179 protein-coding genes (2 of these 179 running past the window's edge) are annotated in these 230,686 nt (G+C 69.3%); 98 read left to right on the top strand and 81 right to left on the bottom strand.

The annotated features are described in order from the left end of the window. From araA to OG205_RS03585, 6 genes are all read right to left on the bottom strand, one after another. On the bottom strand, window positions 1-36 hold the beginning of the coding sequence (gene araA, locus OG205_RS03610) for an L-arabinose isomerase (RefSeq protein ID WP_330274796.1). Its footprint begins 1,467 nt before the window's first position; only the first 36 of its 1,503 coding nucleotides appear in the window; its start codon is at window positions 34-36; the stop codon falls past the left edge of the window. A 17-nt stretch (window positions 37-53) separates the two neighbouring features. Next, complete coding sequence (locus OG205_RS03605) at window positions 54-707, bottom strand: L-ribulose-5-phosphate 4-epimerase (protein ID WP_330274795.1); 654 nt, start codon at window positions 705-707, stop codon at window positions 54-56. Continuing rightward, on the bottom strand, window positions 707-2,380 hold the full coding sequence (araB, locus tag OG205_RS03600; RefSeq protein WP_330278089.1) for a ribulokinase: 1,674 nt from the start codon (window positions 2,378-2,380) through the stop codon (window positions 707-709). The genes OG205_RS03605 and araB overlap by 1 nt, the downstream gene beginning before the upstream one ends. A gap of 385 nt (window positions 2,381-2,765) precedes the next feature. Continuing rightward, window positions 2,766-3,752 carry a LacI family DNA-binding transcriptional regulator gene (locus OG205_RS03595; RefSeq protein ID WP_442916802.1) on the bottom strand — a complete coding sequence of 329 codons (987 nt, stop codon included), beginning with the start codon at window positions 3,750-3,752 and terminating at the stop codon, window positions 2,766-2,768. Between the two features lie 108 nt (window positions 3,753-3,860). After that, window positions 3,861-5,297: a family 43 glycosylhydrolase gene (locus OG205_RS03590; protein ID WP_330274793.1), complete on the bottom strand. Its 1,437-nt coding sequence runs from the start codon at window positions 5,295-5,297 to the stop codon at window positions 3,861-3,863. Then, window positions 5,294-7,765, bottom strand: coding sequence for an alpha-L-arabinofuranosidase C-terminal domain-containing protein (locus OG205_RS03585; protein WP_330274792.1), 2,472 nt, complete (start codon window positions 7,763-7,765; stop codon window positions 5,294-5,296). Before OG205_RS03585 ends, OG205_RS03590 begins: the two co-directional genes overlap by 4 nt. 163 nt (window positions 7,766-7,928) lie before the next feature. Here OG205_RS03585 and OG205_RS03580 point away from each other — a divergent pair, with 163 nt between their 5' ends. From OG205_RS03580 to OG205_RS03555, 6 genes are all read left to right on the top strand, one after another. After that, on the top strand, window positions 7,929-8,897 hold the full coding sequence (locus OG205_RS03580) for an ABC transporter substrate-binding protein (protein WP_330274791.1): 969 nt from the start codon (window positions 7,929-7,931) through the stop codon (window positions 8,895-8,897). A gap of 106 nt (window positions 8,898-9,003) precedes the next feature. Then, window positions 9,004-10,536 (top strand): sugar ABC transporter ATP-binding protein, encoded by a 1,533-nt coding sequence (locus OG205_RS03575; RefSeq protein WP_330274790.1) that lies wholly within the window; start codon window positions 9,004-9,006, stop codon window positions 10,534-10,536. A 67-nt stretch (window positions 10,537-10,603) separates the two neighbouring features. Next, the gene (locus OG205_RS03570; RefSeq protein WP_330274789.1) at window positions 10,604-11,584 is read left to right on the top strand and encodes an ABC transporter permease; all 981 of its coding nucleotides are present in this window, start codon (window positions 10,604-10,606) and stop codon (window positions 11,582-11,584) included. Beyond that, window positions 11,581-12,543 (top strand): galactofuranose ABC transporter, permease protein YjfF, encoded by a 963-nt coding sequence (gene yjfF, locus OG205_RS03565; RefSeq protein WP_330274788.1) that lies wholly within the window; start codon window positions 11,581-11,583, stop codon window positions 12,541-12,543. Before OG205_RS03570 ends, yjfF begins: the two co-directional genes overlap by 4 nt. Then, on the top strand, window positions 12,540-13,385 hold the full coding sequence (locus OG205_RS03560) for an expansin EXLX1 family cellulose-binding protein (protein ID WP_330274787.1): 846 nt from the start codon (window positions 12,540-12,542) through the stop codon (window positions 13,383-13,385). The genes yjfF and OG205_RS03560 overlap by 4 nt, the downstream gene beginning before the upstream one ends. 29 nt (window positions 13,386-13,414) lie before the next feature. Continuing rightward, window positions 13,415-13,840: a nitroreductase family deazaflavin-dependent oxidoreductase gene (locus OG205_RS03555; RefSeq protein ID WP_330274786.1), complete on the top strand. Its 426-nt coding sequence runs from the start codon at window positions 13,415-13,417 to the stop codon at window positions 13,838-13,840. Window positions 13,841-13,843: 3 nt separating this feature from the next. Here OG205_RS03555 and OG205_RS03550 read toward each other — a convergent pair whose 3' ends face one another. The 9 genes from OG205_RS03550 to OG205_RS03510 form a co-directional block, all read right to left on the bottom strand. Beyond that, a complete protein-coding gene (locus OG205_RS03550; protein WP_330274785.1) occupies window positions 13,844-15,271 on the bottom strand; it encodes a cellulose binding domain-containing protein in 1,428 nt (475 codons plus the stop codon). A gap of 116 nt (window positions 15,272-15,387) precedes the next feature. Beyond that, window positions 15,388-17,385 carry a cellulase family glycosylhydrolase gene (locus tag OG205_RS03545; protein WP_330274784.1) on the bottom strand — a complete coding sequence of 666 codons (1,998 nt, stop codon included), beginning with the start codon at window positions 17,383-17,385 and terminating at the stop codon, window positions 15,388-15,390. A 12-nt stretch (window positions 17,386-17,397) separates the two neighbouring features. Continuing rightward, on the bottom strand, window positions 17,398-18,855 hold the full coding sequence (locus OG205_RS03540; protein ID WP_330274783.1) for a glycoside hydrolase family 43 protein: 1,458 nt from the start codon (window positions 18,853-18,855) through the stop codon (window positions 17,398-17,400). Beyond that, window positions 18,852-20,831, bottom strand: coding sequence for a beta-galactosidase (locus tag OG205_RS03535; RefSeq protein ID WP_330274782.1), 1,980 nt, complete (start codon window positions 20,829-20,831; stop codon window positions 18,852-18,854). The genes OG205_RS03540 and OG205_RS03535 overlap by 4 nt, the downstream gene beginning before the upstream one ends. After that, a complete protein-coding gene (locus OG205_RS03530; RefSeq protein ID WP_330274781.1) occupies window positions 20,828-22,864 on the bottom strand; it encodes a glycoside hydrolase family 31 protein in 2,037 nt (678 codons plus the stop codon). The genes OG205_RS03535 and OG205_RS03530 overlap by 4 nt, the downstream gene beginning before the upstream one ends. A gap of 40 nt (window positions 22,865-22,904) precedes the next feature. Beyond that, window positions 22,905-23,933 carry a LacI family DNA-binding transcriptional regulator gene (locus tag OG205_RS03525; protein ID WP_330274780.1) on the bottom strand — a complete coding sequence of 343 codons (1,029 nt, stop codon included), beginning with the start codon at window positions 23,931-23,933 and terminating at the stop codon, window positions 22,905-22,907. 6 nt (window positions 23,934-23,939) lie between these two features. Then, window positions 23,940-24,908 carry a carbohydrate ABC transporter permease gene (locus tag OG205_RS03520; RefSeq protein ID WP_330274779.1) on the bottom strand — a complete coding sequence of 323 codons (969 nt, stop codon included), beginning with the start codon at window positions 24,906-24,908 and terminating at the stop codon, window positions 23,940-23,942. A gap of 5 nt (window positions 24,909-24,913) precedes the next feature. Beyond that, window positions 24,914-25,870, bottom strand: coding sequence for an ABC transporter permease (locus OG205_RS03515; protein WP_330274778.1), 957 nt, complete (start codon window positions 25,868-25,870; stop codon window positions 24,914-24,916). Next, window positions 25,867-27,549, bottom strand: coding sequence for a hypothetical protein (locus tag OG205_RS03510; RefSeq protein WP_330274777.1), 1,683 nt, complete (start codon window positions 27,547-27,549; stop codon window positions 25,867-25,869). The genes OG205_RS03515 and OG205_RS03510 overlap by 4 nt, the downstream gene beginning before the upstream one ends. A gap of 160 nt (window positions 27,550-27,709) precedes the next feature. Here OG205_RS03510 and OG205_RS03505 point away from each other — a divergent pair, with 160 nt between their 5' ends. Continuing rightward, window positions 27,710-30,535, top strand: coding sequence for a glycoside hydrolase family 3 C-terminal domain-containing protein (locus OG205_RS03505; RefSeq protein ID WP_330274776.1), 2,826 nt, complete (start codon window positions 27,710-27,712; stop codon window positions 30,533-30,535). 33 nt (window positions 30,536-30,568) lie between these two features. After that, on the top strand, window positions 30,569-31,546 hold the full coding sequence (locus OG205_RS03500; protein WP_330274775.1) for an acetylxylan esterase: 978 nt from the start codon (window positions 30,569-30,571) through the stop codon (window positions 31,544-31,546). Between the two features lie 16 nt (window positions 31,547-31,562). Here the strand turns inward: OG205_RS03500 and OG205_RS03495 are convergent, their stop codons facing one another. Together OG205_RS03495 and OG205_RS03490 are read right to left on the bottom strand one after the other, a co-directional pair. Continuing rightward, window positions 31,563-32,252 (bottom strand): glycoside hydrolase family 12 protein, encoded by a 690-nt coding sequence (locus tag OG205_RS03495; RefSeq protein WP_330274774.1) that lies wholly within the window; start codon window positions 32,250-32,252, stop codon window positions 31,563-31,565. Window positions 32,253-32,414: 162 nt separating this feature from the next. Further along, the gene (locus OG205_RS03490; RefSeq protein ID WP_330274773.1) at window positions 32,415-33,398 is read right to left on the bottom strand and encodes a LacI family DNA-binding transcriptional regulator; all 984 of its coding nucleotides are present in this window, start codon (window positions 33,396-33,398) and stop codon (window positions 32,415-32,417) included. A gap of 217 nt (window positions 33,399-33,615) precedes the next feature. Between OG205_RS03490 and OG205_RS03485 the strand changes: the two genes are divergently transcribed. Then, the gene (locus tag OG205_RS03485; RefSeq protein WP_330274772.1) at window positions 33,616-34,617 is read left to right on the top strand and encodes a LacI family DNA-binding transcriptional regulator; all 1,002 of its coding nucleotides are present in this window, start codon (window positions 33,616-33,618) and stop codon (window positions 34,615-34,617) included. Window positions 34,618-34,824: 207 nt separating this feature from the next. Continuing rightward, a complete protein-coding gene (locus OG205_RS03480) occupies window positions 34,825-35,733 on the top strand; it encodes a cellulose binding domain-containing protein (RefSeq protein WP_330274771.1) in 909 nt (302 codons plus the stop codon). A gap of 11 nt (window positions 35,734-35,744) precedes the next feature. Here the strand turns inward: OG205_RS03480 and OG205_RS03475 are convergent, their stop codons facing one another. After that, entirely contained in the window at window positions 35,745-37,187 is a 1,443-nt protein-coding gene (locus OG205_RS03475) for an RICIN domain-containing protein (protein ID WP_330274770.1), read from the bottom strand. 225 nt (window positions 37,188-37,412) lie between these two features. Between OG205_RS03475 and OG205_RS03470 the strand changes: the two genes are divergently transcribed. Next, window positions 37,413-38,150 (top strand): FadR/GntR family transcriptional regulator, encoded by a 738-nt coding sequence (locus OG205_RS03470; RefSeq protein ID WP_330274769.1) that lies wholly within the window; start codon window positions 37,413-37,415, stop codon window positions 38,148-38,150. Window positions 38,151-38,818: 668 nt separating this feature from the next. On the opposite strand, the gene OG205_RS03465 is transcribed toward OG205_RS03470, so the two are convergent. After that, the gene (locus OG205_RS03465; protein WP_330278088.1) at window positions 38,819-40,129 is read right to left on the bottom strand and encodes a DUF1996 domain-containing protein; all 1,311 of its coding nucleotides are present in this window, start codon (window positions 40,127-40,129) and stop codon (window positions 38,819-38,821) included. Between the two features lie 264 nt (window positions 40,130-40,393). Between OG205_RS03465 and OG205_RS03460 the strand changes: the two genes are divergently transcribed. Continuing rightward, window positions 40,394-40,768 (top strand): hypothetical protein, encoded by a 375-nt coding sequence (locus OG205_RS03460; RefSeq protein ID WP_330274768.1) that lies wholly within the window; start codon window positions 40,394-40,396, stop codon window positions 40,766-40,768. 5 nt (window positions 40,769-40,773) lie between these two features. After that, a complete protein-coding gene (locus OG205_RS03455) occupies window positions 40,774-41,253 on the top strand; it encodes a roadblock/LC7 domain-containing protein (RefSeq protein ID WP_330274767.1) in 480 nt (159 codons plus the stop codon). A gap of 4 nt (window positions 41,254-41,257) precedes the next feature. Here OG205_RS03455 and OG205_RS03450 read toward each other — a convergent pair whose 3' ends face one another. From OG205_RS03450 to OG205_RS03430, 5 genes are read right to left on the bottom strand one after another with little or no spacing between them, the layout of a single operon-like run. After that, window positions 41,258-42,799 carry a glycoside hydrolase family 43 protein gene (locus OG205_RS03450; protein ID WP_330274766.1) on the bottom strand — a complete coding sequence of 514 codons (1,542 nt, stop codon included), beginning with the start codon at window positions 42,797-42,799 and terminating at the stop codon, window positions 41,258-41,260. A 13-nt stretch (window positions 42,800-42,812) separates the two neighbouring features. Then, window positions 42,813-43,808 carry an endo-1,4-beta-xylanase gene (locus OG205_RS03445; RefSeq protein ID WP_330274765.1) on the bottom strand — a complete coding sequence of 332 codons (996 nt, stop codon included), beginning with the start codon at window positions 43,806-43,808 and terminating at the stop codon, window positions 42,813-42,815. Between the two features lie 18 nt (window positions 43,809-43,826). Next, on the bottom strand, window positions 43,827-44,642 hold the full coding sequence (locus OG205_RS03440) for a carbohydrate ABC transporter permease (RefSeq protein ID WP_330274764.1): 816 nt from the start codon (window positions 44,640-44,642) through the stop codon (window positions 43,827-43,829). 1 nt (window position 44,643) lies between these two features. Beyond that, window positions 44,644-45,615 (bottom strand): carbohydrate ABC transporter permease, encoded by a 972-nt coding sequence (locus OG205_RS03435; RefSeq protein ID WP_330274763.1) that lies wholly within the window; start codon window positions 45,613-45,615, stop codon window positions 44,644-44,646. Then, window positions 45,615-46,895, bottom strand: coding sequence for an extracellular solute-binding protein (locus OG205_RS03430; protein WP_330274762.1), 1,281 nt, complete (start codon window positions 46,893-46,895; stop codon window positions 45,615-45,617). Before OG205_RS03430 ends, OG205_RS03435 begins: the two co-directional genes overlap by 1 nt. Window positions 46,896-47,018: 123 nt before the next feature. On the opposite strand from OG205_RS03430, the gene OG205_RS03425 reads away from it, so the two are divergent. The 5 genes from OG205_RS03425 (at window position 47,019) to OG205_RS03405 (ending at window position 53,625) form a co-directional block, all read left to right on the top strand. After that, entirely contained in the window at window positions 47,019-48,032 is a 1,014-nt protein-coding gene (locus tag OG205_RS03425; RefSeq protein WP_330274761.1) for a LacI family DNA-binding transcriptional regulator, read from the top strand. 7 nt (window positions 48,033-48,039) lie between these two features. Beyond that, entirely contained in the window at window positions 48,040-50,340 is a 2,301-nt protein-coding gene (locus OG205_RS03420; protein WP_330274760.1) for a beta-glucosidase family protein, read from the top strand. 87 nt (window positions 50,341-50,427) lie between these two features. Further along, a complete protein-coding gene (locus OG205_RS03415) occupies window positions 50,428-51,423 on the top strand; it encodes a TerC family protein (RefSeq protein ID WP_330274759.1) in 996 nt (331 codons plus the stop codon). 40 nt (window positions 51,424-51,463) lie between these two features. Continuing rightward, window positions 51,464-52,039 carry a TetR/AcrR family transcriptional regulator gene (locus OG205_RS03410; RefSeq protein WP_330274758.1) on the top strand — a complete coding sequence of 192 codons (576 nt, stop codon included), beginning with the start codon at window positions 51,464-51,466 and terminating at the stop codon, window positions 52,037-52,039. Continuing rightward, the gene (locus tag OG205_RS03405) at window positions 52,036-53,625 is read left to right on the top strand and encodes a CocE/NonD family hydrolase (RefSeq protein ID WP_330274757.1); all 1,590 of its coding nucleotides are present in this window, start codon (window positions 52,036-52,038) and stop codon (window positions 53,623-53,625) included. The genes OG205_RS03410 and OG205_RS03405 overlap by 4 nt, the downstream gene beginning before the upstream one ends. Window positions 53,626-53,630: 5 nt before the next feature. On the opposite strand, the gene OG205_RS03400 is transcribed toward OG205_RS03405, so the two are convergent. Continuing rightward, window positions 53,631-54,806: a serine/threonine-protein kinase gene (locus tag OG205_RS03400; RefSeq protein WP_330274756.1), complete on the bottom strand. Its 1,176-nt coding sequence runs from the start codon at window positions 54,804-54,806 to the stop codon at window positions 53,631-53,633. Window positions 54,807-54,970: 164 nt separating this feature from the next. On the opposite strand from OG205_RS03400, the gene OG205_RS03395 reads away from it, so the two are divergent. Then, window positions 54,971-55,774 (top strand): S1 family peptidase, encoded by an 804-nt coding sequence (locus tag OG205_RS03395; RefSeq protein ID WP_330274755.1) that lies wholly within the window; start codon window positions 54,971-54,973, stop codon window positions 55,772-55,774. A 64-nt stretch (window positions 55,775-55,838) separates the two neighbouring features. Beyond that, a complete protein-coding gene (locus OG205_RS03390; RefSeq protein WP_330274754.1) occupies window positions 55,839-56,249 on the top strand; it encodes a hypothetical protein in 411 nt (136 codons plus the stop codon). Here the strand turns inward: OG205_RS03390 and OG205_RS03385 are convergent. Beyond that, window positions 56,242-57,264 carry a LacI family DNA-binding transcriptional regulator gene (locus OG205_RS03385; protein ID WP_330274753.1) on the bottom strand — a complete coding sequence of 341 codons (1,023 nt, stop codon included), beginning with the start codon at window positions 57,262-57,264 and terminating at the stop codon, window positions 56,242-56,244. The genes OG205_RS03390 and OG205_RS03385 overlap by 8 nt on opposite strands. A 108-nt stretch (window positions 57,265-57,372) precedes the next feature. Here OG205_RS03385 and OG205_RS03380 point away from each other — a divergent pair, with 108 nt between their 5' ends. The 9 genes from OG205_RS03380 to OG205_RS03340 all read left to right on the top strand — a co-directional run bounded on the left by OG205_RS03380 (window position 57,373) and on the right by OG205_RS03340 (window position 68,101). After that, window positions 57,373-58,890 carry a sugar ABC transporter ATP-binding protein gene (locus OG205_RS03380; protein WP_442916801.1) on the top strand — a complete coding sequence of 506 codons (1,518 nt, stop codon included), beginning with the start codon at window positions 57,373-57,375 and terminating at the stop codon, window positions 58,888-58,890. Beyond that, complete coding sequence (locus tag OG205_RS03375) at window positions 58,887-59,930, top strand: ABC transporter permease (RefSeq protein ID WP_330274751.1); 1,044 nt, start codon at window positions 58,887-58,889, stop codon at window positions 59,928-59,930. Before OG205_RS03380 ends, OG205_RS03375 begins: the two co-directional genes overlap by 4 nt. Beyond that, entirely contained in the window at window positions 59,923-60,882 is a 960-nt protein-coding gene (locus OG205_RS03370; RefSeq protein WP_330274750.1) for an ABC transporter permease, read from the top strand. The genes OG205_RS03375 and OG205_RS03370 overlap by 8 nt, the downstream gene beginning before the upstream one ends. After that, window positions 60,879-61,940 (top strand): rhamnose ABC transporter substrate-binding protein, encoded by a 1,062-nt coding sequence (gene rhaS, locus OG205_RS03365; RefSeq protein WP_330274749.1) that lies wholly within the window; start codon window positions 60,879-60,881, stop codon window positions 61,938-61,940. The genes OG205_RS03370 and rhaS overlap by 4 nt, the downstream gene beginning before the upstream one ends. A gap of 1 nt (window position 61,941) precedes the next feature. Continuing rightward, the gene (locus tag OG205_RS03360) at window positions 61,942-62,253 is read left to right on the top strand and encodes an L-rhamnose mutarotase (RefSeq protein WP_330274748.1); all 312 of its coding nucleotides are present in this window, start codon (window positions 61,942-61,944) and stop codon (window positions 62,251-62,253) included. Window positions 62,254-62,271: 18 nt separating this feature from the next. After that, complete coding sequence (rhaI, locus tag OG205_RS03355) at window positions 62,272-63,426, top strand: L-rhamnose isomerase (protein ID WP_330274747.1); 1,155 nt, start codon at window positions 62,272-62,274, stop codon at window positions 63,424-63,426. Continuing rightward, on the top strand, window positions 63,426-65,450 hold the full coding sequence (locus tag OG205_RS03350; RefSeq protein ID WP_330274746.1) for a bifunctional aldolase/short-chain dehydrogenase: 2,025 nt from the start codon (window positions 63,426-63,428) through the stop codon (window positions 65,448-65,450). Before rhaI ends, OG205_RS03350 begins: the two co-directional genes overlap by 1 nt. Further along, window positions 65,447-66,745, top strand: a complete 1,299-nt coding sequence (locus tag OG205_RS03345) for a rhamnulokinase (RefSeq protein WP_330274745.1) — start codon at window positions 65,447-65,449, stop codon at window positions 66,743-66,745. Before OG205_RS03350 ends, OG205_RS03345 begins: the two co-directional genes overlap by 4 nt. A gap of 120 nt (window positions 66,746-66,865) precedes the next feature. Then, window positions 66,866-68,101, top strand: a complete 1,236-nt coding sequence (locus OG205_RS03340; RefSeq protein WP_330274744.1) for an SGNH/GDSL hydrolase family protein — start codon at window positions 66,866-66,868, stop codon at window positions 68,099-68,101. Between the two features lie 10 nt (window positions 68,102-68,111). Here OG205_RS03340 and OG205_RS03335 read toward each other — a convergent pair whose 3' ends face one another. The 3 genes from OG205_RS03335 to OG205_RS03325 all read right to left on the bottom strand — a co-directional run bounded on the left by OG205_RS03335 (window position 68,112) and on the right by OG205_RS03325 (window position 74,637). Continuing rightward, window positions 68,112-69,002, bottom strand: coding sequence for a CPBP family intramembrane glutamic endopeptidase (locus OG205_RS03335; RefSeq protein WP_330274743.1), 891 nt, complete (start codon window positions 69,000-69,002; stop codon window positions 68,112-68,114). 114 nt (window positions 69,003-69,116) lie between these two features. Continuing rightward, entirely contained in the window at window positions 69,117-72,236 is a 3,120-nt protein-coding gene (locus OG205_RS03330; protein ID WP_330274742.1) for a family 78 glycoside hydrolase catalytic domain, read from the bottom strand. Between the two features lie 139 nt (window positions 72,237-72,375). Beyond that, window positions 72,376-74,637, bottom strand: a complete 2,262-nt coding sequence (locus tag OG205_RS03325) for a cellulase family glycosylhydrolase (protein ID WP_330274741.1) — start codon at window positions 74,635-74,637, stop codon at window positions 72,376-72,378. A gap of 327 nt (window positions 74,638-74,964) precedes the next feature. On the opposite strand from OG205_RS03325, the gene OG205_RS03320 reads away from it, so the two are divergent. Both OG205_RS03320 and OG205_RS03315 read left to right on the top strand, forming a co-directional pair. Continuing rightward, on the top strand, window positions 74,965-76,881 hold the full coding sequence (locus OG205_RS03320) for a ricin-type beta-trefoil lectin domain protein (RefSeq protein WP_330274740.1): 1,917 nt from the start codon (window positions 74,965-74,967) through the stop codon (window positions 76,879-76,881). Then, the gene (locus tag OG205_RS03315) at window positions 76,881-78,173 is read left to right on the top strand and encodes a jacalin-like lectin (protein ID WP_330274739.1); all 1,293 of its coding nucleotides are present in this window, start codon (window positions 76,881-76,883) and stop codon (window positions 78,171-78,173) included. The genes OG205_RS03320 and OG205_RS03315 overlap by 1 nt, the downstream gene beginning before the upstream one ends. Before the next feature lie 52 nt (window positions 78,174-78,225). Here the strand turns inward: OG205_RS03315 and OG205_RS03310 are convergent, their stop codons facing one another. Further along, window positions 78,226-80,385, bottom strand: a complete 2,160-nt coding sequence (locus OG205_RS03310; RefSeq protein ID WP_330274738.1) for a glycoside hydrolase family 95 protein — start codon at window positions 80,383-80,385, stop codon at window positions 78,226-78,228. A gap of 252 nt (window positions 80,386-80,637) precedes the next feature. Here OG205_RS03310 and OG205_RS03305 point away from each other — a divergent pair, with 252 nt between their 5' ends. Continuing rightward, the gene (locus OG205_RS03305; protein WP_330274737.1) at window positions 80,638-82,887 is read left to right on the top strand and encodes a rhamnogalacturonan lyase; all 2,250 of its coding nucleotides are present in this window, start codon (window positions 80,638-80,640) and stop codon (window positions 82,885-82,887) included. After that, window positions 82,884-83,891, top strand: a complete 1,008-nt coding sequence (locus OG205_RS03300) for an SGNH/GDSL hydrolase family protein (protein WP_330274736.1) — start codon at window positions 82,884-82,886, stop codon at window positions 83,889-83,891. The genes OG205_RS03305 and OG205_RS03300 overlap by 4 nt, the downstream gene beginning before the upstream one ends. A 19-nt stretch (window positions 83,892-83,910) precedes the next feature. Here the strand turns inward: OG205_RS03300 and OG205_RS03295 are convergent, their stop codons facing one another. The 4 genes from OG205_RS03295 to OG205_RS03280 all read right to left on the bottom strand — a co-directional run bounded on the left by OG205_RS03295 (window position 83,911) and on the right by OG205_RS03280 (window position 90,802). Then, window positions 83,911-84,231, bottom strand: a complete 321-nt coding sequence (locus tag OG205_RS03295) for a GNAT family N-acetyltransferase (RefSeq protein WP_330274735.1) — start codon at window positions 84,229-84,231, stop codon at window positions 83,911-83,913. Between the two features lie 468 nt (window positions 84,232-84,699). Next, window positions 84,700-86,463: a rhamnogalacturonan lyase gene (locus OG205_RS03290; protein WP_330274734.1), complete on the bottom strand. Its 1,764-nt coding sequence runs from the start codon at window positions 86,461-86,463 to the stop codon at window positions 84,700-84,702. Between the two features lie 126 nt (window positions 86,464-86,589). Beyond that, entirely contained in the window at window positions 86,590-89,430 is a 2,841-nt protein-coding gene (locus OG205_RS03285) for a glycoside hydrolase (RefSeq protein WP_330274733.1), read from the bottom strand. Window position 89,431: 1 nt separating this feature from the next. After that, entirely contained in the window at window positions 89,432-90,802 is a 1,371-nt protein-coding gene (locus OG205_RS03280; protein ID WP_330274732.1) for a BNR repeat-containing protein, read from the bottom strand. Window positions 90,803-91,051: 249 nt separating this feature from the next. Between OG205_RS03280 and OG205_RS03275 the strand changes: the two genes are divergently transcribed. Beyond that, window positions 91,052-94,765 (top strand): glycoside hydrolase family 2 TIM barrel-domain containing protein, encoded by a 3,714-nt coding sequence (locus OG205_RS03275; RefSeq protein WP_330274731.1) that lies wholly within the window; start codon window positions 91,052-91,054, stop codon window positions 94,763-94,765. Between the two features lie 76 nt (window positions 94,766-94,841). Here OG205_RS03275 and OG205_RS03270 read toward each other — a convergent pair whose 3' ends face one another. Beyond that, the gene (locus tag OG205_RS03270) at window positions 94,842-95,486 is read right to left on the bottom strand and encodes a TetR/AcrR family transcriptional regulator (protein ID WP_330274730.1); all 645 of its coding nucleotides are present in this window, start codon (window positions 95,484-95,486) and stop codon (window positions 94,842-94,844) included. A 164-nt stretch (window positions 95,487-95,650) separates the two neighbouring features. Between OG205_RS03270 and OG205_RS03265 the strand changes: the two genes are divergently transcribed. Next, window positions 95,651-96,925 carry a YncE family protein gene (locus OG205_RS03265; RefSeq protein WP_442916735.1) on the top strand — a complete coding sequence of 425 codons (1,275 nt, stop codon included), beginning with the start codon at window positions 95,651-95,653 and terminating at the stop codon, window positions 96,923-96,925. 49 nt (window positions 96,926-96,974) lie between these two features. Here the strand turns inward: OG205_RS03265 and OG205_RS03260 are convergent, their stop codons facing one another. From OG205_RS03260 to OG205_RS03220, 9 genes are all read right to left on the bottom strand, one after another. After that, window positions 96,975-97,757, bottom strand: coding sequence for a glycoside hydrolase (locus OG205_RS03260; RefSeq protein ID WP_330274729.1), 783 nt, complete (start codon window positions 97,755-97,757; stop codon window positions 96,975-96,977). Between the two features lie 74 nt (window positions 97,758-97,831). Continuing rightward, window positions 97,832-98,545, bottom strand: a complete 714-nt coding sequence (locus OG205_RS03255; RefSeq protein WP_330274728.1) for a cupin domain-containing protein — start codon at window positions 98,543-98,545, stop codon at window positions 97,832-97,834. Next, window positions 98,539-99,405, bottom strand: coding sequence for a PmoA family protein (locus OG205_RS03250; protein WP_330274727.1), 867 nt, complete (start codon window positions 99,403-99,405; stop codon window positions 98,539-98,541). The genes OG205_RS03255 and OG205_RS03250 overlap by 7 nt, the downstream gene beginning before the upstream one ends. Continuing rightward, the gene (locus tag OG205_RS03245; protein ID WP_330274726.1) at window positions 99,402-100,484 is read right to left on the bottom strand and encodes a Gfo/Idh/MocA family protein; all 1,083 of its coding nucleotides are present in this window, start codon (window positions 100,482-100,484) and stop codon (window positions 99,402-99,404) included. Before OG205_RS03245 ends, OG205_RS03250 begins: the two co-directional genes overlap by 4 nt. Beyond that, complete coding sequence (locus tag OG205_RS03240) at window positions 100,481-101,788, bottom strand: ABC transporter substrate-binding protein (RefSeq protein WP_330274725.1); 1,308 nt, start codon at window positions 101,786-101,788, stop codon at window positions 100,481-100,483. The genes OG205_RS03245 and OG205_RS03240 overlap by 4 nt, the downstream gene beginning before the upstream one ends. 15 nt (window positions 101,789-101,803) lie before the next feature. Further along, window positions 101,804-102,637: a carbohydrate ABC transporter permease gene (locus OG205_RS03235; RefSeq protein WP_330274724.1), complete on the bottom strand. Its 834-nt coding sequence runs from the start codon at window positions 102,635-102,637 to the stop codon at window positions 101,804-101,806. Continuing rightward, a complete protein-coding gene (locus tag OG205_RS03230; protein ID WP_330274723.1) occupies window positions 102,627-103,550 on the bottom strand; it encodes a carbohydrate ABC transporter permease in 924 nt (307 codons plus the stop codon). Before OG205_RS03230 ends, OG205_RS03235 begins: the two co-directional genes overlap by 11 nt. Before the next feature lie 226 nt (window positions 103,551-103,776). Then, window positions 103,777-105,660 (bottom strand): phosphatase PAP2 family protein, encoded by a 1,884-nt coding sequence (locus OG205_RS03225; protein WP_330274722.1) that lies wholly within the window; start codon window positions 105,658-105,660, stop codon window positions 103,777-103,779. A 116-nt stretch (window positions 105,661-105,776) separates the two neighbouring features. After that, window positions 105,777-107,744, bottom strand: coding sequence for a hypothetical protein (locus tag OG205_RS03220; RefSeq protein WP_330274721.1), 1,968 nt, complete (start codon window positions 107,742-107,744; stop codon window positions 105,777-105,779). 337 nt (window positions 107,745-108,081) lie between these two features. On the opposite strand from OG205_RS03220, the gene OG205_RS03215 reads away from it, so the two are divergent. Genes OG205_RS03215 through OG205_RS03200 form a run of 4 tightly spaced genes read left to right on the top strand, consistent with a single transcriptional unit; the run spans window position 108,082 to window position 115,284 of the window. Beyond that, window positions 108,082-109,029, top strand: a complete 948-nt coding sequence (locus tag OG205_RS03215) for a carbohydrate ABC transporter permease (RefSeq protein WP_330274720.1) — start codon at window positions 108,082-108,084, stop codon at window positions 109,027-109,029. Then, on the top strand, window positions 109,019-109,852 hold the full coding sequence (locus OG205_RS03210) for a carbohydrate ABC transporter permease (RefSeq protein ID WP_330274719.1): 834 nt from the start codon (window positions 109,019-109,021) through the stop codon (window positions 109,850-109,852). The genes OG205_RS03215 and OG205_RS03210 overlap by 11 nt, the downstream gene beginning before the upstream one ends. A gap of 28 nt (window positions 109,853-109,880) precedes the next feature. Further along, entirely contained in the window at window positions 109,881-111,182 is a 1,302-nt protein-coding gene (locus tag OG205_RS03205) for an extracellular solute-binding protein (RefSeq protein ID WP_330274718.1), read from the top strand. A gap of 4 nt (window positions 111,183-111,186) precedes the next feature. Continuing rightward, a complete protein-coding gene (locus OG205_RS03200; protein WP_330274717.1) occupies window positions 111,187-115,284 on the top strand; it encodes a glycoside hydrolase family 38 C-terminal domain-containing protein in 4,098 nt (1,365 codons plus the stop codon). Between the two features lie 67 nt (window positions 115,285-115,351). Here OG205_RS03200 and OG205_RS03195 read toward each other — a convergent pair whose 3' ends face one another. After that, entirely contained in the window at window positions 115,352-116,455 is a 1,104-nt protein-coding gene (locus tag OG205_RS03195) for a substrate-binding domain-containing protein (protein ID WP_330274716.1), read from the bottom strand. A gap of 102 nt (window positions 116,456-116,557) precedes the next feature. Here OG205_RS03195 and OG205_RS03190 point away from each other — a divergent pair, with 102 nt between their 5' ends. The 6 genes from OG205_RS03190 to OG205_RS03165 are packed head-to-tail and all read left to right on the top strand — an operon-like array spanning window position 116,558 to window position 124,058. Further along, window positions 116,558-117,883, top strand: coding sequence for an ABC transporter substrate-binding protein (locus OG205_RS03190; protein ID WP_330274715.1), 1,326 nt, complete (start codon window positions 116,558-116,560; stop codon window positions 117,881-117,883). Continuing rightward, a complete protein-coding gene (locus OG205_RS03185; protein WP_330274714.1) occupies window positions 117,880-118,815 on the top strand; it encodes a carbohydrate ABC transporter permease in 936 nt (311 codons plus the stop codon). The genes OG205_RS03190 and OG205_RS03185 overlap by 4 nt, the downstream gene beginning before the upstream one ends. A 47-nt stretch (window positions 118,816-118,862) precedes the next feature. Next, entirely contained in the window at window positions 118,863-119,672 is an 810-nt protein-coding gene (locus OG205_RS03180; RefSeq protein ID WP_330278086.1) for a carbohydrate ABC transporter permease, read from the top strand. Further along, complete coding sequence (locus tag OG205_RS03175; protein WP_330274713.1) at window positions 119,669-120,685, top strand: hydroxyacid dehydrogenase; 1,017 nt, start codon at window positions 119,669-119,671, stop codon at window positions 120,683-120,685. The genes OG205_RS03180 and OG205_RS03175 overlap by 4 nt, the downstream gene beginning before the upstream one ends. Next, window positions 120,682-122,592, top strand: a complete 1,911-nt coding sequence (locus OG205_RS03170) for a DUF2264 domain-containing protein (protein ID WP_330274712.1) — start codon at window positions 120,682-120,684, stop codon at window positions 122,590-122,592. Before OG205_RS03175 ends, OG205_RS03170 begins: the two co-directional genes overlap by 4 nt. Before the next feature lie 8 nt (window positions 122,593-122,600). Continuing rightward, window positions 122,601-124,058: a glycoside hydrolase gene (locus OG205_RS03165; RefSeq protein WP_330274711.1), complete on the top strand. Its 1,458-nt coding sequence runs from the start codon at window positions 122,601-122,603 to the stop codon at window positions 124,056-124,058. Window positions 124,059-124,160: 102 nt separating this feature from the next. Here OG205_RS03165 and OG205_RS03160 read toward each other — a convergent pair whose 3' ends face one another. The 3 genes from OG205_RS03160 to OG205_RS03150 form a co-directional block, all read right to left on the bottom strand. Further along, on the bottom strand, window positions 124,161-124,616 hold the full coding sequence (locus OG205_RS03160) for a hypothetical protein (protein WP_330274710.1): 456 nt from the start codon (window positions 124,614-124,616) through the stop codon (window positions 124,161-124,163). Between the two features lie 82 nt (window positions 124,617-124,698). Next, window positions 124,699-125,313 carry an NPCBM/NEW2 domain-containing protein gene (locus OG205_RS03155; RefSeq protein WP_330274709.1) on the bottom strand — a complete coding sequence of 205 codons (615 nt, stop codon included), beginning with the start codon at window positions 125,311-125,313 and terminating at the stop codon, window positions 124,699-124,701. A 72-nt stretch (window positions 125,314-125,385) separates the two neighbouring features. Further along, window positions 125,386-126,615: an ROK family protein gene (locus tag OG205_RS03150; RefSeq protein ID WP_330274708.1), complete on the bottom strand. Its 1,230-nt coding sequence runs from the start codon at window positions 126,613-126,615 to the stop codon at window positions 125,386-125,388. Between the two features lie 137 nt (window positions 126,616-126,752). Between OG205_RS03150 and OG205_RS03145 the strand changes: the two genes are divergently transcribed. From OG205_RS03145 to OG205_RS03115, 7 genes are all read left to right on the top strand, one after another. Further along, window positions 126,753-128,417 carry an ABC transporter substrate-binding protein gene (locus OG205_RS03145; protein ID WP_330274707.1) on the top strand — a complete coding sequence of 555 codons (1,665 nt, stop codon included), beginning with the start codon at window positions 126,753-126,755 and terminating at the stop codon, window positions 128,415-128,417. Between the two features lie 2 nt (window positions 128,418-128,419). Continuing rightward, complete coding sequence (locus OG205_RS03140; RefSeq protein WP_330274706.1) at window positions 128,420-129,418, top strand: ABC transporter permease; 999 nt, start codon at window positions 128,420-128,422, stop codon at window positions 129,416-129,418. Then, a complete protein-coding gene (locus OG205_RS03135) occupies window positions 129,415-131,094 on the top strand; it encodes a dipeptide/oligopeptide/nickel ABC transporter permease/ATP-binding protein (RefSeq protein ID WP_330274705.1) in 1,680 nt (559 codons plus the stop codon). The genes OG205_RS03140 and OG205_RS03135 overlap by 4 nt, the downstream gene beginning before the upstream one ends. Beyond that, a complete protein-coding gene (locus OG205_RS03130) occupies window positions 131,091-131,846 on the top strand; it encodes an ABC transporter ATP-binding protein (RefSeq protein WP_330274704.1) in 756 nt (251 codons plus the stop codon). The genes OG205_RS03135 and OG205_RS03130 overlap by 4 nt, the downstream gene beginning before the upstream one ends. Continuing rightward, window positions 131,843-134,320, top strand: coding sequence for a glycoside hydrolase family 2 protein (locus tag OG205_RS03125; protein WP_330274703.1), 2,478 nt, complete (start codon window positions 131,843-131,845; stop codon window positions 134,318-134,320). Before OG205_RS03130 ends, OG205_RS03125 begins: the two co-directional genes overlap by 4 nt. Next, window positions 134,310-135,149, top strand: coding sequence for a LacI family DNA-binding transcriptional regulator (locus OG205_RS03120; protein WP_330274702.1), 840 nt, complete (start codon window positions 134,310-134,312; stop codon window positions 135,147-135,149). Before OG205_RS03125 ends, OG205_RS03120 begins: the two co-directional genes overlap by 11 nt. A gap of 93 nt (window positions 135,150-135,242) precedes the next feature. Next, window positions 135,243-135,719, top strand: coding sequence for an RDD family protein (locus OG205_RS03115; RefSeq protein ID WP_330274701.1), 477 nt, complete (start codon window positions 135,243-135,245; stop codon window positions 135,717-135,719). Here the strand turns inward: OG205_RS03115 and OG205_RS03110 are convergent. The 3 genes from OG205_RS03110 to OG205_RS03100 are packed head-to-tail and all read right to left on the bottom strand — an operon-like array spanning window position 135,712 to window position 138,033. Next, on the bottom strand, window positions 135,712-136,356 hold the full coding sequence (locus OG205_RS03110) for a response regulator transcription factor (RefSeq protein ID WP_330274700.1): 645 nt from the start codon (window positions 136,354-136,356) through the stop codon (window positions 135,712-135,714). The genes OG205_RS03115 and OG205_RS03110 overlap by 8 nt on opposite strands. After that, a complete protein-coding gene (locus OG205_RS03105; protein ID WP_330274699.1) occupies window positions 136,356-137,543 on the bottom strand; it encodes a sensor histidine kinase in 1,188 nt (395 codons plus the stop codon). Before OG205_RS03105 ends, OG205_RS03110 begins: the two co-directional genes overlap by 1 nt. 37 nt (window positions 137,544-137,580) lie before the next feature. Beyond that, complete coding sequence (locus OG205_RS03100) at window positions 137,581-138,033, bottom strand: hypothetical protein (protein ID WP_330274698.1); 453 nt, start codon at window positions 138,031-138,033, stop codon at window positions 137,581-137,583. Window positions 138,034-138,462: 429 nt separating this feature from the next. Between OG205_RS03100 and OG205_RS03095 the strand changes: the two genes are divergently transcribed. Beyond that, the gene (locus tag OG205_RS03095) at window positions 138,463-140,778 is read left to right on the top strand and encodes a beta-L-arabinofuranosidase domain-containing protein (RefSeq protein ID WP_330274697.1); all 2,316 of its coding nucleotides are present in this window, start codon (window positions 138,463-138,465) and stop codon (window positions 140,776-140,778) included. 50 nt (window positions 140,779-140,828) lie between these two features. On the opposite strand, the gene OG205_RS03090 is transcribed toward OG205_RS03095, so the two are convergent. Both OG205_RS03090 and OG205_RS03085 read right to left on the bottom strand, forming a co-directional pair. Then, window positions 140,829-141,191 carry a nuclear transport factor 2 family protein gene (locus OG205_RS03090; protein WP_330274696.1) on the bottom strand — a complete coding sequence of 121 codons (363 nt, stop codon included), beginning with the start codon at window positions 141,189-141,191 and terminating at the stop codon, window positions 140,829-140,831. A 71-nt stretch (window positions 141,192-141,262) separates the two neighbouring features. Continuing rightward, the gene (locus tag OG205_RS03085) at window positions 141,263-141,862 is read right to left on the bottom strand and encodes a TetR/AcrR family transcriptional regulator (RefSeq protein WP_330274695.1); all 600 of its coding nucleotides are present in this window, start codon (window positions 141,860-141,862) and stop codon (window positions 141,263-141,265) included. A gap of 91 nt (window positions 141,863-141,953) precedes the next feature. Between OG205_RS03085 and OG205_RS03080 the strand changes: the two genes are divergently transcribed. From OG205_RS03080 to OG205_RS03065, 4 genes are all read left to right on the top strand, one after another. Next, window positions 141,954-142,703 carry an SDR family NAD(P)-dependent oxidoreductase gene (locus OG205_RS03080; RefSeq protein ID WP_330274694.1) on the top strand — a complete coding sequence of 250 codons (750 nt, stop codon included), beginning with the start codon at window positions 141,954-141,956 and terminating at the stop codon, window positions 142,701-142,703. Window positions 142,704-142,781: 78 nt separating this feature from the next. After that, complete coding sequence (locus OG205_RS03075) at window positions 142,782-143,441, top strand: helix-turn-helix transcriptional regulator (RefSeq protein WP_330274693.1); 660 nt, start codon at window positions 142,782-142,784, stop codon at window positions 143,439-143,441. Further along, a complete protein-coding gene (locus tag OG205_RS03070) occupies window positions 143,438-144,367 on the top strand; it encodes an ornithine cyclodeaminase family protein (protein WP_330274692.1) in 930 nt (309 codons plus the stop codon). The genes OG205_RS03075 and OG205_RS03070 overlap by 4 nt, the downstream gene beginning before the upstream one ends. Next, window positions 144,364-145,452: an alanine racemase gene (locus tag OG205_RS03065; protein ID WP_330274691.1), complete on the top strand. Its 1,089-nt coding sequence runs from the start codon at window positions 144,364-144,366 to the stop codon at window positions 145,450-145,452. The genes OG205_RS03070 and OG205_RS03065 overlap by 4 nt, the downstream gene beginning before the upstream one ends. A gap of 4 nt (window positions 145,453-145,456) precedes the next feature. Here OG205_RS03065 and OG205_RS03060 read toward each other — a convergent pair whose 3' ends face one another. Next, complete coding sequence (locus OG205_RS03060; RefSeq protein ID WP_330274690.1) at window positions 145,457-145,879, bottom strand: MarR family winged helix-turn-helix transcriptional regulator; 423 nt, start codon at window positions 145,877-145,879, stop codon at window positions 145,457-145,459. 65 nt (window positions 145,880-145,944) lie between these two features. On the opposite strand from OG205_RS03060, the gene OG205_RS03055 reads away from it, so the two are divergent. Next, the gene (locus OG205_RS03055; protein ID WP_330274689.1) at window positions 145,945-146,655 is read left to right on the top strand and encodes an alpha/beta fold hydrolase; all 711 of its coding nucleotides are present in this window, start codon (window positions 145,945-145,947) and stop codon (window positions 146,653-146,655) included. On the opposite strand, the gene OG205_RS03050 is transcribed toward OG205_RS03055, so the two are convergent. Further along, window positions 146,644-147,366, bottom strand: coding sequence for a GntR family transcriptional regulator (locus OG205_RS03050; RefSeq protein WP_330278085.1), 723 nt, complete (start codon window positions 147,364-147,366; stop codon window positions 146,644-146,646). The genes OG205_RS03055 and OG205_RS03050 overlap by 12 nt on opposite strands. Window positions 147,367-147,475: 109 nt before the next feature. Here OG205_RS03050 and OG205_RS03045 point away from each other — a divergent pair, with 109 nt between their 5' ends. From OG205_RS03045 to OG205_RS03035, 3 genes are read left to right on the top strand one after another with little or no spacing between them, the layout of a single operon-like run. Then, a complete protein-coding gene (locus tag OG205_RS03045; protein WP_330274688.1) occupies window positions 147,476-148,732 on the top strand; it encodes an MFS transporter in 1,257 nt (418 codons plus the stop codon). 15 nt (window positions 148,733-148,747) lie between these two features. Further along, the gene (locus OG205_RS03040) at window positions 148,748-150,130 is read left to right on the top strand and encodes an acyclic terpene utilization AtuA family protein (protein WP_330274687.1); all 1,383 of its coding nucleotides are present in this window, start codon (window positions 148,748-148,750) and stop codon (window positions 150,128-150,130) included. Next, a complete protein-coding gene (locus tag OG205_RS03035) occupies window positions 150,123-150,464 on the top strand; it encodes a DUF4387 domain-containing protein (RefSeq protein ID WP_330274686.1) in 342 nt (113 codons plus the stop codon). The genes OG205_RS03040 and OG205_RS03035 overlap by 8 nt, the downstream gene beginning before the upstream one ends. Here the strand turns inward: OG205_RS03035 and OG205_RS03030 are convergent. Both OG205_RS03030 and OG205_RS03025 read right to left on the bottom strand, forming a co-directional pair. Next, window positions 150,436-151,314, bottom strand: a complete 879-nt coding sequence (locus OG205_RS03030; RefSeq protein ID WP_330274685.1) for a cellulose binding domain-containing protein — start codon at window positions 151,312-151,314, stop codon at window positions 150,436-150,438. The two genes, OG205_RS03035 and OG205_RS03030, sit on opposite strands and share 29 nt — an antisense overlap. 207 nt (window positions 151,315-151,521) lie before the next feature. After that, window positions 151,522-152,094: a snapalysin family zinc-dependent metalloprotease gene (locus OG205_RS03025; RefSeq protein WP_330274684.1), complete on the bottom strand. Its 573-nt coding sequence runs from the start codon at window positions 152,092-152,094 to the stop codon at window positions 151,522-151,524. Window positions 152,095-152,272: 178 nt separating this feature from the next. On the opposite strand from OG205_RS03025, the gene OG205_RS03020 reads away from it, so the two are divergent. Further along, entirely contained in the window at window positions 152,273-153,133 is an 861-nt protein-coding gene (locus OG205_RS03020; protein ID WP_330274683.1) for a hypothetical protein, read from the top strand. Window positions 153,134-153,137: 4 nt separating this feature from the next. Here the strand turns inward: OG205_RS03020 and OG205_RS03015 are convergent, their stop codons facing one another. Beyond that, a complete protein-coding gene (locus OG205_RS03015) occupies window positions 153,138-153,557 on the bottom strand; it encodes a pyridoxamine 5'-phosphate oxidase family protein (protein WP_330274682.1) in 420 nt (139 codons plus the stop codon). Window positions 153,558-153,626: 69 nt separating this feature from the next. After that, window positions 153,627-154,166, bottom strand: a complete 540-nt coding sequence (locus OG205_RS03010) for a PH domain-containing protein (protein WP_330274681.1) — start codon at window positions 154,164-154,166, stop codon at window positions 153,627-153,629. Window positions 154,167-154,188: 22 nt separating this feature from the next. On the opposite strand from OG205_RS03010, the gene OG205_RS03005 reads away from it, so the two are divergent. The 3 genes from OG205_RS03005 (at window position 154,189) to OG205_RS02995 (ending at window position 155,719) form a co-directional block, all read left to right on the top strand. Beyond that, entirely contained in the window at window positions 154,189-155,079 is an 891-nt protein-coding gene (locus tag OG205_RS03005) for an alpha/beta hydrolase (protein ID WP_330274680.1), read from the top strand. Between the two features lie 18 nt (window positions 155,080-155,097). After that, window positions 155,098-155,484 (top strand): hypothetical protein, encoded by a 387-nt coding sequence (locus OG205_RS03000; RefSeq protein ID WP_330274679.1) that lies wholly within the window; start codon window positions 155,098-155,100, stop codon window positions 155,482-155,484. A gap of 106 nt (window positions 155,485-155,590) precedes the next feature. Continuing rightward, on the top strand, window positions 155,591-155,719 hold the full coding sequence (locus OG205_RS02995) for a hypothetical protein (RefSeq protein ID WP_330274678.1): 129 nt from the start codon (window positions 155,591-155,593) through the stop codon (window positions 155,717-155,719). A gap of 70 nt (window positions 155,720-155,789) precedes the next feature. On the opposite strand, the gene OG205_RS02990 is transcribed toward OG205_RS02995, so the two are convergent. Beyond that, complete coding sequence (locus tag OG205_RS02990) at window positions 155,790-156,452, bottom strand: lytic polysaccharide monooxygenase auxiliary activity family 9 protein (RefSeq protein ID WP_330274677.1); 663 nt, start codon at window positions 156,450-156,452, stop codon at window positions 155,790-155,792. A 330-nt stretch (window positions 156,453-156,782) separates the two neighbouring features. Between OG205_RS02990 and OG205_RS02985 the strand changes: the two genes are divergently transcribed. From OG205_RS02985 to OG205_RS02930, 12 genes are all read left to right on the top strand, one after another. Further along, window positions 156,783-158,804, top strand: a complete 2,022-nt coding sequence (locus OG205_RS02985) for a cellulose binding domain-containing protein (protein WP_330274676.1) — start codon at window positions 156,783-156,785, stop codon at window positions 158,802-158,804. Between the two features lie 23 nt (window positions 158,805-158,827). Further along, window positions 158,828-160,423 (top strand): cellulase family glycosylhydrolase, encoded by a 1,596-nt coding sequence (locus OG205_RS02980; protein WP_330274675.1) that lies wholly within the window; start codon window positions 158,828-158,830, stop codon window positions 160,421-160,423. Window positions 160,424-160,561: 138 nt separating this feature from the next. Then, on the top strand, window positions 160,562-161,002 hold the full coding sequence (locus OG205_RS02975; protein WP_330274674.1) for a hypothetical protein: 441 nt from the start codon (window positions 160,562-160,564) through the stop codon (window positions 161,000-161,002). Between the two features lie 56 nt (window positions 161,003-161,058). Next, complete coding sequence (locus OG205_RS02970) at window positions 161,059-162,117, top strand: FecCD family ABC transporter permease (protein ID WP_330278084.1); 1,059 nt, start codon at window positions 161,059-161,061, stop codon at window positions 162,115-162,117. Then, the gene (locus OG205_RS02965; protein WP_330274673.1) at window positions 162,114-163,169 is read left to right on the top strand and encodes a FecCD family ABC transporter permease; all 1,056 of its coding nucleotides are present in this window, start codon (window positions 162,114-162,116) and stop codon (window positions 163,167-163,169) included. Before OG205_RS02970 ends, OG205_RS02965 begins: the two co-directional genes overlap by 4 nt. Before the next feature lie 29 nt (window positions 163,170-163,198). Further along, window positions 163,199-164,041 carry an ABC transporter ATP-binding protein gene (locus OG205_RS02960; RefSeq protein ID WP_330274672.1) on the top strand — a complete coding sequence of 281 codons (843 nt, stop codon included), beginning with the start codon at window positions 163,199-163,201 and terminating at the stop codon, window positions 164,039-164,041. 81 nt (window positions 164,042-164,122) lie between these two features. After that, complete coding sequence (locus OG205_RS02955) at window positions 164,123-165,151, top strand: iron-siderophore ABC transporter substrate-binding protein (protein WP_330274671.1); 1,029 nt, start codon at window positions 164,123-164,125, stop codon at window positions 165,149-165,151. A gap of 43 nt (window positions 165,152-165,194) precedes the next feature. Beyond that, the gene (locus tag OG205_RS02950; protein WP_330274670.1) at window positions 165,195-166,991 is read left to right on the top strand and encodes an ABC transporter ATP-binding protein; all 1,797 of its coding nucleotides are present in this window, start codon (window positions 165,195-165,197) and stop codon (window positions 166,989-166,991) included. A gap of 29 nt (window positions 166,992-167,020) precedes the next feature. Then, complete coding sequence (locus OG205_RS02945; protein ID WP_330274669.1) at window positions 167,021-177,943, top strand: amino acid adenylation domain-containing protein; 10,923 nt, start codon at window positions 167,021-167,023, stop codon at window positions 177,941-177,943. Beyond that, window positions 177,930-179,621: an ABC transporter ATP-binding protein gene (locus tag OG205_RS02940; RefSeq protein WP_330274668.1), complete on the top strand. Its 1,692-nt coding sequence runs from the start codon at window positions 177,930-177,932 to the stop codon at window positions 179,619-179,621. The genes OG205_RS02945 and OG205_RS02940 overlap by 14 nt, the downstream gene beginning before the upstream one ends. Then, on the top strand, window positions 179,618-180,571 hold the full coding sequence (locus OG205_RS02935; protein ID WP_330274667.1) for an alpha/beta hydrolase-fold protein: 954 nt from the start codon (window positions 179,618-179,620) through the stop codon (window positions 180,569-180,571). The genes OG205_RS02940 and OG205_RS02935 overlap by 4 nt, the downstream gene beginning before the upstream one ends. A 72-nt stretch (window positions 180,572-180,643) precedes the next feature. Next, window positions 180,644-181,027: a VOC family protein gene (locus tag OG205_RS02930; protein WP_330274666.1), complete on the top strand. Its 384-nt coding sequence runs from the start codon at window positions 180,644-180,646 to the stop codon at window positions 181,025-181,027. Here the strand turns inward: OG205_RS02930 and OG205_RS02925 are convergent. After that, window positions 181,013-181,345 (bottom strand): YciI family protein, encoded by a 333-nt coding sequence (locus OG205_RS02925; RefSeq protein WP_330274665.1) that lies wholly within the window; start codon window positions 181,343-181,345, stop codon window positions 181,013-181,015. The two genes, OG205_RS02930 and OG205_RS02925, sit on opposite strands and share 15 nt — an antisense overlap. 170 nt (window positions 181,346-181,515) lie before the next feature. On the opposite strand from OG205_RS02925, the gene OG205_RS02920 reads away from it, so the two are divergent. The 6 genes from OG205_RS02920 (at window position 181,516) to OG205_RS02895 (ending at window position 188,627) form a co-directional block, all read left to right on the top strand. Next, window positions 181,516-182,589: a hypothetical protein gene (locus tag OG205_RS02920; RefSeq protein WP_330274664.1), complete on the top strand. Its 1,074-nt coding sequence runs from the start codon at window positions 181,516-181,518 to the stop codon at window positions 182,587-182,589. Between the two features lies 1 nt (window position 182,590). Next, window positions 182,591-183,733 carry a toxic anion resistance protein gene (locus OG205_RS02915; RefSeq protein WP_330274663.1) on the top strand — a complete coding sequence of 381 codons (1,143 nt, stop codon included), beginning with the start codon at window positions 182,591-182,593 and terminating at the stop codon, window positions 183,731-183,733. Beyond that, complete coding sequence (locus OG205_RS02910) at window positions 183,730-185,331, top strand: vWA domain-containing protein (RefSeq protein ID WP_330274662.1); 1,602 nt, start codon at window positions 183,730-183,732, stop codon at window positions 185,329-185,331. Before OG205_RS02915 ends, OG205_RS02910 begins: the two co-directional genes overlap by 4 nt. Then, window positions 185,318-185,884 (top strand): hypothetical protein, encoded by a 567-nt coding sequence (locus OG205_RS02905; RefSeq protein WP_330274661.1) that lies wholly within the window; start codon window positions 185,318-185,320, stop codon window positions 185,882-185,884. The genes OG205_RS02910 and OG205_RS02905 overlap by 14 nt, the downstream gene beginning before the upstream one ends. A gap of 10 nt (window positions 185,885-185,894) precedes the next feature. Further along, window positions 185,895-186,269 (top strand): hypothetical protein, encoded by a 375-nt coding sequence (locus OG205_RS02900; RefSeq protein ID WP_330274660.1) that lies wholly within the window; start codon window positions 185,895-185,897, stop codon window positions 186,267-186,269. 150 nt (window positions 186,270-186,419) lie between these two features. Then, complete coding sequence (locus tag OG205_RS02895; protein ID WP_330274659.1) at window positions 186,420-188,627, top strand: hypothetical protein; 2,208 nt, start codon at window positions 186,420-186,422, stop codon at window positions 188,625-188,627. A gap of 165 nt (window positions 188,628-188,792) precedes the next feature. Here OG205_RS02895 and OG205_RS02890 read toward each other — a convergent pair whose 3' ends face one another. Further along, on the bottom strand, window positions 188,793-189,494 hold the full coding sequence (locus OG205_RS02890) for an AfsR/SARP family transcriptional regulator (RefSeq protein ID WP_330274658.1): 702 nt from the start codon (window positions 189,492-189,494) through the stop codon (window positions 188,793-188,795). Between the two features lie 142 nt (window positions 189,495-189,636). Here OG205_RS02890 and OG205_RS02885 point away from each other — a divergent pair, with 142 nt between their 5' ends. The 9 genes from OG205_RS02885 to OG205_RS02845 all read left to right on the top strand — a co-directional run bounded on the left by OG205_RS02885 (window position 189,637) and on the right by OG205_RS02845 (window position 203,975). Beyond that, complete coding sequence (locus OG205_RS02885; RefSeq protein WP_330274657.1) at window positions 189,637-191,964, top strand: glycoside hydrolase family 3 protein; 2,328 nt, start codon at window positions 189,637-189,639, stop codon at window positions 191,962-191,964. A gap of 9 nt (window positions 191,965-191,973) precedes the next feature. Beyond that, window positions 191,974-192,597 carry a TetR/AcrR family transcriptional regulator gene (locus tag OG205_RS02880; protein ID WP_330274656.1) on the top strand — a complete coding sequence of 208 codons (624 nt, stop codon included), beginning with the start codon at window positions 191,974-191,976 and terminating at the stop codon, window positions 192,595-192,597. A gap of 311 nt (window positions 192,598-192,908) precedes the next feature. Next, the gene (locus OG205_RS02875) at window positions 192,909-195,593 is read left to right on the top strand and encodes an AfsR/SARP family transcriptional regulator (RefSeq protein ID WP_330274655.1); all 2,685 of its coding nucleotides are present in this window, start codon (window positions 192,909-192,911) and stop codon (window positions 195,591-195,593) included. A gap of 106 nt (window positions 195,594-195,699) precedes the next feature. After that, window positions 195,700-195,873, top strand: a complete 174-nt coding sequence (locus OG205_RS02870; RefSeq protein ID WP_094030699.1) for a thiazolylpeptide-type bacteriocin — start codon at window positions 195,700-195,702, stop codon at window positions 195,871-195,873. Continuing rightward, entirely contained in the window at window positions 195,870-198,287 is a 2,418-nt protein-coding gene (locus OG205_RS02865; protein ID WP_330274654.1) for a lantibiotic dehydratase, read from the top strand. Before OG205_RS02870 ends, OG205_RS02865 begins: the two co-directional genes overlap by 4 nt. Further along, on the top strand, window positions 198,284-199,363 hold the full coding sequence (locus OG205_RS02860) for a hypothetical protein (protein WP_330274653.1): 1,080 nt from the start codon (window positions 198,284-198,286) through the stop codon (window positions 199,361-199,363). Before OG205_RS02865 ends, OG205_RS02860 begins: the two co-directional genes overlap by 4 nt. Then, window positions 199,360-200,943 (top strand): hypothetical protein, encoded by a 1,584-nt coding sequence (locus OG205_RS02855; RefSeq protein WP_330274652.1) that lies wholly within the window; start codon window positions 199,360-199,362, stop codon window positions 200,941-200,943. Before OG205_RS02860 ends, OG205_RS02855 begins: the two co-directional genes overlap by 4 nt. After that, on the top strand, window positions 200,940-202,466 hold the full coding sequence (locus OG205_RS02850; RefSeq protein WP_330274651.1) for a YcaO-like family protein: 1,527 nt from the start codon (window positions 200,940-200,942) through the stop codon (window positions 202,464-202,466). Before OG205_RS02855 ends, OG205_RS02850 begins: the two co-directional genes overlap by 4 nt. Window positions 202,467-202,484: 18 nt before the next feature. Further along, a complete protein-coding gene (locus OG205_RS02845) occupies window positions 202,485-203,975 on the top strand; it encodes a thiopeptide-type bacteriocin biosynthesis protein (RefSeq protein ID WP_330274650.1) in 1,491 nt (496 codons plus the stop codon). Here the strand turns inward: OG205_RS02845 and OG205_RS02840 are convergent. The 8 genes from OG205_RS02840 to OG205_RS02805 form a co-directional block, all read right to left on the bottom strand. Further along, window positions 203,970-204,977 (bottom strand): acyl-CoA dehydrogenase family protein, encoded by a 1,008-nt coding sequence (locus OG205_RS02840; protein WP_330274649.1) that lies wholly within the window; start codon window positions 204,975-204,977, stop codon window positions 203,970-203,972. The genes OG205_RS02845 and OG205_RS02840 overlap by 6 nt on opposite strands. Next, window positions 204,974-206,515, bottom strand: coding sequence for an aldehyde dehydrogenase family protein (locus OG205_RS02835; RefSeq protein ID WP_330274648.1), 1,542 nt, complete (start codon window positions 206,513-206,515; stop codon window positions 204,974-204,976). The genes OG205_RS02840 and OG205_RS02835 overlap by 4 nt, the downstream gene beginning before the upstream one ends. Window positions 206,516-206,539: 24 nt before the next feature. Then, entirely contained in the window at window positions 206,540-207,397 is an 858-nt protein-coding gene (locus tag OG205_RS02830; protein ID WP_330274647.1) for a 2Fe-2S iron-sulfur cluster-binding protein, read from the bottom strand. Beyond that, on the bottom strand, window positions 207,394-209,163 hold the full coding sequence (locus tag OG205_RS02825) for an NAD(P)H-dependent oxidoreductase subunit E (RefSeq protein WP_330274646.1): 1,770 nt from the start codon (window positions 209,161-209,163) through the stop codon (window positions 207,394-207,396). The genes OG205_RS02830 and OG205_RS02825 overlap by 4 nt, the downstream gene beginning before the upstream one ends. After that, the gene (locus OG205_RS02820) at window positions 209,164-211,089 is read right to left on the bottom strand and encodes a molybdopterin oxidoreductase family protein (RefSeq protein ID WP_330274645.1); all 1,926 of its coding nucleotides are present in this window, start codon (window positions 211,087-211,089) and stop codon (window positions 209,164-209,166) included. A 201-nt stretch (window positions 211,090-211,290) separates the two neighbouring features. Beyond that, window positions 211,291-212,505 carry a YcaO-like family protein gene (locus tag OG205_RS02815; RefSeq protein WP_330274644.1) on the bottom strand — a complete coding sequence of 405 codons (1,215 nt, stop codon included), beginning with the start codon at window positions 212,503-212,505 and terminating at the stop codon, window positions 211,291-211,293. Between the two features lie 3 nt (window positions 212,506-212,508). Continuing rightward, the gene (locus OG205_RS02810; protein ID WP_330274643.1) at window positions 212,509-212,634 is read right to left on the bottom strand and encodes a hypothetical protein; all 126 of its coding nucleotides are present in this window, start codon (window positions 212,632-212,634) and stop codon (window positions 212,509-212,511) included. A gap of 27 nt (window positions 212,635-212,661) precedes the next feature. Beyond that, the gene (locus tag OG205_RS02805) at window positions 212,662-213,246 is read right to left on the bottom strand and encodes a TetR/AcrR family transcriptional regulator (protein ID WP_330274642.1); all 585 of its coding nucleotides are present in this window, start codon (window positions 213,244-213,246) and stop codon (window positions 212,662-212,664) included. Window positions 213,247-213,338: 92 nt separating this feature from the next. Between OG205_RS02805 and OG205_RS02800 the strand changes: the two genes are divergently transcribed. Next, window positions 213,339-214,169, top strand: a complete 831-nt coding sequence (locus tag OG205_RS02800; RefSeq protein ID WP_330274641.1) for an alpha/beta fold hydrolase — start codon at window positions 213,339-213,341, stop codon at window positions 214,167-214,169. On the opposite strand, the gene OG205_RS02795 is transcribed toward OG205_RS02800, so the two are convergent. Further along, the gene (locus tag OG205_RS02795) at window positions 214,159-215,196 is read right to left on the bottom strand and encodes an aldo/keto reductase (RefSeq protein ID WP_330274640.1); all 1,038 of its coding nucleotides are present in this window, start codon (window positions 215,194-215,196) and stop codon (window positions 214,159-214,161) included. The genes OG205_RS02800 and OG205_RS02795 overlap by 11 nt on opposite strands. Window positions 215,197-215,308: 112 nt before the next feature. Between OG205_RS02795 and OG205_RS02790 the strand changes: the two genes are divergently transcribed. Then, a complete protein-coding gene (locus OG205_RS02790) occupies window positions 215,309-216,187 on the top strand; it encodes an AraC family transcriptional regulator (protein ID WP_330274639.1) in 879 nt (292 codons plus the stop codon). A gap of 3 nt (window positions 216,188-216,190) precedes the next feature. Here the strand turns inward: OG205_RS02790 and OG205_RS02785 are convergent, their stop codons facing one another. The 3 genes from OG205_RS02785 to OG205_RS02775 are packed head-to-tail and all read right to left on the bottom strand — an operon-like array spanning window position 216,191 to window position 218,800. Beyond that, window positions 216,191-216,850, bottom strand: a complete 660-nt coding sequence (locus OG205_RS02785) for a hypothetical protein (protein ID WP_330274638.1) — start codon at window positions 216,848-216,850, stop codon at window positions 216,191-216,193. 48 nt (window positions 216,851-216,898) lie between these two features. Continuing rightward, window positions 216,899-217,822: a LysR family transcriptional regulator gene (locus OG205_RS02780; protein WP_330274637.1), complete on the bottom strand. Its 924-nt coding sequence runs from the start codon at window positions 217,820-217,822 to the stop codon at window positions 216,899-216,901. Further along, the gene (locus OG205_RS02775) at window positions 217,823-218,800 is read right to left on the bottom strand and encodes a 2-dehydropantoate 2-reductase (RefSeq protein ID WP_330274636.1); all 978 of its coding nucleotides are present in this window, start codon (window positions 218,798-218,800) and stop codon (window positions 217,823-217,825) included. It lies immediately after the preceding gene. Between the two features lie 112 nt (window positions 218,801-218,912). Here OG205_RS02775 and OG205_RS02770 point away from each other — a divergent pair, with 112 nt between their 5' ends. Continuing rightward, window positions 218,913-219,638 carry a GntR family transcriptional regulator gene (locus tag OG205_RS02770; protein ID WP_330274635.1) on the top strand — a complete coding sequence of 242 codons (726 nt, stop codon included), beginning with the start codon at window positions 218,913-218,915 and terminating at the stop codon, window positions 219,636-219,638. A gap of 266 nt (window positions 219,639-219,904) precedes the next feature. After that, a complete protein-coding gene (locus tag OG205_RS02765; protein ID WP_093590387.1) occupies window positions 219,905-220,090 on the top strand; it encodes a hypothetical protein in 186 nt (61 codons plus the stop codon). Here OG205_RS02765 and OG205_RS02760 read toward each other — a convergent pair. The 6 genes from OG205_RS02760 to OG205_RS02735 form a co-directional block, all read right to left on the bottom strand. After that, window positions 220,081-221,094 (bottom strand): TerC family protein, encoded by a 1,014-nt coding sequence (locus OG205_RS02760; RefSeq protein ID WP_442916800.1) that lies wholly within the window; start codon window positions 221,092-221,094, stop codon window positions 220,081-220,083. The two genes, OG205_RS02765 and OG205_RS02760, sit on opposite strands and share 10 nt — an antisense overlap. 31 nt (window positions 221,095-221,125) lie before the next feature. After that, the gene (locus OG205_RS02755; protein WP_330274633.1) at window positions 221,126-221,554 is read right to left on the bottom strand and encodes a hypothetical protein; all 429 of its coding nucleotides are present in this window, start codon (window positions 221,552-221,554) and stop codon (window positions 221,126-221,128) included. Between the two features lies 1 nt (window position 221,555). After that, entirely contained in the window at window positions 221,556-223,010 is a 1,455-nt protein-coding gene (locus tag OG205_RS02750; protein ID WP_330274632.1) for an Nramp family divalent metal transporter, read from the bottom strand. 195 nt (window positions 223,011-223,205) lie between these two features. Beyond that, the gene (locus OG205_RS02745) at window positions 223,206-225,353 is read right to left on the bottom strand and encodes an acetate--CoA ligase family protein (RefSeq protein WP_330274631.1); all 2,148 of its coding nucleotides are present in this window, start codon (window positions 225,351-225,353) and stop codon (window positions 223,206-223,208) included. A gap of 21 nt (window positions 225,354-225,374) precedes the next feature. Next, window positions 225,375-226,616, bottom strand: coding sequence for a formyl-CoA transferase (gene frc, locus OG205_RS02740; RefSeq protein ID WP_330274630.1), 1,242 nt, complete (start codon window positions 226,614-226,616; stop codon window positions 225,375-225,377). A gap of 14 nt (window positions 226,617-226,630) precedes the next feature. Next, window positions 226,631-228,316, bottom strand: coding sequence for a thiamine pyrophosphate-binding protein (locus OG205_RS02735; RefSeq protein ID WP_330274629.1), 1,686 nt, complete (start codon window positions 228,314-228,316; stop codon window positions 226,631-226,633). Window positions 228,317-228,442: 126 nt separating this feature from the next. Here OG205_RS02735 and sucC point away from each other — a divergent pair, with 126 nt between their 5' ends. Both sucC and sucD read left to right on the top strand, forming a co-directional pair. Then, window positions 228,443-229,543: an ADP-forming succinate--CoA ligase subunit beta gene (gene sucC, locus OG205_RS02730; protein ID WP_330274628.1), complete on the top strand. Its 1,101-nt coding sequence runs from the start codon at window positions 228,443-228,445 to the stop codon at window positions 229,541-229,543. Then, window positions 229,543-230,421 (top strand): succinate--CoA ligase subunit alpha, encoded by an 879-nt coding sequence (sucD, locus tag OG205_RS02725; RefSeq protein ID WP_330274627.1) that lies wholly within the window; start codon window positions 229,543-229,545, stop codon window positions 230,419-230,421. The genes sucC and sucD overlap by 1 nt, the downstream gene beginning before the upstream one ends. Before the next feature lie 112 nt (window positions 230,422-230,533). On the opposite strand, the gene OG205_RS02720 is transcribed toward sucD, so the two are convergent. After that, on the bottom strand, window positions 230,534-230,686 hold the end of the coding sequence (locus OG205_RS02720; RefSeq protein WP_330274626.1) for a hypothetical protein. 747 nt of this gene lie beyond the right edge of the window; the window shows 153 of its 900 coding nt (coding positions 748-900); its start codon lies off the right edge, out of view; it ends in the stop codon at window positions 230,534-230,536.

Genomic DNA, 230,686 nt, shown 5'->3' with positions numbered 1-230,686 from the left:
GCCGGTGAGGAACCAGATCTGGGGCTTGTCCGGCATGTGCTCTCCTTCTGGGCTCACTGGCCGTAAACGTTCTGGTAGCGCTCGTAGAGCCGGTCGACGTGTTCCTGCTCGATCACGTCGGGCTTGCCGAGCTGGAGTGCGAAGTGGACGGTGCGGGCGACGTCTTCCACCAGCACCGCGGCTTTCACGGCGGCGCGGGCGGTCGCGCCGATGGTGAACGGGCCGTGGTTGCGCATCAGCACGGCGGGAGACCTGCTGGCGCTGAGGGTGTCCACGATCCCCTTGCCGATCGAGTCGTCGCCGATCAACGCGAACGGCCCGACCGGGATGTCGCCGCCGAACTCGTCCGCGATCATGGTGAGCACGCACGGGATGGGCTCACCGCGTGCCGCCCACGCTGTCGCGTAAGGAGAATGCGTGTGCACGACACCGCCGACGTGGGGCATGTGCCGGTATACGTACGCGTGCGCCGCGGTGTCGGAGGACGGCGCGAGCTCGCCCTCGACGAGGGTGCCGTGCAGGTCCGTCACGACCATCGCGTCCGGACCCAGTTCGTCGTAGGACACCCCGGACGGCTTGATCACCATCAGGTCCTCGTCGGGCACCCGCGCCGAGATGTTGCCCGCCGTCCAGCACACCAGCTCGTAGCGGGTCAGTTCGCGATGCAGTTCGGCGACCGTGCGGCGGAGTTCTGCCGTTGCGGACATCAGCTCTTCCCCTCCAGGGCTGCGCGGCGGTACTCGCGCAGCCGGTGCATGACATCGTTGGCACCGCGGCCGAAGTAGTCGTGCAGCTCCAGGTAGTCGTGGAAAAGTCGTTCGTACGCCTCGACGTTCTCCGGCACGGGCGTGAAGACGTTGCGGCGCACCGATCCCATCTCGGCCGCGGCCGCGCGGATGTCCTGGTACGCGCCCGCCGCCACCGCCGCGTGCATCGCGGAGCCGAGCGCGGGAGCCTGCGCCGAGCCGCTCACCGACAGCGGCAGGTTCACGACATCGGCGTAGATCTGCATCATCAGCGTGTTCTTGACCAACCCGCCGGCGATCACGAGCTCGGTGACCGGCACGCCCGCGTCGGTGAAGGTGTCGATGATGACGCGCGTGCCGAACGCCGTGGCCTCCAGCAGTGCGCGGTAGACGTCCTCCGCCTTGGTGGCGAGGGTCTGACCGACGATCACACCGGAGAGTTCGTGGTCGACCAGCACGGACCTGTTGCCGCTGTGCCAGTCGAGTGCGACGAGCCCGTGCTCGCCCACTCCCTGGTCGGCCGCCAGTTCGGTGAGCAGTTCGTGGACCGTGATGCCGCGTTCGCTCGCCTGATCGTGATAGGCGGGCGGCACCTGGTTGCGCAGGAACCACGCGAAGATGTCGCCGACACCGCTCTGCCCGGCCTCGTAACCCCACAGCCCCGGCACGATGCCGCCGTCGACGACGCCGCACATGCCCGGCACCTCGCGTTGCACCTCGCCGCTCATCACGTGGCAGGTGGAGGTGCCCATGATCGCGACCATCTGGCCGGGGCCGACGGCCTGCGCGGCGGGCGCCGTGACGTGCGCGTCGACGTTGCCGACCGCCACCGCGATGCCCTGGGGCAGCCCGGTCCACTCGGAGGCCTGCGCGGTCAGCTCGCCGGCCCGGTCGCCGAGCGCGGACAGCGGGTGGTCGAGCTTGTCGGCGACGAACGTCTCGAACCCGGGGTTGAGCTCCTTGAGGAAGTCCTCGCCCGGATACTGGCCGTCCTGGTGGATGCCCTTGTAGCCGGCGGTGCAGGCGTTGCGCGTGTAGGTGCCGGTGAGCTGCCAGATGATCCAGTCCGCGGCCTCGACCCACCTCGCCATCGCCGCGTAGACCTCGGGCGCCTCCTCCAGCACCTGCAGGCCCTTCGCGAACTCCCACTCCGAGGAGATCAGGCCGCCGTACCGCGCGAGCCACGGCTCCTTGCGCTGCCGGGCCAGCTCGTTGATGCGGTCGGCCTGCGGCTGGGCGGCGTGGTGGCGCCAGAGCTTCACGTAGGCGTGCGGGTTCTCCGCGAACTCCGGCAGCTCGCACAACGGTGTGCCGTCCGCCGTGACCGGCACCATCGTGCAGGCGGTGAAGTCGGTCCCGATGCCGATCACCTGCTCTGCGGAGATCCCGGCCGCCTCGACCGCCTGCGGGACGGCGGTGCGCAGGACGTCGAGGTAGTCGGCCGGGACCTGCAGCGCCCACTCCGGCGGCAGCGGCCGGCCGGTCGCGGGCAGCACCTGGTCCGCCACTCCGTGGCGGTACTCGTGCACAGCGGTGCCGAGCTCCGCGCCGTCGCGGACGCGCACGACCACGGCGCGGCCGGACAGCGTGCCGAAGTCGACACCCACCACGCACGCGTCGCGGTCGATCGTCATGTCAGTCACGACCTGAGTGTTATCGCTAACAATCAGGGAGTCAAGATGTGCCCGATACATCGTGATTTCCCTGCGAGCGAGGGAAATGCGCAGAGACGTGAGCGCACGACAAACAGGCCCGCGTCAGTACCGGTACGGGCCGGGCCCCGTCCAGCCCCGGCCGCAGCCGCTTCCCGCGTGCAACTGGGGACCGCCAGCGTCCCAACGCCACGTGGGGAGCACACTCCGAAGCGCGAACGATCCCCCGCGCCCTCGACGACAGCCCGCACGAACCGTCGAAGCCGCCAACACCTGAATGCCACGCGGAGACCCACGCCGAAGCACGAACGTTCCCCGTGCATCCCTGAAGACAGGGATGCACGCCGCCGAAGCCGGCGGCGCGGGACTAGCGGGGCGGCGGGGCCACGCTGTTGCGCTTCACCAGCATCGGCGCGACCGTCCGGCGCGGCCGGGTGGTCTCGCCGTCGCTGATCTGTTCCAGCAGCAGGCCGAGCGTCTCGTGCGCCACCGCGGCGAAGTCCGGGCGCACGGTGGTGAGCGGCGGGATGAAGTAGGCGGCCTCGGGCACGTCGTCGAAGCCCACGACGCTCACGTCGTGCGGGACGTTCCTGCCGCGTTCGCTCATCGCCCGCAGCACGCCGAGGGCGAGGTGGTCGTTCGAGCAGAACACGGCCGTCACCTCCGGCATCCTGGCCAGCATCTGGCCTGCCCGGTAGCCCGACGCCGCGCTCCAGTCGGCCGCCACGACCGGCGGTACCTCGGCGCTGGTGGCGTCGAGTGCCGCGCGCCAGCCCTCCACGCGGCCCGCCGCGTCGAACCAGTCGGCGGGGCCGGACACGTGCCAGACCGTCTCGTGGCCCGCGTCGATCAGGTGCTTCGTGGCCTCGAACGCGCCCTTGGCCTGGTCGACGGTGACCAGCGGCGTCGACCTGTCGGGGTCGCCGTCCACGGTCACCAGCGGCACGCCCGCGGGCACGTCGGCCAGGGCGTCGGCCGCCGACGAGTTCGGCGCGATCACCACGATGCCGGCCACGCGCTGGTCCCGGTGCCGTTCGACGGCGGCGGCGATGGAGTCGCGGTCGAGCACCTTCACCCTGCCGACGCTGACCGCGAACCCGGCCTCGCCCGCCGCCTCCTCGAAGGCGGACAGCAACGAGGCCGGGCCGTACAGCGTCGAGTTCTGCGCGACCACGCCGATGAGCTGCGTCTTGCCGGTGACGAGCGCGCGGGCCGCCCGGTTGGGCCGGTAGTCGAGCTCCTTGATGGCCGCCTTCACCCGCAGCCGGGTCTGCTCGCGGACGTTCGGGTGGTTGTTGAGCACACGCGAGACCGTCTGGTGCGACACCCCGGCAAGTCGTGCCACATCGGTCATCGCGGGGTCACGCGACGTCTTCTCCACGAGCGGTCTCCGATCTTCGATCTGCGCCGGTGATGTTAGCGATAACACCAGGTCGGCTTCGATGCAGTGCTCATTGTCCACTTATTCGAGACGGAATGTGGCACGTCGGCGCGCGTCGCGGGCGCTTCCTGGTCTGGACAACACCACGCGACCGTTGTCGTGGGCGAGATACGTGTCCGCCCCGGCACGCAGCGACACCGCGCCACCGTCCGCAAGTCCCGGCACACGAACGAAACTCGCCGCGCGGCCGTACACGTCGGTGTCCTCGAACGGGTCGATGCGGATCACGTCCCCGTCCACCCGCACGTACCGGTCCGGGAAGTTCACCGACTGCACCGCGACCGTGCCTGCGCCCAGGAATCCCGGTACGAAACGGAACTGGCTGTCGCCGACGTCGCGGACGTTGCCGTCGACCCGCAGCCGGTACTCGTAGTGCCGCACCACCAGCGAGGGCGCGTCCAAAGGCGACAGCCGCACGACCGGCCCGCCACGGCCGACGGGAACGCCGAACGAAGGCGTGCCGTCCGCGTTCCAGTGCAGCTTCTGCACGCGGGTGTGCCGGTTCGGGTCGAACAGCGGGTCGCCGGTGATGTCGCGGTAGTCGCGGGCGTGGTAGACGAGCACGTCGGTGGAACCGACCGTGGTGAACGAGTTGTGCCCCGGCCCGTACTGCGACGTCGGCACATGAGTCGCGAACACCGGGTTCGGCGACTTCGTCCACGACCGCGCGTCCAGCAGGTTCGCGTTCTCATCGGCGGTCAGCAGGCCCATGCAGTAACGGGCGTCGGTGGCGCTCGCGGAGAACGTCACGAACACCCGGCCGTTGCGGATCAGCACCGCGGGCCCCTCGTTCACCTTGAAGCCCTGCACCTCCCACGGCAGCGTCGGCGTCGCGATGCGCACCGGCGCGGTCTTCAGCGCGAGCGGCGAGGCCATCTCGGCGATGTAGAGGTTCGTGTTGGTGGCGATGCCCGGTTCGCTCTGCGCCCACAGGAAGTAGCGCTTGCCGCGGTGCGCGAAGGTGGTCGCGTCCAGTGTGAACGTGTCCCACGCCGTCATCATCTGCCCGCGCAGCACCCAGCCGCCCTCGCGGGGGTCCGCATTCGGCGACTCCAGCACGTAGGTGCGAATGCGGAACGGTTCGTCCTTGTCGCCGGCGGCGAAGTAGACGTACCACTTCCCGTCGATGCGGTGCAGTTCCGGCGCCCAGATGTAGCCACCCATTTTGCCGGACGTAGGACGCCGCCAGATGGTGCGCTCACGGGCGGCGGCCAGACCGTCCAGAGTGGACGCGCCGCGGATCACGATCCGGTCGTACTCGGGCACGGACCCGGTCAGGTAGTACATGCCGTCGGTCGGCGGCGTGATGAACGGGTCGGCGCGCTGCTCGACGAGCGGGTTGCGGGTCGGCACCTCCGCGGCGGGTTCGGCGGCGGTGGCGACGGGCGCGGCGGAGGCGAGTGCCCCGGTCGCGGCGAGCACACCGCCCGTGGCCAGCAGAGATCGTCGGGTGATCACGAGCGGCTCCTGATCCGGAGGAACGTGACGGAGTTCGGCGGGAACGTGTGCGTGAAGCTGCTCGCCACCCGGACCTGTTCGGCACGGGGGCGGATCGGCTGGGCGAACTCGGTGTTCATGTCGTCGGGACGGCCCTGCAGCACGGTCGCCCGCGCCGTCGACGCCACCGGGACGCCGAGGTCGACGCGCGTGCGGGCGGCGTTGTCCTGGGCGTTGACCACCTTGACGATCAGCTCACCGGTGGCGAGGTCGCGGGTGACGACCTGGCGGAACGGCTCGGCGACCTTGTCGTCGGTGAACTCGCCCCACTTCTGGCCGTCGAGGAACAACGCGACGTGGCGGCCGCGGACCTCGACACGCACGTCGTACGTGCGGCCGGTGTCGATGCGGGTGCCGTTGGTCATCAACGTGCTCTTGGCGCCACCGACGGCCTTCTCCACCGCGGACTGGGTGTTGTTCCAGCCGCCGAGGTTCCACCAGTAGTAGTTGCCGGTGTCCTGCACGCCGAACGCGACGAGGAAGCCCTCGCGCCCGGACTGCTTGGTGGCCTTGAGGTTCAGCGTGTAGTCACGCCACGACTTATCCCCTGCCGTGACCAGCGTGTCCTCGGCGGCCGCGTCGGACTGGACGTAGGCGCCGTTCACGACGTTCCACGCGCCACGGCCCGACTTCGTCCACTGCGCGTCGGTACCGGAGAAGTCGTCGCCGAACAACGCCTGACCGGCCGCGCTGGTGACGTTCACATCGTCGTACGCGGCGGCGGTCGCCCAGGTGGACAGCCCGATCGCGCCGGTGATGGGTGCCTGGGCGGACGGCGTGGCGGACGCGGTGCTCGGCACGACGTGGTCGCCCACGTTGGTCATGAAGAGCTTCTGCATCTCGTAGCTGGCCGAGCCCCACGACGCGTGGTTGTTGAACCAGATCATGTCCGGACGCCATTGGACGTAGTCCTCGTTGGACAGCAACGGCGCGTACGAGGCGAGCTTCACGACGTCGGCGTTGCGTTCGAGGCCGGTCATGAACGCCGCTTCGCTCAGCGCGTTGAAGTACCTGTTGTCCTGCGAGGCGTACTCGCCGAGGAACACCTTGGGACCGTTGCGGTCGTAGGAGTCGTAGCGGTTGTTGTTCTCCAGGAACCAGCTCGGGCTGTTGTAGTAGTGCTCGTCGATCATCTTCACGCCGGCCTGCTTGTTCAGCTGCCACAGGCGGTCGAACGTGCCGCCGGTGTCGTCGGGGCCGGAGTTGCTGACGACGGTGATGTCCGGGTACTTCGCGTTGATGGCGTCGCGGAACTTCGTGAAGCGGGCCATGAACTCGTCGGGCAGGTTCTCCTCGTTGCCGACCGCGAGGTGGGTCAGCCTGAACGGCTTGGGGTGCCCCATCTCGGCGCGCTTGCGCCCCCAGGTGGAGTCGGCGGGGCCGTTCGCGAACTCGATCAGGTCGAGCGTGTCCTGGACGTGCCTGGCCAGCAGCGCCGGGTCGTCCGTGACGCGGTTCTGGCCGCAGCCGGTGACCAGCGCGGGCACGACGGGCAGCGGCATGGCGCCGACGTCCTCGGAGAACTGGAAGTACTCGAAGTAGCCGAGACCGTAGGACTGGTTGTAGCCCCAGAAGTTCGAGTTGGTGGCGCGCTGCTCGACCGGGCCGATGGTGTCCTTCCACTGGTACGAGCGGCGGCGCTCGAAATTCGGCGCGTCGTAGCCGTAGTGGCTGCCGGTGTTGACCAGGCAGCCGCCGGGGAACCGGACGAAGCCCGGCTTGAGCGCGGCGATCTTCTCGGCGAGGTCGCGCCGCAGGCCGTGGCCCTTGAAGGTGTCCTGCGGCAGCAGCGAGATCATGTCGAGGCGCAGGGTTCCGGTGCCGCCACCGGTGACGAGCAGCCTGCCGGTCGTCGAGGTCTTCTGCGCGCGGACGGTGCCGGTGTAGCGGGCCCAGCCGTCGCCGCGGACCTGGATCTTCACCGGGTCGCCCAGCGGGGTTCCGGCGGGGTCGGTGACGACGGCGGTCAGCGCGGTGCTCGCCTGGTCGGTGCGCGCCCAGACGGAGAAGTCGTAGCGCTGGCCGCTCTGGACCGCGATCCCGCTGTTGTAGCCGGAGTTGATGACCCCGGCGGGCAGGCCCAGCTTCAGGTAGCGGCGGTTGCGCTCGTTCATCCGGCCGGTGTCGTCGGCGACGTCCACTGTGCCGCTGTGCGGCGCCCACGACGTCAGGCCGTGGTAGCTCGCGTTGTCGGCGGGGTCGTACTCGAACGAGCGGTTCTGCACGAGCTCGGCGTACAGGCCGCCGTCTGCGGCGCGGTTGATGTCCTCGAAGAACACGCCGTACATCGAGTCGTCGATCGACACGCCCTTCTTCGTGGCGTCGATCTTGAGCGTGTAGTCGGTTTCGGCGGCCGCTCCCGATCCGGGAACGGCGACCAGCAGGCTGGCCGCGAGAGCGGCGCTCAACAGGACGTGCTTGCGGGGCACGGGATTCCTCCCCAGGCTCGGAAGTGAGCGTTAACATAGGGCTGCGAACTCGTTACGAGCAAGCCCTTGACGCGACAGTTGTGAGCGTTCACTCTTGTCCACCTGACAACCGCGGACACGCGGTCGAGCTCCGCGACACCGTCGTCACCCCGGAGGAACCCCAGTGCTGAAGAAGATCACGACAGTCGCCAGCGTGGTCCTGCTGAGCGCGCTCACCGCGTGCGGTTCGGGAGGTGGTGCGAACACCGGCTCGTCCGGTGGTGACACCATCACGATGGGCTTCGCCCAGGTGGGTGCCGAGAGCGGCTGGCGCACGGCCAACACCAAGTCGATCCAGGACGAGGCCAAGGCCGCCGGGATCGACCTGAAGTTCTCCGACGCGCAGCAGAAGCAGGAGAACCAGATCAAGGCGATCCGCTCCTACATCCAGCAGAAGGTGTCGGTGATCGCGTTCAGCCCGGTCGTCGAGACCGGCTGGGACACCGTGCTGCTGGAAGCCAAGCGCGCCAACATCCCCGTGATCCTCACCGACCGTTCGATCGACTCCGACGACACGTCGCTGTACAAGACGTTCCTCGGATCCGACTTCGTCGAGGAGGGCCGCAAGGCCGGCGACTGGCTGGTGGCCAACGCCTCCGGCCCGACGAACGTGGTGGAGCTGCAGGGCACCACCGGCGCCGCGCCCGCGATCGACCGCAAGACGGGCTTCGAGGAGAAGATCGCCGCCAAGCCCGACATCAAGGTCGTCGCGTCGCAGTCCGGTGACTTCACCCGGTCCGGCGGCAAGCAGGTCATGGAGGCGTTCCTCAAGTCCCAGCCGAAGATCGACGTGGTGTACGCGCACAACGACGACATGGGTCTGGGCGCGATCGAGGCGATCAAGGCTGCCGGCAAGGTGCCCGGCAAGGACATCAAGATCATCACCGTGGACGCGGTGAAGGACGGCATGCAGGCGCTGGCCAACGGCGAGATCAACTTCATCGTCGAGTGCAACCCGTTGCTGGGCAAGCAGTTGATGGACCTCACGAAGAAGGTCGTCAAGGGCGAGCAGGTGCCGGAGCGGGTCGTGACCGAAGAGGGCACGTTCACGCAGGAGCAGGCCAAGGCCGCACTCCCGCAGCGCCAGTACTGAGCCTTCCCTCCCAGAGGGAAGTACCGTCATCCCAGACCCGTAGGGCCCGTCACTCCCGCGCATCGGGTGGCGGGCCCCTCGGCCAGAACGACGAGAGCCAGGGCCCATGACCGAGTCACCGCCACCTGTCGTCGAGATGCGGGGCATCAGCCTCGCGTTTCCCGGCGTGAAGGCGTTGCAGGACGTCGACTTCCGGCTGTTTCCCGGTGAAGTGCACGCCCTCATGGGCGAGAACGGCGCCGGGAAGTCCACCCTGATCAAGACTTTGACCGGCGTGCACCGCCCCGACGCCGGGCAGGTCGTGCTGGCCGGCGACGACGTGGCGTTCTCCTCCCCCGGCGAGGCCCAGCACGCCGGGATCAGCACGGTGTACCAGGAGGTCAACCTCTGCGCGAACCTCACGGTCGCGGAGAACATCCTGCTGGGCCGCGAACCTCGCAGGTTCGGCGGCATCGACTTCCCGGCGATGCGGCGGCGTGCCGCGGAGGTGCTGGCGCGCATCGGCGTGCACATCGACCCGGCGTCGAGTCTCGGCGAACACCCGATCGCGGTGCAGCAGCTGGTCGCCATCGCCCGTGCGATCGCGGTCGACTGCACCGTGCTCGTGCTCGACGAACCGACGTCCAGTTTGGACGCCGGCGAGGTCGCCGAGCTGTTCCGGATCATGCGCGTGCTGCGCGACGAGGGCGTCGCGATCCTGTTCGTGTCGCACTTCCTCGACCAGGTCTACGAGATCTCCGACCGGATGACGGTGCTGCGCAACGGAACCCTCGTCGGCGAGCATCTCACCGCGGACGTGGACCGGCGCACGCTCATCGCGCAGATGATCGGGCGCGACCTCGGCACGCTGGAGGCGATCGAGCACGCGGCCGAGGAGCGCCAGGCCCAGGGCCCGGTGCTGGTGGAGGCGACGGGCCTGGGCAGGCGCGGCGCGATCGAACCGTTCGACCTGGAGATCCGCGCGGGCCAGGTCGTCGGCCTCGCCGGTCTGCTCGGGTCGGGCCGCACCGAACTCGCCCGGCTGCTCTTCGGCGCCGACCGCGCGGACTCCGGCCGGCTGCTCGTGGACGGCAAGCCGCTGCGCCTGCGCGGCCCCCGGTCCGCGATCGCGGCGGGCATCGCGTTCAGCTCGGAGGACCGCAAGGGCGAAGGCCTCGTCGCGGACCTGTCGATCCGCGACAACCTGGTGCTCGCGATGCAGGCGGCCCGCGGCTGGACCCGGCCGCTGCCGCGCAAGACCAAGGACCAGCTCGTCGACAAGTACCTGAAGGCACTGGACATCCGGCCCGCCAACCCGGACGCGCTGGTGCGCACGCTGTCCGGCGGCAACCAGCAGAAGGTCCTGCTGGCCCGCTGGCTCGTCACCGAACCGCGGCTGCTGATCCTGGACGAGCCGACCAGGGGCATCGACATCGGCGCGAAGGCCCAGATCCAGCAGCTCGTCACCGCGCTGGCCGCGGAGGGCACCGCGATCCTGTTCATCTCCGCGGAACTCGAGGAGGTCGTGCGCATCGCGGACCGCATCGTCGTGCTGCGCGACCGGCGCAAGATCGCCGAGCTGGACGGTTCGGTGACCGGCGTGGACGAGGTCGTCGAACTGATCGCGGGCGGGGCAACGCCGGAGAAGGTGGTGTCGTGAAGGCATCAACTGACCGCAGCCCCGCACGCACCCACCAAGGCGAGACCGCGCCGGAAGGAGCGACCTCATGAAGAACAAGCTGCTGTGGCCGCTGCTGGCACTGGTCGCGCTGTTGCTGCTCAACCTGATCGTGACGCCGTCCTTCTTCGCGTTGCGCATGCAGGACGGCCACCTCTACGGCGGCCTGGTCGACGTGCTGAAGAACGGCGCCCCGACCCTGCTGATCGCCCTCGGCATGACGCTGGTGATCGCCACCCGCGGCATCGACCTCTCGGTCGGCGCGGTGGCGGCCATCGCGGGCGCCGTGACGTGTGTCCACATCGGAACGTCCGGGAGTGCCGCCACGGCGTTCGCGGGCATGGCGATCGCGCTGGTGCTGTGCGCGGTGCTGGGTCTGTGGAACGGGTTCCTGGTGGCGGGGCTGGGGATCCAGCCGATCATCGCGACCCTGGTGCTGATGACCGCGGGACGCGGCGTGGCCATGCTGGTGACCGAGGGGCAGATCGTCACGGTCAACAACACCGCCTACCGCCAGGTCGGCGCCGGGTTCGTGGTGCTGCCGATCTCGATCCTGATCGCCCTGCTGGTGCTGGGGCTGGTGGCGTTCGTGACCCGGCGGACCGCGCTCGGCATGCTGATCGAGGCCGTCGGCGTGAACCCGGAGGCGTCGCGGCTGGCCGGAGTGCGGTCCCGCACGATCATCTGGACCGTCTACGTGTTCGCCGCGGTGTGCGCGGGCATCGCCGGGCTGATGATCAGTTCCAACGTGAGCGCGGCCGACGCCAACAACGCCGGTCTGTGGATCGAGATGGACGCGATCCTCGCCGTCGTCATCGGAGGCACCTCGCTGGCGGGCGGGCGGTACTCGCTCGCCGGCACGCTGCTCGGCGCGCTGATCATCCAGACCCTCACCACCACCGTCTACACGATCGGCGTCGCCCCGGAGGTGACGCTGGTCTTCAAGGCGATCGTCGTCATCGCCGTGTGCCTGGTCCAGGCGCCGAAGGCCCGCGCCGCACTGAGCTTCCGGAAGGTGGCCGTCTCATGACCACTCTCGCCCCGCGGGTGCCGACGCGGTTCCTGCCGGTGCTCGCGACCGTCGCGCTGTTCGTCCTCGCGTTCGGTGTCGGCTCGGCGCGCTACGACGGGTTCGCGTCCGGCCAGGTGATCGCGAACCTGTTCATCGACAACGCCTTCCTGATCGTGCTCGCCGCCGGCATGACGTTCGTGATCCTCAGCGGCGGCATCGACCTGTCCGTCGGCTCGGTCGTCGCACTGTCCACAATGGTCACAGCGTCGGGTCTGCAGGCGGGGTGGCCGGTCCCGCTCGTCATCATCGCCGTCCTGCTCACCGGCTCGACGCTGGGCCTGCTGATGGGCCTGGTGATCCACAAGTTCGACATCCAGCCGTTCATCGTCACGCTCGCCGGCATGTTCCTCGCCCGCGGCCTGTGCTTCCTGATCAGCGTGGAGTCGGTGTCCATCAAGGACAGGACGTTCCGCGACGTCGCCACCGCCGCGATCGAACTGCCCGGCGGCGTGACCATCACCTACAACGTCGTGATCGCGCTGCTGGTCGTCGCCGCGGCGATGTACGTCCTGCACCGCACCCGCTTCGGCCGCACGGTCTACGCGGTCGGCGGCAGCGAGTCGTCCGCGCTGCTGATGGGCCTGCCGACCACCCGCGTCAAGGTGGGCGTCTACGTCATCAGCGGCCTGTGCTCGTCGCTGGCCGGTCTGCTGTTCAGCCTCTACATGCTGTCCGGCTACGGCCTGCACGCCGTCGGCATGGAGCTTGACGCCATCGCGGCCGTCGTCATCGGCGGAACGCTGCTGGCGGGCGGGGTCGGGTACGTGCTCGGCGGGCTGGCCGGGGTGCTCGTGCTCGGCACGATCCAGACGCTGATCTCGTTCCAGGGCACGCTCAGCTCGTGGTGGACGAAGATCGTGATCGGTGTGCTGCTGCTGGTGTTCATCGCGGTGCAGCGGACTATGGTTCGGCGGTGAGACGCACTCGCCCACTGCTGTTCGTCCTGCTAGCTGTACTGGTGGCGGTCGTCGGCGTGGTGGTGCTGCGTGAACCTCAGGGCGTCGCGGGCACACCCGTGGCCGGCTCGAGTGTCGCGCCCGCGACCACCACGTCCGCGACCTCCCCGCCGGTGACCACCACGGCGGCGACCACGTCGGTCCCGGCCACCACCACGACAGCGCCGACCCCGGCCGGCGCTCCCCTGGCCGGGAAGATCAAGCCTGGTGAGCCGCGCCAGGGTGTCGCGACGTTCTACGACTCTGACGGCGGCGGCGCGTGCTCGTACGATCCGGGCCCCGATCCGCTGACCGCCGCGATGAACGAGTCCGACTACGAGGGCTCAGCCGCGTGCGGCGCGTACGTCCTGGTCCAGGCCGGCGGGAAGAGCATCACCGTGCGGATCACGAACCTCTGCCCGGCGCCGTGCCGTCCAGGACAACTGGACCTCAGCGCGGCGGCGTTCGCCATGCTGGCACCCCCGGTGAAGGGCGAGATCCCGATCACCTGGACCCTCGTCAGCCCGGAGACGTCCAAGACCATCGCGATCCGCTACAAGACCGGTTCGAGCCAGTACTGGTGCGGGATCCAGGTCCTCGACCACCGCAACCCCGTGGCCCGGCTGGAGGTCCAGGCGGGCGGGCAGTGGCGGCAGCTCAAACGCGCCGAGTACAACTACTTCCTCTCCGAGAACGGCGCCGGGTGCGGCGGGTCCATCGCGGTCACCGACGTCCACGGCGAGCGCCTGGTGGTGAACGCGCTGCCGGTCAGGCCGGACGCGGTCCAGGCCACGACCCTGCAGTTCGCCCGCGCCGGGGAATGAGACCGGCGCGGGAGTTGTTGATCGCTGACATGGCAGATGTGAAGCTCAGCCCGACCGAGTGGGTCCAGAACCAGACGAAGCAGATCCTCGAGACCGGGACGACCGAGGGCATCAAGGTCGTCGGCAGGCCGATCGTGCTGCTGACCGTGCGCGGCGCGAAGAGCGGTGCCCTGCGCTACACCCCGGTCATGCGCGTGGAGCACGACGGCAGCTACGCGGTCGTCGCGTCCAAGGGCGGCGCGCCGGAGCACCCCACGTGGTACTTCAACATCAAGGCCCACCCGGAGATCGTCCTTCAGGACGGCACCGAGGTGAAGGACTACGTCGCCCGTGAGGTCGACGGCGCCGAGCGGGCCGAGTGGTGGGAGCGCGCCGTCGCGGCCTTCCCCAACTACGCCGAGTACCAGGAGAAGACCGACCGGCTGATCCCGCTGTTCGTGCTCGACCCGAAGTAGGCGTCACCAGGCCAGGGGCAGCGTCGCGAGGTAGTCGCCGAGCTTCCCCGCGATCAGCCGGTGGTCGCGCGCCGAGAAGTGCCAGTCGCACCCGAGGCGGTCCAGCGCCGGGTCGCTGTAGTTCCAGTGGCGGACCCGGCTGTCGCCCTGACTGTTGCGGTCCTGCACGACCTGGCGGACGGCGTCGGCGAACGTGCCGGAGGCCTCGGGGACGCTCACGACGATCGTCGTGGCCGGGCCGTACCGGGTGCGCAGCTTGTCGAGGAAGCCCTGGTACGCGGACTTGTACGCGGTGACCAGGCTGTCCTGGGCAGGCCACTGCTCACCGGGGTTGAGGGCGGTGGAGAAGTCGTTGGTGCCCAGGCCGACCACGACCAGCTGCGGGCGCCACGTGCCGGGGTTGCGCCACACGTCGCCGTCGACGTGCAGCAACGCCCGGTCGTAGTAGGTGCGGTAGCTGGTGCCGGGCTCGCCGCCGTTGTAGTTGCGCACCATGCCGCGGCCGGAGAACGCGTTGACCTGGTAGTCGGCGTTCAGCGTCTTCGCGGCGAGCGCACCGAAACTGATGTCGGTGTTGGTGTTGCGGGTGACGCCGCCGTTCGCGGAGCAGTCACGGGTGGTCGAGAGGTTGCCGTAGCCCGCGGTCAGGGAGTCGCCGATGAACTCGATCTGCCGGGTCCGTGCGGCCGGCTTGGCGAGAACCGCCCCGCCGTTCGCGGCGACGAAGCCACCGAACTCCCCCGCCGCCCAGGTGCTCTCGGTCCGCTTGACCAGACGAACGCGGTGCTCGGTGTTGCTCAGGTCGCGGACCCAGTACGTGGTCCTGCCCGGCATCACCAGCGACGCGACGGTCGCGCCGTCGATCTGCACGTCGTAGTCGTTCACCGAGTCGTTGAGGACGATCCCGACGCCGGTGCCCCTGAACCGGCCCTCGAAGTAGACCCCGGGCCAGGAGTACTGCCCGGACGCGGTGACCCGGCCCGCGGTGTGCGCCAGCTCCAGCGGGTCCGGTGCGGGCGCCGTGCCCGTGCACGCCGTGCCGTTGAGCGTGAAGCCGGCGGGCACGGGATTGCCGGAGCCGTTGGTGGTGCCGATGAAACCGAACCCGGCGCTGGTGCCGGAGCCGAGCGAGCCGTTGTACCCCGCGTCGTCGACGGTGACCTGCGCGCCGGACTGGCGCACCTTGCCGTTCCAGAGCTGGCCCACCGTCTGGCCGGCGCCGAACGACCACGCCAGCTGCCAGCCGGTGACCGGATCGCCGAGGTTCGTGACGTTCACGTCCGCGCTGAAGCCGCCCTGCCACTCGTGGGTCACCTGGTAGGAGACCCGGCAGCCCGCGGCGGCTCCGGCCTGCGGGACGTTGCTGATCGTGACCGCCGCGGTCAGCGCGGCGGTGAGGACGGCGGCTGCCGACCGCTTGAACCGGTACACCCTGTGCTCCTTGAGTCCACTGTGGATGGATGCGGCGAACACGGAACCTCGTTGGAGGTCAACGGTAGTGTCGAACGGCGTCGAACGGGAGAACGATCCCGTTCGACGCCGTTCGGTCAGGCGGCCGTGCCGGTCACCGAACTGCCAGACCTGACGACGAAGTAGGTGACCTTGAGGCCGCTCCAGTAGTGGAACGTCAGCGTCACTCGCGCGTTCTCCCGGACAGCGGCGAAGAAGTCCGGCGTCAGGGTCGTGCGCCCGTCGGTGTAGTTGGGCAGGAAGGTCCGGTCGTACTCCTTGAACGAGGTCCAGTCGTTCGGCCCCGCGTTGGTGCCGTCGTCGTACCTGGCCTCCATGGTGGCGAGCTGGTCACCGCGGAAGGCCGTCGGGATCTCGAACTTCTCCGTCGTCCCGGAGGCGTTGGACAGCACTGGAGTGTCGTAGGTGATGACGTGGAGCCGCCACGGCACGCCCTGGGAGAAGCGGGCCGTCAGCACCGCGTTCGTGCCGTAGCCCCGGGAACCGCTCAGCCTCGTCAGCGCGGACGCGGTCAGGGTGAGCTGGTCGCCCGCGATCGTGTAGTCACGGCCGCGCGTCAGCTTCGTGGAGCCGTGGTAGAGGTCGGTGAACTTGGTGCCGTTGAGGTTGAGCGCGATGGTCTTGGCCGTGATGGGGCTCGACTTCTCGCTGAACACCTGGTCGGTGTAGGCGGTGCCGGAGCGGGTCGTCCAGCTCGACCTGATCTGCGCGTAGAGCTCGGGATCGTTCCACTGCCCCGAGGTGCGGTTCAGGTGCTGGCCGTTGTCCCACAACATGGTGGTGACCTTCTTGGTGCGCGCGTAGTAGCCGAGGTGCTCGAAGAACTTGAGCTTCTCGCCCTGTTCGATGGTGCCGGTGTGCCGGTCGAAGCCGAGCAGGCCGTACTCGCCGATGATCACCGGGATGCCGCGCGCGACGAAGCTGTCGTGCACGCGGTCGAACATGTCGGTCAGGTCCTTCTGCGCGGTCGCGTCGTAGCGCGTGCCGCCGGCGACGTTGACGCTGAACGGCCAGTAGCCGTAGTAGTGCACGGTCGCGATCAGGTTGGGGTCGGCGAACCCTCGGATCTGCTCCACCAGCGGGTCGATGTACCCCTGTTCGGACGAGGTGTGCAGGGTCGGCAGGACCAGCAGGCGGGTGGCGTTGTTGCCGCCCGACCGCCGCACGATGTCGTGGAACGACGCGTTGAGCTCGCTGTTGAGCGCGATCTCCTGCGGCTTGCCGGTGCTTCCGGTGAACTGCGGCTCGTTCCAGCTCTCGAACGTCAGCTTGGGCCCGAACTCCGCGAAGGCGCCCACGAGCTGCGTCCAGATCGCGTTGAACCGGGCGAGCACGTAGTCGTGCTCCGCCGGCATGTTCAACATCCACTGCCACGAGTCGTGGTGGATGTTGACCATCACGTACAGGTCGCGGGCCAGCGCCCAGCGCACGACCTCCTTGACGCGGGCGAGGTACGCCGGCTCGATCACGTGGTCGGGCCCCAGGTGCGCGCTCCACGTGACGGGCAGGCGCACGCTCTTGAAGCCCTGCGCCTTCACGTTGTCCAGCAGGGCTTCCGTGATGCGCGGGTTGCCCCACGACGTCTCGTCGCTGCCCGTCGAGTCCAGCGTGTTGCCCAGGTTCCACCCCGGCTGCATCGCCTCGGTGTGCTGCATCGCGCTCAGGCGCGGGCCGCCGTGGACGCACGTGACTCCGTTGAGAGAGAACGACAACGGCGCCGTGTTGGCCTCCTCCCAGGTGCCGTTGAAGCCGAACTTCACCGTCGCGTTCGTCGCGATCTTCGCGTTGTAGCCGGTGTTCTCGGCCGTGACCTGCTGACCGGCCTCGGTGATCCTCGCGTTCCAGCCGTGGCCCGCCTGCTGGCCGGACGGCCAGTCCCAGCTCAACTTCCAGCCGTCGAGGGCCGCGCCGCGGTTGGTCACGGCGACGTCGGCGACGAAGCCGCCCTGCCACTGGCCCTTCACCGAATAGGTGATCTCACAGCCGGTATCGGCGGCCGCGGACGCTGTCGCCGGCACGACGGCGGCCACCAGGGCCACCACCGCGCCGAGCACTGCCCTGCGTGATCCGTTCATGAACCCTCGCATTCAGTCGAGCTGCAGGTATTCGAACCAGTCGAAGTGGACGGTGCCCGCGGCGGCGTACAGGCCGATGACGCGGCCGGTGAACCCACCGGCGACCTCGGTCGAGAGGTACTTGCCGTCGAGCGTGGCGAGTGCGGTGAAGGCGCCGTCGGGCTCCTCCACGCCGAACGACAGGGTGTCGGGCCCGGAGCGCGCGTCCCGCAGGTCCCGGGCCTCTTCCACGCGCACGACCAGGACCACCGGCCCCTCCGGCACCGGCCGGGAGGCGACCACAGTGGCCACCGGTCCGATGCGGGCAAGGACCCGCACCTCCCCGTACGCGACCTCGATCTCGTAGTGGTGTACCTCGTCGAGCCGGACCGCCAGGCCACCACGGCCCTCTGACGGATCCAGCAACGTGCGGGCGACGCAGGACAGGTGTTGCTGGCGCCGCCCGGCGAACACGACGGCGGGATCGTCCATTCCGGACCCGCGGGCGTGCAGCGTGAGCCAGCCCTGGCGTTCCTTCGTGGTGCAGTGCTGCTCGGAGCGGTCGCGCAGGGAGACCCAGCACGGCCGCAGCTCGGTGAGGTCGAAGTCGTCCCGTTCCGGCGCGGCGGAACCGGGTGCGCCCGGCGTCAGCTCCCCGACCACCGGCCAGCCGTCGGTCCACGTCACCGGCGCCAGGAACGTCTCCCGGCCGAGCACGTGCCAGCCGGGGGTCCCGCCGCCGGGCCGCACGCCGAGCAGCACCATCCACCACGCACCGTCCGGCGCCTGCACCAGATCAGCGTGACCGGTGTTCTGGACGCGCTCGTCAGTGCTGCGGTGGCTCAGGATCGGGTTGGCGGGGCACGGCTCGAACGGGCCGTCCGGCGACGAGGCGCGGGCGATCGAGACGCCGTGGCCCCGTTCGGTGCCGCCCTCGGCGATCAGCAGGTACCAGTGGTCGCCGATCCGGTACAGGTGCGGCGCTTCCGGTGCCTTGGCGCCGGGGGTTCCGGACCACAGCCGTCGCGGCTCACCGAACGTCTCGCCGGTCGCCGGGTCGACGCGGTACTGCCGCACCCCGGCGACCGTGCACCAGCAGGTGCCCTCGTCGTCCCAGGCGAGGTCCGGGTCGATGCCGCCGACGCCGGGCAGCGGGACCGGGTCGGACCACGGCCCTGCCGGATCGGTAGCGGTGAACACCATGTTGCCGCCGCCGTGGCTCACGCTCGTGACGATCAGCCAGAACCGGCCGTCGTGGTGGCGCAACGTCGGCGCGTAGATCCCCGCCGACGACGGCGTTTCCGCGGTCAGGCGCAGTTGGCCGGGACGCTCCAGGGCGTTGCCGATCTGCGTCCAGCTCTTCAGGTCCCGGCTGTGGAAGACCGGGGTGCCGGGGAAGTACTCGAAGCTGGAGCACACCAGGTAGTAGTCCTCCCCCACCCGGCACACGCTCGGGTCGGGGTGCATTCCCGGGATCACGGGGATCGTCACCGGCCGGCTTCTGTCAGCACAGCGCATCCGCCAGGTGGCAGCTCCCGCACCGGTCCGCCCGTCAGCACGTCGTGGGCGGTATCGGGCAGGGACACGGGTTCGGCGCGGTGGTTGAGCACGAAGTGCCAGCGGCGGCCGTCCTCGCCCTGGCGGACAACGACTTCGACGCCGGACGGCAGGCCGGGCAGGACCGGGCCGGCACCGGCGGAGTCCAGCAGCCGGGACAGCAGTGCCGTGTAGTCCGCGTCGTCGAGCCGGGTGGACAGGTACCAGGCATCGCCCGCGCCGCAGTGGTTCCGGGTCAGCGCGGGAGAACCGGCGAGCGCGCCGTGGGTGTACGCGGCGACCGTCTCCGCGCCCTGTGCGCGCACCGACTCGCTCCAGACCGTGCCGTGCGAGGAATCCGAGAGGACGATCCGTTCCTCGTGCCGCAGCGGCCGGTACTCCTCGACCCGGATGCCCAGCGCCTCACGCAGCGGGCCGGCCGGATAGCCGCCGAGCCGGGCGTGCGCGCGGCTGTCGACGACCCCGCTGAAGTACTGGACCAGCAACGTTCCGCCGTTGACGACGTAGCGGCGCAGGTTCTCCGCGCCCGCGTCGGAGAGCAGGTACAGCGCCGGGGCGACGACCAGCCGGTACCGGCTCAGGTCCGCCTCCGGGTGCGCGAAGTCGGTGACCACGCCGTTGTCCCACAACGCCCGGTGCGCGTTGCGCAGTGCGGAGTGGTAGCCGAGCTCGGACGAGGGCAGGCCGTCCGAGTTCAACGCCCACCAGGCGTCGGAATCGTGCAGCACGGCCACGTCGGCGGTCACGGTCGAGCCCGCGAGGTCCCCGAGCCGGGACACGGCCTCGCCCGTCGCCTTCACCTCGGCGAAGACTCGGCTGTCCGGACCGGCGTGCGGGACCATCGCCGAGTGCCACTGCTCGGCGCCCGCCTTCGACTGGCGCCACTGGAAGAACAGCGCGCCGTCGGAGCCGCGCGCGATGTGGCCGAGCGAGTGCCGCAGGATCTCGCCGGGTTCCTTGGCCAGCGTCCTGCCCCGCTCGTAGACCGTGCTGGTGCCCTGTTCCATCAGGAGCCACGGCCTGCCGCCGCCGAACGAGCGGGCCCGGTCCGCGGCGAACGCGACGTCCGCCGCCGCGTCGAGACCCGGCCGGTCCGGGTAGTGGTCGATCGCGACCAGGTCGACCTCGCGGCTCAGCGCCCACAGGTCGACGTTCTGGTAGCCGGGCTGCATCATGTTCGTCGTCACCGGCCGGTCGCTGTGCGCGCGGATCGCGTCCCGCTGCTCGGTGTAGGCGGCGACCACCTCGTCGGAGAAGAACCGGCTGAAGTCCAGCGTGAGACCGGGGTTGCGGTGCCACTGGGTGGCGCGCGGCGGCAGGACCTGCTCCCAGCTGCCGTACCGCTGGCTCCAGAACGCCGTCCCCCACGCCTCGTTGAGCGCGTCCAGCGAACCGTGCCGGGCGCGCAGCCAGACCCGGAACGCGGCGGCGGTGTGCTCGCACCAGCACAACGTCACGTACTCGTTGTGCACGTGCCACAACGCGACCGCGGGATGGTCGCCGTAGCGTTGCGCGAGCGCGGAGGCGATGCGCCGGGACGCCGCGCGGAAGGCCGGGGCGCTGACGCAGTAGGTGTCGCGGCTGCCGTGGACCAGCCTGGTGCCCTCACGGGTGACCGGCATGGCGTCCGGGTGAGCCAGCGTGAACCACGGCGGCGGGGAGGCGGTCGGCGTGGCCAGGTCGACCGCGACCCCGTTGGCGTGCAGGCGGTTCAGGTGCGCGTCGAGCCACCCGAAGTCGTAGCGGCCCTCCTCCGGCTCGAGCAGCGCCCAGGAGAAGACGCCGACCGTGGCCAGGTTGACCCTGGCCTCGCGCATCAGCTCGTCGTCCTCCTTCCACACCCGCTCGTCCCACTGCTCGGGGTTGTAGTCGCCGCCGAAGGCCAGGCCTCCCAGCCGGTTCGCGATCACGCCTCCTCCCGCACGGGGAGCCGGGCGCCGTCGCGCAGGAACAGCGGGATGCGGTCGAGCGGCGCGGCGACGGTGACCGTCCGCCCGCCGTCGTGCTCCTCGCCGGTCCACGCGTCGGTCCACCGCGCGCCGGCGGGCAGGTGGACATCACGCTCGCGGGCGCCCGCCTCGGTGATCGGAGCCACGAGCAGGTCGGGACCGAGCAGGAACGCGTCCTCGACCCGCCACGCCGCCGGGTCGTCCGGGAACTCCAGGAACACCGGCCGCATCGGCGGCACACCGGTCTCGGAGGCCGTGCGCATCTGCTCCATCACGTAGGGGCGCAGGCGCTCCCGCAGCCTCAGGTGCCCGGCGAGGATCTCGTACGCCTCCTCGCCGTAGGACCAGACCTCGTTGGGCAGCCCCGTCATCGCGGGCTCCAGCACCTGCTCGTCGCCGCGGAAACCGTGCAGGCGGAACAGCGGGCAGAACGTGCCGTACTGGAACCAGCGCACCAGGACCTCGCGGTAGGCGGGGTCGTCGGGATCGCCGCCGTGGAAACCGCCGATGTCCGTCGTCCACCAGGGAATGCCGGACATCATGACGTTCAGCCCGGCCTTGATCTGCGTGCGCAGCGTGGCGAAGTCCGTGCCGATGTCGCCTGACCACAGCGCGGCGCCGTACCGCTGCGCGCCCGCCCACGAGGAGCGGTTGAGCGAGATGATCTCGGTCTCCCCCGCCGCGGTCAGTCCTTCGTGGACGGTCCTGGCGTTCTCGCGCGGATAGAGGTTCCCGACCTCCAGACCGGGACCCGCGTGGTAGCGCAGGTTGTACTGGTGGCCGGGTTTGAGCTCGGGTTCGCCGGCGTCCAGCCAGTACACGGAGATGCCGAGGTCGTGGTAGCCGCGCCGGATCCGTTCCCAGACGTACTCGCGCGCCTCGGGGTTGGTGGCGTCGTAGAAGGCGACCTGGGCGGAGTAGGCGCCGAGCCCCTTGTCCGGCCAGTCGGCGTGCGCCATCGGCCCGAACTCGGTGCCGACGAACAGTCCCTGGTTCAGCATGGGGTGGTAGTTCTCGCTGGCCGGGCTGACCGAGGGCCAGACCGAGACCATCAGCTTGACGCCCATCTCGTCGAGCTCGCGGACCATCGCCGCCGGGTCGGGCCACTCGGAGGTGTCGAACTTCCACTCGCCGAGGTGGGTCCAGTGGAAGAAGTCGCAGACGATCATGGACAACGGCAGCCCGCGCCGCTTGTACTCGCGGGCGACCTCGAGCAGTTCCTCCTGGGTGCGGTAGCGCAGCTTGCACTGCCAGAAACCGGAAGCCCACTCGGGAAGCTCCGGCGAGTGCCCCGTCACGTCCGCATAGCGCCGCAGCACGTCGGCCGGCTTGCCCGCGGTGAACCAGTAGTCGATCTGGCGGGCGCTGTCGGACACCCAGCGCGTCCCGGTCTCCGCGAGCTCCACCCGCCCGATCGCGGGCGAGTTCCACAGCAGGCCGTAGCCGCGGTCGGAGACCAGCAACGGGATGGTGACCTCGGCGTTGCGCTGGACGAGGTCGATGACCGCGCCCTTCTGGTCGAGCATGCCGTGGGTGTGCTGGCCGAGGCCGTAGAGCCGTTCCCCTTCATAGGCACGGAAACGCTGCTCCAGCCGGTGATGGCCGTTGCCGGTCGCGGTGGCGAGACGAGGCCCGGGCCACCAGAAGTGGGCCGGTTGCTCCGCGAGGAGCTCGGTGCCGTCCTCGGTCCTGCTGAACGTCAGACTTCCCGCGAGCGCCCCCAGTTCCGGGGTCAGGGAGCCTTCGGTGCCGGCGTCGATCCGGACGGTGAGCGCGCCGTGCACGAGGGTGGCGTGGTGCTCGGAGATCTTGATCTCCACTTGGCCGCCGTCCGGTGGCGTGCCGAGCAACGCGCCGGGGAGGTCGTCGAGCAGCGGACCGGCGGGAGTGGCGCGCACGCGGACCGCGTCGGAGCCCCACACCTCGACTCGGAGCGTCTCGCCCCTGGCCCGCCATTCGAGTGCGGTGCCGAGGTCTCGGAAGTGCTGGGGCATGCGGAAGCTCCTCACGTTCCTGGATGAGTGCGGGAGAAGGTCAGGGAAGCAGCGGCGCGGGTCCCGTGCTCTCGCGCACGGTGAGCGTCGGCGTGAGCAGAGCCCGGTCGTCGTCAGGGCGGCCGCCGTCACGCGACGCGGCGAGCCTGCCGACGATCTGCTCGACGGCGACCCGGCCGAGTTCCTGCGCGGACCCCGTCACCGCCGTGAGCCTCGGCGCGAACTGCTCGGCGAGCTGGTCCTGGCACAACGCGATCACCGAGACGTCCTCGGGGACGGTCCGCCCGCTGGTGCGCAGCAGGTTGAGCAACGGGCCGATCGCGCCCTCGTTCTGCACCACGAACCCGGTGGTGCCGGGACGGTCGGCCAGAACTCGGGCGAGGGTGCCCGCGGTGCTCTCGTAGGTGCCCTCGCAGGTCCGGTGCAGGAAGCGCAGACCACGCTCCCCCGCCCGGTCGCGGAACCCGGCGAGGGTGCGTTCGGCGTACCCGGCGTGCCGGTGGTAGACCCCGGAGCCGTAGCCGATGAACGCGATCTCGCGGTGACCGAGATCGGCGAGGTGGTCCGCGCACAACGCCCCGGCCGCCACGAAGTCGTGGTCCACACAGGACAGTCCGCGCGCGTCGTCGGCCAGTCCGATGAGCGTGGCCTGGGTGCCCTGCGCGCGCAGCACCGGAATGCGTTCGTCGTCGAGCTCGACGTCCATCAGGATCAGGCCGTCCGCCAGACCGCTGGCGGCGATCCTGCGGACCCCGTCAGGCCCCTCGTCGTTGGTGATCAGCAGGACGTCGTACCCGTGCTGACGGGCCGCCGTGGTCACCGAGATCGCGATCTCCATCATGACCGGGACGTAGACGTCGGTGCGCAACGGCACCATCAGCGCGATGATGTGCGACCGCCGCGCGGCCAGCGCACGGGCACCGGCGTTGGGGTGGTATCCGAGCTCCCGCACGGAACTCCGCACCCGGCGCCGGGTCTCCTCGGAGATCGCGCGCTTGCCGCTGAGCACGTAGCTCACCGTGCTGGACGACACGCCCGCGTGCCTGGCCACGTCGGCAATGGTCACCATGAATGTTCAGCCCTTGATCGCGCCGGTCAGGACGCCCGTGCGGAAGTGCTTCTGCACGAACGGATAAACGATGAGCAACGGCACGAGCGTCAGCACCACCACGGCCATCTGCAGCGACAGCGGCGCGGTCTGGGAGAACGCCGTGCCGAAGCCCGAGTTCACCGAGCCCGGCATGCCGTTGCCCCGGTTGACGTACGTGTACAGCACGTACTGCAGAGGCCATTTCTCGCTGTCCGTCGGCATGTACAACATGACGTTGAAGAAGGAGTTCCAGTAGCCGACGCCGTAGAAGAGCGCCATCACCGCGGTCACCGCCTGCGAGGTCGGCAGCACGATGGACCACAGGATCCGCCAGTCCCCCGCGCCGTCGATCCGCGCAGCCTCGATCAGGTCTGCCGAGGTGCTGGAGTAGAACGACCGCAGGATCAGGATGTTGAAGACGGAGATCGCGCTCGGCAGGATCAGCGACCACCACTGGCCGTAGCCGCCCAGCCCGGTGACGACCAGGAAGGTAGGGATCAGGCCGCCGTTGACGAACATGGTGACGATCAACAGGGTCAGCAGGAAACGGTGCGCGAACGACCGCGACCGGGACAGGCCGTAGGCGCACATGACCGAGACCGCCATCGACACGGCGGTGCCGGCCGCGGTGATGCCGAGACTCACCAGCAGCGCGGTGCGCACCGTGGTGTCCTCCAGCATCACCCGGTACGCCTCGAAGGTCAGGCCGTCGGGCCAGATCACGAGGCCACCGGCGCGGTTGACCGCGCCCTGGGTGGACAGGCTGGTCACCACGATGATCCACAACGGCACCAGCATCACCAGCAGCACGACGCCGAGGGTGACGCCCTTGGCCGCCTCGCCGGCGATCGTCGGCGGTTCCTCCCACGCCGGCCGCGTGTTCCGCTTCTTCTTGCGAACCGGCTGCCGCGCAAGCGTTTTCGCGACCTCAGCCGTGCGTTCGATCGTGAGCATGTCGGTCATCTCCGGTACAACCCGTCTTCGCCGAAGGTGTGCGCCAGCTTGTTCGCACCCCAGATGAGCAACAGCGAGATCACGCTCTTGAACAGACCCGCCGCCGCGCCGTAGCTGTAGTCACCGGTCGCGATGCCGTAGTAGAACGAGAAGGTGTCCAGCACGTCCGCCGTGTCGTAGCCCACGGCGTTGCGCTGGATCAGGAACTGCTCGAAGCCGACGGTCAGCGCGTTTCCCAGGCGCAGCACCAGCATCAGCACGATGACGCCGCGCAGCCCTGGCAGGGTGATGTGCCACAGCCGTCGCCACCGCCCGGCGCCGTCCGCCGCCGCGGCCTCGTAGAGGTCGGTGTTGACGGCGGCGAGCGCTGCCAGGAAGACGATGATCCCCCAGCCGGCCTCCTTCCAGATCACCTGGGCGGAGATCAGCAGCGCGAAGGTGTCCGGGTTCGTCATGACGTCCCAGGTGCCGATGTCGTTGTTGCGCAGGAAGTGGTTGAGCGCTCCCGCACCGCCGAGCATCTGCTGGAAGATCGTGATGGCCAGCACCCACGAGAAGAAGTGCGGCAGGTAGACGACCGACTGGATGAAGTTGCGGATCCTCAACGACAGCACCGAGTTGAGCAGCAGGGCCAGCGCGATCGGGACCGGGAAGAACAGGATCAGCTGGACGAAGCTCAGGTACAGCGTGTTCTGCACCGCGTTCCAGAACAGCGCGTCGCCGAACAGCCGCTGGAACTGGTCGAGCCCCGCCCACGTGCTGTACCAGATCCCGGCCAGCGGGTCGTACTCCTGGAACGCGGTGACGAGCCCGAACAGCGGGACGTAGTTGAACGCCAGCAGCAGGACGACGGCGGGCAGCGTCATCAGGATCAGCGACCGGTCGCGGCGCAGTCTCACCCGCCAGTTCTGCCGCGCCGGTCGCGTCGCGCGGTCCGGCCGCGTCGGGGCCGCCGTGGTCACTGCCCGGTGCCGTGCTTCTGCAGGACGTTGTCGTTCGTCCACTGGATCAGCTTGTCCCCGCCACCGCTGGTCTTCCAGCTCGCCACGGCGTCCTTCACCGCGGCCACCGTCTTCTTGCCGTGGATGCAGTCCTTGATCGCGTCCTCGACCTGCTGCGCGGCGTCCGCCGTGGCCTGCGCCTGGGGCATGCTGATGTTCATGTTCCAGAAGACCGGCTTGGCCAGCGCCTTCACGTTGGCGGCCTGCCAGGCGAGGTAGTCCTTGGTGACCTGCGGTGCGCCGGGGCTGTTGGTCGCGGCGGCCGGCGCGGCCAGGAACGGGTAGGTCTGCGCCTGGACCTCCTTCTTACCGGCCTCGGTGGCCGTCGGCGCGCCGTCGACCATGGTGAAGTGGGTGCCCTCGACGCCGAAGTTGACCATCGTGAACTCGGCGGAGCCGAACGGCGCGGCGAGGTAGTTCGCGACGGCCAGGCACTCCTCGATCTGTTCCGGCTTCAGGTTGATGTTGAGGTAGCTCATGATGTCGGCGCCCGCGCCCATGTAGATGCGAGGCGTGCTCTTGCCGTCGGCGGCGATGACGTTGAACGCCCCACGCCGGTAGTTCGGGTCGGCGGCCCTGCCGGACTGGAGGTCGGCGAGGTTCCACGCCCCCGTGCCACCACTGGAGATCAGCGTCTTCTTGCCGTAGAACCGCGTGTTGCCGTTGGCGTTGTCGCCCGCCAGCGCATCAGGGTGCACATAACCGGCGGTCGCGAGCTTGTTGTTCCAGTCGAGCGCCGCGAAGAACTCCTCGGTCTCGAACAGGTGGACCAGCTTTCCGTTGTCCACCCGCCACTTCAGCGGCGCGCCGAAGGAGGTGAAGAGGTAGCGGTAGACGTCGTCGAACGCCCACACGCCGCCCTTGGCGTCGGTCAGCTCCTTGCCGAGCCTCATCAGGTCGTCGGCGGACTTGACCTGGTCGGCGGTGATGCCCTTGGCGTCGAAGACGTCGCGGCGGTAGTAGAGGGTGCCCGCGACCTGGAAGCCGGAGGCGAACGAGGGGATCCCGTAGAGCTTCTCGCCCCAGGCGCCGGTTCGCCACGCGGCGGTCGGGATGGCCGCGAGGTTGGGGTACTTCTTGATGTTGTCGCCGGACAGGTGGGGCGTCAGGTCAGCGAGCTGGTTCCCCACCAGCCCGCCGACGTTCATCTGGGAGTTCCACCAGGTCGGCAGCTGGATCCAGTCCGGCAGCCGCTTCGAGGCGGTCATCGTCGGGATGATCGTGTTGTAGGTGTTGCCGTCCGCCGGCTTCATCTCCAGCTGGACGCCCAGAGCCTTGTTCATCGCCGAGTAGAACGCGTTGTCTGCGGGAGGAATGGTGCCCCACAGCGGCGTGACCGCCGAGTACGTGCCGCCCTTGCCCGGCACACCGGGCACCGTGGCGACCCGGTTCGCCGGGTAGCTGAGGAAGCCGGGGTTCGTCATCACGTCGGGGCCGCCCGCGATGGACGGGATGTCCGGTTTGATCGACGTGTTCGGCACGTAGGCCGGCAACACGGCCTTGAGCGCCTCTTCGGAACCCACTCCGGCCCGCTGCGCCGGGCCGCTGCCGCAGGCGGACAGCAGCGGTCCCATCGCGACGAGCCCTGCTGCCGAGACGGCGGCGTTGAGGAAGCTTCTGCGGTTCAACTCGTTGCCCATGGCGGGACCGATCCTTCATCGTCGAAGTGTCGAAGCGCTTAAACAGATGTCGGGGAGGTTAGTGACGCAGGTCGCATCAGACAAGACCGTTGACAGCAGAAACCTCTGCGTGACACCGTCGAAACGCTTCAACGCTAGCTCTGAGCTGAGGGGTTACCACGTGGTTTCCGAGTCCGTGCCCGCCGTTGATCGGCTGCCTTTCCGCGACTCCGCACTGTCGACGCGCAAGCGCATCGACGATCTCCTGGCGCGGCTCACGCTCGACGAGCGGATCGCGATGCTGCACCAGTACTCACCGGCCGTGCCCCGCCTCGGTGTGGACGTGTTCCGCACCGGATCGGAGGCGCTGCACGGCGTCGCGTGGCTGGGCCCCGCCACGGTGTTCCCCCAGGCGGTCGGGCTGGGCGCGACCTGGGACGAGGAGCTGGTGCGCCGCGTCGCCGAGGCCACCTCGGTCGAGCTGAGGGCGTTCCACTACCACCGCCCGGCCGCCATCGGCTCGGGCAGGAACAGCCTGCAGGCGTGGGCTCCGGTGCTGAACCTGCTGCGCGACCCCCGCTGGGGCCGCAACGAGGAGGGCTACTCCGAGGACCCGGTGCACACCGCGCGGATCGGCACGGCGTTCTGCCGCGGCCTCGCGGGCGAGCACCACCGGTTCCTGCGCGCGGCCCCGGTGCTCAAGCACTTCCTGGCCTACAACAACGAGGACGACCGCTGCGTCACCTCCTCCGGCCTGCGCCCGCGCGTGCTGCAGGAGTACGACCTCGCGGCCTTCCGCCCCGTGGTCGCCTCGGGCGCCGCCACCGGCGCCATGGCCGGCTACAACCTGGTCAACGGCCGCCCGTGCCACGTCACGCCGCTCATCGGGACGGAACTGCGCCGCTGGGCCGAGCCGACCGGGCACGAGCTGTTCGTGGTCAGCGACGCGGAGGCGCCGTCCAACCTGGTGGACCCGGAGCACTACTTCGACGACCACGCCGAGTCCCACGCCGCCGCGCTCAAGGCGGGCATCGACAGCTTCACCGACCACGGCGAAGACAGCGCTGTCCCGATCGGCAGGCTCCGCGAGGCGCTGGAGCGCGGCCTGATCGACGAGGAGGACGTGGACCGCGCCGTGCGCCGGCAGCTGGAGATCCGCTTCCGCCTCGGCGAGTTCGACCCCGATCTCGACCCGTACGCCACCATCGGCCCCGAGGTCATCGGCTGCGCCGAGCACCGCGCCCTCGCACTGCGGTCCGCGACTGAATCGGTCGTGCTGCTGCGCAACGAGGGACTGCTCCCGCTGGAATCTGGCAGCACGTCGCGGATCGCCGTGATCGGCCCGCTCGCCGACATGGTGTGCGAGGACTGGTACAGCGGCACGCTTCCGTACCAGGTGACCGTCGCGAGTGGACTTCGGTCCGTCCTGGGCGAAGGCGGCGAGGTGGTCGTCGCGGACGGCTCCGACCGGATCGCGTTGCGCTCGCGCACCAGCGGCGAACTGCTGGGCAAGACGCCGTTCGACGTCGTCGACTGGGGCGGCGGCGTGCTCACGCTGCGGTCGGCGGAGTCCGGGCGCTACCTGAGCCTCCAGGACACCTCGCTGGCCGCCGACCAGGAACTGATCAAGAGCTGGGACGTCCGCGAGACGTTCCGCCTCGTGCAGGACGAAGATTCGGTGTTGCTGCAGAACGTGCTCACGGGCCGGTACGCCGTCGTCGATCCCGTCGACGGCAGGGTGAGCGTCACCGCCGAGACCGCCGACGCCGCCGAGCGCTGGGAGCGCGAGGTCCTGCGCGACGGCACCGCGGAGGCACTGGCCGCCGCGCTGTCGGCGGACGTCGCGGTGGTCGTGCTCGGCAACCACCCGCTGATCCACGGACGGGAGACCGAGGACCGCACGGGAATCGCGCTCCCGGCCGCCCAGGACGCGCTGCTGCGCGCGGTCGCGGGAGTCCGGCCGGACACGGCGCTGGTCGTGATGAGCAGCTACCCCTACGCCCTGGACTGGGCGGACGAGCACCTGCCCGCCGTGGTGTGGACGTCCCACGGCGGGCAGGAGACCGGCCGGGCGCTGGCCGCCGTCCTGCTCGGCGAGGCCGAACCCGCCGGACGCCTGCCGCAGACCTGGTACCGCGGCGACGACGCGCTGCCACACCCGCTCGACTACGACATCATCAAGGCGGGCTGGACCTACCAGTACCACCGCGCCGCGCCGCTGTACCCCTTCGGCCACGGCCTCTCCTACACCGGCTTCGCCCACCGCGACCTGATCCTGTCGTCGGACACCGCCACCCGGGACAGCGCGATCGACCTCTCGGTGACGCTGGCCAACACCGGCGCCAGGACCGGCAGCGACGTCGTCCAGCTCTACGTCCGCGCGCTGCACGCGCGGTACGAGGCCCCGCTGCTGCGGCTCGCCGACTTCCGCAAGGTCACGCTGGCTCCCGGTGAGAGCCGGGTCCTGTCCTTCCGGCTGCCCCTGGACAAGCTCGCCCACTGGGACGTCGCGACCGGTGCGTTCGCGGTGGATCCCGGCGCCTACGAGGTTCTCGTCGCCCGGTCGGCCGGGGACGTCGTGCTCACCGCCCCGCTCACGGTGGCAGGACCGGCTCCCTCCCCTCGTGCGGGTGCCGGCCGTCTTCTCGCCGCCGACTTCGACGACCACGACAACGTGACCCTCGTCGACGCCACGCGCGTGACCGGTGACGCGGTCACCGCCACCGACACCGATCGACCGGCCACCCTGTGGTTCGGGCGGACCGACCTGTCCGGCGCGCTCCGCGTCGAGGCGGAGGTCTCCTCGGAGAACCCCTTGGCACGGCTGGAGTTCAGGACGGACGACGGAGTGCTGGCGGAGCTCCCGGTGCCGGCCACCGGCGGCCGTTACGAGTGGACGACCGTCTCGGCGGCGCTGCCGTCGGCGGTGACCGGGGTCCACGACCTGCGGGTGGTCCTGCACGGCTCCTTCCGGCTCACGTCCTTCCGCTTCTCCACCGCAGAATGAGATCCGCACGCCGACCCGCCTGAAGGAGCCTCGATGCCGCTGACGGACGCCCCGCTCGACGAACTCGTCGTCTACCGTCCGGAGATTCAGGCACCACCGGACTTCGACGAGTTCTGGGACCGGACGCTCGGCGAGGCCCGTTCGGCCGGTGGCGCGGTGGAGGCCACCGAGGTCACCGACCGGCACCTGCTGCGCACCGTCGAGGTCGCCGACGTCCGCTTCCCCGGCTTCGGCGGCGACCCGGTGGCCGCCTGGCTGCTGCGCCCGCGCGGCAGCCACGGCCCGTTGCCCGTCGTCGTCACGTACCTGGGCTACAGCTGCGGTCGCGGCCTGCCCACCGACCACCTGCTGTGGTCCGCCGCCGGGTACGCCCAGCTCGTGGTCGACAGCCGCGGTCAAGGGCACGACACCCCTGACCGCGTGGCCGGCGGGGGCACCCAGTGGGTCAAGGGCTTCATGACCAGCGGCATCGACTCACCGGACGACCACTACTACCGGCGTCTCGTCACCGACTGCGTCCGCGCCGTGGACGCGGTCCCCCACCTGCCTGGGGTGGACCCGGAGCGGGTGGTCGTCGCGGGCGGCAGCCAGGGCGGAGGGCTGAGCATCGCCGTCGCCGGGCTGGCGCGGGACCGCGTCGCGGCCGCGCTGCCGGACGTGCCGTTCCTGTGCCACTACCGGCGCGCGGCCGAGATGGCCGGCGAGGGTCCGTACGTGGAGATCGCGGAGTACCTGCGCTGGCACAGCAGGCACGGGGTGGAGCCGGCCTTCCGCACGCTGTCCTACTTCGACGGTGTCCACTTCGCGCAACGGGCGACGGCGCCGGCGTTGTTCAGCGTCGGGCTGATGGACCCGGTCTGCCCACCGTCCACTGTGTACGCCGCGTTCAACCACTACGCGGGCGAGGACCGGACCATGACCGTGTGGCCGTTCGCCGACCACGGTGGCGGGTACGGGTCCAACCCGGTCACGCAGCTGGAGTGGCTGCGCGACCGGGCCCTGACGCCGTGATCCCCTCTGCCCGGCGTCAGCCGAAGGAGACCGAGTAGCTGTTGGTGGTGAAGTTCAGGCCACCGCTGGACGACGTGATCTCGTAGCCGAACTGGACGGAGCCGACGGTGACGTCACCGAACCAGCCGCGGTTGCGGATCCAGTCCATCACCGCCTTGACGTTGACCGTGCCGGACCCGGTGTTGGACGTGCGGACGAACGAGAACACCTGGTTCGAGCCGTTCGAGCCGCGGTGGACGTCCCAGGTGTGGCCGCCGACCGACACCGTCGTCTCGCGCGCCCCGATCGGGCCGACCGGGCCGACCTTGTTCATCCACAGCATGATCTCGTAGGCGTTGTTGTCGGCCCAGATGTCGTAGGCGGTCGTGTAGGCGCCGGAGTTCGGATAGGAGACGTTGAAGCTGCTCGACAGGCTCCCGAGCGAGCTGAGCCGCCGGTTCACCTGCCGTTCGGAGTGCGGGTAGGCCTTGATCCCGCCGGTGTTGGGGTGGTTCGCCCAGAGACCCCAGTTGCTGTAGGAGTTGGCCCAGATGGTCTGCGGCCCGTACCCGTTGCCCCAGATGTTGTTGCGGACCGTGTAACCGCCGTTCGACCACGTTCCCCACCTGTCGGAGGAACTCCAGGTCGCGGCGGACGCGGTGCCGGCCCCCAGGGAGACCGTCAGGGCAGCCGCCATCACGACAACAAATGCACGCACGATTTTCATCTTCGATTTTCCCTTCCGCACACCATTGAACGGAATTCGCGCCGCCCGAGAAGCCGAAGCGATTCGCTGAATTCAACCTAACATCGAAATCATCGAACACAACCGAGCGAAAAAATTCGATGAGGATTCACGCGCAAGTGTGCGACGAATCCGATTCACGCCTCATCCCGTCCGGCTGAACAGCTTCGGTGGCAGCAACGTGAGCGCAGGGGGCTGCTGCCCGTTCAGCTTGGCCATCAGCAGCTCGACCGCGCGCCGCCCCAGCACGTCGGCGGGCAGCCGCACCGAGGTCAGCCGCAGCTGCTCGGCCAGTTCGTCCGGGCAGATCGCGACCACGGCGACATCTTCCGGCACACGGCGTCCCTCGGCCCGCAGGCACTCCACGACCAGGCCCAGCACCGCCTCGTTGTGCACGACCAGCGCGGTCATCCGCGTCAGCTCTCTGAGCAGCGTCCCGACCACGGCACGCACGGCGTCACGGTGCCGTTCGGCGGGCAGGGCGGTCGACGCGACACCGCGCCGCATGGCCGCGGCGCTGAACCCCGCGAGCGTGCGCTGCGCGAACCCCGTGTTGCGCGCGTAGACCGCTCCCGGCGCCCCGAGGAAGCCGATGGTGCGGTGCCCGAGTTCGACGAGGTGGTCGACGCACCGCGCGCCGGCCGCCTCGAAGTCCAGATCGACGCAGGTCAGCCCGTTCGCCACGGTGGGATGCCCGAGCAGGACGGCCGGGCGGCCGAGCTCGCGCAACACCGGCACGCGTTCGTCCTCCAGCCCCACGTCCATCACGAGGAACCCGTCCACCCTGGCGGTGCCGGCGACTCGGCGGAGTCCGGCGGCGCCCTCGTCCGCGGTCACCAGCAGCACGTCCATGTCGTGCTCGCGGGCGGTGGTGACGACCGAGGAGGCGAACCGCATCACCACCGGCAGGTGCACGCCCTCCCGCAGCGGCAGGACGAGTGCCAGCACGTTCGTCCGGCTGCCGGCCAGCGCCTTCGCCCCCGAGTGCGGCTGGTAGCCGAGCAGCCGAATGCTCTCCCCCACCCGCATTCGGGTTTCGGCCGAAACCGGGCGTTTGCCGGTCAGCACGTAGGAAACCGTGCTGGGCGCGACACCCGCATGCCTCGCCACGTCCACAATGGTGACCACGCCGACACCTCCGGTCCCGCAGCGCCCGAGCAGAATTGAATCGAAGCGCTTCGAACGTGGTTTCAGAATGTGACACAGGCGAAACCCGCACGTCAAGCACAGTGCAGCTGTTCGACGAGTTCGACCATTGTCGCGCCGGCGTTCGACAGCTGTTCGACCACACCGGTCCCACGCACTACGATGCTCGCGACGAACCGGCGCGACCCGAAGGGCGGGCATGATCACGATCAAGGAGGTCGCCCACCACGCCGGCGTCTCGATGAGCACGGTCTCGTACGTGCTCAGCGGCAAGCGCAGCATCTCCGAGGAGACCAAGCGCCGCGTCGAGCAGAGCATCGTGACCCTGGGCTACCACCCGAACGCCGGTGCGCGGGCGCTCGCCTCGAACCGGTCGCGCGTGGTCGGCCTGGTCGTGCCGCTGCACTCCGACCAGAACATGCCGATCATCATGCGGTTCGTGTCGTCGATCGTGGCGCGCGCCCGTGACCACGACTACGACGTGCTGCTGCTGACCAAGGAGGCGGGTCCCGGCGAGGCCCACCGCGTCATCGCCCGGTCCATGGCGGACGCGATCGTCGTGATGGACGTCGAGAGCGCTGATCCCCGCGTTCCGGAACTGCGCGACGTCGACGCGCCGGTGGTCCTGCTCGGCATGCCCGACGACCACGAGGGTCTGAGCTGCGTCGACCTCGACTTCGCCACCGCGGGCCGGCAGATGGCGAGCCACCTGGCGGAGCGCGGCCACCGCTCGATCGCGCTGATCGGCTCGCCTCCCTCGGTCTACCAGCGCGGCACGAGCTACGCCGCGCGGCTGCTGGCCGGGTTCCAGGGCGAGACCACCAAACGCGGCCTGCTCGCCTCGGTGCACTCGTGCGCGGCCGGCTTCGACGCGGTGTCCGAGTGCCTGGACGACGTGCTGCACCCGGACCGCGGCACCACCGGACTGGTGGTGCACAACGAGGCGGTCCTCGGCCCGTTGCTGCTCGAACTGCGGCGCCGGTTGCTGGACGTCCCCCGCGACCTGTCGGTGATCACGCTGTGCCCCGACGACGTCGCGGAGAACCTGCCCGTCCCGCTCACCTCGATCGCCGTTCCCGCACAGGAACTGGGCGCGATCGCCGTCGAGATGGTGATGGCCCGCTTAGGCCGTGAACTCGCGCCGGAGGTCCGTCTCCTCCAGCCGCTGCTCACCGATCGCGGCAGCACCGCCGCCCGCTGAGCCCGTGCCGATCAAGCCGGAAACGTTGTTCACCATTTTTCTATGAGCCGCACGTTCGACAGAAATTCGACTCGAAAGCGTCGAAGAACACTTTTCACTGCTGCGAAAGATCTTCCGTGTTCCACCGAAAGGTCGTAGCCTCCCGGGATCACATCGACCGTTCGGGCGAACTCCTCCTGGTGTTCGCCGCATCCCGGCAGAGGAACAATGACACGATCACGAGGCGACGCGCGGACCGCTCCGGGGACCAGATCTGGCAGGTGGCCGGCGATCGCCGTGGCACTGCTGATCGGCGTCGCCGGCTGCGGCGGGGAGCCGGCACCACCGGCCGTCACCTCGACACCGCCCGATTTCCCCTCGATCATCGAGCCTCCGCTCAAGACCGCGTACTCCTCGACCGTCCAGACCGTCGTGGACGTGCGGACCGTGCGGCTCTCCGACGGCGAGGAGGTGCGCGTCAAGGGACTGGCCGTGCCGGACGCGTGCTGGACCGAGGCGTCCACGACGTTCGCGAAGACGATGCTGCTCGAGAAGCCCGTCGAACGGACACCGGACGGCGAACCCGTGGTGTCGCTCCGCCTCGCGGACGGCACCGACTACGCGCTGCTCGCCGTCGAGATGGGCATGGCGCGCAACGAGAACCCCGACGACCGCGCGATGAAGGAGGCGGAGGCGACCGCGACCTCGAAGCGGCTCGGGCAGTGGGGCCCGCCCTGCGTCGCTCCCAGCGCCACCGCGGCCCCCGCGCCCACCGCACCGGCCGCGTCCACGCCCGCCGCACCACAGGCGCCGAAGCCGGTGACCGGGTGTTCGGTCGCCTACGTCGTCACCCACACCTGGCAGGGCGGGTTCCGCACCGACGTCACCGTGCGCAACACCGGTGCCGCGGAGATCAACGGCTGGACGTTGCAGTGGACGTTCGCCGGCACGCAGACGGTGTCCGACATGTGGAACGCGACGCCGAAGCAGTCGGGCAGGGACATCTCCGCCACCGCCGTGCCGTACAACGTCGCGATCCCCGCCGGCGAGTCGTTGCTGCTGGGCTTCATCGCGTCCGGTACCAGCACCACGCCCCGCGCCTTCACCCTCAACGGACACGCCTGTGCGCTCGCCTGAGGCGGGCGCGGTCAGCCCGCCGCGACGATCCGCCACTGCTGGTTGACGCTGTTGCTGTCACTCCACTGGCCGAGGTTCGCGGAGGTCGACGCACGTCCCATGCCGTCCAGGTACAGGCCGGTGGCGCGGTTCCTGATGCGCACGTCGTTGCCCCTGCTGGCGCCGGTCACCACCGTCCACTGCTGACTGGTGGCGGTGTTGCCGGCGCGCTGGACCGCGTCGGAGCCGTTGGCCGTGCGGCCCAGGCCGTCGAGGTACAGGCCGGTGGTCGCGTTCTTGATCCGGACGTAGGCGCCGGAGTTCTCGACGACCCACCGCTGACCGGGGCTCGCACCGCCGGATCCCTGTCCTGCCGGGGACTCGGTGGTCCTGCCGAGACCGTCGACGTACCAGCCGGTCCCGACGTTGCGGATCCCGGCGACCTCGGTGCCCGCGTCGCCCAGGCCCCAGGAGTAGCGCAGCCGTTGCAGGCCCGAGCGGTTCGTCAGCGACAGCGTCGTGCCGGAACCGCTGCCGCTCCTGGTGGTCAGGCTGTACCAGTCGCCGTCGCGCAGGCCGGGCCAGTACACGCCACCCATGCCGAGACTGCGCAGCTTCGAGCTGACCCCGCGGATGTAGTCGGCCATGTACGACCCGCTCGGGACGCTGTAGTCGACCGCGTCGAAGTAGACGCCGTTCTTGGTGCCCGGCCCCATCGCGCCACCCCACTCGGTGGCGATGGTGCGGCTCGCGTAGGCGCCGATGTAGCTCGCGATGTGGTCCGCCCACTGGGTTTCGCTCTCGAACCCGGCGAAGAACGAGTAGTCGTGCACGGCGAGCAGGGTGCCGTTCAGCCTGCTGTCGCCGCCGACCGCGGGAACGTTCTGGGCGAGCCCGGCACCGTCGAGGACCACCCTGCCGCGCGGGACGGACGAGTACCTGTTCAACCAGGAGTTGTACATGTTGTTGAGGTCGGACGTGCTGTAGCCGTGCGGCTCGTTGATGACCTCGAAGTACGCGTTGGGGTGGGAACCGTACTTGGCGATGACGGTGTCCCACATCCTCTCGAAGGCGCCCTGGTTCTGCGGCCTGCCACCGGTGTGCGCCCAGTACGCGAAGATCACGTTGCCCTTGCCGAGCGCGGTGTCGATCGCACCGGTGTAGGTGCCCCAGTAGCTCGTGACGGTCGGCTCGTTGATCGGGATCCGCACGGTGTTGGCGCCGGTGAGCGAGTACAGCTGCCCCACCACGCGGTCCGCGACCACGGCCGCCGAGGAGTAGGTGTCCGACGCGCTGAGCCCGGACGGGTAGAGCACGCCGTTGACGAAGTTGTCCCTCTGGTCGGCCCAGTTCACGCCCCGGAACTGGCTCGTGGACGCCTGCGCGGTGGTTTGCGTGACGATCGCCAGGGATGTGGCGAGCAGGAGCGACATCAACAACCGCAAGGCGGTAAGCGCTTTCCAACGACGACTCATCGGCTGCTCCACTACGTCGTGTGTCCCCCCGTGCCCGCTGGACCATGGCAGCCTGAACGAGCCGTCGTCAAGAAAATGAGCATGCTTATCCTGGTCGTCGACAGCGTGCACGATCATGACTTTGGGCAGCCGCGATCTCGTGTTCGACGGGTTGCCCTGCACGTTCGATTCCACATGTATCCTCGTTCGACGGAGAAAAAGTCGTACTCATGAAGGAGCCGGCCGGTGGATGCAGAAGCCACGTTCGCACCGCCCGCCTACCGGCCCGGCTACGAGGTCGTGGCAGAGAAGATCCTGGAGCTCATCGCCGAGCTGGAGCTGCGTCCCGGCGACCGCATGCCGACCGAGAACGAGCTGGCCGGCCGGATGGGAACCAGCCGAACCGTCGTGCGGGAGGCCGTGAAGATCCTCTCGGCGCTCGGCAGGGTGCGCGCGCACAAGGGTCGCGGGCTCTACGTGGCCGACGACGAGGGGATGCTCGGCGCGTCCCGCTGGGGCGGCTTCTTCCTGCCCACCGACCTCGACCACGTGTACATGCTCTTCGAGTTCCGCCGGGTGCAGGAGACCGCGGCCGCGAGGTACGCCGCGACCCGCGCCACCCCCGCCGAGCTGCACACCATCGAGACCGCCGCCGAGATGTGCCGGCAGGGCCACCTCACCGGTGAAGCCGCGCTGTTCGACCAGGGCGACGAGGACTTCCACCTGGCCGTCGCGGCGGCCTCGCACAACCAGTTCCTCGTCGCGGCGGTGCGCGAGGCACGCCGGCTGCAGCGCCAGTCCAACATCATCGGGATGCACGGCACGGTGGGCAGCCACACCGCGGAGGCGGTCGAGGAGCACGCCGCCCTCTACCAGGCCATCCGGCGGGGCGACCCCGAGGCCGCGGCCGGCGCGGCCGCCGTGCACGTGGACCGGACCCTCGAGGACTACCGGCGGGAGATCCAGCGCCGCGTGTTCGGCTGACCTGGACCCGTCTTCTCGATTTGTGCTACAACCTTCTCGATTGTCAGTGTGATGTGTCGTGCTGAATTCGGTGCAGTGAGGCATCGAGGGAGGGACGCATGTCCGCCGCCGAACGCAGGCGCCTGACGCCGTGAGCGCGACCCTGCCGGTCACTCACGGATCGATCCCGGCGCTGCCGGCCCACCGCCGCACGCGGAGAACCGGCCACCCGCCGGAACACCCGGTCACCGAGCCGTGCCCGCACGGCGGGAGACCGTCCACTGAGGACTTCCCCGGATCGCCGCACCGGCACCGGGACTCGGCGCGGCGTGAGCCGTGCCGTGAGCTCGAACAACCCTTTCCCTTCAGGGGGACGAGTGTCGCGATGTTCGGCAGCGCACCCCCGCGGCGGCGCGTCAGATCGCTCGCCACCACCCTGGCCGGCCAGGAGAGCACCTTGTCCCCCACCCCTGACGAGAGTCTGCCGGCGCACCGGCGCAGGATCCGCCGGCGCACGCTGCTCGGCGGAGGACTCGCGGCGTTCGCCGTGCCGGGAGGCCTCGACCGCCGACGGCGCCCGCGTCTCGCAGTGGACCACGGGAAGCGGGCTCAACCAGCGGTTCGGGCTCCAGCGGCTCTGAGACTCCGAAGTTTCGGAGGCGGTGGCCGGCCGGCCACCGACTTTCCCGTCACTCCCGGCACTTCTTCCCGGTGTTCACGCAGTCGACGAGCCTGTTCATGATCTGCTGGGACATGACGTTGGCGAAGTCGTCGTGGTCGGAGAAGGGGTTGTGCTTCTCCTCCGGGAACGAGTCGACCGCGTACCGTCCCTGCTTCTGGACGTCCAGGGGGATGTTGTAGGTCAAGGAGATCCGCAGCTGGGGAACGGCCTTGAAGCCGTCCTTGCACTTGCCGGTACCGGGGTCGGGGAAGGCGATGTGGTCGCGGTGGTTCTTCGAGTCGGTGTTCTTGCCGTCCCAGCAGCTCGGGAAGTCGTGGATCCGCTTGACCTTGGAGCCCTTCGGGCAGACCGGGTACTTGTTGATCAGCACCTTGTCCTCCAGGCCGGTGCAGGTCCACGAGTCGCGGGCGTTCTTCGTGCCGTTGGCCGTGACCTTGGCGTCGCCGTACAGGACGCGCAGGAACTTGGGCATCGCCACGACCTTGCCGGCGGGGGAACCCTGGAAGGTCAGGTCCACGGTCTCCGGGCGCTGGATGTCGCCCTCGTTGCCGGGCAGTTCGTTCTCGCCGCCGCCGTCGCCGCCCTCGAGCTTGCACGGTGCCAGCTTCTCGAGCCCCTGCGGGCGCTCGGCGTTGCGGCCGATCGCGATGGCCATGCGGTCGATGGTGGCGACCCGCTTGTCCTTCAACGGCCCGACGATCGCGTTCTGGTTGAAGTTGGCATCGCGGGGGTTCTCGTTCTTGGCCAGGCGCGTGTTCGCCTCGTCGATCTGCGTCTTGAGCAGCGCCAGGTTCCGGTCGACCTCGGCCTTCGCCTGGTCGGGGACCTTCGGCAGCTTGCTCGCGACGTCGGGGCAGCTCACCGTCTTCGCCTCGTCCTCGTCGTCGTCGTTGATCCGCACCACAGGCCAGAAGTAGGCCGACCTGTCGCCGTTGCGGCAGGTGGTGCCCGCCCGCTCCAGCGAGCCGTCGGTCGAGTCGGCGTCGGTGGACAGGTTGCCGACGTAGTCGTGCAGGTGCTGGGCGCCGTTGCGGACACCAGGCTGTGCGATGAAGTTGTCCGGGTTGAAGTGCCCGTTCTCGTTGCGGCCGCAGTCCACGGTGAACGTGCCGGTCGTCGCCCCCTTCCCCGGTCTGGGTCTCTGGACGTTCGGCTTCACCTTCGTGATGTCGACGAACTGTGACTTGTCGGCGCCGTCGGCCAGGGCGGACACCTCGCCACCGGTCGAGGCGGCGACCGCGAGCGCGCCCAGGGCGGTCAGGCCGAGCAGACCCGCGGTGAGCTTCACCGCGAGAGAACGTCCTTTGTAGAGGCTCATGTCACGGGGTACGTGCTGGTGGCGGTAATGGATCATTTCGACTCCGTTCGAGTCGAACGGTCGTCGAACTAGGCCTTCGCGGAGTCGATTCCGTTCGGTCCTGAACGGACTGTGCACTTCGCACGTTGCTCCGAACGGGCCTGTCCCGTGCCCCGCCGTGGCGACGTAGGGTGATTCGATCACGGGGTCTGCCAGCGAATTTCGGTGAAGTTCCAGCAGATCGTCGCCGCGCGTGACCGGTCGGGTACGAGGAGAAGCAGTCACATGAACATCGACACAGCGCTCAAGGAAGCAATGACGATCACCGGCGCCGTGGGAGCCGCGCTCGTCGACTACGACAGCGGCATGTCGCTGGGCTCGATAGGCGGCGGCGACTGGCTGAACCTGGAGGTGGCCGCGGCCGGCAACACCGAGGTCGTGCGGTCCAAGCAGCGGGTGATCTCGGCGCTCAAGCTGAACGACGAGATCGAGGACATCCTCATCACGCTGCACCGCCAGTACCACCTGATCCGCCTGCTCACGACGGGCAAGCGGAGCGACTCGAAGCTGTTCCTCTACCTCGTGCTGGACCGGGAGCGCGCCAACCTCGCGATGGCCAGGCACAGCCTCAAGTCCATCGAAGCCGACCTCACGGTGTGAACGAGATGTCCACCCAACCGGCGCAGACGCCCGGCGCACTGCCTCTGCGCCGGCGCGGGCCGTTGTCGGAGGCACCTCCCGCACCGGAGCGACAGGTACCGGCGAGTGCCGTCGCGAAGCTGATGACCGAGGCGCTGGAGGAGGTCCACGGTCGCATCGACTCCGTGGCGATCAACGGCGTGCTGGTCGCGACACGGGACGGCCTGGTGCTGTGCGGAGTCACGCGCGGGATCGAGGACGACGGCGTCGCGGCGATGGCCTCGGCGGCGGCGGGTCTCGCGACCCAGTTCACCTCGCAGGCCAGGGTCGGCAGCCCGCGGGCGGTGTTCTTCGAGGGCGAGTCCGGGCAGGTCGGCGTGTTCGGGATCGACGCCGACACGTTGCTGGTGGTGCTCGGCGAGCGCGACACCACGATGGGCATGTTCAACGTCGTGGCCAAACAGGCGTTGACCCTGCTGCAACAGGCGGTCGCGGCTCGCCGATGATCGGTCAGCCGTCCAGGCTCCGGTAGGTGAAGCTGTCGAAGTCGGCCCAGTCCCCGCCGACCCCGGTCGCGAGCAGTCCGATGTGGACTCCCGTGAACCCGCCTGCCGCCTGCGTGCTGAGCACCCGTCCGTCGAAGGGCTCGCCGAGCGGCCGCCACTCCTGCGCCGCACCGGCGACCAGTGCCCGGTACTCCTGCCCGGTCGCCTCGAAGCCCAGCCGCACCACACCGCCGGGCAGTCGCGTCGTGGCCAGCAGTTCGTCGCGTCCGCTCACGCGGCGTACGAGGGCCACCTCGCGGTCGGCGCCGAGCAGGAGCCGGACGTGGTGGTCGTTGTTCTGCAGCAGCACCAGTCCCGCGGCGTCGTCCGGGTGTGCCGGCGTGAACTCCAGCGCACAGGACGCGTGGAAGTCCCGGTGCTGCTGGCGACGCACGACGAGACTCGGCGTGACCAGGTCGGTGATCGACTCCGGGCGCACGCGCAGCCGGAGGTGGCCCGGCCGGTCGGTCAGTGACCAGAACGCCTCGTCCGGCGTGCGCAGGAACATCCAGGCGGGATCGAGCACCGGTGCGTCGAAGTCGTCGGTCGGCCCGATCTCGGGCCACGGGTGCGCGGGCAGCGCGGGAACGTCGTACCGGGCCTCGACACGACCGATGCCCGGGCTGAACACCGGGCCGCCCGCCTCCCAGGACACCGGCACGAGGAACGTCTCGCGGCCGAGGTTGTAGTAGTAGCCACCGTACGGCCGGGTCGCGAGCAGCACCGCGAACCACTGGTCGTCCTGCGTGCACACCAGGTCCGCGTGCCCGACGGCCGCGATCGGGTGGTCCCGGCCGAGGTGGCGGTGGGTCAGCACCGGGTTGAGCGGTGAACCCCGATACGGCCCGGTGACGTCGTCCGCCGTCGCCACGACCACCGAGTGCTCGAAGTCGGTGCCGCCCTCCGCGCACAGCAGCACGTACTTGCCGTCCACTTTGTACAGATGAGGTGCTTCGAGCCACACGGAGTCGCGCAGCGAGCCGCTCCACATCACGTGTTCCTCGCCGATGAGCTCGAACGCCACCGGGTCGAACTCGCGCAACCAGACCTCGGTCTGGCCAGACCGCCCACCGGGCACCTCGCGGGTCGCCGTCCACCACGCGCGGCCGGTGTCGTCGAAGAAGAGCGACGGGTCGAACCCGTCCGCCTCCGGCAGCCACCGCGGTTCCGACCACTCCCCGGCCGGATCGGTGGCGGTGACGACGAAGTTGCCGCTCTTCGCCGTGCCGTCGACCAGCGTGCACACCACGTAGAACACGCCTTCGTGGTGCCGGATCGTCGGCGCGTACAGGCCGCCGGAGGCCCGGACGCCCTGCAACGGCAGCTGGGACGGCCTGTCCAGCACGTGCCCGAGCAGCCGCCAGTGCACCAGGTCCCTGCTGTGGTAGATCGGCAGGCCGGGGAAGTACTCGAACGTCGAGGTGACGAGGTAGTAGTCCGATCCCGCCCGGCACACCGACGGATCGGGGTGCGAGCCGGGCAGGATCGGGTTCTCGAACTGTGTCAAGTGGACACTCCCGTTAGGGGTTGAGCCGGGCGTAGGCGGGCTTCGGCCTCAGGTTCTCGTCGAACAGGCAGGCAGCGCCCTCGCCGGGGAACACGTCGGGCACCCACGAGTGCCGGTCGGTGAAGCCCCAGGTGGTGAACTCGACGCACCGCCGCACCGCGTGGCAGGCGTCCCAGACCTGGCCGAAGTAGCTCGCCTGCGCGTCCAGCTTCTCGGGCGTGACGGGCAACGGGATCCGCACGTCGGCCTCGGTGATCGCGACGTCCAGTCCGAGCGCGGCGAAGCGGGCGATGTTCTCCTTCATGCCCGACGGGAAGCCGTACATCAGCGAGAGGTGTCCCTGGATGCCGACGCCGTGGATCGGCACACCCTGCCGCTTCAACGACTTCACCAGTTCGTAGGTCGCGTCGCTCTTGGGGTTGAGTCCCTCGATGTTGTAGTCGTTGATGTAGAGCTTGGCCTTCGGGTCCGCCGCGTGGGCCCAGCGGAACGCGTCGGCGATGTAGCGGTCACCGAGCTTCTCCTGGAACACCGTCGGCCTGCGCGTGCCGTCCTCGTTGAACGCCTCGTTGACGACGTCCCACGCGCGGATCTTGCCGCGGTACCGGCCTGCCTCGGTCCTGATGTGGTCCTTGACCACACCGCGCAGCTCCGCCGCTTCCAGCCCGCCCACCCAGTCGGGCAGCTGGCTGTGCCAGACCAGCGTGTGCCCGCGCACGGACTTGCCGGTCTTCTTGGCGTAGGCGACGATCGCGTCCGCTCCGGACCAGTCGTACTGGCCGCGCACGGCTTCGACGACGCCCCACTTCATCTCGTTCTCGGGCGTGACGCTGTCGAACTCCCGCGTCAGAACCTTCTTGTAGTCCGCTTCGGCGTTCAGGTGCTGGACGGCCACCGCACTGCCCACGTACCTGTTCGTGACGCTCTTCAACGGACCTGCTGCTGAAGCAGGAACCGTCTGCGACAGCACCACCAGTACGGCGATGCCGGCCGCTAATCGGGTTCGCATGAATCACTCCCTTGTGAGTCAGCCCTTCACTGAACCGGTGAGTCCCCCGACCATGCGGCGTTCGGCGAGCACGAAGAACGTGAGCGCGGGAATCATGGACAACGCGGTGAAGGCGAGGACTTTCGCGGTGTCCTGGGTGTGCTCGGACTGGAACATCGCCACGCCGAGCGGCAGCGTGAAGTTGGTGGAGTCGTTGAACACCAGCAACGGCAGCAGGTAGAAGTTCCAGCTGGTGACGAACGCGAGCACCGACACCGTGATCAGCGCCGGACGTGACAGGGGCAGCAGGATCCGCCAGAAGAAGCCGAGCTTGGCCGCGCCGTCGAGCAACGCGGCGTCCTCGAGCTCGCCGGGGATCGCGTGCATGAACGGCCGCAGGATCACGATCGTCACCGGCAGCGAGAACGCCGCCTCCGGGATCGCGACGCCGAGCGGGTTCTCCAGCAGGTTCAGCTCGCGCAGCCACAGGTACAGCGGCAACGTCGCCACGCCGAGGGGGAACAGCAACCCGAGCGTGAACAACGTGTAGAACGCCTCGCGGCCCCTGAAGGCGTAGCGGGACAACGCGAACGCCGCCATCGACCCGAGCACCACCGCCAGGGTCGTCGCGATCACCGCGATCAGCGCGCTGTTGCCGAGCAGGCGCCAGAACTGCAGGGAGGTCGCCACGTCGATGTAGTTGTCCCAGACGAACGGACCGGGCAACCCGGCCGGCGACGAGTTGATCTGCGCCGTGGTGCGGAACCCTCCCAGCACCACGAACAGCAGAGGCACCACGGTCATGCCGATGACGGCGAACGCGGCGAGATAGCCCGCAGTGTTGCGACGTGACATGTCAGCGGGCTCCCGTCATCGCGCCGGCGGTGTCACGGCGCAGGGCGAATCGCTGGTACAGCAACGCGAACAGGAAGCAGATGATGAAGAGGATCACCGCGACCGCGCTGCCGAACCCGAACTCGTACCGCTTGAAGCCGTGGTCGACCAGGTAGGTCGCCATGGTGGTGGACGCGTTGGCGGGCCCACCCAGGGTCATGATCCAGACCAGGTCGAAGAGCTGCAGCGACCCGATCACCGACAGGAACACCCAGATCCTGATCGTCGGCCCCAGCAACGGGAGCACGACGTGCCGGGTGGTCTGCCAGGCGCTCGCGCCGTCCAGCGCGGCGGCCTCCCGCAGCTCGGGCGGAACGCCCTGCAGGCCGGCCAGCAGCAGGATCACGCCGAACCCGATGTACTTCCACGTGATCACCAGGAAGAGTGTGTAGAGCACGAGCGACTGGTCGGCGAGCCACAGCTGGACGAGACCGCCCAGACCCACACCGCGCAGGATCTCGTCGACGAACCCGCCCGGCTGCAGCATGAGCAGCCAGATCACCGCGGTCACGGCCTCGGACAGCACGTACGGCGCGAAGACCACCATCCGCAGGAACGTCCGGCCGCGCAGCTTCCGGTTGAGCAGCAACGCGAGTCCGATGCTCAGCGGCAGCTGCACGACGACGGACAGCACGGCGATTCTCAGGTTGTGCCCGATGGCGCCCTGGAAGACGTCACCGGAGAAGGCTTCGACGTAGTTGTCCAGCCCGACGAAGTCCGTGAGCGGGCCGAAGCCGTTCCACGAGTAGAGGCTGTAGTACCCGGCGACGCCGATCGGGATCAGGACGAACCCGAAGAACAGCACCAGTGCCGGGGTCAGCAGCAGGGCGAGCTCGAGACGGGTGCGGAGTCTGGACCGCCGCCGGGTGCCCCCGGCCGCTGGCGCGTGCGGCACGGGGGCGGTCGGCGGCCGCGTGGTGATCGCGGCACTCATCATTTGTTCCCGGCAGCCGCTTCGCTGACGGTCTTCACCATGGTGTCGGGCCCGCCCTGACCCGCGAAGAAGTTCGCGATGGAGTCGTTCAGGGCCTGGCCGACCTTGGTCGGGAACGCGGTGTCGAAGTAGAACTGGAGGTGCGACGCCTTGGTCATGGCCTCGGCGATCTGCTTGTGCGGCTCGCTCTTCAGCGCGGCCACCCCGGCAGGGGTCACCGGCAGACCGGAGTTGGTCTCGGCGAGGATCTTCTGCGCCTCGTCACCGACGAGGTGCCCGAGGAACTCCGCGCACGCCTTGGCCGCGCGGGTGGTGCAGGAGAACCCGTCACCACCGCCGATCAGCACGCTCGGATCGCCCTGCCCGCCCGGCACGCTCGGGAACGGGAACCAGCCGATCTTCGAGCCGAGCTCCTTGTCCTCGGTGAGCGCCTGCATCACGTCCGGGTTCCAGTCGCCCTGCAGCTCCATGGCCGCCTTGCCGTTGGCCACCAGGCCCGCCGAGCTGCCCGCCCCCTGCTGAGCGGGCGTCCCGACGAACCCGTCCTGGAACGGTTTCGTGTCCAGGAAGCTCTTGAGGTTCTCGCCCGCCTTGAGGAAGCACGGGTCGGTGATGTCGGTCTTCTCGACCGCCTTCTTCAGCGTGTCGACCGAGCACTGGCGCACCGCGAAGTAGGCCCAGTAGAACGCGTCGGGCCAGCGGTCCTTGCCGCCGATCGCGATGGGCGTCACGCCCGCCGTCTTCAGCTTGGCCACCACGGCGTTCAGTTCGTCCATAGTGGTCGGTGGCGTGGTGATTCCCGCACTGGTGAAGACGTCCTTGCGGTACCAGAACCCGACGGCGTGCATCAGGTACGGAGCGCCGTACTGCTTGCCGCCGACCTTCCAGCCGTCGGCGTTCTTGGCCAGCGGGCCGATCCAGCCGGACGACGCCTGCGTGATGTCGGCGATCTTGCCGGACTTCAGCTGGTCGGCGAGTGCTCCGCCGCCCCACTGCTGGAAGAGGTCCGGTGGGGTGTTGCCCTGCAGCGCGAGGGGCACCTTGGTCTGGAACTGCTCGTTCTGGATCGGTTCGATCGTGAACGACGTGTTCGGGTGGGTCTTGTGGAAGTCGTCGGCGATCTGCTGCCACTTCGACTTCATCGGTTCAGTGGTCCGGTTGTGCCACCAGGTGAGCGTGACGGGACCATCGGTGGAGGCGTCGGGGGCGCCACCGCCGCTGCACCCTGCCAGCGCGAGTGCCGCGGCGGCGAAGAGGGCAAGGGGCTTTCTGGAACGCATTTCTGGTCCACTCCTGACGACGTCGGCCGAGTTGGACTGCGTGTGTTGGGGCCAGAGACTCCCGCCAAATCGGCTCCGTGTCAATCGTTGTCGATAACGTTTTACACGGCTAGCCTGACCCCCGTGCCTCCACGCTCTCGCGTCACGATCAAGGACGTCGCCGCTCAGGCCGGCGTCTCGGTAGCCACCGTGTCCAAGGTGCTCAACCAGCGGTACGGCGTCTCCGCGGAGACGTTCGCGCGGGTCACCGCCGTGATCAAGGACCTGGGGTACGAGGCGAGCCTGGTCGCGCAGAGCCTGCGCAACCACCGCACGAACGTCATCGGGATCCTGGTCGCCGACATCGAGCCGTTCAGCACCGAACTGCTCAAGGGAGCGGCGGATTCCATCCGCGGCACCGGTTTCGAGCTGGTGGTGTACTCGGCGGGCGGCCGCACCGGCGACCCGGAGGGCTGGGAACAGCGCTACCTCACCAGGCTGAGCGGCACCCTCGTCGACGGCGCCGTGCTGGTCACGCCGGCCGTCGACCTCGAAGGCCTGCCCGGCACCCCCGTCGTCGCCGTCGACCCGCACACCGGGCGCGCGGCACTGCCCACCGTCGACTCCGACAACCTGCACGGCGGACGGCTCGCGACCGAGCACCTGCTCGCACTCGGCCACCGCAGGATCGGCCTGCTCACCGGCCGCGCGGACCTGAAGTCCGCGCAGCAGCGCGAAACCGGCTACCGGGGAGCGCTCGCCAGCGCGGGCGTCGAGGTGGACGAGAGCCTGGTCTGCCGCGGCGACTACGACGCGGACGTGGCCGCCGCGTCCACGCGTTCCCTGCTGAGCCGGCCCCAGCGGCCGACCGCCATCTTCGCCGCCAACGACATCACCGCCATCGCGGCCATCGACGCCGCCCGCGAGATGGGCCTGCGGGTGCCGGAGGACCTGTCGGTGGTCGGCTTCGACAACATCCCCGAGTCCGCGCTGTGCACGCCGCCGATCACGACGGTGCAGCAGCCGATCCGCGAGATGGGCCATCGCGCCGTCGAGTTGCTGGTGCGGCTCATCAACGGCACCGAGCCCGGCGACACCCACATCACCCTGGGCACCGAACTGGTCGTCCGGCAGTCGACCCGCCCACTGACCCCCTGAGGTTGTCGTGACGACAGAAGCCACCACGCCGGACGAACTCTGGCGGAATCCGCACGCCCCCGTGGCCGACCGTGTGAGCGACCTCGTCGCACGGATGACGCCACAGGAGAAGATCGCGCAGTTGCAAGGGATCTGGGCCGGCATCGACGCCGCTGGCGAGATGGCCCCGCACCAGCACGAGTTCGCCGTGGCGCCGCAGGACTTCGCCGAACTGACCCGCCACGGCATCGGCCAGCTCACCCGCGTCTTCGGCACCCGGCCGATCGCGCCGGACGTCGGCGCGCACACGCTCGCCCGCACCCAGCGGCAGATCATCGAGGCGAGCCGCTTCGGGATTCCCGCGGTGGCGCACGAGGAGTGCCTGACCGGACTGGCCGCGTGGCAGGCGACCGTGTACCCGTCACCGCTGTGCTGGGGCGCGACCTTCGAACCGGACCTGGTGCGGCGCATGGCCGCCCGGGTCGGCGACTCGATGCGTCGCCTCGGAATCCACCAGGGTCTGGCCCCTGTCCTGGACGTCGCGCGCGACCTGCGCTGGGGCCGGATCGAGGAGACCATCGGCGAGGACCCGCACCTGGTGGGCACCATCGGTTCCGCCTACGTGGCGGGCCTGGAGTCGGCCGGGATCGTGGCCACGCTCAAGCACTTCGCCGGCTACTCGGCCTCGCGTGCGGGACGCAACCACGCGCCGGTGTCGATCGGGCCGCGCGAGTTCGCGGACGTGATCCTGCCCCCGTTCGAGATGGCGCTGCGGACCGGCGTCAGGTCGGTCATGAACTCCTACGCCGACAACGACGGCGTTCCCGCCGCCGCGGACGCCGGGCTGTTCACGGACCTGCTTCGCGGCGAGTACGGCTTCACCGGGACCGTGGTGTCCGACTACTTCTCGGTCGCGTTCCTGCACAAGCTGCACGGGGTCGCCGCCGGTCGTGAGGACGCTGCCGCGCAGGCGCTCACCGCGGGCATCGACGTCGAACTGCCCACTGTGGACTGTTTCGGCGAACCCCTGCTGGAGGGCCTCTACTTCGAACGGGTGGACGTGGCACTCGTCGACAGGGCGCTGACCCGCGTGCTGACGCAGAAGGTGGAGCTGGGCCTGCTCGACCCCGGCTACTCCCCCGCGCCTGGCGCGGATCTCGACCTGGACGACCCGGAGTCCCGCGCGCTCGCCCGCGAGATGGCCGAACGCTCGATCGTGTTGCTGCAGAACGACGGCGTGCTGCCGTTGGCGGGCAAGCGCCTGGCCGTCGTGGGACCGCGGGCCGACGAGCCCGGCGCGATGATGGGCTGCTACTCGTTCCCCCTGCACGTCGGCGTGCACCACCCGGACGTGGAGATGGGCATCGAGGTCACCACCGTGGTGGAGGCGTTGCGCGCGGATCACGAGGTGGTGTTCGCGCTCGGATGTCCCGTGCTCGGCGGAACCGACGACGAGATCGCCGAGGCCGTCGAGGCCGCGCGGCAGGCGGACGTCTGCGTCGTCGTGCTGGGTGACAAGGCGGGGCTGTTCGGCAACGGCACGTCCGGCGAGGGCTGTGACGTCACGGACCTGAGGCTGCCTGGACGGCAGGAGGAACTGCTGGAGGCGGTGCTCGGCACCGGCATGCCGGTGGTGCTCGTGCTGCTGTCCGGCCGGCCCTACGACCTGTCACGGCAGGCCGACCGGCTCGCCGCCGTCGTCTGCGGCTTCTACCCCGGTCAGGAGGGCGGGCCCGCGCTCGCGGGTGTCCTCAGTGGACGCGTCAACCCGTCCGGCAGGCTTCCGATCAGCTTCCCCGGCGTCGGCTCGAGCCAGCCCTCGACCTACCTCAGCGCCCCGCTCGGGAAGCTCACCGAGATCAGCAACGTGGACCCGACACCGCTGTTCCCGTTCGGCCACGGCCTCTCCTACGCCCCCGCCACCTGGGTGACGGCGGGCTGCGAAGAACGCGAGTGGCCGACCGACGGCATCTGCACCGTGCACGTGGTCGTGCGCAACGACATGGACGTCCCGACCACCGAGGTCGTCCAGGTCTACCTGCACGACCCGGTCGCGGAGGTCGCGCGGCCCGTCCGGCAGCTGATCGGCGCGCTGAAGGTCGATCTCGCTCCCGGCCAGACCCGCACGGTCACCGCACGGCTGCACGCTGACCTCACCTCCTACACCGGCCGCGCGGGCCACCGCCAGGTCGACACCGGTGACGTCGAACTGCACGTCGGCACGTCCAGCGCGAACATCCACACGGCGCTGAAGCTCACGATGACCGGGCCTGCCCGGCGCGTCGGGTTCGACCGCACCGCGACGCCGGAGTTCACCGCGAGTTCATAGCGTTCCTGGCCGCGCCGCTGGCGGTCTCACCCCTGGCCGCCCGGTAACGTCCACTGCGGACGGATCGGGCGGCCGAGGGGTGTTCCTGTGCTGGAGATCAGCGGACTGACGTGGGCGATGACGATCGGGGTGATCGTCCTGCTGCTGGCGGCCGACCTCGTGATCGCGGCGTGGCGGCCGCACCGGATCGGCTTCCGCGAGGCCAGTCTGTGGTCGGTGTTCTACATCGCCGTCGCCATCGGCTTCGGCGTGTGGTTCGCGAGCGCGCACGGCGGCGGGTTCGGCGCGGAGTACTTCGCCGGCTACATCGTCGAGAAGAGCCTGTCGGTCGACAACCTCTTCGTCTTCGTGATCATCATGACCACGTTCCTCGTGCCGGAGGAGCACCAGCACAAGGTGCTGACGTTCGGCATCGTGCTCGCGCTGATCATGCGCGGCATCTTCATCGCGGTCGGCGCGACGCTGCTGTCGTTGTTCTCGTTCATGTTCCTGCTGTTCGGCCTGCTGCTGATCTTCACGGCCGTGCAGCTGTTCCGGCACCGCGACGAGGATCCCGACGTCGAGAACAACATCGTCGTGAAGACCGCGCGCAGGCTCCTGCCCGTCACGGACGACTACGTCGGCGGCAAGATCTTCACCCGCATCGATGGCAAGCGGCTCGCCACTCCCCTGTTCGTCGTGCTGGTCGCGATCGGTGGCGTCGACCTGCTCTTCGCGCTCGACTCGATCCCCGCGGTCTTCGGCGTGACCGAGCAGCCCTACATCGTGTTCACCGCCAACGCGTTCGCGCTGCTCGGCCTGCGGGCGTTGTTCTTCCTCGTCAAGGGCCTGCTCGACCGGCTGGTGTACCTGTCGGCCGGGCTCGCGATCATCCTCGCGTTCATCGGCGTCAAGCTGATCCTGCACTGGGCGCACGTGGACATCTCCGCGAGCGTGCCCGAGGTGCCGACGCCGCTCAGCCTCGGCGTGATCATCGCGATCCTGGTGATCGTCACCGTCGCCAGCCTGATCAAGACGCGCAACGACCCGGCAGCCAAGGCCCATCCCGGTTCGCTGCGCGGCCACCGCGACGAAGATAAGTAACACTTGACTACTTAGTAACAGCTGTTACACGATCTGGCGCATGGATCTGCGCGAGGTCGAGCCCGCACGCGACCGCCGGGTGCGCCGCACCCGCGCGGCCGTGTTGCGAGCCGTGATCGACCTGGTCACCGAGCGGGGCACGGCGGCGATCACCGTGTCCGAGATCGCCGAGGCCGCCGACGTCAGCAGGCGGGTCGTCTACCAGCACTTCGGCGACCTCGACTCGCTGCTGCTGGAGGCGGGGCTCGACCTCGCCCGGCGCGAGCTGCTGCCCCGCCTCACCGGCTTCAACCAGGCGGACCCTCGGGCCGAGACCCTCGCCATGGCCCGGCACTTCGCCGACCACCGCGTGTTCTACCGCGCCCTGCTCACCGGTTCGTGCGCGTTCGCCCTGGACCGCGGGCTCATCAGCCTGCTCCTGCCGATCAACCGCCAGGCCGTCGAACACCTGTACCGCGACCGGCTCTCCGAGCAGGCCGCCGAGGACCTCGCCGCGTTCGTCACGGGCGGCGCAGGATCGTTCGTCACGTCCTGGGTGGTCGCGGGCGCGCCCGATCCCGAGACGTTCACCGACCGGCTGATGAGCGTGATCTCACTACTCCTGGAGCCCCGATGATCAGCCGTCTTCTTCAACGTGGAATGAAGCTCTCGCCGCCGCTGACCCGTGACGTCGTGGTGCAGCGGGATCTGCGCGTCCCGATGCCCGACGGCGTGGACCTGCTCGCGGACCGGTGGATGCCGCGCTCCGGCGGCGACGGGCTGCCGACGGCGCTGATCCGCTCCCCGTACGGCCGGCGCCTGTTCGGCGCGGTCATGGCGAGGCCGCTGGCCGAGCGCGGCTACCAGGTGGTGATCCAGAGCGTGCGCGGCGGGTTCGGCTCCGGCGGCACGTTCGACCCGATGCGCCAGGAACGCGCGGACGGCCTCGCGACGCTCGACTGGCTGGTGGAGCAGCCGTGGAGCGACGCGATCGTGCTCTACGGGCTGAGCTACCTCGGTCACGTGCAGTGGGCGGTCGCCGACCAGGTGCCGCCCCAGGTCAAGGCGATGATCCCGGTGGTGACGGAATCGGCTCTGACGCTGGAGTTCCTGCGCCCGGACGGCATGTCGCTGGAGACGCCGTTCGAGTGGGGTGTGCTGGTCGGCACCCAGCAACGTCCGCTGGCGCTGCTGCGCAAGACGTTCCAGGACAAGAAGACCGCACGAGCGCTGCGGACGCTGCCGTTGCGGGACGGGGACATCGCGGCGTTCGGCTCGCGCTCCGCCTACATCCAGGACATCCTCACGCACGACGCCGACTCTCCGCGCTGGCAGGGGTTCGACCACAGCCACCGGGTCGCCGGCGTGACCGTGCCCGTGAGCTCCATCGGCGGCTGGCACGACATCTTCCTGCCCGGTCAGCTGCGCGACTTCCAGGTCTTGCAGGACAACGGCCGTTCCGCGCGGCTGACCGTCGGACCGTGGACCCACACCGACGTCATGGCTCCACCGATCAACGAGGCCTTGGAATTCGGTCTCGCGCACGCACGCGGTGAAGAACCACCTGAGCGCGCCGCGGTCCGGCTGTACGTGATGGGTGAGGACGCGTGGCGCTCGTTCGACTCCTGGCCGCCCTCCGGCTACTCGCCCACGCGCTTTCACCTGGGTTCAGACGGTGCCCTCGGTACAGCGGCGCCTGATGAGTCCTCAGTGGACACGTTCCACTACGACCCGACCGATCCCACTCCGGCGTCCGGAGGTGTGCGCCTGGCGCGGGACGGCGGTCGCGTCGACAACACCTCGCTGGAAGCCCGGCCGGACGTGCTCACCTACACCACGCCCGTCCTCGACCAGGACACCGAGGTGATCGGTGAGGTCAGCGCGGAGATCTGGTTCTCCTCGTCGCTCGCGCACGCCGACGTGTTCGTCCGGCTTTGCGACGTCGATCCGGCAGGGCGTTCGTGGAACGTGTGCGACGGCCTGGTGAGCCTGACATCGGCGGACGAACCGCAGTGCGCGACGGTCAAGCTGTGGCCGACGGCGTACCGCTTCCGGCGCGGGCACCGAATCCGGGTGCAGGTCTCCAGCGGCGCGTTCCCCCGTTACGCCCGCAATCCCGGTACCGGCGAACCGCGCGCGACGGCCACGACGATGATCGCGGCGGACCAGACGGTCCACTGTGGACCGGCACGGCCGTCCGCGATCATTCTTCCCGTGCGCTGAACGGGTCAGGCGCCCTCGCCGGGCTTGCCCTTCCCCCTGCCGGACTTGCCCTTGCCGCTCTTGTCCTGGTCGGCCGGCTTGGGCTTGTCCACGGCGTGGACCGGCGGCGCGACGATCGGAGCGGTCGGCCGCACCGCCACGGGGGTGGGCACGAACTCCGCCGTGCGGGGCTGGGTCGACACCGCCGAGGTCGAGTCCGCCGGAGTCGAGTCCACCGGGGTCGAGGCAGGCGCGGTGGTCTCCGGCGGCTCCGACCCCGTTGACGTGACGCTGTTCCAGGCGCTGATCCCCGTGCCGATCACCGAGATCAGCACCACGATCGAGGCGGCCGCGAGCAGTCCGCGTGACCGCGGTGGCCGGGGTGGTGCCACCACAAGAGTCGGCGGGTCCGACGCGGGCGTGCGCAGAGCCTCGGCGCACTCGCGAGCGGAGGGACGGCGGGCCGCGGTCAGAGACGTCATCCTGGACAGCAACCGCACGAGGTCGAACGGCAGGTCGTCCGGCACGACCGGCGGCCGGTGCAGCCGGGCGACGGCGGCCTCGACCTCCGCGCCTTCGTACTCGCGGTGGCCGGTCAGGCATTCCAGCAGCACCAGCCCGAGCGCGTAGACGTCGGCGGCCTCGGTGATCTCCTCGCCGCGCACCTGTTCCGGCGCGAGGTAGGCGGCCGTGCCGACGACGAGACCGGTCTTGGTGAGGCTGGCGCCGTCCGTGAAGCGCACCAGGCCGAAGTCGGCCAGGCGAGGCATGCCGTCGGCGTCGAGAAGGATGTTGGAGGGCTTGACGTCGCGGTGGACCAGGCCGCGCGTGTGCACGTGCGCCAGCGCGTCGGCCAGTGCCGCACCCACCCGGCGCACGTCGTCGACGGACATCGGGCCGTCGTTGACGCGGTCGCGCAACGTCCTGCCCTCGATGAGTTCCAGCACCACGTACGGTTCCTCGCCACCCGGATCCGCGTCGAAGACCGTGACCAGGCCCGGATGCGACAGCCCCGCGAGCGCGCGGATCTCGTTGTCGATCCGGTGTGCGTCCGCGAGGTCCTCGCCGGGTTTGAAGAGCTTGATGGCGACATCACGCGCCAGCAGGACGTCCCTGGCCCGGCGCACCTGCGCGACCCCGCCCGTGCCGAGCACCTCGCCCAGCCGGTACCGGTCGGCGAGAAGAACACTGTCCGGCGGCATGGGAAGGCCTTTCCGTTCGGGCGGGACCACCCGTGGGTGCCCACCCGCCGGGTGATCCAACCGTGGAGCAGGCTCCACCTGAGAACACCGGCTGGCTTCATCGATCATTCCGCGCCGCCTGACCATCCTGAGCAGGACAGACGTCACGCGACCGAAAGAAGATCATGCCCAGCCTGAAACCGGCCCTCGTCCTGCTGACAGGGGCCTTGTGCGCCATGGCGATGACCGGAACCGCCGGTGCCGTCGTGAACGGGAGCGACTCCACCGAGCGCTACGAGTTCATGGCGTCGATCCCGGAGACCGTGCCCGCCGCGGGTGGCGCGAAAGGAGTGTGCGGAGCGTCGTTGATCCACCCCCGCTGGGTCGTGACGGCCGCGCACTGCGTCGACCCGGAAGGAACCGGAGCGGTGCCGGACGGGACCATCCGCATCGGCAGCGACCGCAGGACGTCCGGCGGCACCGTGCGCGCCATCGACCGCGTGGTGCGGCATCCGGGTTATCGGCTCGGACAGCCCAACCAGCACGACATCGCGTTGATCCGGCTCGACCGCCCGGTGCGCGAGCAGCCGATCCGCGTCGCCGCCCGGCCCGGCCGGGCGGGAACGCCGACCAGGCTGCTCGGTTTCGGCACCACAGTGGACACGGTCGACATCACCGAGGCGGTGTTCCCCGAACGACTCCAGCAACTGGACACCCGGCGTGGCGCGGTGTCCGAGTGCGCGCCGGGCTACGCGGACGCGACGCGGTTGTGCACGATCAGCCGCAAGCCGGGCGCCATGGCGTGCGTCGGCGATTCGGGCGGCCCGCAGATCCAGCGCGGGAAGCACGGCCGGTGGGAGCTGATCGGCACGACCTCCGGTCCCGGTGACACGGACAGCCTCTGTGCGAACGGGCCGGGCCTCTACACGAACGTGCCGGCGCACGCGGAGTGGATTCGCGCGACGATCAATGGCCCCTCGCACCGCTGAACACCTCGTGGCTAATGTCGGCGTGCGGCCGCATTCCGCCCTTCCACGAGAACGAGGAGAAATCGTGCGTGCAATTTCGGCGTTCGTGTTGATCGCGGCCGCGACACTGGCCACCGCAGTGCCGGCGTCGGCGGCACAGGTCGACGCGGCCGTGTCACTTCAGCCGCAGGCCAGGCTGGAGGCGCGGGGCGTCGCCGTCGTCGTGCCGACCCGCGTGATGTGCCAGAACGGTGCCACCGGGTCGTTGTGGGTGCAGGTCACCCAGAACGTGCGGGGTGACCTCGCGATCGGCGACAAGTACACGTCGAGCGTTCCGTGCACCGGCGCCTTCCACAAGGTCGACGTCACCGTGGTATCGCGCACGAAAGCATTCCGGCAGGGCGTCGCATTCACTTCCGCGTCGCTGAACGTCTACCTTCCGCCGGACAGTTCGAGCATTGTGGAAAGCGACAGGGAAATGATGCTCGTCAGGTAGTCGCCGCCCGCCGTTTGACCGCGGTGGAGGCGCGGACCACGAGCTCCGGCTGGAACTTCACGTGCCGGTGCTCGTGGTCCGGCTCGTTCTCCGTCAGCAGCAGCTGGGCGGCGGTGCGGCCCAGCTGCTCACGCGGCTGGCGCACGGACGTCAACGGCACGGCGGCGGCCGCGGCGAACTCGATGTCGTCGTAGCCGACGACGGCCAGGTCGTCCGGCACGCGCAGCCCCTGCTGCGTCATCGACTGCAGCAGGCCGAGCGCGAGCAGGTCGTTGGCGCAGAACGCCGCCGTGGGACGGCGCGAGGCAGGCAGGCCCACCAGCCGCTCCCCCGCCTCCCGGCCTTCCGCCACCTGCAGGCTCCTGGTTTCGAGGAACGTGAGCGCGTCCGCGGGCAGCCCGGCGTTTGTCAGCGCTCGCATGGCGCCCTCACGCCGGTCACGTACCTGCTGGATGGACAGCGGGCCGCCGACCATCGCGATGCGGGTGTGGCCGCTCTCGATCAGGTGGGTGACCGCCAGTTCGCCACCGAGCACGTCGTCCACGGCCACCGAGCAGCGCGAGCCGTCCGCCGCCTCGCGGTCGACCAGCACGACGGGCGTGCCGCGTTCGGCGATCTGCGCGCTCTCCGCGTCGACCGGGGTGATCAGGATGCCCTCGACGCGTTGTTCGTGCAGCAACTCCAGGTACTCGCGTTCACGGCCGTCGTCCGACGCGCTGTTGCACAGGAACAGGGCGAGGCCAGCCTCTCGCGCCGCGTCCTCGACCCCGCGTGCCACGTCCGTGAAGAACGGGTTCGCCGCGTCGAGCACGACATAGGCGATCACCCTGCTGCGGCCCGCGCGGAGCTGCCGCGCGGACTCGTTGCGCACGAAGCCGAGTTGCTCGATGGCGGCCAGGACCCGCTGGCGCGTGGCCGGGGCGACGACGTCGGGGCGGTTCAGCACGTTCGAGACGGTCGCGTTGGACACGCCGGCGTGCTGCGCGACGTCGCGGATGCCCACTGACGGCTTCACCGGCGGCTCCTTTGTTGAAACGTGACAACGAATCGTACCTCGCAACTCTTGACATGGTGCCGTAACACACCCAGAGTGCTCGTAACTCAGGCGTTAAAACGTTTCAACATCGAGGAGACGGACGTGGACCGACCTCCCGTGGTGACACTGGACGAGGTGAGCAAGTCCTTCGGCGCCGTCCGCGCGTTGTCCGGGGTGTCGCTGCGATTGCTGCCCGGCGAGGCCCACGCGTTGCTCGGGGAGAACGGCGCCGGCAAGTCGACGCTGATCAAGACACTCGCCGGAGTCCATCGCCCGGACGCCGGCCAGGTGCTCGTCGACGGCGCCGCGCAACGCTTCTCCGGTCCCGCCGACGCACTCGCCGCGGGCATCGCGATCATCTACCAGGAACCGACGCTGTTCGGCGACCTGTCGGTGGCCGAGAACGTGTTCATGGGCCGTCAGCCGCTCGGGTTCGGCCGCCGCATCGACGTCGCCACGATGCACGCCCGCACGTCGGAGTTGTTCTCCCGCCTGGGGGTCAAGCTCGACCCGGCCCGCCCGGCACGCGGACTGTCCATTGCGGACCAGCAGCTCGTCGAGATCGCCAAGGCGTTGTCGTTCGACGCCCGCGTGATCGTCATGGACGAACCGACCGCCGCCCTGTCCGAGCACGAGGTCCAACGGCTTTTCGGTGTGGTGCAGGCATTGCGCGCGCAGGACGCCGCTGTGCTGTTCGTCTCGCACCGGCTGGGTGAGGTGTTCGAGTTGTGCCAGCGCGCCACCGTGCTGCGTGACGGCGAGTTCGTGTGGTCCGGCGAACTGTCCGACGAGACTCCGGACTCGTTGGTGCGCCGCATGGTCGGCCGCGAGCTGTCCCAGCTCTTCCCCAAACAGGACACGACCGCCGGCGAGGTGCTGCTCTCGGTGCAACGGCTGACCCGTGAGGGCGTGTTCACCGACGTGTCGTTCGACGTGCGGGCGGGCGAGATCGTCGCCCTGTCAGGGCTCGTCGGCGCCGGACGCAGCGAGGTGGCACGGGCGATCTTCGGCATCGACCGTCCCGACGCGGGCTCTGTGCACGTGAACAACCGGAAGCTGAAGTACGGCTCCCCCACCGCCGCGATGGCCGCGGGCATCGGGTTCGTGCCGGAGGACCGCCGCCAGCAGGGACTCGTGATGGACGCGTCCATCGAACGCAACACCGCGCTCGCCTCACTGGGCAGGCTGTCGAAGTTCGGGTTGCTGCGCCGCCGTAGTGAACGTGCTCTCGCCCAGGACTGGGCGGTGAAGCTGCGGCTGAAGTTCTCCCGGCTGAGCGACCCGGTCGGCGTGCTGTCCGGCGGCAACCAGCAGAAGGTCGTGCTGGCGAAGTGGCTGGCGCGCAACCCGTCGGTGCTGATCGTCGACGAACCGACGCGTGGCATCGACGTCGGTACGAAGGCCGAGGTGCACCGGCTGCTGTCGGAACTGGCCGGGCAGGGCGTCGCGGTGCTGATGATCTCGTCGGAACTGCCGGAGGTGCTCGGCATGGCCGACCGCGTGCTCGTGATGCACGAGGGCCGCCTGGTCGAGGAACTGTCGCGGACAGAGGCGACCGAGGAACGGGTGGCGATGGCGGCCGCGGGACAGGTGGTGGCGCCATGACCACCCAACTCACCCCGGCCGTCGCCCCCTCCCGCCGCACCGCCGCCCGCCGCCTCACCACCCGCGTCGGCCGGGTCCGCGAACTCGGCATCGTCGTGGCGCTGGCCCTCGTGGTCATCCCCACCGCGATCGTCAACCCGCGCTTCATCCAGCCCCAAAGCCTGCGCGACCTCCTCCTCAACGCCTCGATCGTCGCGCTCCTCGCGGTGGGCCAGACCCTCGTCGTCATCACCCGCAACGTCGACCTGTCCGTCGGCTCGGTCCTGGGCCTGTCCGCGTTCCTCACGGCCCAGCACTTCGCCGACAACCCCGGCACCCCACTGGTCCTGGGCATCGGTTTCGGCGTTGCGGTCGGTCTCGCGTGCGGACTGCTCAACGGCCTGCTGGTCGCACTCGGCAACGTCCCCAGCCTCGTGGTCACGCTCGGCACGCTGTACGTGTTCCGCGGCGTCGACTACGCGCTGGCCCAAGGCAAACAGGTCAACGCCTCCAACCTCCCCGACGCCCTGCTGAACCTCGGCAGCAGCCGCGTCCTCGGCATCCCGATCCTCGTGCTGGTCGCCGTCGTGGTGATCGTGGTGGCCGCCGTCTACCTGCGCTCCTACCGGTCCGGCCGCGAGCTGTACGCGATCGGCTCGAACCCGGAGGCCGCCACGCTCGCCGGCATCCCCGTGGCGAAGCGCACGCTCACCACGTTCGCCATCTCCGGGCTGATCGCCGGACTCGCGGGCGCGCTCTGGGTGGCCCGGTACGGCACGGTCGACGCGGCCGCGGGCACCGGCCTCGAACTCCAGGTCGTCGCGGCGGTCGTGGTCGGCGGCGTCGCGATCTTCGGCGGGTCCGGCACGGTCACCGGCGCGGCGCTCGGCGCGCTGCTGCTGGGCACGATCACCAGTTGCCTGGTGGTGCTGCAGATCCCCGCGTTCTGGCAGCAGGCGATCGCGGGCGCGCTCCTGCTCAGCGCGATCACCGTCGACCGGCTCCTCGCACTGCGACTGGCGAAAGCCCTGCGCACCTCCGAAGGGACCAGCCATGCGTAACCTCCTGCGGTGGGAGACCGCGCTGGTGTTCCTGCTGATCGTGGTAGCGCTGACAGGTCAGGTGAGCACGGACGGCTCGTTCCTGTCCGGCGGCAACCTCTTCTACCTCGGCCTCGACATCGGCGAGATCGCGCTGATCGCCCTCCCGCTCACGCTGGTGATCGTCGCGGGCGAGATCGACCTGTCCGTCGCGTCGGTGCTCGGCCTGTCCAGCGCGCTGATCGGCTGGCTGTGGAACGCGGGCTGGTCCCTGGAAACGATCCTGCCCACGGTGATCGTCGTGGGCGCGGTGTGCGGAGCGGTCAACGGCCTGCTCGTCACACGGCTCGGACTGCCCTCGCTCGCCGTCACCATCGGCACGCTCGCTCTCTACCGCGGCCTCGCGCTGGTCGTCCTGGGCGACACCGCGGTCGCCGACTTCCCGGCGAGCTACACCTCGTTCGGCACGACTCCGTTGCCCGGCACCGACATCCCCTATCCGATCGTGCTGGCCGCGATCCTCGCCGTCCTGTTCGGCGTCGCCCTGCACGCCAGCTCGTTCGGCCGGTCCGTCTACGCGATCGGTGCCAACGAAGAAGGTGCGCGCTTCTCCGGCATCAGGGTCAAGCGCATCAAGCTGTCCCTGTTCGTGCTCGCCGGGGCCGTCGCCGCGATCGCGGGCATCGTCTACACGTTCCGCTTCTCGAGCGCCCGCGCGGACAACGGCGTCGGGCTCGAACTGGCCGTCGTCGCCGCGGTGCTGCTCGGCGGCGTGTCCATCTTCGGCGGCAAGGGATCGCTCTTCGGCGTGCTCGCGGGCGTGCTGCTGCTGGGCGGCCTGCGCAACCTCCTGATCCTGCAGGACACCTCGACCGAGGTCCTCACCATCGTCACCGGCCTCCTGCTGCTGGTGAGCGTTCTCGCCCCGTCCGTCACCCGTCGCGTTGGAAGTCTGAGAAAGGCCGCGCCATGAAGACACGTCTAGTGCTTGCCCTGGTGATGTCCGGGGCCGTAGCGCTCACCGCCTGCGGTGGCACCACGAAGGACAACGCCGGTGATCAGACCGGTGGCGCCACCAACGCCGCCAAGGGTGATCCCAACGCGGCGCTCAAAGAGGGCCTGAAGATCACGTTCCTGCCCAAGCAGGTCAACAACCCGTACTTCACCGTGGCGCAGAAGGGTGCCGAGCAGGCGGGCACGGCGATCAAGGCCGAGCTCAAGGCCACCGGACCGTCCGACGCGGCCGCGTCCTCCCAGGTCACCTACATCAACACCGCCGCGCAGCAGAAGCAGGACGCGCTGGTGATCTCCGCGAACGACGCCAACGCCGTGGCGCCCGCGTTGAAGAGCGCACGTTCACAAGGGCTCAAGGTCGTCACGTTCGACTCCGACGCGGCGCCGGACGCGCGCGACGTCTTCATCAACCAGGCCACGTCGACCGAGATCGCCGCCGGCCAGGTGAAGCTGATCTCCGAGGCGGTCGGCGGGTCCGGTGAGATCGCGATCCTGTCCGCGACTCCCAACGCCACCAACCAGAACGCGTGGATCGAGGTCATGAAGACCGAGCTCGCGAAGCCCGAGTACGCCGGTCTCAAGCTCGTGGAGACCGCGTACGGCAACGACGACGACCAGACGTCGTTCCAGAAGACGCAGGGTCTGCTGCAGGCGCACCCGAACCTCAAGGGCATCATCTCGCCGACCACGGTCGGTGTCGCGGCGGCCGCGCGGTACCTCAGCTCGTCGGAGTACAAGGGCAAGGTGCAGCTGACCGGTCTCGGCACGCCGAACCAGATGCGCAAGTTCGTCCAGGACGACACCGTGAAGTCGTTCGCGCTGTGGGACCCGAGCAAGCTCGGCTACCTCGCCACCTACACCGCCGCCGCGCTCGCGTCCGGGCAGATCACCGGTGCCGAGGGCGAGAAGTACAAGGCCGGTGAGCTCGGCGACTACACGATCGGCGCCAAGGGCGAGGTCGTGCTCGGCCCGCCGACCGTGTTCACCAAGGACAACATCGACAAGTTCGACTTCTGACGTGCGCGTCTGCTTCACCTTGCGGGTCCGCCCCGATCGTCTCGACGACTATCGGGCGCGGCACCGCGAGGTGTGGCCGGAGATGCGGGCCGCCCTCAGCGAAGCGGGATGGCGCAACTACTCCCTCTTCCTCGCCGGGGACGGCCTGCTCATCGGCTACCTCGAGTGCGACGACTTCGACGCGGCGCTCGCGGAGATGGCGCGCACCGAGGTGAACGCGCGCTGGCAGGCCGAGATGGCGGAGTTCTTCGAAGGCGACGGCAACGCCGACGAACGGATGCGGCCGCTCGACGAGGTCTTCCACCTCGACTGAAATGCTTTGGGGAGAACCATGAGTGTGAAGGACGCGCTGCGCGAGCAGCGGATCGAGACGCCGTCGTGGGCGTACGGCAACTCCGGCACCCGGTTCAAGGTGTTCGCGCAGCAGGGAGTTCCGCGCACGCCGTACGAGAAGATCGACGACGCCGCGGTGGTGCACCGGCTCACCGGCATCGCGCCGACCGTCGCGTTGCACATCCCGTGGGACAGGGTCGACGACTACGGGAAGTTGTCCGAGTACGCGCGGGATCGCGGTGTCGCGCTCGGGGCCATCAACTCCAACGTGTTCCAGGACGACGACTACAAGCTCGGCAGCGTCTGCCATCCGGACGCGACGGTGCGGCGCAAGGCGATCGGGCACCTGCTGGACTGCGTCGACATCATGGACCAGACGGGGTCTCGCGATCTCAAGCTGTGGTTCGCCGACGGCCTGAACTACCCCGGTCAGGACAACCTCCGCGCCCGTCAGGACCGGCTCGCGGAGGCGTTGGCCGAGACCTACGAACGGCTCGGCGCGGATCAGCGGATGTTGCTGGAGTACAAGCTCTTCGAGCCCGCCTTCTACGCCACGGACGTGCCGGACTGGGGCACGGCGTTCGCGCACTGCCTGCAGCTGGGCGAACGGGCGCAGGTCGTGATCGACACCGGGCACCACGCCCCCGGCACGAACATCGAGTTCATCGTGTCGTTCCTGCTGCGGGCGGACAAGCTCGGCGCGTTCGACTTCAACTCGCGCTTCTACGCCGACGACGACCTGATGGCCGGGGCCGCCGACCCGTTCCAGCTGTTCCGGATCATGCACGAGATCGTGCTGGGCGACGCGCTGAAGCCCGCCGCCGGCATCGCGTTCATGCTCGACCAGTGCCACAACCTGGAGCCGAAGATCCCGGCGATCATCCGTTCGGTGCTCAACGTCCAGGAGGCGACGGCCAAGGCCCTCCTGGTCGACCAGGAGGCGTTGTCGGAGGCTCAGCGGGCCGGTGACGTGCTGGGTGCCAACGCCGCGGTGATGGACGCCTACAACACCGATGTGCGGCCACTTCTGCGGGAGCTCCGCGAGGAGATGGGCCTCGACCCCGATCCGATGGCCGCGTACCGGCGGTCCGGGTACGCCGAGCAGATCGTCAGGGAACGAGTCGGTGGCGAGGCCGCCGGGTGGGGTGCGTGATGGAGCAGGTGCAAGCGCTGCTGGGGCGGAGCAACCGGCTCGGCGCCGATCCGCGCAACACCAACTACGCGGGTGGCAACACCTCGGCCAAGGGATCCGAGACGGATCCGGTGACCGGGCAGCCCGTGGACCTGATGTGGGTCAAGGGATCCGGCGGTGACCTGGGGACGGTGAAGGAGACCGGGCTCGCGGTGCTCAGGCTCGACCGGCTCCGCGCGCTGACCGAGGTCTATCCGGGCGTGGAGCGCGAGGACGAGATGGTCGCCGCGTTCGACTTCTGCCTGCACGGCAAGGGAGGCGCGGCGCCATCGATCGACACGGCCATGCACGGCCTGGTCGACGCCGCCCACGTCGACCACCTGCATCCGGACGCCGGCATCGCGTTCGCGACGGCCGCGGACGGCGAGGCGCTGGTCAAGGCGTGCTTCGGCGAGCGCGTGGCGTGGGTGCCGTGGCGGCGGCCCGGTTTCCAGCTGGGACTGGACATCGCGGCGATCAAGCGTGACCACCCGCAGGCGATCGGCGTCGTTCTGGGCGGACACGGCATCACCGCGTGGGGCGCGACCAGCGAGGAGTGCGAGGCTCATTCGCTGGAGATCATCGAGACCGCCCAGCGCTACCTCGACGAGCACGGCCGCGCTGAGCCGTTCGGGCCGGTGGTCCACGCACCGCTATCCTCGGAGGAGCGGCGGGTACGGGCTGCCGAGCTGGCGCCGGTGATCCGCGGCCTGGCCTCCACGGACAGCCCCCAGATCGGTCACTTCACCGACTCCGGCGTGGTGCTGGACTTCCTGTCGCGGGAACGGCATCCGGAACTGGCCGCGCTCGGCACGTCGTGTCCCGACCACTTCCTGCGCACCAAGGTCCGGCCGCTGGTGCTCGACCTGCCGCCGGCCGCGCCGCTGGAAGACGTGGTGGAGCGCCTGAAACTCCTGCACGCCGCCTACCGCGAGGACTACCGGTCCTACTACGAGCGGCACGCCGGGCCGGACAGCCCGCCGATGCGCGGTGCCGACCCGGCGATCGTGCTCGTGCCGGGCGTCGGGATGTTCAGCTTCGGCCGCGACAAGCAGACCGCGCGCGTAGCCGGAGAGTTCTACGTGAACGCCATCAACGTCATGCGGGGCGCCGAATCCGTGTCGCGGTACGCGCCGATCGACGAGCGCGAGAAGTTCCGCATCGAGTACTGGTCGCTCGAAGAGGCCAAGCTCCAGCGGATGCCGAAACCCAAGCCGCTCGCCACCCGCGTCGCGCTCGTCACCGGTGGTGGTTCGGGCATCGGTCGCGCGGTCGCTCAGAGGCTGGCCGCCGAGGGCGCGTGCGTCGTGGTGGCCGACCGGGACGGCGACAGCGCACGCGAAGTCGCTTCAGGCCTGGGTTCCTCGGACGTTGCGGTGCCGGTGACCGTCGACGTCACTTCCGCCGCGGGCATCGCCGAGGCGTTCCGCGCGGCCGCGCTCGCGTTCGGCGGCGTGGACCTGGTGGTCAACAACGCGGGCCTGTCGATCTCCAAGCCGCTCGAACTGACCACCGAGGCGGACTGGGACCTCCAGCACGACGTGATGGCCAAGGGGTCGTTCCTGGTCTCGCAGCAGGCAGCCAAGATCATGCGCGCCCAGGGCATGGGCGGTGACCTCATCTACATCTCCAGCAAGAACGCGGTCTTCGCCGGCCCGAACAACGTCGCGTACGGGGCGGCCAAAGCAGACCAGGCGCACCAGGTCCGGTTGCTGGCGGCCGAACTCGGCGAGGACGGCATCCGCGTCAACGGCATCAACCCGGACGGTGTGGTCCGCGGCTCCGGGATCTTCGCCGGCGGCTGGGGCGCCCAGCGCGCCGCCGTCTACGGCGTGCCCGAGGAGAAGCTCGGCGAGTTCTACGCCCAGCGCACGCTGCTCAAACGCGAAGTGCTGCCCTCGCACGTGGCAGCGGCGGTGTTCGCGCTGACAGCGGGCGACCTGTCCCTCACGACCGGCCTGCACGTGCCGGTCGACGCCGGTGTCGCAGCGGCGTTCCTGCGATGACCACGGTCGCCGCGATCGACCTCGGCGCGTCCAGCGGCCGCGTGGTGCGAGGGGTCTTCACCGACCGCGGCGTTCACATCGAGGAGGTGCACCGGTTCGCCAACGGGCCGGTGCGCCACCGCGACCGGCTGCGGTGGGACCTGCCCCGCCTCTACCACGAGGTTCTCACCGGGCTGCGACTCACTGGTGGTCTGGCCAGCATCGGCATCGACAGCTGGGCGGTCGACTACGGCCTGCTCGACGCGTCCGGCGAACTGCTGGGCGATCCCGTTTGTTATCGCGACTCCCGCACCGACGGCATCACGCCCGCCGATGGCCTGTACGAGATCAACGGGCTGCAGTTCCAGCCGTTCAACACGATGTTCCAGCTCATGGCCGAACCCCTGCTCCCCCAGGCCTCCCAGCTCCTGCTGATCCCCGACCTGGTCTCCTACTGGCTGACGGGGCAACGCGGCACCGAGTACACCAACGCCACCACGACGGGCCTGATCGACGTCCGAACAGGACAGTGGTCGCCCGAGCTGACCCGCGACCTCCCGCCAGGCCTGCTACCGGCCCTGCGTCACCCCGGCGACCTCGCGGGCACCTTCAAGGGCATTCCCGTCACCGCTGTCGGTTCGCATGACACCGCGTCCGCCGTCGTAGCGGTGCCCGCCGAGACGGACCGGTTCGCCTACATCTCGTGCGGCACCTGGTCCCTGGTCGGCGTCGAGCTCGACTTCCCGGTGCTCACCGCCGAGAGCCGCACCGCCAACTTCACGAACGAGGGCGGCGTGGACGGCACGATCCGCTACCTCCGCAACGTGATGGGCCTCTGGCTCCTGCAGGAATGCCTGCGCACCTGGGACACCGCGCTGGACCCGTTGCTGCGGGAAGCCGCGCAGGTGACCGGGTCGGTGTTCGACCCCAACGACCCGGTGTTCCTCCCGCCCGGCGACATGCCCGCCCGGATCGAACGGGCCTGCGGGAAGACCATGACACGGGCGGAGATCGTCCGGTCCATTCTGGACAGTCTCGCGCTCGCTCACCGCGACGCCATCGCGGACGCGCAGCGGTTGTCCGGCAAGGAGGTCGAGGTCGTGCACATCGTCGGTGGCGGCTCGCGCAACGAGTTGCTCTGCCAGCTCACCGCCGACGCGTGTGGGCTGCCCGTCGTGGCGGGTCCGGCCGAGGCGACCGCGCTGGGCAACGTCCTGGTGCAGGCGCGTGCCGTGGGCGCGGCCCACGGCACACTCGCCGATCTCAGGAAGCTGGTGCGGCAGTCGCAGCAGCTGCGGCACTACCTCCCGCGATGATTTTTCGAGAGAAGTTTCGAAAATTATTCGTCCGTCCGTGCGGATTGACTCTCGTTCGCGCGCAGCCCTAGGTTCGTTGCAGGTTCGTCTTTTCACTCCTTTTCGAAAGGAACGTGAGAGATGCGCAGGCGTTCGTTCCTCGGCCTGGCCGCCACCGGTGCACTCGTCCCCACCGTCGCCCAGGCTGATGCCAGGGGCGAACGCTGGGTCACCACGTGGACGTCGATGCCACAGCTGACGGAACCGCACAACATGCCACCGCCGCCGTTCACCCAGGAGAACCTCGTGCTGGCGGACGCCACGCTGCGCCAGACCGTCCAGGTCTCGGTGGGCGGGCGGCGGATGCGGTTGCGGTTCTCCAACGCGTTCGGCGGGGCGGTGCTGCCGATCACCGCGGTCACCGTCGCACTGCCGGTGGACGGCCGCGCGGGCGTCAGTGCGGTCCAGCCGGGGACGGTCCGGCGGGTGACGTTCGGCGGCAGGGCCTCGGCGAACGTTCCGGTCGGCGCACTGGTCCTGTCCGACCCACTCGGCTTCACCCTCGCTCCGGGCACGAACCTCACCGTGACCGCCTACTTCGCGAGCGGCCAGGCGTCCACGGCGATCACCTCGCACCCCGGCTCCCGCACCACGTCGCACCTGGTGGCGGGCAACCACGTCGACTCCCCGGACCTGCCGGGCGCGACCCCCACCGACCACTGGTACTTCGTCAGCGGCGTCGAGGTGCGCGCGGACGCCTCCAGCGTGGTCGTGATCGGCGACTCGCTGACCGACGGCCGCGGCTCGACCACCAACGGCAACGACCGCTGGCCCAACCAGCTCTTCGACCGGTTGCGGGGCAAGGACATCGCGGTCCTCAACCAGGCCGCGGGCGGCAACCGCGTGCTCAACGACGGCCTCGGCCCCAGTGTGCTGGCCCGGCTGGACCGCGACCTCCTCGCGCAGAGCGCCGTCCGGTGGCTGATCCTCTTCGAGGGCGTCAACGACATCGGTACCGCCGCGCCGGACGAAACCGCCCAGAAGCAGGTGTCCGACGACCTGATCGCCGCCTACCAGCAGATCGTCGACCGCGCCCACGCACACGACATCCAGGTCTACGGCGCCACACTGCTTCCGTTCGGCGGCAGCGGCTACGACGATCCGGGCGGCACCCGCGAGGCGGCCAGGCAGACCGTCAACCGCTGGATCCGCACGAGCCGCCGCTTCGACGCGGTCATCGACTTCGACGCCGCCGTGCGCGATCCGGCCGATCCGCGGCGACTCCTTGCCGCCGCGGACGTCGGTGACCACCTGCACCTGAACCCGACCGGGTACCGAATGCTCGCGGAGGCGGTGCCGATCCGCCTGTTCCGGTAGTGCGGTGCCACTACTTGCCGCGGCGAGCCGGCCAGGGGCGGATCTGACCGGCGCGGGCGGCCCTGCGCAGCAGCAGCACGGTGGCGGCGAGGCAGACCAGGAGTGCGATCAGGCTGGCCTCCGGGCCGAACGTGCCGCCCGTGAGCACTGACGAGCCGGACAAAGTGGTGCGCAGCAGTCCGTTGGGCACGTCGTTCGACCCGGACACCGCGATGCCGAAGAGGCCGGCGTGGGTGAAGTTCCAGGCGAAGTGCAGACCGATCGGGAACCACAGCGACTGGGTCACGACGTAGGCGGAGGCGAGCATGGCGCCGCCGGTGAGCCCGATCGCCAGCGCTCCCCAGAGCGTCGCGTTGACGTTGACCAGGTGCGTCGCGCCGAACAGCAGCGAGGACACGACCAACGAGATCACGGTCCCCGCACGTTCCTCGAGGATGCGGAAGAGCACCCCGCGGAACAGCACCTCCTCCATGACCGCGACGCTCGACATCATTCCCGCGAGGCCGAGGAAACCGAAGAACGAGCCCCAGGACAGTCCGTCCACGCCGCCGAACACCAGGATCACCAGCATCATCGCGCAGAACAGGCCGAACCCGAGCAGCGCGCCCCTGCCCAGCCCGCGCCACCGGCCCCGCGACTCCAGTTCCGGCACGTCGTCCCGCACCTCGACGGTCTGGGAAAGCCTGCGGTAGCAGACGATCCCCGCCGCGGCCAGGCCGATCCCGATCGGCAGTGCGAGCAGCGGCAGCGGCGCGACGAGGGTGTCGATGCCGACCACCGCGAGCATCACGACGAACAGCGAGACGAAGAGAACCGGGAACCTGAACGTGCGCAACCGAAGCCTGCGCACGGACAACTCGACGGCTGAACGACTGTCGTCCGGGAAAGCACTTCGCTCCATGATTCCGACTTCCTGGTTGTCTGCGGGAACACCGCGAACACTAGGAAGATCGGCGACCGGGCGAATCCCACCGGAGAGGACACTCGGGGGTAGCTCTCACGGGGGACAACGGCCTCAGGAAGCCGGTTCGGCGGTCGCAGCCGCTGTGGCGCTACCTCCCCCGGTGAACCTCCACCGCCCGTGCGGCACCTTCACCACCGCGACACCGCTGGAATGCGGCACGTACACCTCGGCGGTCGACCCGACCGGCACCTCGACGGTCAGTCGCAACACGCCGTCCACCTTCGCCCAGCCCACGCTGATGCGGCCGCGCACGCTCTCGAACTCCATTCGCGCCCAGGCCAAGGCGGTCGTGGCAGGCCGGACCGTGAACGTCCGGTAGCCCGCGTCGCCCGGCCGCAGACCGGCCACGTGCTCGTACAGCCATTGCGCGATGGTGCCCTTGAAGTAGTGGTTGCGCGAACGGGTGCCGGTGTCCCACATCTCCCACATGGTGTCGGCGCCGTTCGAGAACCAGTGGCCCCAGCTCGGGTACGAGCGTTCGGTGGCCATGGCGTGCGCGACGTCGGCGTGACCGTTGTCGCCCAACGCCTGGAGCAGCACGCTGGCGCCGAGGCAGCCGACGTTGACGTGGTTGCCGTTCGCCCGGACCTCGGCGGCCAGCTTGTCCGCGACTGCCTGGACGGAGCCCGCGGGCACCATGCCGAACGCGAGCGGGATCGCGTTGGACGTCTGGCGGTAGTCGGTGTCCTTGGCGGTGCGGTAGTAGCCGTTCAGGAACGCGGCGTTGAACGCTGACAACAGGTTCGCGGCGACTTCGCGGTAGCGCGGGACGGGCTTGCCGATCACGTCACCGAGTTCGGCGGTGTGCACCAACGCGCGGTAGAGGTACGCGGTGGCGGTGAGCCTGGTGTCCTCGGGCGGGATGCCGCCCGAGTCGGGCGGCAGGAAGTCGCCGAGCGCGGTGACCGCGAGGCCGTCGCGCAGCCTGCCGATCTCCCAGTCCAGATAGCGGGTGAGTACCGGCCAGTGCTGCGCGGGCAGCCGGTCGTCGCCGTAGATCCGGTACATCTCCCTGAGCACGAACGGATACACGGTCGTCCACTCGGGCGCGGGCGCCAGTTCGCGGTAGCCCCAGCCTCCGCTCGGCACGATCACCGGGAGCTGACCGGCCGCGTCCTGGCTGTCCGCGAGGTCGCCGAGCCACTTGGTGAAGAACTTCGCCATGCCGAACTCGGCGAGCATCGACGGTGCGCCGACCTGCGCGTCGCCGGTCCAGCCGTTCTTCTCGTAGGTCGGGGTGTCGGTGGGGATGCCGTGCAGGTTGTTCGCGACGGTGCGGCGCATCGCGGCGTCGTACTGCTCGAACAACGGCTCGGAGCAGCGGAAGGTGCTGGCCCGCGGCACGTCTGAGTGCACCAGGCGGCCGACGAGCTTCGGCGCCGCCGTCAGTCCGGTGACCTCGACGTAGCGGAAACCCTTGTAGGAGAACTTCGGTTCCCACGTCTCCGCGCCGCCGGCGCAGACGTACTCGTCGAGCTGGATGCGGTTGCCGCTGACGTGCCCGTTCTCCATGTGAACGCTGCCATCGGAGTTCAGCGTCTCGCCGTGCTTGAGCCGCACCAGGGTGCCCGCGGGGGCGGTGACGGTGAGCTGCGTCCAGCCGGACATCGTGCGGCCCATGTCAGCGACGAACACGCCCGGCCTGAGCACGCTCACAGTCGGCGTGACCGACTCGACCACGCGGATCGGTTCGTGCTCCTGGGCCTTCAGCGTGCCCTTCGGCGCCGGCCTGACGGAAGTGCGCTGCCACGTGCCGTCGTCGAAACCCGGTTTCGTCCAGTCGCGCGGAGCGAGGCGGGCGTCGTAGGTCTCGCCGGTGTAGAGCGAGTTCGAGACCGTGGGGCCGTCGGTCAGGCGCCATTCCTCGTCCGACGTGATGGTCGTGCGGGTGCCGTCCGGGTGGTCGATCTCCAGCTGTGCCAGCAGTTTCGGCTCGTCGTGCCACGGCGGGCGCTCCCACCGCCACACGTTCGGCGTCTTCATGCCGTAGAAGCCGCGGCCCAGCGTCACGCCGATCGCGTTGCGGCCACTGCGAACCAGACTCGTGACGTCGTGCGTCGCGTACAGAACGGTGTTGTCGTAGTCGGTGAATCCAGGATCCAGCACCCGGTCGCCGACGCGCCGGCCGTTGATCTCGGTCTCGTGGTAGGCGAGGCCGCTGACGTACAGCCGAGCACGCTTCACCGGCTTGGCCAGCGCGAACTCCCTGCGCAGCAACGGCGCCGGCTGCTCCTTGACGGTGACGTTCGCTCCCCACGGGCCCTGGCCGTACGGTTCGAGCACGGTCGCCGGGGTCCACGCCGAGTCGTCGAAGTCCGGGGTCTGCCAGCCGGGTTGCTCGGTCTGCGCGACCTTCCAGCCGGGGCCGGTGACGATCTCGCGCTGACCATCGGGAAGATCGACCACCAGTCGCAGCAGAAGTCCGGCCGGTCCCGACGACCTGTTCGTGGCACGAGCGGCCAGCACGATCCGCCGGCCGGCCAGACGGGTCACGTCGGCGCGTTGCCCGACCTTCCACACGTCGACCTGCTCCGGGACGTGCAGGACCTCGGAACCGTTGACGTACAACGTGAAGTCGTCGTCCGCGGTCGCGACGAGCCTGGCCCTGACCGCGTCCGCGGGGAGGTCGATCGACGTCCGGAACCACCGGCTCTCCACCGGTGCCGTCGTCGACCAGATCCACGAGGCGCCGGCGAAGGTCATCGACGTGTCCGCGGCACCGATCCAGCGTGCCTGCCACGGCGTGCCGAGCAGGGCGGTCTCCCACCAGTTCGTCGTGCTCCACGCCGACACCCGGCCGGAGCCGTCCCACACGCGCACCCGCCAGTGGTAACGCGTGCGCGGCTTCAGTTCCCTGCCCGCGAACGCAACCCCGACCGTGCGGTCGGAACCGACCTTCCCGGACTGCCACACGTCCGACCGTCCGGGCGCGGTGCCGACCTCGACCTGGTAGGCGGTCTGCCGTGCGCCGGTACCTTCCGCCGCCAGCACCCAGCCGAGCCGGGGTGCCGTGACATCGCTGCCCAGCACAGTTTCCGCGTACTCAACAGTCGTGCGCACGACCCGCAACCCACCGGCCTTCTCGCCCGGCCCTGCGTGCGCCACCCCGACCGGGAGCGCCGTCGCGGACAGCCCGACGGCCGATGTCCTGAGGAACTCACGTCTGCGCACGTCGTCTCCACCTTCGTCGCTGGATGAAACGTTTCAATCGCGGCGTCGAGGGCAAGAGTGTTGTGGGCAGGACGGAGTGTCAAGGACTGCGGGAGCAGGCTGTCCGCAATCGGACATCACCGGTTGAATCGTTTAAACGTCAACCGGTCGTGCAGGTGCTTCCGTTGAGGGTGAACGAGGTGGGCGCGGGGTTCGACCCGCTGTAGGTGCCGTTGAATCCGATGCCCACCGACGCGTTCGGCGCCAGCGTGCGGTTCCAGGTCAGGTTCGTCGCGGTGACGGCGGCGCCCGACTGGGCGAACGTCGCACCCCAGCCCGGCAGCGTGACCTTCTGGCCGCCTGCGTAGCTGAAGGCCAGCGTCCAGCCGTCGACCGCCGAGGTGCCCGTGTTGGTGATGGTCACGTTGGCCGTGAAGCCGTTGCCACCGCCCCAGTTCTGGCCGGAGTACCCGACCTTGCAGGCACCGGTGCCGCCACCCGCACCGGTCGTCGCCGACACGATGCCGGAACTCGCCGACACGTTGCCGGCGGCGTCCTTGGCCCGCACCTGGTAGCGGTAGGTGGTCGACGGCGTGAGACCGGAATCGGCGTACGTGGTGGTCGCCGTCGTGCCGACCGCGGCGAACGAACCACTGCCCACGGCGCGCAGCACCTCGTAACCGGTGACGCCGACGTTGTCGGTCGACGCGATCCAGTTCAGAGTGAGGCCCGTGGAGGTGACACCGGAAGCAGCCGGAGTGCCCGGCGTGGAGGGTGCCACGGTGTCGCCGGGATCGCCACCGCCGTAGATCGTCGCCTCCTTCGAGGTCTGCCGGACGCCGTTGGCGCCGTTGAGGAACCGCTCGCCCCAGGAGGTGAGGCTCGCCGGGTTGAAGGAGTTCGTCATGTCGAGGTAGCCGACGTCGCTGCTGTTGCCGCTCCACGACCAGCCCAGGTAACCGAGGCCTCGCGCCTGGGCCTGCGCCATGATCGTGGCCTCATCCGGGTCACCGTCGCTGTGGTTGTGCCCGAACTCGCCCACCACCAGCGGCAGGCCGGCGGTCCGGAACGCGTCGAAGTAGGCGTTGATCTCGGCCGCGGTGTCGTAGACGCCGTACATGTGGATGGAGAACACGGTGTTGCGCAACGGATCGGCGTTGAACACCGACGCCGCGTTGTCGCGCATGATGTTCCCCCAGTCCTGGCCCCACATCGGCGCGTCGGCCATGATCAGGTGCTGCAACCCCGCACCGCGCAGCCTGCTGATCGCGCTGCTGGTGGCGCTGGCCCACGTGGCGCTCACCGCGGCGTTGTTGCCGAACGGCTCGTTGCCCAGGTTGACGACGACGTAGTTCTCCTGCCCCTTCAACGCGTCGGCCACGCTGATCCAGTAGGTCGCCGCCTGGTCCAGGCTCGCGGCGCCGCTCTGCTCGCCGAAGCCGGTGGTGTCGTGCACCTCCAGCACGCAGATCAGCTTGTTCTGCTTGCACAGCGAGATGACGCTCGAGACCTCCGCCGCCGGAGTCGGTCCCCACCGCTGCCCACTGCCCAGCACGACGCGCACCGTGTTGGTGCCGAAGGACTTCATGTCCGCGAACGCTCGGGTCTGGCTCTGGTACCAGACGTGCGCGTGGTTCACGCCGCGCATGACGAACGTGGCGCCGTTGCCCTCGACGACCCGCGTGCCCTCGACGTGCAGGCCCACCGCCGCGGGCTGGGACCGCAGCGCCGCCACGACAGCCGGATACCAGCGGGCCTCGATCTTCTGGATGCCGGTGGTGCTGTTGGGGTGGACGCCGTCGCCGGTGTCGGCGGCGGTGTCGAACCCCGTCCACTGGTCCACGACCGTGATCGGGGACGCCGTGGTGCTGTTCGCCCGCGCCCAGCCGGGAATCGCGGCGTTCAGGTCGGCCACCCGCTGCCCGCACGCCGAGCAGTTCGACGGGTTCATCGGGATGATCTGCGCGACGACCAGCTTGATCGCGGGGTTGCTCGCCCGCATCTGGCCGAGCAAGGCGGTGTAGGCGTTGAGGATCGTGCTCGCCGGGATGTTGTTCCAGACGTCGTTGGTGCCGAGGTGCATGAGCACGACGTCCGGCCGTGCCGAGGAGAGCCAGCCCGGAAGCTGGTTGTCCCGCACGATGTTGGTCGCGAGGAACCCGCCGTGGCCCTCGTTGTCACCGTCGTGGGAGAAGCCACAACCCTGCGCCGGCAGTGAGCCGACGAAGTCGACGTCGGTGTACCCGGTGTCCTGCAGGTGTTTCCACAGCAGCGCCCGCCAGCACCCCGGGGAGCCGGTGATGGAGTCACCGAGCGCCATCACACGCGCGGGTGCGGCGGCGTTCACCGCGGTGGGAGCGATGACGACACAGGCGGCCAGCAGCAGCCCGGTCACCACCGCTCGAAGGAATCGCAAGGTCACGACGACCTCCTGGGAAATGTTCGATTGTTCTCGGGGAATTCTGGGAGCGCTCCCAGAATTCGGACACTAGCCAGCCGACCACCGGCAGACACCGCCGAGTGGCCCACCGGCGGAGCCTGTCCGGTGCGGACATCCGGCTGACCTCGGGTTTGTCCGGCCGGACGGCCTCTGTCATACCGTCGAACGCATTCGTCGAATCGACCGCGAACATTCGCCGAACCGTTGACGACCCCCGTTCGCGACTAGATCATGGCAGCGCTCACATCCCGCCCGAATTCCCTTTCCTCGAATCCCCCTGCAAAAGCGGAAAGCGAGTCGCAACCCCTCATGTTAACGTTCACACGGCTACTCGTTCTGATAGTCGCCCTGAGCACCGTCACCGCGATCGGCGGCGCACCGGCCTCTGCCGGGCCCGCGATCTCCGGGAACCAGGTCCGGGTGCCCGCCGCACCGATGGGCTGGGCCTCGTGGAACACGTTCTTCGAGAACATCGACCACAACGTGATCAAGGCGCAGGCCGACGCGCTGGTGTCGTCCGGGCTCGCGTCCGCCGGCTACCGCTACGTCAACATCGACTCCGGCTGGTGGAAGGGCACCCGCGACGGCGCGGGCGACATCACCGTCGACGAGACCCAGTGGCCCGGCGGCATGAAGGCGATCGCCGACTACATCCACAGCAAGGGGCTCAAGGCGGGGATCTACACCGACGCGGGCAAGAACGGCTGCGGCTACTACTTCCCCACGCCCGGCCCGCCGCACGCCGGCACCGGCAGCGAGGGGCACTACGAGCAGGACATGCTGCGGTTCTCCCGCTGGGGCTTCGACTACGTCAAGGTCGACTGGTGCGGCGCCGACGTCGAGAAGCTCGACGCTCCCGCCACTTACCGGGCGCTCAGCGACGCCGCGGCCAAGGCGAGCGCGACCACCGGACGTGAGCTGGTGCTGTCGATCTGCGAGTGGGGCAAGAACGACCCGTGGAACTGGGCGCCGGGCATGGCCCCGTTGTGGCGCACCGGCACGGACATCATCTTCGCGCACGAGACGCCGTCGATCGGCATGGTCCACGAGAACTTCGACAAGAACCAGCGGCCGACCGCGCAGCACACGGGCTACTACAACGACCCGGACATGATGATGATCGGCATGCCCGGTCTGTCCGCCACGGCGAGCCGGGTGCACATGAGCCTGTGGGCGGCCGGCGGTTCGCCGATGCTGCTCGGCAACGACGTGACGAAGATGAACGACAACGCGATCTCGGTGCTGACCAACCGCGAGGTGCTCGCCGTGGGCCAGGACCCGCGCGGACTGCCCGCCGTCGAGGTCGCGGAGGACGTCCGCGACCAGCAGGTCTACGCGAAGGTGTTGTCGGGCAACGGGCGCAGGGCGGTCGCCCTGCTCAACCGGACGTCCTCGGCGGCCACCATGACGGTCAGGCTGGCCGACCTGGGCCTGGCCGGCCCGATGGCGGCCGCGCGCGACCTGTGGAGCGGCGTCGCCACGCCGATCACCAACGGCAGCCACAAAGTCACGGTTCCCGCGGGTGACGCGGTGCTGCTGTCCATCGCCGGCGCGGAGGCGAGCGCCGCCACCTACCCCGTCGTGAACTCCAGCGCCACCGGCATCACCGCCAGGACCGGCGGGCTGGCGGTCGCCACGTTCGAGTACACCAACGGCGATCGCGTCGCCCGCCAGACCACCCTGCAGGTCAACGGCGGCCAGATCCCCACCACGCTCGCGCTTCCGCCGACGCCCAAGGGAACCGTGTCCGCGATCGTGTCCCTGGCGAGGGGAACCAACTCCCTGACGCTGTCCGGAACCGGGGTGACGGCCGTCGAGGTGCGCGAACTACCCGGCACGGCGGGCACGGAGGTGATCGGCTCGCAGTCCGGCCGGTGCGCCGACATCAACGGCAACACCATCACCAACGGCACGCAGGCCCAGTTGTGGGACTGCAACGGCGGCGAGCAGCAGACGTTCACGCACACCGCACGCAAGGAACTCGTGGTCTACGGCAACAAGTGTCTCGACGCCTGGGACCACGGCACCACCAACGGCACGAATGTGGCCATCTACGACTGCACCGGTGGCACCAACCAGCAGTGGAACCTCAACCCGGACGGCACCATCACCGGTGTGCAGTCCGGCCTCTGCCTCGACGCATACAACGCGGCGACGACCAACGGCACGAAGCTCGTCCTGTGGACGTGCAACGGCGCCGCCAACCAGAAGTGGACGCGCAACTGATGATCAGACCCCTGCTCCTGATCCCCGTGGTGCTGGCGGCGCTCGCCACACCTGCCCACGCCGCCACCGGTGGCAGCTTCGAGGTGCTGACCTACAACGTGGCAGGCCTGCCGGAGCCGCTGTCGTCCGGTGACCCCGCCGTGAACACCCCTTTGATCAGCCCGCGTCTCGCGCCCTACGACATCGTCAACGTCCAGGAGGACTTCAACTACCACGCGGCGCTGTACGCGGGCGACAACCACGCCCACCGCACACCCACGACCGGTGGTGTCCCATTCGGCAGCGGCCTGAACACGCTGTCGCACCGGCCCTACAGCGACCTCGAGCGCACGAAGTGGTCGTCCTGCAACGGCACGGACTGCCTCACGCCCAAGGGCTTCTCCTACAAACGGGTCGAGCTGGCCGCAGGGGTGTACGTCGACGTCTACAACCTGCACCCCAACGCCGGTACCGAGAACGCGGACCTCGCCGCGCGCCGGTCGAACATCACCCAGCTGTCCCGTTTCATCGCCGCGAACTCGGCGGGCAACGCGGTCATCGTCATGGGAGACACCAACACCCGCTACACCCGTGCCGACGACAACATCCGCGAACTGACCGGCACCAACGGCCTCACCGACGCGTGGGTGCAGCTCGAACGCGGCGGCCAGGCACCGGCGGCGGGCGCCCCGGCGCTGGTGTGCGACCCGGCGGCGCTCACCGACTCGTGCGAGGTGGTCGACAAGATCCTCTACCGGGGCAACCGGCAGATCACGCTGACCGCACGCGACTACCGCAACGACAACGCGGCGTTCGTGGACGCACAGGGCAAACCGCTGTCCGACCACTACCCGATCGCCGCGCGGTTCGACTGGACGGCGGACGACGGCATCAAGCTCAGCGCCGAGGCCGGCGGTCCGCACGGAAGCCCGTTCACCGACGTCGCGTCGGTCGACCTGGGTGCCGTGCGCACGCTCACATTGCGCGGTGCCAGCAGGTTGGACCAGATCTCGGCCACGCTCACGAACGGCACGACGCTCACCCACGGCGGCTCCGGCGGCAATGCCACGTCCCTCACCCTCGAGCCGGGTGAACACCTCGTGTCCGCGAAACTGACCCAGAGCAAGTACAACGGCCACACGCGGGTGTTCTCAGCCGCCTTCACCACCAACCGGGGGCGCACGCTCTCGGCGGGCCAGCCGACCGGCGAGACGCTCACCGTCACCGCACCGGCGGGCTGGCGCATCGCCGGGTTCACCGGCCGGTCGGGCACCGAGATCGACCGGCTCGGCGCGATCTTCGTGCCCGCCTGAGCCACGAGATGACGTCCGCGCCCATGGCACGTGCCTGGGCGCGGACGTCAAGTCACCGCAGGACGAGCTTCTCGCCGAGCATCAGCTGAACGTCCGGCCGGATCGTCACCTCCGCCGCACGTCCCTCGCAGGTCACGACAACTGTTTTGGCACCGTGGAGAGTTCGCAGCGCGACAGCCTTCAACTCCCCTCCGTCCCACCACAGGTCGACCACCACGCCACCCCTTGCCCGCAGTCCGCGCACCACCCCGGTCGGCCACGCCGAGGGCAGCGCGGGCAGCAGGCGCAGCTCGCCGGTGTGGCTCTGCAGCAGCATTTCCGCGATCGCGGCGGTGGCGCCGAAGTTGCCGTCGATCTGGAACGGAGGGTGCGCGCACAGCAGGTTGCGGTACACCCCTCCCCCGTGCGGACTGCCGTCCGTGGCCTCCGTCAGCAACATCGAGAGCAACGTGTGCGCGCGGTCGCCGTCACCGAGCCGTGCCCACAGCGCCGCTTTCCAGGCCAGCGACCAGCCCGTGCCCGCGTCTCCCCTGGCGACGAGCGCACGCCGGGCGGCCTCGGCCAGTTCCGGAGTGCGCACGGGATCGATCCGATCACCGGGGTAAAGGCCGTACAGGTGCGACACGTGCCGGTGGTCCGGCTCCGCGTCGGGCACCTCGTCGGCCCACTCCAGCAGCCCGCCGTGCGATCCGATCGGTGGTGGCGGCAGCTCGATCCTCCGCACCTCGTCCACCACGTCGTCACGCAGCCCCAGCACCTCCGCGACCTCGGCCAGACCGGCGAACAGGTCCGCCGTCAACGCCAGGTCCATGGTGGACCCGACGCCGGCCGCGACCGGCTCTCCCCCGTCCAGGTAGTGGTTCTCGGGTGACGTCGACGGCGCCGTCGTGAGCACGCCGTCGCGCGGGACCAGCCAGTGCAGGCAGAACTCGGCGGCTCCGCGCAGCACCGGCCACGCGTGGTCGCGCAACCAGTCGACGTCACCGGTGAAGGCGTAGTGGTCCAGGAGGTGCCGGCACAGCCACGCCGCCGCCATCGGCCAATTCGCCCACGCCGGGTCGCCACCGCCGTCGCCGACCGGGGTGGTGAGGCACCACGGGTCGCTGTTGTGGTGCGCCACCCAGCCTGGCGCGCCGTAGAGAGCCTTCGCCGTCTCCGCACCGGGTCCGGACAGCTGCTCGACGAACTCCAGCAGCGGCTCGTGGCACTCGGTCAACCCGGTGACCTCGGCCGGCCAGTAGTTCATCTGCAGGTTGATGTTGAGCGTGTAGTTGCCGCGCCACGGCGGATCGGTGTGCGGGTTCCAGATTCCCTGCAGGTTCGCGGGCAACGTGCCCGGCCGGGAGCTGGTGATCAGCAGGTAGCGGCCGTACTGGAACAGCAACGCCGGCAACGCCCGGTCGGGCCGCGCGATCCGTTCGTCCGTCGGCAGGTCCGGCACCGGGCCCAGCTGGAGGCTCACCCGGTCGAACAACGTCTGATGGGCCTGCACGGCCTGGTCGCGGAACGTCGCCCAGCCCAGCCCGCGGGCCTGTTCGACCCGCTCGAGCGCCACGCGGGAGCATTCGGCGGGATCGTCCACCGGCGCGGCGCCAGGCCCGCGGTAGCCGGTCTCGGTGGTGACGTAGACCGTGTCGCCGTCCACCGCCACGACCGCCGCCCAGGCCATTCCGCCCGGCACCACGCCCCGCACCCCCACGATCCCGCCGGACGAGGTGAAGTGCTCGCCGGGCAACGACCCGCGCAGCACCGGACTCACGCCCGCACCGGTCACCCGCAGTGCCAGGACGTGCAGGCCCGCATGACACACGGCCTCCCGCCGCACCACCGTCTCCCCGGTCCGGTAGGAGACCGAGTACGTGCCGGTGCGCAGGTCGAGCTCACGGCGGTAGGACTCGGCCTGCTCGGGTCCGCCGCCGAGCAGGACGTCGGCCAGCGGCAGGTACTTCGCGGTGTCGGGCCCCTGAAGGCGTCGCAACACCTCTTCCGCCGCGCGAGGCGAACCGGCCAGCACGTGCGAACGGGCCTGCTCCACCAGATCCGGATCACCGGACGGCGCCGGCAGCGGCGACCCCGTCCACAGCCGGTCGTCGTTGAGCTGCACCAGCTCGGTGCCGATGCCGCCGAAGCACATCGCGCCGAGCCTGCCGGTGCCCAGCGGCAGCGCTTCCTCCCACGCCCCCGCAGGGGCCTCGAACCACAGGCGGGTCACCGCGGGCACCTCCGAGTGTTGAAGCGTTTCGATGACATTACGGACCGGGCACGTCTTCCGTTCACGACCGGCCGTGTGAACGCTCACATTGACGGTTGACGGAAGCGGTGACGTCGATTCGACTCGTTCGACACCTCTCCCGTCGAACGGCGCGCTCGATTCGACAGCGAGCTGCGGAAAACGCTTTCCACATTACGCCACAACACTTCCAGACCCTTGCCTCCAGTGTTGAAACGGTTCATCGTAGCCGTCGTGGATCTGCGACGTGGGGTTCTGCTGCCGTTCGTGATCACAGCCGTCCTGGCCGGGCAGCTGCCCGCTTCCGCGCACGCCTCACCCGGTGAGCACCTCGACCGCGGGCTCGTCGCGGCCTCCGTCGAGGGCGGCGTGCACCTGAGCTGGCGCCTGCTCGGCCAGGAGGCCACCGGCGCCACCGCCACCGGCCTCTCGGGGCCCGGCTTCGCGGTCTACCGGGACGGGAGGCGCATCGCGACCGTCACCGACAGCACGACGTACGTCGACAGCGGCGCGGCACCTGGTGCGCGCTACCAGGTCGCTCCCGTGCGACGCGGTGTCCCGCTGGGGCGCAGCAGGCCCGTGATGGCGTGGCCGGCGTCCCACCACGACCTGCCGCTGCACAAGCCCGCGGACGGCGTGACCCCGGCCGGTGAGCACTACACATACTCCGCCAACGACGTCAGCGTCGGCGACGTGGACGGCGACGGCCAGTACGAGTACGTCGTCAAGTGGGATCCCAGCAACTCCAAGGACGTCTCGCAGGTCGGCTACACCGGACCGGTGTACCTCGACACGTACCGCCTCGACGGCACGCTGCTGCACCGGATCGACCTCGGCGTGAACATCCGGGCGGGCGCGCACTACACCCAGTTCCTGGTCTACGACTTCGACGGCGACGGCCGCGCGGAGCTGATGACGAAGACCGCGCCGGGCACCCGGGACGGCCGCGAGCGGTTCATCACGATGCCGCGCGAGGACGTGCGCGCCGGCTACCGGCACACCGACGACTACCGGCTCAGCCCTGAGGGGTACCGCGACCACCTCATCGGCGTGTTCCGCGGTTGGGACTCCCATCCCGAGGTGGTCTCCGGCCGGTGGCCCGCGACGCTGGAGCAGGCGTTCGGCATCGAGCCGCGGTACACCTACCCGTTGTCCACAGAGGACGCCGCCGCGCTGGTCGACCACTTCGTCGACGTCTACGCGCCGTCCCGCAGCGCCAACAACAAACTGCGCCAGTTCGCCGGTTTCATCGTCGACGGCCCGGAGTACCTGACGGTGTTCGACGGAGCCACGGGACGCGAACTGCAGACCGTCCGATACGAACCCGGCCGCACCGACGACGGCCTGATGTGGGGCGACTACGCGATGTCCCGCATCGAACCGGGCAACCGCGTCGACCGGTTCCTGTCGGGAGTCGCCTACCTGGACGGCAGGCGCCCGTCCGCGATCTTCGCCCGCGGCTACTACACCCGTTCCACGGTAGCGACCTACGACTGGGACGGAAGGCGGCTCAAGAAGCGCTGGCTCGTCGACAGCGGCTGGGTGCCGATGACGAACCCGTTCCGCGACACCCCGCACGGCCGCGACGGCACGAACCCGAGTCACGCCAAGCTCACGACGCAAGGCTCGCACTCGCTGAGCGTCGCCGACGTGGACGGCGACGGCAAGCAGGAGATCATCTACGGCGGCGCGACGCTCGACGACAACGGCTCGTTGATGTACAGCTCGGTCGGCGTGCTGCCACCGGGAAGCGCGGAACCGGGAGCCGAGGTCCGGGTCGGGCACGGTGACGCCCTGCACGCCACCGACATCGACCCGAACCGTCCCGGTCTCGAGATCTACATGGTCCACGAGGGCGCCCGCTCCGCCCCGTACGGCTACGCGCTGCGCGACGCCCGCACCGGCGCGACGATCTACGGCGCCTACTCCGGAATGGACACCGGCCGCGGCATGATCGGCGACGTCCGCCCGGACGTGCCCGGCCTCGAGACGTGGTCGTCCATGCCGAACGGCTCGGACTCCGCCGGCACCTGGAGCGCGGACGGCCGCCGGCTCGAGAACCGTTCTCCCGGAACGAACATGAGCATCCGCTGGGCCGGCGACCTGACCACCCAGATCGTGAACGGCGCCCAGGACGTGACGCCGTCCATCGACGACTGGCGGCGCGGCACGCTGCTCACCGCCACCGGGACGCGCACCAACAACGGCACCAAGGGAAATCCGTCGCTCGTGGCCGACGTCTTCGGCGACTGGCGCGAGGAACTGGTCGTGCGCACGCAGGACAGCACGGCCCTGCGCTTCTACCTCAGCACCGAGCCGACGAACCACAAGATGTACACGCTCATGCACGACCGCCAGTACCGCGTCGAGGTCGCCCGCCAGCAGACCACCTACAACCAGCCGTCTTACCCGAGCTTCTACCTCGCCTCGGACGTCGACTGGTCGCACGTTCCCCTGCCCTCGCACCGATTGGCCGGATCATGATCACACGACTTCTCGTCACGGTGGCGGTGCTCGTGAGCACCGCCGTCGCGGCCCCGGCGGCGTCCGCCGCCACCACGAGCTCGCCCACCGACCCGAACGTCAGGTACTTCGGCCGCTGGAACACGAGCACGTCGAGCGCCTACGTCTCCGAGTGGGCGGGCGCCTACCTCGTCGTCGGCTTCACCGGCCGGACGGTGAAGCTCAAGCAGCGCCGCGCGATCGACTTCTTCGTGAGCATCGACGGCGGTCCGGACGTGTCCTACGTGAACCGGACCGGCACGGTGGACCTCACCCCGACACCGCTGGCCACGGGCAACCACACCCTCCGCGTCTCCTACCGCCCGATCGCGGGCTCGTACAAGGGCGACGCGGTGTACCAGGGCATCGAGATCGACACCGGCGCGCGCACGTTCGCGCCCACCGTGCCGTCGAAGATCATCGAGTTCGTCGGCGACTCGATCACCGTAGGCCAGCTGTCGTCGAAGCAGGCGCTCACCGCGTACGGCTGGCTGACCGGCGAGAAGCTCAAGGCCGGCCACACGCAGATCGCGGTGGGCGGCGCGTGCCTGCACCCGGCGGCGGACGGCTGCCTGAGCATGCGCGAGGGCTTCCTGCGCACCGGCCTGGCGCTGACCGCGCCCGCGTGGAACTTCGGTCGCTACAAGGCGAACGCCGTCGTGATCAATCTCGGCACGAACGACGTCGGCCACAGCGTCACCAAGGACGAGTTCCGCTCCTCCTACGTCACGCTGCTGCGGCGCGCGCGGGAGAAGTACCCCACGGCGGCGATCTTCGCTCTCGGCACGTTCCGCAAGCGGTTCCTCCCGGAGACCCAGGCGGCGGTGAAGACGCTCACCGACGGCGGCGACCGCAACGTGCACTTCGTCGACACGCTGGGCTGGATCGACGAGGCCACCGACACGTCGGACAACGTGCACCCGAACGACCAGGGCCACCGCAAGATCGCCGACAGGTTGGCGCCGATCGTGGCGGCCAGGATCTAGTACTCCACTGACTGCAGCACTAGCCGATCCGGCGCAGGTCCCGCATCTCGGGCCGGGACTGGAATCCGGCAGCGCGGTAGGTGGCAACGGCTGCGGTGTTGGCGCCTTCGGCGCACACGGTCGCGCTGGACGCACCCATGTCCTGCAGGGCCGCCGCGGCGGCGAGCGCGATCGCCCTGCCGTAACCGTGTCCCTGATGATCGTGGTGCACGCCGAGGGGTTCGATCAGACCGGGTTTCCCTGGGCCCGCCGACCAGACGGTCGTGGCCGCGACCGCATCGCCCCGGTCGTCGTACCCGACCAGGCATCGGGCATCGGCGTACGGCGTCCCGGCGGCCATGGCCCGCCACCGCTCCGCGCTGAACTTCGATCCCGCGAACGCCCCGCGACCCGGTCCTCGACCCGTTCGGGGCCGACCACCTCGATCCGCACGCCGCTGTCCGCTACAGGCGCGCTCAGGTCCCGCACCATCGGGATCCACGGCTCATCCAGTTCCCAGCCGTCCTCTTGCAGCACTTCCCGGAATCGGCCCTGCCAGAGCGCTTCGACGTGGGCCTTGTCCGCCGGCAGGACGCCATGTTCGCAACGCCGCGACGGTCACCTCCGAACCGAACTGCCAGTAGAAGCCGACATCCCCTCGTCCAGGTCGTCAACACCCGGCGTGCTCAACAAGACAGGCATCACGTGATCGAACACAGCCGCTCGTGACGCGTCCAACGGTTTTCCGCCAAGCGCAATTCACGAAACAGTCCGAAATGCCGAATACGCGGACGGGCGATCCCGTCCGCGAATTCGGTGTTCAGTCAAATCAGGGCGACGCGAAACTCGGGTGTGGCGGCTGGTTGTAGGCGGTGTTCTGCCACGCCACCGCCTCCCGGTACTGCCGGTCCTCCATCAGCGAGGCCCGCCGGATCGTCGTCGGCTCGGTGGTCGAGTAGATCCGCAACGCCCGGCTGTCCGAGGTCCGCCAGATGACCTCCTCGCGCCAGTCGCCGAGGATGTCCGCCTGCAACGCCGGCGTGGACTTGGTGCCGTTGTTGGAGGCCACGCCCGAACCGGTGAGCAGCCGCGTGTCGCCGTTGGGGCCGTACTTGTCGATGGTGGTGCCGTTGAGCAGCTCGCGCTGCGCGTCACCGTCCCACCAGATCACGAAGTTGATCGAACCGGGCTTGCGCGCGGCGACCTGGGCTCCCGTGGTGGCACTGCGCAGGCCTCCCACGGACGCCGACCACGCCTCCGCGCCGGGGTTGCCGGCCCAGATGTCCGCGGCGACCCCGCGGCCGTTGTCGCAGCCGCACGACGGCGCGCTCCAGATGATCTGACCGGTGCGCGCGTCGCCCATCCAGTGCGAGACCTCGGTCGTCCACTCAGACGGCTTGAAGACCTCCAGTCCCGGCCTTCCCGGGATGAAGTCGCCGACGTGCAGGGCGTCGCCGTGGTGGGTGCTGTTCTGCCACAGGCCGCGGCCGTTGTCGTCGATGGCCATGGAGCCGTAGACGACCTCGTCGCGGCCGTCGCCGTCCACGTCGGCGATCGAGAGGTTGTGGTTGCCCTTGCCCTCCCAGGCCGCGCGGTTCGACTGGGACGCCGAGTCGAACGTCCAGCGCTGGGTCAGCTGCCCGTTCCGGAAGTCCCACGCCGAGATCACGCTGCGGGTGTAGTACCCGCGGGCCATCACGATGCTCGGCCGCGAGCCGTCCAGGTACGCGGTGGCGGCCAGGAAGCGGTCGACCCGGTTGCCGTAGTTGTCACCCCACGACGAGACGGTTCCGCGTGGTGGCACGTAGTTCTCGGTGTCGAGCACCGCGCCGTCCGTGCCACGGAACACCGAGAGGAACTCCGGTCCGGTAAGGATGTAACCGTCGCTGTTGCGGTGGTCGGCGTTCGCGTTGCCGATCACCTGCCCGGTGCCCGACCGCGTGCCGTCCGCGGTCTTCACGGCGATCTCGGCTCTGCCGTCACCGTCGTAGTCGAAGACCTGGAACTGCGTGTAGTGCGCGCCCGCCCGGATGTTGCGGCCGAGGTCGACGCGCCACAACCGGGTGCCGCTGAGCTTGTACGCGTCCAGGTACACGTTGCCCGTGCGACCCGCCTGCGAGTTGTCCTTGGCGTCAGCGGGATCCCACTTCAGGACGATCTCGTACTCGCCGTCGCCGTCCAGGTCGCCGACCGACGCGTCGTTCGCCACGTAACCGGATCCCGGACTCTGGATCGGGACGTCCCTGCTCGTCTCCAGGGTGCCGACGGAACGCGTGGCCGCCGCCGATTCCACGCCTCCGCTCACCTGGCGCACCGAGTAGGACGCGGTCGCGGGCGCACCCGCGTCGAGATAGCTCGTCGCCGTCGTCACCGGCACGCGGTTGACCTTCACCCCGTCGCGGTAGACGTTGAACGCCACATCGGTGGCGTCACCGCCGAGCAGCCGCCACGACACGAAGTTGCCGTCGCCGCGCACCGACCGAGTGCTGACCAGCCCGCGTTCGGCGGCACCCGCCGGTTCAGCCGCGAGCGCGGGAACGCCGCTCGCGACGAGTATCGCCGCGAGCAGCGCTGACATCGTCGTCCGTCTCATCGTCGATCACCCTCCTGACACCGAACAATTGTTCCTCGCAAGAATTGAAACGTTTCACCACGAGGAACAGTAGCGTCGAACAAATCGAATGCGAGGAGGGTGATTTCTTCGACCTGAATTCGACGCTCACAAAGCAGAGGCCTTCGCCAGCACCTCGATCTCGCCGAGGGTGAGGTATCCGGACGGACGCGCGGTGAGGACGACTCGCACGGCGGTGGCCGGCGGTGAAGGGTTCAGCACGACCTCCGTTCGCAGTGCGGTGACTTCGACGTCGCCGCTCGCGTCGACCCACGTGCCGTCGACCGTGCGCACCTGGACCTTGAGGTTCTGGGCGATGCCTCCCTCGCCGTCGCGGTGCGAATGCACGGCCACCCGCGTGAGATCACGGGTTCCGGGCAGGGTGAAGGTGATCGTGTCGGACGGGTTCTTGGTGCCGGACCTCCAGTTCGACCACGCCTTCTCCTCCGTGACGCCGTTGCGCAGCCGGTCCGCGGAGTAGCCGGACTCGGTGTAGGTCGCCGCGACGGCCGAGTCGAGCGCCGCGTTGACCTCGACGGGCTCGGTCACCTGCACGACCGCCGTGGCGGCCACCGTGCTGCCGTCGACGACCCTGGCACGTCCGGACACCGTCACCGTCCCGACGTGGTCGAACACCGCGGCGTCCCACACCACGGGGAGTTCGGCCTTGCCACCCCGCTTTCCGACACCCGTGACGGTGGCCGGCAACTCGGGCCGCCCGCCGACGTAGGTCTTCGCGCGGGCGGGCAGGGTCGAGGCGATCGTGTCGACGGTGACCACGGCCAGTGCGGGCAACTTCCGCCCGAGCACGTCCGTCGCCGTGCCGTGGACGCGCACGGTGCCGGGCTGCTGCCAGTGCCAGTCCGGCGGGAGGTTCCAGACCACGGGAAGAGCGCCTCGCGCTCCGTCCGGGTACACCGGCGTCACGGTCTGCGGCAGCACGGGCCGCAGCTTGGGAACCGTGAACACGGCGGCGTCCTGAACCCGTTGCACGGTCTCGTCGACCGGTGTCCAGCGCTGGCTCGCGCCGGAGGTCGGGGTCCTGGCCGACACGGTCTCCCCGGTCGCCTCGATCAGCGTGCCGGTGGCGGCGTTGACGAACGTCCAGCCGCCGTCACCGGTCGTCGACATGATCCACTGAGCCGCGGTGTCGCCGGCCGACTGCAGCACGACGGCGTCACCGGAGGCGGCCAGCCGGGTTCCGGTCACGGCGCTGACGATCTCGAACCGCTCGCGGTTTCCGTTGCCGAACCCCAGTTTCCGCACCGCCCACAGCTGTCGCGCACTCGAGGTGTCGGTGGTCCGCAGGACCGCTTTCGCCCAGTCGTCGGACGGCTGCAGGGACTTTCCGCCCGTGGCGATCCGGTACACGTGATCGGGCTGGACGAGCGCGGCGTCGCCGGAGACCCCGGCCACTCCGTCGACGAGGAACGTGGTGACGGACTTCGCCGGCACCGTGAGCGTCGCCGACTTCCCCGCCACCCGCACCGGCTTGCCGCGCACGAGGGCACCGGACGCGTCGGTGACCACGGGCGTCACCTTGGCCAGCGGCGAGACGAGCCCGAACCGGGACAGGTCCAGCGTCACCGCGCGATCGGTGTTGCCGCTGTTGACGTGGACGACGGTCGCGTCCAGACCGAACCTCTTCACCGCGGCGACGCTCGACGGGTCGTCGGTCTTGACGAACCGGTCGCCCGGCCGGACGAAGTGGGTGAAGTTGCGGATGGTGTGGAACTTGGTGTTGGTCCTGACAGGACAGGTTTCCAGCGTGTCGTTCGCCTTGCAGTCGAACGGGATGTGGACGCTGCCCCAGTTCTTGCCCGCGGCCGTCTGCGGGGCGGTGTCCTCGACCGGCTGCCAGAACACCCACGCGGACGGTTCGAGCTCGCGGATGTCCTCGAGCATCCTGGTCGCCATGCCCAGACCGGGTTCCATGCTCGTGTAGTCGGTGGTGCCGTTGCCCCAGGTGCCCTCGACCTCGCTCATCCAGAGCTTCTCGCCGGCGCCCTTGGCGATGTCGCGGACGCTGGTGCGCTGGCCGGTGCCGTAGGTGTGCACGTTCAGCTGGTCGACCACGTCCCGCGCCGGGCCGTAGCCGTTCCAGTTGCGCACGAACGTGCCCGGGTTCGTCTCGTCCATCGCGGACACCTTCACCCGTGACCGCACCTCGTCGAGCGCGCGTCGGGTCGCGAGCAGAACCTCCTGCTGCAACTCGGGTCCGGCGTGCGCGCCCTCCTGGCGTCCGCCGGTCGGCTGGCCGTCAGGGCCGATCTGCGTGCCCCAGTAGTTCGTGTTGGGCTCGTTCAACGGGGCGAGCGTGTCGAACTTGATGCCGTGCGCGCGTTCGATCTCCTGGGTCACGCGCGCCAGGTATGTGGCGAAGTCCTCGACGCGGTCGCGGCGGATCTGGTCGGTGTTCGCGTCGAACCCACCGGAGACGTAGCCGCTGACGGTCTGGAACCACGGCGGCGAGTTGCTGAACGCCTCCCACTTGGTGACCTTGCGCTTGACCTGGTCGATCCACCAGCGCTGGTTGGCGTCCGCGGCGAGGTCCCAGTGGTCAGGGTTTTCCGGCTGCCACCAGTCCACGTCCTCACGCGTGGTGCCGGGAGGGGCTTTCCAGAAGCCCTCCATCGTCGCGCCCTTCTTCATGTAGTCCTCGCGGACGTCAGGCGCGTTGCCGCCGCCGATGTTGTACCGCGCGATGTTCAGCCGCAGTCCGTCCTCACCGAACAGCAGGTCGACGAGCTTGCGGCGGATCGGCTCCGGATAACCACCGGTGATGTTCGCGAACCACACCAGGCTGGTGCCCCAGCCCTCGAACTCCGGTTGCTGGTAGGACGGGTCGACGCGAACGGTGACCGCGTTCTGCGGCAACGGGGCCGCGACCGCGACCGGCGTGGAGAGGCCGGCGGCGACGAGGGTGAGAGCCAGCAGAAGTCGCGCCATGTCAGGCCCCCAGCCGGAAGTCGGCGACGCGGATCGGCGACGGCGTGGTGCCGCTGGAGGTCTGCTGGTACTGCACCGACAGGATTCCCTGGGACGCGACGCGCGACGCGTCCACGTTCACCTCGCCGAACGCCTGCATCGACGGGCGGTCGAACAACGTCGTCCAGTCCGTCCATCCGCTGGCCTTGCTCGCCGCCACGATCTTCCCGCGCGGCAGCACGAGGTACGCGTTGTCGTCCCGGTCGAACACGATCTTCGTGCGCTGGCTGCTGTTCGGCGGGATCGGGACCTCCATCTTGGTCCACCTGCCGTCCGCCCCGCGGAAGACGTGGAAGGTGCGGCCGTACTGCGTGCGCTGCTGCGCGTAGTTCGACACGCACTGGGTGAACCGGCCGGGGACGTAGCTGATCACCACGTGCGGCCGGCCCTGGGAGTCCACGGCCTGACTCTCCTGGTTCATCAGGCCGTGGTTCGGGTCGAGCGGATCGGCCACCAGGCCTGGCGAGTTGACGCTCACCGACGCGCCGCCGGTCGTGCCCACCACGGTTCCGGCACCGTTGCGCCACGTCCGGCCGCGGTCGTCGCTGTAGACGTACCCGGTGTCGTGGTTGGTCAGCCCGCCCGCGTTGCACAGCACGCCGGAGTTGCCTTCACGCCAGGTGAAAGCGGCGTGCAACCGTCCACTTCGGTCATAGGTCAGGCCGTGCAGGTACATGTTCCGGGTCGTGGACACCACGCCGTTCGGGCCGGTGTACGAACCGGTGGCGGACGACCAGCCGCCGAGCTTGCGCCACGTGCCGCCGGAGTACTCGGCCAGCTCGTTGACGCCGTTGCCGGAGCCACCGGTGCGGTAGCTGAACTGCAGCCTGCCCTCGGGCGTCACCACGAACTGCGGGTACGTCATGGAGCCGAGCTCGACGCCGCCGAGCGTGCGCTGCACCGGACCGAACGCGGCGGCGTTCCACTGCTGGGCGCCGGTCGCGAGGCCTGGCTGGGACCGGAAGTAGAACAAGCGCGTGTTGTGCGTGTCCAGCGCGACGTGGATCGCGTTGTCCTGCGAGGAGATTCCCAGCGAGATCACGTTGTGCGAGTCGTCGACGCTGAGCCGGTGCGGCAGGACCACGGTCTCCCACTGCGTGCTGCCCACGGTCCGCCGCGCGACCACGGCGTTGCGGCTCGCGGTGTACCAGGTGGCGTACTGACGTCCTTGGTACGTAAGGATCGCGTCCTGCTGGAACGAGTTGTTGTTCACCACCCCGTCGTAGGACACGAAGTACAGCGCCGAAGGATCGAGCAGCGTATCGCTCACGAGGCTCACCGCCGGTGCCGCCGCGGGCGCACCCATCGCGGCTCCTGGCGATGCCAGCAGCATCAAGGCCACCAAGCTCAGAGCTGTCCTCTTCACGGTTCCCCCGGCAGGTCGCGGTTCGACTGGTTCCCCCGGAGCGTGAAGTCGAACAAAATCGAACGCAAGCGTCGACCTGTTCGATAACAGCGGGCGCCCTGTGAACGGCCCGGACCTCGTGGCCCCTTGTCGCTCTTCCACCTCGACTGTTCACTTGTGTTCAGTTCTGTCTGAACATGGAGGTTCAGCGTGCGGCGCGCGATTGTTCTTGCCACGGTGCTGTTAGTTGCGGTGGGTTCGACGACACCGATCGCCTCCGCAGCCGATCCACCTCCGGACGTGCACACCTACCTCGAAGATCCGCGCAAGATCGCCGAGGGACAGGAGCCGCACCACGCGTTGCTCCTCCCGCAGGCGGACGTCGCCTCGGCCGTGCGCCGCGACGAGCGCACGCCGTTCACGCAGTCACTGGACGGCAAGTGGCGGATCTCCATGGCGGACAAGCCCGCCGACGTTCCGGCGCGGTTCTACGCCGACGACTACGACACGTCCGGCTGGCGCGCGGTGACCGTGCCGCACACCTGGCAGACCGACGGCCTGGACCACCCGATCTTCCGCAACATCGCCACCGAGGTGCAGCCGGACGACCCGCCCCGCGTGCCCCGCGACGTGAACCCGACCGGTGCGTACGTCCGCGACTTCGAGGTGCCCGCGGACTGGACGAAGCGCGCGACGTTCGTGCGCTTCGAGGGCGTGACGTCCAGCTACTTCGTGTGGGTCAACGGCAAGTACATCGGCTACGACCAGGGTGGCTACACCCCGGCCGAGTTCGACATCTCCTCCGCGCTGCGACCGGGCCGCAACAAGATCGCCGTCCAGGTGCACCGCTGGAGCGCCGGTTCGTACCTCGAGGACTACGACCAGTGGCGGTACTCCGGCATCTTCCGCTCGGTGTCGCTGTACTCGACGCCCGCCACGTTCATCCAGGACGTCACGCTCAAGACCGACCTCGACGCCACCTACACCGACGCGACCCTCACCGCGGACGTCGAACTCGGCCACAAACCCGGCGGCACCACCGGCACGCACCGCGTCACCGCCAGCCTGCGCGACTCTCGCGGAACCGAAGTCGTTGCGGTGAGCCAGGAAACCGACGGCAGCACCGCACGCCTGACGCTGCCCGTCCGCAACCCGGCCAAGTGGACCGACGAGACGCCGAACCTCTACACCGTCGTGCTGACGCTGACCGCGCCCGACGGCAAGACCACGCACATCACCAGTGACACCACAGGTTTCCGCGAGATCGAGATCCGCGACAAGACGCTGCTGATCAACGGCAAGCGCGTGCTGTTCAAGGGCGTCAACCGCGCGGAGACCGACCCGGACCACGGCCGGCACGTCCCGCGTGCGGCGCAGGAACGTGACGTGGCGCTGATGGAGCAACTCAACGTCAACGCCGTGCGCACCTCGCACTACCCGAGCGACCCGTACTTCTACGACCTCGCCGACAAGCACGGCATCTGGATCGACGACGAGGTCGACATCGAGACCCACAACCACGAGAACTGCGCCCGGTGGTGCCAGGCCAACCAGCCGGAGTGGCGCGACACGTTCCTGGACCGGCTGATCGGCATGGTCGAGCGCGACAAGAACCATCCGAGCGTCTTCCTGTGGGACACCGGCAACGAGGCGGGGCTCGGCGCGCACCACTACGAGATGGCGAAGTGGCTCAAGGCCAACGACCCGTCACGGCCGATCTACCACCAGTCCAACAACCCCGACGGTGACGCGCCGTTCGCCGACGTGTGGGGGCCGCGCTACCCGTCGCCGGAGAGGTTCGCCGAGCAGGCGAAGAGCACGACCAAGCCGTTGATCTTCGGCGAGTACGCCCACGCGATGGGCAACAGCCTGGGCAACTTCCGCGAGTTCTGGGACATCATCCGCGCCAACCCGCAGACCCAGGGCGGCTTCATCTGGGACTGGGCCGAGCAGAACATCAAGCAGAAGACCCGCGTCGCGCCGGACAGTTCGGGCAACGACATCACCGCGTTGCTCTCCGGTGCGCCGAAGCTGGTCGACGGCCACCGTGGCAAGGCGCTGTCGCTGTCCGGGCTCGACGACTTCGTCGAGGTCTACCGCGACCGCAAGCTCGACATCACCGGCACCGCGCTGACGCTCGACGCGTGGGTCAAGCCCGGCAAGTGGACCGGCCAGTTCCCCATCATCGCCAAGGGCGACCACCAGTGGACGCTCAAGATGAAGAACGAGACCACGCTCGAGTTCTTCATCCACAGCGGCACGTGGCGTGCGGTGCAGGCGAAGGTGCCCGCCGACTTCTACGGCAAGTGGCACCGGGTCAGCGGCACCTACGACGGCACCGCCCTGCGGCTGTACATCGACGGTGCCGAGGTGGGCACCCTGCCGTTCACCGGCGCGATCGACTACTCGGCGGCGGACGTGAACATCGGCCGCGACTTCGAGATGTCGTGGAACGACCCGTCGACCGTCGGCTGGATGGCCCGCGGTGAGGTCGACGACGTGCGCGTGTACGACCGGGCGTTGCCGGCCGCCGAACTCGGTGCCTCCGCCGCGCCGGCCGGCGGCGCCGTGCTGGCGCTCGACTTCGACAGCGTGCGGGAACGCGGCACGCACTTCGCGTACGGGTCGACGCTGTCCGGTGTGGACGGTCTGATCGGCACGGACCGCAAGGCGCAGCCGGAGACCACGCAGATGGCGTGGGCACACCAGCCGATCCGGTTCGGCTACTCGGGCGGTGTGCTGTCGGTGACCAACGAACGGCAGTTCACCGGCACCGACGACCTCACCCTGCGCTGGCGGGTCACCGAAGGCTCACGGGTGGTCAAGAGCGGCGAACAGCCGTTGCGCGTCGCCGCCGCCTCGACCGCGCCGATCTCGCTGCCGGTGCCGGTCAACGACGCGGATCGCGAACGGTTCCTGACGGTCGAGACGGTCACGTCGGCCAAGGCACCGCTGCTTCCGGCCGGGCACGTCCTCGCGCACGACCAGTTCTCGCTGGGCGGCAGCCGCGTTCCCGGTCTGGACAAGGCGCCGCTCGACTGGGCCGTCGTGTTCACCCAGGAGGACGCCCAGAAGGTCACCGCCACGGCGGCAGGCGCCGCGTACACGGTCGACAAGAAGTCCGGTGCGCTGACGTCCATGAAGTCGTGGGGCCGCGAACTGCTCACCAGCGGTCCGAAGCTCGACGCGTGGCGTGCTCCGATCAGCAACGAGACCTACACGTGGGGCCGCGCCGAGGGCGAGGACTGGCGCAAGGCCGGCCTGGACCGCCTGGAGACCACCGTGTCCGGTGTGCGGGTGGAGAAGGACGGCCACAAGGCCACCCGGATCATCGTGGACAGCAAGGTCGCCGCACCCGGTGTGAGCGGGGCGTGGTTCGACCAGACGATGGTCTACTCGGTGGACTCGGCCGGTGTGCTGCGACTCGGGCACCGGGTGACGCCGCAGGGTTCGATGCGGACGCTGCCGTACCTGCCGCGCATCGGTGTCCAGCTGTCCGTGCCCGACCGCTTCTCCGAGTTCTCCTGGTACGGCAGGAAGGCGGAGAGCTACGTCGACCGCAAGGACGGCACGCCGATCGGGGTGCACTCCAGTTCGGTGGCCGACCAGTACGTCGAGTACCACCGTCCGCAGGACCACGGCAACCACACCGACACCCGGTGGGCGCTGCTCACCGACGGACGCACGTCCGGCCTGCTGGTGTCGGGCGCTCGCGAGGTCAGCGTGACGCAGTACGACGACATCGAGCGCGCCGCGTACCCGTTCATGTTGCAGCGCAACAAGGGGTACTTCACGCTGCACGCCGATCACGCCGTGACCGGTGTCGGTGACACGCCGAACCCGGTGCGGCAGCGCAGCCAGGTCCGTCCTGACAGCACCTACGAGTACACGATCACGATGCGACCGCTGACGTCGCAGGAGGCCTGGTCGGGCCTTCCGGCGGGGGCCTGACCGGAAGAGGTGGCCCCGATGTTCGCCGGGGCCACCTCCTTTTCACGCCCGCGTGCGTCCGATGTGGACGTTCTGCTCATTCGGCGATCTGGTACCTGCCGAGCACCATCTGGGCCAGCTCGTCCGCGACCTCGTCCAGCGTCGCGTCGACCCACCCGACGACCCAGTCGTGCATGAGTCCGTTGACGGCGCCGATGATGGCCGCGGCGGTGATGCGGTAGTCGCCAGGAGGGATCTCGCCCCGTGCGGCGGCGTCCGCGGCCAGCCGGTTGATCATCTCGACCCAGATGGCGCGGCGTTCGAGGCGCTGACGGTCCATGCGGGGGCTGACTCCGACGACCTCGACGTAGGCGATGCGGGCGTGCCGCGGGTCGGCGCAGGCGCCCTTCACGTAGGCGTGCACCAACCGGGGCAGCAGCTCCGGCAGACTCAGGTGCGCGGTGCCGGGCAGCACCTCGGCGACGGCCTTCCCCGCCACGTCGTTGACGTGGAGGTGCAGGTCGGCCAGCAGGTCCTCCAGGGCGCGGTACTCCTCGTAGAACTGGCGGCTCGACAGACCGGCGGCCTTGCACAGATCACCCAGGCGGGTACCCCGGAAACCCTGTGCGGTGCCGAACGTCTCCAGGCCCGCTTCCCGGAACCGCCCGCGCCGCTCGTCCCGGCGCTCGGCCGCGTCCTTGCCGCCGTAACGACCCTCCGCCGGGGTGATCCTGCCTGCCACGGTGCCTCCAACGGATGGGTGAGGTGGTTGCCTCCACTGGCTCTTGTGGCCGGGATCACGTCAGCCTACTATCCAGTAGGTAAGATCTGAACTTGGCCAAGTTCAGATCTCCCTGCGGCATGCGCCCTCCCTTGCCGGCGCCCACTTCATTCGGAGATGCAACGATGCACGCTTCGTCCACCCCTGCGCGGAAACCTTCCGGAAGCGCTCTCACACGCCGTCGCCTCACCCACGCTGTCGCCGCGGCGGCAGTGCTCGCCGCCTGCGTCACCAGTCCGGCCGCCTCCGCGGCGCCGCTGCGTGAAGTGATGTTCGTCGGCAACAACTGGGACGGCACCGCCGACGTCATCTCCTCCACCGGCGACTTCGCCAAGATCGGCCGGATCAACGTCATCCCCGACAAGGACCAGCGACTCACCGAGATCTACCTCAACCCGATCAAGCTGGCCTTCTTCCTCGGTATTCGCTCAGGCCCCGGCGAGGGGCACGACCAGTTCGTCGACGACATGTACTCCACCCCCGACGGCACGGCCATGGTCGTCTCACGACCCAGCTTCGCCGACGTCGTCTCCCTCGACCTGGCCACCGGGAACATCAAGTGGCGGTTCCCCGTGTCGGGCTTCCGCGCCGACCACATGGCCGTCTCCCCCGACGGCACCAAGATCGCGGTCTCGGCGTCGACGTCCAACACCGTGCACGTGCTGGACATCAACACCGGCCGGCAGCTCGGCTCCTTCAAGACCGGTGACAAGCCGCACGAGAACGTCTTCACCAACGGCGGCAGGTACCTCTGGAACATGTCGATCGGCGAGGTCAACAACAACTTCGACGCCCCGTGGCAGGACTTCCTGAAGGGCGACCGGCACATCACCGTCGTCGACGCCGCCACCTACCAGGTCGTCCGCACCATCGACATGCGCGGCAAGCTGGACGCCTTCGGCCGCAAGGACCTGTCCAACGCAGTGCGGCCCGCGACGTTCAGCCCCGACTTCTCGAAGCTGTACTTCCAGGTGTCGTACTTCAACGGCTTCATCGAGTACGACGTCGCCACCGACAGGATCACCCAGGTGAAGACCCTGCCGAAGAACCCGGACACCAGCGACGACCGCACCACCTTCGTCAACGACTCACGCCACCACGGCCTGTCCATGAACCCGGACGGCAGCAAGCTGTGCGTCGCCGGAACCATGGACGACTACGCCACCGTCGTCGACCGCGCCACCCTGCGGGAAGGCCCGCTCGTCACCGCTTCCAAGCCCTACTGGGCCACCGTCAGCGGCGACGGCCGCCAGTGCGTCATCTCCGAGAGCGGTGCCGACCAGGTCACCGCGATCGACTTCGGCACCGGCCAGAAAGTCGTCTCCGTACCCGTCGGCGACCACCCGCAACGCGTCCGCGTCGCCCACATCTCCGCCGACTGGACCAGCCCCACCAACTGACCCCCGGCCAAAGGAGGTGGCCCCGGTGTTCGCCGGGGCCGCCTCCTTTTCACGCCCGCGTGCGTCCGATGTAGACGTTGCGGGCCCGGTAGACGGTCTCCGCGGTCGGGCCCGGGCTGCCGGACGAGCCCTCCATCTGCAGGTTGATGATCACCCAGAGCGGCTTGCCGACGAAGTTCCTCGCGGTGTGCTGGGCGATCCACTTGCCGTCGAGGTAGTAGTGGATGACGACGTCGGTGTTGTTCACCTTGGTCATCCACGCCCGGTAGGTGTGCCACGAGCCCGGCGAGGACACCCCGACGATCGAGCTCGACACGTCGCTGGACGTCCGGAAGGTGTTGAACCAGTTCCGGTTGTCCCCCTTGAGCTCCAGGATGTCGCTCTCCGGCGGCCAGCTGTTGACCCCGGTCAGCCAGAACGCGGGCCAGGTGCCGCGGGTGGACGGCGCCTGGAAGTCGCCCTTCACCTCCCAGTTCGGGAACTGGTCGTTCACGACGACGTGCTCCTTGGCGTGGATCGCGCCGGAGTGGTAGCGGATGGGCAGGTGCGGATCGGCCCCGCTGTTGCCCTCGTCCCACGAGATGCGCGTCGCCTTCACCGTCAGCACGCCGCCGGACAGCGACACGTGGTTGTGGTCGCTGGAACTCGCGTACATCCTGGCCGTGCCGTTGTGGTCGGAGCCCCACGGGTAGCGGTAGTTCCATTCCGACTCCAGCGCGCCGTAGCCGCTGAAGGAGCCCGTCCCGATCACCTCTTCCCACGCCGCCGCGTTCGCGGGGGTCGTGGAAGCGGCGGTGAGGACGACGACGAGTGCGCCTGCTGCGATTCTCATCGCCTCACTGTCCGGCATGGACTTGTTGCCGCACAACAGTTCCGTCGATTCGACGAACGGTTCGACTCGACGAGTCAGTCGTGCGGAGAGCTGCCCTCCGCCGGGTCGTGGACGTCGAGCCGGCCGCACATGCCGAGCCGCTGCGGCCCTTCCGCGCGCATCACGTGGACGTCCGCGTCCGCGAGGTGGCCGATGTCGCCTTCCCGCAACCGGTTGAGCTGCTCACCGGTGCGTTCGGCCGAGGCCAGGGCACCGGACCGCCACCGCTTCTCCCAGGCGTCCAGAACGTCCTGCTTCAGCCGCACGGCGGATCGGTAGAAGTCCTCCAGCGCCGCGTCCTCGCCCGCCTCGACGCGTCGCCGCAACTCCTGGAATCCCTCGATGGCGAGGTCCCTGCGCCGCCTGGCCGACTCCTCGTCACCGGCCTGAGCGTGCGCGGGGTAGTTCTCCGCGTCGGCCAGCACCTCGGTGGGGAACGTGAACACCGCGTCCCCCGCCTCCGGCAGGCCGCTGTTCTGCATCACGACGAGGATCCGCAGGTCATCGTCGTTGACCAGGCGGTGGATCGTCCCAGGGGTGAACCAGGCGACGGTGCCCTCGCGCAGCGGCGTCTCGGCGAACCCGCGACGGGTCAGGGTCTGGACGCTGCCCCGCCCGCCGATCACGTAGTAGCACTCCGCACAGGCGAGGTGGACGTGCGGCGAGCCGCCGCAGACCCCGTCCACCGCCGGCCAGTCGTACACCCTCAGACCGGAGATCCCCACCCCACCGGGAAACGGCGTCACCACGGATGTTCCTCCACATAGGATTCCAGTCGGTCCCTGTTCCACTCGCCGTCGGCCACGACGAGCCGGTAGCGCAGGTTCAGCGCGTCGCCAGGAGCAAGCTCCACCGTGTCGTGGAAGGCGAACGACGGGTTGACCGCGGCGAACGGTGTGCTGCGCACGAACCAGTGTGTGTCCTTGTTGTCCGGGTGGTCCAGGAACAGCAGCGTCGACGACCGGTCCACCTCGTCGTGGCGGCCGATGAACGCGAGCCACCGCGCGGTCTCGCCCATCATCTCCTGGCCCACTCCCCCGTCTGCCGCGAGAACGGCGCCGTCGGTGAACGAACGCGGCCCGCGCCAGAAGAAACCGGTGTAACCGGCGAGTTCCCGCCCGTTGGTCGTCGGGCTGCCGAAGACCAACGGCTCCAGGCGGAGGTTCGTCAGCGTGGTGGCGAACTCCAGCGTCCACGAGTCGTCCTCGACGTCACGCACCGAGAACGAGCGCGTCTCCCCGACCCAGCGCTCGCCCGCCTCGGTGAACCAGGACAGCCGCTCGGTGAACCGGGCGCCGTCGACCTCGAAGTCCTCGTGCCGCATGGTCCCGACGTTGGGCAGCACCACGTACCCCTGGTCGCGCACGTACGTCACGCCACCCCAGAAGTTCTCCCCCGACACGTCGGTCGCGGTCATCTGCACGCCCTTGTGCCAACGGTGGTCGTGCGGCCGGAACGCCGTCACCACGTCACCGGCCAGCGTGCGCACGGGATGCAGGTAGGGCTTCGGCCCCTCGAACGCCGGCGTCGACGGCCGGTGCACGTACCGGAAGAGCTCGACGTCGCCCACCGACACGGCGAGCACCTCGTCGTCCTGCCTCGTGATCACCGGGGATCCGCCCACGGGGCACCGATTCCTTCCATCGTCGCGTAGAACGGGCTGTCCGGGCCGATCTCGCCTGCCTTCACCACGGCACCGGTGAACGCGGAGGCGTAGAGCGCCGCGACGAACTCCATCGTGTTCCTGGTGTCCGCCAGGGTCACCGGTGGCGTCTCGCCGCTGTCCAGCGCGTCCAGCAACGCCGTCAGCTGACACCGGTGGCCGCTCACGACCAGCGGCTGCTCGCCACGCCAGGCACCGACGACCTCGTCGTGGCCGGGCGCGGGAGTCACGGTCCAATGCGCGTCGGTGTAGCCGTAGAGGTGCTCGACCTCGACCGTGGCGCGCTCGAAGTCGAACCTCAGCTGCGAGGTCTCCCTCGGCGACAGCAGGGAGTTGATCACCGAGGCGACCGTGCCGTCGGCGAAGGTCACCAGCGCCATCGAGACGTCCTCGGTCTGCACGTCCCGCGCCTGCCGGACCGCCACGGCCCGGATCTCCTGCCACGGCCCCAGGATCGACAGCAGCAGGTCGAACTGGTGGATGCCGTGGCCCATCGTCGGCCCGCCGCCCTCGCTCTCCCACGTGCCGCGCCACGGCACGTCGAAGTAGGCGTCGCCGCGATACCAGAGCGTGTCGCACTTGGCGACGAACGACCGGCCGAGCACCCCCTCGGAGACCAGCCGCCGCAACCGGATCGCGGCGGGCCCGAAGCGGTGCTGGAACACCGTCGCGACCCGGCCGGTCGAGCCGTGCTCGGCCGCGATCAGCATGTCGATCTCGCTCAGCGACAACGCCGGCGGCTTCTCCACCAGCACGTTCACGTTCCCGGCGAGGCACTCCAGCGCGAGCGGCACGTGGGAGCGCGGCGGTGTGCAGATGTGCACCAGATCCAGGTCCTCCGCGTCGAGCAACGCGGCCGGAGAGGGGTGTGTGCGCGGCACACCCCACTCCTCGGCGAACGCCGTCGCACGACCGGCGTCCACGTCCACCACAGCGACCAGTTCGACGCGTTCTCCCGTCGCCCGCAGCGCTTCGGCGTGGGCGGCCGCGATGGCACCCGTGCCGATGATGGCGGCACGCCTCACTTCGCCGCGTCCACTTCGGACTGGACTTCCTTGATGAACGCCGCGGCGGCGGCGTCGGGCGTGGTCCGGCCGAACAGCACGTCCTCGGTGTGCCGCTTGAGGATGGTGTCGAGGGTGCTGGCGCCGTTCGGCGTGATCCTGGGCGGGTCGCTGACCGGGACCGTGTCGAGGTACTCCTTGGCGGCCTTGTCGGTGTCCTTGAGCTGCCCCGCGATCGCCTCGCGGATCTTCTGGTTGGCGGGCACGCCGCGTTCGGTCAGCAGGATCTTCGCGGCCTCCTCGTCGTTGGCGAGGAAGCTCACGAACGCCGCTGCCTCGGCCGGGTACTTCGACCGCGAGGACACCGACCAGAACATCGACGGCTTGTAGTAGGCACCGGGCGCGGTGCCCTGCGTCTCACCGGGCAGCCGCAACAGCTTCAGCTTGGCGCCGCTGGCGGCGGTCAGTGCCGTGAGCTGGGTGTTCCACCACAGGCCGAACGCCGCGGTGCCGGTCGCGGTGGCGGACTGGTTCAGCCCGGCGGAGGCCTTCTCGACGGTCACCGACGGCGGTGCCGCGACACCGGACTTCGACAGGTCGAGGATGTACTGCCAGTAGTCGCGCGCGATCTCCTGCGGCAGCACGACCTTCGCGTCCGCGTCGAACATCGCCTTGCCCTGCTGCCGCGCCCGGATGCTCAGCCCGGCCGCGTCGTTGATGCCGGGCGACTGCACGCCGAACACCTGACCGCCACCGGCCTTCGACACCTGGTCGCCGATCTTCCTCAGGTCGTCCCACGACCACTTGGTGTCATCGGGCACGGGAATGTTGTACTTCGCCAGCATGTCGAGGTTGACCATGATCGAGTACATGCCCAGGCCCACCGGCAACCCGTACTGCTTGCCCGCGATCGCACCGGTCGCGAGCGCCTTCTGGTCGAAGTTCGCGGTGTCGAGGTGCTTCTTGGACTCGTTCAGATCGAGCAACGCGCCGCGCTCGGCGTAGGAGGCGATGTAGAGCTCGTCCATCTGCATGATGTCCGGCGCGTCGTTGGCCGCCATCGTGGTGGCGAGGCTGTCCCAGTAGCCGTTCCACTCCTTGAACTCGCCCTTGACGGTGATGTTCGGGTGCTTCTTCTGGAACATCTCGATGACCTGCTGGGTCCGCTTGTGCCGGTCGTCGGCGCCCCACCAGGTGAAGCGCAGCGTGACCTTCTCCGTCGTCAGGTCGCCACCCGCGTCGGATCCGGACCCGCACGCCGCCAGGGACGCGGTCAGCGACAGCAGAACCGCCCACACGGCACCGCGGCGAACACCTCTGAACATGAGCTGTCCTTTCGGCTACTTGCCCCCGGTCGTGGCGATCCCCTGGACGAGGTACCGCTGGCCGACGAGGAACGCGAGGAAGATCGGGAGGAGCGACACGACGCTCATCGCGAACTGCGAGCCCCACGACGTGGCGACCGTCGAGTCGACGAACGAGCGCAGGGCGACGGGAACCGTGTACATGTCCGGGTCCGTCAGGTAGATCAGCTGGCTGAAGAAGTCGTTCCACGTCCAGATGAACGTGAAGATCGTGGTGGTCGCGAGCGCCGGTTTCATCAGCGGCAGCACGATCTGCGCGAAGATCCGCGGGTGGCCGCATCCGTCGATGCGCGCCGCCTCGTCGAGCTCACGCGGCAGGCCCCGGATGAACTGCACCATCAGGAAGACGAAGAACGCGTCGGTGGCGAGGATCTTCGGCACGATCAGCGGCAGGAACGTGTTGACCCAGCCGATGTTCGAGAACAGCACGTACTGCGGCACGATGATCACGTGGATCGGCAGCATGATCGTGCCGAGCATGAGGCCGAACCACCACCGCTTGCCGGTGAACTGCAACCGGGCGAAGGCGTAGGCCGCCATCGAGCACGACACCAGGTTGCCGACGATGCAGCCCAGCACCAGGATCGCCGAGTTCAGCAGGTAGGTCCCGAACGACGGCGTGAGCGCGTTCCAGCCCTCGGTGTAGTTCTCGGTCTGGAAGCTGTCGAGGATCAGCCCGGGGCTGCGGAAGATCTCGTCACCCGGCCGCAACGAGCTCACGACCATCCACAGCACCGGGTACAGCATCACGAACCCGAACAGGACCAGACCGGTGTGCTTGGCCAGCCGGGAAAGCCGCTCAGTCGTCATAGAACACCCAGTACTTCGCCGCCCAGAAGTTGATCGCCGTGAACGCCGCGATGATCAGCAGCAGGAACCAGGCCAGCGCCGACGCGTAACCCATGTCGAACCGGCTGAAACCCTGCTGGTACAGGTAGAGCGTGTAGAACATGGTCGAGTCGGACGGTCCGCCGGTGCCGCCGGAGACGACGAACGCCTGCGTGAACGACTGGAACGCGTGGATGATCTGCAGCACCAGGTTGAAGAACAGGATCGGCGACAGCAGCGGCAGGGTGATCCGCCAGAACCGCGACCACCTGCCGGCCCCGTCGATCGCGGCGGCCTCGTAGTAGACCTCGGGGATCTGCCGCAGCCCGGCCAGGAAGATGATCATCGGTGAGCCGAACGTCCACACGTTCAGCACGATCAGGGTCGACAGCGCGGTGTCCGGGTCGGAGATCCACCCCTTGCCCTCGACCCCGAAGAAGCCCAGCACGCGGTTCACCAGGCCCTCGGTGCCGAAGACCTGCGTCCACAGCACCGCGATCGCCACGCTCGACCCGAGCAGCGACGGCAGGTAGAACGCCGAGCGGTAGAACGCGAGCCCGCGCAGGCCGCGGTTGAGCAGCAGCGCGACGCCCAGCGCGCACGCCAGTTGCAAGGGCACGGACACGAGCACGTACGTGAACGTCACCCGCAGCGCGTTGTGCAGGCGCGCGTCGCTGAGGATGCGCGCGAAGTTGTCGAATCCGATGAACTTCGGCGGCTGGATCAGGTTGTACCTGGTGAAGCCCAGTCCGAAGGACGCGAGTACCGGACCGACCGTGACGAGGAGCAGTCCGGCGAACCAGGGCGCGAGGAACCAGAACGCGGCTTTGTTGTCCCGCTTGCGGACTTGAACACCACCGCGGCGCAGCTGGCGCAGTTCGTCTAGCGCGCTCATGAACTCCCGACCTCATCGGCTGGAAAACGCTTTCCAGAGTCTGCAACGGAGCATCATGAGCGTCAAGCAAGGGAGTCGAATGGAGTCGAATGCCGTTGTCGAACGGAGCCGCGCCTGTTCGACTGAAGTCCTTTGTGGTCCGAGTTCTGACTCGCGGACCGAGAGCCGATGAGGGGAGCTTTCCCAACCCCCAGGTTCGGGAAAGCTCCCCTCATCGACCTCGACGCTAGCTCAGGACGCGTAGCGAAAGTCCGGTCGGGCTGTAGCAGGCCTGCACCCGGCGTTCGCTCCCTTCCACCGTGATGCGGCTGAACCGGCCGAGCAGCACGGGCGCGGTGAGCACCGGGATCATGGCGCCGGCCCGCACGTCCTCCAGCGATATCTCCAGCCTGCTGCCGAACGACAGCGTCACCGGGCGTACCGCGGCCAGTGCGGCGCGGTCGCCCTGCCGTCCGGTGACCGCCAGGGTCGTGCCCGGACGCTGCCGATAGCCGCGCACCCGGACCTGGTCCGTCAGTCGCAGCGTTCCCGCACGGAGGTCGACGTCGCCCCGGCCGAGCGCGGACGGCGACGCGGCCACGAGCGTGCCGCCCTCGACACGGGTGCCACCGGTGTAGCCGTTGGCGCCGGCCAGCGTCAGGGTGCCACTGCCCCTCTTGACCAGCCCGCCATCGCCGCCGATCGCGTTGTGCCAGGTGTCGGCGGCGTGGAAGCCACCGCGGTTCGCGTCCATCTCGACGCGCACGTCCGAGTCGAACGCGCCGAAGCCGTCGGCCGCGGCGAAGAGGTTCAGCCTGCCCCACTGCTCCGGTCCGTCGAGCAGCGCGTGCCCGGACGGCAGCCCCGTCGTGCGCAGGACCTCGCGGCGCTGGCTCGCGCCGAGGTACGGCAGCCGGGTCTCCAGGAGCACCTCCGCGCCCTTGGGCACGGCCATCGGCACGCGGCGTCCGGTACTGGGCAGCCCGTAGGCCAGGCGCGGTGCCACGAGCGCGGCGTTCACCTCGCGGTCGGCGTACGGGTCGGCCGAAATACCGGCGGAGTGCGCGTAGGCGAACAGGTCGGCGCCGGTGCGTTGCCGGAGGTACTCGCTCGCCTGAGTCCTCGCCGCGGCCTTGAGCGTGGCGTTCTGCGGGTCCGCCAGAGTCGCGGCGGCCAGAGCCGTGGCGAGGATCCGGCCGCCGATGACGTCGGCCGGGGAGTGCATGCCGGCCACGATCCGCATGTCGGCCAGGTCGAACGCCCTGGTCACCAGTTCCTGGAACCGTTCAGGGACCGCGTAGGCCAGTGCCAGGCACGCCAGGTGCAGCGCGTTCGTGTGCCCGCTCGGATAGCCGGCGTCGTCGACGGGACTGAGGTTGCGCTGGCGCAACAACTGCGGAGCGACCAGGACCTCGGAGCGGTAGACCGGGTAGCCGAACTCGTCGGTCTCCCCGGTCGGGACCACCGAACTGTCCGGGGTCATCCGCCACGGCCGGGGGTACTGGTAGGCGTACTTCGACGGGTTGCCGGAGGCGAACGGCCCGCGCAGCGTGTTGACCAGGAGCACGACCTGGCCCAGCGCGGAGTCCGGTGAGCCCGCGCCCAGCGCAGATCCGGCCGGCGCGTCCGGGGGCAGCTTCTCCTCCACAGTGGACGGAGGCGTGCCGTCCGGCGCCGAGGTGATGCCGGTGACGGCCTTGGCGCCCGCCTTGTACAGGTCGGCCAGCGGGCCGAGGCCGCCGATGGCGCTGTAGCTCTGGTGCTGACGGTCCACGATGAACGCTCGCTTGGCCTGGTCGGCGGTCCGCGCCGAGGTGATTCGCGCGCAGTGGCGGATGTTGGCCGTGAGCACGTCCCGGCGCAGCACGACGCCGTTGTCCCACGTGCTGCCGGTGCGCCAAAGGTCCTGCATCCCGGAAAGAGCGCGCACAGCGGCGTTCGTCTCCGGCGTGAGGTTGGCCGGCACGTTCGTCCGGTAGGAGTCGACGAAGGGCGCCGCGCCGGTCGGCAACTCGGCGGCGCTCGCTTCGAGGGCGCGGTCCAGCGCGGCGGGACCGATCAGCAGGGCTGCGGACAGCATCGCCGAACGACGCAGCAGACTCCTGCGGTCGAACGTCTCGGCGGTTGTCATGTTAACGCTCCCAATAGTCCTGTGTGGACATCTGTGGCCGTACGGAGGTTTGTGTGCACAATACGCATCGAGACAGAACGGGACCCGAGTTCGTGGAGGGTGTGAGCGTTAACAGTTCACCGCTCGACCAGCCGAAGTACCGGCTCTCCGCCCACGTCACCGGAGGGGTGGCCGATCACTGCTGTGAAGAACGGCGTGCGCACCTGCACGCCGTCCGCGACGCCGTCAGCCGACACCTTCATGGCGACAGGCTCAGGTCCGTAACAGAGAGCGAAGACGGTCCGGCCGTGCGGAGTGTCGGCGATCGGATCGGCCAGCACGTGGTTCGTCGCGACGACGCGGCGCCAGCCGGCGTCCGGGTCGCCGTAGCCCCTCGGGTCGTCCCCGAGCCAGAACGACAGCTGCTCCTGGGTCATGTCCGCGGTTCGCGGGCTGTTGAAGTACCCGGCGCCGTCCGGCGGGTTCTCCACGGTCAGACCGGCGGCCGCGCTCAGCGCCAGCCCGCCCGCGAGCAGCGTTCCGCCGGTGACGAGGGCACGCCACGGCTCTGCGAGGTCGAACGGATCCCCGCCAGGCTCACGGACCGTCCGGATGCGACGTTGCCGGGAGCCGTCCGCGGTCGCGTAGGGCAGACCGGCGAGGAACCTGAGTTCGGAGCCCGTCGGCAGCGCGGCACGGTCGAGCACCGCGACCAGGTACAGGCGTTCGCCGTCGGTGACGTACAGCTGCTGCACCGCGAGCATGACCTGCTCCCAGGTCACGACCGCCTTGGTCACCAGTTTGGCGCCCAGCCCGCCCTCCACCAGGTCGCGCACGCGCGACGGGCCGAGCGGTCGGGTGAGCAACGTCCCCCTGCCGTCCGCGGCGCGCACCAGCGGCCCGATGCCGTGCTGGTGGTCCACGACGGACTCGATCACCGCGGTCGCACCGGCATCGATCAGGTACGGGGTCAGCGCGGCCGTGAGCGACACCGAGACCTTCCCGTGCCGCAGCGAGTACCGCGTGTGCACAGGGGTTTCAGCCGGTTCGCGGTACCACTGATGACCGTCGAGGAAGAACCACACGGTGGTGAAAGCGAAATGCCCGCTGGGTACACCGGGTGCGCCGGCGCAGTAGTAGGCCCCCCGGCGGTCACCCAGGTAGCGGCCGAGCTCCGCCTGGACGCGGCCGCTGAAGAACCGCAGGCCCAGCATGCCCTCGCAGCCGCAGTGCTGCTCGCTGTAGCGGGGTCCGCCGTAGTCGAAGCCACGGGCCGACAGCCTGGTCTCCAGGTGCCTGGCGATCTCGTCGCCGTCGTCGAGGAAGCACTGCTCCCCGCTCACCTGGTACGCCCTGGCCAGGAACGTGAGCGAGATCGGCAGGTAGTTCTGGTCGTGCCCCGCGCCGTGCTCCACCGGCAGCCGCAGCTCGCGGTCGACGATCCGCTTGTTCCTGATCTCGCTGTGATACAGGAACAACGCATCGTCCACGATGGACTTTTCGGACAACAGGCGCCCCAGCGTCAAACCGGCCACCACGGCGCCGATCGCCTGGTTCGCCGTCTGCTGGGGGTTGAAGACGCTGGCATCGGTGAGCCATCGCCAGTAGCCGGTCGCCACGTCCGCGAGCGCCGTCCACTGAGCCTCGGTGATCACCTCGCGGCCGATCTCCAGCACGTTGACCGCGTGCAGCAACGCCCACACGGTGCTCGGCCAGTCGCCGAAGGGGTGGTCGCCCGGCTCGAGCACGTAGCGGGCGTACGGCAGACCGCTGTCGCGCACGCGCAGGAAGGGCTCGCCGGGGTTGTCCGCGCGGAAGACCCGTTCGGCCAGCACGAAGTCCAGCCCCCGCCGGACCGCGGACACCAGCTCGGGATCCCGGCGGTCGCCGCGGTGCCAGGCCAGGCACAGCAACGACACCACACCCAGCGCCATGTCACCGATGTCGTCGACAGCGGCGAAATCTTCGAGATTGCCGTCGGGACGCTGCCGGCCGATCGCGGCGGACACCGCCCCGGCGAGCACCATCCGCAGCTGTTCGTCGTCATCGGGCAGGTCGTGCACGCTGGCGTGCTGACTCGGCAAATACACCGCGGCGGCGGTCATCGGAACTCCTCGCAGGGCGCTCGCCCGAGATCTTCGGCACAGATGGGCGTGCGTGACCGGGGTGCTCTGCCTCCTCGTGCTCATGGTTGTTTCGCGGCTGGGACCCGCCTAGTTGATTTAAACGTAAACTTGTTTACCCGGTCCACGTCAAGACACAAATCGAGCAGACCCCGTGGGCAACAAGGTTTCCAATAGATCTTCTTGACAGGCGGGTACTCGGTTCCTACAGTCCGGAAAGCGCTTTCCGGATTCCTGGGACGAACCGCGGATCGCGTCGTGCGTGGCATCGGCAAGACGACCCGAACGGTCCAGCGATGAAGTCCCAGGAGTGGCTCACATGTCGGAGAACAGCGGCGTTGCCGTTCTCGACCCTCCGGTCGCCGAACAGGCACCGGTACGGCACAAACGCAAGCGGCACAAGCACAATCTCGTGGGCTACGGGTTCCTGGCGCCCTGGCTGATCGGCCTGTTCGCCTTCACCCTCGTCCCGATGGGCTACTCGCTGTACCTGTCGTTCACCAAGTTCAACCTGCTCACCGCTCCACAGTGGATCGGTTCAGACAACTACACCCGGCTGCTCGCCGACGAGCGGTACCTGCAGTCCGTCAAGGTGACGCTGTTGTACGTGGTCACCTCTGTACCGCTCAAGCTCGCCGCCGCGTTGCTCGTCGCCGTCGCGCTCAACCGCGGCCTCAGGGCGCTCGGCTTCTACCGGGCGACCTTCTACCTGCCGTCACTGCTGGGCGCGAGCGTCGCGGTCTCGGTGATGTGGCGGCAGATCTTCTCCCGCGACGGTCTGGTCAACCAGGTCCTCGCGCTGTTCGGCGTCCAGGGCGCGGACTGGATCGGTGACCCGCGCTACGCGATGTGGACGCTGGTGCTGTTGTCCGCCTGGCAGTTCGGCACACCCATGCTCATCTTCCTCGCCGGCCTGAAGCAGCTGCCGCAGGACCTCTACGAGGCCGCGGCCATCGACGGCGCCGGCCGGTTCACGACGTTCTTCCGGATCACCCTGCCGCTGTTGTCCCCCATGGTGTTCTTCAACCTCGTGCTGGAGACGATCAACGCGTTCCAGACGTTCACGCCGGCCTACGTCATCTCGAACGGACTGGGCGGTCCGATCGACTCGACCCTGCTCTACACGCTCTACCTGTACCTCAAGGGATTCGGCAGCATGCAGATGGGTTACGCCTCCGCGATGGCGTGGGTGTTGTTCGCCGTGATCGGCCTCTTCACGGCCGTCTACTTCTGGTCGGCCCGCCGGTGGGTGAACTATGCAGACTAAGAAGAAGAGCCAATGGCGTGCACACGCGGTGCTGCTGGTCGTACTGGTGGCGATGATCTATCCGATGGTGTGGCTGGTCGGGGCGTCGTTCAAGCCGGAGAACCAGATCTTCTCCACGATGAACCCGCTGCCGTTCGCCTTCACCTTCGCCAACTACGTGAGCGGCTGGACGGCGACCGGCACCTCGTTCACCGTGTACCTGTCGAACTCGCTGACGGTCTCGCTCGTCACGGTGGTCGCGAACGTGGCGTCCTGCTCGGTGGCGGCGTATGCCTTCGCGCGCCTGGACTTCGCGTTCCGGAAGTTCTGGTTCGGGGTGATGCTCGGCACGATGATGCTGCCGTTCCAGGCGACCCTGATCCCCCAGTACGCGATCTTCTACCAGTTGAACTGGATCAACACGTTCCTGCCTCTCGTCGTGCCGTACCTGCTCGCCTACGACGCCTTCTTCATCTTCCTGATGGTGCAGTTCATCCGCGGTATCCCGCGCGAGCTGGACGAGGCCGCGGAGCTGGACGGCGCCGGGCACGTGCGGGTGTTCTTCAGCATCATCCTTCCGCTGCTGAAACCGGCGCTGCTCACCACGACGATCCTGACGTTCATCTGGACGTTCAACGACTTCCTGCGCCAGCTGGTCTACCTGTCCGACCACACGCGCTACACCGCGCCACTCGGTCTGAACGCGTTCGTCGACCGGGCCAGCGGGTCCAGCTACGGCGGAATGCTGGCGATGTCCGTGGTCACCCTCGTGCCCACCGTCGCCGTCTTCCTCGTCTCGCAACGCCGCCTCGTCGAGGGCGTCGCGACCACCGGCGTCAAGTAACACCTTTCCCCCGCCAGAAAGGAAGACCATGTCTGTTTCCAGGAGAGGGCTCTTCGGCCTCGCCGGTGGTCTCGCCGCCGCCTCGCTCACCGGGTGCGGATTCGCGCCGACCAGTGGTGGTGGCTCGTCGAACAACTCGCTGACGTTCCGTTGGTGGGGTGGTGAAGCGCGCAACAAGGCGTACCAGAACGCATTGCAGATCTTCACCGAGAAGGCCGGCACCAAGGTGGACGCCCAGTACTCCGGCTACGACGGGTACTTCAACAAGCTCAACACCGAGTTCGCCGGCGGCAACCCGCCGGACCTCTTCCAGATGGACACCGCGCTGGTGAGCACCTACGCGGCCAAGGGTGTGCTGACCGACCTGTCCTCGTTCATCCCCGGCACGATCCACCTCGACACGCTCTACCCGGCCGTGCGGTCGGCGGGCGCGGTCGACGGCAAGACCTACGGCGTGCCGTCGGGCTCCGGCTTCGCGCCGATCCTCTACGACAGGACCGTCTTCGAGACGGCCAAGATCCCCATCCCCGCCGACACCTGGACGTGGGACGACTTCGGCCGCATCGCCGGTGAGCTGTCGAAAGCCATGGGGCAGGGCAAGTACGGCTCGCTCGACGCGTCCAAGGACGACTCCGGCGCGCTTCAGCCGTGGCTGCGGCAACGTGGCAAGGACCTCTACAACGCCGAGGGCAAGCTCGCGTTCGGCAAGGACGACCTCGCCGAGTGGTTCAGCCTGTGGGAGGGACTGCGCAAGTCCGGTGCGATCTGCCCGCCGGAGATGCTGTCCGGTACCGACTCCGCGTCGGGCAGCCACCCGTTGATCTCGGGGCAGATCGCGATGACCACCGGCTGGGGTCTCGCCCAGATGCAGCCGCTGACCCAGCACGCACTCGACATCGTGGTGGTGCCGCGCGGCGGCAACGGCAAGACCGGGCAGGCGCTCAGCGGCGGCGTGCTGCTCTGCATCCCGGTCAAGAGCAAGAATCCCGAGGCCGCGGCCAAGCTCATCGACCTCTTCGTCAGCGACGTCGACGCGATCAAGGCGATGGCCATGACGCGCGGCATCCCGCCGTCGGGCAAGGCTTTGGACGCGTTGACGTCGACGCTGACCGCGTCCGACAAGCGAGATGTGACCTACGCGCAGTACGTCGCCGACGAGGTGGCGAAGGACGGGCTGCCGAACGCACCGACCGCGCCTCCCGGCTACAACGACGCGAAGACGGCGCTGGACGCGGCGGCCAAGCAGGTCGCGTTCGGCAAGATGTCCATCCCCGACGCGGTCGCGCAGTACTTCCGCGACGCCGAAGCCGCGCTGAACGGGGCCAAGTAACGCCGTGGTGGTCGTCGAGAGCACGGATCTGTTCGTCGGGCCGGTGTCCGCCCCACGCCAGCTCATTCGGGTCACCCTGACAAGGCCCCGGACAGAGGCGGTGTGGGTGCGGATCACCGGTCCGCTCGTCCGCACGCCGGAACCGGTGCGGGTGGCGGCAGGTCCGGACGAGGTCGTGGCCGAGGTCGGCGTGGTCTTCGCCGCGCCGGCCACCGAGGGCACGACCTACCCGGCGACCGTGCTCCTCGCGCCGGTCAGCGGGAGGGCGCCGCTCGCCCAGGACGTCACGGTCACCGCCGCGGAGACCGGGTGGACGATGTGGATGGTCTCGCACTTCCACTACGACCCGGTCTGGTGGAACACCCAGGGCGGCTTCACCGAGACGTGGCTCGATCTGCCGGGCGCGCAGGCGAGACGGATGCCGTTCCAGCTCTCCGCGTTCGACCTGGTGCACGCCCACCTCGACGCGGCGCGGCAGGACGAGGACTACCGGTTCGTGCTCGCCGAGGTGGACTACCTCAAGCCGCACTGGGACGTGTTCCCGGAGGACCGGCAGGACCTGCGCAGGTTCTTGCGCGAAGGAAAGATCGAGATCGTCGGTGGCAACTACAACGAGGCCAACACCAACCTGACGCATCCGGAGTCGACCGTCCGCAACGCGGCCTACGGTGTCGGGTTCCAGCGCGACGTGCTGGGAGCCGATCCGCGGACCGCCTGGATGCTCGACGTGTTCGGGCACGACCCGTCCTATCCCGGGCTGATGGCCGACGCGGGGATGGACTCCAGCGTGTGGGCGCGCGGGCCGTGGCACCACGTGGGGGCGAAGCGGCACACCGGCGACATCACCAGGATGCAGTTCCCGTCCGAGTTCGAGTGGATCTCGCCGAGCGGCCGCGGTGTGCTCACCGCCTACCTGGCCGACCACTACGTGGCCGGGTGGGACATCGAACGGAAGTCCACTTTGGACGAGGCGATGGCGGAGGCGTACCGGCAGTTCAGCACGTTGCGCAAGGTCGCGGCCACCCGCAACGTCATGCTGCCGGTGGGCCACGACCACAACGTGCCGTCCCGGTACTGCACCGAGATCCACCGCGCGTGGAACGCCAAGTACGTCTGGCCGCGCTTCGTCGTCGGTCTCCCGCGCGACTTCTTCGCCGCCGTGCGCGCGGACGCTTCGGCTCGCTCGGTGACGTTCAGCCCGCAGACCAGGGACATGAACCCCGTCTACACCGGCAAGGACGTCTCGTACATCGACACCAAGCAGGCGCAGCGCGCCGCCGAGGTGGCGGTGCTCGACGGCGAGCGGATGGCGGCCCTGTCGACGTTGCTGGGAGCGGGTTATCCGGCTTTCGCACTGGACAAGGCCTGGCGCCAGCTGGTGTACGGCGCGCACCACGACGCCATCACCGGCACCGAGTCCGACCAGGTGTACCTCGACCTGCTCACCGGGTGGCGGGAGGCGGACGAGCTCGGCCGTTCCGTGCTGACCGGCGCGATCTCACACCTGGCTTCCCGCGCCGACACCACCGGTGCGGGCGAGGCGCTCATCGTGGTGAACGCACTGGCCTTCGCCCGTGACGCCCTGGCGACCGTGACGCTTCTCCTTCCCGGCTTCAAGGGAGCCCGCGTCACGGATCCCGACGGCCACGAGGTCCCCGCGGTGACCGAAGCCGTGATGCGGCACACGGACAACACGCTCGAAGTGACGCTGACGTTCCTGGCGCGCCGGATTCCGGCGACCGGATACCGGGTGTATCGCGTTGTCGATGCCACGTCGGTGCCGCCGCGCTGGATGCCGCGAAACGGCGTGACGATCGACTCGGAGTCGTTCGCCGTCCAGGCGGATCCGGCCAGGGGCGGCGCGCTGACGAGCGTGTACGACAAGACCGCTGGACGAGAGCTCGTGCGGCCAGGAGGCCTTGCGGCGGAACTGCTCGTGCAGGAAGAGCACCCCGGTCATCACGTGTGGGGCGAGGGGCCTTGGCACCTGCTGCCCCAAGGCCCTGGGGCAACCGCCGGGTCCGCGGACGTGCACGCCGAGACGAGCCCGGTCGGCGAACGTCTCGTGAGCCGCACGACCCTCGGCGACCTGCGGATCACCCAGCAGGTCACGCTGTGGCACGGGCTGCCGCGCGTCGACGTCCGGTCCTTCGTGGACGGTTCGATCGGCCAGGACCGGTTGCTGCGCAGCCGGTTCGCCTTCGACCTGCCCGGTGCCCTGCCCGTGGCCGAGGTCGGTTTCGCCGCGGTGGGCCGCTCGTTCGGCTTTCCCGACGTCGACGCCGCCGAGCACCTGTGGACGCTGGACAGCCCCGCGCACACCTGGGCCGGCCTCTCCGCCACCGTGCGGCTGCGGCTGCCCGGCGGTGTCCTGCACGCCATCGGCGTGGCCGAGGTGGTCGCCGAGGACGGGCGGGCACTGATGGCCGCGCTGGTCGCCAAGGGCGTCACCGCGACGTGCACCCGTCCCTCCGGGCCTCGCTACGGCGCTCTCGACGTGGACTCCAACCTGCCCGACGTGCGCATCGTGCTGGGCGACAACGAGTTCACGGCCGCGGTGCTCGACAGTGCGCCGGCCGAGTACCGCGCCACGTTCGACGCTTCCGGCATGGTGTTCGTGCCCGCGTCACGTCCCCGGGCACAGCAGTGGGTGCCCGATGCCGACCTGCGCGGCCCGCGTGACCTGCCGGTGCTGATCGTCACCGACGTGGCCGCCCTGATCGACGATCTCGCCGACGCGTGCGTCGAGGTGGCCGGACCCGGTGGCACGACCGACCCCGCGACCGACTACTCGGTGGCCGTCGTCAACCGCGGCACGCCGGGGTTCGTCGTGGCACCGGACGGAACCCTGCACGTGTCGCTGATGCGCTCGTGCAGCGGCTGGCCGGCCGGGGTGTGGATCGACGGCGACCGCCGCACCGTGCCGGACGGGTCCAGCTTCGCCTGGCAGCACTGGTCCCACACGTTCGAGCTGAGCATCGTCGCGGGAGAGGGCGACTGGCGCCGGGCCGGGTTCGCCCGCGCCGGCCAGGACGTCAACCACCCGCTGCACACCCTCCAGATCCCTTCGACGGCGGGCGACCTGCCTGCTGAACTGAGCCTGCTGGCCGTGTCACCGCCGGACGTGCTGCTCACCGCCGTCAAGGCACACGGCAACCCACTCGCGTCCGGCTCCGACGAACACGGCTCGGATCTCGCCGTGCGACTGTACGAGTCGGCCGGGACCCCGGTGACCGCGTCGGTGTCGCTGTACGGCGGTCTCGACGCGGCCTGCCGCACGGACCTGCTGGAGCAACAGGACCTCGGACCGCTGACCGTCCACTCCGGACAGGCCGTGGTCGAGCTGGGCGCGGCGGACGTCGCGACCCTGCGGCTGGTGCCCGCGGCGGCGCGCACCCACGTACCCGCCGAGTCGGCCGAACCGGTCCAGCCGGTCTACACCCGGTACTGGCGGCACAACTCCGGCCCCGCTCCCATCGGCAACCTGCCGGTGACCGTGCACGTCACGCCGTCCTTCACCAGGCTGGCCCCCGGCGCCACCGGTCAGGTGCGGATCACCGTCGGCTGCAGCGGCATCCCGGCCAACGGCCGCCTCGAGTTCACCGGCGGCCAGTCGTGGGACTACGACCTGGCCGCCGGTGAGTTCGCCGAGTTCACCGCCACCACGAAGGCCCGGCCGGGCCGTCATCTGCACTCCGCACGCATCCGCGACCACCTCGGCCAGGTGCTGGAGGACACCGTCGAGGTGGTGTCCGGCGCCACCACGGACCGGGACCTGGTCGACGTCCAGCTCAGGGCCGGGGCTCTCCAGGTCGCCCCCGGCGGGCACGCGCTGCTGCCGGTGACGCTGCAGAACCGGATGCAGAGCGAGGTGCACGGAGAGGTCACCACGATCAGCCCGTTCGGCACCTGGGCCGGCGAGATCGCCATCGGTCCGCGGACCCAACCGTTCGTGATCCCGCCGGGAGGCAAGATCACCGCGCTCGTGACGGCGACCGCGGCGCCCACCGCTCGCCGCGGCGCGCACTGGTGGACGCTGGTCAGGGTGGCCGTCCACGGCAGGCTGTACTACTCGCCCGCCATCGCCGTCAGCGTGTGGTGAGCGAAGCCGGCCCACGGCTCCGGTCACCGTCAGTCCGATGTGGACGCCGGCGCGGCGCACCAGGGTGTCAGGCAGGGCTGAGCGCGGTGCCGCACGACTCCCGCACCGTCAGCGTCGGCCACAGCACGACCCGGTGCACCGGCCGGTCCAGCGGGTCGGCGAGCCTCGCGAGCGCGAGCTGGGCGGCCAGCGCTCCCAGCCGGTGCTTCTGCGGCCGCACGGCCGTCAGCGGGGGATCCGACGCCGCCGCCACCTCGTCGTCGTACGACACGACGGCGAGATCCCGCGGCACCTGGATTCCCCGGTCGCGGGCGCGTTCGAGCACGCCGATCGCCTCGCGGTCGGCGTGCACCAGCACCGCGTGCACGTCCGCGGTCAGGCACTCGTCGATCACCTCGTCGACCGCGCGTGTCCACTGTGGAGAGCCGTAGGGCGGCACGTCGAGCACGGGAACACCGTTGAACGGCAGCTCCAGCGACGACACGGCCGTCGTCCACCCGGTGCGGATGGCGTCGCTGTGCGGGCTCTGCCGGGAGGCGACCAGGCCGATGCGGCGGTGGCCGAGCGTGGCCAGGTGCCGGACGGCGAGTCCCGCGCCGATCTCGTGGTCGGTGACCGCCGCGTCCAGCGCGATGGTGGGCAGCTCCGGCGGTGGCAACCGTTCGACCAGCACGACCGGCACGGTCTGCGCGCCGAGCCACCGCAGCAGTTCGACGCCCGCGCGACCGGTCGTGCTCGGCGCGACCAGCAGGGTCTGCACGCCGCGGTCGAGCAGCTCGTACACCCGGCGGCGGTCCTCGGCGGCGTCGTAGCTGGACGCGCGCAGGACGAGCCGGCCGCCGGCCGCGGCGACGGCGGTCTGCGCGCCCTGGATCACCGCGGGCCAGTAGTACTCCACCGACGGCGCGACCATGCCGACCAGCGGGTGCGCCGGCGCCGCGCCCACCACGGACTGCGGTCCGCGCGGAAAGGGCTCCGCGTGCTTGGGCATGGTGATCCCGCCGTGTACGCGCGCCACGAGGCCGCGGTCGGCGAGAACGGTCACGTCCCGGCGCACCGTCACCGCCGACGCACCGAGCAGGTCCACCAGTTCCTGCAATCGGACCGTGCCGTGCGTCCGGACGGCTCTCAGGATCAACTCATGGCGCTGAGCAGCCAACTTCTGGTTCATCACTTCGCTTCTGATCGGTTACGAGCGTTTCTGATCGTTTCGTTGACCGCTGAGTGTGCCACGGGGTGAGGTGTGCCACATCAGTCAGCAGGAGGGTCAGCAATGAAGCTTTCCCCAGCGCTGCAGGCTCGCGGCTTCTCACGCCGCGATCTCCTGCGCGCCTCCGCCGCCCTCGGCGCGGCGAGTCTCGTCGGCGGCTGCACCGCCACCGCCGCACCACCGGGCGCCACCAAGGTCACCATCTGGTCGTGGCTGACCGGCATGGACAAGTACGTCGCCGCGTTCAACTCCGCACAGCGCAACGTCTTCGTCGACCTGCGGGTGATCGCGGCGGGTCTGTCCGGTGGCTACGCCCAGCAGACCAACGCCATCCGGGCGCACAACGCGCCGGACGTCCTGCACGTCGAGTACCAGGGCCTGCCGCAGATCCTGCTCACCGGCGGGCTGCGCGACCTCACCGCGGACATGGCCGACCTGGAGAGCCAGTACTCGCCGGCGGCGTGGCGCGGTGTGCGGCCCGACGGCAGGACGTGGGGCGTGCCGATGGACCTCGCGCCGATGGTCTTCTACTACCGCAAGGATCTCTTCGAGCAGCACGGCATCTCGTTGCCGCGCACGTGGGACGAGTTCAGCACGGCCGCCGCAGCCGTCAAGCAGGTCGACCCACAGGCGCGCATCTGCTCGTTCCCGCTCAACGACGGCTCGTTCTTCGCGGGCATGTCCTGGCAGGCGGGCGATCCGTGGTGGACCGCGCAGGGCGACACCTGGGCGGTCGACATCGCCGGTGAGGGCACGCTGCGCACCGCGTCGTTCTGGCAGTCGATGATCTCCGGCAACCAGGTCGCCGGGGTCGTCTACGGCTCGCAGGACTGGATCGCCGGGATCCACGACGCCAAGCTCTGGGGCGTGCTCGGCGCGTCGTGGAGCGTCGGCACGCTCAACCGGTCCATCCCGAAGGACACCGGGCGCTGGGCCGTGGCGACCATGCCGACCTGGGACGGCAAGCCTGCCAACGGGATCCAGGGCGGCACGGCGTTCGGCGTCTCAGCGGAGAGCAAGGCGCCGGAGGCCGCCATGACGTTCCTGCGCTGGCTCAGCACGAACCCCGAGGTGCCGAAGATCGGCAGCGCCTTCAGCACTCCGTTCCCCGCGCACCTGCCCAACCGCGCCGTCGCGCGACAGGCGTACAAGGGCGGTTTCTTCCTCGGCGACCCGGTCTACGACGTGCTCGACGAAGCGGCGAAGCGGGTGCCGGAGTGGACGTGGGGCCCGAACGCCCTGCGGTTGTTCTCGACCATCTCGGACTCCTTCGGGCCGGTCCGCGGCGGCGGGACGACATTGCCCGACGCGGTGCGGAAGGTCCAGCAGCACGCCATGGCCGACATGCGCGCCAGGGGACTTTCGGTGCGAGAAGGGAAAGCCGCATGAGCGTCCTCGCGCCCGAACGCACACCTATGCGGGAATCGCCGGGCGATCGCGTGCCGGTGACCGATCGCGCCCGCAAGAAGGACTTCGCGGGGCTCGTGCTGGCCGTGCCGTTCGCGGTTCTGCTCGTGTGCACCGTGCTGGTGCCGGTGCTGTACGCGCTGTACCTCAGCCTGTTCACCGAACGCTTGCAGGGCCTGGGCTTCTCCGGTCCCGAGCACGTGTTCGTCTGGCTCGGCAACTACCTCTCGGTGATCGCGGACTCCGCGTTCCACGCGAGTCTGGGCAACGTCGCGTTGTTCGCGACCATCCACATCCCGAGCATGCTGATCGGCTCGCTCGTCCTGGCCCTGCTGCTGGACTCCGGCGTCGTGCGGCTGAAGCAGATGTGGTCGCTGGCGGTGTTCGTGCCGTACGCGGTGCCGGTGGTCATCGGCGGCTTGATCTGGGCCTACCTCTACAGCCCCACGCTCGGCCCGATCAAGAACGTGCTGGGCGTCGACCCGCTGAGCGACGGCGCACTGCTGCCGTCCATCGCCAACATCGCGACCTGGCAGTGGGTCGGCTACAACATGATCATCTTCTACACCGCTCTGCAGGCCGTCCCGAAGGAGATCGTGGAGGCCGCGCGGGCCGACGGCGCCGGCGGGTTCCGCACCGCGTGGTCGATCAAGATCCCGGTGATCCGGCCGACGATCTTCGTGGCGACGGTGTTCACCGTCATCGGCTCGTTGCAGGTGTTCACCGAACCCATGGTGCTCAAGGGCTTCACCGGAACGGTGACCAGCACCTGGTCACCGAGCATGTACGTGTACGAGGCCGCGTTCGTGGCCGGTGACAACGGGCGCGCCGCGGCGGCGTCGGTGCTGCTCGCGGTGATCTGCGCGTTGCTGTCCGCCGTCGTCATGCGTTTCTCGACGAGGAGGTCGCGGTGAGCACGTCCCTTGTGGACCGCAGGTCGCGCTGGGTCTCCATCCCCGCGGTGCACCTGATTCTGGTCATCGCCGCGCTGTACAGCCTGCTGCCGCTGGTGTGGCTCGTCACGTCGGCCACCAAGTCGCTCGGCGACTTCTCCACCACCGGAGCGTTCTCGTTCGGCGAGTGGAACCTGTGGACCAACGTCAAAACGTTGTTCACGCAGGAGAACGGGATCTTCTGGCGCTGGCTGCTCAACTCCGTGCTGTACGCGGGCGGCGGAGCCGTGCTCGGTGCGCTGATCTGCGCCGCCTGCGGGTATGCCATCGCCAAGACGAGCTTTCCCGGCAGGCGGGTGCTGTTCGCTCTGACGCTGACCGGCGTGCTCGTCCCCACCACCGTGCTCGCGCTGCCGATGTACCTGCTCGCGTCGGAGCTGCGGATCGTGGACACGTTCTGGGCGGTCTTCATCCCGTTGCTCACCAACCCGTTCGGCGTCTACCTCGCCAGGGTGTACGCCGACGCGTCGGTGCCGGACGAGGTGCTCGAAGCCGCGAGGGTCGACGGGGCCGGCCAGCTGCGCACGTTCTTCACCGTGGCACTGCCGATGATGCGCCCCGGTGTGGTGACCGTGTTGTTGTTCCAGTTCATCGGGATCTGGAACAACTTCTTCCTGCCGCTGGTCCTGCTCACCGACCCGAAGCTCTTCCCGGTCAGCCTGGGGCTGTTCCAGTGGAGCACCCGGCAGACCCAGTTCCCGCAGTACACACCTCTGGTGATCACCGGGTCGCTGCTCGCGGTGCTGCCGCTGGTGGTGGCGTTCCTGGTGCTCAACCGGCAGTGGCGCAAGGGTCTGGCCGCGGGGAGTGTCAAGTGAGCGCGCACCGGCCGGAGGTCCTGCTCGCCATGAGCCCGGACGTCGCCGATCTGCAGTTCGGCCCGCGCGAGCTGGACAGGCTGCGCGGGCTGGCGAAGCTCGGCACTCCCCTGGTGGCGAACGACTTCTCGTCGCCCGCCGTTCGCAGGCGCCTCGCCTCCGTGGAGGTGCTGATCACCTCGTGGGGTTGTCCGCCGATCGACGCCGAAGTGCTGGCCGCGGCACCTGAACTGCGCGCCGCACTGCACGCGGCGGGCAGCGTGCGGTCGCACGTCGGTGACGAGGTGTTCGACCGCGGCGTCCTCGTCACGACGGCCGCGCACGTCAACGCCGAACCGGTCGCGCAGTACACCGTGGCGGCGATCCTGTGGGCGTTCAAGAAGGTGCCGTTCCTGGCCGCCGACGCACGCCGGTTCCGCGAGGACTGGTCCTACCGCGAACGGCGCGGCGAGCTGTCCGGGCTCGGCCGGACGATCGTGCTGGTCGGGTTCTCGCGGGTCGGCAGGCGGGTGGTGGAGCTCCTGCGGCGGATGCAGGCAGGCCGGTTGCTCGTGGTCGATCCGGTCGTCGACCCCGTGCTGGTGCGGGAGGCCGGAGCCGAGGTCGTGACGCTCGCCGAAGCACTCCCCCAGGCCGATGTGCTGAGCCTGCACGCACCCGCGCTGCCGGAGACCCACCACCTGATCGGCGCGGCGCAGCTGGCCGCGCTCCCCGCGCACGCCACGCTCGTCAACACCGCTCGAGGGTCCCTTGTGGACACCGCGGCGCTGGAGGAGGCGTGCGCGCACGGACGTTTGCACGCCGTGCTGGACGTGACCGATCCCGAACCGCTGCCGGCCTGGTCGCGGCTGTACGACCTGCCCAACGTCGTGATCACCCCGCACGTCGCGGGGTCGCTGGGCTCGGAGACCAGGCTCATGGCCGCGGCCGCGCTCGACGAGCTGGAGCGATACGGGTCGGGGCGGCCGCCTCTCGAACCGGTCACCCGGCACGGGCTGACGGTGCAGGCATGACGACGATGCCACCCGAGAACCGGCTCCTCTCCCCGCACACGGGCTGGACCCGCGTCCACTGGGAGTCGGTGTCCGACCGCCTGCTCACCGCCGTCAACAGGTACTGGTCCCCGCGGTGCGCGCGGATCGACCTGCCCGGCGAGCCGAGCCGGTACGGCCCCGCCTCCGACGGGCTGGAAGGGTTCGCGCGGACGTTCCTGCTCGCCGGGTTCCGGGTCGCGGGCGGTGGTGATCCCGCACTGCTGGAGCGGTACGCCCAGGGCCTGGCCGCGGGCACCGACCCGCACTCACCGGAAGCCTGGCCGCGGCCGGACCAGTTGGGCCAGGCCAAGGTCGAGGCGGCGTCGATCGCGCTGGTGCTGCAACTGACCAAGCCGTGGCTGTGGGACCACCTCGACGACAGCGTGCGGGAACGCGTCGTCGCCTGGCTCGGCACCGTGGTCGGTCAGCCGTACCCGCCGATCAACTGGGTGTGGTTCCGCATCGTCGTGGAGTCGTTCCTGCGTGAGGCCGGCGGCCCCTGGTCCGCCGGGGACGTCGAGCACGACCTCGCTCTGCACGCGTCGTTCCGGCGCGAGGGCGGATGGCTCAGCGACGGCGAGGAACGCGCGTTCGACCACTACACCGGCTGGGCGCTGCACCTGTACCCGTTGCTGTGGACGCACCTGTTCGACGTCCCGGAATCCTTGTGCTCGCAGCAGACGCGCCGAACCTGGTCGGACGACCTGGCCCGGTACCTGCGGGACGCGGTCGCGTTGCTCGGCGCCGACGGGTCGCCGTTGATGCAGGGTCGCAGCCTCACCTACCGGTTCGCCGCCGCGGCGCCGTTCTGGGTCGCCGCGATGACGGGTGTGCCGGGGCCGGAACCCGGACTGCTGCGGCGCGCGGCGTCCGGTGTGCTGCGGCACTTCGCCGACAACGGCGCACTGGAACCGGACGGCCTGCTGCGCCTGGGCTGGCACGGTGGCTGGCCCGCGATCCGCCAGGCGTACTCCGGGCCGGGATCGCCGTACTGGGCCGCCAAGGGGATGCTGGGGCTGGCCCTGCCCGCCGACCATCCCGTGTGGACGGACACCGAGCGCCCGTTGCCGGTGGAGACGGCGGACTTCACCCGTGTCGTCGCCGCACCGGGCTGGCTGGTGTCGGGGCGCCTGGCCGACGGCATCGTCACCACGGTCAACCACGGCACGGATCACGCGCTGCCCGGCGACCAGCGTTCGGACTCCCCCTTGTACGCGAAACTGGGCTATTCCACGGCGACGATGCCGTGCTCCACGGACAACTCGGTGGTGCTGGTCGACCGCGACGGCGCCACCAGCCACCGCGCGGGTTTCCGGACGCTGTTCGCCGAGGAACTGCCCGGTGGTGTCGTGGCCGGTGCGTCGCAGGGGCCGGTGCGCTGGGTCGGCACCGCCGCGGACGACTCACCCGACCACGGTTCCGGCCGTGGCGGCGAGATCGTCGAGGGACCGCCGATGGTGGTGGCCTCTGTCGTGCGCGGCGGTGTGGAGATCCGGATCGTGCGCGTGGACGGGGAGACGGACGCCCGGCTGCGGCTGTCCGGGTGGCCCGTCGCCGCCGACACCCAGCCCGGGGTGGAGACCGCGCCGAGGCCCGAGGTCGTCGTCACCGCTGCGCGCCTGCGTTCTTCGCTGTGCGCCCTGCGCGGCTTCGACAAGGCGGGCGTGGGCACCGAGACCGGCTCGTCCCCGCTGGGCAGGTACGTCGCGATCCCCTGGCTCGCCACCTCCGGCCCCGTGGCACGGGGCGACGTGCTCGTCGCGGCCGTGCGCCTGGACCGCGACTGCGGCGCCGCGGCCAACCCGCTGCTCACCCGCCACGGCGACGAGATCGTGCTGCGGTGGAGCGATGGACTGGACACGAGGATCACCCTGCCAAGTCCCTAGGAGAAACCATGGTCACCCGCAGGACAGTGTTGTCCGGCACAGCCGCCGCCATCGCGGCGACGGCGCTGGGAGTGGATGCCAGTGCCGACCAGACCATCACGATCGACCCCGGCACGAACTACGGCACGTGGGAAGGCTGGGGCACATCACTCGCGTGGTGGGCCAACGTGTTCGGCGATCGCGACGACTTCGCGGACCTGTGGTTCACCACGAAGTCCGTCACCTACAACGGAACGACGCTGCCAGGACTGGGCATGAACATCGCCCGCTACAACCTCGGCGCGTGCAGCTGGAACTCCGTGGACGGCACGACCATGGCCGCCTCGCCGAACATCCCGCGCTTCAAGCAGATCGAGACCTTCTGGCAGGACTGGCGCACCACCGATCCCGGCTCGTGGCAGTGGGGCGCGGACGCGAAGCAACGCGCCGCACTGGTCAAGGCAGTGGCACGCGGCGCGATCACGGAACTCTTCGCCAACTCACCGGCATGGTGGATGTGCGTCAACCACAACCCGTCCGGCGCTGCCAACGCGAACAGCAACAACCTGCAGTCGTGGAACTATCGCACCCACGCCTCCTACCTGGCCGAGGTCACCCGGCAGTTCCGTGACCGCTGGGGTGTCGCGTTCCGCACGGTGGACCCGTTCAACGAGCCCGCGTCGGACTACTGGTCCGCCACCGGGAAGCAGGAAGGCTGCCACTTCGATCCGTCCCTGCAACGGACCGTGCTGCAGTACCTGCGCGAGGAACTGAACAACCGCGGCCTGTCCGGCACGCGCATCTCCGCGTCCGACGAGACCAGCTACGACGCCGCGCGCAGCACGTGGAACTCCTTCGACGCCAACACGAAGTCCGTCGTCAACCAGATCAACGTGCATGGCTACCAGGGCTCCGGCGGACGTCGCGACCTGCTGTACACCGACGCGAAGGCGGCGGGCAAGGTGCTCTGGAACTCCGAGTACGGCGACAAGGAAGGCACCGGGCTCTCGATGGCGAGCAACCTGTGCCTGGACTGGCGCTGGCTGCACCCGACGGCGTACTGCTACTGGCAGGTGATGGACCCGACCCCGGCGTGGGCGTTGATCGCCTACAACCAGGACACGCTGCAGCCGGGCGCCGTCCAGAACAAGCTCTACGTGCTGGCGCAGTTCACCCGGCACATCCGGCCGGGCATGCGGATCATCTCCGCGTCCACCGGAAACGCCGCAGTGGCCTACGATCCGGCCGCCCGCCGCTTGGTGCTCGTCGGGGTCAACACCGCGACGTCGGCGCAGACGATCACCTTCGACCTGACCCGGTTCGGCACCCTGCCCACCGGCCTGCTGACCCGGTGGTCCACCTCGACGACCAGCGGAACCGACAGGTACACCCAGCGCACCGACGTCCAGCTGGACGGCAAGCTGCTGCGGGTGCCGTTCGCGGCGGGGCAGGTGCAGACCTTCCAGCTCGACGGCGTGTCGATCTGACCTGCAGGCAGCTCCTCGCACCGCACCAGCACAGCGGGTCGTCGAACAGCCGCGTCACTGTTCGACGACCCGTTCAACACAGGTCCTTTGTGGACCTGGTCGCTACGCGTAGGGGTTGCGCCCGGAGAGCCCGCCCACCTTGCACGGGCCGTTCGACGCGTCACGGCAGACGACGACGCCCATGTAGGTGATCGAGTCGCCGCTGATCGACCACGTCAGGTTGTTGTAGGACGAGTAGTCCTCCTTGTCACAACCGGAGTAGTCGTACCGGCGCGTCGGCGTCGTGTCCGGGTGCAGCGACCCGTTGTAGAACAGGAAGTAGGCGTAGACCGGCTTGGCGTCACAGCCCCAGTCCGACACGAGCAGGTCGATGTTGCCCACCGAACTGCGCCCGGTCCAGTCGAACGTCGCCCCGGCGTACCCGTAGTCCTGCCCCGAGTAGATGAACTCCTGCGCGGCGGCACTGGCAGAGGGCGCGTTCACGACGACTGCCGAGAGCGCGACCACGGCGGCGGCCGCGGCCCGGCCGGCGATCTTGCTGAAGGTTCTCGAAACCATGACGGCAGTTAACAGCGCTCACCCGTGTGCGCTGAAGCTATTGCTCCTCAAAGCAAAGCCTCACCAGCGCCGGGCGATCCGGTCAGACGGCCTTGCCGGGCGGCACGGAGCAGAACACCCGCGGGGTCCCCCAGGCGTTGGCGGCGTCGCGGCCGGCCCGCACGTCCAGCAACGTCAGCCGGTCGACGTCCGAGATGTCGATCTCGACGTGCTGGGGAGCGTCGTCGATGCTCGCCTGCCGGGTGACGGCGTCCGTCTCGTCCGCCCTGATCAGGAACTGGCCGATCCCCTCCGTCTGGACCGAGGCCGCGTCCTTGCCGATCCACACCGACAGCCGGGTGCACCTGCCCGCGGTGGACCAGGTGCGGAAGTTGGCCGGCTGAGCCGCCGACGAGCCGGCCGAACCCCGGATGCCGCGGGCGAACGGCTCCTTGCCCACCCCGATGCTGATCGACGCCAGGGTCTCGTGCCCGGCACCGGACTCGACCGTCTGGTAGGTGGTGAGGTCGTACCAGTCCTCGACGGGCGGCGGAGGCGCGGCCGGTGACGTGGTGAGGACGGTGGCCACCGGCTCTTCGCCGCTCAACACTCCGCTGACGAGCAGGGATGTCCCGACGACCAGCACGATGACCACGGCGGCCGTGACCGCGATCCATCGCCTGGGTTTGTGACCTGCGCCACCGTCTTGCCTAGTCATGCCCGGCATTGTCTGGGACGGACACCTCTTTGTTACAGGGGCAGCTCCTTTTGAGACAAAAAGAAACTCCATTCAGCGCAGTACCTGGAACACCGGCGGCTCCTCGGCGGCCAGGTCGTCCGGCAGCCGCAGCCCCTGCCGCCGCGGCACCAGTTCCGACTGGAGCACGATCGCCGCGGCGCCGATCGCCGGCGCCGACGCGGCCGACGGTGACAACCGCACGGAGATCGGGTGGACGTCGCGGGCGATGAACGCGCTGTCGAGCTCGGCGCGCAGCACGGGCAGGTAGATCGAGCCCGCGATGGCGAAGCTCGGGCCGGTGAGCACCAGCACCTCCAGGTCCAGCACGTTCGCGAGCGTGCGGGCGGCGGCCGCGACGTAGCGGGCGGACCGTTCCAGCAACGCCACCGCGCGGGTGTTGCCCTGCCGGGCCGCCCTGCTGATCGCCGCGAAGTCCGCCGCGACCGGCGTGGCCGCGCGGGTCCTGCCGCCGACCAGTCCCGCCGCACGGGTGAGCGCCCGGTCCGCCCGTGCCTGCTCGACGACGGCGGCGGGACCGGCCAGCACCTCCAGGCATCCCCTCGCACCGCACCAGCACCGCGGGCCGTCGACGTCGAGGCAGGCGTGGCCGATCTCGCCGGTGTGCCCGCTGGGGCCGCGGTAGGTCGTGCCGCCCAGCACGATCCCCGCGCCGATCCCGGTGCCCATGAACAGCGCGGCGAACGTCGACGTCGCGCCGACGCCGCCGGACCAGTGCTCGCCTATCGCCGCCGCGGTCGCGTCGTGGTCGAGCACCACGGGCAGTCCCGTCGCACGTTCCAGCGCACGGCCGAACTCGTGGTGCTCCGCCGGACGGGCCGCGACGAGTCCCAGTCCCAGGATCCGATCGCGTTCGACGCCGACGCTGTCGATCAGCGCGTCGGCCTCGCGGGCCACCCTGGCGACCACGGCCGCCGGTTCGTCGGCGCCGGCACCGGCGCGCGAGATCCTGGCGACGACCGCCCCGCCGAGGTTGGTCAGCACGTAGGTGATCCGCGCGCCGTCGAGGTGCACGCCGACGGCGTAGCGCGCGAAGTGGTTGAGCTGCAGCATGACCCGGCGCTTGCCGCCGGTCGACTCGGCGTGCCCGGTCTCGGCGACCAGGCCCTCGTCGATCAGCCCGCGCACGACCGTGGAGATCGTTCCGCCGGTCAGGCCGGTGGCGTTGACCAGGCCGACCCTGCTGATCATGCCCGCCGCCCTGACCAGGTCCAGCACCGCCGCCCTGGTGCTCGCGTGGGTCACCCGCGCCGGTCCGCTCACCGCACTCCTCCGTCGAACGACGAACTTGGCACATCGACAAGCCCGGGATCAGTAAAGCATCCCGAGCCGTTGACTTTCTTTGTTTAGTAACTGAAGAATCCTCGCCGCGAACCACCCAGCCCACGGGAGGATCAACGATGTTCCTGCACAAGAGGCTCTGCTTACTCGGTCTGGCCGCGGTCGTCGCCGCCACCGCCGCCTGCTCCGGATCCGGCGGAGCGAGCCGGTCCCGCGACACCCTCGTCGTCTACACCGGCCAGGCCGGCGACTACCAGCTGAACTTCAACCCGTACGCCCCCACCCTGATCGAGGGGCCCGGCACGATCTACGAGCCGCTGTTCTTCTTCAACATCGCGAAGGACCAGCCGCCGAAACCCCTGCTCGGCACCGAGTTCCAGTGGAACGCGGACGGCACCGAACTCTCCGTCACGCTCAGAGACGACGTGACCTGGTCCGACGGCGAGAAGTTCACCGCGGAGGACGTCAAGTTCACGCTCGACATGGTCGCGAAGACCCCCGCTGTCAACAAGACGGGCTTCAAGGGCACGTCGACCGCGGTCGACGACACGCACGTGGTCGTCAAGTTCCCCGAACCGTCCTACATGGACGGACCCCAGGTGCTCGGCCAGCTGTGGATCATGCCGGAGCACATCTGGAAGAACTACCCCACGCCCGCGACCGAGGTGAACCAGAACCCGGTCGGCACAGGCCCGTTCCAGCTCGGCGAGTTCAAGGCGCAGTCGTTCACCCTCAAGGCGAACCCGAAGTACTGGGGCGGTGAGCCCGCGCTGAAGCAGATCCGCTACCTGTCCCTGTCGGGCAACCAGGCGGGCGTGGACGCCCTCAAGGCCGGGTCGATCGACTGGCAGACCGGTCCGGTCCCGGACATCAAGGACGTCGAGAAGAACTACCCCGGCTACAAGGTCGTCACGCTGCCGCTCAACCAGGTCGCGTTGTTCACCTGCTCCAACGCGCAGCTCGGCTGCCAGGGCGCGCAGACCGATCCCGCCGTGCGCCAGGCGATCTACCACGGCATGAACCGCACGCAGATCAACTCGCTGGCGTTCCAGAACACCGCCGCCGCGATGTCGCCCGGCTACACCCTCCAGCCGCGCGACGAGTCGCTGATCTCCAGCAAGCTCACCGACCGCATGGCGCCGATGAACGCCGACACCGCCAAGTCCGACCAGATCCTCACCGCCGCCGGTTATGCCAAGGGCCCCGACGGCATCTACGCCAAGGACGGCAAACCGCTGGCGCTGACCGTGAAGGTGGTCGCCGGCTGGACCGACTACATCACCGCGCTGGAGACCCTGAGCCAGCAGCTGCTCAAGATCGGCATCAAGATCACGCCGCAACAGCTGTCGTGGAACGAGTGGGCGGACGCGCGCGGACGCGGCCAGTTCGAGCTGCTGATCGACTCGGTGGAGCAGGGGCCGGCGCCGGACCCGTACTACACCTACAGCTACTTCTTCTCGACCGCGACGACCGCGCCGGTCGGCGAGGCGGCCAACCCGAACTTCGCCCGGTTCAGCAACCCGGTGGTGGACGCCGCGCTGGCCGAGCTCAAGAAGACCGACCGGAAGGACCCCTCCCGGCAGCAGCACTACGACGCCATCCAGGTCGAGCTCGAGAAGTCCATGCCGTACATCCCGGTGCTGACCGGCGGCGTCCCGAACGAGTACAACGACAAGGCCTTCACCGGCTGGCCCACCAAGGACGACCTGTACGCGTTCCCCGCCGTGTGGAAGCGGCCGGACGCCTCGCAGGTGTACGCGAAGCTCAAGCCCGCCGGGTCCTGACGATGGGCTACCACCTGCGCAAGGTCGCCTTCTACCTGGCGGCGCTGTGGGCGGCGGTGACGTTGAACTTCGTCATCCCGCGGCTGCTGCCGGGCAACCCGGTGGACATCCTGATGGCCAAGCTCCAGCAGCGCGGCGGGTCCGTCGACCCCGCCGCGCGCCAGGCCTACGAGACGCTGCTCGGCACCGGCGGGCGCGAGTCGTTCGCGCAGGAGTACCTGGCGTACCTGGGCAGCCTGCTGCGCGGCGATCTCGGGGTGTCGGTCAGCGCGTTCCCGGCGAAGGTCTCCGACGTGATCGGCGCCTCGCTGCCGTGGACCGTCGTGCTGGTCGGGCTCGCGACGCTGATCTCGTTCGTGCTGGGCATCGGGCTCGGCGCGCTCGTCGGCTGGAAGCGCGGCACCTGGCTCGACTCGCTGGTGCCCGCGACCACGATGCTGGCCGCGGTGCCGTACTTCTGGCTGGCGCTGATCCTGGTCGCGCTGCTCTCGTCAGGGCTCGGCTGGTTCCCGCTCAACGGCGGCTACGACGTGGTCCTGGATCCCGGCTGGAGTCCCGAGTTCCTCGGTTCGGCGCTCTACCACGGCATCCTGCCCGCGCTGACGATCGTCGTGTCGTCGGTCGGCGGCTGGCTGCTCGGCATGCGCAACATGATGGTCTCGGCCATGTCGGAGGACTACGTGCTGACCGCGCGGGCCAAGGGCCTGACCGGCAGCCGGGTGATGGTCCGGTACGCGGCCCGCAACGCCGTGCTGCCCTCCGTCGCCGGGTTCGCGATCTCGCTCGGGTTCGTGGTGTCCGGGTCGATCATCACCGAGCAGGTGTTCTCCTACCCCGGCATCGGGTCGAAGCTGCTGCAGGCCGTGCAGAACAACGACTACGCGCTCATGCAGGGGATCTTCCTGGTCATCACGGTCGCGGTGCTCGGCGCGAACCTGGTCGTCGACCTGCTGTACGGGCTGATCGACGCCCGCACGAGGGATCGGAGCACGGTGTCATGACCTGGTCAGGGAAACTCGGCGCCGGGCTCGGCCTGGCCGGCCTGATCGTCCTCTTCGGACTGCTCGGTCCGCTGCTCACCGGCGATCCCGCCACGATCAGGGACATCGGGCTCACCTCGCCCGGCGGTGACCACCTGCTCGGCACCACGATCATCGGCCAGGACGTCCTCGCCCAGCTCACGCACGCCACTCGCGGCTCGCTGTGGATCGGCGTGCTCGTCGGGGTCATGGCGACCGTCCTGTCCGGGATCTTCGGCATCGTCGGCGCGTACGCGGGTGGCGTCGTGGACGAGGCTTTCTCGTTGTTCTCCAACGTGATGCTGGTGATTCCTGGCCTGCCGCTGGTCATCGTCATCGCCGGGTTCGTGCCCGCAGACCAGCGCGGCACGTGGACGATCTCACTCGTGCTCGCGATCACCGGATGGGCAGCGGCGGCGCGGGTGCTGCGCGCGCAAACGTTGTCGTTGCGCAACCGCGACTACGTGGCCGCGGCACGGGTCTCCGGCGAGAAGACCTGGCGGGTGATCTGCGTGGAGATCCTGCCGAACCTGCTGCCGATCCTGGCCTCCCAGTTCGTGTTCGCCGTGGTCCTGGCGATCCTGAGCGAGGCGGGCCTGTCGTTCCTCGGGCTCGGCGCTGCCGACTCCTCGACGCTCGGCACGATGCTCTACTACGCGCAGAACGGGTTCGCGCTGCAACGGGAAGCGTGGTGGTGGTTCGTCCCGCCGGGGTTGATCATCGCGTTGTTCGGCGGCGCGCTGTCGCTCATCAACTTCAGCATCGACGAGATCATCAACCCCGCGTTGCGCGAACGGCCCCGGCGCAGGCGCGATGTCGTCGCCACCACACCCGCGGGGGCCCCCGCGGATCAGGACGCCGTGCTGACGGTCACGAACCTCAACGTCGTGTACCAGGGCGCCACACCCGTGCACGCGGTCAAGGACGTGTCGCTGACGTTGCGGCGGGGCGAGATCCTCGGCCTGGCCGGCGAGTCCGGCTGCGGCAAGACCACGCTCGCCTACGCGATCAACCGCCTGCACCGGCCACCGGCGGAGGTCACCTCCGGCTCTGTCGACTTCGGTGGCGTCGACGTGCTGGCGCTGGGCCCGGAGGAGCTCCGCGAGTTCCGCTGGGTGAAGCTGTCCATGGTCTTCCAGGGCGCCATGAACTCCCTGAACCCGGTCACCCCGATCCGCGCACAACTGCAGGACGTCCTGCGCACACACCGTCCTTCGATGTCCACTTCGGACCGGGAGGCCCGGTGCGCGGAGGTGCTCCGGCTCGTCGGCGTCGACCCGGCCAGGCTCGGCTCGTATCCGCACGAGCTGTCCGGCGGTATGCGGCAGCGCGTCATGATCGCCATGGCGCTGCTGCTCGAACCGCAGGTCATGATCATGGACGAACCCACCACCGCGCTCGACGTGCTGGTGCAGCGCGAGATCCTGAACGAGATCAAGCGCTTGCGCGACGAGCTGGGGTTCGCGGTCGTGTTCATCACGCACGACCTGCCGTTGCTGCTGGAGCTGAGCGACCGGATCGCAGTGATGCGCGACGGTGAGGTCGTCGAGTACGCGGCGGCCGAGGAGATGTACCTGCGGCCACAGCACCCGTACACCCGTCAGCTGCTGGCGTCGTTCCCCAGTCTGACCGGCGAGAGAGGAGCCCTGATCCGATGACCACGCTCGAAGTCCGCGACCTCGCCAAGACGTTCCACCGGCACCGCGCGGTCGACGGTGTCTCGTTCACGCTCACCGCCGGCCGGACCGTCGCGCTGGTCGGCGAGTCCGGGTCGGGGAAGTCGACGATCGCGAGGATGATCGCCCGGCTGGTCCGGCCCACCTCCGGTGAGATCACGCTGACCGGGCCGGACGGTGAACCGGTGCCGTCACGCCGGTACCGCGATCACGTGCAGATGATCTTCCAGGACCCGTTCGCGTCGCTCAACCCGTTCCACACCGTCGAACACCACCTCGCCCGGCCCCTGCTGCTGCACGGCCGCTCCCGGGCGGAGGTGCCCCACCTGCTGGAGCGGGTGAGCCTCAGCCCGGACCTCGCGCGCCGCCGTCCGCACGAACTGTCCGGCGGGCAACGGCAGCGCGTGGCCATCGCCCGCGCGCTCGCACCGGGCGCCACGGTGATCGTCGCGGACGAGCCGGTGTCCATGCTGGACGTCTCGATCCGGCTCGGCGTGCTCAAACTGCTCGACCGGCTGCAACGCGAGGAGGACCTCGCGGTCCTCTACATCACGCACGACCTGGCCACCGCCCGGCACTTCTCCGACGAGGTGCTGGTGATGCACCGGGGCCGCATCGTCGAACGCGGGCCGGGCGACGACGTGCTGCTGCGTCCCCAGGACCCGTACACCCGGCAGCTGGCCGCCGCCGCGCCCGACCCCGAAACCCGTTTCCTCCAGGGAGGTCCGTCTTGATCCGGCAGTACCTGCACGACGGCTGGCAGCTGACCGCGACCACGAACGAAGTTCCGGACAACATCCGGGACAGGACGGTGCCCGCGACCGTGCCCGGCAGCACCCATCTCGACCTGCTCGCGTCCGGGCTGATCACCGACCCGTTCCTCGATCGCGCCGAGGAGGAGCTGGCCTGGACGCACCGTGCGGACTGGCGGTACAGCACCAAGTTCCTCGCCGCCGCCGTCACGTCCGGGCAGCAGGCCGACCTCGTCTTCGACGGGCTGGACACCATCGCCGCCGTCGAACTCAACGGCCACCTGCTCGGCCACACCGCGAACATGCACCGAAGCCACCGCTTCGACGTCCGGCCGTTCCTCGTGGACGGCGCCAACGACCTCACCGTGGCGTTCTCCTCCGCGCTGACCCACGCCGAGAAGGTCGAGGCCGCGCTGGGCCGGCGCGAGCACGTCAACGCGCACCCGTTCAACATGATCCGCAAGATGGCCTGCAGCTTCGGCTGGGACTGGGGACCGGACCTGCAGACCGCGGGGATCTGGCGGCCGGTACGGCTGGAGCGCTGGCACACCGCGCGCCTGGCCCGGGTCCGTCCGATCGTGACGGTGGCACCGGACGGGACCGGCCAGGTCGAGCTGCACGTCGACGTCGAGTGGACGCGGGACGCCGCCGAGAACCTGACGCTGCTGATCACCGTGGGCGCGCACAAGCGCACCGTCGTCGTCCCTGCCGGTCAGACGACCGTGGTCGCCCGCGTGGACGTGCCCGGCGCCGAACCCTGGTGGCCTGCCGGGTACGGCGGGCAACCGCTCTACAACCTCGACGTCGTGCTGCGCGGCGGATCCGAGCAGCTCGACAGCACGGCGAAGCGGATCGGGTTCCGCACGATCACCGTCGACACGACCCCGGACGAGCACGGCACGCCGTTCACGATCGTCGTGAACGACAAGCCCGTCTTCGTCAAGGGCGCCAACTGGATTCCGGACGACCACTTCCTCACCCGGATCACCCGCGACCGGCTGGCACGGCGGGTCGACCAGGCCGTGGCCGCACACGTCAACCTGCTGCGAGTCTGGGGCGGCGGGATCTACGAGTCCGACGACTTCTACGACGTCTGCGACGAACGCGGAATCCTGGTGTGGCAGGACTTCCCGCTCGCGTGCGCCGCGTACCCGGAAGAGGAACCGGTGCGCGGCGAACTGGAGGCCGAGGCCCGCGAGAACGTCGTGCGCCTGATGTCCCACGCCTCGCTGGCGCTGTGGAACGGCGGCAACGAGAACCTGTGGGGATTCGCCGACTGGGGCTGGCCGGAGCAACTGGACGGCCGGACGTGGGGCCTGGGCTACTACGACGACCTGCTGCCTGGGATCGTGGCCGAGCTCGACCCGACCCGGTTCTACTGCCCCAGCAGCCCGTACAGCCCGGTCGACGGCGTGCATCCGAACGACGAGGACCACGGCACGCGCCACGACTGGCACGTCTGGAACCAGGCACCCTACGAGCGCTACCGCGACCACGTGCCGCGGTTCTGCTCGGAGTTCGGGTTCCAGGGCCCGCCTGCGTGGTCCACGCTCACCCGGTGGATCCACGACCAGCCGCTGACCCCGGACTCGCCGAGCTTCCTGACGCACCAGAAAGCCGAGGACGGCAACGGAAAGCTCGCGCGCGGCCTGGCGGCGCACCTGCCGGTGCCATCGGCCTTCGAGGACTGGCACTGGGCGACGCAGCTCAACCAGGCGCGGGCGGTCAGCTTCGGCATCGAGCACTTCCGCTCGTGGTGGCCGCGCACGGCCGGTGCGATCATCTGGCAGCTCAACGACTGCTGGCCGGTCACGTCCTGGGCGGCGATCGACAGCGAGGAACGGGTGAAGCCGCTGTGGTTCGGGCTGCGGCACGCGTACGCGCCCCGGCTCCTCACCTTCCAGCCGCGCGGCGACCGGCTGGTGCTCATCGCCGTCAACGACCACGACGAGACGTGGGACGCGCACCTCACCCTGGAGCGCCAGACGTTCCGGGGTGTCACCCTGCACCTGACTAGACTGCGCCGGACGGTGCCGCCCCGCTCGATCCTCGAACTGGATCTGGACGAGGCGTTGCCGCGGCCGGTGAACGACGACGCGGAGGTGATGGTGGCGACCACCGCCGAAGCCCGCGCGATCCTGCCGTTCCTGGAGGACGTCGAACTGGCGTACGACCCGCGTCCCCTCTCCGCCCAGGCGCAGGCCGTGCCCGGCGGTTACGAGGTCGAGGTGCGCGCCGGTTCGTTCGCGCGGGACGTCACGATCCTGGCCGACCGGGTCGCGCCGGACGCCGTCGCCGACGACTCGCTCGTGCCGATGCTGGCAGGAGAGGTGCGCGTGTTCCACATCCGCACGGACGCTTTCGTCGATCCCGCGGCCTTCACCGATCCGCTGGTCCTGCGCTGCGCCAACGACCTCCGCACCAACGACCTCCGCGCGGTGCCCGATGCCCGCTGAACCGACCGGCGCGATCGGGCTGGTGCTCGCGCGGCCCGCGCGCCTGCTCGGCGTCGAGCCGTTCTTCATGGAGTTCATCGCGGGGATCGAGGAACGGCTCGCCGAGCGCGACCTGTCCGTTCTGCTGCACGTCGTCGCGGACCACGAGGCCGAGATCACCGCGTACCGCCGCTGGGCGGGCCGCGGTCTGGTCGACGCCGTCGTGGTGGTGAACCCGGTGGCGGACGATCCTCGCCCCGCCGTGCTCGCCGAGATCGCGCTGCCCGCGGTCGTCGTCGGCGACGACCCGGTGCTGCCCTCGGTCCGCACCGACCACACCGGCCCGGTCGCCGAGGCGCTCGGGCACCTGCTCTCGCTGGGGCACCGGCGGATCGCCAGGGTCACCGGCCCGTCGGCCTTGCAGCACACGCGGGCCCGCACCGACGCGCTGCTGGCCGGATGCGCGCAGGCCGGTGTCGACCCGGTGATCGTCGAGGGCGACTACTCGGAGGAGGCGGGAGCCAAGCTCACCGCCTCGCTCCTGAGTGGACCGGAGCCGCCCACCGCGATCCTCTACGACAACGACGTGATGGCGGTCGCCGGACTCGCCGCGGCCGCCGAACTCGGTGTCGCGGTGCCGGATCGGCTCAGCCTGGTGGCGTGGGACGACTCGACGCTGTGCCGGCTCGCCTCCCCCGCGCTCACGACGATGAGCGTCGACGTCCACCAGTTCGGCGTGTCGGTGGCGGAGTCGGTGCTGGAACTGATCGACGGCGGCCCGGTCACACCGCGCTGGTCGCCGACCGCCCGCTACCTGCCACGCGGCACGACAGCCCCCGCATCCACTTAGGACTGTCACGCCAGGGCTCGGGACGCCGGCGGCTGCGAGAAGAGGTCTCGACCCGTCGGCCCGCCCGGCCGCGAACCTTGGCATGATGGCCGGGTGGCCACCGACGCGGATGCCCGTTCGATCGTTCTCCGCCGCTACTGGCAGCACGTCATCGAGTTCGCCCTGCTGGCCGTCGCCGCCGTCCTGAGCGTGTTCCTCGGCGTCCTGCTGTCGGTGCCGCTCATCAACCTCGGCGTGACGCCGAAGGTGTTCTGGGTGCTGCCGTGGGCGATGGTGGTGGCGGTGTCGTTGCTCGGGGTGCTGTGGATCGAGATCTGGTACCCGTACCGGCACGGCGGTTCGACTCCGGCGATGCGCTGGCTGGGGCTGCGGATCACCACGCTGCGCGGCGATGAGCCGTCGTTGCGGGACTACTTCGTGCGGTGGCTGCTGATGGCCGTGGACGGCCTGCTGATGGGCCTGGTCGGCGCGGTGCTGATCGCGGTGACACCCCGCAACCAGAGGCTCGGGGACATCGTCGCCGGCACGGTGGTGGTACGGCGCCCCTCCCCGGCGGACCCCGTCACCTGAGCAGGCCGCTGCGCCACGCCCAGATCGCGATCTCGGTGCGGTTGCGCGCGCCGAGCTTGCCCTGGACGTTGGTCAGGTGCGACTTCACCGTCGACAACGAGACGTGCAGCCGGTCGGCGATCTCGGAGTTGGTCCAGCCGCGTGCCACCGCCAGCACGACGTCGAGCTCGCGGCCGGTCAACGGCTCGCCGGGCCGCTCGGGACCGACGCCGCCGGTGAAGTGCGCGAGCAGCCGCACCGTCACGGCGGGCGAGACCAGCGCTTCGCCTCGTACCGCGGCGTGCACCGCCTCCACCAGCAACCGCGGCCGGGCGTCCTTGAGCAGGAACCCGCAGGCCCCGGCGAGCAACGCGGCGTAGACGTTCTCGTCGACGTCGTAAGTGGTGACGACCAGCACCCGCAGCGGGTCCTCGACGCCCGGTCCGGCCAGCAGCCTGGTCGCCCGCAACCCGTCCAGCTTCGGCATGCGGATGTCCATCAGCGTCACGTCGGGACGCAGCTGCCGCGCCAGCCTCACCGCCGCCTCACCGTCGGCGGCCTCGCTGATCACCTCGATGCCGGGCTCGGCGTCGAGGACCAGCCGGAAGCCGGTGCGCACGAGCGTCTGGTCGTCGGCGATCAGCACGCGGATCGTCATCAGATCCCCCTCGGCACGGTGTCGAACGGATCGTCGTCCGGTCCCAGCGGCAGCCGTGCGGTGACCCGCCAGCCGTCGTGCCCGTGCGGACCCGCGGCGAGCTCGCCACCCAGCTCGGCCATCCGCTCGGTCATGCCGAGGACCCCATGTCCGCCTTGCGCCGCGACGCCGTCCGGCACACCGTCGTTGTCGATCTCCAGCACCAGGTCGCCGTCGTCGGATCGGGCCGTGACCCGCACGCCGGTGGCACGCGCGTGCCGGCGGGAGTTGGTCAGCGCCTCGAGCAGCACCCGGTGCAGAGCGACGGAAACCCTTGGCGGCAAAGGAAGTGCTTCGACGTCGTCACCCACGTGCACCGCCACCTCCTCCCCCGCCGCGACGCGCACGACGTCGCCCAGCACGAGACTCGGTGACGGCAGTGGCTCGTCGCTGCGCAGCACACCGACCAGTCCGCGCGTGGCGGTCAGGGCCTCGGCCGCCGCGTGCTCGATCTGGTCGTACACCTCGGCGGGGTCCTGGGCCGGTGCCGCCGGATTCGCGGCCAGCGCCTGGGCGGCACGGGTCCGCACCACGATGCCGGTGACGTGGTGCGCCACCAGGTCGTGGAGGTCCCGTGCGAGCTGCAGCCGGTCCTCGGTGCGGATGCGCTCCAGATCGCGGCGGTGCCGGGCGTCCGCGTCCCGCAGGATCAGGCCCAGCGCCACCGCCGCTCCCCACGCCAGCGCCGCGGCCACCGGGAACAGCGCCGCCGGATAGTCCAGGCCGTAGCGCACGATCGGAGCGAGCACCACGGTGACGCAGGCGGCGACGGCCAGCACCGCCGCCCGCGCAGAAGGGAGCCGGCGGCATCCGGCGGCGGCCAGCAACAGCACCGCCAGCACCTCCGTCAGCGGCGGCTGCGCGGGAACCTGCTCCACGAACCCCGCGGCCGCCGTGCCGAGCAGCGACAGTCCCATGACCGCGCCCGCCAGCAGCTCGATCCGGCGGGGGAACCTGCGGCGCAGGACCGCCAGGATCGCGGCCGCCGTGCCCGCGTACGGCACGACCATCGTGAGCAACGGTCCCAGCACGCCCCGCGGACCGTCCCCGCCGGACACCTGCACCGCGTCCACGACCGTCGCCACGAGCAGCACCGCGACCTCGGCCACGAACACGCTTCGCCGCGCCGGCTGTCCCCCTGCGGTCATACCGGCATTCTGGCCCCGGCACCGGCGGAGGATTTCGCTACCCCGCCCGCTTGACCGCGTCGACGTAGACGTTGGAGGCGGGCAGGTAGCTCGCCACCACCGCCAGTGCGGCCACCGCGGCGCCGCCGTACGCGGGAAGCGTCGCCGCTCCCTCCCCGATGAACAGCGACGCCACCTGGAAGACCGTGAACACGGTCAGCAGGATCCTGGCCCAGTTGCGTCCCGACCTGAGCTTGAACGCGAGCCACAGCTGCACCAGCGCGATCACCACCGCGATGCCCGCCACCAGCACCTGGGTGAACGTGGCAGCGCTCTGCAGCTGTTCTTCGGTCATCGCCGTCCCCGACGCCCTCAGCGCTTCGACGAGATCATCACGCGTGCCCACCAGGACACCCACCGACGTCACCGCGAAGACGCACGACACGAGGAATCCCACGAACGCGGCGATGATGGTGCCCGGCGGCGTGGTCCTGCCCGTTGCAGTAGTCATGATCACGACCGTAGGACGCGGCGAAAGTGGTTGCAGCACAACGGGTTGCCATCTAGTACTTTCGGACGAGAGCCCGGTTGCGGCGGTCCGCGAGGGCCGCCAGCATGCCGGGCTCTCCGTCTGGACGCCCAGCGAAGCGGACGATGAGGTGCCAGGCGACCCGCCGCGCACCAGTTCGTCCGCTGATCATGTGAGCGATAACATTGCGGCCCGAACGGCGTTTGCAGCATCGTCCAGCAGTGCTGCCCGAGCGTCGAATCGCGTTCGATTCCTCGCAAAACCGCTAAAGTTAACGCTCACATTTAGCGTTGACGCTAGGTGGACTCGTGGCTACGTTCCGTCTCGGGGCCGACGCGGGCAGTCCGGCTCCGCGCCGCGGTGCGACTCGTTCCGAACCGCACCGCTTCGCCGAGCGACGGGAGCGTCCCCATGTCCTCATCGTTGAGCCGACGCAGGCTCCTGCAAGCCGCGGGTGTGGCCGCCGTCGCGACCGCGGCGCCGTCGCTGCTGACAGGTTCTGCCCAGGCCGCGACGGTGCCCCCGGCCCGTGGCGACGCGGGCGTCTCGGCCTACGCGTTCGACCTGTCCGAGGTCCGGCTGACGTCGGGCCGGTGGCTGGACAACCAGAACCGCACGCTCTCCTACCTGCGGTTCGTCGACGTCGACCGGCTGCTCTACAACTTCCGCGCCAACCACCGGCTGTCCACGAACGGCGCCGCCGCGCTGGGCGGGTGGGAGGCCCCGAACTTCCCGTTCCGCACGCACAGCCAGGGACACTTCCTCACGGCATGGGCGCAGGCGTGGGCGGTCCTGGGCGACACGACGTGCCGCGACAAGGCGAACTACATGGTGGCCGAGCTGGCCAAGTGCCAGGCGAACAACTCGGCGGCGGGGTTCACCACCGGTTACCTGTCGGGCTTCCCCGAGTCGGACTTCGACGCGATGGAGTCCGGTTCGCCCAAGTCGGTGTCGTACTACTCCCTGCACAAGACCCTCGCCGGCCTGCTGGACGCATGGCGCTACATCGGCAACACCCAGGCGCGCGACGTGCTGCTGCGCTTCGCAGGATGGGTGGACTGGCGCACGGCCCGGCTGTCCTACAGCACGATGCAGAACGTCCTGGGCACGGAGTTCGGCGGCATGAACGCGGTGCTCGCCGACCTCTACCAGCAGACGGGCGACGCGCGCTGGCTGACGACGGCCCAGCGGTTCGACCACGCCGCGGTGTTCGACCCCCTCGCCGCCAACCAGGACCGGCTGAACGGTCTGCACGCCAACACCCAGGTGCCGAAGTGGATCGGCGCCGCCCGCGAGTACAAGGCGACCGGGACCACCCGCTACCGCGACATCGCCCTCAACGCCTGGACCATCACCGTCGGCGCGCACACCTACGTCATCGGCGGCAACAGCCAGGCAGAGCACTTCCGCGCGCCCAACGCCATCGCCCCGTACCTCAGCACCGACGCGTGCGAGGCGTGCAACACCTTCAACATGCTCAAGCTGACCCGTGAGCTGTGGCTGACCGACCCCGGCAAGGTCGCCTACTTCGACTACTACGAGCGCGCCCTGCTCAACCACCTGATCGGCCAGCAGAACCCGGCGGACTCCCACGGGAACATCTGCTACTTCACCGGCCTCAACCCCGGCCACCGGCGCGGCAACACCGGTCCCGCGTGGGGCGGCGGCAACTGGAGCACGGACTACGGCACGTTCTGGTGCTGCCAGGGCACCGCGCTGGAGACCAACACCAAGCTCGCCGACTCCGTCTACTTCTTCAACGGCACCACGCTCACGGTGAACCTCTACACGCCGTCGGTGCTGACGTGGTCGTCCCGCGCCATCACGGTCACCCAGACCACGAGCTACCCGGCGAGCGACACCACGACGCTGACCGTCACCGGCAACGCGGGCGGATCGTGGACGATGCGGCTCCGCATCCCGGCCTGGACCACGGGCGCGACCATCAGCGTCAACGGCGTCGCGCAGAACGTGACCGCCACTCCCGGCACCTACGCGTCCCTGACTCGAACGTGGACGTCCGGCGACGTGGTGACACTGCGACTGCCGATGCGCGTGATCGCCCAGCCCGCCAACGACAACACCGGCGTCGTCGCGCTGACCTACGGCCCCGCCGTGCTGGCGGGCAACTACGGCAACACCAGCCTGTCCGCGTTGCCCTCGCTGAACGTCGGCTCCGTGACCCGCACCAGCACGTCGTCACTGGCGTTCTCCGCCACGGCGAACGGCACGCAGGTCAACCTGGGGCCGTTCCACGACGCACACGGCTTCAACTACACCGTCTACTGGAGCACCGGCGGTGGCGGCACGGCGAGCCACCGGCTGGTCAACGCCAGCACCGGCATGGTGCTGGGCGTCCAGAACATGTCCACTGTGGACGGCGGCCTCGCCGTGCAGTGGCACGACAGCGGGACCGCCGACCACAACTGGCAGATGGTCACCGACGGGTCGGACGTCCGGTTCCGCAACGTCCACAGCGGCAAGGTGCTGGGCGTGGAGAACATGTCCACCGCCGACAACGCCCGCGTCCTGCAGTGGTCCGACAACGGCACGGCCGATCACAAGTGGACTCTCGTCGCTCAGGGCGACGGCACCTACAAGATCCGCAACGTCCACAGCGGGAAGCTGCTCGGCGTCCTCAACGGTTCCACCACCGCGGGTGCGCAGGTCGTGCAGGACTCCGACAACGGCAGCGCCGACAACCGGTGGCGCCTGGTCGCCAACTGATCCGCGAACGCGGCGGGGCCACTTCCGGGTGGCCCCGCCGCGTCGCGCTTTCAGACCATCTCGTTGCCGCTGACGGTCTTCCCTGCCGGGACGTAGGGCTGCACGACGTCCCAGTGCTCGACGATGCGGCCGTTCTCGAAGCGGAAGATGTCGACGATCGCCGCGTCACCGTCCGGGAGCCAGCCGCTGACCCGGCTGTGCGCGATGACGTGGTCGCCGTCCTCGAAGATCCGTTCCGGGTTCCAGCTGAAGCCGACGAGCGACGGCACGGCCGCCCGCAGCCCGTCGAGTCCGTTGGGCAGGTTCGGGCTGTGCTGGACGTAGGGCTCCGCCCAGTACCGGTCCAGCGCCGTGATGTCCTTGTCCTCGAACAGTTCGCGCATCGCGGTGCGGAGGACTTCCTTGTTCGACATGGACACCATCGTCGGCGGAATGCCCACGACCGGCACCCGTCAGATGACTGCGTCCGTGACGGTCGCTCGCCTCAGGCAGGCGGCCAGTTCCGCAGTGCGGCGTCGGCCACCCGCTGAAGGTCCTCGCGCGCCGCGCCACCCGCCGCCTGCACGGCCATGCCGTTCCCGATCGTCATGACGTAGCGGGCGATCAGGTCCGGATCGGCGCCGGCGGGCAGGTCGCCCTCCTCGACGGCCCGCTCGAACCGGTCGCGCAGCAGCCCCTGGCCCCCGTTGCGCCACTCGGTCAGGATGTCGCGCGCGACCCGACCGGTCTCGCCGACGGCCAGCGCGCCCTGCACTCCGAGGCAGCCGGCCGGGCATCCCGGCCGGGTGTTGGCGCGAACAGAGCCGGCGAGGAACGTCTCCGCGACCTCACGGGCGGTGGCCGCCTGCAGCGCTTCGACGGCGTAGGAGACCGTGCCTTCCGAGTAGCGCTGCAACGCCTTGCGGAAGAGCTCCTCCTTGTTGCCGAAGGCCGCGTACATGCTCTTGCGGGAGATCCCCATGCGCTCGGTCAGGTCGGTGAGGCTCGCGCCCTCGTACCCCTGCTCCCAGAAGACCACCATCGCCTTCTGGAGGGCCTCCTCGGCGTCGAACTCGCGCGGCCGACCGATCTGAGCCTTCTCCACGGCCTCATCCTACCCTTCAGCACCGATCGGTGCTGAAGTGCTACGGTCGCAATATGCACCGATCGGTGCACAAAAGCGTGGAGGTCAGGGAATGCGCAGGCTGGAAGGCAAGACCGCGGTCATCACCGGTGGCGGCACGCGGGGCATCGGCAGGGCCACCGCCGCACGACTGGTCGAAGAGGGCGCGCACGTGTTCATCACCGGCCGCCGCAAGACCGAGCTGGACGAGGCCGTGGAGGCCATCGGCCGCAACGTGACGGCGGTACCGGGCGACATCACGAACCTGGACGACCTGGACCGGCTCTACGAGACGGTCGCCGCGCGCGGTCAGGGGCTGGACGTGCTGTTCGCCAACTCGGCCACCGCGTCGTTCGCGACCATCGAGACGATCACCGCGGAGGACTTCGACACCGTCTTCGGCGTCAACGTGAAGGGCACCCTCTTCACGCTGCAGAAAGCACTTCCACTGCTCAACAAGGGCGCGTCGGTGATCATCAACGCCTCCACCGCCGCCGACAGGGGCACCGCCGGATTCGGCGCCTACGCCGCGTCCAAGGCAGCCCTGCGGACGTTCACGCGCACCTGGGCGAACGAGCTCAAGGACCGCGGCGTCCGGGTCAACGCCATCTCACCCGGGCCGACCGACACCAACGGGATCACGGAGCTCGTGGGCGAGGAGAACGCGGAGGCGTTCAAGGCGAACGAGGCCGCCCGGATCGCGATCGGGCGGATGGGCCACGTGGACGAGGTTGCCGCCGCCGTGGCCTTCCTCGCCTCCTCGGACAGCAGCTTCATGCTCGGCACCAACGTGTACGTCGACGGCGGCGAGAACCAGATCTGACCCCTCACTGGACGTCAGGAACTCGCCCGTGTGACACTTTGTCCAGCATCTGACACTTCGTTCAGTTCTGGAGACCACGTGCGAGATCCCGCCGGCACCACCGCGGACGCCGTGTTCGCCGCGTTGTCCCCCGTCATCGAGGGCATCGCGGCGACGTTCGGGCGAAGCTGCGAGGTGGTGCTGCACGACTACCGGGATCAGGAGCGGTCGGTCGTCGCGGTCGCCGGATCCGTCACGGGCCGGGAGGTCGGCGACGCGATGAGCGAGATCGGCCTGCGCGTCCTCGCCGCCGGGGACGACGCCCGCAACGAGGTCGGCTACCTCACCCGCGCACAGGACGGGCGGGTGCTCAAGTGCACGACGCTGCCGTTGCGCGACGTCGACGGAACGTTGATCGGCGCGTTGTGCGTCAACATCGACGTCTCGGCGATCAACCGCGCGACCGGCGTGCTCTCGGATCTGCTCGGCCTGTCCGCACTGGAGGAGCCGACCGCGTCCACGAACTTCTCCGGCGACCTGGACCAGGTCGTCGAGTCCCTGATCGAACGCGCCGAACGCGCGCACGCCGTACCGGTTGCGGCGCTGGGACGTGACGAGCGACTGGTGCTCGTCCGGTCGCTGAACGAGGCCGGTGTGTTCGCGTTGCGCGGCGCGCCTGGACGTATCGCCCAACGGCTGGGCATCTCCCGCACCGGTCTGTACAACGACCTCGCCGAGCTGAAGAAGGACACCCCGTGACCGACAGCCCTGCCTTCGTCAGCGAGTCCGAGTCGGCAGCCCTCGTCGACGACGACCTCGCGCTGGCCGCCGCGCGCGAGGCGTTCCTGGCCACCGCGACGGGAGCGACGATCCCGGTGGTGATCGGCCAGTCGTTGCCGCACAACAGGTTCACCCTCAAGTCCGGCGCGGCGGGCGACCTCGTCGGCGTGAAGATCGGCAGCTTCTGGCCAGGCAACGTCGAACTCCCCCGGCACAGCTCGACGATCGTGCTGCTCGATCCCGCCACCGGCAGGCTGAGCGCTGTCGTCGAGGCCGCGGCAGCCAACGCCTACCGCACGGCCGCCGCCGACGCGCTCGCCGTGGACACGCTGGCCCGCAAGGACTCCCGCACGCTGACCGTGATCGGAACCGGGCATCAGGCCCTGCACGAGGTCCGCGCCGTCAGCCGGGTGCGGCCGATCGACCGGGTCCTCGTCGTCGGCAGGCGTGCTGACGCGGCACTGGCGTTCGCCGCTGAAGTGACCGCGGTGACCGGCTTGAAAGCCGAACCCGTCGACGCCAGGACCGGTGTCGCCGCGGCGGACGTGCTCGTCACGGCCACGACCGCCCGCGAGCCCCTGTTCGACGCGAGCTGGGTCGCGCCGGGCACGCACATCTCCGCGATGGGAGCCGACGGTCCCGGCAAGCAGGAGCTGCCGGTCGCGCTGTACGACCGCGCCTCGCTGTTCTGCGACCTTCCCGAGCAGTCCCGGACCATCGGCGAGTTCCAGCACGCCCGCTCCGTGCCGGTCGCGCTCGGCGCCGTGCTCGCCGGTGATGCCGAAGGACGGACCTCGCCGGAGGACGTGACGGTGTTCGACAGCTCCGGATTCGCCTTGCAGGACCTCACTCTCGCCGCCGCCCTGCTGCGTCGCCGCGCCGCCTCCCCGGGAGACCCCGAATGACCACTGTGGACACCCCGTTCGCCCTGATCGACACGGACCGGCTGGACCGCAACGCGTCCCGGCTCCGCGACCACCTGAGCGAGCTTGGTGCGCCGTTGCGGCTGCACGTCAAGACGTCCAAGTCCGTCGAGGTCGCGCAACGGGTCCACGCGGACGGGCCGATCACGGTGTCCACCCTCGCCGAGGCCGAGCACTTCGCCGACGCGGGCTACCGGGACGTGCTCTACGCAGTCGGTCTCGACCCGCACAAACTGCCCCGCGTCGCCGCTCTTCTGCGCCGCGGCGTGACCCTCACCGTGCTGCTCGACACCGTCGAACAGGCCGAGGCGCTGATCCGGTTCGCAGCCGGGGAGAACCTCAGGATGCCGGCCCTCGTCGAGATCGACTGCGACGGTCATCGGGGCGGCATCGCACCCGCCGATCCCGCCCTCGTCCACATCGGACAGTCGCTCGGCCCGCACCTCGCCGGCGTGCTCACCCACGCGGGCGAGTCCTACTTCGCTTACACCCCAGCGGTATTGCACCAGGCCGCACAGAACGAGCGGGACGTCGCGGTGGCCGCCGCCGAGGCATTGCGTGCGGCCGGACTGCACTGCCCGATCGTCAGCGTCGGCTCGACCCCCACCGCGCACGCGGCGACCGACCTGACGGGCGTCACCGAGGTCCGCGCCGGCAACTACGTCTTCTTCGACCTCGTCATGGCCGGCATCGGCGTCTGCGGCCTCGACGACCTCGCGCTCTCGGTGGTCGTCACCGTGATCGGCCACCGGCACGACAAGAACTGGGTGCTCACCGACGGCGGCTGGATGGCCACGTCACGGGACCGCGGCACGCAGGCGCAGGCCGTCGACCAGGGGTACGGACTCGTCGCCGACGAGCACGGCGACCTGATCCCCGAACTGCTCATGACCGGGGCGAGCCAGGAGCACGGCGTCCTGAGCACTCGGGACGGCAAGCCGGTACCCGACCTGCCCATCGGCACCCGGCTGCGGATCCTGCCGAACCACGCGTGCGCCACCGCCGCCCAGCACGACCGCTACCACCTCGTCAGCGGCACCACGTGGAGCCGCCTGCGCGGGTGGTGACGGATCACGCCGTCGGATCGGCGCCGAGCGCGAGAGCGAGCAGGTCACCCAGCTGGTCGAGCTGAGCCGCCGAGAGGTTCCGGAACGAGGTGTCCAGGACACCGTCGGCAAGGTCCTGCCCGGCCTTGAGCAGCCTCTCCCCCTCCGCGGTGAGCCGGTGCCGCACGGGACGTCCCGGCCCCGGGATCCGTTCGATCAGCCCGCGGTCGGCCATCCGCGTGGCCAGCGACCCGAAGGACTGGTCGGTCTGGAAGGTCAGCACCGCGAGGTCGTGCAGCGACGCGTCCGGGTTGCGGGCCAGGTGCCGCAGCGTGTCCCACTGCACCAGCGAAAGCCCGAGCGGCGCCAGCGCCTGGCTCATCGTTCGGTGGTGGCGGTGCTGCAGGCGCTTGACGGCCAGGCCGACGTCGGCGGGACGGTGAGGCATGCGGGCCAGCCTACCCGACTGAGGACAGGTTGCTTATATAAGCATCCTTATCTAAGGTTCCTTATATGACTCCTGAGCTGACCCTGCTGAACCTCGACCACACCCGGACGTTCCTGCTGCTGCACGGCGGCGGTGGCGTGCCGACGATGGCCGGTTTCGCCCACCTGCTCGCCGAACGCGCTCACGCACGAGTGCTGCTGCCCACGCACCCCGGTTTCGGTGGCACGCCGAAACCGGACGGTCTCACCGGCGTCGCCGGCCTGGCCAGGACCTACGCCGACCTGCTCGACCGCCTCGACCTCACCGGCGTCACCGTGATCGGCAACTCGTTCGGCGGCTGGGTGGCCGCCGAGATCGCGCTGCTCGGCAGCCCGCGGGTGGGCAGCGTGGTGATCGCCAACGGGATCGGCGTCGAGGTCGAGGGCCACCCGATCACCGACGTCCGCGGCCTCTCCCCGGCGGAACTGCGGGCGCTCTCGTGGCACGACCCGAGCAAGGCGCCGCAAGCGACCAGCCCAGGCCCGGACGTGCAAGCGCTGATCGGCTACACCGGACCGAAGATGGCCGATCCGACCCTCGCCGAGCGGCTCGGCCGGACTCCGGTGCCCGTCCACGTGATGTGGGGCGAGAGCGACGGCATCGTCTCCCCCGAGTACGGCAAGGCCTTCGCCGCCGCGATCCCGCGGTCGACGTTCACCCTGCTGCCCCGCACCGGACACCTGCCGCAGGTCGAGTCACCCGAGGCACTCCTCGACGCGGTGCTCTCAGTTCGCTGACGGCACCTGGCCGGGCTCGCGCCGCAGGTCGTCCAGCCCGCCGCGGACGTCGTCGATGGTGATCTGCTCCGCGGCGGCCGAGTCGCCCGCGCGCAGGGCCCGGACGAGCGCGCGGTGGCTGGTGTAGCGGTCGAGACCGAACCGGTGGTTCGCGAGCACCCGGTCCAGCATCCGCGTCCGGCGCTCCGCCCGCGTGAACACCCTCGTCTGCTCCAGCAACCGGGCCAGAACGGCGTTGCCCGCGCAGGCGGCGACCGCGTCGTTGAAGCGCTGCATGGTGTCCAGCAACGTGTTCAGGTGCTTCTCGACCGCGCGGCCCTCGGCGTCGCGCTGCTTGATGACGATCAGCAGGTCGTCCGCCTCGTCGAGAACGGCGTCGAGTTCGTCGAGCTGGGCGGTGGTCGCGTGACGGGCGGCGAACCGGGCGATGAGGCCGCGCAGCGCGATCTCGACCTCGGCGAGGTCCTCGACGGCGGAAGCGCCGATGTCCGCGACGACGACCGTGCGCGGGCCGATCCTGTTGATCAGGCCGTCCTGTTCCAACCGGCGGATGGCCTCCCGGACCGGCGTGGGGCTCATCGACAGCCGCTCGGCGAGGCCACGTTCGGTGATCTTCTCGCCGGGGGCCAGGTCACCTGCGGCGATGGCCTCCTGGACCGAGCGGTAGGCCCGGCCTGCCAGCGTATCGGACTGAGGATCCTTGTCGGCCATCACAGGTACCGATACTACGACAATCACTTAAGCTATTGCTTGCCAATTTTGCTATAGCATCCTAGTTTGGGGGTCGCCGCGACGTTCCCGAGCCAACGGAGGCTTCCCGATGTCGTCACTCGCCGCGCCGGTCGACCGGCGGCTCACCAGGCGCATCACGTTCTTCGTCGCGCTCGCCGTGTTCGCGCAGGAGACGACCTGGGACTTCTACGACGCCCAGGTGCCGCCGCTGCTGCGCGAGCACATCGCCAGCACCGCGATCGTCGGCCTGCTCATGGGCATGGACAACCTGCTCGGCATCTTCGTCCAGCCCTGGATCGCGAACCGCTCGGACAACACCCGCACGCGGTGGGGCCGCCGGATCCCCTATCTCGCGGTGGGCATGCCACTCGCCGCGGTGCTGTTCGTCTTCATCCCGCTGGCAACCGCGTTGCCGGCGCTGATCGCGGTCATCTTCATCTACTCGTTGGTGGGCAACAGCTTCAAGCCGATCGCCCAGGCGTTGCTGCCGGACTTCATCGAGCCGGAACGCCGGGGCAGGGCGAACGCGGTGGTGAAGATCGCCTCCGGCACGACGGTCATCGTGTCCGCGCTCGTCAGCGCGTTCATGGTGGACGACCACCCGAAGCTCGCGTTCACCGTCCCCGCCCTGATCATGCTGGTGAGCACAGCGGTTCTCGTCTCACGGGTGCGCGACAACACGTCGAGGGGCTACCAGCTCGCGCTCACCGAAGACGCCCACGACGAGACGTCCGTACGTCTGCGGGACCTGGCCAGGGACATCCTTCGTGACCACGACCGCAGCCGGCTTCTCGTCGTCACCGCGGTCCTGCTGTTCGCGTCCGCCTGGTTCTCCTCGCGGTCGTTGTTCACCCCGTACGGCATGGAGACCCTTGCCCTGTCCCGAGGTGAGGCGGGCTCGCTCACGTTCCCGAGCGGTGTCGCGTTCCTCCTCGCCGCCTACCCGGCCGCGTTGCTCGCCGAACGCATCGGGCGCATCCGGACGATGACGATCGGGATGGTCGTCTTCGGCGTCTCGCTCGCGTTCGGCAGTCTCGTGCCGACCCCCATCACCACGGTCGTCGCCTTCTGCGTCGCGGCCGCCGGAGCGTCCGGGTTCCTGATCAACGCCGCCGTCGTGCTGTGGAACCTGGCGCCGTCCGCCCGCGTGATCGGTGTGTACACGGGCCTGTACACGGTGAGCTGGGCGGCCGGTGGATTCATCGGACCGGGGGTGGTCGGCGCGATGGTCGACATCACCGGGTGGCGCTACATGCTCCTCGACATCGCCCTGATCACCGCGCTCGCCACCGCCGTGATCCTGCGCGTCGCCGTCCTGAGCCGACGTCGCTCGGTCTCGCTGTAGAAAGGAAAACCGCACATGAGCGCTCCTATCGGAGCTGTCCGCGTCCTGACGCCCACCGGCATGCTCGGCGCAGGCTTCACCCAGTCCTCCGTGGACCGAGGGCTGGAGCTGGGCGCCGACGTCATCGCCGTGGACGGCGGCTCGACCGACTCGGGCCCGCACTACCTCGGCTCGGGCACCGCCAAGACGACCGCCGCGGCCGTCGCCCGCGACCTGCGGATCCTGCTCCGCGCCGCCGCCCAGGCCCGCATCCCGCTCATCGTCGGGTCCTGCGGCACCAGCGGCACCGACTCGGGCGTCGCCTGGGTCGCCGGGATCGTCGAGGACGTCCTGTGCGAGGAGAAGCTCGACCTGTCCGTCGCGACGATCTTCAGCGGGCAACGCGCGGACTTCGTCAAGACACGCCTTCGGGAACGCGCGGTGCATCCGCTGGCACCGTCCTCCGCGCTCGACGAGACCACTGTGGACAGTTGCACCCACATCGTCGGGATGATGGGCCACGAACCGATCGAGGAGGCCCTGCGCGCCGGAGCCGACGTGGTGCTGGCGGGCCGCGCGACCGACACGGCCCTCGCCGCCGCGGTGCCGTTGATGAGGGGCATGCCCGCGGGTCCGGCGTGGCATGCGGCGAAGATCGTCGAATGCGGCGGGCAGTGCACGACGAACCCGCGCGCGGGCGGCGTTCTCGCCACGATCGACCACACCGGTTTCACCATCGAACCGCTCGACCCCGACGCCGCCTGCACACCGATCTCCGTTGCCGCGCACATGCTCTACGAGACGGTCAACCCTTTCCGGATGCGCGAGCCCGCCGGCGAACTGGACGTCACCGAGGCCGTCTACACGGCGCTGGACGAACGGCGCGTGCGCGTCGAAGGCTCGCTGTTCCACACGGCAGACCAGCACACGGTCAAGCTGGAGGGAGCCAGGATCACCGGCTACGAGACGATGTCGTTCACGGCCATCCGCGACGAGCACATCCTCGCGAACATCGAGGACTGGACCGACCTGTTCGTCAAGGTCTTCACCGCGCGGGTCGAGCAGACCCTCGGCCTCGACAGCGCCGACTACTCCTTCGACCTGCGCCGCTACGGCTACGACGCCGTGCTGGGCTCGCTCGAACCGGCCACCCGCCCCCCGCGCGAGATCGGCGTGATGCTGCTGGTCCGCGCCACCACCCAGGAGCTCGCGACGGCCGTCGCGAAGGTCGCCAACCCGTTGATGCTGCACCTGCCGACCCCGGACATGGCCTACCTGCCCAGCCTCGCGTTCGCGACCTCCCCCGCCGAGACCGAACGCGGCCCTGTCTACGAGTTCGCGCTCAACCACGTCGTCGACACCCGCACCCCCACCGAGATGTTCCGCATCGAGCACCGGAAGGCCGTTGTCCATGACTGAGCAGCCCACGCAGACGTTCGGCGACATCGCACTGGAGGTCCGTTCCAAGAACGCCGGACCGTTCTGGGTGACGATGGAGCTGTTCATGCGCAACCCCGAGGACTACGCCCTGGCGTCCGCGCCGGAGATCATCAACGAGGAGGCCATCGCGTTCCTGTACGGCGTGCGCGCCGAGGACGTCCAGATCTTCCGGATCCCGTCGCTGAACGTCGTCAAGATCTCGTTCCCCCGGCCCGTTCCCCAGGGTGGGCTGCTGGACCGTGACATCCACGCCGGGCAGCACCACGTCCCGCTGGCGTCGCTGGCTACTCCACCGAGCACTGCACGCTGTTGAAGACGAACGCGGTCGGCGCCTTGTGCGTGCCGCGTGTGGTGCCGGTGATCCCGAGCTGCACCGACCCGCCCGAGGCGATCTGCCGGTTGGCTGTCTCGTTGGCGACGCTGACGATCGCCCCGTACTGCCGCCCGGAAGCGTTCGACACGTTCTGGAGGGTGTCGCCGTTCGACACCGTCCAGAGCAGCGACCAGCCGTTCACCGCCGCGGTACCGGTGTTGCGCACGGTCAGGGTCGCCTGGAACCTGCCCTGCGACTGCCCGGTGATCCGGTAGGCGGCGGCGCAGGCCTTCGCCGGCTTCGGCGGGGCCGCGGCGGCCGGTGGTGGGGCCTTGGTCGTCGTGGTCGTGGGAGGAGCGGGTTTGGTCGTGTCGGAGCCCTCGCACGGCGGACCCCACAACCCTCGCTTGGCCGCGGTGGCCTCGTCCCGTGCCGCGATCATCGGCCCGCCGTCGACGCCTTCCGGCTTCAGCGCGCCCTGCCGCACGGCGAGCACCGCGTAGTCGGTGCCGTCCTCCAGTTCCAGGTTCACCTCGCCGATCGTCAGCACGGTGAACCGGACGGAGCTCGCCAGCAGCGTCGATCTCGCGAAGTCGAGCGCGGCCTTCGCGAAGCACTCCTTCGGCTCCGCCAGCAGGGCGATGCGGACCTTCGTGCCGTCGGCGAACTCGACGGTGCGGCCGTCGACCACATCGCGCACGACGGTCAGCACGTTCTGCGGCGGCACCACCTCGTTGACCAGCGTCGGCGGCTTCAGCGGGGTCTGGGGCAACGGCGCCGGCGCCGCGGGCGCGGCCGAACACGCACCGATCAACAACACCGACAACACCAGCAGGTGCCTGCGCGCCACCGTAACCCCCGACTGTCCACCGACCCCAAAGTCGCTTGGTGCGAAACGATTCGTGCACCGTCCTCACGCGACTCACTGCAGGACTGTCGGCCGAGGTGATCAGCGCGTTACCGCTCACGGTGGCCCGGTGAGCCCGAAGGCGACTTTCGCCGGTTCCTCGGAATCGCTCTCCGTGCCACCGTGACGGTCATGCGCCATCCGATCGAGCTAGCTCGCGAGCACCGCGAGGTGGTCGTACGAAGTCGGTTCGACGACCCACTCGGTGGACTCGGTGGACTTCGCCGCGCGACCGTTCGCGAAGCTCTGGTTCACCCAGTTCGCCTCGCCCGCGCTGGGGTACACGTTGCGGCAGGAGTACCCGGCGCTGCCACCGGACATCAGGATGTTGCAGTCACCGTTGTAGTTGTCCCGCAGACCGAGGCTGTGACCCATCTCGTGGGTGATCACCCGCAGCGGCGAGTAGCCCTCGTTGATCTGCAACCGGTCGAGGATGATCTGACCGGAACCGTGCCCGATGGTCGCCCGCGAGCCACCACCGCTGGTCACCGAGATCCGGATGTTCCCGGACCCGCTCGTCTGGACCATCCTGATGTTCGGAACCCGGCTGTTCCACACCTGGATGGCTTGCGGGACATAGCCCGCGTACTCACCGCCACCGCTGACGGTGATCGTCCGGGCCAGGGCGGCTGAGGATTCCGCGGAGGCCGCGGGGGCGGCGACCACCGTCAGTGCGAGCGCGGCCACACCGGCCATCGTCGCGACAAGTTTGCGCAGGGACACGAGAAACTCCATCTCTTGAGCGGAGTGCAGGGATCGCCGACACTGGCCGACGGGCGGCGTCACGACAAGCGATCGACCGGGCACGGCCGGTGGTGGGCGAAATCGGCGGGCGCTGTGCCTGGCACGGCGCGAGTCTCTGGAAGAACTCTGGAATTCCGGCGTCTGCCCTGGAGGAGAGATGAACCAGGCCGAGTTCGGCACGGCGTTGCGGTCCGCCATCAGGGCCAGGGGCCTGACGCTTCAGAGCGTGCGCACCAGGCTCGCCCAGCACGGCATCGTGATCGGCCTGGCGACGCTGAGCAGCTGGCAGTCAGGCCAGATCCGGCCGGAACGGGCAGAGTCGCTGCGCGCGGTCGCCGCGATCGAGCAGTTGCTCGCGCTTCCGGCGGGCTCGCTGATCCGGCTGCTCGGCCCGCGCAGGCCGCGCGGCAGGACCACGCCGTCCGGGTGGAGCGGGATCACCAGGATGATCAGCCACCTCGGCTCGAACGCGCCGGTCCGCGTGCTCCTGACCGAGGACCAGGTCCACGTGAGCGAGAACCGCCTGCTCCGCACCGTCCGCACCAAGATCATGGGAACGGTGACGGGCAGCCACGCGGTGGACCGCTGGTGCGTCGGCTGCACGGCGGAACCGAAGCGGGATCTGAACGACATCCGCGTGGTGCCGGTCCGCCGCTGCCGGACCGGCACCACGGTGCGGGACGACTCGGCCCACCTGCTCGGCACCGAACTCCTGCTAGACCGGGTCTACCGGCGCGACGAGACGTTCGTCATCGAGTACGACTGCGTCTTCGACCGGCCGCTGGCCGAGGACGAGTACTTCCGGGTGATCACCCAGCCGACGGACCTGTACGTCCTCCAGGTCTCCTTCCGCAGAACCCCTTCGCCCGCCCGGTGCGTGCGGTTCCTCGGCAGACCACGCGGAACCGACCAGGGCGACGCCACGCTGATCAGCCGCGGCACCGCGATGATCGCCGAGCCGGACGCGGTACCCGGCGTCTACGGCATGCGCTGGGAATGGGATCCACCGTGGAACTGACGGCTCAGTAGACGAACCTGCGCACCTCGTCCGGCTGGATGACGAGCCGGACCTGGTCCGCGCCAAGGATCTCGGCGAGATCGTCGACACGGGACGGGTCACCGGCGTCCCAGTAGCGGGCCGCCAGGCGCTCGGCCAGTTCATGTGCTCCGTCGGTCTCCACCGTGACGGAGCCGGAGACCGCCAGCCAGCGCTCGCGCTCCCCCACCGGTGCGGCGACGACGATCGAGGCGCGGGGATCGCGGCGCAGGCGGCGGACCTTCAGCGAGTTAGGGTCGGTGAACAGCTGGATCGTCCCCTCGGCCGTGGCCTCGAACCACACCGGCCGCGGTTGCGCCGGCACCGGCCCCGCCGCGGTCGACAGGAACCCGTACAGCGGGCGGCTCAGGAACTCCAGATCCTCGGTGGTCAGCGAATCGCTCATGAGTCCGATTGAACACGGCCTGATCACGACCGGCACATGGGCGAGAAGCCGCACCGCCTGTCCAATCGTCTAGATCCGCGCCCCGATCAAGGCGATGACGAGCAGGATCCCCACCACGCCCGCGGACTGCCACAACACCAGGTCGAAGCTCCTGCGCACACCGGTCTCCGCGGGCACGGGGTCCGGCCGGTGCCGCTCGATCTCCTCCCGGATCCGGTGCTGCACCCGGCTTCCGTTCAGGGAGCTCGTGACGGAGAACGCGCCCGCGGCGACGTTGATCCGCTCGCCCGAGGTGGTCACGAGGTGGACCTCGCGTTCCGACTCGATCGACGCGAGGTCGGCCCACGGCACCCAGTACACGCGGAACCAGTTCACCACCAGCACGCCCGAGCCGTAGATCTTCACCGCCGCGTGCGCGCCGACCATCCACACGAACCAGGTGATCGGCGCCATGATCGCGACGAACTCCAGCCGTTGCGCGAACCCGTTGCCGGGGAACGGGGTGAGCAGCACGTACACGGTCGTGACCAGCATGCCCAGCGTCACGGTCCAGCTGAGGACGCTGTCGAACTTCCTGCGCAGCACCACTGCCGCCCTGCCCCGGCTCATGGCCACACGATAGGACTTGTCCATGAACCTGGAGACCTTCATTGATCCCGAACTCGCCGTGCACGTCGAGGAGTCGCGCCGGACGAACGCCGAGCGGGGCATGAGGCGAGGTCCGAGCAACCCGGACGAACTGCGGGAGTTCCGGACCGAGGCACCCGAGGACAACGTCCTGGTCGAGGCCGGCGGCCGGCAGGTCCCCGTCCGGATCCTCGAGCCGAGCAGCGCGCCTCGCGGGGTCTACCTGGACTTCCACGGCGGCGGCTTCTACATGGGCTCGGCGGCGCAGGACGACGCCCGCAACCAGCGGCTCGCGGACGCGCTCGGCATCGCGGTCGTGAGCGTCGACTACCGGCTCGCCCCGGAACACCCCTGGCCGGCCGCACCCGACGACGCCGAGACGGCAGCGCACTGGCTCCTGGACAACGCCGGGGAGCGGTTCGGCACCGACCGACTCGCCATCGGGGGCTTCTCGGCGGGATCGACCCTCGCCGTCACCACGCTGCTGCGGCTGCGCGAGCAGGGCGAAGCAGAGCGGTTCACCGGGGCGGTCCTGCAGTTCGGCACCTACGACGTGAGCGGGCTGACCCCGGCCGGCCGGTTGATCGCGGACGAGTACTTCATCGAGGCCTATGCGGGGCACGTGCCCGACAAGACGATCCCGGACCTCTCCCCCGTCTTCGCCGACCTGCGCGGACTGCCGCCGTTCCTGATGGTCGTCGGCGACCAGGACGTCATCCTGGAGGACAACCTGGCCATGGCGGCCCGCATCGTCGGGGCGGGCGGCGAGGTCGACCTCAAGATCTACCCGGAGTCGCGGCACGGCTTCACCAACCGGGACAACGGCATGGCGCGGGCCGCCTGGCAGGACATCGAGCAGTGGCTCGGCAAGCGCCTAAACTCCGGCCAACAGTGATCAACACGAGGTGGCGACATGAAGCTGGGCGATGTCACGCGGACCGCTCTGGCCTGCGTCCGGATCTTCAACGGCGCGCTGGGCCTGGTCGCCGCCGACCGGATGGCGAAGAGCCTCGGCGACGAACTGGGTGACGACAAGCGGTTCGTCTACCCGGCCCGCATGTTCGGCATCCGCACGCTCGTCCTCGGCGTGGACCTGCTGACGTTGAAGAGCGGTGACGCGAACGCACGGCGGGTGTTGCGCCAGGCCGTGCTCATTCACGCCACGGACACCGCTGCCGCTGTCTACGCCGGTAAGCGCGGCGAGCTGCCGGCCAGGGCGGCGAAGCTGACCACGATCATCTCCGCCGTCAACACCGGGCTGGCCGTCGTATCGCTGCTCGCCGCTGAGAAGGACAGCTGACGCGCACGGCACCGCCGCGTGGCTGTGGGCCAGCAGGTCGGACTGCGGACGCGCCTTCGAACACGCCAAGGCCGCACTCCCGCAGTACGAGAAGTCCGGCAACAAGATGCTGATCGCCATGGCGCACAACAACATCGGCCATTGCGCGGCGGAGGTCGGCCACACCCACCTGGCGCTCGGACAGCAGGGCCGCGAGGAGGAAGCCGGACGCCTGCGCGGGCAACTCCAACCCTGAACGCCAACTGACGACGTGGGTGCGTGCCCACGGGAAGCACCGGGGGCACGCACCACATCGGACGGATCTTCTAACCGAAGTTCACGTCACTGCACCACATGTAGGCCTGGTCCAGGTGCGAGGCCTGCCAGATCGTGAACACGATGTGGTGTCCGCGGTAGGCGCCGGAGGTCTGGACGTTGAACGTGATGTCCTTGGCCGGGGCGTACCTGCCGGTCTGCGTGATGAAGTCGAGGTTGCCCCAGCCGAGTCTCTGAGTGGTGGGGTCGTACCCGTTCTTGCTCACGTACACCCGGAAGTAGTCGGCACCATGAGTGGCCTGGTCGTACAGGTGCATCGAGAAGGTGCTGCCGACGTTGGTGGTCTTCCACTGGCCAGGTGTGTTCAGGGAGTTGTTGCGGGAGAGGGCGTTGCTGCAGAGCTGCCCGTCCGGGGTCGCCCCCTGGAAGTTTCCGCCGAGCCCGTCCCGCAGCGCGCTCATCCAGTTCCACATGGTGTCGGCGTTGGCCTGGAAGGCCTGCCAGCACATGGGATCCTGTTGCTGCATAGCGGGATTCGTGTGCTGACTGCCCCAGGTCTTCCAGCACTGGTAGGCGCGGGTCGCGGGGCCGACGATGGTGCCGTGCGCCGAGGCCGGCGGGGCCCAGAGGACGGTGCAGGCCAGCATGCCGACGATCACGGCGATGATGCCTCTACGTCTGGCGACGGAACCGGAGGTAGTGTGCAGACGCATGGTTGAGCCTCCATTCTCCGATGATCGAGCAACAGCGATCGATCTGGGAGCGCTCCCAAATTCACCCTATCCGTCACCCTCCGAGACCGCAACGGTGCATTGAGTGACAAACGCGGCCACCTCGGCCCGGAGACACCGCCCGACCTCGGTCAATCAACCTGACATCGCGTCCTGAGGTTTTCGCACTCCCCCAATGCGTTCGACTCGATTCGACTGTCGAATGTGGACGGCCACGGCCCGCGCGAAGACTCCGAACGCAGTATTGACCCTCGACGATCGGGACAGGAGTCTGGGAGCGCTCCCAGACTCGTCGACGAGGACGTGATGCGCATGGCAAGGCGCCGGCTTCTCCTGGTGGCCGCGCTCGTCGCGGCCGGACTACCGGCCGTGGCGACCACCGCGTCCAGTGCGCCCGACGCCACGGTCGTGGTCAACGCGCGGGCGGGGCTGGCCACCGTGCCGGACACCGCTCTCGGCGTGAACCACGCGATCTGGGACAGCCAGCTCGGCACGAACGCGGTGGCCGACCTGCTCGGGGACGCGGGCGTGCGGATGATGCGCTACCCGGGCGGTTCGTACGGCGACATCTACCACTGGAAGGACCACACGGCCCCCGGCGGATACGTGGCGCCGAACACGGACTTCGACACGTTCATGTCCGGTGTGCGCCGGGCTCAGGCGCAGCCGATCATCATCGCGAACTACGGCACCGGCACGCCGCAGGAGGCTGCCGACTGGGTGCGCTACGCCAACATCACCAAGGGGTACGGCGCGAAGTACTGGGAGATCGGCAACGAGCTCTACGGCAACGGCCACTACGGCTCCGCGTGGGAGGCGGACGACCATCCCGACAAGAGTCCCGCGGGATACGCCAGGGAGACCGTGGCCTACGCACAGGCGATGAAGGCGGTCGACCCGACCATCAAGATCGGCGCCGTGCTCACCACGCCGGCGAACTGGCCGGACGCGATCGTCGCCGCCGGTGACGCCGCGAGCTGGAACCAGACGGTGCTCTCGATCGCGGGCCCGTACGTGGACTTCGTCGTCGTGCACTGGTACCCCAGCGGGTCGACGGCGGCGGAGACGATGGCGAGCGCGGACCAGGTCGGCGACATGACGTACCTGCTGCGTCAGCAGATCGCCCGCCACGCCGGGCCGGACGCGGACCGCATCGGGATCGCCATGACCGAGCTGAACACGACGTACGGCCGAAACACCCAGCCGGGCGCGCTGTTCGCGGCCGAGGCCTACACCTCGTTGCTGGAGAACGGCGTGTTCACCGTCGACTGGTGGAACACCCACAACGGTCCCGGCAGAGCGTCCACTGTGGCCGGTCAGCCCGACTACGACGACTTCGGCCTGCTCTCCAGCGGAACCTGCCTGGCGGACGGCGCGTGCGAGCCGCCGCTGAACACCCCGTTCGCGCCGTACCACGCGCTCAAGATGCTGAGTCTCTTCGCCAGCCCCGGTGATCAGCTCGTGCGAGCGGGTTCCGGTGACCCGTCGGTCCGGGCGCACGCGGCACGCCGGCCGAACGGTGATCTCGCGGTGTTGTTGCTCAACTCCGACCCGGACAACGCACGCACGGTCGCCATCGACTACGCCGGTTACGCACCTTCCGCTGCCGCACCGACAGTGCACACGTTCACCAACGGTGCTACCGATATCTCGACCTCGACCGACGGCGACGCGCTCAGCCGGACGCTGCCGCCGTTCTCGCTCACGACGCTCGTCCTGCACCCGTCCGCTCCGGCCCCTCTTCCCGCCGCGCCGGGACAACCGGCCTCGGCCGAGGTCACCGACCGGACCGCGACGATCACCTGGCCTCCTGTTCCCGGCACCGTGAAGTACGAGGTCCACCGTCAGCTCGGCACGACCGGGGAGCAGTGGGGCGAGACGTCCGGCACCTCGTTCACCGTCGGCAACCTCAACCCCGGCACCAGGTACACGGTCAACGTGCTGGCGCGCACCGCCGCCGGTGCCGTGTCCTGGGCCTCTCCCCCGCTCACCGTCACCACCGGCAGTCCCGCCCAGAGCACCTGCGCGGTGCGACTGTCCACGGTGTCCGACTGGAGCAGCGGATACGTCGGCGGCATCGACATCACCAACACCGGCACCCACCCGATCTCCGATTGGACGCTGACGTTCGACTGGCCCACCGGGCGCCAGCAGGTGGGCTCGGGCTGGAGCGCGACGTGGACCCAGACCGGGAACGCGGTCACCGTCACGGGATCCACCCGCATCGAACCGAACGCGACCGTCGGCGTCGGGTACGTCGGCAACTACACCGGGCCGAACATCCCGCCGGCGGCGTTCAGGCTGAACGGAACCCTCTGCCGCACAGCGGTATGAACCTCTTGCTCAAAGGAGAGCGGATGAAGCGGCGGAACAAGGTTCTCGGCGCGCTGCTCGCGGCTGTGACAGCCGCGAGCGCGATGGTCGCCATCGGCACGACCGGCCAGGTCACGGCAGTGGCGGCGGGCGGCACGGGCACCGGGTACCTGCACACCAGCGGGAGCAGGATCCTGGACAGCACCGGCGCGACGGTCAGGCTGACCGGCATCAACTGGTTCGGGATGGAGACCGACAACAAGACCTTCCACGGCCTGTGGGCCAGCGTCACGTGGCGCCAGCAGCTCGATCACATGGCGCAGCTGGGCTACAACACGCTGCGCGTCCCGTTCTCCAACGACGCGCTCAAAGCCGACGCCAGGGCCACCGGCATCAACGACTACACCAATCCCGACCTGGTGGGGCTGTCACCGTTGCAGATCCTCGACAAGGTCATCGACTACGTGGGCCAGAAGGGGATGCGCGTGATCCTCGACCGGCACCGGCCGACCAGCGCGGGCCAGAGCGCCCTCTGGTACACGGCGGGCGTCCCGGAGAGCACCTGGATCAACGACTGGAAGATGCTCGCCCAGCGCTACGCGGGCAACACCACGGTCATCGGCGCCGACCTGCACAACGAGCCGCACGCCGAGGGCACCAACCCGGCCGCGACCGGTTCGTGCTGGGGTTGTGGCGACACCGCCCGCGACTGGCGGCTGGCCGCCGAACGCGCGGGCAACGCGATCCTGGGTGTGCAGCCGAACTGGCTGATCTTCGTCGAGGGCGTGAGCTGCCCGAGCGGCGGACTGTCGAACGTGTGGGACGGCGACCCGTCCAACGACGAGGACTGCGGCTGGTGGGGCGGGAACCTGTCGAAGGCGGGCCAGTTCCCGGTGCGCCTGTCCGTGCCCGGCCGGTTGGTGTACTCGCCGCACGAGTACGCCACGTCGGTCTACAACCAGCCGTGGTTCAGCGCTCCGAACTATCCGGCGAACATGCCCGCGATCTGGGACAAGTACTGGGGCTACCTGTACAAGCAGAACATCGCGCCGCTCATGATGGGCGAGTTCGGCACCACGCTGGCCAACCCGGTCGACAAGGTGTGGCTGGAGAACCTGATGGCCTACACCGGGACCGGCGTCAACGGCATCTCGTTCACCTACTGGTCGTGGAACCCCAACTCCGGTGACACCGGCGGCATCGTCGGTGACGACTGGACCACGGTGAACCAGGCGAAGCAGAACATCCTCCAGCCCTACCTCATCCCGCCCGCCGGCGGAGGTCCCGGCCCGACGACCACCACGACCACCACCACCGGCGGCGGCACTGGCGGGTGCAAATCGGCCTGGAAGCTGGACAACTCCTGGCAGGGCGGCTTCCAGGGCGCGCTGACCGTCACCAACACCGCGACGAGCGCCGCCAATCCGTGGACCGTCGCCTTCACGCTGCCCAGCGGCGTCACCATCTCCAACGGCTGGAACGGCACCTTCAGTCAGACCGGTGCCACGGTCACCGTGACCGCGCCGTCGCACAGCCCGTCGCTGGGTGCGGGAGCGGTGGTGTCGCTCGGTTTCACCGCCAACGGCACGGCAAGCGCTCCCTCGGCCGTCACGCTCAACCAGGCGGCCTGCACCACCTGACAGCCTCGGCCGCGGTGCTGTGCGGGCACCGCGGCCGGGGTTCCTCGCCAACGCGGACCAGGGACACTCACGGGCGCGAACAACCCCCTGGCCAGGGAAGTCTGACTCCTGCACACAGCATCACGAGGAGCGGACGACATGCCCACGATCACCCTGACCCAGCAGACCACCGCGACGCCCGAGCAGTTCGTCGCCGGGCTCACCGACTTCGGCCCCGGCCGCGCGGACCTGTTCCCCAACAGCGCCGACGCCGACCTGCGGGTGCACGACCGGGGCGACACGTTCGCCGACGTCACCGAGGGATCCGGCGGCATCTGGGAACGCCTGCACTACGACTGGTCCGACCTGGGCCGCGTCGTGCTGACCACCGTCGACTCCAACGTGTGGGGCGGACGTTCCGGCCACACCTACACGTTCACCAAGCAGGCCGACGGAACGACGCTCGTGCACGCCCACGTGGTGCGCGAGGGCAAGAACCTCAAGGGAAAGCTGCTCGGGCTCTCACTCGGGCTGCTCGGCAAGAAGGTGCTCGGCGGGGCCCTCGAGAAGACCGTGAGGGCCATCGAGACCAGGGGTTAGGTAAGGGTGCCCTAGGTCAACGCGACGGGCGGGAGCTAACGTAGCCCGTCGTGAGCATGGTCGTGGAGCACCGCGGGCCCGAACCCGCACCAGCACTGGAGAGCCCGCACCGGCGGCGGCGTCTCGGGCTGGTGGGTCTGCTGGTGTTGCTGGCCGCGGCGTCGGTGCTGTCACTGGTGATCGGCGCGCGGTCGCTCAGCCCGGCCGAGGTGTGGCAGGGGCTGTTCGGCGACCCCGGCGGCGACCAGCGGCTCACCGAGATCACGCTGATCGTGCAGACGCTGCGCATACCTCGGACGGTGCTGGCGCTCGTGGCGGGCCTCGCGCTCGGCGTCGCGGGCGCGTTGATCCAGGGGCACACCCGCAACCCCATCGCGGACACCGGTCTGCTCGGCGTCAACTCCGGGGCGTCGTTCGCCGTGGTGCTCTCGGTCTACCTGTTCGGCCTGCAGAACCCGGTCCAGTACATGTGGTTCGCGTTCCTCGGTGCCGCGGTGGCGGGCGTGGTGGTGTTCGGGCTGTCGAGCCTCGGCCGCGGCTCCGGCAACCCGCTCACGCTCGCGTTGGCGGGCCAGGGCGTCACGGTGTTCCTGGCCGCGATGACGAGCGCGGTGGCGTTGGGCGACAAGCAGACGCTCGACGTGCTGCGGTTCTGGAACGCGGGCTCGGTGCAGGGCGTCGGGTGGAACGTGATCGTGGTCGCGGCGATCTTCGTCGGCGTCGGGCTCGTGCTGGCGTTGTTCAACCTGCCGGTGCTCAACCTGCTCAACCTCGGTGACGACGTCGCGCGCGGCCTCGGCGTGAACATCGCGGCGGGACGCACCGTCGGCGTCGTCGCCGTCACCCTGCTCGCGGGTGCGGCGACGGCGGCGTGCGGGCCGATCGCGTTCCTCGGCCTGATGGTGGCGCACATCGCGAGATGGCTCACCGGACCGGACTACCGCTGGCTCGTGCCGTACGCGGGGTTGCTCGGCGCGGCCGTGTTGCTGGTCGGCGACATCGCGGGACGGCTCGTCGTACGGCCGGCCGAACTGCAGGCCGGCATCGTCATCGCCCTCATCGGCGCCCCGTTCTTCGCGGTGCTGGTCTGGCTCGGGAAGTTCAGGCAGGCATGATCAAGGCACCCGAAATGCACCGCGGCCTCCGCGTCGGCTGCTGGTCCTGGGTCTGGCGGCCATGGGCCGTGCTCGTCACGGTCGTGCTGGCGGCGCTGACGTTCCTGATCTTCTGCGTGTCGATCTCGATCGGCGACTTCACGATCGAACTGCCCGCGGTGGTCAGGACGCTGTTCGGGCAGGGCGAGCGGGTCGACGAGTTCGTGATCATGGACCTGCGGATGCCACGCGCGCTGGTCGGTCTCATCGCCGGTGTCGCGCTCGGGATCTCCGGCGCACTCACGCAGTCGGTCGCCCGCAACGCTCTGGCCAGCCCGGACGTGCTCGGCATCACCGGCGGCGCCAGCGCGACCGCGGTGTTCGTCGTGACGGCCGGCGGCGGCACGGCGATCGGCGGCGCGATGGGGCTGCCGGCGGCGGCGCTGACCGGCGGGCTGCTGACGGGCCTGCTCGTCTATTTCATGGCGTGGAAGAAGGGCATCGACGGGTTCCGGCTGATCCTCATCGGCGTCTCGGTCAGCGCGGTCATGCAGGCGCTCACGACGTGGCTGCTGGTGCTGGCCGACATCCGCGATGTCGCCCGCGCGCAACGCTGGCTAGTCGGGTCGCTCGACTCGCGCACGTGGACCGAGGTCTGGACGACGCTGTGGGTCACGATCGCGCTGGTCGTCGTCGTGATGGTGGTCGCCTTCCAGCTCCAGCCGATGCACTTCGGCGACGACGTCGCGGCCGGACTCGGCGTCCGGTACTCGGCCGTGCGCGCCGTTCTGCTTTTGTGCGCGGTGCTGCTCGCGGGCGTCGCGGTCTCGGCAGCGGGCCCGGTGCCGTTCGTCGCGCTGGTCGCGCCGCAGATCACCATGCGACTGCTGCGCTCCCCCGTGCCGCCGTTGCTGGCGTCCGGCCTGTTCGGCGCGTTGCTGCTGATCGGCTCGGACCTGCTGGCGCGCAGCGTGCTGCCCAACGACCTGCCTGTGGGCGTCGTCACCGCGATCATCGGCGGACCGTTCCTCGTCTACCTGCTGGTGCGCGCGAACGTGAAGCGCGCGACCTGAGGTAAGGCTCCGTTAAGTAAGGTTGGCCTATGACCGCGCTGCGCAACGATGCCGCCCGACTGGGCGCCGAGGGCGTCACGGTCGGGTACGCCGACCGGGTCGTGCTCGACAACCTGGACGTCGCCATCCCCACCGGGGTGATCACGACGGTCATCGGCCCCAACGGCTGCGGCAAGTCGACGTTGCTGCGGACGCTGTCCCGGTTGCTCAAACCGCGCCAGGGCAAGGTGCTGCTCGACGGCGGCGACATCGCGCGGCTCAAGACCAAGGACGTCGCGAAGCGGATGGGCCTGCTCCCGCAGACCCCGATCGCGCCGGAGGGCCTCACTGTCGCCGACCTGGTGGCTCGCGGCCGGCACCCGCACCAGAGCTGGGTGCGCCAGTGGTCGAGCGACGACGCGGACGTCGTGGCCAAGGCGTTGCACATGACAGGTGTCGCCGATCTGGCTCACCGCCCGGTCGACTCGCTGTCGGGCGGGCAGCGGCAGCGGGTGTGGATCTCCATGACGCTCGCGCAGGGCACGGATCTGTTGTTGCTGGACGAGCCGACGACCTATTTGGACCTTGCGCACGCGATCGACGTGATCGACCTCGTCGACGATCTGCACGAGGGCGGCTGCACGATCGTCATGGTGCTGCACGACCTGAACCTGGCCGTTCGCTACAGCGATAACCTGATCGTGATGAAGTCGGGATCCATTGTCGCGCAAGGACATCCGAGCGAAGTGATCACCAGCGAGTTGTTGCTGGACACGTTCGGCCTGCAGGCGAAGGTCATCGACGATCCCGTGAGCGAGCGTCCGTTGATCGTCCCCATCGGCCGGACCCACGTGGTGTCGAAGAGTGACCAAGGCCAAGTTAGCCTGCCCTAACTGAGTGATAAGGTTCGGCTGTCCTAATTTCCCCGCCGTGTGGGCAGCAAGAAGAGGTGCCGAATGGGCCAGAGAACGACCATGACCTGGAAGCGACTGACAGCTGTGGCAGCAGCCGCCGTTGTCGGTGCCAGCGTCCTCGCCGGGTGCGGTTCTTCCACGCCTGAAACGGTCCCGGCGGCGAACAACGCCTCCGGTGGCACGTTCCCGACCAAGGTCGAGCACTTCTTCGGCACGACGGAGATCAAGGAAGCGCCCAAGCGCGTCGTCTCCCTCGGCTACACCGATGACCAGACGCTGCTCGCGCTCGGCGTCGTTCCGGTCGGCATGGTCGACCAGTACCCCAACCCCGAGGGCAAGACCCCGGACATCAACACCCAGTGGGCCTGGGTGAAGGACAAGTGGGGTTCGACCACCCCCGACGTCATCATGAAGAACGGTGACACCGAGCCGAACTACGAGAAGATCGCGCAGCTGCGTCCCGACCTGATCGTCGCCGTCTACTCCGAGGCGACCCAGGAGTGGTACGACAAGCTCTCCAAGATCGCCCCGGTGGTCGGCCGCACCAAGGAGGAGAAAGAGCCCTTCTCCGCCAAGTGGCAGGACAACGCGCTCCAGGTCGCCAAGGCGGTCGGCAAGGGTGACGAGGGCGCCAAGGCCATCAAGGCGATCGACGACAAGCTCGCCGAGGCCAAGAAGGCGAACCCGGCCTGGGCGAACGAGACCGCGGTCGTCACGTCCTGGTACAAGGACTCCGTCGCGCCGTTCAGCACGACCGACGTGCGCGGCCAGGTGATCACGGGCATCGGCTTCAAGGGCAACACGAAGGTCGACGAGCTCGCGGCCGGCAAGTTCTTCGTGACGCTGTCCCCCGAGCGCATCGACGTGATGAACGTCGACCGCGTCTTCGTGATCGCGGACGAGGCGGACCAGAAGTCGCTCAAGGGCTTCGAGCTGTTCAACAACCTGCCGGCGGTCAAGGCGGGCAAGGTCCACTGGCTGCTCGACAGCGAGGGCCCGGCCATCGGTGCCGCGATCTCGCAGGCGACCCTGGCGTCCATGCCGTACGCGGTGGACGAGCTGGTCAAGGCAGCCAAGTCGGCCGGCTGATTCTCTTTCTGACGCACCAGGTTCCAGCGAAAGGCCTCCCCTCGTGACCACGAGCGTCTCCGCCCCGCCGGCGAAGATCCTGCGCACGGCGTCCGGGCGGGAGGCCTCTCGCTGGGTGCTCGACCACTGCCGCTCCGCCCCCGGCCTGCCGATCGCCACCGTGCTGGCGACGGTGGTGGGGGCGGTGCTGCAGATCATCCCGGTGTTCCTGCTGGGCACCGTGGTCGACGGCGTCGTGCAGGGCCGTGACGCGTCGATCCTCTGGACCGTCGGCATCGCGACCGTCGTCTCGGCGTTGGCCGGCGCGGTCATGACCGCGGTCTCGACCTATCTCGTCGGCCGCGTTGGCGCGGAAATGCTGGCGCGCCTGAGAGAAGGCGCCGTGCGCGCGGTGCTCGGGATGCCGAGCGCGCGCATCGAGGAAGTCGGCCGCGGTGACGTGCTCTCGCGCGTCGGTGACGACGTCGCGGTGATCTCCAAGGGTTTCCGCACGGCCATTCCGACGATCTTCTCGGCGGTCGTGCTGGTCGTGATCGCGACCGCCGGCATGTTCGGGCTCGACTGGCGGCTCGGTCTCGCCGGTGCCTGCGCGCTGCCCGCCTACTGGCTGGCGTTGCGCTGGTACCTACCTCGTTCGCAGCCGCTCTACCGCGCCCGTTCCGAGGCTCAGGCCGATCGCGCGCAGGCGTTGATCAGCGGCCTCGACGGCATCGCCACCGTGCGCGCCTACCGCCTGGAGAACGTGTTCCGGGACAAGGTGACCGCGGAGTCGTGGCGGGTGCGCGACATCGGCATCGACGTCTTCCGGTTCTTCGGCCGGTTCATCGGTAGGGAGAACCGCGCCGAGTTCATCGGGCTCGGGCTGATCATCGTCGTCGGCTACTTCCTGGTGACCAACGGGCAGTCCTCGCTGGGCCAGGTCTCCGTCGCCGCGCTGCTGTTCCACAAGTTGTTCGTTCCGCTCGGCCTGATCATGGCGTTCTTCGACGAGGCGCAGAAGTCCGGCGCCGGGCTGACGCGGCTGGTCGGCGTGACGACGGAATCCGACGGCGACGAACTCGTGCGCAGCGCGGTGGCCGTCGGCCCTGACGCACAACCACTTCCGGTGTCGGTGCGCGGGCTTTCCTTCCGCTATCCCGATTCCGAGCACGACGTGCTCCAGGACATCGATCTGGAGATTCCCGCCGGCACGTCACTCGCGTTGGTCGGGGCTACCGGCGCGGGCAAGACGACGCTGGCGGCGTTGGTCGCCGGGACCGGCACTCCACTGGCCGGATCCGTACACATCGGCTCGTCCGATCTCGTGGACCTGGACGAGGCGGGCGCCCGCGCGTTGGTCAGCATCCTGACCCAGGAAGCCCACGTCTTCGCCGGCCCTCTCGCCGAGGATCTGCGGCTGGCGGCACCGGACGCGACCGACGACGAGTTGATGGACGCGTTGCGGACCGTGGGCGCGGACACGTGGGTCGAGACGTTGCCCCGGGGCCTGCGGACCGATGTCGGCGAGGGTGGCGAACGCCTCGACTCGACCAAGATCGCCCAGATCGCGCTGGCCCGGCTGGTGCTCGGCCGCTCCCCCGTCGTCGTGCTGGACGAGTCGACGGCCGAGGCGGGCAGCCAGGGTGCAGCCGCACTGGAACGAGCCGCGCTCGCGGCCTGCCGGGGCCGCACCACACTTCTGGTCGCGCACCGCCTCACCCAGGCCATCGCCGCGGACCGGATCGTCGTGCTCGACGCAGGTCGCGTGCTGGAACACGGCACGCACGAAGAACTCGTGGCGCGTGATGGGCGTTACGCAGCTCTTTGGGCTGCTTGGCGATTCGGAACGGTAAGTAGTTAGGTTAGGCTACCTTCACCGATTGTGAAGGGATGGCTGAGTCGTCGATGGAACAGATGGCCGACCGTGACGTACTTCTTTCGACCGCCCGGATCGCCTCCGTTCGGCGCCGTGCCGGTGAGTACCCGCAGCGGACCATCGCCGTCGCGAGTGCCGTCGCACTGAACCACTGGGCCACCCCCGGTTTCGGTGTCGACGGGTTCGAGCTCACGCCCGCGACGCTGTTCAGCGACCTGCTCGTGTGGGCCGACAAGGGCCAGGCCTGGGACGTCGTCGAACGGCCGGACGGCTGGGCCGTTCCCGTTCCGGACGGCGTCGACCTGGCCGAGGCCCAGCGCGCGCTGGACGACCTGGCCGAGTTCCCCAACCGCACCATCGGCACGCTGACCTCCCAGACCGTCGAGGAACGACTCGCGGACCTGGCCCGCTGGAACGACAACGAGTTCCCGCGCGACCGGCCGAGCATCGTGGAGCTGTTCCGCGAGCAGGCCCGGCAACGCCCGGACGCCGTCGCGATCAACGACGGTGACCGCGCGTTCACCTACGGCGAGGCGCTGTCCCGGTCCAACCAGCTCGCCCGCCACCTGAGCGAACGCGGTCTCAGCGCCGAGCAGGTCGTCGGCATCTCGCTCGACCGCTCGGCCGAGATGGTGATCAGCCTGCTCGCCGTGCTGCAGGCCGGGGCCGCGTTCGTGCCGCTCGACCCGCAGTGGCCGGCGTCGCGGCGCGAGTCCGTGATCACCGACGCGCAGGTCGTCCTACTTCTGGGCAGTGGCCAGGAAGGTGAGCCCGCGGCCGTCGAGGTCGACCTCTCCTCTTGGGGCTTCTCGGACTACTCCGGCGATCCCACCGATGTCACCATCCGCGGCGCGCAGCTCGCGTACGTGATGTTCACGTCCGGCTCGACCGGCCGCCCCAAGGGCGCGATGATCCGGCACGAGGCGATCAGCGAACGCCTGCTGTGGCAGGTCGACCAGATCCTCCACTTCGGACACTCCGACGCGTCGCTGTTCAAGGCGCCGCTGTCGTTCGACATCTCCATCAACGAGATCTTCCTGCCGCTGGTGTGCGGTGGACGGACCGTCGTCGTGCGGTCCGGCGGCGAACGCGACCCGCACCACCTGCTGGGGACCATCGACCGGCACCGCGTGACGTTCGTGTACCTGGTGTCCTCGATGCTGGACGTGCTGCTGAACATCGCGGGCGACGGCGAACTGGCCAGCCTGCGGCACGTGTGGTGCGGCGGCGAGGTGCTGACTCCCGAGCTGTACGACCGGTTCCGCACGCGGCTCGACATCCCGATGTACCACGGGTACGGCCCGGCCGAGGCCACGATCGGCGTCTCGCACGTGATCTACCGCGGCGAGGCCGAGCGGCTGTCGACGTCGATCGGCAGGGCGAACCCGAACACCGACCTGTACGTGCTGGACGACGAGCTGCGGCCGTGCCCGGTGGGCGTCGGCGGCGAGCTGTACATCGGCGGATTCCTGCTGGGGCGCGGGTATGTGAACGCTCCCGTCCTGACGGCGTCGCGGTTCGTGGCGAACCCGTTCGCCACCGACGGTTCGCGGCTCTACCGAACCGGTGACCTGGCGCGGTTCGCGCCGGACGGGTCGCTCGACTTCCTCGGCCGCGTCGACAACCAGGTCAAGATCCGCGGCATGCGGCTGGAGCTGGAGGACGTCGAGGTCGCGCTGGCCGAGCACCCGCGGGTGCGCCACACCTGTGTCGTGGTCAGGAAGAACTCGGCGGGAGGCAACTACCTCGTCGGGTACGTCGTGCCGTCCGACTCGGGCCTGACCTCGGACGCGGTGAAGCAGTGGGCGGTCGAGAACCTCGTCGAGTACATGGTTCCCACGCACATCGTGGTGATGAGCGAGTTCCCGTTGACCGCCAACGGAAAGCTCGACCGGCGCGCCCTGCCGGAGCCCGTGGTGGAGACCGGGCCGGTGACGGCCGCGGCCACCGACGACGAGGCCGTGATCTGTGCCGCCGTCGCGTCGGTGCTGCGGGTCGAGCAGGTCGGCGCCGACCAGGACTTCTTCGAACTGGGCGGCGACAGCATCCTGGCGATCTCGCTGCTCAGCGCGTTGCGGGCGGAGGGCGTGTTCGTCACCGCCACCCAGATCTTCGTGAACCGCACGCCGCGCGCTCTGGCCGCGGTCGCGTCGCGGAACGGCGCTTCGGCGGTCGACCACGACGACGTTCCGACGGGTCCGGTCGCCGGGTTGCCGATCGTGCAGTGGCTCGGGGAGACGACGGACGCGATCGACGGGTTCGTGCAGTCGGTCGTGCTCAACACTCCGGCGTCCTTGACCGCCGACGCGCTGACCCAGATCCTCGACGCGGTGGTCGCACGGCACGACATGGTGCGTGCCAAGCTCGTTCGGGGTGAGCGGTGGTCGTTCGACATTCCCGCGGACGGCACCGCGTTGTGGGAGCAGAGTGATGCGCCGCTGGAGGAGTGCGTCGCGGCGGCGACCGAGGGACTGAACCCGGACGCGGGCATCATGCTGCGCGCGGTGTGGCGGCCCGGGGCACGGCAGCTCGTGATCGTGATCCATCACGTGGTGATCGACGGTGTCTCGTGGCGCATCCTGCTCGATGATCTCGCTTTGGCCTGGCAGCAGGTTTCTTCTGGTGTGGCTGTGGAACTCCGACCGGTCGGCACGTCGTTCCGGCGCTGGACCCAGTTGCTGGAGAAGACCGGGTTCGAGGGCGATCGTTCGTACTACGAGCGTCCACTGCCGGGTGTGGACCAGCTTCTCGGGCGACGTGAGCTGACCGAGGCCGATGTCGTTGCGGGCGAACAGGTTCGCACGGTCACAGTGGGTTCCGCTGTCACCGCCGCGTTGCTGGGCGAGGTGCCGGCGTTGTTCCACGCCAAGGTCAACGACGTGCTGCTGACCGGTCTCGCGGTCGCGCTGGCCCGGTGGCGCCGGGACAACGGGCAGGACCAGACGTTCGCGCACATCGAGCTGGAAGGCCACGGCCGTGAGAGCCGGTTCGTGCCGCTCGACCCCGATCTGTCGCGGACGGTCGGCTGGTTCACGACGCTGTTCCCGGTGACGGTGGATCCGGGTTCCGCCGATGATCTGGGCTCGGCGTTGAAGCGGGTCAAGGAAGACCTCGCTCGGGTGCCGAGCAACGGTGTCTCGTACGGCGCGTTGAAGTACCTGGGGCGTGCGGAGTTCGACGCGTCCCGGCCGCAGGTGCTGTTCAACTACCTCGGCCGGTTCTCCGGTGGCACGTCCGGTGACTGGCAGCTCGCGGAGAACGCCGGTCAGCTCGGCGAGAAGCGCGACCCGGCGATGCGACTCCCGCGGGCGCTGGAGTTCAACGCCTCGGCCGAGCCCGGCGCGGACGGCGACCTGGAGCTGGTCACGGTGATCTCGTGGCCGTCCGGGGTGTTCAGCGACGAAGACACCGCACGGATCGGCTCGTACTTCGTGGCCGCGCTGGAGGGGCTCGCCGCGTTGACGCAGGGCGGCCACTCCCCCAGCGACTTCGACCTGCTGCCGCTCACCCAGTCCGATGTGGACTCGCTGGATTCCGCGGTGTTGCGCGACATCCTGCCGTTGACACCGTTGCAGGAGGGTCTCTACTTCCACTCCGTGTTCGACGACGAGTCGGCGCACCGGTACGTCGAGCAGCAGCTGCTGACGCTGACCGGCCCGGTGGACGCCCGCAAGCTCGAGGCGGCCGCTGCCCGCGTGCTGGAGCTGTTCCCGAACCTCGCCGCCCGGTTCGTCGGTCTCGACGACGGCCGGGTCGTCTCGGTGCTGGAGTCCGGTGTCCGGCCGGAGTTCTCCACTGTGGACGGTCAGGGCATGACCGGCGAGGAGATCCAGGAGTACGCCGAACGGGACCGCGTCGCCGGGTTCGACCTCGCGCGCGGCCCGCTGATGCGCTTCACGCTGATCCGGGTGGCACCGCAACGGTTCGTGCTGGTGCAGACCGTGCACCACATCATCGCGGACGGCTGGTCGGTGCCGCCGATGCTGCGCGCGCTGCTGGCCGAGTACTCCACGCCGGGTTCGGTGCACCCACGCGGCAGCTACGCCGACTACGTGCGCTGGCTGGTGAACGCCGATGCCTCGGAGAGCGACCGGGTCTGGTCCTCCGAGCTCGCCGGGCTGGCGGCGCCTTCGTTCGTGGCGGAGGGGCACACGCCGTCGGAGCTGTTCGAGGACGTGGTGATCGACGCGGCTCCGGACCTGGACGCTGCGGCGCGTGCGGCAGGTGTGTCGCTGAGCGTCGCCGTGCACAGCGCGTGGGGCGTGACGCTGGGCGGCATCCTGGGCAGCCAGGACGTCGTGTTCGGGTCGACGGTGTCCGGTCGTGACGCCGACGTGCCGGGCATCGACGAGATGGTCGGCCTGTTCATCAACACGATTCCCGTGCGCGTCGGCTGGTCTGGTTCTTCTGCGCGTTCATTGCTGGATTCGGTGCGGGCGCACCAGACCGCCGTGTTGCCGCACCAGCACGTGTCGCTGACCCGGATCGGGCGGCAGGCTCCGCACGGTTCGGCGTTCGACACGCTCGTGGTCTTCGACGTCGCCACGGACGTGACGGCGCTGGAGGGTCCGTTCAAGATCGCCGAGGTCGTGAACGAGGGCGCGCCGCACTACCCGTTGACGCTGGTGGTCGAGCGTTCTCTCGACGGCGCGCTGCGGTTCAACCTCATCTACGACACGACGGTCGTGCGCGTGGAAGGTGCCCGCACGATCTTGCAGGCGTTCTCGGACACGCTGAACTCGTTGCTGCACGGGGAGAACATCCCTGCGGTCTCGCTCTCGTCTGCGCGTGCCGCGGCCTCCGTTGAGCCTGTGACGTTGGCGGAGCTGTTCGATGCCACGGCTTTGCGTGACCCGTCCGCGCGGGCTGTGACGATGTGCCACCTCGACGGTAGTGCCGAGAGCCTGTCGTACGGGATGCTGGCCGACGCCAAGACCCGGCTCGCTCGCTCGTTGGTGAACGCGGGGGTTGGTCCGCGCCAACGGGTCGCGGTCGCGATCGGGCGTTCGTTGCAGCAGGTCGTCGCGCTGGTCGGCATCGTGTCGGCGGGCGGCGCGTACGTGCCGTTGGACCTCGCCTACCCCGACGAGCGGCTTCGGCACGTTCTCGCCGATTCCGCACCGCAGGTCGTGCTGGTCGAGGCCGAGCACCGCGAACGCTTCGAGCGTCTGCTCGCCGCGGCCGGCGTGTCGGCACGGGTGCTGGTGTACGGCGAGGAAGTCGCTGGTGATGCGCAGCTTCCGTCGTTCGACTGGCGCACCCCGGCCTACGTGATCTACACGTCCGGCTCCACGGGCAGGCCCAAGGGCGTCGTCGTGTCGCACGCCAGCGTGGTGTCACTGCTGGCGAACACCCAGCCGGACATGAACTTCGGGCCGGACGACGTGTGGACGCAGTTCCACTCGTACTCGTTCGACTTCGCGGTCTGGGAGCTGTGGGGCGCCCTGCTCCACGGCGGCGAACTGCTCGTCCCCGACCACGGCCTGACCCGTTCGCCGGTCGACTTCCACGCTTTGGTTCGTTCGCGTGGCGTCACCGTGCTGAACCAGACGCCGTCGGCGTTCTACCAGTTCATCGAGGCGGACCGGCTGAGCTCACCGCTTCCTGCGCTGCGCCGGGTGATCTTCGGCGGCGAGGCGTTGGAGCTGTCGCGGTTGCGCGGCTGGGTCGAGCGCTACGGCACTTCGCGTCCCGAGCTGGTCAACATGTACGGCATCACCGAGACCACGGTCCACGTGACGCATCGGGTGCTCGACGACCTGGACTTCGCGTCCGGGCGTGAGGTCAGCCCGATCGGCGGCCCGATCCCCGGCTTACGCACGTATCTTCTGGACTCGTCGTTGCGGCCGGTCGCTCCTGGGCAGGTCGGCGCGATCTACGTGGCGGGTTCGCAGCTCGCTCTGGGCTATCACAACCGGCCGGATCTGACCTGCGGCCGGTTCGTGGCGGACCCGTTCGCCGGCGACGGTTCGCGGATGTACAACTCGGGCGACCTGGCCCGGCGTGCGTTGGACGGCTCGCTGGAGTTCGTGGGCCGGGCCGACAACCAGGTGCAGCTCAAGGGTTTCCGGATCGAGCTGGGCGAGGTCGAGTCGGCTGTTCGCTCGGTGCCCGGCGTCGTCGACGTGGCTGTGACGGTCGCGGACACCGCGGACCACCTGATCGCGCACGTCGTGGGCATGCCGGCTGCGGATTTGCCGGGTGTGCTCGGGTCGAGGCTGCCGGTGCACATGGTGCCGCAGCGGATTCTCTCGCTGGACGCCTTGCCTTTGACGGTCAACGGCAAGTTGGACCGCAAGGCCCTGGAAGAGCGGGCTCGTTCTTCTGAGGACGCGCCGGTCGTCGCTGGCTCGCCAGCGTTGGAGTCGCTGGTCGGCATTTTCGCGGATGTGCTGCCTGGGGCTGTGGTGGACGCGGACACGGACTTCTTCGTGGCCGGTGGCGACAGCATCATCGCGATCGGGGTGGTGAACCGGGCTCGGGCTTTGGGAGTGCGGATCGCTCCTCGGGACCTGTTCCTGCACAAGACCCCGCGGGCGCTGGCTGCGAAGTTCGCGGTGGCTCCGGCCGCCGCACCGGTCGTGGTTGACGAGCAGGACGGGCCGGTGGTGCCGACGCCGATCGTGCTGCGGCAGCGGGAACTGGGTGGGGAGCTGAACCTGTTCGCCCAGGCTCGGCAGGTCGAGTGCGCGAGCCTGGCTGACGCGCAACGGGCCGCCGACGCCGTGGTGAAGGCTCACGCCGCCCTGCGGATGCGACTGACCGTCACGGACGGGGTGTGGTCGTTCGGAATTGCGGATGGAGCACAGTCCTCCGGGACCGCGTACGGGACACAAGCCTCCGGAATCGATTCCGATTCGCAGACCCCCTGGGGGGATCGGGTCCCCACTCCAATCATCTCAACCGGGTCTGACAGTCCTGGTGATCTTGAGATTCCGGTCGTCCTCCCGAAGAACGGCAACGACCCTCAAGCCGCCGCCAACGAGGCCGCCCGCCGCCTCGCCCCCGAAGCCGGCGTCATGGCCGCCTTCACCTGGCTCGAACCCAGCCAGACCCTCGTCGTCGTAGTGCACCACCTGGCCGTGGACGCGGTCTCGTGGCTGATCCTGCTCGACGACATCAACGCGTCCCTGCGAGGCGAAACCCTCGCACCCGCCACCACCCCGTTCAGCGCCTACACCCGCGCCCTCACCCTCCAGGCCCAGTCCGGCACCGGCCTGCGCCACTGGATCGAGGTGCTCGACACCCCGTCCCTCACCCCGCAGATCGGCGACCAGCGCGAGGTCACGGTCACCCTGTCCGCTGACATCACCGACCGCGTCGTGCACACCGCACCGACCGCGCTCGGCATCGGCCTGACCGAACTGCTGGCAGGCGCTCTGCGCACGGCGCTGACCGAGATCCAGGGCACGCCCACGGACCTCGTGGTCGAACTGGAGCGCCACGGCCGTGTCCCGGTGCTGGAGCACCACGACTACACGCGCACGGTCGGCTGGTTCACCTCTATCGCGCCCGTGAAGCTCAGCGCGCACACCAACCCCGTCGACGCCGCACGCGAGCTCGTAGAGCGTCAGCCGGACGAGGAACAGCACGTCGGGTACGGCCTGCTGCGGTACCTGAACCCGCAGACCTCGCCCGTGCTGGCCTCGCTGCCGAGGCCGCAGGTGCTGTTCAACTACCTGGGCCGGGGCAGCGAGTCGCAGGCGCTGAGCCTCGACATGGGATCGCAGCCGAGCCCGTACGCCGTCGAGGTCAACTGCTGGGTCGACACGGGCACCGGCAGCCTGCGGGCGACGTTCGCGCTCAGCGAGGACGTGTCGGACGAGATCGCGGCACGCTGGCTGCTCGCGCTGGAACGCATCGCGGACACCTCGGTCACCGCGACCCGCACCGCGCCGGTGTCGCCGTTGCAGCGCGGTCTGTACTTCCAGGCCGCACTGAGCGCCGCCGGGCATTACGTGGCGCAGAGCTACTTCACGTTCGACCGCCGCCTCGACGCCGGCAAGCTCGGCAAGGCGATGGCGCACGTCATCGCCAAGCACCCCGTCGTCGGCGCGGGCTTCGCGGACGAGGACGGCACGCCGGTCCAGGTCCTCACGTCCGGCGGTGAGCTCGAGGTCCGCACGGTCGACGTGCTCAACCAGGACGCGGTGGACGCGCTGCGGATCGAGGACCGCGGCACGGGCTTCGACCTCGAACGGCCCCCACTGGTGCGGCTCACCGTGCTGCGGTTGCCGGACGGCCGGGACGCGTTGCTGTTCAGCTACCACCTGCTGCTGTGGGACGGCTGGTCGCGCGAGATCGTGCTGCGCGACCTGTTCGGCGCGTACCAGGCACTCCTCGCCGGTGAGCCGGTCGACTCCACGCCCGCCACGCCGAGCTTCGAGAGCTACTGCCGGGCACTGGCCGCCAAGGACCAGCAGGCGGCGGAACGGTTCTGGGCCCGGTGCCTGGCGGAGCTGCCCGGTCCGACACTGCTCGGCGACGGGTCCACTTCGGACACTCTGCCGACGAAGATCGTGCGCACGCTGTCCGAAGAGGACTCCGGCCGGATCAGGGAGGCGGCCGGCAGGCACGGCATCACGCTCAACTCGGTCGTCACCGGCGCGCTGGGGCTGATGCTCGGCAGCGAGACCGGCCGGGGCGACGCGGTCTTCGGCGTCACCGTCTCCGGGCGCGAGGAGGAGGGCACCGAGAACATCGTCGGCGTGCTGCTCAACACCGTGCCGATGCGGGTGTCGGCCAAGCCCCAGGACACCGCGGCCCAGTTCCTCGCGAACGTGCAGGCCTCTCGGGTCGACGCCATGGAGCACGAGCACTTGGGGCTCGGCGAGATCCAGCGGGCGAGCGGGTACGACCAGCTGTTCGACAACCTGTTCGTGCTGCAGAACTTCCTGGACGACAGCACGTTCGACGAGCTCAACGCGCGCAACGGGATCGTCGACCACGAGTCGGAGGACTCGACGCACTACCCGTTCACCTGGGTGGTGACGCCGGGCCGGCAGCTCACGGTCAAGCTGGAGTACCGGCCGGAGGTCACCGCACCCGAACTGGCCGAGCGGCTGTTCGACGACTACCTGCGGATCCTCACCGACCTCGCCACCACCGAAGGCCCGCTGGGCACGATCCGCGGCACGGGACCGGAGCCGGAACTCAATCCCGCCAACGACTTCGGTAACCTGACCGTGGTCGACCTGTTCGATCAGGCCGCCGACCGCAGTCCTGACAGGACCGCCCTCGTCGCGCACGGCAAGACGATGACGTTCGCGGAACTCAGGGACCGCAGCCGTCACCTGGCCGGAGTGCTGGCAGGGAAGGGAATCGGCGTCGAGACGTCGGTCGCCATCGCGGTGCCGCGGTCGCTGGACTGGGTCGTCGCGCTGTTCGGAATCCTGCGCTGCGGCGCGGCGTACGTGCCGCTGGAGCTGGACCACCCGGACGAGCGGATCGCCGCGATCATCGAGGACGCGCAACCGTCGCTGATCATCACGACCAGCGCGGTGGCTCCGAGGATCCAGGACGGCACCTTCAAGCTGGACGAGCCGTGGCCGGACGCCGAACCGGTGACCACGTTCACGCCCAACGACCCGAACCGGCTCAAGCACGCGGCCTACACGATCTACACCTCGGGTTCGACGGGCAAACCCAAGGGCGTCGTGACCGAGTACGCGGGCCTGACGAACATGCTGGTCAACCACCAGCGCAGGATCTTCGAGCCGGTGCTGGCCGAGCACGGGCACCGGACGTTCCGGATCGCGCACACCGTGTCGTTCGCCTTCGACATGTCGTGGGAGGAGCTGCTCTGGCTCGCCGACGGCCACGAGGTGCACATCTGCGACGAGGAACTGCGCCGCGACGCCACCGGGCTGGTCGAGTACTGCCTGCGGCACGAGATCGACGTCATCAACGTGACGCCGACCTACGCGCAGCAGTTGGTGGCGGAAGGCCTGCTCGCGGCCGAGCACAAGCCCGCGCTGGTGCTGCTGGGCGGTGAGGCCGTCACGCCGACGCTGTGGCAGCAGCTCGCGGACACTCCCGGCACGATCGGCTACAACCTTTACGGGCCAACGGAGTACACGATCAACACGCTGGGCATCGGCACGTTCGACTGCGTCGACCCGGTGGTCGGCGTGGCGATCGACAACACCGATGTCTACGTCCTGGACCCGTGGCTGCGGCACGTGCCGGACGGTGTCGCGGGCGAGCTCTACGTGTCTGGCGTGGGCATCGCGCGGGGCTACCTCGGGCAGCCGAGGCAGTCCTCCGAACGGTTCGTGGCCTGCCCGTGGGTGCCCGGTGAGCGGATGTACCGGACCGGTGACCTGGTCATCCGGCGCCCGGACGGCAACCTGCTCTACCTGGGCCGCACGGACAAGCAGGTCAAGATCCGCGGGCACCGCGTGGAGCTGGGCGAGGTCGAGGCGCGGTTCGCCGCCCACGACGGCGTCCGGTTCGTCGCGGCCGTCGCGCAGGCCGACCCGCAGGTCGACGGCGCGTACCGGCTCGCGGCCTACCTCGTTCTCACCGACGGCGCGGACATCCCGTCGATCGCGGCGGAGGTCGGCGCCGGCCTGCCGGACTACCTGCGACCTTCGCACTACGCCTCGGTGGACGCGATCCCGCTCACTGTCAACGGCAAAGCGGACACCTCAGCATTGCCGCAGGCCCGTCCGCTCGGCACCCTGATGACCAAGGTCGAGGAACGCGAACTGTCCGAGACCGAGATCGTCGTCCGCGAGATGTTCGCGGAGGCACTCGATCTCGACGAGGACGAGGTGGGCATGACGAGCGGCTTCACCGACCTGGGCGGGCACTCGATGCTCGCGGTGCGGCTCATCGGACTGCTCCGCCGCGAGTTTGGCCCCGTGGTCACCATCCGCGACCTGCTGTCCCTCTCCACCCCCGAAGCGATTGCGCGGCACGTTGACGAACACTGAAGTCCGCACGGGCAAGGAGATCCTCCGGGTCGCCCTGCGCCGCAACCGAGGCGCCATGACGGCAGGGACCCTGCTGATGGGGTCCTACCAGGCCGCCGAGACCGCCGTGCCGATCCTGCTCGGCGTGATCGTCGAGTACGCGCTGCGCGGCGGGCAGCTCAGCTCGCTCGGGCTGGCGCTGCTCGCGCTCGGCCTCGTGATGGCCACGGTGTCGTACTCGTGGCGGTTCGGCATGCGCATCCTGCAGAAGGCGAACACGACCGAGGCGCACCGGTGGCGCGTCGAGGTCGCCGACCGCGGCCTGCAGCCGGTGGCGCGCGAGGTCGACCTGAAGTCCGGCGAGGTCCTCACCATCGCCACCGAGGACGCCGACCAGACCTCGGACATCATCGAGGTGGTGCCGCTGCTGATCAGCTCGCTGGTGTCGGTGGTGATCACCGGTGTCGTGCTGGCGGTGATCAGCGTGCCTCTGGGCGTGCTGGTGTTCGTCGGCACGGCGGCGATCCTGAGCGTGCTCAGCGTGATGTCGCGGCGGATCGGCACGAACACCCAGGTGCAGCAGGCGAAGGTCGCGCGGGCGGGGGCGAAGGTGTCCGACCTGATCGCCGGGCTGCGACCGCTGCACGGGTTCGGCGGCAGCTACGCGGCTTTCCAGGCCTACCGCCGGGTCAGCACCGAGGCCAAGAAGCAGTCGATCGTCGTGGCCCGCGTGAACGGTGTCTACGCCGGGCTGGCGCTGGCGCTGAACTCGTTGCTGGCGGCGGCGGTCACGTTGTGGGCGGGCCTGCTGACGTTCCAGGGCGAGATCACCATCGGTCAGCTCGTGATGGCGGTCGGCCTGGCGCAGTTCCTGATCGAACCGCTGAAGCTGTTCTCGGAGATGCCCAAGTACGTGATGATCGCGCGGGCCTCTGCCGAACGGATGGCGTTGATCCTCGCCGCGCCCGCGCTGATGACCCCTGGTGTGGAAGAGCCCGGTCCGGAAAGCGGGCTCGAAGTCTCGGGCGTCACGCACGGAACGTTGCGGGACTTGACGTTCTCCGTGCATCCCGGCGAGTTCGTGGCGATCGCGGCCTACCAGCCGCAGGCCGCGGCCGAACTGGCGTCGGTGTTGTCCGTCGACGTGCCACCGGCTTCCTACGAAGGCGTGGTGCGGGTGGGCAAGCAGGAGGTCGCGTCGCTGACGATCGAGAGCGTGCGCACCCACCTGCTGGTCAACCCGTCGCACCACGAGGTGTTCGCGGGAACGTTGCGGGAGAACGTGGATCCGGCCGGCTCCAGCACGGTGGTGGACGAGGCGGTGTCCGCCGCGATGCTGACCGACGTCGTGGCTCTGCACTCCGACGGCCTCGACTACGCCGTGCGCGACCGGGGCGCGAACCTGTCCGGCGGGCAACGGCAACGGTTGTCGCTGGCCCGTGCGCTGGCCGCGAACCCGGAGATCCTGGTGCTGCACGACCCGACCACGGCCGTCGACGCGGTGACCGAGCAGCTCATCGCCCGCAACCTGACCGAGTTGCGCCGCGGCCGCACGACGATCGTGATCACCAGCAGCCCGGCGTTGCTCGACGTCGCTGACCGGGTGATCGTGCTCGACGGCGGCGTGGTGACGTCCGAGGGCACGCACCGCGAACTGCTCGGCCGTGACTCCTCCTACCAGCTGGCGGTGGCCCGATGACGAGGTTCGAGTGGCGTGGAGGCCCTGCCTCGGTGCGGTTCGAGAGCGTGCTGGACCCGGTCGAGCTGACGCACGAGAAGGACGACCTCTGGTCCGCCGAGGTCGAGATGCCGCCCCGGCTGCGCGTGACGTACCACTTCTTCGACGGGGACGAACACGCCGATCCGTCGAACCCGTCCGGCGCGGGCCCGAACCGGTCGATCTTCGCGACTCCCGGTCTGGAACCGCAGCCGCACTGGCCGGTCGTCGGCCCGGACGAGGTGCTGGACGTGCCGTCGCTGCGCGTCCGGTGGAACGGTTCGTTGGGGCGCAAGACAGTTCGCGTGCACCAGGGTGGCGAGCCGGTCGTGCTGCTGCTCGACGGCGACGACTGGATGTACGTGCACCCGGCCGTGGCCGCGTTCGAGTCGGCGGTGAAGAACGGCGAGATGCCGCCCGCCACGCTGGTTTTCCTTCCCACGCCTCGTGATCGTGGTGCCGAGTACGGCTCTTCCGCGCTGTGGCAGGCGATCCGGGACGAGCTGCTGCCGTTGCTCGCGGAGAACGGCGTGACCGTGGACCTGTCGCGGTTCGTGGTCGCGGGTCAGAGTCTGGGCGGGCTCAGCGCGTTCCGTGCCGCGCTGGACTTCCCGGACGTGGTGTCGAAGGTGGCCTGCCAGTCCGGGTCGTTCTGGTGGGCGCGTGACCTGCCCGAACACGGCCTTTCGCTCGACGGCCCGGCCGGCGGTGACACGGCGGAACGCCTTGGGGCTCTGCCGGATCTGTCCGGGCTGCGCGTCGCGTTCGACGTCGGCGAGCACGAGCCGAGGATGCACCGGCACTGCGAAGCCGTCGAAGAGCTTGCGGCGCAGGCGGGCGTGACGGTACGGGTGAACCGGTCCCCCGCCGGGCACGACCGGGCAGGCTGGCGGCACGCGCTGGTGCGCGACGTCGCCTGGTTGCTGAGTTAGGTTCCAGGACAAGCGGTTGCGCCGCCGTTGATCGTCCGGCGATCCGTGAGCGGATCCTGCAGGCTGGGCGGCATGTCGACACCTCCGGTGATCTCGGTGATGCTGATCGTTCCGGACGCCGACGCGGCCGTTGCCTGGTACAAGGCCGCGTTGGGCGCCACGGAGCTGTGGAACCTCGGCGGCGTCGCCGGTCTGGAGATCGGTGGCGCGCCGTTCTTCGTCCACGCGGTCAACCCGGACAACCCCGCGGAGTCCAGTCCCGGCGGCGTCACCAGCGTGCGGATCGAGCTGTTCACCGACGACCCCGACGGCGTCGTCGCCCAGGCTGTGGCCGTGGGAGCCGCTGGTTCCGCTGTCGTGAGTCACGAAGCGCCTTGGGGCACGCACCGGCAGGGCGGCTTCACTGACCCGTTCGGCCACAAGTGGTCCGTGGGCGACCGGTCACCCCTGGGCTGATTGCAGCGGCCACACCTCGACGACTCCGTGCGCCACCGCGCACGGGGTCCCGGCCACCATCCGCACGGCCTCGTCCACGGACTCCGCCTCGATGATCGCGAAACCCGCGATCGGCAGGTCGGACCTGAGGAACGGGCCGTCCTCGACGGTCGTGCCGGCCTTGTCGGGGTTGCGGACCTGGATCGGTGCTCCGGCGATCCCCATCTCGACTCCGGCGGCCCTCAACCGGTCGTCGTGGGCGTGCGCCTCATCGCGCACGGCCGATGCCGTTCGGTCATAGTCCGCACGCTCTCCGTAGCCGATCGTCACGAACTTCATCGCGGAACCTCCTCGATTCGGACTCTTCAGCCATACCGACTTCCGAACCTCCCGAAACTCATCGGTGCGTTCATCGACTGTTCACCTCATGGTTGCGACCACCCACCCCGCCACGGCGTCGAAGTGACGAAAGATCTGTTCTCTGACAGGGCTTTTCGTAGAGGTGGACAGTGAAGAGAACGCTCGGCATCGGTCTTGCGGTCGTGCTGCTCGTGGGTGTCGTAACAGCCATCGTCCTGGGACAGGGCGGCGGCGAACCGGCCCGGCTCCAGACCGTGCGCGGCGTGATCGGCTCGGAGAAGCTCGCCTTCTTCGCCGACCAGCGGGTCAAGGACGTGTTCGCGAAGCACGGGCTCAAGGTCGAGGTGGATCCCGCCGGGTCGCGGCAGATCGCGACGGCCACAGACCTGAACTCGTACGACTTCGCCTTTCCGTCTTCGGCGCCTGCCGCTGAGAAGATCCAGCGCGATCGCAAGGCCGCGCGGACGTACGCGCCGTTCTCGTCGCCGATGGTGGTCGCCACGTTCGACCCGATCGTCGACCTGCTGACGAAGGCCGGCGTGGTGAAGTCCGGGCCGGGCTACCAGACGTTCGACGTGCAGGCCTACCTGGAACTCGCGGCCAGGGGCACGCGCTGGGACCAGTTGCCGGGCAACACCTCCTATCCCGCGCGCAAGAACCTGCTCGTCACCACGACCGATCCGCGCGACTCGAACTCGGCGGCGATGTACCTGGCGATCACGTCGTTCGTCGCCAACGGCGGGGTGGTGTCGTCGCAGGACGCCGAGGCCAAGGTCGTGCCGGCGGTGTCGAAGCTGTTCCTGGACCAGGGATACACGCAGAGCAGCAGCGAGGGGCCGTTCGAGGACTACCTGTCCGCGGGGATGGGCAAGACGCCGCTGGTGCTGGCGTACGAGGCGCAGTTCGTGGACAGGGTGGTGCGGGGCGACTCCTCGATCCGGCCGGACATGAAACTGCTCTACCCGGCGCCGACCGTGCTGTCGAAGCACACGCTCGTGCCGTTGCGCGAGGCCGGTGACCGCGTCGGGCAGTTGCTGCAGAGCGACGCCGAACTGGGCAGGCTCGCCGCGACGTTCGGCTTCCGCACCGCCGATCCCCGGCACTTCAACGACATCGTCAAGGAGAAGGACCTGAGCGTGCCGCAGACGATCGTGGACGTGGTCGAACCGCCCGCCCACGAGACCCTGGAGCGGATGCTCGAAGCGATCGCGAAGCAGTACTGACGTGGCCGATTTCGTGCTGACGCCACCGGATCCCGTCGAACCCGTGCCGGTCGGCCGCGCGGCAGGGCTCATCCCCGTCGGCGACGAGGCCAAGGTCGAGATGTCGTCACGCGCCGAGGCCTTCATCTCGGCTTTGGGTGCTGTCGACCCGCAGTCACCGGACTTCAGCCGGATCGCCGACGAGGCACTGGTCCTCGGCGAGGCCGAGATGCGGCTGGCCGCGCAGATCGCGGGCCGCCTGCTCGACCGCACGCTCGCGTCCGTCTCGTCACCGCACGGCGCCCAGGTCTCGACGAGCCTGACCGAGTTGCGCAGGTCCGTTCGTGAGCTCGACCCGCAGGACCTGAGCAAGCTGACCGGCCGCAAGATCCTCGGGTTCATCCCCGGTGGCAACTCTGCCCGCGGTCTGCTGGCACGGCTGCGCGCGGCCGACGAGCCGCTCAACCGCATCGTGCTGAAGCTGCGGTCCGGCCAGGACGCGCTGAAGCGCGACAACGCCGCGATCAAGGGCGAGCGGCAGCGGTTGTGGGACCTGATGACCAAGCTGTCCCAGGACGCCGCTCTCGCCGCCGAGATGGACGAGGCCGTCGAACGCCAGATCGCGATCCTCGACCTGGCCGAACCCGGCCGCGCCCAGGCGTTGCGTGCCGACGTGCTGTTCGGGCTGCGGCAACGGCGTCAGGACCTGCTGACCCAGTTGGCCGTGTGCGCGCAGGGGTACATGGCACTGGACGTGGTGCGCCGCAACAACGACGAGCTGGTCAAGGGCATCGAACGGGCGGTCAGCACGACCGTCGCGGCGTTGCGGATCGGCGTGGCGGTGGCGGCGGCACTGGCCGGGCAGCGCGAGGTGATCGACCAGGTCGACGCCGTGCGCGGCCTCACCGACTCGATCCTGCGCTCGAACGCGACGCTGATGTCGTTGCAGGGCGAGGAGATCCAGCGCATCGCGTCGACTCCGGCCGTCGGCATCGAGGCGGTGCGGACCTCGTTCGACCAGATCTACGCGGCGATCGACGCGATCGACACCTTCAAGGCCCGCGCGGCCGACTCCATGTCCAGCACGGTCTCCGCGCTGGACACCGAGATCCGGCGCGCCCACGACCACCTGAGCCGCGTGCGCGGCGCCGAGGAGTCCGCATGATCCGCCGCCTCATCCCCGCGGTCGCCGTAGTAGCGCTGCTGGCGGGATGTTCCAACGAAGCCGACCCGTCCAAACCTGTCGGCGACGCCACCCCCGGCACTCTCCGCGTCCTCGCGGGCAGCGAACTGGCCGACCTCCAGCCGATCCTCGACGAAGCCGTCAAAGCCACCGGCATCAGCGTCAAGTTCAGCTTCACCGGCACCATCGAGGGCGCCGAGAAGGTCGCGAGCGGCTCCGCCGAACAGGGCTTCGACGCCGTCTGGTTCTCCTCCAACCGCTACCTGGAACTCGTGCCCGAGGCCCAGAAGCGGCTCGGCACGCCGACCAAGGTGATGTCCTCGCCCGTGGTGCTGGGCCTGCCCGCCGCGAAGGTCGCGGAACTGGGCTGGGACGGCAGGCGCGTCGGCTGGGCGGAGATCGCCGCGGCGGCCGGGGCGCGGAAGTTCACCTACGGCATGACCGATCCGTCCGCGTCCAACTCCGGGTTCTCCGCACTGGTGGGCGTCGCGGCGGCGCTGTCAGGGTCGGGCTCCGCGCTGGACGCGGCGAAGATCGACGCCGTGGCGCCGCAGCTCAAGCAGTTCTTCTCGGCCCAGACGCTGTCGGCGGGCTCCTCCGGCTGGCTGTCCGAGGCTTACCAGCGCAGGGCCAGGGGTGAGGATCCCGGGGCCGAAGTGGACGGTCTGATCAACTACGAGTCCGTGCTGCTGTCGTCACCCGACCCGTTGACGCTGGTCTACCCGAGCGACGGCGTGGTGACGGCGGACTACCCGCTCACGCTGCTCACGTCGGCGTCGTCGGAAGCCCGTGAGGCACACCGGAAGCTCTCCGATTACCTGCGCGGCGCGGACGTTCAGCGCAAGATCATGGACACCACCCACCGCCGACCGGCAGTGCCGCAGGTGCAGCCGGACGCGAAGTTCACCGTGCGGGACCTGGTCGAGCTGCCGTTCCCCGGCAGCCAGTCCGCTGTGGACGGCCTGGTCACCACGTACTTCGACCAGCTGCGCCGCCCGTCGCGCACGCTCTACGTGCTCGACACGTCCGGGTCGATGCAGGGCGACCGCATCGACGGCCTGCGTCAGGCGCTGGTCGGGCTGACCGGGGCCGACGAGTCGCTCGCGGGCAAGTTCAGCCGGTTCCACGGCCGCGAGCAGGTGACGTTGCTGCCGTTCAGCAGCAGCGCGCGGCCCGCGTTGAAGTACGAGGTGCCGCAGGACGATCCGCGCCCGGTCCTCGACCAGATCCGGAACACCGCCACGTCGCTCGACGCGGCCGGCGGCACGGCGATCTACAGCAGCCTGCGCGGCGGTTACGACGTGTTGCGCCAGCAGATCGACGCCGATCCCGACCGCTTCACGTCGATCGTGCTGATGACCGACGGCGAGAACACCGGCAGCGAGGACGTCACCGACTTCCAGCTGTTCCACCAAGGTTTGCCGCAGAACCTCAAGGGCATCCCGATCTTCCCGGTGCTGTTCGGCGAAAGCGCCACGGCCGAAATGGAACAGGTGGCGAAGATGAGTGGCGGCAAGGTGTTCGACGCCCGCAGCCGCTCGCTGTCGTCCGCCTTCAAGGAGATCCGTGGCTATCAGTAGGTATCTCGGCTCCTGGAAGAACCTCGCCGGCTGCACGGGCGGGCTGATCGGCCTCGGCCTGCACTTCGCCGGACTGGCCGGCTCCTACTGGGTCCTGGTCGTGATCGGCCTGTACGGCGTGGGAGCACTGGTCGCGCCGCCAGAGCGCGTCACGCTGGTGACCGACCCTGTGGAGGAGGCCGGCGCGCTGCGGTCCGAACTGGACGCGCTGGTCGAGCGGGTCCGGGGATTCCGGGTGCCGGACGAGGTCGCGCCGAGGTTCGCGGAGATCGCCGAGGTCCTGCGCGGCATGCTGGACCGCCCGCGTGAGCTGCGCGCCGACCCGGACGCGCTGCACGCCGTCACCCGGCTCGTCGGCACCGACCTGCCGCTGTCCGTGCAGACCTACCTGAACCTGCCGTGGTGGTACGCCGCCGCACGTGGCTCGGGCGCGGAACTGGTGCGGCAGCTGGATCTGCTGCACGCTGACGCCGTCCGGACCGCGGAACGGTTCCACGCGGCCGACGCGCAACGGCAGGCCGACCACACCCGCTACCTCGAAGATCGCGGGTAGCCTCGGGATCATGCGGTACGTGCGGATTTTCGCGGACGAGAACGGCAAATCGGCCTTCGAGGACGTCGAGGTACAAGGCACACCAACGGTCACGGTCGAGGGCGTGCCACCGCTGCTCGTCTCCGGACCGTTTCCCGCGGCCTCGATGCTGGTCGTCGAACAACCGTCCGACGGCACACCGGAGTGGGAACCGCACGTCGCCCCACGCAAGCAGTGGCTGATCGTGCTGACCGGACGAGCCGCCGTCACGGTGTCGGACGGCGAGCGGCGCGAGTTCGGCGCGGGCGCACTTCTGTCCTTTGAGGACACCGAAGGCGAAGGTCACCTCTCCACGCCCCTCACCGACGACCTGTCGTACGCGATGTTCCCTCATCAGCCAGCGTGAACCGGCGGATCATGCCCGCTCACGGACTACACCGATCCGCTGTTCGCATCAACGCACCTCTAAATGCGTGTTGACCGCGTACGTGCCGGTCGCCGCCCTCCGCTAGGTTGCCCCAGTCCTGGCTGAAGAAGTGCATTCGAGGGTGAAGCGGTGCTGGTGCCGGAGTCGGCGTTCGAACGGGCCAAACGGGGCTCTGGGCAGCTCGTCGCGGTCAACCGGCCGCCGGGCGCCGAACGGACGCAGTACCTGGTCCAGGCCGTGGAGCAGGCTCAGGCGCAGGGGCTCGCGGTCGTCTGGACGACCTGCCGCGCGGACGCTCCCGCGTACTGGCCGTGGCACGCGGTCCTCGCCGGTCTGGGTGGCGACGCGGCGGCGCTGGACGCCGAACCCGAGGTCTGCGCGCAGAAGGTCGTCGACGTCCTCCAGCGCACCCCCGCGTTGATCCTGATGGACGACGTCGACGTGGCGGGCGAGGAGGCGTTCCAGCTGACGCGACTGGTGGCCGGGACCGTCCACCAGTTGCCCGTGGTCATCGTCGTGACCTCCACCGGCACCACCGCGCTGGACGACGCGGTCCGGCTCGTCGAACGGGCTCACGCCGTGCTGGCCAGGGGCCGGATCACCGAGGCGCGCGACCTGCTCGACCAGGCCGCCCGCGACGGTGATCCCGAGGCGGCGCTGGGGCTGCCGGGCATGTGGGTCAACAAGTTCCGCGGCCGGGCCGACCGCGCGCTGGCGCTCGCCCGGCTGCGCGAGGCCGTCGCCGCACAGCCGCCCGAACCACTGCGCACCCGGCTGGTCACGAGGCTCGCGGCCGAACAGGCCTACGACCGGCGAGAGACCAAGTGCGTGCTGGAGGCGTTGGAGCAGGCCAGGAACACCGGTGACCAACTGACCCTGGCCGAGGCCTTGTCGTTGGCACATCACGCGTTGTGGTCGCCGGAGCACACCGCCTTCCGGTTGGCGCTGGCCGACGAGCTGATCTCCGTGGCATCGGCGGCGGGGCTGGACCTGTTGGCGCTCAGCGGTCTGTGCCGCCGCACGATGGACCTGTTCTGCCTGGGCGACCCGCACGCGGAACGGTCACAGGTCGAGCTGGCACGCCGGGCGTCCGGCTATCCGGGGCTGCTGTTCTTCCACGCCGCGATCGACGTCATGCGCACGATCCGTGCAGGGCGGTTCGCCGAGGCCGAGCAGAAGTCCCTGGCCTGCCTGCGACTCGGGCTCGAAGCGGGCGACGTGGACGCGGAGACGTTCCACAGCACGCACCTGTTCGCGATCCGCTGGTTGCAGGGCCGCGGCGGCGAACTCGTCGACCTGGCCGAGCAGGTCACGCACTCCCCCACGCTGCCGGACCTCGAGTTCAGCTTCGAGGCCGCGCTCGCGTTGCTGGCACTCGAAGCAGGCCAACGGGATCGCGCGCGGTCGGCGTTGCACCGGCTGACGATCAACGGACTCACGGCGGTTCCGTTGTCCAGCACCTGGATCACGTGCCTGTTCTGCGTGGTGCACGTGGCCGCGGCGCTGGGCGAGGCGGACATCGCCCGCGAGGCCTACCGGCTGCTCGAACCGTTCGCGCCGCTGCCCGTCGTGCCGGCGACGGCGATCGTCTGCTTCGGCTCGACCGAACTGCTGCTGGGCATCGCCGCCACGACGTTCGGCGAGCCCGCGCTCGCCACCGGGCACCTGGAACGCGCGGTCACCACCAACATCAGGCTCGGCAACCTGCCGATGACCGCCTACGCGCGCGCCACGCTGGCCCAGACCGTCGGCGGCGAGCGGGGCAGGGCGTTGTTCGACGTCGCCATCAGCGACGCCAACGCGATCGGCATGACCGCGCGGGCCGCGATGTGGGCGCAGGCCCGCGACGGCCTGTCCGGCCGGATCGTGATCCGCAGGGAGAACGCGTGGTGGATCGTCTCCCACCACGGCAGGGAAACCCGCGTCGAGGACCTCGTCGGCATGCGCTACCTCGCGCGGCTCGTGGCCGATCCGGGCGTCGAGATCGCCGCGCTGGAACTCGTCGGCGGACAGGACAGCGGCAACCAGCCGCTGCTCGATCCCGTGGCCCGCGCCGCGTATCTCACCCGCATCCGCGACCTTCGCGCACAGCTCGACGACAACCCGACGCCGCGCGCCGAGGCCGAACTGGAGGCGTTGCTCAGCCACCTCGAACGCGAGACCGGCATGGGTGGTCGTGGCCGGAACTTCGCGGGCCCGGCCGAACGCGCCAGAACCGCTGTGCGCAAGGCGATCCGCCGCGCCATCGACACGATCGCGGCGACCGAGCAGCCGACGGCGGACGCGCTGCGCAAGGCCGTGACCACGGGCTATCACTGTTCGTACCAGCCCGGCTGATCTTGACCACCGCGCGGCAACCGGTTGGCCACCGAGGGCCCGCAGACTTCGGGGCAAGGGGAGAACAGGTTCTTCGGGGGGAGAACCGGATCGTGGCTCGCGCCCCCCAGGGCGAGCCACGATCCAGCTCCGCGGCTCGCACCCCCGACACGAGCCGCGGAGCCCCTACCCCGCCAGAACCGCGGCCTCCCTGCGCCGCAACGCCGAGCCCGGTTCCATGCCGAACTCCTCGACGAGCAGCGCCCGCACCCGCCGGTAGGTCCTCAGCGCGTCACCGGCGCGGCCCGCCCGGTGCTGGGCCTCCATCAGCAGCTCCCACAACGACTCCCGCAGCGGGTAGAGCGCGACGAGCCGTTCGAGCTGGGTGATCGCCTCGGCGTACCGGCCGTCCAGGCACAGCGCCGCCGCCTGGTTCTCCTCCGCGAACGCCAGCGCCTCCCGCAGCCGCACGATCTCCGCACCCGCCCAGCCCTCGACCGGGCAGTCCGCCAGCGGATCACCGCGGTGCAACGCCAGCGCCTCCGCGTACCTGCCGCACCGCAGGTGCTCGTCGAACTCCTCGACGTCGACCACGACCTGCGTGACGTCGAGCAGGTAGCCGGGTTCGCGCGTCAGCACCACGCCGTCCGCGCCGGCCAGCTCCAGCGCTCTTCGGACCTTCGCGATGTGCCCCTGCAGCGTCTTGGTCCCCGTGGGCGGCACTTCCTCGCCCCACAGGCCGTCGACCAGCGCCGACCTCGACACCAACCGGCCGGTGCGCAACGCCAGCAACGCGAACACGGCCCGCCGCCGTGCCCCGGTGAAGTGCACCGGCCCGTTCGGTCCGCGCACCTCGAGCGGCCCGAGCAGCCGCACCTCGATCTTCATCACCATTCCCCTCCCCTTGGACACAGGTAGAGGCGTGCCACGGGTGTGCCGCGCGGCGTCACATCACGGCCGGATAACCGAGCGATAACAGCACGGTCTACCGACCGACCACTCGGTCGGTAGTTCTGGTCTGCTCGGACGCATGGACATCGACGAAGCGATTGCCCGGCTCGACCTGCCGCAGAAGGTCCGGCTGCTCACCGGCTCCGCGCTGTTCGCGCTGCACCCGGAGCCGGAGATCGGGCTGGCGTCGCTGAAGGTGTCCGACGGCCCGACCGGTGTCCGCGGCGCCGAACTGCGCGGCGGCACGATCGCCTGCGTGCTGCCGAACGCCACGTTGCTCGCCCAGCACTGGGATCCGGTGCTGGCCCGCGAGGTCGGCGAGGTGCTCGCGGACGAGGCTGCGGCACAACAGGTCCACGTCGTGCTCGGCCCGACGATCAACCTGCACCGCACGGCGTTCGGCGGCCGGCTGTTCGAGGCCTACAGCGAAGATCCGCTGCTCACGGGCGTGATCGCGGCCGCGTACGTGCGGGGGTTGCAGGACAAGGGCATCGCGGCGACGCCGAAGCACTACGTGGCGAACGAGTCCGAGACCGAGCGGCGCACGGCGAGCATGGTGCTGGACGAGAAGACGTTGCGCGAGATCTACCTGCTGCCGTTCGAGATCGTCGTCGAGGACTCCGCGCCGTGGGCGATCATGGCGGCCTACAACCTGGTCAACGGCGTCCCCGCGACCGAGCACACCGAACTGGTCGAGGGCGTGCTGAAGGGCGAGTGGGGTTTCGACGGCCTGCTCATGTCCGACTGGTTCGCCACGAAGTCCACGGCCGCCAGCGCGAACGGCGGCCTCGACCTGGCCATGCCCGGTCCCGGCGGCCCGTGGGAGGACAAGCTGGTCGCGGCCGTGAAGGCCGGCGAGGTCGCCGAGTCGACCATCGACGACCACCTGGGCCGGTTGCTGCTTCTCGCGTCGCGCACCGGAGCGTTGGGTGAGCAACGTTCCTGGCCGCAGGACCTGCCCGCGCCCGACAGCGAGGTGCGCCGCGAGCAGCTGCGGAGGTTCGCGGCGGGTGGCATGACCGTGCTGAAGAACTCCGGCGTGCTGCCGTTGCAGGACTCCAGCGTCGCGCTGATCGGGCGGCACGCGATCGACACCGTCGCGCAGGGCGGCGGTTCGGCCGGGGTGCGGCCACCGCACGTCATCAGCATCGCGGACGGCCTGACCTCGCAGCTCGGCTCAGCGGTGTCCGTTGTGGACGGTGTGGAGGTCCGGCTCCGGTACGCCGCCCCCAGTCCCGGGGTGCTCAAGGACATTCGCGCCACGACGTACGACGCTGATGGCGAAGTGCTGGCATCCCGCGAGATGGAGATCGCCGAGCTCGCGGCGTACGGCGGATGGGCGCAGGGCGCGGCGTCGATCGAGGTGTCCGGCGAGGTCGTCCTGGACGAGCCGACGCGGATGCTGATCGGCGTGCGCGGGTTCGGCGACTGGACGCTGGACGTCGCCGGACGCCGGTACGCCACGCTTCTGGCCTGGGCCAACGGCATCGTCGAGGAGGCGCTGCTGAAGCCGCCGCACTGGACGGCCGAGGTCCTGCTGTCGCCCGGCGACCGGATCACGGCCCGTGTCCGCGAGGCCAGCGCGCTGGTCGGCCTGATCACCCAGCCGGTCCCCCGCGCTCCCGCCGACGCGATCGGTGCCGCGGTGCGGGCCGCGCGTGAGGCCGGGGTGGCGGTCGTGGTCGTCGGCCTCACCGAGGAGCAGGAGACCGAGGGCTTCGACAAGACCACGCTCGCGTTGCCCGGCGAGCAGGACGCACTGGTCGCGGCGGTGGCTGCGGCCGCGCAGCGCACGGTGGTCGTGGTGAACGCCGCCACGCCGGTGCTCATGCCGTGGCTCGCGCAGGTCGACGCCGTGCTGTGGGCCGGCCTGCCCGGTCAGGAAGCCGGTGACGCCGTGGCGGCCGCGTTGCTCGGCCACATCGAACCGGCCGGGCGCCTGGTCACGACGTTCCCGCGCGCCGACTCCGGCGCGTTGCCGCTGATTCCGTCCAACGGCGAACTGGTGTACTCAGAAGGAACCGCGATCGGCTACCGCGGCGCGAACGATCCGTTGTTCTGGTTCGGCCACGGACTCGGCTACACGACCTGGGAGTACGGCGCCGCCTCCCGGTCCACTGTGGACGGCACGCTCACCTCGGTCTCGGTGGAACTCACCAACACCGGCGAACGGCCAGGGCGCGAGGTCGTTCAGGTCTACCTGCGGCCGGCCGGCGAACCCGTCCGGCTCATCGGCTGGGCGGTCGCGGACGTCGAGGCAGGGCAGAAAGTGCAGGTCGAGGTGCCGTGCTCCCCGCGCGTGCAACGGGTGTGGGCGGACGGCTGGCAGCCGATCGGCGGCGGTGAGGTGCTGATCGCCCGCGGGCTCGGCGACGTCCGCGTTACCCTGCCCGCTGATCAGGAGTGAGGTGACGCCGTGTCGGTTCCGCCCCGATACCGGGCCAAGTCGCGGGTGGACGTCTCCGGTGAGGAGTCCAGGGCCAAAGCCGTGGCCGTGGCGACCGAACTGTTCGCGCTGACCGGTTTCAAGGGAACCTCGGTGGCGGCCGTGGCGGCGAGGACGGGGCTGTCGCAGTCCGGTCTGCTGCACCACTTCCCGAGCAAGGCGGCGCTGCTGACGGCCGTGCTGGAGGAACGCGACTGGCAGGACGGCGAATTCCTCGCCGGAAGCGCGGGTCCGCCGCTGGGCTGGGCCGCGTTCGACGCACTGGCCGCCCTCGTGGCGCGCAACTCGACGCGGCCGCACCTGGTCGGCCTGTTCGTGCGACTGGCCGCCGAGGCGACCGAACCCGCCCATCCCGCGCACACGTGGGTGCGGGAGCACTACAGCGGATTGCAGCGATGGCTGGCCGCCGCCGTGCGTTCAGGCCAGGAACGCGGCGAGATCGCGGCGGACGCGCCGGTCGGTTCGATCGTGCGGACGACCATCGCGGTGATCGACGGATTGCAGCAGCAGTGGCTGCTCCAACCGGACGAAGTGTCGATGACGGCCGAATTCGAGGCGTTCGCAGGAACTCTGCGCGCCCGCTGGGCTCGCTGAGACCCCCGTTCGCAAGGTGGTGGCCCGGTTCAGTCTGGGGGACCCGTCCGGGCCACCGGTCTTGCGAAGAGGTGGCCGACGTGCGCGGTGACTTTCACACGCCGGCCGGGTTCTGGGGGAACCAGATCCGATAACTGCGCCGACCCCCACTCCCGGGAGTTTCTCGGGCCCGGCGGCGCAGGTACCGGTTCTGGACACAAAGATGACAGGGGGCGTGCACAGATTTCGCCCAGGCCGTGCACAGACCGTCAGGAAGTGCGCGAGGATGGCTGTGCACCCCAACGCCTGGATCATCGAGGAGCGATATACCCGTGGAGTTCCTGCTGCTCGGTTCGCTGGCGGTACGGCGGACCGGCACAGTGCTGGAGCTGGGCGGACCCCGGCAGCGCGCGGTGCTCACCATGCTGTTGCTGCACGCGAACGAGGCGGTCAGCGTCGCACAGCTGACGGAGGCGGTCTGGGATTCGCCGCCGGTGTCGCCCGAGTCGAACCTGCGCACGTACGTCGCCGGGTTGCGCAAGGTCCTCGGTGACCGGCTGATCACGCATCCCGGCCACGGCTACCAGCTCGTGGTCGAACCCGGCGAGCTGGACCTCGACGCGTTCGACCAGCTCGTCCGCGAGGGCGAGACCGCCCTGGCGGACAACGACACGGAGGCGGCCGCGGGCCTCTTCGGTCAGGCGCTGGCCCGGTGGCACGGCATCCCGACCGCCGAGCTCAACGCGGGACCGTTGCTGCGCGCCGAGTTCACCCGGATCCAGGAACGCCGTCTCACCGCGGTCGAGCGGTTCGCCAGGACCTCGCTGGAACTCGGCCGGTTCGACGACGTGATCGACCGGCTGCGGCGGGAGACCGCGCTGCACCCGTTGCGCGAGGAGCTCTGGGCGCAGCTGATGCTGGCGCTGGATCGCTCGGGCCGTCGCAGCGAGGCGCTGGAGGCCTTCGCGACGGCCCGCAAACACATGGTCGAGCAGATCGGCGTCGAGCCGGGCGCGCGGTTGCGCCAGTTGCAGCAGGTGATCCTCGAAAGCCGGGTGCCCTCGCCCGCGGCTTTGAACGCGCATCGCCAGCTGCCGATGGACATCGCCGAGTTCACCGGCAGGGAGTCCGAGCTGCGGCGGCTGTGCGAGCCGGGACCGCAGACCACCGTCGTGATCTCCGCGATCGAGGGCATGGCAGGGGTCGGCAAGACGAAGCTGGCCGTCCGTGCGGCCCATCGGCTCGTTCAGCGTTTCCCGGATGTGCAACTGTGGGCCGACTTGCACGGCTTCGACGCCGACGAGCTGCCCGCGGACCCGTCCGCCGTACTGGAGAGCTTCCTGCGGCTGCTCGGCGTGCCCGGCGGGCAGATCCCGGCGTCGCTGGAGGAACGGGCCGCGCTCTACCGCGACCGGCTGACGGGCAAGCGCGCGTTGGTGCTGCTCGACAACGCCGCCGGTGAGGACCAGGTGCGGCCGTTGCTGCCGGGCAGCTCCACCTGCATGGTGCTGATCACCAGCCGCCGCACACTCCTGCGGCTGGACGGCGTGCAGTCGCTGTTCCTCGACCTCTTCACGCCCGGTGAGGCGCTCGCGCTGCTCTCCAGGATCGCCGGCGAGGACCGCGTGCAGGCCGATCGCGAGGCCGCGGAACGGATCGCGGAGCTGTGCGGCCATCTGCCGATCGCCGTCGCACTGGCAGCCAAGCGACTCGCTCGTCGTCCACAGTGGACGATGCGGGACCTGGTGGACCAGCTCGAACGGGGAGGCGGTCTCGGTGTCCGGGGCGTGTTCGACCTCTCGTACCAGGCGCTGCCGGACAACCAGAGGCGCCTGTTTCGACTCCTCGGACTCCACCCAGGAGAGGACTTCTCCGCCGACTCGGCCGCCGCACTCGCCGGGCTGACCCCGCACGAGGCGGCCGATCTGCTGGAGACGTTGCTCGACGAACACCTGTTGCAGCAACACACCCCAGGCCGCTACAGCCTGCACGACCTGCTGCGCACGTACGCCGTCGAGCAGGTCACCGCCGCCGAACCACCGCCCGCCCGCGCATTGGCGCGGCGCCGCGTGCTCGACTGGTACGTCCACACGTCGTGGCAGAGCGCGCAGCAGCTCAACCCGCAGCGCAAGCTGGACATCAGCCCCGCGGACCCGGTCGTGCACGCACGTTCGTTCGCCGACCGCGACACCGCTCTGCTGTGGTGCGACACCGAACGCGCGAACCTGGTCGCGGCGGTGCGGGACGCCGCCGGTCACGAGCTGCCGGAGCACTGCTGGAGCCTGGCTCAATGCCTGTGGGACTTCTTCAACCTGCGCAAGCACTGGGCGGACTGGCTCGACACGCACAGCGTCGCGCTGGCCGCCGCACGTTCGGTCGGTGACCGCAGCGCCGAGGGCAGGATGCTGATCACGCTGGGCATCGCGCTGCGCGAGGTCCGGCGGCACGAGGAGTCCATCGACTGCAACCGGCAGGCGATAGCGATCTTCCGTGCGACCGGCGACAAGGCCCGTCAGGAACCGGCTCTCAACAACCTCGGCATCGTCTACATGGTGACGGGCCGGCCCGAGGACGCGCTGGCGTGCTACGAGCAGTCCGCCGAGATCGCGCGTGAGCTGGGCAACCTGCACTCGGAGGCCGTGACGCTGAACAACATCGCGCTGCTGCACGCCGACGCGGGCCGGTTCGACGTCGCGCTGGCGCGGTACCTGCGGGCGTTGGAGATCCGCAAGGAGATCAAGGATCCGTACAGCGAGGCGATCCTGCTCAACAACATCGGCGAGGTGTACCGGGGGCTGCTCGACTTCCCCGAGGCCGTGTCGTACGTCGACCGGGCCCTGGAGACGTTCCGGGCGATCGGCGACCTCTACGGGCAGGCCGAGTCGCTGGACAACCTCGGGCTGGCGCTGGACGGGCTCGGCGACCGCCGTGGCGCGGAGAAGTGCTGGCTGGAGTCCGTGACGTTGTTCGAGGAGCTGGGCGAGCCCAAGGCCGACGAGGTCCGCGGCCGCTTGTAGCGCGTGCGATCAAGCAAAGCGCGATCCGTGCCGTATCGCGTTTCTTCAGCCTGGCTGAACAGCCCCTGGGCGAGTTCAACAACAACTGAAGACGTGAGGACACGGCATGAAGGATCTCTCTTTCGACCCTGACGACCTGGAGCTCGGCGACCTCGCGGTCACCTCCCTGCGCGACTCGGTCGCGTTGCCGGAGTCCGGTGCCTCCGGGGGTGCCTCGTCGTGCTCGTGCGGCAGCTCGTCGTGCAGCAGCTGCACCCAGCCTCCCGTCCAGAACGCATGAGCGATCGCGTGCAGGGAGAAACAGCGCCATACGCACTCGTGCGCCTGGCGGCCCTGCCGCACCCGGACGGCGCTGCGACGGCAGCGCCGTTCCGGCGGGCGGTGGAGACGTTGGCGGCGCTCGAAGCCTCGCTGCTGTCACTGGCCGGCCCCGTGTCGGACCTGCTGCACGACAGCGCCGGCACGCACTCCGACTCCTACCACCGCACAGTCGTGCTGCCGTTGCGCCGCGACGTCCACAACGGACGGTTGCCCCGGCCTTCGCTTCGCTCGGAGGCCGATGGGCTGGTCTCGCGGTTTCCGCAGCTGGGCGAGTGGTTGTCGGCCATGGATCAACGCGCCGAAGTGACCGCGGAGATCGAGCGGCTGCTGCCGGACGCGCTCGCCGCGGAACGCGAGGTGCTCGCGTCGTTGTGCGGCACCGAGTCCCTGCGGAAGGCCGCCGTCTTCAGCGGCCGCGACCTCTGGCAGGGACTGGCCCGCGCCGGCGCCGGGGACAAGCGTTCCCGCAAGGCCGAACCCACCGTGCTGCGCTACGCCCTGCGCGCGACGTCGAAGACCAGTCCCCTGTCCTGGTACGCGGCGGTCGGCTGGGCCACCTGGTCCCCCGACGCCCCCGCGCCGGACTTCGGCACACCGGTCGCCGTCACGCGGGTCAACCAGGTGCTGCTGACCCGGCTGATCGCCGCCCTGCTGGCTGATCGCGCCCACCTCTTCGACCACCCCCACCGCCTCGCGCCCGACGTGCACGCCGACGGCGGCCAGGTGAAGTTCCGCCGCGACGTTCCCGCCCGCGGACCGTTGCGCGCCAACGTCGGCATCGAGGAGGACGTCGAACTGGCGTCCAGCCCGCCGCTGCAGTTCCTGGTCGGCCTCACCGGCGCCAACCCCAAGGGCATCAGCCCCGCCGAGCTCGCCAGCGCCCTCGCGACCCGGCTGCCCGACGGCGAGTCCGACCGCGCGCAGCACTACGTCGCGCTGCTGCTCGACACCAAGCTCCTCGTGCCGGTGCTGCCCGCCGACCCGCAGGACCCCGAGGCCTGTCCCGCGCTGGCCTCGTGGCTGCGCGACACCGGCAGGCCCGAGCTCGCCGACCGGGTGATCTCGATCTACCGGGACACCCTGGCGTTCGCCGACACCAGCGCTTCTGAACGGCCTGCCGCACTGGCCGCGCTGTTCGCGTCGTGGGAAGAACTGGGCTCGGTCGTCGGCACGGACCTGGGCGACGTGACGCCGTTGAGCGAGGACGTCATTCTGCCGTTGCCCGTTCGTCTTGGCCGCAAGCACGGGTACGACGGCGTGCGATCGCTGGCCGGTCTCACCCCGTTGCTGATGCTGTTCGACCGGCACCTCGCGATCCGGCGGCACTCACGCGACCTGTTCGTCTCGGAGTTCGGTCACGGCGGCTCCGCTCGCCTCGCCGCCTGCGCGCCGTTGATGCACGAGGCCATGTCCGGCGTGCCGACCGGTGGTCTCGGTGCGAGCCGGGCCCAGGTCGCCGACCTGGTGCGGGACGGCGTGATCACCGACGAGGTCGTCACGGCCGCCGCGGACCTGCTGCCCGCGTGGATGAAGACCAGGCCGACCTCGTACTCGTTCTTCGCCCAGCCGTCGCCGGACGGCCTGGTGGTGAACCACGTCTACGATGGCTTCGGCCGGTTCCCCGGCCGGTTCCTCGACCTGCTGCCACCCGAGGCGTACGCGACGGTCCGGGCCACTTTGGACGGTGTGTTCCCGCGCGGTTTCGTGGAGTACCGACCGGTGCAGGGCTTCAACCCGAACCTGCACCCGCTGCTCGGCCGCGCGGAGATCGGCGAGGACCCGCGCTGGGCCGACTACACCCCGGACGCGCTGGAAGTCTTCCACGACCAGCAGAACGACGAACTGCGTCTGCGCCGCCGCGACAACGGCGCGGTGCTGGACGTGCTGTACCTCGGCTACCTCATGCCGATCTCGCTGCCCGACCGCGTCGCCGCCCTGTACTCCGACCTCACCTGCGGCGCGGCCGACCTCTCCCCGTTGCAGCCGGTGTCGTTGGCCGGTGACGTGCGCGTCGCCGATCGGCTGCGCTACCGCGACGTCGTGCTCGGCCGCCGTTACTGGGACTTCCCGGCTTCTTCTTTGACGGAGCCGTTCTCGTCGGTTACCGGCGCGACCGCGTTGCGCGCCCGCTACGGCATGCCCGCGGAACTGTTCGCGGGCATGGGCGGCGTCATCACGTCCCGCGAGGACTTCGAGGCCCGCGTGAACGGCCCGAAACCGCAGTACGCCGACCTCACCAACGCACTGCACCTGCGCTGCCTGCCGCGCCTGACGTCCCGCTACGGCGACCACGTCCGGCTCACCGAGGCGCTCCCGGTCCCGTCCGGCCAGGTGCTCGAAGTGGTGGCGGAGACCTTTCGGAGGGCCGGATGACAGACGTCGTCTGCTACTACCACGACCCGATCAAGGCCCCACTGCTGCGCGACGGCGTCCTACCCGCCCTGGCGGCGGCCGAATCCACGTTCGCCGACGTCGTGGGCCACGTCGAACGCCACTGGCTGCACGGCCCGCACGTGCGCGTCGTGCTGACCGGCCCGTCCGCACCGACAGCGGCGTTGCTGGTGGCGGCCCTGCTGCGCTCCTACCTGGCCGCTCATCCCTCCACAGTGGAGTTTTCCGAGTCCGAGCAGCTCGCTCACGCCGAGTCCGCGGCCGTCGCCGAGCTGCTGCTGCCGCCGTTCACCCCCTTCCACCCCAACAACTCCGTGCGCATCGAGCCGACCGACGACTCCCGTGCCCGCGCTTTCCTTCCCCCAGCACACGTTTCGCTGCGTGCGGAAGGCCTCCGCCTGGGTCTGCCCGCGTTGCGCCACTCGCTGTCCGTGTCACGCCCGACACTCGCGTTGACCGCGATGGCCGTCCACGCGAGCCGCTACCCGGCCGGCCTGCAGTACGGCTACCACTCGTTCCTCTCGCACGTAGAAGACTTCCTACTCGCCAGCGACCCCGACGGCACAGTCCGGTCCAAACTGGACTCGGTCTGGATCGCAAACGCTTCCGCCGCCTGCACTCTGGTCGAACAGGTAGCACTGGGCCACCCCACCACCCACCTCGAAGCGGCCTGGCAGACCTGGACCATCGCCCTGCGCCTGACCGCCCAGGAACGCTACGACGCGGGCCTGCTCACCTCGGACCCCAACCCACGCCACGGCGAACGCGCCTACGAGGTGGGCGACCAGGACGCCATCCGCCGCTACAACTACGGCGAGCGAACGAAGTTCACCGACTACCACACCGCCATGTGGACCGTGGACCTCTCCGACCCGGCGATCGCCCGCTCGATGACCGTCTACCGCCTGGGCACCAACGTCCTCTACCAACTCCTGGCGATCTGCGACGTCACCCCGATGGAGCGCTACGCCGCCGCCCACCTCCTGGCCAACGCCGCACAGAAGGTCCTCGGCACCACCTGGGCCGAACAGTTCGCCGCCCTGCCGAAGGTGGGGTGACGCGCGTGCTCGTGCGGCTGCGCCCAGTCGTCACCGCCACCCCGACCGCCGACGGCCTGCACCTGCGCGGCTGGGCGTCCAGTTGCACCCTGTCCGGCGGAACCGGCCTGTGGAAGGTGTGGCAACGCCTCGCCCCGCAGTTGGAGGCGGGAATCCCGCGTGCCTCGCTGGAGGTGCCGTCCGATGCCGCTCCGGACGTGCGGGCGGCGGTCTCGCTGATCCTGGACCAGTTGTGGGAGCACGACATGCTGGTCGAGATGCCGGAGTGGGGTGCCGACGCGCCCGCTCCCGAAGTGGCGACCTGGCTGGAGTCCGCGGCCGCGGAACCGGTGGAGGCCTGGAGGCGGCTTCGGGTGGCCACGGTGGTCGTGTCCGGACGCGGGCCGCTGGAGCGCGCGGCTGTTCAGGCGGCGGAGGCGGTGGGGCTGGCGGTTCAGCGGTCAGGAGCGGCCACTCGTTCCAGCGGACACGAGCCGCTCAACCCGCTGCCGAACGCGAGCCCACCGGCTTCCTGGCTTCTTCACGGGAGCAGCGCGGCAGTCCAGTCCGCCGGCCGGGATCTCGTCGTGTCCGCGGGCGACCTCATCGTCGCGGCGGGTTGCGGAACCGAGGTCGGTTTTGTTCTGCCCACCACTGAAAGCCTTATTTCACTCAACACTGAAGTAACTATGCGCACCGCCGCAAGGCTGGGCGTCACCGGCGAACCATCCGAGATCCTGGCCACCCTCATCGGATCCGCCGCCGTCCACCGCCTCGTCTGCGCCATCGCGGGTCTGCCCGACCCAGCCGCCGAGTTCGCCGACACCTACCCGATGGCCCTGGTGGCCCACGCGAACCCACTCAGCGCCACCTACCACCCGCTCCTGCAGGGACCGCCGGCACCAGACCCGTGGCGAGCCCTCGAAGCCCTGACGGACACCGAGCTGGGCCCGGTCGACACCCCGGTGTTCGGCTCCCTCCCCCAGGTCCCGGCGAACCTCGCCACCTCAGGCGACGCCCTCGGCATCGGCACCACAGCCGACGCCGCCCGCCTCAACGCCGCCCTCAACGCCCTCAAGACCGACGGCGTGATCGGCATCGACGAGTCCCATGCCCGTGGCGCGGCACTGCGCCGGGCCGCGCGCCACCACCGGGGCGAGCCGGCCGACGCACACGAGTGGACCAGCGATCCGACCGCGCACCGCTGGTGGAAGGCGCTGACCGCGAGGTTCGGCGTCCCGGCGGTCGTCCGGGTCGAGCGTCTAGCACCGGGCGCGTACAAGGCAGAGATCGGCAACGGCCGGCAGATCCTCGCGTGGGCCGTCGAGGCGACGGCCGCGGACGCGGTGGCTTTCGCCGCTCTCGCCGCCACCGGCCACGCCCAGGCAGGCCGCACCGGCACCGCCCACCTCAACGGCGCGGCCCCCTGCAAGTCCGCCGACAACCCCGACTGGGTCACGAGGCAGTGGCATTGGCCCGCTGACGTGCGAGACCGTGAAGAACGGCTCCAGCAGGCGATCGCGAGGTTGCCGGGTGTCCGGGTCGTCCCGCTCCGGCTCGACCCGGAACTCAGCGCCGCCGGTCTGAAGGCCTACCGATGACCCGCGTGGACGGCGGCCTGGTGCTCATCGGCCCGACCGCGGACATCTGCGTCGACTGCGCCGAGAACGCACGGCGGGCAACCGCCCGAGCCCCACGCCAGGACCTCCAGCTGAGAGGCCTGATCGCACCGGCGTTCCAGCCCCTGGTCACCGCACTCCAAGGCCGGGAACACGACACCGTGATCGCGATCCGCACCGACCTCGGACTGGTGTCCACTCACCGGATCGCACCCGGCACCTGCTGCGCTCCGGAACCCGGCACAGCCGACGAAACCGCAACCCCCCGAGGTGAACTCCGCACCCCGAACGACAAGACCACAGTGGACGGACTGAAAGACGCCGTGGTCGACTTCAGGCACGGACCGGTCACCGCGCTGTTCCGCACCGGAGACCTGCCGCTGGCCACGGTCACCGCCGAACTCGACTCCCACACCGCGGGCTACGGCCGCACGACGTCGTTCGAAGAGGCCGAACGGGTCGCGATCTTCGAGGCGATCGAACGACTCAACGGCATGCGCCCCCGCGTCCCGAGCGCCCTCGAAGCCTCGTTCGCCGAGCTGGGAGCGGACCAGGCACTCGACCCGGAAACCCTGGGCCTCAACGACTTCGGCAACACCTACCACCCGGACCTGAGGTTCCGCTGGACACAAGGCTGGTCGTACACCCGGCGCAAGCCGATCCAGGTGCCGGAACAGGTCGCGTACTGGGCCGCGCACACGCCGCAGGAACAGCGGTTCGTCCACGAGACGTCCAACGGCTGCGGACTGGGCAACAGCCTGACCGAGGCAGTGCTGCACGGCCTGTTCGAGGTGGCCGAACGCGACGCGTTCCTGATGGCCTGGTACGCCCAAACGCCGCTGACCAGGATCAAGCTCCCACCAGACCCACTGCTGCACCACCTCACCGACCGGCTCGAAGAACTCGGCTACGAGCTCCTGTTCCTCAACGCCACCAACGACCTGGGCATCCCGGCCGTGCTGACCCTGGCCAGAACCACCAGAAAAGGCCTGCCCCAGGCGTTCTTCGCTGCCGGAGCCAGCCCGGACCCCACCAAGGCCATGCGGTCGGCGGCGGTCGAGGTCGCCGTGGACGTCGAGGCGTTCGCCGACCGCGCGCGAGAGAACCCCGAGGCCTACAAAAGAGAACGCCTCCTGCAGCTTCTCCACGACCCGACGCAGGTCAGAAGCATGGACGACCACGTCGCGGTCAACACCCTGCCGGAAGCGAAAGACCGATACGCGTCCCTGGTCAGCGACGAACCGCCACAAGCCCTGCACGACCAACCGCAGCACACAGATCTCAAAGAGCTGCTCGACCGCTACACGGAAGACCTGAAGACCAAAGGCCTGGAGCTGATCGCGGTCGACCAGTCCGACCCGCACACGGCGAACGCCCTCGGGCTGCACTCCGCCAAGGTCGTCGTGCCGGGATCGCTGCCCATGACGTTCGGCCACCTGCACCGCCGGACGCACGGTCTTCCCCGGCTCGACCTCCAGGCGGGCCATCCCCACCCGTTTCCCTGAACCACCGTTGGAGCAGCTGTGACCTGGACCGGCCTGCACTGCAGGGTCAACTGGAACCGTGCGGACCTCGACACGTTCGTGGCCGAGACGCTGGCCCCCGCGATGGCCGGCCAGGAGTGGTACTTCCTGCGCTACTGGGAGACCGGCCCGCACCTCCGGGTCAGGATCAAGAACGCGCAGAACGTCGACAAACTCCAGCGGCAACTGGAAGAACTCATCGCGGCGCAAGAATTCGCGACAGAACAGGGCGAACCGGACTGGCTCCCGCACGGCGACGTCCGCGAGGTCGAGTACGTCCCGGAAACCGAACGGTACGGCGGCCCGCAGGCGCTGCCGATCGCCGAGGAGGTGTTCTGTCACAGCACCGAGGTCGCCGTCGCCGTGCTCAAGGCGGCCCACACCGACAGCGCCCGCCTCACCGCCGCCATCGACCTGACGATCGCGACGGCCAAGGCGCTCGACCTGAACCTGCCGCAGGCCGCGAGTTGGCTGCGCAGCCTGGGTTCCGGCTGGCGCAACGTCCGGGAGCAGGCCCCCGCGCCCACCATCGGCTCCCAGCACGCCGCCAACCAGCTCCTCGCCAAACGCGGCCGCGACCTCGCCGCGCGCTGGCACCGCGAGCCACGAGGCGCCGTCGCCCACTGGCGCACCACGATCAACGAGGCCAAGCAGCGTCTCGACGTCTGGCTGCCGTACGTCTGGGCCTCGCAGCTGCACATGCTGCTCAACCGCATGGGCATCACACCCAACGAAGAGCGCATGATCTGCTGGACCACCGCGGCCGCCGCCCTGTCCCCCAACGGGTTGACGGACTTCCACGACGACGGCGAGACCGCGCCGGACCGCCGTTACCTGGAGGCGAGCAAGTTCCTGCCGGGCTTCAGCGACCAACTGCCCCGCAAGACAGCGGAACCGAGGCAGTCCTGGCCCGCCACCACCTCATTGCCCTCCACAGTGGACACTGACACCCTCAGGGCCCGCAAGACCAGTCGCGACCTGACCGGCGACCTCGACGCGGGACAGCTCGGCACCCTGCTCTGGAACGCGATGTCCCCGAAGGACGGCAGGTGGCCGTACCCGAGCGCGGGCGCCCAGTACTGCGCCCGGATCAGGCTCATCGCGCTGAACGTCGACGGCCTGGCCCGCGGACGTTACGAGGTCAACGAGGTCGAGCGAGCCCTCACGTGGTTCGGTGAGGCGCCGTCGATCGAGGACCTGGAGGCGACCTCGATGTGGTTCGGCGAAGGCACCACCGAACTCGCCGGCACCCCAGCCGTCCTGGCCCTCTACATCAGACTCGGCTCACTGCGGCAGACCTACGGCCTGCGAGCGCTCAGGTTCGCGTTCACCGAGGCCGGGCATCTCGCCCAGAACCTCACCGTCACCGCGGCGAACCTGGGCATCCGGACCGGACTGGTCGGCGGGTTCTACGACGACATCGCCCACGACGTCATCGGGCTCGACGGCGTGAACGACGCTCTCGTCTACTTCCTGCCCCTGGCCTCATAGAACGCCGGCCACGTTGCCGATCTCCACTGAATCCAGCAGAACGTCGACGGTCGGCTCGATCGCGGCCGCCGCCCGCGCGTCCCGGAACCGGCGCTCGATGCCCAGGTCCCGGCGGAACGCCGCGTCCCCGCACACCTTCATCGCCAGGTCCGTCACCGCGACGGCGGCCTCGGTCGCGGTGACCGCCAGCAGCCGCACGCGGTCGGCCGACCGTTCGGGATGCCACGTCACCGCGGACAGCGTGTCGTTGTAGAGCACCCTGAGCGCGTCGGTCCGCAGCCGCATCCGGGCCAGATCGGACCGGGTGCGCGGATCGCCGCCGCCGAGATGCCCGATCGCCGCCGCCAGCGCGCCCTCCATCAGCCCCAGCGACACGGCGGCCCCGAGCACCATGAACCACGGGAACGCGAGTTCCTCCGACCACAGCAGGTTGGAAGCGGGTACTCGCACGGGATCCGCCTCCACGCAGGTGGCGACGGTGCCCCGCAGGCCCATCCCGGCGTGATCGGCCGGGACCAGCAGGCCCGGTGCCTCGGCGGGAACCAGCAACAACTCCGAGCCGCACGACCAGACGTAGCTGTCCGCCTCACCGGCCGCGATCACCCAGCTCTTGCGCGCCCGCACCTGCACCACATCGCCGTGCGTCGACATCTCACCCGACGGGCCGAAAGCCGCCAGTGTCGACAGATGCCGGCCCGCCGCGATCTCCGCGCGCAACCAGTGCGGGCCGGAGCGGTCCAGGACGGCGGCCGCCGAGTAGTGCGAGCGCAGGACGGAAGCCGTTGCGGCGCAAACCTTTGCGACGTCCTCGACCACCCGTCCCGCCGACCGGACGTCCTGGCCTCCCCCGCCGACCGTGCGGGAGATCGTCATGCCCAGCAGGCCGCGCGCGCCCAGGGCGTTCAGGGCGGCGCGCGGGAATCTGGAGTGCTGGTCGATGTCCGCGGCGTTCGGCGCCACCACGGTCTGCACGATGCGGAGCAGGTCCGCCCGGTACGTCACGTGGGCGGGTAGAGCGAATAGGAGGGGAAGTTGCCGTACATGCGTTCCTCGGGCGGGCCCTCCGTCACGGCGCGCACGAGCAACGAGCCGCCCACGAACGCACCGCGCCACGAAGCACCACGGCCGCCGAACACCTCGTCCCGGTCACCCCGCGACCTCGGCTTGTTGATGCCCACTTTGAACGCCTGGACGTCCTCGCTCAGCCGGCGAGCCGTGGCCTCGTCGTCGCAGGCCAGAGACGCGACCAGGGCACCGTTCGAGGCGTTCATCGCGGCCAGCAGCTCGGCCTCGGTGTCCACCAGGACGATCGTGTCGACCGGTCCGAACGGCTCGGCGTGGTGCAGCACCGACGACCGCGGCGGGTCGAGGATCGCGACCGGCGCCAGGTAGGCGGCGGTCTGCTGGCCCGGCAGGAACCGGCCGGTGTCCAAAGATCCCCGGTACAGCGGCACGCCACCGGCCCGGACCGCCTCGTCCACGACGTCGCCGAGCTCCTTGGCCTTCGCGTCGTTGATCAACGGCCCGAAGTCCAGTTCGGGCAGCTCGTCGCCGGGCGAGGCGACCGCGAGCGGATGGCCGAACTTCACGTCCCTCACCGCGGGCAGGTAGACGCTGAGGAACTTGTCGAACAGGGACCGTTGCACGACGTAGCGCGGATAGGCGGTGCAGCGCTGCTTGCCGTAGTCGAAGGCCTTGCGGATCTGCGTGCCGAGCATGTCCCAGGAGTCGGTCTCCCAGATGCCCCAGCAGTTCAGGCCCTCCTGCTCCAGGACGTGCCTGCGGTTCGAGTCGACCAGGCGCGTCGCGATGGCACTGCCTACATCGCGACCGCCCACAAAGGACACACAGCCCAGGAACGACGACCCGACCAGCACCGGTGCGAGTTCCGCTCCGCTTCCGGACACCAGCGTCAGCGGCAGCCCCGACCGCGCGGCCAGCGCGGTCGCCAGCGTCAGGCAGCTGACGCCGCCGTCCGTCGGTGCCTTGGCGATGACGGCGTTGCCCGCCAACACCTGCACCAGCATCGCGTGCATCAGCACGCTCATCGGGTAGTTCCACGAGGCGATGTTGCTGACCGGGCCGTTCAACGGCGACCGGCCGACGAGCATCGAGTCGATCTCCTCGACGTACCAGCGCACCCCCTCGATGCAGCGGTCGACGTCGGCCGTGGCGAGCCGCCACGGCTTGCCGATCTCCCACACCAACAGCAGCGACAGCAGGTCGCGGTGCTCGGTGAGGGCGTCCAACGCCTCAGACACACGGGCCTTGCGTTCTGCCAGCGGCACGTTGCGCCACTCGATGTGCTGGTCGACGGCCGCGACCACGGCTCGTCCCGCGACGTCGAAGTCGAGGAACGGCGGGCCCGCGATGGTGGAGCCGTCGACCGGCGTGGTCGCGGGCATCGGTTCGCCGGAACGACTCCACTCGCCGCCGAAGTGGTTGAGCAGCCGATCGTCGTGGAACGCTTCGGGTGCGGCTTTCACGCACTGCGAGTAGACGTCGTGCCACGACGTGCCGGGCTTGAGGATCAACGACATCGGAGCGCCCTCCCGGATCCTTGATCAGCGATTTTGCACGTGCTGCCAGCCGAAACGGCCCTTGATGCACAGGTTTCCGTGCGTGACCGTGCTTTCGTGCGGCGACGTGACCTTCACGATCTCGTTGTCCTGCACGTGCAGGGTGAGGTTGCACCCGACACCGCAGAACGTGCAGATGGTCGTGGTCTGGGTCTGGGCTTCTTCGTCCCAGGTGCCGTCTTCGCGCTTGTCGTGCTCGCGCTTGAAGCTCAACGCGCCGGTCGGGCAGACCTCGATGCAGTTGCCGCAGTACACGCAAGCGCTTTCGGGCAGCGGCACGGAGAACTCCGTGGAGATCCGCGAGTCGAAGCCGCGGCCGGCCACCGAGATCGCGAACGTGTTCTGCCACTGGTCGCCGCACGCGTCGACGCACTTGTAACACAGGATGCACTTGCTCAAGTCACGGACGTACAGCGGATTGTCCACTTTGATCGGTTGTTGCACGGTGGCGGCGTCCGGACCGAAGCGCGAAGGTTCGGCGCCGCACGCGGACATCCACTCGTCCACGTGCGGCGTGGTGGAGAGATCCGTCGCGGACCCCAGAAGTTCCAGCACCAGCTTGCGACTGTGTTGTGTGCGCTCGGAGTCAGTGCGCACGACCATGCCCGGCTCGACCTTGCGCGAGCACGACGGCACGAGCGTGCGCGCCCCTTCCACCTCGACCATGCAGACGCGGCAAGCGTTTGCGGGCTCCAGGGTGTCGCCATAGCAGAGCGTCGGGATCGATTTCCCTTGCGCCGTACAGGCATCCAGGATCGTCGCGCCTTCCGGCACCCGCACGGACTCGCCGTCCAAAGTCAGCTCGACCAGTCGCTTCGGAAGGCCGATTTCCACGATCGTCATGATGCCGCCTCCTCCGCGTACCCGAGCCGGTCGAGGGCTGATTCGATGGCGTTCCAGGCGGTCTGGCCCAGACCGCAGATGGACGAGTCGCGCATGACCTGCCCGACTTCCCGCAGCAGCTGGAGATCGGCAGCACTCGTGCTCAGCGGACGCTTGCCCACCAGCCGGTGCATCGCTTCTTCCTGGCGCACGGTGCCGATCCGGCACGGTACGCACTGGCCGCACGACTCGTCGCGGAAGAACGCGGCGATGCGCAACAGGAAGCTGCCCAGGTCGGCCGTGTCGTCGAGCACCAGGACGACACCGGAGCCGAGCGTGGTGTTCGCGGCCCGCGCGTCCTCCATGGTGAGCGACAGGTCGAGCTCGTCCGGGCGGACGAACCCGCCTGCCGCCCCGCCGAGCAGTACCGCTCGCAGCTCCCGGCCTGGCGGCACGCCACCCGCCAGATCGAGGAGTTCTCCGAGCGTGGTGCCGAACGGCACCTCGTACACGCCCGGACGACTCACGTTGCCCGACAGGCAGAAGAGCTTCGGGCCCGTCGAGGCCTCGGTGCCGATGCGGGTGTAGGCCTCGCATCCCTCCGTGAGGATCACCGGCACGTTGACCAGCGTCTCCACGTTGTTGACCACCGTCGGTTTGCCGAAGAGCCCCGACTCCACCGGGAACGGCGGCTTCGAGCGCGGCTCACCGCGGAAGCCCTCGATGGAGTTGAAGATCGCCGTTTCCTCGCCGCAGATGTACGCGCCCGCGCCGCGGCGGATCTCGATGTCGAACGAGAAACCCTCGTGGCCCATGATGTTCTCGCCGAGGAAGTTGCGCTCCTTCGCGCGGGCGATGGCGTTGCGCAGCAGGTGCAGCGCCCTCGGGTACTCGCCGCGCAGGTACAGGTAGCCGCGCGAACAGCCGGCCGCGAACCCGGCGATCGTCATCGACTCGATCACCGCGAACGGGTCGCCCTCCATCAGCAACCGGTCCTTGAACGTGCCGGGCTCGCTCTCGTCCGCGTTGCAGACCAGGTAGTGCGGCCGGACGGGCTGGCGGGCGGTCGCGTCCCACTTGCGTCCCGTGGGGAACGCCGCGCCGCCACGACCCATCAGCTTGGCGTCGGTGACCTCGCGGATCACCCCGGACGGGCCCAGGAGGAGAGCCGTCCGCAACGCCGCGTAGCCGCCCGTCGCCCGGTAGTCGTCGAGCGACTCCGGATCGACGACCCCGACCCGTTTGAGCAGCCGCAGGCCGGCCGCACCGGCCTGCGGCACCTCCGCGCGCTCACCGTCCACATGAGAGGGACCGGCGGCCGCCACCGCGATCACCTCACCGGCGTGGGTGGGCGCCAGGAGCTGCTCCTTCGCCACCTCCCCCGCCTCGAACGCGAGCGCGGCCGGAGCCTTCTCGCACACCCCGAGACACGGGCTGCGCAACCAGCCGCTGCGCGCCCCCGCCGGGCCGAGCTCGTCGGTCAGCCTGTCGCACAACGCGTTCGCGCCGTTGACCTGGCAGGCCAGGTCGACGCAGACGTGCACGACCTTCGCCGGCCGTTCGGTCAGCGAGAACAGCGAGTAGAAGCTCGCCACCCCGTAGGCCTCGGCCGGCGGGACGTGCAGGACGCGGCAGATGTGGTTCAGCGCGCCCTGGCTGATCCAGCCGACCCGGTCGTTGACCGCGTGCAGGGCGGGCAGCAACTGGTCCCTGCCCATGCCGGTGAACAGGTCCACGACGACGCGTTCGGCCTCGGACGGTTCGACGTCGAGCAGTTTGAGATCCACTCAGCCCACCTTCACCGGAAGCTTGTCGATGCGAATGGCCGCGGCCTTGTACTCGGCCGTACCCGCGATCGGGCAGGTCGCCTCGATCGTGATGATGTTGACGTCGATCTCGTCCGGGAAGTGGAACGTCATGAACACCAGACCCGGCGTGAGTCCGTCGTCGATCCGCACCGGTGCCTGGATCTGCCCGCGCCTGCTGGTGATCGCCACCTCCTCGCCGGCCTCCACCCCGAGCATCAGAGCGTCCTGCGGGCACAGGTCGAGCGTCTCGCCCATGCGGAGCGGTGACTCGAAGCCGCTCGACTGCACCCCGGTGTTGTAGGAGTCGAGCCGGCGGCCCGTGGTGAGCCGGAACGGGAACTCCTCGGTCAGCTCGTCGACGGGCGGGCTGTGCGGCACCGGCGAGAACGTCGCGGGCATGCCGCGCTTGACCGGGTCCTCCTCCCAGAGCCTGCCGTGCAGGAAGCTGGGTTCGAGGGAGTCCTCGTCAGGGCAGGGCCACTGGATGCCGCCGAGCTTCTCGAGCCGGTCGTACGTCATACCGGTGTGGATGGGCGACAGGCTGCGCAGCTCGTCCCACACGTCCTGACCGGTCTTGTGCTGCCAGTCCGCGCCGAGCCGCGTCGCGATCTCACCCATGATCTCGATGTCGTCGCGCGCACCTTCGGGCGGTGTAAGGGCTTTTCGGACTCGCTGCACCCGGCGCTCGCTGTTCGTGAACGTGCCGTCGGTCTCGCACCACGCCGCCGCGGCGGGAAGCACGACGTGCGCGAGCTGCGCGGTCTTGGTGAGGAAGATGTCCTGCACCACGACGTGGTCCAAGTTGGACAGTCGTTTGATCGTGTGCTCGCAGTCGGCCTCGGACTGCACCGGGTTCTCGCCGATGATGTACACGGTGGTCATGTCACCGCGTTCCATCGCCTCCAGCATCTGGGTGAGGTTCCAGCCCTTGGAGGCCTTGAAGTTCGAACCCCACGCGTCGTTGAACTTCTTGGCGACACCGGGATCGGTGATGTCCTGGAAGCCGGGCAGCCGGTCGGGGATGGCGCCCATGTCGCCGCCACCCTGCACGTTGTTCTGCCCGCGCAACGGGTTCAGCCCTGCGCCGTACCGCCCGACCTGGCCCGTCAGCAGCGACAGGTTGATGAGGCTCAGCACGTTGTCGGTGCCGTTGTGGTGCTCGGTGATGCCGAGCGTCCAGCTCAGCTGTCCGCGATCCGCCTTGGCATAGGCGTGCGCGAGCTCTCGGATGAGCTCCGCCGGAACCCCGGTCTCGAGTTCGGCGACCGGCAACGTCCACGGCTCGACGGCCTTCACGAACTCCTGGAAGCCCTCGGTCGCCCGCTCGACGAACGACATGTTCGTGAGGTTCGACGCGATGATCTCCCGCGCGATGGCGTGCGCCAGCGGGATGTCCGTACCGACCTTGAGCCGCAACCACCCGTGGGCCCACTTGCCGGTGCTGGTCAGCCGCGGGTCGACCACGTACAGCTTCGCGCCCTTGTTGACCGCCTTCAGCACGTGCTGGAAGAAGATCGGGTGCGCCTCCCGCGCGTTCGAGCCCCACAGCACGATCAGGTCGGCGTCCTCGATCTCCTGGTAGGAGGAGGTACCGCCACCGCTGCCGAACACCTTGGCCAGCCCGGCCACGCTCGGGGCGTGACACGTGCGGTTGCACGAGTCGACGTTGTTCGTGCCGATCACCGCACGCGTGAACTTCTGGGCCATGTAGTTCATCTCGTTGGTGGCCCGCGCACAGGAGAACATGCCGAACGCGTCCGGACCACCGCTGGCCACGTTCCTGCGGAAGCCCTCTGCTGCCTTGTCCAGCGCCTCGTCCCAGGTGGCCGGCCGCAGGACTCCCGCGTCGCGCACCAGTGGCTGGGTCAGCCGCACGTAGGGCTCGGTCTTCTTCCGCCTGCTCATCGTCTGCACCTCCTCCGCCCATACTGTATGCAATCTTCGGTATGCGCTAGCCCCAGATGCGGATTCTTCACTCAGCCAACGGTTCCCGAGACGGCCGGTCAGACGGTCTGCCAGGGCCTCTCTGTCAGAAATCGACGAGGTCGCCGGTCTTGACCCGGCAGGAACCGAACGCGGTCGGCCCCGCGAACAGGAACCCCATCGTCAGCGCTTTCCCAGCGCGGCGGCGAGGCGCGGCCCGACCCGCCGCGTCGAGGGGTGGAACGACTCCATGCGCGGAACGACCAGGCGCACCACCGCGAGGGGCGCGTCCGGAGCCGACAGCACGACGCGGAAGACCTGCTCGACGCCGCCGCGGCGCAGCGCCCCGATCAGATGTGCCAGCGCCTGGCCGAGGTCTCGGAGGTCCGGCCCCTCAGGCACGTCCTCGTACCGGATGGAACGCGAAGTGTCCGAGACCCTGGCGCGCAGCCGGGCGGTGGCTGCGAGCTCCCGCTCTTCGCCGAACCGGGCAAAGTGATCATACCGGTCGAGCAGGTCGTCGCGGCCGCCGTGAATGGCGGTGAGTCTCGACTGCGCCGCCTCGCTGACCGCGCGCACCGCCGCGACGTCCCGCAACGGATGCAAACCCGACCCCACCGCGATCGCCGGCCGCGTCTCGTCGGACGGCTCCATCAGGTACGCCTCGAAGTGCGGCAACCCGAACACCGAATCGGTGCACCTGACCGCGCAGCGCAGGCCTGCCGCGCGCACCTTCTCGAGCAACCCGCCGACCACGCCTTCCGGCCGGTCGAACACCACGTGCCGGGACGCGTCGCGGACCAGGTTGAACGTGCAGACATCGCGTTCGATCACCTCGGCGAGCGCGTGGACGGTCGCCTCGTCGACGGTGTTGCCGGACGCGAGTCCCGTCGTACCGCTGCCGAACACCAGCTGGCCGTCGTCCTCGCCGTAGGGGAAGAACACGAGCTCGGCCGGGAGCAGCACCCGCGTACCGGTGCTGATCTCCTCGGCACGCACGCACGCCAGTGGCCCGTCGGGGTCGACCTGCCGCCCCAGCCGCGGGCAGAGGTCGACGAACTCGAAGGCGCTACCGGCCTGCCCGGCGACAGCCCTGGGCGTCGACATCACGACGTCGACGTGACGCCTGCGGTACTCCGAGACGGCGAGCTCGATCGCTTCGAGGTACGCGCCGACACGGGCCTCCTCCGGCCGGGAGCCCTTCCCCGCGCTGACGCACAGCGAGCCCGCCACCGCGTCCGGTCTGATGCCTGCGAACACTGGAATACCGACGACGTCGAGCCACGTCGTCTCAGTCACCCGCGAAATCCCCAGCCCGGCAGCCATTTCTTTGGCCCGCGCCAGGGTCTCGTGCAACTGAGCGGTGCGAAGGCTCGACGTCAGCCGGTGCAACGTCATGTGTCAGACGGTGTGATCGTCGCCCAGGTCGACGGCCGTCTCACGGTTGGCGACTCCCGCCCACATCACGGAGTCGGTTTCCAGCACCGCAGTGATCTCCTGCGTGACTTCCTCGCCGAGCACGAACACAACGCCTCCCCAGTGTTTGCCTGATCATCAGACTAGAGCGCCGCCGATGATCATTTCCACAGAACGCAGCGTGGCCTCTCGCACCGCCCTGCTGTGCGCCTCGTCCGGGAGCGCCCTGGCGATGCCGACAGCGCCCACGATCGCCGCCACCACGGCCCACGCCCGGCGCTTCTGCTCTTCGACGTCCCCCGGCATGGCCGGGATGAGCAGCGCCACCAGCCGGGAGATGCGCAGCTGGTAGACGCCGCGGACCGACTCGCCGGCCCTCGCGACGTCTGCTGTCAACGCGAGCATCACGCAGCCGTCGGCCACGGCCTCGCAGTGCTCGTCACCCAAGTAGTCGTGCAGGAACTCGACGAGGGCGCGACGGCGTTCGACGGCTTCCAGGCCGTCGAGGACGCCGAACTCCACGCCCACCTGAGCGCGGATCACCTCTTCCAGGAAGGCTTCCTTGCTGCCGAAGTGCGAGTAGATCGCACCCGAGGTGACGCCGGCCGCCGAGGCGAGACCGTCCACGCCCACGCCGTGGAAGCCCTTCTCCTTCAACCGGCGTCCGGCCGCGGCCAGAATCGAGGCCCTGGCCTGCTCCTTGTGGTCCTTCGCGTACCGCACGCCGAACTCCCCACTTGACTTCCACCGGGGTCATGATCATACGATAACGCTCGTTACATAGCGATCGTTATTCTATGAATCCGCGAGGGACCATGTCCGCACACTCCGCTGTCACGCGCACTGTCGACGTCGACGGCACCCCGTTCGCCTACCGCGAGATCGGCCTCACCGAGGGCGTTCCTCTGGTGTTCCTGCACCACTTCACCGCGGTGCTCGACGACTGGGATCCCGCCGTGGTCGACGGTCTGGCCGAGAAGCACCGGGTCGTCCTGGTCGACCTGCGCGGGGTGGGCGGCTCCGGCGGCACCACGCCGGACAGCGTGGAAGCCATGGCGACCGACCTCGCCGGATTCCTGCGCGCGCTGGGGTTCGACGAGGTCGACCTGCTCGGCGTGTCGATGGGCGGCATGATCGCCCAGGTGCTGGCCCAGCGGGAACCCGGCCTGGTGCGCCGGATGATCCTCGCCGGCACCTCACCGGCCGGGGACGCGGGACCGGCCAACGCGCTCGCGTTGCTGCAGAACGCCCTCCAGCAGGCCGCCGCCGAGGGCAAGCACCCGAAGCACGTGCTGTTCTTCTCCCCCACCACGCGGAGCCAGGGTGCCGCGGACGCGTTCCTCGCGCGGCTGAACGAGCGGACGGAGGACCGCGACGCCGAGGTGACGAACGAGACCATCGGTGCGCAGGCGACCGCGTTGGCCAAGTGGGAGCAGAGCTCGCCGGAGGGCCTCGCGACGGTCCGCCAGCCGGTGCTCGTCGTCAACGGGGACAACGACATCATGACCCCGACGATCAGCTCGTTCAACCTGGCGAAGTACCTGCCCAACGCGCGACTGAGCATCTACCCCGACGCCGGGCACGGTGCCCTGTTCCAGCACCACGAGCTGTTCGTCGAGCAGGCGCTGGAGTTCCTCAGCGCGTGACCAGCGACGGGAAGACCGCGGACGGTCGTCCGTCCACAGTGGCCCCCGCGAACTGCAGCATCGGTGCGAGCTGACGGTTGTTGTCGGCCGGGAAGTTCAGCCTCGGCGCGGACACCTCGTCGAGCGCGGCGCGCTGGGCGTCGGACAGGGTCACGTCCAGCGCGCCCAGGTTCGTCTCGAACTGGTCCACGCGGCGAGCGCCGATCACGACGGAACTGACGCCCGGTCGTCCGCGCAGCCACGCCAGGGCGACCTGGGCGGCGGGGACACCGATCTCGTCGGCCACGGCGGTGACGGCGTCGATCACGACCTGGTCGGCGGCACTCGGCGCCTGGCCGCGGGCGCCGGAGTGCTTGCCGGACAACAGACCGCCCGCCAGCGGCGACCACGGCAGCACGCCCATGCCCATGGCCTGCGCCATCGGGATCAGCTCACCCTCGGAGGTGCGCTCCAGCAGCGAGTAGCACAGCTGCAGCGCGATGATCGGCGACCAGCCGTACCACCGGGCGAGCGTCGCGGCCTCGGCCGTGGCCCAGGCCGGGATGTCGGAGAAGCCGACGTAACGGACCTTGCCCGCGCGCACCTGGTCGTCGAGCGCGCGCAGAGTCTCCTCGACGGGAGTGGCCGGGTCGAAGTTGTGCAGCCAGTAGATGTCGACGTGGTCGGTTCGCAGACGCCGAAGGGAGTCCTCCAGCTGGTGCACGATCGCCTTGCGGCCGGGCCCGCCGCCGTTCGGGTCGCCGACGTGCAGGTTGCAGAAGAACTTCGTGCCGATCACGACCCGGTCCCGCAACGACGGGCGGTCCGCGAAGAAGTCACCGATGATCTTCTCCGAGTGCCCGCCGGTGTACACGTTGGCGGTGTCGATCGAGTTGCCGCCGCGCTCCACGTAGGACGCGAGGATCTTCGCGGACTCTTCGGGGCTGGTGCCCCAGCCCCAGTCCTCGCCGAAGGTCATCGTGCCGAGGGTGAACGGGCTGACGCGCAGGCCGGAGCGGCCGAGGGTGATGTACGAATCAAGCGACATACCCCGATTCAAGGCCCCGGCGGCGCGATCACCTAGACCGATGGGCTCGGTCCGTTGCACGATCCGCTCACTTTCGCGGCGATCCGGTCACGGCGGTGCGAGACTGGGAGCCATGACGCACCTGGACGAGATCCGTCGCCGGATCACCCGGCTCGCCGGCACTCCTGGCCGTCCACTGTGGATCGACGGCGTGTTCGTGTTCGCCGCCGACCGGGTGACCGAGCCCATGTGCACCGTCACCGAACCGGTGCTCACCCTCGTCGCCCACGGCACGAAACGCACGGTCCTCGGTGCTCACACGTTCGACCACGGCCCAGGCCAGATCGCGGTCGTGACCGTCGACCTCCCGCTCACGGGCCACATCACCAGCGCCCCGTTCCTCGCACTGGGGTTGAAACTGGAGCCGAAGACCATCGCGCAACTGCTCATGGACGGCGGACCGGCGAAGATCCGCCCGCACGACGGCCCCGGCATCTCGATCAGCGATGCCGACGACAGGGTGCTCGATCCGCTCGCGAGACTGCTGCGCCTGCTGGACGAGCCACGCGACCTCCGGGTGCTCGGCGCGTCCGTGCGGCGCGAGATCCACTGGCGGCTGCTCAACGGCCCGCAGGCGGCGCTGATGCGGCAGGCGGGCACGGCCGACAGCCGCCTGGCTCTGGTCGCGAGCGCCATCGCGTGGATCAAGGCACGCTACGACAGAGTGATCCGCATCGACGACCTGGCAACGGACATCGGCACCAGCGTCCCGACGCTCAACCGCCACTTCCGCGCCGTCACCGCACTGAGCCCGTTGCAGTACCAGAAGCAGATCCGGCTGCAACGGGCTCGTGCCACGCTCATCACCGCGCCGCACGACGTGGCCGCGATCGGCTACTCGGTCGGCTACGACAACCCGTCGCAGTTCAGCCGCGAGTACCGGCGGATGTTCGGCGCGCCACCGGGACAGGACGCGCTCCGGTTGCAGAACGCGTCCATCGTCCAGGAGTAGCTGTCACGCCTTGACGAACGTCTCCGCGAAGATCGGCACCACCGAGCTCAGCTGGGCTTCTGCGGCCGCCTGGGTCTGGCCGGACGCCACCACGACCGAGATGAGCGTGCCTCGCCCCATCACCGCCTGGCACGACCAAGGAACCAACTCGGGATCGCGGTTCGCCTCGCAGACGCCGTAGACGCCGTCCACGCCTTGCGGCGCGGGGATCGGGATGTCCACCTTCATCTGGTCAGCCAGGCGGGACCGGCTACAGCTGCCCGCCCTGGTCCGCACCGCCTCCAGCAGGCCGGCCGCCGGGCGCTCGGACATGGCGTGAACCCTCTGGAACAGACTCACCTGTCCCGCCCAGATCCGAGTCCGCGAAACCGACACGTCATCGGCGCGCAACTCGGAGCCACTGCATACAACGGTGACGATCTCGCCTTCCGCGCCGGGACCGCTGTCGTTCGCCGGCACACTCTCCTTGAGCTTGCCGCCCATCGCGTCGAACGCGCCTGGTGGGGCGATCGCCGCCTTGGCGCGCTGGTCCAGTTCCGCCGGAGTCGGTGGCGCAACAGTCGTCGTGGTGGTCGTGGCCGGCGGTGCGGCCACCGGCTCACCACCGCAGGCCGTGGTCAGGGCGACCGCCGCCGCGACGGCAGCACAAATACGCATGTTCACGTTGCTCCCCCAGGTTCTGCGTGTTCGGGAGGAGCTTAGCGGGACACGTCACAGGTCCCGGCGGTCGAGGTGCTTGTGCAGCATGCGTTCCAGCTCCCCGCGCACGTCCAGCCCGCGGGTGAGCCCCAGCATCGCCTGCGCCAGCATCGACACCGGCTCCTGGTCCCCGACGACGAGCCCGATCCGCGGCACCCGCTGGGGATCCTCGATGCGCACCACCCGCATCCCTTCCGGCGTACCGAACATCTGCAGCCACGCGTGGGCGATGACGCTCGACCACTTCCGCGTCGCCACATGAGCCCACAACGTCGCCACGGTGTCGGCCTCGATCACCGGCACCGGCTGCACCCCGGCGTCCGCGAAGACCGAATCGAGGATCCGCCGGTTGCGCATGTTGGAGGTCAGCAGGCACAACGGCAGCGCGGCCACGTCGGCCCACCGCGCCACCGGGCGGGAGGCGATCTCCTCCTCTGCGGGTGTCAGCAGGACGTACCGCTCCTCGTACAACGGCATCGCGCGCATGGTGCCGTCGACGTAGGTCATCGCGATGTCGATCTCGAACTCTTCGAGTCGCCGCACGATCTCCTGGGAGGACAACGACTCCAGCGTGACCCGGACGTGCGGGTGACGCTCGCAGAACGGTGCCGTGAGCAGGGGCGCGACCGGGAGCGCTGTCGGGATGGCTCCGATCCGGAGCACCCCCGACAGCGACTCCCTCATGCGGGACAGGTCCTGCCGCAACGCGTCGCGATCCGCGAGCATGCGGTGCGCCCACAGCAGAACCCGTTCCCCCTCCGGCGTCAGCGACTCGAACCGGCGGCCGCGGGACACGATCGGCACCCCGAGCTCGCGTTCGAGCTTGCTGATCGCCGCCGACAACGACGGCTGGGACACGTGGCACGCCTCGGCCGCACGCGCGAAGTGGCGTTCGCGCGCCAAGGCGACCAGGTACTCCAGCTGACGCAGCAACAACTACGACACCAGCGACGTGCGCGACAGGAGGTCGATCGCCGCGTAGACGTGCCGCAGCGTCGGCGCAGGCACGCGGGTGAGCTCGGCGATCTCCACCACCGCGGCGATGATCGCGTCGATCTCCAGCCGTTTGCCCGCCTCCAGGTCCTGCAGCATCGACGTCTTGTGGTGCCCGACGCGGCGGGCGCCGTCGATGCGCTTGTCGATGGAGATCTGCGGATCGCAGCCCGCAGCCCGTGCGACGGTCAGGGTCTCCGCCATCATCTGGGCCACCAGGTCGCGGCTGTCCGAGTGGTCGCAGATCTCCACCATCGTCGCGCGGGTCAGCGCGCTCAACGGATTGAACGCCACGTTGCCCATGAGCTTGATCCAGATGTCCTCGCGGACGTCCTTCTCCACCGGGCATTTCAGCCCGCCCGCGACCATCGCCTCGCTGAGCGCGACACACCGCGGAGAGATGCTGCGGTCCGGCTCGCCGATCGAGAACCGCGTGCCCTCCAGGTGCCGGATCACCCCCGGCGCCTCGATCTCGGTCGAGCAGTAGACGACGCAGCCGATCGCCCGTTCCATGGGCAGCACGGCGGTGACGGACCCGCCCGGGTCCACGGCCTCGATGCGTTGTCCCTCAAGGGGATGCCCGGTCATGCCGTGGAAGTACCACCACGGGATCCCGTTCTGCGCCGCGATCACGGCGGTGTCCTGGCCCATCAGCGGTGCCAGCAGATCGCCTGACGACGCGTACGAGTACGCCTTCAGACCGAGGAAAATGTAGTCGACCTCTCCCACCTCGGCGGGATCGGAGGTCGCATGTGGACGCGCGGTGAAATCACCGCGCGGACTCAGCACCCGCACGCCGTGCTCACGCATTGCGGCGAGATGGGCTCCACGCGCGATCAGATGGACTTCCACGCCCGCACGATGCAAAGCCGCACCGACGTAGGCACCGATCGCTCCTGCTCCGAGAACAGCGATCTTCATAGCACGCCCCGCTCTGCCACTCTTCCAGAAGAAGATTGCATACAGTATACGGACAACACGGGTATTTCTCCAGAAGTGCTTTTTGCATACCAAAAGCTGTATTCTGTCCGGCATGACCTCTTCGCCCAGTGGCCGCCGGGCACCTCGCGGCTCACTCAGTGCCGCCGCGACCCGCCGGGTCGAACGTCCCGCACCGCTGCGACAGGCCGTTTACGACGCTCTGCTCGAGCTCATCGTCAACCGCACCCTCGCCCCCGGCCAGCACCTGGTCGAGGCCGAGCTGGCCGAGTACCTGGGCGTGAGCAGGCAGCCGGTGCGCGAGGCCCTGCAACGACTGCAGACCGACGGCTGGGTCGACCTGCGTCCCGCCCAGGGCGCCTTCGTGCACACCCCGACCGAGGAGGAGGCCGACCAGCTGCTCGCCGTGCGCAGCGTGCTGGAGACCTACTCCGCCAAGCTCGCCGCCGAGCACGCGACCGCGTCCGACGTGAAGCTTCTCAGGAAGCTGCAGAAGGCCGGCGAGGAGGCCCTGGTCACCGCGAACGTCGAGCGCCTGGTCAAGGCGAACGCCGATCTGCACGCGGCCGTCGCGTCGATCAGCCGCAACAAGGTCCTGTCCGAGATGATCGGACTGGTCGACCGCCGGGTGCGCTGGTACTACACCCCGATCGCCCGCCCACGCAGCCGCGACTCCTGGAACGAGCACGCCGAGCTGGTCGCGGCCATCGCCGACGGCGACGCCGAGAAGGCCGGCGAGGTCATGCACAACCACGCGGAGCAGACCCGCCAGACCTACCACGACCGCAAGACGCCCGAAAGCTCCACGGACGGCGACTGATCCATCACTCTCAGATCACTCAATTCGGTCATTTGGTACCGTACGGGTGATCCGCGACACGGTGGCGGCCGATTGCATACAAAACGCAGTATGCTGGATCGCGACAGGGACGGGGTCAACGGAGACCCGCGAGAGGTTTCCCACCGGGTACCCGCGCAATGGGCGACCGGTGGACAGGACCCCGGCCGCAACCCTGTTCCTCCCGTGCCACAGTGCCTTTCAGGTCCCTGCGCGCCTCGGGAGCCACCATCGTCAGGAGGAAGACCATGTCCCGCTTGAAGAACTTCGCGCGTTCGCTCACCCAGCCGCGTGAGGGTTTCTCCGCTGACGGCCGCGCGCTGGGCCTCGGACTGTCCACCGCGCTGACGGAACAGCGCAAGGACGCCGAGGCCCAGGCGGCCGTGGCCAAGACGCTCCGCAAGGACGCCGAAGGCCACACGATTCACGGCTGATTGTCCTTCACAGGAGCGTCATCGCTGTTTCGCGCACTCTCCGCGTCCTCCACGGCGGAGCGGGCAGCCCGTCGTGAGGTGTGCAGGCTCCAGACCGTCGTGACGGCGAGCGTCGCCACGATGACCCCGAGAGACACCACGATCGGGATCTCCGGAGCCCACGAGACACCGTGGTGGTGCATCGCCTCGAAGATGAGCTTGAACCCGATGAACGCGAGCACCACCGCGAGGCCCTTGCTCAGGTGCACCAGGCGATCCAGCAGACCGCCCACCAGGAAGAAGAGCTGGCGCAGGCCCATCAACGCGAACGCGTTGGCGGTCAGCACCAGGTACGGCTCCTTGGTGAGCCCGAAGATCGCCGGGATCGAGTCGACGGCGAACAACAGGTCCGTGGTGCCGACGGCGACCATGACGATCAGCATCGGCGTCACGACGCGCTTGCCGTCGATGCGCGTCGTCAACGCCGCGCCCTGGTAGACCGTGGTCGCCGGCAGGAACCGCTTCACCGCGCGCAAAGCGGCGTTCTCCGGGACGTCGGCCTCGTCGGTCTCGTCCTGCTTCAACAGCTTCCACGCCGTGAAGATCAGGAAAGCCCCGAAGAAGTAGAACAGCCAGTCGAACCGCGCGATCGCCTGTGCTCCCGCGGCGATGAACACCGCGCGCAGCAACAGGGCCAGGATGATGCCGACGATGAGCACCTTCTGCCGGTACTCCCGCGGCACCGCGAACCGGGCCATGATGATCACGAACACGAACAGGTTGTCGACGCTCAGCGAGTACTCGGTGATCCAGCCGGCGAAGAACTCACCGCCGTGGCCGGGCCCGGCGAACACCGTGACGCCGAGTCCGAAGAGGACGGCCAGGCCGACGTAGAAGATGACCCAGTACAACGACTCGCGGAACGACGGTTCGTGCGGCTTGCGCACCACCAGGTAGAAGTCGAACGCGATGATGGCGGCGATGCCGCCCATGGTCGCGATCCACACCCAGACGGGAAGATCCAACATCCTTGGGCTCCTTCGGCGGAAGGGAAGGTCAGCGGGAGGCGGTGGCGCGCAGGCGCATGGAGATGCGTTCGTGCAGCCACAGGAAACCGATGGCCCAGCCGAAACTCACGATCCCTTGGTAGGCGAGGAAACCCGCGAGGTCCGCGGGCAGTCGGACCTGACCGGTGAGCACGAGGCTCACGGTGGTCTCGTGGACGAGCCTGGCCAGTGGGAACGCCACGAGCCAGTACAGAGCCACCGGGGCGAACCGTCCGGCCGGGAGCCGGCCCGCCGCCACCAGCAGGCCGAAACCGCCGCCGAACGCACCCAGCGGCAGGCCGAGAGCGACCGTCGTGACGAGTGCCCACCCGAGCGGCTGGCCGACGAGCGCGGCCAGCCCTCCCGCGATGAGCCCCGCGGCGAGACCGACGAACGCGCCGGGCACCGCTTCTTTGAGAAAGCCTTCGCGGATCGCCATCTCAGCCCACCACTACTCCGAACTTGATGAGACTGAAGAACAGCATGCCCAGGTAGAACACCGCTCCGAAGCCGATGATCAGGTTCGTGACCAGCTTGGGGCGGATGGGTTTGGGCAGCATCCGGTTGTTCACCAGCAGGAGCACCACGCAGTAGGCGCCCATGGCGAACGTCGACAGGAACGCGAGCACGTCGAGAATCGCGCCCGGTCCGTCGGCGGGTCCGAACAGCAGGATCAGGATGCCGAAGGTGATGACACCCCAGAGGAATCCCGCGTAGAGGTGCGACATCCCGAACTTCTTGGCGCCCTTGACGAAGTGGTACGTCATGTCCGCCTGGCCGCGCGAGAACGAGTCGAACAGACCCAGCGTGGCGTTCAGGCCGATCAACGCGATGAACCCGAGGAACACCGCGCCGAGCACCGGTCCGCCCGCCGACGCGAACGCGTCCGACATGGCGTTCAAAGCAGCTTCACGCTCACCGGACTCGATGAGCGCCTTCACGTCCGGGCTGGTCCGTGAAGCCGACTGCGCGAGGACCGTGAAAGAGACCGTGACGAGCATCGTGATGCCCCAGAAGAGCAACAGCGCGTCGAACGTGACCCAGCGCCGCCAGCCCTTCCACTTCGCGAGCTCCGCCTTGTCCTCGGTGTCGAACATGAAGCCGCGGGCCGGCATCTTCTCTTCCTCGCCCGCGTGCCGCAGCCCGCGGACCTTCGGGATGTGCGCACCCATGCCGGCGCCGCTGTCGCGCAGGTGCAGCGTGTACCACATCTGCTGCATGCCGGACGGTCCGGCGAACGCGATCGAGCCGACGATGATCGGGAACCACTCCGGCGACATCGCCTGGGCCGGGAAGTACCCGAACTGGAGCATGCCGCTCAGCGTGCTGGTCAGGTCGCCCCACGTGCCGACCATCGCCGCCACCACGGACGTGCTGACGACGAGCAGTCCGATGAGGATGGACAGCAGGTTCTCGAGCAGGTTGTAGATGACCTTGGCGAGGCTGAACAGCACCCCGACCAGGATCAGTCCGACACACGCCGACACCGTCCAGGGTATTCCGGTGATCTTCTCCAGAGCCGCTGCTCCGGCGGAGAGATGGCCTGGCCAGATGTAGACGAGCATCGCGACCACGAAGAAGAACCACATGATCGGTTTGAACACGCGTGCGGCGCCGAAGAAGATGCTCTCCCCCGTCGCCATCGCGTACCGCGCCATCTCGAGCATGACGACGGCCTGCAGCGTCACGCCGATCAGGAAGAGCCACCTGATGTCCGGTCCGAAGACCAGCACCAGGCGGGGCCACATGTAGGACTCGCCCATGCCCACGCCAAGAGCCACCAGGAACACCGTGGGACCGAGCAGGTGGATCGACGGTGGTGCGTCGGGGAGTTTCCTGATGGGCATCGCTTCCAGCTTGCCCGCGGCCCAGACGCGCTCCTTCTCGGGTGGCACGCTGGTTTCCGTGCGAGCTGCCAGATTTGGATCATCCACGGTTAACAACCTCCAGAGGACCGGCTGTCTTCGTTGACCTCCCTGGCGGGTTCGCGACCGTGGGCGTGTACACGGTCGCGGACGGGCCATCTCTCCTTGTACTGCCGCAAAGTGGTCGCCGGTCTCTCCCAAGACCAGCGACCACTCACGACTTATCTACAGCAAGCCGGCAGCACGGGCCCACCGGTATTTGGCACCCAGTACTGCGACAGGCTTCTCCGTTGTGTACGGATACGCAACCACTCCGTTGCGGTACAGGTACTCGCTGGCTTCCTCGACCTCGACGTCGCCCGCGAGCGAAGCGACGACGGGCTTGTGGATCCCGTTCGCCCGGTACTCCTCCACGACGTCGACCACGAGCTTCGCGAACACCATCGGTGGCGTGACGATGGTGTGCCAGTAGCCGAGGATCAACGAGTGGATGCGGTCGTCGGCGAGACCGAGCGCGATCGTGTTCCGGTACGTCGAGGGTGGTTCGCCGCCGGTGATGTCGATCGGGTTGCCCGCCGCGCCGAACGGCGGGATGAACTTCCGGAACGCCGCGTCCAGGTCGTCCGGAATCTCCATGAGCGACAACCCGTTGTCCACACAGGCGTCCGAGAGGAGCACGCCCGAGCCGCCCGCTCCGGTGATGATGACGACGTTCTCGCCCTTCGGCGTGGCCAGCAGCGGGATTCCACGCGCGTACTCCAGCAGGTCGTTCAGGCCAGGTGCGCGGATCACGCCGCTCTGCTTCAGGATGTCGTCGTAGACCCGGTCGTTGCCGGCCAACGCGCCGGTGTGGGAGCTCGCGGCCTTGGCGCCCTGGTCGGTCCGGCCGGCCTTGAGCACCACGACCGGTTTCTTTTCCGAGACGCGTTTCGCCGTTTCCGCGAAGGACCGGCCGTCCTTGAGGTCCTCCAGGTGCATCGCGACGAGCTGGGTGTTCGGGTCGGACTCGAAGAACGTCAGCAGGTCGTCCTCGTCGATGTCGGCCTTGTTGCCCACACCCACGATCGCGGAGACGCCCATGCCCGCGGAACGGCTGAATCCGAGGATCGCCATACCGATTCCGCCACTTTGCGACGTGAGGGCGACGCCGCCCTTGACGTCGTACGGCGTGCAGAACGTCGCTGAGAGGTTCTCCGGCGTGTAGTAGTAGCCGTAGATGTTCGGGCCGAGGATGCGGACGCCGTGCTTGCGCGCGATGGCGACGATCTCGTCCTGCAGTTCGATGTTGCCCGTCTCGCCGAAGCCGGACGGGATCATGATCGCGCCGCCGACGCCCTTCTTGCCGACCTCTTCCAGCGCGGCCGGCACGAACTTGGCCGGGATGGCGAACACCGCGACGTCGATGTCTCCCGGTACGTCGGCGATGCTCGCGAACGCCTTGCGGTCGAGGATCTCGTCCGCCTTGGGGTTGATCGGGTAGATCTCGCCCTGGTAGCCGCCGTTGACGAGGTTCCTCATCACCGAATTGCCGATCTTGCCCTCTTCGTTCGAGGCACCGATCACGGCGACGGCGTTCGGCCTCATGATCCGGTTCATCGAGGCGAGGATCTCTTCCTGGGTGAACCGGTGCGGTTGTTTGGCGGCGTTCTCGTCCACCAGGATGCGCACGTCGACCGCGGTGGCCCCGGAAGGCGTTGCCAGCACGGGGTTCAGGTCGACCTCGGCGAGCTGCGGGAAGTCCGTGACCAGATCCGACACGCGGTGGATCAGGTCGGCGAGCTTGTCCGCGTCGACGCCCTCCGCGCCACGCACACCGCGGAGGATCTCCGCCGCCGCGATGCCGTTGACCATGGAGAGGGCTTCGGCAGGGCTCGTGGGTGCCAGCCGGAACGTGACGTCCTTGAGCACCTCGACCAGGATGCCGCCGAGACCGAACGCGACGATCTTGCCGAACGTCTCGTCGGTGGTGGCGCCCACGATGACCTCGTGGACCTCTTTCCCGGTCGGCAGCTGCTGCTGGACCTGGACGCCGGTGACGTCCGCGTCCGCCTTGTAGTTCTTGGCGTTGTGGATGATCGTGCGGTAGCCCTCGGCGACCTCGGCCGCGTTCTTCAGGCCCACCAGCACGCCGCCGGCCTCGGTCTTGTGCAGGATGTCCGGTGAGACGATCTTGAGCACGACCGGGTAGCCGATCTCCTCGGCGAACGCGACGGCGCCCTCCGACGACTTCGCCAGCGCCTCGGCCGGGGTCGCGATCCCGTAGGCGTCGCAGACCCGCTTGCCCTCCGGTGCGGTGAGCGACGACCGTCCCTCGGCCCGCACCTTCGCGAGCACGTTCTCGACCGCGGCGCGGTCGTAGCCGTTGTCCGGCATGAGATTCTTCTCCCTCGAGGATTAGATGACGCCGGCGGCACGCAGTCCCGCGAGGCGGTCCGCGCTGTACCCGAGTGCTCCGAGGACCTCGTCGTTGTGCTCGCCGAGCAGCGGCGGGCGCTGGATGTCGACCGCGGAGTCGGATAGCTTGAGGGGGTTGCCGACCGTCTTGAACGAGCCGCGTTCGGGATGCTCGACCTCGACCACGGTGCCGAGCTCTGCCAGCGTCTCGTCCTCGATGATCTCCTTTGTGGACAGAATGGGTCCGCACGGGATGTTGTGGGCGTTGAGCTTGTCCATCACCTCCCACTTGGTGTGCTTCTCCGTCCACTCCTCGATCAGCGCGAACGCCTTGTCCAGCTTGGAGAGCCGGACCTCGGGCGTGTTCCAGGCCGGGTCCTCGGCGAGTTCGGGCCTGCCGATCAGCTCGGTCAGCGGGGCCCAGCCGACGGGCTGGATGATCACGTAGATGTAGTCGTTGGGGCCGCCGGGGGCACAGCGCACCGCCCAGCCGGGCTGGCCACCACCGGATGCGTTGCCGGAGCGGGGCACCTCGTCCCCGAACTGCTCGTTCGGGTACTCCCCCAGCGGCCCGTGGGTGAGCCGCTGCTGGTCGCGCAGCTTCACCCGGCACAGGTTCAGGACAGCGTCCTGCATCGCGACCTGGACGCGCTGCCCGCGTCCGGTGTTGGTCCGTTGGTACAGCGCGGCCAGGATCGCGGCCACCAGGTGGATGCCGGTGCCCGAGTCGCCGATCTGCGCGCCCGTGGCGAGCGGCGGCCCCTCCTCGAACCCGGTGGTGCTCATCGAGCCGCCCATCGCCTGCGCGATCACCTCGTACGCCTTGAAGTCGGCGTAGCGGCCGGGCCCGAAGCCCTTGATCGACGCGTAGACGAGCTTCTCGTTGAGCGCCTGCAGCTTCTCCCACGGGTAGCCGAACCGCTCGACGACACCGGGGCCGAAGTTCTCGACGAGGACGTCGACGTCGCCGATGAGCTTCTCGAAGACCTCTTTGCCTTCGGGGGACTTCATGTTGAGGGTGATGCTCCGCTTGTTGCAGTTGAGCATCGTGAAGTAGAGACTGTCCACATTGGGCAGATCACGCAGCTGGCCGCGGGTGATGTCTCCCCGTCCCGGGGTTTCCAGCTTGATGACGTCCGCGCCCAGCCAGGCGAGCAGCTGGGTCGACGACGGTCCGGACTGCACGTGCGTCATGTCGAGGACTTTGACGCCCTCAAGGGCTTTGGTCGGAGTTTTACCCATTTTGGTCAGCTCACCTACTTGTACATCGTCTGGTTCATGGTTCCGGGCGCGTACACGTCGGGGTCGATCCACACGTTGATCAGCGAGGGCTTGCCGGACTCGCGGGCCCGTTGCAACGCCGGCGCGATGTCCTTGGGGTCGCGCACTTCCTCGCCGTAACCGCCGAGCATCTTGGCGAACTGGTCGTAGCGCACGTCGCCGAGCGTGTTGCCGACGCGTTCGCGTTCCAGCCCGTACTTGGCCGCCTGGCCGTAGCGGATCTGGTTCATCGACGAGTTGTTGCCGACGATGCCGACGAACGGCAGGTTGTAGCGGACCAGGGTCTCGAAGTCCCAGCCGGTGAGGCTGAACGCGCCGTCGCCGAACAGGGCCACGACCTCCTTCTCGGGCCTGGCCAGTTTCGCGGCCAGCACGAACGGGATGCCGACGCCGAGCGTCCCGAGTGGACCGGGGTCCATCCAGTGGCCGGGTGACTTGGGCTGCACGACCTGACCGGAGAACGTGACGACGTCGCCGCCGTCGCCGATGTAGATGGAGTCCTCGGTGAGGAAGTCGTTGATCTCGCTCACCAGCCGGTACGGGTGGATCGGCAGGTCCTCGGAGAGCAGGTGCTCGGCCCGCTTCAACCGGGCCTTCTCCTCGACCGCTTGCAGTTCCTCCAGCCACACCTTGCGGCCCATCGCGCCGTTGTCCTCACGGCCCGACGCGGCCGCCGCGACGCTGGACAGGACCAGATCGGCGTCACCGACGATGCCGAGGTCGACGTCGCGGTTCTTGCCGACGGTGCGGTAGTCGAGGTCGATCTGGACGACCGTCGCGTTCGCGGAAAGCCTTCGCCCGTAGCCCATCCGGAAGTCGAACGGGGTGCCGACGATCACGATGACGTCGGCGTTGTCGAAGGCGTAGCGGCGCGACAGCTGGAAGTGGTGCGGGTCGCCGGGAGGCAGGGTGCCGCGGCCCGCTCCGTTCATGTAGGCGGGAATGTTGAGGGTGCGGACGAGGTCGATCGCGGAGTCCGTGGCCCGCGTCGTCCACACCTGGGAACCCAGCAGGATCGCGGGCTTCTTGGCGTGCACCAGCAGGTCCGCGAGCTTCTCGATGTCCGCCGGGTCACCGACGCTGCGCGTGGACGCGCGGTAGTGGCCCGCTTCCGGTATCCGTGCGGTGCTCAGCGGCACCTTGGCGTCCAGGACGTCCCTCGGGATCTCCAGGAACGACGGGCCCGGCGCGCCGGCGTTGGCCTCGCGGAACGCCATCGACACCATGTCCGCGATGCGGGCGGTGTGCGGGACGTTGGCCGCGAACTTCGTGATCGGCGTCATCATGTCCACGTGCGGGAGGTCCTGCAATGAGCCCATCTTGTGCTGGCTCAACGCGCCCTGGCCGCCGATCAGCAGCATCGGGCTCTCCGCGCGGAACGCGTTCGCGACGCCCGTGACGGCGTCCGTGGTGCCCGGACCCGCCGTGACGACGGCGCAACCGGGCTTGCCGGTGATGCGGGCGTAACCGTCGGCCGCGTGTGCCGCGACCTGTTCGTGCCGGACGTCGATGACGGCGATGCCCTCGTCCACGCAGCCGTCGTAGATGTCGATGATGTGCCCGCCGCACAGCGTGAAGATGGTGTCGACGCCCTCGGCTTTGAGCGCCTTGGCCACCAGGTGGCCCCCAGAAATCGACTCCGGCTCCGCGGAACTCGTCATCGGCGATCAGCTCCCCTTGGCGCTTCGACTGTAGATTGCATACCGTATGAGGTAGGCATATCGTTACTCCGCTACCAACCGGATGTCCATAGATGGCCGCAAGTTTTCGGCGAGAGGACGTAGACGGTGGATCTTTTCGAACACGAGGCGCGGGACCTCTTCGAGCGGTACGGGGTGCCCGTTCCGCGTGGTTTCGTGGCGGACACTCCTGAATCCGCGCGCGAGGCCGCCTCGAAGCTCGGCGGCACTGTCGTCGTGAAGGCTCAGGTGAAGACCGGCGGCCGCGGCAAGGCTGGCGGCATCAAACTCGCTTCGACGCCCGACGAAGCTTTCGGCGCGGCCTCGGCCATCCTGGGGATGGACATCAAGGGCCACACCGTGCACAAGGTTCTGGTCACCGAGGCGAGCGAGATCGCCGAGGAGTACTACCTGTCGTTCCTCCTCGATCGTGCCAACAGGACGTTCATCGGCATGGCCTCGGCCACCGGCGGCGTGGAGATCGAGGAGATGGCGGACTCCATCACTCGAATGCCAGCTTCGTCCTTCGACGCAGCTGCGGTGTTTCCACCGTCTGTTGCCGCGGAGGTGAACGCCGTCGCTTCCGCTTTGTGGAAGGTCTTCGTGTCCGAGGACGCGACACTGGTCGAGGTGAACCCGTTGGCGCGCACCAAGGACGGCCGGATCGTCGCTTTGGACGGGAAAGTGACGCTGGACGACAACGCGTCGTTCCGGCACTCTCGACCTTCGGACAGCGCTGTCGGTGACCCGCTGGAGGTGCGGGCCGCCGAGAAGGGGCTGAACTACGTCAAGCTCGACGGCACCGTAGGTGTAATCGGCAACGGCGCGGGTCTCGTCATGTCCACATTGGACGTCGTGGCGCTGGCCGGCGCCGCGCCCGCGAACTTCCTCGACATCGGCGGCGGCGCCTCGGCCCAGGTGATGGCCGACGGCCTCGACGTCATCCTCTCGGACCCCGCGGTCCGCAGCGTGTTCGTGAACGTGTTCGGCGGCATCACCGCGTGCGACGCGGTGGCCAACGGAATCGTGCAGGCCCTCGGCATGCTCGGCGACCGAGCCGACAAACCGCTGGTAGTCCGTCTCGACGGCAACAACGCCGACGCGGGCCACCGCATCCTCGACGAGGCACGACACCCGCTGATCACCGTGGCGCACACGATGGACGACGCGGCGGGCCGTGCCGCCGCTCTCGCTGGCAAGGAGTCCTGATGGCGATCTTCCTCGACGAGAACAGCCGCGTGATCGTGCAGGGCATGACGGGAGCGGAGGGTGCCAAGCACACCCGCCGCATGCTCGCGGCCGGCACGCAGGTCGTCGGCGGCGTCAACGCGCGCAAGGCCGGCACCTCCGTCGACTTCGACGACGTCACGCTGCCGGTGTACGGCACGGTCGCCCAGGCGATGGCGGAGACCGGCGCGAACGTGACGGTGCTCTTCGTCCCGCCCGCGTTCACCGGCGACGCGGTGATCGAGGCGGTCGACGCCGGCATCGGGCTGGCCGTGGTGATCACCGAGGGCGTCCCGGTCCACGACACGGCACGCTTCTGGGCGCACGCCCAGGGCAGGTCCACGCGGATCATCGGCCCGAACTGCCCCGGCATCATCAGTCCCGGCAAGTCCAACGCGGGCATCATCCCCGCCGACATCACCAAGCCAGGGTCGATCGGCCTGGTGTCGAAGTCCGGAACCCTGACGTACCAGCTGATGCACGAACTGAAGGACTTCGGCTTCACCACGTGCGTCGGCATCGGCGGCGACCCGATCGTCGGCACCACGCACATCGACGCCATCGAGGCGTTCGAGGCGGACCCGGACACCGAGCTGATCGTGATGATCGGCGAGATCGGCGGCGACGCGGAGGAACGGGCGGCGGAGTTCGTGCGGGACAACGTGTCCAAGCCCGTGGTCGGCTACGTCGCGGGCTTCACCGCGCCCGAGGGCAAGACGATGGGCCACGCGGGCGCCATCGTCTCGGGTTCCTCGGGCACGGCGGAGGCCAAGAAACTGGCCATGGAGGCGGTGGGGATCAAGGTCGGCAAGACGCCGTCCGAGACCGCCGCCCTGGCCAGGGCGATCCTGACCAGCTAGCAGAACCGGCCGTCTCGGTCCGCCAGGGCGTGGGCCGAGACGGCCGTGGGCGCGGGCGGGCTGACTGTCTCGGTCCGCCCCGATGCGGGCCGAGACAGTCGCGCCCGCCGCCCTAGCCGACCGGCTGCTCTGCCCGGTCCGCCTCCGTGCGGGCCGAGACGGTCGGCAGTTCCGCACGGCCCGACGCCGTGTTGCCCGACGCCGTGTCGCCCGACGCCGTGTCGCCCGACGCCTTGCTACTCGCGGCCGACCCTCCCTCGGCCTT

This window comes from Lentzea sp. NBC_00516 (assembly GCF_036346835.1).
Taxonomy (GTDB): Bacteria; Actinomycetota; Actinomycetes; order Mycobacteriales; family Pseudonocardiaceae; genus Lentzea; species Lentzea sokolovensis.
The sequence above is the reverse complement of the archived record's forward strand: the minus strand, read 5'-3'. Positions and strand labels throughout refer to the sequence as shown.

Bases quoted from the DNA above. Each gene is read 5' to 3' on its own strand.
- OG205_RS03480 (WP_330274771.1), top strand. From the start codon at position 34,825: ATGACACGATCACGAGGCGACGCGCGGACCGCTCCGGGGACCAGATCT.
- OG205_RS03520 (WP_330274779.1), bottom strand. From the start codon at position 24,908: ATGCTCACGATCGAACGCACGGCTGAGGTCGCGAAAACGCTTGCGCGG.
- OG205_RS03120 (WP_330274702.1), top strand. From the start codon at position 134,310: ATGCCCGCTGAACCGACCGGCGCGATCGGGCTGGTGCTCGCGCGGCCC.
- OG205_RS03265 (WP_442916735.1), top strand. From the start codon at position 95,651: ATGCACGCTTCGTCCACCCCTGCGCGGAAACCTTCCGGAAGCGCTCTC.
- OG205_RS03595 (WP_442916802.1), bottom strand. From the start codon at position 3,752: ATGACCGATGTGGCACGACTTGCCGGGGTGTCGCACCAGACGGTCTCG.
- OG205_RS03015 (WP_330274682.1), bottom strand. From the start codon at position 153,557: ATGAGCGATTCGCTGACCACCGAGGATCTGGAGTTCCTGAGCCGCCCG.
- OG205_RS03090 (WP_330274696.1), bottom strand. From the start codon at position 141,191: ATGTCGAACAAGGAAGTCCTCCGCACCGCGATGCGCGAACTGTTCGAG.
- OG205_RS03495 (WP_330274774.1), bottom strand. From the start codon at position 32,252: ATGAAAATCGTGCGTGCATTTGTTGTCGTGATGGCGGCTGCCCTGACG.
- OG205_RS03400 (WP_330274756.1), bottom strand. From the start codon at position 54,806: ATGCCGCCGGACAGTGTTCTTCTCGCCGACCGGTACCGGCTGGGCGAG.
- sucD (WP_330274627.1), top strand. From the start codon at position 229,543: ATGGCGATCTTCCTCGACGAGAACAGCCGCGTGATCGTGCAGGGCATG.
- OG205_RS02945 (WP_330274669.1), top strand. From the start codon at position 167,021: ATGGCTGAGTCGTCGATGGAACAGATGGCCGACCGTGACGTACTTCTT.
- OG205_RS03220 (WP_330274721.1), bottom strand. From the start codon at position 107,744: ATGACCGCCGCCGCGGTGTATTTGCCGAGTCAGCACGCCAGCGTGCAC.
- OG205_RS02925 (WP_330274665.1), bottom strand. From the start codon at position 181,345: ATGAAGTTCGTGACGATCGGCTACGGAGAGCGTGCGGACTATGACCGA.
- OG205_RS03110 (WP_330274700.1), bottom strand. From the start codon at position 136,356: ATGACGATCCGCGTGCTGATCGCCGACGACCAGACGCTCGTGCGCACC.
- rhaS (WP_330274749.1), top strand. From the start codon at position 60,879: ATGAAGACACGTCTAGTGCTTGCCCTGGTGATGTCCGGGGCCGTAGCG.
- OG205_RS03475 (WP_330274770.1), bottom strand. From the start codon at position 37,187: ATGAGTCGTCGTTGGAAAGCGCTTACCGCCTTGCGGTTGTTGATGTCG.
- OG205_RS03095 (WP_330274697.1), top strand. From the start codon at position 138,463: ATGTCCTCATCGTTGAGCCGACGCAGGCTCCTGCAAGCCGCGGGTGTG.
- OG205_RS03010 (WP_330274681.1), bottom strand. From the start codon at position 154,166: ATGAGCCGGGGCAGGGCGGCAGTGGTGCTGCGCAGGAAGTTCGACAGC.
- OG205_RS02910 (WP_330274662.1), top strand. From the start codon at position 183,730: ATGATCCGCCGCCTCATCCCCGCGGTCGCCGTAGTAGCGCTGCTGGCG.
- OG205_RS03190 (WP_330274715.1), top strand. From the start codon at position 116,558: ATGAAGCTTTCCCCAGCGCTGCAGGCTCGCGGCTTCTCACGCCGCGAT.
- OG205_RS02815 (WP_330274644.1), bottom strand. From the start codon at position 212,505: ATGACGTTGCACCGGCTGACGTCGAGCCTTCGCACCGCTCAGTTGCAC.
- OG205_RS03455 (WP_330274767.1), top strand. From the start codon at position 40,774: ATGTCCACCCAACCGGCGCAGACGCCCGGCGCACTGCCTCTGCGCCGG.
- rhaI (WP_330274747.1), top strand. From the start codon at position 62,272: ATGAGTGTGAAGGACGCGCTGCGCGAGCAGCGGATCGAGACGCCGTCG.
- OG205_RS03065 (WP_330274691.1), top strand. From the start codon at position 144,364: ATGACCACTGTGGACACCCCGTTCGCCCTGATCGACACGGACCGGCTG.
- OG205_RS02835 (WP_330274648.1), bottom strand. From the start codon at position 206,515: ATGTCGTTGATCCTCAAGCCCGGCACGTCGTGGCACGACGTCTACTCG.
- OG205_RS02830 (WP_330274647.1), bottom strand. From the start codon at position 207,397: ATGACGATCGTGGAAATCGGCCTTCCGAAGCGACTGGTCGAGCTGACT.
- OG205_RS02745 (WP_330274631.1), bottom strand. From the start codon at position 225,353: ATGCCGGACAACGGCTACGACCGCGCCGCGGTCGAGAACGTGCTCGCG.
- frc (WP_330274630.1), bottom strand. From the start codon at position 226,616: ATGGGTAAAACTCCGACCAAAGCCCTTGAGGGCGTCAAAGTCCTCGAC.
- OG205_RS02955 (WP_330274671.1), top strand. From the start codon at position 164,123: ATGACCTGGAAGCGACTGACAGCTGTGGCAGCAGCCGCCGTTGTCGGT.
- OG205_RS03575 (WP_330274790.1), top strand. From the start codon at position 9,004: ATGACCGAGTCACCGCCACCTGTCGTCGAGATGCGGGGCATCAGCCTC.
- OG205_RS03465 (WP_330278088.1), bottom strand. From the start codon at position 40,129: ATGAGCCTCTACAAAGGACGTTCTCTCGCGGTGAAGCTCACCGCGGGT.
- OG205_RS03135 (WP_330274705.1), top strand. From the start codon at position 129,415: ATGACCTGGTCAGGGAAACTCGGCGCCGGGCTCGGCCTGGCCGGCCTG.
- OG205_RS03195 (WP_330274716.1), bottom strand. From the start codon at position 116,455: ATGAACCAGAAGTTGGCTGCTCAGCGCCATGAGTTGATCCTGAGAGCC.
- OG205_RS03280 (WP_330274732.1), bottom strand. From the start codon at position 90,802: ATGCTGCTGGCATCGCCAGGAGCCGCGATGGGTGCGCCCGCGGCGGCA.
- OG205_RS03430 (WP_330274762.1), bottom strand. From the start codon at position 46,895: ATGCGTTCCAGAAAGCCCCTTGCCCTCTTCGCCGCCGCGGCACTCGCG.
- OG205_RS03080 (WP_330274694.1), top strand. From the start codon at position 141,954: ATGCGCAGGCTGGAAGGCAAGACCGCGGTCATCACCGGTGGCGGCACG.
- OG205_RS03340 (WP_330274744.1), top strand. From the start codon at position 66,866: ATGCGCAGGCGTTCGTTCCTCGGCCTGGCCGCCACCGGTGCACTCGTC.
- OG205_RS02900 (WP_330274660.1), top strand. From the start codon at position 185,895: ATGCGGTACGTGCGGATTTTCGCGGACGAGAACGGCAAATCGGCCTTC.
- OG205_RS03225 (WP_330274722.1), bottom strand. From the start codon at position 105,660: ATGACAACCGCCGAGACGTTCGACCGCAGGAGTCTGCTGCGTCGTTCG.
- OG205_RS03320 (WP_330274740.1), top strand. From the start codon at position 74,965: ATGTTAACGTTCACACGGCTACTCGTTCTGATAGTCGCCCTGAGCACC.
- OG205_RS03100 (WP_330274698.1), bottom strand. From the start codon at position 138,033: ATGACTACTGCAACGGGCAGGACCACGCCGCCGGGCACCATCATCGCC.
- OG205_RS02980 (WP_330274675.1), top strand. From the start codon at position 158,828: ATGAAGCGGCGGAACAAGGTTCTCGGCGCGCTGCTCGCGGCTGTGACA.
- OG205_RS02995 (WP_330274678.1), top strand. From the start codon at position 155,591: ATGCTGATCGCCATGGCGCACAACAACATCGGCCATTGCGCGGCGGAG.
- OG205_RS03350 (WP_330274746.1), top strand. From the start codon at position 63,426: ATGGAGCAGGTGCAAGCGCTGCTGGGGCGGAGCAACCGGCTCGGCGCC.
- OG205_RS02865 (WP_330274654.1), top strand. From the start codon at position 195,870: ATGAGCGATCGCGTGCAGGGAGAAACAGCGCCATACGCACTCGTGCGC.
- OG205_RS03005 (WP_330274680.1), top strand. From the start codon at position 154,189: ATGAACCTGGAGACCTTCATTGATCCCGAACTCGCCGTGCACGTCGAG.
- OG205_RS02960 (WP_330274672.1), top strand. From the start codon at position 163,199: ATGACCGCGCTGCGCAACGATGCCGCCCGACTGGGCGCCGAGGGCGTC.
- OG205_RS03395 (WP_330274755.1), top strand. From the start codon at position 54,971: ATGCCCAGCCTGAAACCGGCCCTCGTCCTGCTGACAGGGGCCTTGTGC.
- OG205_RS03345 (WP_330274745.1), top strand. From the start codon at position 65,447: ATGACCACGGTCGCCGCGATCGACCTCGGCGCGTCCAGCGGCCGCGTG.
- OG205_RS03440 (WP_330274764.1), bottom strand. From the start codon at position 44,642: ATGTCACGTCGCAACACTGCGGGCTATCTCGCCGCGTTCGCCGTCATC.
- OG205_RS03375 (WP_330274751.1), top strand. From the start codon at position 58,887: ATGACCACCCAACTCACCCCGGCCGTCGCCCCCTCCCGCCGCACCGCC.
- araB (WP_330278089.1), bottom strand. From the start codon at position 2,380: ATGACGATCGACCGCGACGCGTGCGTGGTGGGTGTCGACTTCGGCACG.
- OG205_RS02800 (WP_330274641.1), top strand. From the start codon at position 213,339: ATGTCCGCACACTCCGCTGTCACGCGCACTGTCGACGTCGACGGCACC.
- OG205_RS03215 (WP_330274720.1), top strand. From the start codon at position 108,082: ATGTCGGAGAACAGCGGCGTTGCCGTTCTCGACCCTCCGGTCGCCGAA.
- OG205_RS03155 (WP_330274709.1), bottom strand. From the start codon at position 125,313: ATGACTAGGCAAGACGGTGGCGCAGGTCACAAACCCAGGCGATGGATC.
- yjfF (WP_330274788.1), top strand. From the start codon at position 11,581: ATGACCACTCTCGCCCCGCGGGTGCCGACGCGGTTCCTGCCGGTGCTC.
- OG205_RS02990 (WP_330274677.1), bottom strand. From the start codon at position 156,452: ATGCGTCTGCACACTACCTCCGGTTCCGTCGCCAGACGTAGAGGCATC.
- OG205_RS02965 (WP_330274673.1), top strand. From the start codon at position 162,114: ATGATCAAGGCACCCGAAATGCACCGCGGCCTCCGCGTCGGCTGCTGG.
- OG205_RS02935 (WP_330274667.1), top strand. From the start codon at position 179,618: ATGACGAGGTTCGAGTGGCGTGGAGGCCCTGCCTCGGTGCGGTTCGAG.
- OG205_RS03315 (WP_330274739.1), top strand. From the start codon at position 76,881: ATGATCAGACCCCTGCTCCTGATCCCCGTGGTGCTGGCGGCGCTCGCC.
- OG205_RS03260 (WP_330274729.1), bottom strand. From the start codon at position 97,757: ATGAGAATCGCAGCAGGCGCACTCGTCGTCGTCCTCACCGCCGCTTCC.
- OG205_RS03045 (WP_330274688.1), top strand. From the start codon at position 147,476: ATGTCGTCACTCGCCGCGCCGGTCGACCGGCGGCTCACCAGGCGCATC.
- OG205_RS03370 (WP_330274750.1), top strand. From the start codon at position 59,923: ATGCGTAACCTCCTGCGGTGGGAGACCGCGCTGGTGTTCCTGCTGATC.
- OG205_RS02795 (WP_330274640.1), bottom strand. From the start codon at position 215,196: ATGTCGCTTGATTCGTACATCACCCTCGGCCGCTCCGGCCTGCGCGTC.
- OG205_RS02860 (WP_330274653.1), top strand. From the start codon at position 198,284: ATGACAGACGTCGTCTGCTACTACCACGACCCGATCAAGGCCCCACTG.
- OG205_RS03545 (WP_330274784.1), bottom strand. From the start codon at position 17,385: ATGAACGGATCACGCAGGGCAGTGCTCGGCGCGGTGGTGGCCCTGGTG.
- OG205_RS03300 (WP_330274736.1), top strand. From the start codon at position 82,884: ATGATCACACGACTTCTCGTCACGGTGGCGGTGCTCGTGAGCACCGCC.
- OG205_RS03055 (WP_330274689.1), top strand. From the start codon at position 145,945: ATGACTCCTGAGCTGACCCTGCTGAACCTCGACCACACCCGGACGTTC.
- OG205_RS03295 (WP_330274735.1), bottom strand. From the start codon at position 84,231: ATGGCCGCCGGGACGCCGTACGCCGATGCCCGATGCCTGGTCGGGTAC.
- OG205_RS03605 (WP_330274795.1), bottom strand. From the start codon at position 707: ATGTCCGCAACGGCAGAACTCCGCCGCACGGTCGCCGAACTGCATCGC.
- OG205_RS03500 (WP_330274775.1), top strand. From the start codon at position 30,569: ATGCCGCTGACGGACGCCCCGCTCGACGAACTCGTCGTCTACCGTCCG.
- OG205_RS02985 (WP_330274676.1), top strand. From the start codon at position 156,783: ATGGCAAGGCGCCGGCTTCTCCTGGTGGCCGCGCTCGTCGCGGCCGGA.
- OG205_RS03445 (WP_330274765.1), bottom strand. From the start codon at position 43,808: ATGCGAACCCGATTAGCGGCCGGCATCGCCGTACTGGTGGTGCTGTCG.
- OG205_RS03160 (WP_330274710.1), bottom strand. From the start codon at position 124,616: ATGGTTTCGAGAACCTTCAGCAAGATCGCCGGCCGGGCCGCGGCCGCC.
- OG205_RS02870 (WP_094030699.1), top strand. From the start codon at position 195,700: ATGAAGGATCTCTCTTTCGACCCTGACGACCTGGAGCTCGGCGACCTC.
- OG205_RS02970 (WP_330278084.1), top strand. From the start codon at position 161,059: ATGGTCGTGGAGCACCGCGGGCCCGAACCCGCACCAGCACTGGAGAGC.
- OG205_RS03000 (WP_330274679.1), top strand. From the start codon at position 155,098: ATGAAGCTGGGCGATGTCACGCGGACCGCTCTGGCCTGCGTCCGGATC.
- OG205_RS03460 (WP_330274768.1), top strand. From the start codon at position 40,394: ATGAACATCGACACAGCGCTCAAGGAAGCAATGACGATCACCGGCGCC.
- OG205_RS02820 (WP_330274645.1), bottom strand. From the start codon at position 211,089: ATGAGCAGGCGGAAGAAGACCGAGCCCTACGTGCGGCTGACCCAGCCA.
- OG205_RS02755 (WP_330274633.1), bottom strand. From the start codon at position 221,554: ATGGCGATCCGCGAAGGCTTTCTCAAAGAAGCGGTGCCCGGCGCGTTC.
- OG205_RS03040 (WP_330274687.1), top strand. From the start codon at position 148,748: ATGAGCGCTCCTATCGGAGCTGTCCGCGTCCTGACGCCCACCGGCATG.
- OG205_RS03140 (WP_330274706.1), top strand. From the start codon at position 128,420: ATGGGCTACCACCTGCGCAAGGTCGCCTTCTACCTGGCGGCGCTGTGG.
- OG205_RS03145 (WP_330274707.1), top strand. From the start codon at position 126,753: ATGTTCCTGCACAAGAGGCTCTGCTTACTCGGTCTGGCCGCGGTCGTC.
- OG205_RS03285 (WP_330274733.1), bottom strand. From the start codon at position 89,430: ATGGCGCGACTTCTGCTGGCTCTCACCCTCGTCGCCGCCGGCCTCTCC.
- OG205_RS02790 (WP_330274639.1), top strand. From the start codon at position 215,309: ATGACGCACCTGGACGAGATCCGTCGCCGGATCACCCGGCTCGCCGGC.
- OG205_RS03165 (WP_330274711.1), top strand. From the start codon at position 122,601: ATGGTCACCCGCAGGACAGTGTTGTCCGGCACAGCCGCCGCCATCGCG.
- OG205_RS03230 (WP_330274723.1), bottom strand. From the start codon at position 103,550: ATGAGCGCGCTAGACGAACTGCGCCAGCTGCGCCGCGGTGGTGTTCAA.
- OG205_RS02890 (WP_330274658.1), bottom strand. From the start codon at position 189,494: ATGAAGATCGAGGTGCGGCTGCTCGGGCCGCTCGAGGTGCGCGGACCG.
- OG205_RS03405 (WP_330274757.1), top strand. From the start codon at position 52,036: ATGATCAGCCGTCTTCTTCAACGTGGAATGAAGCTCTCGCCGCCGCTG.
- OG205_RS02850 (WP_330274651.1), top strand. From the start codon at position 200,940: ATGACCCGCGTGGACGGCGGCCTGGTGCTCATCGGCCCGACCGCGGAC.
- OG205_RS03530 (WP_330274781.1), bottom strand. From the start codon at position 22,864: ATGCCCCAGCACTTCCGAGACCTCGGCACCGCACTCGAATGGCGGGCC.
- OG205_RS03525 (WP_330274780.1), bottom strand. From the start codon at position 23,933: ATGGTGACCATTGCCGACGTGGCCAGGCACGCGGGCGTGTCGTCCAGC.
- OG205_RS03570 (WP_330274789.1), top strand. From the start codon at position 10,604: ATGAAGAACAAGCTGCTGTGGCCGCTGCTGGCACTGGTCGCGCTGTTG.
- OG205_RS02930 (WP_330274666.1), top strand. From the start codon at position 180,644: ATGTCGACACCTCCGGTGATCTCGGTGATGCTGATCGTTCCGGACGCC.
- OG205_RS03235 (WP_330274724.1), bottom strand. From the start codon at position 102,637: ATGACGACTGAGCGGCTTTCCCGGCTGGCCAAGCACACCGGTCTGGTC.
- OG205_RS02885 (WP_330274657.1), top strand. From the start codon at position 189,637: ATGGACATCGACGAAGCGATTGCCCGGCTCGACCTGCCGCAGAAGGTC.
- OG205_RS03290 (WP_330274734.1), bottom strand. From the start codon at position 86,463: ATGAGACGGACGACGATGTCAGCGCTGCTCGCGGCGATACTCGTCGCG.
- OG205_RS03020 (WP_330274683.1), top strand. From the start codon at position 152,273: ATGAACCAGGCCGAGTTCGGCACGGCGTTGCGGTCCGCCATCAGGGCC.
- OG205_RS03130 (WP_330274704.1), top strand. From the start codon at position 131,091: ATGACCACGCTCGAAGTCCGCGACCTCGCCAAGACGTTCCACCGGCAC.
- OG205_RS03050 (WP_330278085.1), bottom strand. From the start codon at position 147,366: ATGGCCGACAAGGATCCTCAGTCCGATACGCTGGCAGGCCGGGCCTAC.
- OG205_RS03240 (WP_330274725.1), bottom strand. From the start codon at position 101,788: ATGTTCAGAGGTGTTCGCCGCGGTGCCGTGTGGGCGGTTCTGCTGTCG.
- OG205_RS03060 (WP_330274690.1), bottom strand. From the start codon at position 145,879: ATGCCTCACCGTCCCGCCGACGTCGGCCTGGCCGTCAAGCGCCTGCAG.
- OG205_RS02975 (WP_330274674.1), top strand. From the start codon at position 160,562: ATGCCCACGATCACCCTGACCCAGCAGACCACCGCGACGCCCGAGCAG.
- OG205_RS02775 (WP_330274636.1), bottom strand. From the start codon at position 218,800: ATGAAGATCGCTGTTCTCGGAGCAGGAGCGATCGGTGCCTACGTCGGT.
- OG205_RS03485 (WP_330274772.1), top strand. From the start codon at position 33,616: ATGATCACGATCAAGGAGGTCGCCCACCACGCCGGCGTCTCGATGAGC.
- OG205_RS03105 (WP_330274699.1), bottom strand. From the start codon at position 137,543: ATGACCGCAGGGGGACAGCCGGCGCGGCGAAGCGTGTTCGTGGCCGAG.
- OG205_RS03555 (WP_330274786.1), top strand. From the start codon at position 13,415: ATGGCAGATGTGAAGCTCAGCCCGACCGAGTGGGTCCAGAACCAGACG.
- OG205_RS03210 (WP_330274719.1), top strand. From the start codon at position 109,019: ATGCAGACTAAGAAGAAGAGCCAATGGCGTGCACACGCGGTGCTGCTG.
- OG205_RS03410 (WP_330274758.1), top strand. From the start codon at position 51,464: ATGGATCTGCGCGAGGTCGAGCCCGCACGCGACCGCCGGGTGCGCCGC.
- OG205_RS03170 (WP_330274712.1), top strand. From the start codon at position 120,682: ATGACGACGATGCCACCCGAGAACCGGCTCCTCTCCCCGCACACGGGC.
- OG205_RS03335 (WP_330274743.1), bottom strand. From the start codon at position 69,002: ATGGAGCGAAGTGCTTTCCCGGACGACAGTCGTTCAGCCGTCGAGTTG.
- OG205_RS02770 (WP_330274635.1), top strand. From the start codon at position 218,913: ATGACCTCTTCGCCCAGTGGCCGCCGGGCACCTCGCGGCTCACTCAGT.
- OG205_RS02735 (WP_330274629.1), bottom strand. From the start codon at position 228,316: ATGACGAGTTCCGCGGAGCCGGAGTCGATTTCTGGGGGCCACCTGGTG.
- OG205_RS03035 (WP_330274686.1), top strand. From the start codon at position 150,123: ATGACTGAGCAGCCCACGCAGACGTTCGGCGACATCGCACTGGAGGTC.
- OG205_RS02765 (WP_093590387.1), top strand. From the start codon at position 219,905: ATGTCCCGCTTGAAGAACTTCGCGCGTTCGCTCACCCAGCCGCGTGAG.
- OG205_RS03185 (WP_330274714.1), top strand. From the start codon at position 117,880: ATGAGCGTCCTCGCGCCCGAACGCACACCTATGCGGGAATCGCCGGGC.
- OG205_RS03205 (WP_330274718.1), top strand. From the start codon at position 109,881: ATGTCTGTTTCCAGGAGAGGGCTCTTCGGCCTCGCCGGTGGTCTCGCC.
- OG205_RS03435 (WP_330274763.1), bottom strand. From the start codon at position 45,615: ATGAGTGCCGCGATCACCACGCGGCCGCCGACCGCCCCCGTGCCGCAC.
- OG205_RS03510 (WP_330274777.1), bottom strand. From the start codon at position 27,549: ATGGGCAACGAGTTGAACCGCAGAAGCTTCCTCAACGCCGCCGTCTCG.